The following is a 230,686-nucleotide window of genomic DNA, read 5'->3' as shown; positions in this document are numbered from 1 at the left end:
GGCGCGTACTTCGCGAAGAACGTGCCCGTTGATGCATCCGCGGCGTTGATGTTCAGCGGACCCGCGAGCGCCGTCGCCGAATTGATGACGAGCGAAGATTCGCCCGCCTTTGCGTTGATGCCGAACGGCGGCGCGAGCGCCGTCACGGCCGTGAGTGTCAGAATTGTTCTGATCATGTGCTTTACCCCCGTTCTTCAGTTCAGCGTCATCGGCGGCACATTGACGATGTTCGCGGCGTCGGTGTAATCCGCCGATGCCTTGGTCGTCGTACCATCGTTCGCCAGCAGCGTGAGTTTCTTGAGATCGCGGTTGTCCTCGCGCCCGCCGACGATCCACTGGCTGGAATACCAGATGCGCTCCGGCCACGTGAGGGTGCCGAGCGTGGTGTTGACGGGTTCGTTGACGCTCTCTTCCTCGCTGTCGACGAACGTCGGAACTCCGAGGTTGTCGAACCCGCGCGGCGCGAGCATCACTTCCTGATCGATCGCGATCTCGATGTTGACTTGCGCCATGTTGGTGACGCCGCGCAGAACGATCGAGACGCTCTCGGCCCCGGGCGCGAACGCGGCATTCGGGATGCCGAGCTGATACCACCCCGGCATGGTTTCGGCATCGATCTCGACGAATCCGCTGTCCACCCAGTCGCCGAGGTTCATTTCGACGAACGTGCCTTCGGTGCCGCCCGTGTTGAAGCCGACCGGTTCTTCGAGATCGGAACGCATGTAGTACGCGCGGAGTCCCGACGAATCGAATGTCAGGCCGGTCAGACCTTCGCCGCTGAATGACGCGGCATCGGGGATGAAGACCTGCGCGATGAACGACTCCTTGCCGGAGCGCACCGACAACTTGGTGCTGACGGATCCCGCGCTGCCGCTTGATGCCGAACCGCCGCCGATCTGATCGATCACGGGCGTGATGGCAGCGAGCTGCGTGTCAGAATCGGTCCAGGTCGGGGTTGAGAAACCCGCGGTGTACCGGATGTCGACGCCGCGCGTGAATTCGAGTCTTTGGGCCGAATCGGAGAATTCCAAAACTGGGAGTGTGATCTCGTTGGCTGTTTGCGGCTCGAGAATTGTCCGTACGACATCTCCCGCCTCGAGCACAATCGGCGCAATCGGGATCGTGATCGTACCGGCGCGTTCTTGTTCATCCCCGCTTACACACGATGCACTCGCTTCGGGCAACTCGACGTTTGCCTTCAATTCGCCGTTCACATACACACGCACAGCGAAGTCGGCTTCATCTTCGAACTGGATCGCCAAGGAAACGCCCGACATGCGACAGGCATGCGAGGTCGTCCAAACGTTGCCTCGATAGATTTCAGCGACCGTCGTATTACCCCAATTGACGGAAGAGGAATTGAGAACAGCCGTGCTCCGGTCGAGAAGCCTTCCAGCACCTCGCGCCGCAATCGCGGGCGTACCCGCAGCCGGTACCCAGGCGGCTCCGGCATCACTTGTGCTGACGTAGGGAAAGAGCTGATCCTGTGACGCCTGCTCCCCCAGTCTGATCCGCAAATGATTACCGCTGGTGTACGTCGTCGCACCTTCGCGCACCGTCAGTGCCACCAACTGCATTTCTTCCGTGGTGTTGCGATAGGGATCGAGCAGCGGTGCCCAAACAAACTGGTTGACTATTCCATCGATCGCGACCGATGCCGATTTGGTCTCGGTAGACCCAACACCATCGAAGTAGCCATCGGGTGTTCCTTGATCGGATTCCGAAACTTGTTCGACTCCGACCCTCATCGTGACAGTCGAGCCGTAAGCGCGAGTAATGAAGACACCGATCTCGTCGATTTGCCCGCCTGGTGAAACCAGAGCAAATGCCGCGGCCGCGCTTCCAGCCCCGACAAGATCCGGAATGTTGGCACCGAGCAAATTGATCAACTCCGGACAGATCGCGGTCGGACAGATATTTGAAAGAGCCATGGACAATTCCCCTTTCTAGAAGGAGCGAGGGATGGCGCCAGCCCCATGCTGGCGGCACCAGTACAGAATACGAACAAAAAATCGGCCTGTAAACCCTTTTTGTTCGTATTTTGATAAGTATTTGAAAGGACTCTGCTTGCGCACGCGCCAAATACCGGAATGCCTGATCAATTCGCGGTTTTCTGGCTTCGCCCGTGTTGTTGAATTGTCGCGCCGGTGGCGAAGCGAACCAGCCGAGCCGCGCACCTGGACTCACGCCCGGACTTTGCTCCAGTCCCGCCAGGCGCGGCGGAAATGAGCGTCGAGTCTGCGGGTAAATCCGGCGTGGTCGAGAAGCGGACTATTCCGCACCATGGCGCGCAGCGAGGCTCTTAGTTCTGTGCGCCGAGCCTGGTCGGAAGCGAGCGTCGCACAGATCCCCACATAGTCGGCCGAGTCGCTCGCAATCAGGTCGGGTAATCCGATGTTGCTGAGCACGCTTGTCCCGACTCGAGAGACATGGCTGTTGCCCGCGATTGTGACAACCGGAACTCCCATGTACATTGCCTCGACAGTCGTGGTGGTTCCGTTGTACGGCCAGGTGTCGAGCGCAATGTCGACCTCGCTGTACATGGCAAGATGATCGCTCTTTTCTCTCGTTTCGCCCTTCAGCAAGATGCGGTTGTGCCAGATTCCCAACGACTCGATCAACAATGCGCCCATCTTCTGGTGATAACGGAAGAGTTCGAGCGGGTCGAATCCTTCCACGCGTGCGAGGGGCAGCAGCAAAGCGCCGATGACGGACGGGTCGTCGGGCCAGCGGGCTCCCGCGGCTTTGAGCACGCGGATCAGCTCGTCCAGATTCCCGGTGAACTCGCACATCCCGGAATAGAGCGCGTGGGCCTGGCAATCATCCTGACTTTCGTCGTAGACCTTGCGTGCGCTCGCGATGGCGTCTTCAAACTGTCCGCTTTCGTAGAGCGCGATGCAGCGCGAACGGAGCGGGGCGATTTCCGAAGGATGCGCATCGTGAGCCTGTTCGAAGCATTGAATCGCGGACCAGTAGCGACGCGCCCGCATCTCGAGATCGCCCGCGAGCATTAGCACTCCGAAGTTTCTCGGAGCAATCCTGAAGGCGCGTTCGAGGAGAAATGCCGCCTAGGGCCCTTGATTCAAAGCAACGAGCACATCAACGAGGCTCGTCAGCAACTCGACATTTGCAGTATCTCTGTCGATGGCGCGCCTGAGAATCGCGGAGGCCTGGGGCAAGCGCCCTGATGAAATGTGCTGCGCCGCCTGGGCATGTGCGAGATGCTGCATCTCAGGAAAGCCTAGAAGACCTCGCGTCGCGAACTCGATACGCGAGTGCAACGAGGCCAGACATTCCCAACTGGTGGCGATGGAAGCACACAAAAAAAGCCCCGATCTTTCGATCGAGGCCTTTCGGATTCAATTGGAATCACTCAAACGATCGCGACCGATTCAGGCGCGACGGCGACGAGCGGCGACGAGACCGCCGAGGCCCATCAGCGCGAGCGTGCCCGGGGTCGGGACCTGCTCGACGAGGTAGTCATCGTAACGGATCTGGTTGCCGCCGGCGGTGCCGGTCGTGCGGGTCGAGTAGAAGTCGGCATCGCCGAAGTCGGTCGAGAAGATCGTGCCGACCACGCCGAGGTCAACGCCGTTGAGGAAGTACCTGGCGGTGCTGTTGGCGTAGTTCAGTTCGATCTGCATCTGGTTATAGATCGAGGAGTTCACGAAGCCCGCGCCGCTGGCGAACTGGTTGCCGGCTTCGTCGGTCACGGTCAGGGTGCCGTCGCTGTCGATGTACATCGCCGCCATCACGCCGGTGGCCGCCACGTTGTACATCTGGAGCCCAGCGCGCTTGAGGTTGGTGGTCGTGGTGCCGTTGAAGATCTGCGCCCAGACCGAAGCGCGGATGATCGGGTTCACGGCGAGCGAAGCCGCGGACTGGGCGATCGTGCCCTGCCACTGCCACTGACCGCTCGTGGTCGGGGTGACCGAGACATAACGCGAACCGGTGCGCGCGTTCGCGGCGTTGTTGGTGATCGCGCCGCCGCCCTGGGTGATCCAGCCGTCCACGCCGTTGAGCGTGAGGTTGAACGTCGGGGCTTCGAACGACGTCTGATAGAGGATCGTGGCGGAAGCGCCCGACGCCATGGCCAACACGGCCGCTGCAGAAATCAACTTCAACATGTCTCTCTCCCTCATGCACGAACTAGTCCACCCCGCAGTCTCACATCGAGACCACGCCGGGTTTGAACCCGAGGGAAGAGGAACGGATCGCTCGACGCTTCCTGAGCGGAAGGGGCCTATCGCGGCGGAAAACGCGACAAACCGGAACGATTTCGATCTCTCTCCCACCGAATCCGAAGCAAGAGAATACGCGAAAAGCCTGAATTCACAAAGCCTTCATGGTGCAAATTTGAGACTATTTTGTCAAAAATCTGCAAAATCGTTTGTCGTTTCAGATTTTCGGCCCTTGTTCAGATTTCGACCTTTGTTCAGCAAAAAAATCGCCCCGCCGAAGGGCGGGGCGACTGTTGAAAGTTGAATCAGGATCAGAACTTACGCACGCCGACGGCGGGCGGCAACGAGACCGCCGAGACCGATGAGAGCGAGCGATCCGGGCGCCGGGACCAGGTTTCCTTCGACGTTGGTCAGGAACCGGCTCGGGCTCGAACCCGCGGGGGTGCCGAAGCCGAACAACGCCTGGAACACGCCGCTGCCCGCGTTGTTATAAATGCCGAAGCCGTTGATCGACGCACCCGTGGTCGGAGCGTTCGTGACGCGCCAGCCGTTGTTGGCGTCACCAGCGTTGACGCCGGTGAACTCGACGCCGATCCACCAACCGCCCAAGCCCGGATTGGTCGCCAGTTCAAGATTGATGGCGGGGCTGCTGATCGGGCCGGTGTTGACGAGCTGCGTGATCGTCGCGGCGCCACCGCCGAGTGAAGCCTGCGAATAAATCAGGTGGTTCGCACCGCGGCCCAAAGTCGTGCCATCCCAAGTCATTTGCGCGGCATAAATGTTGATGCCGACATCAACCAATGAGCCGCTGACCGTCAGCCGGCGAATACCGACCACGACGTTCGTCACCACCAACTGGGTCTGCGCGGGAGTCACTGCGGTGAAGCAGTTCATGTAGGTGATCGCGCCGGCGCCCGGGTTGAAGCGGGAAGCCGTTTCGGTGCCGCCACCATACAGCAAGGCTGCAGATGAAATGTTCGCCCCGGCCGCGACAGCCAACGCCATCGCCGTCAGAACAGAAGTCGTGCTACGCATGTCTCTCTCTCCAAACAAGGTCCGATGCTCCACGCCCGTGCCCACAATGAGCCCGAAGACGGCGTCCGACCAGCTTTGGGAGAAACACGCTTGTGTTGGCGCAATGGCGGAAAACACTGCGGCCGCGCGACTTGTCTCTCTCTCCCCAAGCCGACGCCAGAGCCTACCCGAGACGGCATCTTGTGAAAAGAGATTTAGATGAAAATTCACTTTTTTTGAGTCGGGTTCTGGTTTTTGGTGGCCAATAGCTCTTTTCTGCTTCTGTCATGCATTCGGATTGTGTTCGGAATGAGGCGAAGGCGCATCTTACGGACCCCGAAAATCTCGTTTGCCGATCGTCGTTCGTTCGGTAGACTGCCGCGATGCTCGCCCGTGTCCAATCCTCGCTCCTGCAGGGAATCGATGCGCTCCCCTGCGAAATCGAAGTCGATCACACCGAGCCCAAGAACGAGGACGACCACGGCTTCGCGGCGATCGTCGGTCTGCCCGACGCCGCCGTGAAAGAGTCGCTCGAGCGCGTGCGCAGCGCGATGGTGAACAGCGGCTACTTTTTTCCGCAAGGCCGCACGATCATCAACCTCGCGCCGGCGGATGTGCGCAAGGAAGGGCCGGTCTACGACCTGCCCATCGCCATCGGTGCGCTGCTGGTGCAGGGGATCGGCGCGCCTCTCAAGGCCGCCAACTCAGAGAAGAAGACGCCGCGTTCGGGAACGCTCGTCGAAGAAGCCCCGGGAATCGATCATCGCAGGTTTCTTTTTGCCGGCGAGCTGGCACTCGATGGGAGGCTGCGCCCGATCAAGGGCGCGATCGCGCTCGCGGCCCTCGCCAAGGCCAAGGGCTTCGAGGGCGTGATCATCCCCTACGAAAACGCGGCCGAGGCCGCCGTTGTCGAAGGAATCGCCGTGCTCGGCGCGCGCTCGCTCGCCGAAGTCGTCGGGCTCATGACCGGGCATCTCGAGCCCGCGCCGTTTCCATCGCCCGATGTTGCGCAGCTTCTGAAGCAAGCGACCTCGCCGATCGACTTCGGCGAGATCAAAGGGCAGGAGACGGTGAAGCGAGCGATCGTGGTTGCCGCCGCGGGCGGGCACAACCTCGTCATGCTCGGCCCGGCCGGCACGGGCAAGACGATGATGGCCAAAGCGCTGCCGGGCGTGCTGCCTCCGCTCACTCCCGACGAGGCGATCCAGGTCACGCGGATTTATTCGGCCGCGGGCCAGCTTGCGCCGGGTCAGGGGCTGATCGCGACAAGGCCGGTGCGCACGCCCCACCACACGGCGAGCGGCGCCGCGATCGTCGGAGGCGGCATGATCCCGCGCCCGGGCGAGATCAGCCTGGCGCACCACGGCGTGCTATTTCTCGATGAATTGCCGGAGTTCCCGCGCGACGTGCTCGAAACGCTGCGCCAGCCGATGGAAGACCACGTCGTGACGATCGCGCGCTCCCACAGCGCCGTGCGATTTCCGGCGAATTTCATGCTGGTCGCCGCGATGAACCCGACGCCCCGGGGCGATGTGGCGCCGGGCGAAGTCGGGCGCATCGAGATGGAGCGTTATCTCGCCAAGCTCAGCGGGCCGTTGCTCGACAGGATCGATATTCACATCGAAGCGCCGGCCGTGCCGTTCCGCGAACTCTCTCGCCGCAACGAACAGGCGAGCGGCACAACCACGGCGCAGATGCGCGAGCAAGTCGCGCGAGCTCGCGCCCGCCAACACGCACGTCAGGGCGAAACCCCCAACGCGCGGCTCAGCGGCAAGAAACTCGACGAGATGGCGAATCTCGACGAGAACGCACTGACGATGCTCGGACAGGCGATGAACGAGATGGGCCTTTCGGCGCGGGCGTTCGACAAGATCCGGCGCATCGCGCGCACGATCGCGGACCTCGCGGAATCCGATGTCGTGACTTCCGAGCACATCGGTGAAGCGGTGCAGTACCGGTTGCTCGATCGCAAGGTGTGACGTTTGCCGGTGCGAAAAAAATTACGAGAGAACGCGGAGAGGCGGAGTTTGCGGAGGCTCGCGGAGGAGAGTCCGGAAGAGAATTGATTTGTTGAGGAGAAAGGGCCGTGTGATTTCGCAGAGTGAAGCTCGCCATTCGAATTGACCCACTTCCGCTCCGCGCAACTCCGCCTTCTCCGCATCTCCGCGTTCTCTCCGTGTCTTTGCTACCCCGCGATTTGGCGTTTGCGCACGTGACGTGACGAGCCGCCGAGGCTGCCGAGATCAAACAGCGCCGCGATGATCACGAGGATCACGTAGCCGCCCTGCACCCCACCGTGCAGATTGGCAAACGCCACGGCGAGCGTCGTGTAGGGTGCGAAAAAGAACCCGAGCAGGGGCCAAATGAAATGGCCGGCGAACGCCCTCTGCAACCAATCGCCAAAGAGCCAAAGGCAGAACAGCGTCACCCGCGGCAAGAACAACGCGAAGAGGACGAGTATGCATCCCATGCAAACTCCTTGGGTTTTCACCGCAACAGGATTCGCGCGATCAGCTGCACGACCAGCAGAGCCTGCACCCCGGCGACAAGATCATCCACCAGGATCCCGGCTCCTCCCGGAAGCCGCTGAAGCCCCCGCGCGGGCCAGATTTTGAGAATGTCGAAGATTCGAAAGGCGAGGAATGCGCCTGACAACGCGAGCAGCGCGGTGAACGTGCTTTGCTCGATCGCCGCGGGAAGGAAAAGGCAGGCAATCGCCTGCCCCGCCGTTTCATCGGCGACAGCCTGTGATGGGTCTTTCTTTCCGAACTTCGCTTCTGCCGCGACGCCTTGAATAAGACATCCCATAGAAAAGATGATGCACCACGCGATGAGCGCCGCGTTAAAAATGACTGGCGATTGCGCCGGACCGCACCCGAAATAGATCAATCCGCCCGCAAGGACAACCGTCGGCAACGAGCCCCAGGTTCCACTCGCGGGGCGCATGTGACCCAGCCCGAAGGTCGTGATCCAGAGCAACTTGCTTGAAGTGGGCATGTCGGGCTAAAGAGAAGAGGCGCTGGCCTGCGCCGCACGGATCGCGTACGGAACAATCGAGAGTGCGGTCACGATCACCGAAGTCCAAACCATGGCGTCGATGAATTTGCGGGCGGGCATGAGGGGCATGGGACTGGCGAACGCCAGAATAAGAAAAACCGAGATGATGCAGGTGCACTGCACGGCCATCTTTGCCTTGCCGCTGAGCGTGGCGGAAAAATCGATCCCCCGGGCCTCGAGCACGGCGCGGATGGTGGTGACAAGCAATTCTCGAGAGAGAATGACCAAGGCCATCCAGGGCATGACGCCGCTGACCTGCAGCGCTTTGCCGCTGGACAGTTGGACGTCGAACGCCGGCCCGGCCATCATGGCGAACGCCCCCACGACGAGCAGTTTGTCCGCGAACGGGTCCATGATCCGCCCGAATCGGCTGATCACGCCCCACCTCCGGGCCAGAAGCCCATCGAGAAGATCGGTCAGGGCGCCGAGAGAAAAAAGAAGGCAGGCCCAGATCATCGGGCCCGTCGGAGGGGCGAATTGCTCATCCAATTTGGGGTAGCGCCAGAGCGAAAGCAGGGTGATAAGCCCCCCAGCCAGAAGCAACCGGGCGAGGGTCAGGAGATTGGGAACCGCCACCCGCCACCCCACCCTTGGCGCGCTCGCACGCAAAGCGGACGGGGGAGTTGCGATACCTGGCTCGGCGTTCACGCGTGCAAGCGTACCCGTCGGCACATCGCCTATCAGATGAATTCCGTCAAACGTGGAACGCCCGAACAAACGACAAGACGCCTCTTCCGGCGCTCCCTGCAGTTGAAGACCCAGTTGGTTCCCACTATCCTCTGCCCTTCGCCCGGCAGGAGGTGCGGGGCTAGGGGCATCGCTTGTCGGCGGTGTTTGTTCGGCGGCGTGTGTTGCCAAGTCGGGCGAGCGAGGGGCCGTGGCCCCTCGGCTCATACGGGCCTCGCCCGAAGGGGCCATCGTTGGATCAAATCATCAACCCACTTGCTCTCTACGCGGCATGCGGCCTTGGTGCGCTCGGCGTTTGCCTCGCGCTGCCCCGCAGGGAAGGCAAGAACCCGCAGATTCTCGGCGCCCTGCTCGCGTCGATCGCGGGCGCGATTGTCCTGATCGCGATGGGTCTGAAGGCGGGCGGGTTTTTCGGCGCCGGCAATTCCCCGACCGTCTATTTCTATGTGTTCGGGCTGGTGGCGCTCGGTGCTTCGCTCCGCGTCATCACCCACCCGCGCCCGGTCTACGCGGCGCTCTATTTCGTCCTGAGCATTCTCGCAACGGCCGGTCTGTTCCTGATCCTGTCGGCCGAATTCATGGCCTTCGCGCTCGTCATCGTGTACGCCGGGGCGATCCTCATTACCTACCTGTTCGTGATCATGCTGGCGACTCAGTCGCCGACCGAGGGTCTCGAAAACGCTCTTGCCGATTACGACACGCAGGCGCGCGAGCCGGTCGTGGCGACCGCCGCGGGCTTTGTGCTGCTTGCCGTGCTGACGACCCTGCTGTTCCAAGGAATGGACGCTCTTCCATCGCAAAAGAGCCCCGGCGGGCAGTCGCTCTTGGCGGAAATGCCACGGAAGATTGAGTCGTCGCTACGGGAAAGCGGCAAACTGCCCAGCGGAACGATCGTCGCGATCGATGAGCACGGCGAGGCGATCGTGGACTTTGCAGCGAAGACCGTACAGGTCCGAAACTCCGCCGGCGAGGTTCAAACCTTGGCGCTCCCCGCGGATTTGGCCGTGTCGAACGTCGAGATGGTCGGTTTCAATCTGTTGCGCGATCACCCGGGTTCGATCGAGATCGCCGGCGTGATCCTGCTGATGGCGATGCTCGGCGCAGTCGTTCTGAGTCGCAAGCAAGTCCAGCTTGACGAAGATGCCAAGGCGCGCCACGCGCGCAGCCTCGCCGCGGAAGTCGCGCAGGGTGTGGAGACCAATCCATGAACATTGCCGTTCTTGCTCAGGACGGGTTTCCCGCGGCGGTTCAGGGCATCACGCTCGCGCACTACCTGTTCATTTCCGCCGCGATGTTCTCGCTGGGCCTCATCGGCTTCCTGACCCGGCGCAACCTCATCATCATGTTCCTGTGCACCGAACTGATGTTCCAGGCAGCGGGCATCGCGCTCGTCGCGTTCAGCCGCTTTCACATGAACATGACCGGACAGAGCTTTGTGATCTTCATCGTGACGGTGGCAGCGGCAGAAGCGGCGATGGCGCTCGCCCTGGTCGTGCTGCTCTTCCGCAGGCGGGAAAGCCTGGACGCGGAGGAATGGTCGGAGTTGAAGGGCTGAACCGGCGGCAGGGTTTCCTGACGCCGCCCGCGGAGCAATCGTGACGACTCTTTTTTCTACACTTACTCTCGCCAGCACCTCGACCGGATCGGGCGCGGCACCGGCGCTGAGCCCGATCCTATTCGGACCCGCGGAAGCGCTGCTCCTGCTCGCGCTGCCCATGCTGGGTGTGCTGCTCTGCACGATCTGCGCGATCTTGCGCGTCAAGAGCAAGGCTCCGGCTTTCTTGACGGTCGCTTGCCTCGCCGGCGCCTTCATCGTCGCCGTCAGGCTGTTTCTTGCGCGATCCGACGCGCCGCTGATCACGCCCGGCTTCGAGTGGTTCGTTCTCGAATGGGGAGATCAGCCCGGCCAGCGGCTGATCGGCAACTTCTCGCTCTACATCGATTCGCTCACGATCCTGTGGATGCTGTTTGTCACAGGGCTCGGTGCTCTCATCGCGCTGTATGCCAGCGAGTACATGAGCCCGGACCTGGGAACGGGCTATTGCCGCTTCTTCGCGGCGTTCAACCTCTTTGTCTTCAGCATGTCGTGCCTCGTGATGGGCGACAACCTGCTCCTGCTCTTCCTTGGCTGGGAAGGCGTCGGCCTCTGCTCGTATCTGCTCATTGGCTATTACTACAAAAAGCCTTCGGCGGTCGAGGCGGCCAAGAAGGCTTTCATTCTCAACCGCATCGGCGACCTCGGCCTGCTGATGGGAATCGGGCTCACGTTCGTCCACTTCGGCAGCATCGAATACCGCGAGATCTTCCACGCGGCGCAGCCGTACATCGAGGCCGCCAAGGCCGGGCGCTATTCGGAAATTCCGTTCCTGGTGCAGTTGATCCCGATCCTGCTCGCGATCGGCGCATTCGGCAAGTCCGCGCAATTGCCCTTGTACGTCTGGCTTCCCGACGCCATGGAAGGACCGACTCCGGTCTCCGCGCTCATCCACGCCGCGACGATGGTGACGGCGGGCGTGTATCTGGTCGCAAGGATGTACCCGCTCTTCCTGCTCAGCGAGATCGCGCTGCCGCTGGTCGCGTGGGTCGGCGCTCTCACGGCGTTCTTCGCGGCGACGATCGGCATGGCGCAGTTCGACATCAAGCGCATCATGGCGTACTCGACGGTGAGCCAGCTCGGTTACATGTTCGCCGGCCTTGGCGCGCTCACGAGCACCGGTGCCGCGTTCCACGTCGTGACGCACGCGTTCTTCAAGGCGCTCCTGTTCCTTTCCTGCGGCGCCATCATGCACGGCTTCGCCGGACAGCTCGACCTTCGCAAGCTGAGCGGCCTGCGACGGCTCAAGGGCTGGGGGATCGTCTCGTTCGGCATGCTCGTCGGCTGCCTCAATCTTTCGGGCTTCCCATTTTCCTCGGGCTTCTTCAGCAAGGACATGCTCATCGGTTCGGCGTTTCTGACGCCGGGGATGGCGCCGGTCGGCTGGATCCTGCTCATCACGGCGGGCCTCACGGCGTACTACACCTTCCGCGTCTTCTTCCGAGTCATTGTCGGACCGCTCGAGTATCAGCCGGGCGATGAACTGCACTCGGCGCACGATGATCACGCGCACGATGCACACGGCTCGGGACACGACGATCACAATCACATTCAGGACGACCACGCCCACCACGATCACGGGCACGGCGGCCATTTCCATCCGCACGCGCCCGGCTGGGCGATCAACACGGTCCTGCTCACGCTGAGCCTCATGTCGCTCGGCGCTACCGCCCTGAACTTCACCAATCTTCCCGGCTCGCCCCATGTCGAGGGTGGCGTGGTGCCCGAAATGGTCATGCAGTCTTCCGCGGCATATCAGTCGCCCTATTCACATCACGATGCGCACGAAGGAGAGGGCGACGGCGGACACGAAGGGCCGGACGCCCACTCTCCACCGTCGTACGTCCCCACATCGATCGCAATCAACAACCCCGACGCGCACGCGGGAACTTTCCTCGGCTGGAACCCGCACGCGGTTTTGTACTACGTTTCAGGCGCGTTCGGCTTCGGAGGCATCTTCATCGCGTTCTGGCTGCACTACGTCGGGCGCACGACCGCCGCGACTTCGAAGGCCGATGCACTGCTTCCCAAGCTCGGCCCGATCCCGAGCTGGGCGCAGCACAAGTGGTACGTGGACGAGTTCTACAACCTGGCGATCCGTGTGCCGCTGCTGATTCTCGCGCACATCTTCCATCTCTTCGACAAGCTGATCGTGGACGGGATGGTGCGTCTGTTCGGCGCAATACCGCACTGGATCGGCAACACCATCCGGCCGACGCAATCGGGCGAATTGCACGGCTATGCCGCGGGAATGGCCGCGGGCGTTGCGCTGCTGCTCTTCATCGTCTTCATGCTGACCCTTCGCTGATCTGACTTCCGGAGTCTTTGAGTTTCATGCAGAGCCCCGAAACACCAATCTCCGATGCCGCGGCAATCACGGCGACCCCGGGCTTCCTCGACACGTGGATGCTCGGCTTGCTGGTCGTGATTCCGCTGATCTTCGCGCTCGTCGTCGCGTTCTCGCCCGAAAAGCGCGCCCGAGCCACGGCGCTCGTCGGCTCGCTCTTCGCGCTCGCGTTCACAGTGCTCTCGCTCATGCGGTTTGACTGGAACAACGGAGCCGATTTCCAGTTTCCCAATCACATCGAGTGGCTGCCCTCGCTGGGCATTTCGGTTTCGATGGGTGTTGATTCGGTTTCGCTCCTGCTCATCGCGCTCACGGGACTGCTCGGGCCGATCTGCGTGCTCGCATCGTGGACCGCGATCACCAACCGGGTGCGGACGTACTACGCATGGATGCTCGTGCTTCAGGCCGCCATGGTCGGCGTCTTTGTCGCTCGCGACTTGATCCTGTTCTACGTCTGCTTCGAGTTCACGCTGATCCCGATGTACATCCTGATCAGCCTCTACGGATCAACCAACCGCAAACGCGCCGCGACGACGTTCTTCCTGTACACATTCACCGGCTCGATGATCGCGCTCGCCGGGCTTGTCTATGTCGCGTGGGTGAACGCCGGGCTCCCGAGCGATTCGTTCCCCGGCGCGGGCACGTGGACGTTCCACATCGCAACGCTCCAGAACGCCGCGATCAGCCACCTCACGCTCGCGCAGCAGTCGATGGTGCTCCTCGCACTGATGGCGGGCTTTGCTGTCAAGGTGCCGCTCTTCCCGGTGCACACGTGGCTGCCTCTCGCCCACACCGAAGCGCCAACAGCGGGTTCGGTGATCCTGGCGGGCGTGCTGCTCAAACTCGGCACGTACGGAATCTACCGCTTCGCGCTCCCCTTCTGCACCGATGCGTTTATTCACTACGCCCCGTTCATCGCCGTGCTCTGCATCATCGGGATCCTTTACGGCGGGCTGATTTGCTGGGTGCAGACCGATATGAAGAAACTGGTCGCGTACTCGTCGGTCGCGCACCTTGGTTTCTGCATCCTGGGCCTCGCGGCACTCAACACCGCCGGTCTTCAGGGCTCCATCCTCTACATGATCAATCACGGTCTTTCGACCGGCGCGCTCTTCCTGTGCGTCGGCTTTGTCTACGAGCGGTATCACACTCGCTCCATGAAAGACCTCGGCGGGCTCGCGGCAAAGATGCCGATCTGGGCCACGTTCATGGTCTTCTTTGTCATGTCCTCGGTCGGCCTGCCCGGCCTGAACGGATTCGTCAGCGAATTCCTCTGCATCTTCGGAACATTCCAGGCGAGCAGCAATTGGGGAGTTGCCGGTGCAGGCGTCTGGAATAGCAGCGGCAACCCTGTCCCCGGAGCGACCGCCGGCAACCTCGGTCCGTGGTACGCACTCATTGCCGGTTTCGGCGTGATCGTCGCCGCGATGTATTTGCTCATCATGGTCGGCAAGGTCGTGTTCGGTCCGCTCCGCGAGCCCAGCGCGCACGGGCACGATTCACACGACGAACACGGCTCTCTTCCGCCGGATCTCACCGCGCGTGAAATCACGGCGCTCGTGCCGCTCGCGCTCGCCTGCCTGATCTTCGGGCTCTACCCGATGCCGCTCTTTGACGCTCTCAAGGGCCCCGTCAACCAAACCGTCACGGCAGTCGAGTGGGCACGCCAGAATCCCATCGAATCAGACGGCCAAAGACCCACCGCGACCGCTTCCGTGGCGTCTGAACTGCGGGAGGTTTCGCGATGATCGGACGCCTCGCATTCCTCTGGCCCGAGATCGCGCTCTTCGCCACGACGTGCATCGTAATGGTGCTCGGGCTCTCGCGCAGCTTTTCCATCCGCAAGTCTTCGGCCTGGGTCGGCGCAATCGGGCTTCTCGTCGCGGGCTGGCTCTCGGCGTTCACGACGCCGGGCGCATGGGGCGCTCCCGCCGCGACCGCGGCGGCCGGCCAGATGATGCTCCCGACGATGGTTCCGTACGCCAAGACGCTCATTTGTCTCGTCGCGCTCATGCTTCTGCCGCTCCTTGCCGGAACGGTCGATCGGCTCGAAGAGACTCGCATCGCTTCGGGCAAGGGAGGCTTCAACCCGCTTCGCTCCAATCGCGCCGAGTTCTACTCGTTCTTCCTCTTTTCGATCACCGGTCTGCTGCTCGTTGCCGATGCCAACGATCTCATCTGGCTCTTCCTTGCTCTCGAACTGACGAGCCTTCCGACGTACATCATGGTCGCGATCAGCACATCGCGTCACCGCTCGCAGGAAGCCGCGGTGAAATACTTCTTCCTCGGCGCGCTCGGCGCCGCGATCTTCCTCTACGGATTCGCTCTGCTCTACGGCGCGACCGGCACCACCAACCTCAACCGCATCCACGATTCGCTCAGCGCCGGCGGGATCTCGACGCTGGCGCTCGCGGGCATCATGCTCTCCGTGCTCGGGCTCTGCTTCAAGATCGCCGCCGTTCCAATGCACTTCTACACGGCCGACGTCTACCAGGGCGCTTCGTCCGGTGTCTCGGCGATGCTCGCGTTCGTCCCCAAGACCGCGGGCTTCCTGGCGATCCTGCTCATCGTCGGGCTCGTCGGCTGGCACTTTGGGCCGAGCGGCGCCTCGCTCCCCGATTCGCTCCGGCTCCTGCTCTGGGTGATCGCGGCGCTGACCATGACCGTCGGCAACGTGCTCGCCATCCTCCAATCAAGCGCGAAGCGCACGCTCGCATACTCCTCCATCGCTCACTCGGGGTACATGCTTGTCGGCGTCATCGTCGGCCCCGGCGACGGCTCGTTCACCGGCAGCGGGATCGCGGCAGTTCTCTTCTATCTGCTCGGATATGGCGTCTCCAACATGGGCGCGTTCGCGGCGCTCGCTTCGGTCGAGAAACCCTCGCCCGATGGCAGCGAGCCGCGCGAGCTCGACAGCTTCGAAGACCTGCGCGGGCTCTGCCGCACCCATCCCGCGGCGGGGTGGACGATGGTGCTCTGCTCGCTCAGCCTGCTCGGTCTTCCCCCGCTGCTCGGCTTCTTCGGCAAACTTCCCCTCTTCACCAGCGGCATTTCCGCCGGCGAAATCCCTCTCGTCATCGTGCTTGCGATCAACTCGGCGATCGCGGCGTTCTACTACCTACGGCTGATGGCCTACCCGCTGCTCGAAGATCCCGCCGTGCGGGGTGAAGTCGCCGTGGACAATCCCTTTGTTTCGCGTCGCTTCGCCGGTCTGCTTTCGGCTGGCGGCGTCGTCGTCTTGGCGATCTGGGCCAACCCTCTGATGAAGCAATCGACCATCGCGGGCCGCTATCACGGCGATGCCGCTCAGGCGCAGGCAAACCCCGAGTCGAGCGTGTCCGATTTGACCGAGCATTGAACAAGGGCTCGCCCGCGCCGCCCGATTATCGCTTGGAGACCTTGAGCAGCTCCGCGCCGTGGTCCGCCACCGGCGGGACCGTTGCGGGAACTTCCGGCTTCGCCGGGGCTTCTTCGCGGGGCGTCGCCTTGATTCCCGCGGCATTGACCGCGGCGATCATCTGGCGCATGTCGTCCGTCGAGAGCGCGGGCGGCCGAACCATTTCGAGCAACCGCTCTTCGGGGATTCCGGCCTCCAGTGAGGTCAGGCCAAGTCCCTGCAGCTTGTCGATGACGACACCCAGCCGCGCGAGCTCCTCGCGCGTCGCCCGCTCTTCCTCATGGCCGAGCAGGTAGTCGCGATACGCTGCGAGTTCTTCTTCCGGCGAGCCGGCGGTCGCCTGAGCCGTGAAGCGATCCCAGGACTCGGAGAACGCCTGGCGGAGTTCGACATCGCGGAGCTGCGCGACAGAGTTGCCGGCGTCGTCCAGAACCGTGCGCTGCATCTCCGCCTTGAATGATTTGGCAAGTTCGACCACCGCCTTCATCCAGAGCCGGTCGGCCGTGACGACGTAGTCGCCCGCCTCGACGCTGGGACGCGCCTTGTTCGGGATGTTCTGGTAGTAGCTGTATCCGATGAACGCCGCGATGATCTGTTCGGGCGTCGCCGATTCGACCGAAAGACCGAGCTGACGGAGCAGTTCCTGATCGGCCGGATCGACCGCGACCGTCTGCCTCACGCGCTGCACTTCACCCAACCGTGGCGGCTGAACCGCTCGTGTATCCGCCACGTTGGTCGACGTCGGGCCCAGCGAAGCAAAGTCGAGAGAGAGCAGGAAGTTGGGTCCGAGCGGGCTCGCCGGACGCAGATCGGTGAAGTTGTTCAGCGTGATCGCCGAGGGATACTGGCGGAAACTGAACGTCTGGAGAATCGGCGAAGGCCCGGCGATCGCCGAATAGCTGAACGTGCCGGCGCCCGGAAGGAGAACCGGCACAACGCTCATGTTGATCGCGCCGCCCGAAACAAGGTCCGTGCCGATGTCGTTGATCGTGCCGCCCGCGTTGTTGAACACGCTGAACCCGGCGCGGCTCACGATCGAGATCGACGGCGCGATGATGTTCATGCTCCCGAGCGTCGTGATGTCGGCGATCGTCGCGTTGGTCAGCGCGCTCATAGTCAGCGTGCCCAGAACCGTCAGCTTCTGGCCTGCCGCCATCGAGATGTTGTTGGCGGCGATGAAGTACTGATCGCCCGGCGAAACGCCGGCCGCGAGGATGCGACCTTGCGAATCAAAGGTCCGCGCCAGAATCACCGTCGCGGTCATCGGCGTCGCGCCGCCGGTGCCGATGACGAGGTTCCCGAGTCGCTGCGAAGCCGCCGGCGTCGTCGAGGACGCACCGAGATTTCCCCCGATGCGGATGGGCGCCACTTCGATCGTCGGGGCGGCACGCGCGATGAGCGTGACGTTCGCGGCACCCGGCGCGAGCGCGTCCGTGTACAGATCGCGCCCGACAAACAGCTGTCCGGTGTCGATCGTCGTGGTGCCGGTCAGGCTCGAGTTCACGCGCAGTTCCCCGCCAAACCACGCCTGACCCGAGGCGAGCGTGTGGAGGCTGCCCCGCAGGAACGACGAGTTCGCGTTGCTGCGGAAACTCGAGAGCGCAAAGCTTTGGCCGACGCCGCTCTCAAACCGCGCTTCGTTGGTGACGTTGACGAGCAGACTGGCGAACACGCCCGAGGCGGAATCGACAGCGCCGACGAAGCGAGCATTGGTCCCGTTGACGGTGAACCCGTTCCCCAGAGACGTCTTGCCGCCGACAGTGAAATTCGACGCAGCCGCCGTACGCGTGCCGACCGTGTAGAGATTGCCCTGAAACGTCGTCGCGCCGATGGTCTTGGTGTTGGCCCCGATGATGGTGTCGGGTGCGTTGCTCACGAGCGAAGCGAGCGCCGTTCCGCCGCCGATCGTGCCCAGCCCCACAGGTCCGGCAAACGTGACCAATCCCGGTGCGTTCACGTTCATCCCGATTGTGCTGGTCGCCGCGTCGATCGCTGCAAAGGTCGCAACACCGGCGTTGAAATTGCGAACCCCCGGAGCGCCGATCAGGAGCAGCGAGCCCCACTTCTGCAGCCCGGAGGCGGTCACATTCCCGGCGACTCGAGACAGCGTCACGCCTCCCGCATCGAGCGACGCGAGCGCCATCAGCGACCCGACATCCGCATTGAAATTCGCGGCATCGGCGATCAGGAGCAGTGTCGGGTTGATCGCGCCGTTCGCGGCATTCAGCGTCGAGTTGAAATTGAACGTGCCGGCGCGGAAATCCGACGGCCCGGCGATCTCGGCGCTCTGAGTCATCGTCATGACGCCGCCCGGCATGAGGCGGACATTTCCCGTGAACTGCGTCAGCCCGGAGCCGCCGATCGTCAGCGTGCTCAACGCGCCGCCCCCGCCGAGACCCGATCCGAACGACCCGATGCCGTTGTTCGTGATCGTAAGTGAACGCGCGCCCCCCGCGGAATCCACCGAGCCGCCGAACGCGAAGCCCGAGGTGTTCAGGATCGTGTCGCCGAACATCCTCGTCACGCCGGTCACGCTGAATGGCCCGCCGCTGCTCAGCGTGAGCGCTCCGTTGAGATCAAGATTCCCATCGAACGATTGCAGGCCGGTCGTGGTTGTATCGCCATCGAGGATCGTGAGGCCGCCACCGGTGCGATTGATCGTGCCAAGCGCTCCGAGCCCGAGGATTCCCGAGCCGACGGTCGAGTGGAATTCGACAGTCGAAGGCGAAACGACGTTGAGCGCCGCTCCGCTGTCGGCCGCGACCGCGCCGAGGAAGTCGATCGCGCCGCCGGTGCTCGAAACCGTCTTGAGATTGGACCCGAGCAACCGCAGCTCGCTCAACCGGATGGCGCTCGTGCCGAGCAACGCACCGTGCAGCCAGGTATCGCTCGCGAGTGATGTGTCGATCGCATCGAGCCTTGCAAGCGTGCCGACATCGCCAACGAATTCGATCGTGCCCGTACCGAGCGAGCGGAGGTCGAACGGCCCGCCCGCGCCCGAGTTCAGCGTGCCGCCGAACCGGAACGTGCCGCCCTGGAGATCGACATCGGAGCCGAGCAGCGTGTTATTCGCGAAGTCGGTGGCGCCCAGAACGTGAACCAGCGAGTTGATGGTCGTCACGCCGCCGCCGTTCACGGTCAGGCTTTGCAGCGCACCACCCGCGCCGATCGACGAACCGAAAAGAATCGGTCCGGCGCTCGTGACGAGGAGGTTCCTCGCGCCGCCGATCGAATCGACCGCGCCGAGGAACGTCGCGCCGATCGCGGCGACATTGACGTCGCCCCCCAGCATCGACGCCCCGCCGATGAAGAGAGGCCCACCCGCATGAATATCGAGCGCGTTGTTGAACCGAACGTCCTGCGCGAACGACTGCGAGCCGAACGTGAACGTATCTCCATTCAGGATCGTCAACCCGCTTCCGGTCCGATTGATCGAAGCGAGCGGATTGCTGAGCGAGCCGATGGTTCCGCCGAAAGTAGCGATTCCCGGCGTATCCACACCGAGGTTGCGTGCGATCGGTGAGGTGATCACACCGAAGTCGATCGGACCTGCAAAGCTCTTGACGATGCTGTCGCCGTCGAGCTGGGTCGCGCCGAATCGAATGAAGTCCTGCGCCGTAACATTTGCTCCGAGCACGGTTTGCGCCGCGCCAAGGCCGTCGATGCTCTGCAGGCGATTGAGTCCGCCGACTTGCCCCAGGAGCGCCAGCGTCGAGACCGAGAGCGTGTCCAGCGAGAAGGGTCCGCCGACTCCCGAATTCAGCAACTGATGGAACGTGAACTGCCCATTGCGCAGATGCGTGTTCGAACCGAGCAGCGTGTTGTTGCGCAGATCGGCGATCTGCACATCGAGCACATCGTTGATCGTCGTCTCGCCGCCGCCCGAGACATCGAGCGTCACCAGCTGATTGTTCTGGCCGATCGATTTCGCGAAAAGAATCGGGCCCGCGCTCTGCACGAAGAGCTCACCGGTCGGTACGCCCGGCGCCGAATCGACGAAGTCGGAAAACGTGACGCTCGAAGCGTTCACGTTCGCACGCCCGTTGATTGTCGTCGGTCCCGCTACCGAGAAGAACCCGCCCGCGTTGAACGTTGCCGGGCCCGTGATCGCGAGCGCCTTGTCGAACTGCTGCTGGTTGCTGGTGCGAACATCCCCGCGCACATCCGCATCGGTGCGTGAGATCAGGTACTCGAGCGCACCGGTGGAGCCCACCGGACCGAGCAGCGTGAGCAAGCCCGAACCGCCCGCGCCCTTGAACTCTGCGCCGAACGCTCCCGGATTGAGCGAGTCGAGTGTCTGCGCGAACCGGACGCTCCCGCTCTCGAAGATCGTGTCGCCCGTCAGTTGAACCGCGTTGTCGAACCGCGCATCCGCCGCACCCACATACGTTGTCACCCGCGTCAACCCGCCGCCATCAACCAGCAGATTGTTCAACTGGCCAAACTGCCCGACCGTGTTGCCGAAGTTGATCAGGCCCGGGCTCGTGACGTGCAGATTCCTCGGCCCACCGACCGAATCGACGCTCCCGGCGAAATCGACGCTCGAGGCCAGCACCACGAGATCGCCATTAAGCTCCGAATTGCCCCCGACGTGGAAGCTCCCGCCCGCGTTCGCCGTCAGCGGCGTGTCAAACCGCACATCACCGTCAAAGGTCTGCTCGCCGACCGAGTCGGTATTGCCGCGCAAGATCGTCTGCCCGCCGCCCGTGCGCCGGATATCCGCGACCACGCCCGCTCCCGAAACTCCCGAACCAACCGTCGAGTTAAACGTCACCAGCCCGGGCGTGCTGGTGAGGATTCCGATATCCGCTGATGCCGCGGCAACCGCGCCCGCGAAGAAAATGTTCCCGCTTGTCGCGCTGAATGATCGATCGCCCGCACCACCGATGAGCCTCGTCTGCGAAAAACTCTGATTCTGCGTCGTCGCGATATCCCCGCCGACTTCTGTCAGCGCAACGCCCGTGGTATCGATCGATCGCAGCGCACGTCCGACGCCCACGTTTTTCTCGAACGACACGGTTCCAGTCGCCGCGGCGGTCAGCGAGAACGGCCCGCCCGCGCCCGAATCAAGCACGTCCTTGAACGCGAACGTTCCACCCTGCAGGAACAGGTCGCTCAGGAGCTCCGTCTGGTTGAAAAACTGGCCAAGGCCCGACGAATCGATCCGCACCGTGCCACCGATGCGCGTCAGCCCTCCACCGTTCACCGTCAGGTTGTGCAGCGCCGACGCCGCTCCGATGTCGGAAGCAAACGTGATCACCCCGGCGCTCGTCACGACCAAGTTGCTCGTCGAGGGAGAGTTGACCGTACCCGCGAAGTAGACCGTCGGCTGCGGGATCGCGCCGGTCGGACTCATCACGATGCTCGCGTTCGCACCGAGCGTGGTCGCGCCCAGCACACTCCATGCGCTGCTCGCCAAGAAATTTGAAGCGCTCGTGACGTTCAGGTCGCCGCCGTACGTCTGCGAGCCGATCGTGCGCACATTGCCCGAAACGATCGCGTTCGAAACCGTGAGCAGCGACGCGAGCGCGTTCGTCTGGCCGACGCCACCGAGCAAAGAAACCTGCCCGCCGAGGAACGTCGCGCTGTACGGACCACCGATGCCGGAATCAAGCGAACTGTTGAAGACGACCGGCCCGCCGTTGAAAGTCGTGTTGCTCTGGATCGTCGTCTTCGAGTTGAAGACCGCGACGCCGGCGCGCACAAGATTTCGCACCCGGGTTTCCGCCGGGCCGTTCACGGTCAGGCTGTTGAGCGCGAAGCCCGAACCGATCGAATTCGCAAAGTTGACAAGGCCCCCGGGATTCGTGCTCGTCACCGTGAAGTTTGCACCGGCCGCCGCGGCATCGACCAACCCGATGAACGTCGCCGAAGACGCCGCCAGATTGATATTGCCGGGGCCGACCAAGGTCCGGCCGTTGTTGCTGAACGAACCAGTAAGCGTCAGGCTGTCATTGAGCCGGAACACACCCGAACCGAGCAGCACGTTCAGCGATCGGCTCATCGCGGGTACGGCCCCGTCGATCGCAATACTTCCAGTCTGCCCGGTTTTGACGAGCTCGAGCGTGCTGAAGCCGCTGATGTTGTTGAGTTCGGTCGTCGACAAATGCAACGCGCCGACCGGCGCCACCGCGCCGCCCAGAGAAATGTTCTGCGCGCTCGAACCGGTCAGTATCCGAAGCTTGCCCGTCGCGAAACCAACAAGAGTTCCGGCGAGATTCAGGTCGTTGGCGACAAGCGAGAAATCTCCCGCCATCGTCTGGCGGAGCATGCGCCCGGAATCCACTTGGATCGTGCCGGGTCCCGCGCTCATTGTCACGGCACCAATTGTGCTCGCAACGTCCGTCGAGCGCGAGAACAGGATCGAAGAGCCCGGTGAAACGCCGTTGCCCGCGAGCAGGTTGATAGTCGCTCCCTGCAGCACGGTCGTGCCCGCGCCGCCCGCGAACGTGAGATTGCCCGCGCCGTTCTGTCCCGCGCGGATGTCAAGGCCGCCACTCGCAATGACGTTTCGGTTAATCGTCGCGTCGCCGCCGGAAACAAGCGACACGTTCCCGCCCGTTATTGCGACGCCCGATGTCAGCGTTCCGTTCGCGCGCGCCGAAATATCGCCGCTGCCCGCATCGACCGATCCGCCCGCGAAATTGATGTTCCCGCTCGACGCCAGGATGTCGATCTTCCCGCCGCTGGTCTTCAGCGTGCCGTTGCTCGCAAAGCTCGTCCCGCGCACCCACAGCGAAGTCGCGCCCGGCGCCGTCGCCTGCGTCGTCACGTTCGCGAGGGAAACGGCGCCGATGTGATTCAGCCAGACGCCGCCGGGACCCGCTGAAATGATCGCGTTGCTCGTGAAATCCGTTCCGCTGCTCGTGAACGTTCCCGTGTTCAGCAGGATGTCGGCGCCCGAGGCGATCGTCACGCCGCCATTCGCGGAGAGGTTCAGATTCAACCCGCCGCCGGTCGGAGTGTTCAGATCACGGATGCGCGCGTTGATCTCGATTCCACCCGCCGAGAGCACGTTGAGCGTGCGCGTCCCGCCGGTCGCCGGCAAGTCGAGCGCCGCCTGGAAACGGATCAATCCCGTGCCCGCTCCGACCGTGCCGACCGTCTGAATCGTCACGACGCTATTCAGCGAAAGCGCGGAAACCAGGTCGCCGACAAACAATTGCCCGGCGCCGCCCGTCGGCGAGAAAATCGGCGGACCCGTCACGTTGCTCGATGCGCCCGCGACGATATCAAGATTGAGCGGGTCGATGAACCAATGCCCGGCTTTCCCAAGCAGCGCCCGCGCCGAAGTGTCGGGAGACCCCGCGAGCGAGAGCCAACCGCCGGAAGTCTCAATGAAACCGCCGTTTCCCGACTCGGTGCCGCCGCGCGCAAAGAGCTTCGCGCCCGAACGCGTCGAATCGTGCGAATAGAGCACGATCTCGCCGCCATTTCCGGCGCGAATCGCATCCGCTTTGATCGTCGTTGCACTGTCCGCGTACAGCGCCGTCGCGGCATTCTCCAGCCCCTTGCCTTCCCGCCCCCCGCCGATATGCGCCGTGCCGCCGCCGCTGTCGCCCGAAACATCGATCTCCGCGCCCGTCAGCGCAATCTTCTCGCCGGCGATCTCGACAATGCCGCCCTTGCTACCAATGTCCCGATTCGAAGCGTCGATCTGCCCCGCGACTCGAACCTCGCCGCTCTTGCCGCCGTCGATCTTCACGTCCCGCGCAATCACGCGGCCCGTGTTGATCACGGCCATGCCATAAATGTCGCCCGCCGCCATCAGCGTGCGCCCGCGCGCCGCATCGATCACGCCGTCGTTGCGCACACCCTCCGGTCGCGCGATGCCGTCGCCCTCGATGCGCGCAAAGATCCGGCCGCCCGCCTCGCCGAGCATCACGTCCTTGCCCGCGGCCATGATCACCGTGCCCTGCGGCGCGACGATCTTTCCGTAGTTCGCGACGTGCTGGCCGACCAGCGTCACCACGCCGCCCTGCTGCGCCGTGATCTGTCCGTGGTTCACGACCGATCCGGTCAGGTTCGTGAAGTTGTCGCGCTTGGCGAGGAAGTCCTGATCGCTCAGCTGCCCGCCGATCGCCGCGAAACTGCCGCAGTTGATCACCGCGTTCTGCCCGAAGATCACGCCGGCCGGGTTCACGAAGTACACGTGACCGTTCGACATCAGCGTGCCTTCGATCCGCGTCGGCACCGAGCTGTTGATCCGGTTTAGCACGCGGGCGTCGCCGCCCGCCTGAACGAACCGCACCCACTGACCCATCGCGATGTCAAAGCTCGAATACTGGATGATTGCGCGGTTCGAGGTCGTGATGATCCAGTTGTTGCCGACCTTCTGGAAACTCGCGCTTCCATAAGTCACAACCGGATTCACCGGACCCGCCGCCCGCGCTGACGCCAACATCAACAGCGCCGCCAGCGTCGATCCGATCCACGCCGCGCTCTTGCCCGACCGCCGTCCCGCGCGCACCGAAGCCGCGCTCCCGGCATACCCGGTCAGCTCTTTCGCACGCGAGGTTTGCGTCTGTACTCTCATGCCGCGGCGAGCCGTTCGTCCAAGTCCGCCCTTTCCCGGCGGTTCGGTCCGTCGCTTCCCCTTCTCTTTCCCATACGTCCGGCAACGAGCCGGGTTTCTGCCGCTCCGCCCGAGAACTCAGCGAAAACGGCGGTCAGAGACTGAAGATTTGCCGGATTCCGACCGGTCCAATGTACCTGCGCCTTCAGCTCTCCGCTCGCCAACGAGCCGTCGGCAGAAATTACCGATTCCGATTCTGACGATCGCACCGATCAGCCGTCCGCCGTCGCTCCCCAACGTCTCAATAAAGCACCGTCAAAATGAAGTTGACGCGGTTGTATCCGGGTGCCACCGGAGTCGGGCCTTCCAAGTTGTACAGCGCCACGCCCCAATCCACGCGGATGCTCAGATTCTGCTTGAACAGAAACTCCAGCCCAACGCCGGTACCGACGAGCGTCCCGTTGATCTCATACGGCTCCCGCTTGTTGTTCACGGTCCGCCCCACGTCAACAAACGCCCGGAAGATCAGGTCCCAGTCCGCCCTTCCGTACGGCTGCTGCGGCGCCCACCGGAACGGTTGTCCCATGAACGGCGTCGTCGTCGGGTCACGAACCGCCAGCGTCCGGGGGAAGTGAAATCGGTATTCTGCCGTACCCAAAATAACCGTATCGCCGGCCGAAACCGACTCCGGATAGCCCCGCACGCTGTACGCGCCGCCCGCCACCTGCTCGGTATTCGGGATCATGCGCCGGTCGTCCATCGTGAACTGCCCGCGCGTGATCAGCACAATCTCGTGCGCCAAGGTCATGTTCCTGTTCGCGGGTGTATCCGGCGGCGCGATCGCATCCGCGTGCCCGTTGATCAAGGGCTCCAGATAGAACGTGTGCTCCACATCCCACTTGAGCATCGCCCACGCGCTGTCCGGGTTCAAGCGGCCCAGATTCGCGAGCTGATACTGCTGCACGCCCGTCACGAACGGCGCCAGCCCCTCGACTCCGATCATCGCCTTCGTCGTCGTCGCGTCCGACTCGCGCGTCAGCCGAAGCGCCGCATACGGCGAGAAAATATTCGCATACCCCTTCTGATCGACCGCCTGGTTGTTCACCGCGATGTTGTCGAACCTTCCGCCCGCGCTCGCCTCGAGAAACCACTCGCGCCGCTGCGCCAGCAGCACAGAAACCTCGCCTCCAAACGTGAATCCATTGCCCGTGAAGTCTTCGCCCGCAAGGCCGACATCCGACGCCGTGTAGTTATTGATCCCGCTGTACCCGCGCAGCGTGACCCCGCTGTCTCCGAGCGGCCGATCATACCCAAGGTTCAGCGCGTTCACATCCGAAAAAGAACTCGTGATGTAATCCATCCGGAACGTGTCGTCGTGATTCGTCAACTGGCTATGCACAAATCCGACGCGCTCGCGCCACACGTTGGTTTCGGTCGTGCCCGTGTTCGACACCTGTCCATACAGCGTCCACGGCTTCGACTCGCTCACCAGATAATCCAGCACCACTTCGCCGGGCTCGCGCGTCGGCCCGAGCGCCACGTCCACCCGGCGCGCCGGCAACCGGTTCAGCCGCAGCGCGTAATTGTCCAGCTTGTCCTTGCGGATCAGGTCGCCCGCCTTGATCGGGCTGTGTTTGCGGATCCGCGCGTGCATCGGATTGTCGATCCGCTGATCGCTCTCCGTCACGCGATCGCCCGACGCGACCGTGCGCACCTGATTGACGACGCCCGTCCAGATCACCAATCTCAGGTCGTATCTCTCTTCTTCTCCCTCCCCCCGTAGATCGTCCGCCGTCACCTCGTCGATATCGCGCGAATCCGGCACAACAAACAACCCGATCAGCTGCCGGCGCGCAAGCTCCGCAACGATGGCGGCACTCACGGCCTGGATCGCACTATTGAAAAACGTCGCGCCCTTGGTCTGTACGCCCCCGAACGTGTCTCCCACACGGATCACCACCGTGGGCAATCCCTCGCGCGGCGCCATGTAGCCGTCTTTGGTCAGAGCGAGCTCGACGGGAATCAGCTCAAGCTCGCTGATCGGCGGCAGGTTCGGATGCGCCCGCTTGTACGAGAGGTCGAACTTTCTCACCTTGTACGACCGCTCGCCCGGACCCGGCACCGCCGGCGGCAGATTCTCTTCATCGATCGGCTGCGCCAGCGTCCGCGGAATCGGAGTCAGTTTCACAGGAGGCGGCCGATCGTCCACCGGAAGGTGGCTGCTCTTTCCATCGGACGGTTGCGAGGGCAATTCGGCGCGCACACCTCCGGCCATGATCAACGCCACCACCGTCGGCCACACGGCTGCATGCAACCCGAGCGGAGATTTTGGATCTCGCCGCGGCATCAGCCTTTCGCGCCGGTCCTTTCCTGCGCATCCGAACGCCACATCGCGACTCTGGATCGAACGCGATCGGCAAACGCCGCTTCGATGTTGAAAGGCACGTCGGTTGTGAGAGGAACCGCACCCGGCGAAGCGCGCAGACACACGAGTTCGGGCGACGAGACGCGACCGATCAACAGATCCACCCAGGAAGCACCATTTCCGATCGCTTCGATCGCCAATGTTCCGTCCGGCACGCCCGTCGGCACATGCAGCAGATCAAGCGCCGACGCGGTCCACGCCCACGCGCTCCCGCCGATCCCCATTCCCCGCACCGGCGGCAGCCTCATCTGTACGCCCCGGGAAGATTGCGCCGCGCCGCGCTTCAGCGCAGGCTCCGCTTCCCGGTGCAGCGAATACGCGGCACGCACCATCGGGATCGCCTCTCCCGCGCTCAATTCCGCATCCTCGGCCAGCGTTCGGCGGCAAGCGCGGTCGAACCGTTCATTTCCTTCCGTTCCGATCGCCGAAGCCCGCGCCGAAAGCCCCTCACTCTCCCGCAAAAAGACCGATCGCACCGCCTGCGCATCGCGCTCCTGCCTGCATCCCTCCATCGCCCGCGTCACCGACTCCGACGCCAGCGGCGCCATCCGACTCAATTCGTGCCCGCGCGCATGCACGCACGCCACCATCGGATACTTCTTCCGTCCCCGCGCATCGCTGCTCGCCCACAGCCGCCCGAATACAAACTCATCTCCTTTGAATCGCCACACAAACGCGTGATCGAAACCCGGGATCGCCGCCGCGCCCATCTTTTCCCATGCGCCGTTATCGATATTCCCCGCGATCCCTTCCGCATACAGCGTCCGGCGAACCTCCACCAGCCGCTCGGTGTTCAGCCCGAAATCCTGCATGTGATCATCCCAACCGGGATGCTTACCGAACAAGCACAGCTGAGCGCACGGCGCACCGCCTCCTTGCGCTGTCGTCGCCAGCCCACCGAGCCATTGAGAGAACTTCTTCAGCATCCGTGCTGCTCGGGCCTCCGCGCTTTCCCCAACCTCAAAACGCCCCCGGAACTCTCACGCCGCAGACTCTCGTTCATCCGATCACGCGTGCTCACTTGGGCCAACTCGTCGCGCTCGGCCACTCTTCCGGTTTCGGCATCGGCGACGAAAACGTCACGTTCATCCACAGGTGATACGTCTGCTTGGTCTCAAGCTCGACAACCGGCAGCGGCACCACCCACGAGTTTCCTCCGGGCGCCGCCTGCTTTGCGCCCGGCTGGAGCGCGATCACGGCGGCGGTCCACGGTCCGGCGATGCGAGATTCGCCTGCAGGAGCCGAATCTCCCAGATTCCGGAAGAACCGGATCGTCACGCCCGGCCCCGGGCTTGTCATCGACAATTGCTTCACCAGTTCCGCCGCTCGCGCCGCATCGATCCCGCGCAGCGCGATCCGCGGGCCCGGCCCCTCCCCATCCCGCACAATCTCCATCTGCTCGAACCACTCGATCACATCGCCCGCGCTGCTCACGCCCGAACTCGAAAGCGGGGGCAGCGCCTCTACGTCGCGGCGGCTCCACACCGGGACCATCGACACAGTCACCGGCTGCTTCTGTTCCAGCCCGTTCCCAAGCGCCGACGCAACCGCCTGGATCCGATCCACGCGCTGCCTCTGCTGATCCGTCAGCACGCGCCTCCCGCGCAGATCCTGAATCAGATCCTTCAATTCGCCCGAAACATCATTCGGAACAGTGCCCGGCGCCGCGAGCAAGTCCGCCGCGCCAAGCGCCCGCAGCAATCCCGCTTCATCCAGCGGCTTTGCAACATCGCCCGACCGCGACAACGGCCACTTGTCCGACGCCTTGAGCACATCGAGCGCCTCGCGCGCCGCCGGCTCATACTGCGCCCGAAGCGACCGCAGAATCCCGATCGCCACGCTCTCGCCGAAAATATCCCGCGGGCCCGTTCCTGCCAGCTCCGCCAGCGCATCCAGCCGCGCCTGCCCCGAACCCTGCACAAGCAACGCCGACCGCGCTTTCCGCCAATCAAGCGCCCCAAGCGGCACGAGCGCGTTCAGCGCATCTCCTCGTCGGCGCATCTCTCCCTCATCCGACAAGCTCTTCACGGTCTGTTGCAGCCGTTCGATCGCCGCCTTGTTCTCCGGCGCGCTCTTCACGCTCGCCGGCAGCGGCTCCACGGCATCGAGTGCCGCGGTCGCAACCTGTCTCATCGGCGCGGTCGCCGCCGCCGCCTTGTCAAGCCCCGCCGTCATCGCCGGACCGAGCTTGTCCCACGCCTGCAGCGATTCGCTCAGCGACATCTCGCGCACAACCCCGCTCGCCCACACGCCCGCATACGCCCGCGCGTAATCCTCAAGACCGCGCCCTCGCGATTTCACCTCGTTGAGCAACCGGTCGCGGTCGATGACCGCCGCGCCGCCCTGGCCCGCCGATGAAAGCTCCGATTCGGCGCGCGTCAGACCGGCCAGAACGATCCCCGCCGCCGCGGACGAAAACTTCGTCGCGATCTCCCCGCCCTGCAAATCCGTCATCGGAATCGTCGGCTTCGCAAACGGCTTCACGCCCTTCGATTTCGCGATCCCCTCCACCGCATTCGCCACGCCGTCCGAAGTGTCCGGCAGCTTCGCAAGGAACCCGCTCAAGATCTCCGACGCTCCCGCGGCACGCGCCGTCCTCACAAACGTCTTTGCCACGCCCCCGACCATCGTCCGCGCCGATGCATCCGCAAGCCCCCGAACGATCGAGTCAATATCCGCGCTCGCCCGATCCGTCTGCCCATCGAGCTTCTGAAAACGCTCCGAAAGCCCGTACCAGTCCGCGTCGCCCGTCTGCAATTCCCGATCGAACAAGTCCTTCGCGCCACGCTGATACGCATCGAGCCGGACTCGATACGCCAGTTCGCTCTCTCTCCCGCCCGGGCCCGGCGCCGCCAGCGGCATGACCGCAGACAAAGAAGTTCCGACTCTCGCCGCCGCCTGATCGACCGCCTTCTCTGCGCTCTCGCGCCGCGCTCCGATCAACTGCCTGATCTCCGCGATCGCCTGCGGCTCGTTCGTCTCGCCCTCACCCAGCACCGGCAGCTGCGACAGCAACATCGCATACTCGCCGTTGATCTGGTCGATCGCCTCGCGCTTGGTCTGCTCGATGCTCGCGCCGAGTTCCGACGGATTCATCTTCATCCCCGCCAGCAGCGAATCGCACTTGCTCGCCGCCGTCGCCATCGCGTCAAGCCTCGCCCGCGCATCGCCCGTGAACGAATCCAATTCCGCCGTCGTCTGCACGATCGCCGTCGGCTTCCCTTCCGCGTCCGGCATGCCGCGCAGGCTCATCAGTTTCGCTTCTTCCGACCTGAATGTCGCCAGCGACTCCGCAACGAGCGAGAGCCGCCCGAGCGCGAACTCGTCTCCCCGCGCCCGCTGCCCCCACGATCCCGCGAACCGCTCGAGCCCCTCGCGGATTGCTCGCAGCGACGCCACATCACCCGTCTCCAGACTCGCCGGCGGCCACGACAGTTTTCCTTCCGACGCGGCCCCGATCTTGTATGTCGAATCGATCGCGTTCTGCCACGCGCCGAGCTCTTCCGGCGCCGGCTTCCCATCCAGTACATACGCGAACAGCGCCTTGAGATCGATCAGCGCCGCCCGCGGCCCGCCCGCCGGCGCGAGCCCGAGCTTCAGCGACTCCAGCCTCATCAACTCCGCCAGCGCCGCCGTCGCGCGCGAATCCCAGGGTCCATTCTCACTCATCCGCTGCCGCGCACCGTTCACGAGGGGCAGCAACACCGACCGTTCGAGCACCGCCGCGCTCGCCGCGCGCTGCTCCTGGGTGAATCCGCCGCCCGCACCGACCATCACCGCCGCGGGCGAAAACACGATCGGCACCCGCACCGGCTCTTCCGCCCTCTTCGTCGCGATCGCAGGCAACTTCGCCCGCGCCGTCACCTCGTCCGGCAATCCGACGTCCGCGCGATCGCCCAGGTACACCCACTTCGGCGCTTCGTACCCGACCACCGCCGTGTCGCCCTTGGTCAGTGTCGTCCCCGGCTGCGCAGTCGGATCTGTTTCCGCCGGTTTCTCCGCCTGCACGGCTCCGACCGCAACACCCACCGACTTCCAGAATTCGCGCGGCCCCTCGATCGACTTGCCAAGCTGGCTCTGCCCGTAAATCGCAAAGCCCAGAACCGCAACAGCCGCGGCAACCGCCGAACCCATCAAAACCATCCGGCGCCGATTCTGTTCCTGCCCGACGTTGGTCGCCCGCGTCACCAGCCCCTTCTCGCGGAACGCCTTCGACAGGAACACGTCGCGCAGGAAGAACGCGCGATCCTTCTCCCATACTTTTCCGCCCGGCAAGCTGTCGAGCGTCAGGCCCAGCGCCTTCGCCAAATCCTGATCGAGTGCCTCACCCTCACGCATCGAGCTCGTGAAGTAGATCCCTCGCAGGAACAGCGGCTTGGGGCTCCACTCGCCGCCCGCAAAGATCGTTTCCAAATACCGCTTCAGCCGCGGCACAACCTTGTCCAGATTCTCCGGCAGCGCGTACAGCTCATCGACCTCATCCATCCGCTTGCCCGTTCCCTGGGCAAACTTCGTCGTGTCCGCAACGAGCGCGAGCCGGCGCGAAAGCAGGCGCTGCTTCACCTGCTTCATGTGCTCTTCAACCAGCTCGATCCGCAAGGGCGCATCCAGATTGTCCGGGTTGCTCCAACCGAGCAACTGATGCTGCAGGTTCGGATCGTGAATGTTGTCGAAGAACTCGCGGAAGCCGGCGATCAGATCGCACTTCGTGATGATCACAAAAACCGGGAACCGCACGTCGAGCGTTCTCTGAATCGTGTCAAGCTGCTGCGCGATCCTCCCCGCCTTGCTCTCGATCTCCTCCGCCTTGTCGCGAATGAGACTGTCCGCGCCGATCACTAAAAACATCCCGTTCACAGGTTCGTTCGGCCTGCTCCGCTTGAGCAGGCGCAGAAACTCTGCCCACTCGCCCCCGTCTTCACCCTCCGCCCCGCCGCTGCCCGCGCCCCCACCCTCCATGAACATGCGCCCCGCCGTGTCGAGCACGACCGCGTGGTTCGTAAACCACCAGTGCATGTTCAACGTACCGCCGGCACCCTGCAGATAGTCCTGCAGCCCAGGCGGGAATCCGACGTTGCAATGCCGGAGCGCCTCGGTTTTTCCCGAACCCGCCGGACCGACGAGCAGATACCACGGCAGGCTGTACAAGTCCTTCCCCGCCGCGCGAAACTTCTCCACGCCGTCATCGAACTTCCGCCGAAGATCATCCAGCCGCGCCCGCTTCGCCGGATCGGTCATCACCGGCGCGATCCCCGCCGCGTTCTTGATCAAATCCGCGAACGGAACACCCTTCGCCTTGTCGCGCACCTGCACGAACCACTGGAACGCGCCGATCGCGAGCGCCACCACGACCGCACCGATCCCAAGCACCGCGAGAAACGTCCCGTCTTTCGGGATCATCCTCAAAAGAGCCGAGTACTCGCCCGCCGCGAGCCCGCGCACCGCGCCCACCCCGCTCAAGCACACACCGAGCAGGAGTGAACTCACTTCGCACCTCCCGAAGATGCCGAACCGCCGCTCGACTCCTTGATCTGCTGCAGCGTCGAACGCAGATCGCCCGACGCCCGCGCAAACAGCATGAAGTACGCGCACACCACGACCACGATCATCCCGACCGCCGCGATCGCGACGCTCGTCAGGCTCCTCACCGGAGGCAGCGTCAGCTTCCGTGTATCAACATTGCGGTACGCCTCCGGACACACGCGCTCCGTCTGATCGATCTCCGCCACCGCGCTCAGCCGAGGCAAGACCTCCGCCAGTTTCTTCGCGCCCGCCTCGCGGTTTCCCCCATAAATCCCCGGCACGCCCAGCCCCAGTATCTGCGCCAGCACCGCGAGCCGCTCCGTCGAGCCCGCCGAGTTGTCCGCGAGCGCCTTCTCGATCGCCTCTTCGATCACGCGAACGCTCGAATCCACCCCGCGCTCCGGCGCCAGCGGCTTCCACACGCCCGCAAACCCGGCGCGCATCGCCCGCACATTCGAATCAATAAACACCAGCATCGACGGCTCGACCGTCTCGAATCCGCGCATCACTTCCGGGTCCGCCGCGGCACGCGCCCTCGCATCGTTCAGCGCCGACCTCAATTCCGAACGAACAACCGTCAAGTCGATCGCCGCGCCCTTCCGCGCCAGCCGGTTCAGGCGGCACACCTGCTGCAGAATCGGCTCGACCAGTTCCAGAAGCGTCATTGCGATCCTCCGACGTCGCGCTGCGAAGCGGAGAGGCTGTCACGCTCCGCGCTCGCGAACGTGCCCGCGAGATTCTCCGCAAACTCGGCCACCGCACGCAGAATCTCCGCTTCGATGTTCGCCTCCGAAGCCCCCGCTGTCTCGCCCATCAATTCCTTGTATTTTCGCCACGCCGCCGCGTCCGCGCTCCCGATCCGCGCCGCGCCGGTTCGTCCGTTCTCCGCCGTCGCGACCCGCTCGATCGTGTCCACGCCGAACCGCATCACGTGCCTGCTCGCGTAGCGCTCCGCCGCCTGCGCGATCGCCGCGATCAGCGCCGCCGTCATTCTCCTCGTCGATGCCAGCGCACGCTCCGCTTCATCGAGCGCCTTTACACGCCGCTCGTTGTCTCCCTCCGAAAGCACGCGCGCCAGCGCCTGGCCGAACGCGCCCTCGCGCGTCAGCGCCGAATCCGGCGCGATCTTCTTGCTCCACGCGTTCCACACAAGTTGATCAAGCTGCGTAATCGTCTCAGCCATCTCTGCCGCGGCATACAGATCCAGTTTCAACCGCTCGAGCTGTCCCGCCGCCTCATCCAGCGCCGCCAGCCCTTCCGGAGTCGCGCCCTCCCGCGCTCGACGGAGGGCTTCCTCCGCTTGGATCAGCCTCGTGTGCCATGCTGTTGCGCTGCGCTGGGCCAAGAACCTCTTTCCCACAAGTCCGTGAATACCGCTTGCCAACCAAGCCGGATGCTCAAGCGGCGAGCATACCGGTTGCGCCCCTTTCCCCGCCTGACCCCATTGCCCCAACCAACCCAAGCGACTGCCCGAACAGGCCACCAACCCGCCACCGAGGCCTTTCAAGGCCTCCGTCGCGGGATCGCCGGCGTCCGGGCTCTCTATTAGTACGTCGACCGACCGCCGCTGCCACCGTTACAGACGGCACCACCCGCGCGATTCTTGCGCGTTTTCGATCTCCCGCCTCTCCCCCTCATCCCCCGTTTCCGATGGTTGAAGCATCGAGCCCATCGGGGCGCGTGGAAAAGGACTTCGCTCGGTTCATCCGGGCACATAGCCCTCCGAGGGCGGGAGCGGGGAGATGCAGACGGTCTACAGCCGTCGTTTTTCTTTTTTGGGGTCGAACGCTGCTCTCAAGGCAGCCGGGATCCTGGCCTCACTCGCTCTGCTGACTGGTTGCTCCAGCACGCAGACCGCCCAGGCGCCGATCCCCGTCGGCTCGCTCGCCGCGCGAGACGCCACCGCCGACATCGGCCTCAAGCCGGTCAACCCCGGCATCATGTCCATGGCCGCCGGTGATCGCCTCGGCATGGCGGTCTACGCCCGCAACATCGAACTCGCCCGCGCCGACGCCCGTGAACGCAATCGTCTCGCCGAGCGCCAAGCCGCCGCGCGCCCTGTGATCGCCAGCGCCGACGAGTAAGCGTCGCGCCTTCTCAATTCGGACCTTCGGCGCTTACCCACCTATCCACGCGCTCACTTATCTTCGCACCGCGGCCACGTCGCGCGCATAGACAATCCGCCATCCCCTCACTCCCCATCCAGATAAGCTCCCCCCGCAAACGCCTTTGCCAGCAACACCGCCGGCGTCTCGGTCGGCCGGCCCGTGCCGCCCTCCGAAAATGCGAGTCGGAATCCAACATCCGAATACCCCATCCGCGCTTCGCGCAAGCTCTTGTACTCGTACGGCTCGAACGCGTCATAAGGCGTGTTGTCGCGCAGCGTGATGCACGAGAGCGCCGACCCACCGATCACCCGCCACTTGTCCGCGAACTTCTCGACGAGCGGCTTGATCGCCTCGGCGGCAGGTTCAACTCCCGCCATGTCTTCCGGTTCGCCGTCGAGCACGATCTCGCTGACATTCCCCACGAGATTCGACCAGCCTTCGCTGTCGCGTGCCGAGGGCGCGAACCACAAATACCCGTCGTTGATGTCGAGCGCAGAGTCATCGCTCGCGTTGACGTACAGCAATTTCCCGTCGGCTTGAGGCCAGACCGGCGTGAGGTTCTTCGGCCAGAAGATTCCCGCGTGCGGCCACTCCTTCCCGATCACGTCGAGCTTCTCGATGTACCGGAATTGAAGCAGCCACGTCTTGTCGCGCCGGTTCTGCCCCGCCGCGGCAGACTTCTGCCCGCCGGCGCGCTCGACCGCCGCCTTCCACTCGTTCACCGTCGGCAGCCGCGCACCCATCTCGCGAGCCGCCAGCAGCGCCGCATCCGGCGAGACCCAGTCCATCGGGCTGTCGTAATTCGGCGGCGCGATCTCGCCCAGTTCCGGCGCGTAGTACGACTTGCCCTGCATGTTCGGGTGACCACGCAGCCATCCGGTCTGATCTTTCCACGCGACCGACTCCTTCGAACGATCGCTCAGGATCACCTTCGCCCGCCGCAGATCCCAGCTCCACGTTGCGGGTCCCGGTCGCGGATCGTCCTTGTCGAAGTCCCAGTGTCGAAGCGTCGTCTGCAGCTGATCCCAGCTCTGGCGCGCCCGCTGCGCCTCGAACGCGCCGATCAGCGTTCCCACCGACACCTCGTGCGTGCCCACATACGTCGCGATCGGGCCGCCCTCGCCTCGGATCTCGACCGGCATGAAAACCAGCTTTGGGACCGGCTGCCCCGGCGCGAGTCTTCCGGGCGGCAGATCGAGCGTGTACACGATCGTGTTCCCGACTTTTTCACCCTTCCAGAGCGGCTGGCCCGTCGTGCTCCGCAGCGCCGCCGGACCGCTCTTGAGGGGATCAAACGCCGGGCGCGCTTCCCGATCCGCGATCACCGACAGCGCGCCGATCAGCTTCGATGCCGCACCCGTCTCCGCCAGCCCCAATTCCGAAGCGCCCGCGCGGAACTTCGCGAGCAGATCGCGCGCGACCGCTGTCTGCGCCGCGAGCGCTTCGGCCGGCGCCGAAGCACCGACTCCGCGCTCGGTTTGCTCGCGCGAAAAGTTCTCCGCCTCCTGCCCAAGACTCCACAAAAGCGCGTTGTAGCGCGCCGGCTTCGAGAGATCGCTCTCACCCGACGGCGTCACACCAAACAACCCCGCGCTCGTCATCGCCGCGTCGATCCCAGCACGATCCGAAGCCTTCCGCGAATTGAAAAAGCCGAGCCAGATGCCGCGTGCACGCGCCGCCGCTCGTTCGCGAACCGCTTCCCGTGTCGAAGCGTCGATCCCCTTGTCGATCAACCCGGGAATCTTCGACGAAGCAAAGTCCTTTGCGACCGCGAACTCCGCAGCCGACTTCGGCCAGCCCAGTTCCGCCAGCCGCGCCCACGCCGCGAGCGCTTCCGGCGCATCCGCGCTCTCGGCATTTCGGATCGCACCCGCCAGCTTCGCCGAATCCGTCGTTTCCGACAGCGTCCGGATCTCCGCGATCGCGCCGCTGACCGACGGCACGACCGCCGCCAGTTCCGGCGCGCTCGGTATCGCGTTCAATCGCCGCACTTCGTCCGGAAGCGATGCGCCCGCGAACGAACCCGAAAGCTCCTCGCCCCTCTTGAGCGCGCTGTCGATCTTCGCCGCCAGCTCGAAATACTCCCGCGCCTGCGCCAGCCAAGTCTTCCACTGCTTCGAAGCGCCCACGCTATCCGGCGGCTCCGACCGCAGCGCCTCACTCAAATGCGCCTCGCGTGCGGCGGTGTACGCCCGGTGCCACGCCGCGACATTGAACTCGAGCGCCGGCGGGAACGCGACCATCGCCCGCTCGGGGATCGCCCGATCGAGCGCGAGCAACTGATCGCGCCGCTTTCTCACCTTGTTGAACGCGTCGCGCTTGCTCGAGTTTGTTCCCGCGCTGTCGAGCGTGCGGTTCCACTCGGTTCGCAGCGCCCCGCTCGCGAACATGTTCCGATCCTGCGTCGCGAGCGCCTCGGACAACGGCAGCATCCCCGTTGTCAGCGCATCCTTCGTGTCGCGCTCGAGCGCATCGACACTCCGCACCAGCTTTTCCGACAATGTTTCAACGCTCGTGCGATTCCGGTTGCTCCACGCGGTCTCCGCCAGCAGCTTCGCATCCGCCGAAACCGAGGCAAATCGCGCATCAAACTCCTCGGGTAGCAACGTCAGTTCGCGCCCTCCCTTTGCCATGTCCGAAAGCCGCTGGCCATCCGCCTTGAGCTGCTCGCCGGTTTCCTTGAACTTCGCCAGCGCCGGCTCGCGCGGATCGGGCGCATCCACCCTTGCAAACTGCGGATCCCGCGCGAGCGCGAGCCACTGGCTCATCAGCTCCGCGCTCGCCGCACCCGCCGCGATCTGCTTCAGCTTCTCCGATTCCAGGAACCCCCGCCGATCCCACCCATCGACGCTTCCGTTCGTGTACGCGAGCGCGCTCTCCACCGACTTGTTGAGCGCCGACAGACGATCACGGATCGCCCCTATTGCCGGCATGCCCTCGCCGGAAGATTTCAACGCATCTTCCGCTTCGTGCGCCGCCACTTCTTTCAGCCGCGAAAGAACCGGATCTCGCAGCGCATCCTTCTCGCCGGCGCCCGATGCCGCTTCCGAAGCCTTGGTCAGCGCATCCCACGCCGACTCGATCTCTTCCGATGCCGTCAGCGCTTCCTGTGCCGCGAGCACCGCGGGCACGATCGCTCCCGATCGAACCGCCGACGAATCGGGCCCGGCGGCATCGTTTTCCTTGATGATGACCGTTGGAATCGAGGATGAAACACCCTCCGCCGCGCTGCGCAGCGGCCCGGTCGCCGCGCTCCAGCCTCGCTTTTCCCATTGATCCGCAAGATCGCGCAGCCGCGCGAGTTCCGGCCACTCGAGAAGCAGCCTTCGCACCTCTTCGATCTTCTCGAGACTGTTCGCCGCCGCCACGATCTTGTCGCCCTCGATCGAGTCGCCAGGGTGATCGAACAGATCGAGCAGGCTCGCGCTCGCGCCGACGCCCGAGATCACGCGCGGGTCCTTGAGCGCCGGGTCGTCCAGCGCCGCGCCGATCGCGCGGATCGTGCTGCCCGCGGGCTTCGATTCCGCCGCCTTCGAAATCTGTGCGCGCGACGCGTACAGATCACCAAACCACAGCCGCCAGCGCTCGACCAGGCCCTGCCATCGGCTCAGCCGCGCCTTTTCGTCGAGTTGATCGGCAGTCAAAACGATCGGTTCGCGCGCCGGCGTGTGCAGCGCAAAGTACGCTCCGCCCGCGAGCAGCACCAGCGCCGCGATCCCGCCTGCGATGTACAGCTGCCGCTTGTTGACCGGCTTGTGCGCGCGGTGCTCGAGAATGTCCTGACGCACCTGCGCCAGCGTCGGCGGATTTCCGCCCGCTCCGAGCGCCGTCCCCGCCGACATCAGCCGGTTCGCAAGTTCGAACCACCAGCGCCCGTCGCCGACGACTTCCCAGCCCTCGGACCAGGTCGCCGTCCAGCCCGACGCCGCCTTCAGAGGCGGGCGTTTGCTCAGCACCATTTCATAAATCAGCCGACCGAGCGCCCGTAAATCAGCGACCTGCGCATCCGTTCCGAGCCGCTCTCGCGATTCGAGCTCGGTGAGAACGACGCCCGTCCCGTCACCCAGCTTCGAATCCCCCGGCCCGACCGAGAGCATCACCGTCGAACTGTTGAGATTCCCCCACTGCCGCGCCGAGTTGCGCTCGAGTTCGAGCAGCCCATCAACAACTCCGAGAATGATCCCGCGCAGTTCGACCGAAGTGAACACATACTGCGCGAGCACCAGTCGCTCGACCGTCCACGCCATCGACGGCCGAACCACGAACGCGCCGCGCCCGTCGTCCATCAATCCGAAATCAGCAACGATCGACCAGCGCTTCGCGCCCGCGCCCACGAGCTGCGCCTGATCGCGTGCCGCGCCGACCAGCCGGCGCGCTTCCTCATCCAGCCCCGCCCGCGGCAGCCAAGGCACCACGACCGTCGGCCCGACCGCCGTCGCCACAAACCGGTCCCCGAATGGCTTCGCGCCCCCACCCGCTCCCATCCCAGGAACCGACGACTCCGCCGACAATGACGCCTCCCAGCGGGCGCAGAAACCTGCGCCCGCCAGTTCGCGGCGAGCTTCATACGACCCAAACGTCGGCATCTCCCCATTGTCCGCGATCCGGCCTCGGGTTGCAAATCAGGCTTAGTTCGACTCCGGAGGCGGAACGGCCCGTGCTTCCCGGACCCGCAACCCGGCCGGCACGATCTTGATCCCCTCGCGGTCCACTTCGAGAATCACCCCTGCGGTCTTCACCGATGCGCTCTTGATCAGCGCGGCACGCCGATCCTGCTTCACCACGTTGTTCGGCACGGGCGGCAGCGCGACATACGGTGAAATCTCGTTCCCCTTCTCGTCAAAGACGCCGATCCGCTCCACATAGTTTTCCGGCGGCGGCTCCGGCGCGGCCCACGCGAGCGACGCCGCGGCAAACACGTACGGACTCTCGAACATCGGATCGCTCGGCGCGATCTTGAAGATCCGCATCCTCTGGTTGAGCGAAACATCCTGAACCAGCGGACCGTTCGGCTTCTCGGCGCTGTCGATCGCCGCGCCGAAGTCAAACTTCCCGCCCGGCAGAGACGAGGATTGCACGCCCATCAGGCGAACCGTCACCGGCGGAAACTTCGCGTTCGCGGGATCACGCATCGCCTCGGCGTACATCACGGTGAGACCGGGCTCGGGCGGACCCTGCACCAGTTCGAATTTTTCGGGGAGCCGCTCGTAGTCGCACGATCCGAGCAGGAGCGAGAGCGAACCAAGACCGGCTGCAATGAGACATTTCATGGCGTGAGAATACCCAATCTGCTTCCGTCGTTTCGCGTCGCACCATTCATCCGAGCAGGTTGCCGAGACCCGGCAGATCGGGGATGCCCAGTTCCTGCGTGCGCTTCTGCACCGCCGCGTGCAGCTTTTCCTGCGCCTGCGTCATTGCGTCGTTGACCGCGTCGGCGATCAACTTCGATGCGGCCTCGCGCGTCTTGGGTTCCGCGGCCATGCCGTTCACGAGCGGCGCGCTGATCTCAACCGAGATCACTTTCAGTTGCCCGCTCACTTTCGCCACCACCGCGCCGTTCGACGACTTGCCGATCACCTCGGTCTTGCCCATTTCCTCCTTCACCTGTTGAATGGAGGCCTGGAGTTTCTCGCGGTTCTTCAGGAGACTCGCGACCGCCCCCATCGCTTTCAACTGATCCAACATCTGCATCTCCTTGTTCGCGGCGCCCGCATCCGGGGCCGATCATTTCTGCCTTGGATACACACCGACTACTTTCGCACCAAACAGCTCAATGGCCTTGGCAATCAGCGGATTCTCCGTCGCATTCGCGACGGTCAATGAAGGAACCTGCGCGCTCGCGCCTTGGTCGGTAGGCAGCACCCCGTTCCGCGCGCTCTCGCTGCTCGGCGCGACCGAGCCGGGCGCCGCGTGCTGCGCGAATTCCAATCGGACCGCGCGCCCCCACGCGCGCGCGATCAACTGGCGGATGTCTTCCTGCACGCCAGATGCCGCGGTCATCAGATCCGGCGCGACCTTCAGATTCACGCACCCGTCTTTGAACTCGACAAGCGACGCTTCCTCGATCACCATCTTCACCTGGCGCCGCGATTCCGCCGCCGCGGCCTGCACGCTCGCCCAATCGCACGCGTTGCTCGGCGAGTGGCGAGGCGGCATGCTCTCCGGCTTCTCGACCACGCGCATCGATTCCTCTCGCGCAAACGGAACGGACGCGCGCGGAACAGGTTCATCGGGAACGGTTCTTCGCGCCGGTGGATCGGGCCTGTCGGCCTCCACCGGCGTCAGCGTTTTTTTGCGGGGGTGCTCACGGTTGCCGCGCCGCGCGGCTCGGATTTCATTTCGCGCAGGACGCTCGTCGCATCCGCGAGCCGATCGGTGAGCGCAAGGCGCACGAGGCACGCGTCGAAGAGTGCGCGCGGGCAGGCGCTGTTCTTGGCGCTGCGTTGCAGGTTCTCGACCATCGCGATCATGTGTACAAGCGCCGCGGGATCGTACTTTGCGCTTCGCGCTGTCTCGCTCTTGCGTGCATCGTCGGAGAGTTCGACAAGCTCGGTCGAACCGCCGCAGGTGGCGAGCACGAGCAGATCGCGGAATCGCTCGAGCAGACTCTCGAAAACCTGGTCGATCGCGATGCCGCGCTTGAGGAGCGCGTCACCCGCTTCGAGCGCCGCGCCGGGTGTGCCGGAAACGAACGCATCGAGCAGCGCGCCGACGAGTTCGCGCGCGGGCAAGCCCAGCAGTTCTTCGAGCGTCTTGACGGTGAGCTTCTTCTCGCCGCTGGCGATCAGGCGATCGAGCAGGCTGAGCGCATCGCGCATCGAGCCGTTGCCGAGGCGCGCGATCTGGAACACAAGCTCGGGCTCGGCCGAGACACCCTCCTGCTTCAGCACCGCCGCGAGATGCCCGGAGATGTCCGTCGCCGGGATGTTTCGGAAGTCGAAGCGCTGGCACCGGCTCTGGATTGTTGCGGGAACCTTCTGCGGATCGGTCGTCGCGAGAATGAACATCACGTGCTCGGGCGGCTCTTCCATCGTCTTGAGCAGCGCGTTGAACGCGGCGGTCGAGAGCATGTGCACTTCGTCGATGATGTAGATCTTCTTCTTGCCGCGGAGCGGCCGGTACGCGGCGTTCGCGATGAGCTCGCGCGCGTTGTCCACGCTGTTGTTGCTGGCGGCGTCGATCTCGATGACGTCGGTGTCCTTGCCCGACATGATCGCGGCATCGATCTCCTCCTTGCCGCCGTTGAGCGCCTTGGCGAAGATGCGCGCCATGCTGGTCTTGCCGACGCCGCGCGTGCCGCAGAAGAGATACGCGTGCGCGACGCGATTGAGCTTGATCGCGTTCTGAAGAGTTTTGGCGATCGCTTCCTGGCCGACTACTTCATCGAAGTCGGCGGAGCGGTAGCGGCGGGCGAGAACGGTGTAGGCCATAGGGGGTCATTCTACGGGGAAGGAGGGCGATGATGGACGCCGAAATCTTGGCGGTTTCGCTATCATTCCGGCATGAAGTTCGATCGCATCACGGTCAATCCCGCGATTCAAAATGGACAACCCTGCATCCGCGGGCAGCGTCTGACGGTGCGGCGCGTGGTGGAGGCGGTGGCGTTGTACCCCGATCGCGCCGAGCTTCATCGCGAATTCCCCGAACTCGAAGAGGAAGACATCCGACAGGCGCTTGCATACGCGGCGGCGAATCTAGCCGACCGCACGCTCCCGCTGGCGGAGTCTGCATGAAGCTCCTTCTGGATCAAGGGCTCGGGCACGGCGCCGCCTCCGTCCTTGCAGAGCGCGGTCACGATGCGGTGCATGTGCTTCAGATCGGATTGTCTGAGGCGACCGACGCCCAGATCATCGTTGCAGCGCGCTCGCAGAGCAGAGTTGTGGTCACACTCGACGGAGATTTCCACGCAATCATGGCGACGAGCGGAGAAACAGCGCCGTCGGTCATACGGATTCGAATTGAAGGATTGCGATCTCAAGCGATCGCCCTCCTGATCCACGATATCGCAACTCGATTCGAGAAGGAACTTCTGTCGGGGGCGCTGGTGACCGCGGATTTGCGCACAATCCGAGCCCGCTCACTCCCTATCTGAATCCTGAGGCTGTCGCTCCCCCTGATCGACGGCCAGGACACCGGCGGCACCGGACGACGGCCGCTTATGGCTGCTGCGGTCAAGCCCTGACCAGGTTCACGGGCCATCCGTGCACCGGGCCCGGCCGTCGATCGGAGGGAGCGGCCCGATTCTAGCGCGTTCCGGGTGCTTTCCCGCTCACGTTTCACTCGCCGAACGCCGACGAACCGCAAGTGCGCGGCATCACAAAGCCCGGCTTGTCCGTAGAATCCTGAGTCTCCATGACTGAGCCCCGAGAGAATCCGTCCGGAGTGCCGTCCGCCGCCGAGCAGACCGAGTCGTACCGCGCATCGCTGATCCGGATGACGCGGCTCTCTTTCTTCGCGCTGTTCGTGGTGGTGACGACGCTGTCGGTGCTGTATTTCCGGCCGGACCAGGCGGTGCCGAAGGAATGGCCGCGGGTCGCGATCGTGATTCTGGTCATCGCGTTCCTGATCGCGGCGATCGTCGGCAGCGTGGACCTGATCACCCGCAAAAAGAAGATCGGCGCGGTGATGGCGGTGTTCTTCGGGCTTGCCGCGGCGATGCTCGCGACCGCGGCGCTCGGCTCGGTCGTCGATCTGCTCGCGACACTCTACGAGATCGACGGGCGCATCACGAGCGCCGCGAAGGTGCTGCTCGGGATCGGCCTTGCCTATCTCGCGGTAACGACGATCCTGCAGACGCAGGACGATTTCCGGCTCGTGATTCCGTACGTCGAATTCGCGAAGCAGATCCGCGGCGCCAAACCGCTGATCCTCGATTCGTCTGCGCTGATCGACGCGCGATTTGTGGACATGGCGGCGACCGGGCTCGTCCAGTCTCCTGTCGTGATTCCGCGGTTCGTCGTTCTCGAACTTCAGAAGCTGGCGGATTCGAGCGACCGCCTCACCCGGACAAAGGGCCGGCGCGGTCTTGATATGGTGACCAGGCTGCAGCGACTCGGAAAGATTCTCGTGAGCATCGACGAATTGCCCGTACCGGGCAAAGCGGTCGATCAGATGCTGATCGAGTTCGCGCGGCTGTCGCCGGGCATCATTGTCACCACCGACCTGGGCCTGGCGCGCGTCGCCGAGATCCAGCACATCGACGTGATCAACATCCACGAACTTGCCAATGCGCTCAAGCCCGCGCTCGTGCCCGGCGAGCCGCTCTCGGTCATGCTGGTCCGGCAGGGCGAGCAGCCGGGTCAGGGCGTCGGCTATCTCGACGACGGAACAATGGTTGTGGCCGACGGAACGTCGCATCTGATCGGCGAGCGTGTCGATCTTCAGGTCACCAGCAACCTGCAGACCGCCGCGGGTCGGCTGATCTTTGCGAAGTTGGTGAGAGGGCCGGGAGAACACGGCGAAAAGACTCCGATGCCTTCCGCGGAACGTGAGCCGAGCGCGACCGAAGGCGAGGCCGCGCCGGAAACCGAATCGCGCGAAGCTCCCGAACCGGAAGAGCCCGCCGCGCACGAGACAGAACGCGAAGTGAATGTCGAACCGGCGAAGCCGCGCTCTCCGCATCCGCCGATTCCGCCGCGCTCGGTCCGGGTCGGGACGCCACGCAATCCGCGTCGCTGAATCAACGCGCGCGACCTATTCGCCCGGATCATCGGGCGCTCGTTGGATTGGGCGGTCGCGCAGACCCTGTGCGAGCGAGGTGAACGCGGCGAAGCCGAAGGGCGCGCCCGATTCTGCTTGTTCGGCTTTCTCCGCGACGCTCTGGAGTTGCTGCATGATCGACTCGGAGAGCGCGTGCAGGCCGCGGATCTCGTGGATCGGCAGCGTGAAGACGTCGCCGTCCGGCGTGATGATCTGGAAGACAGTTCCCTGCAGCATCATCGAGAGCTGCTTTTCTTCGCGCGTCCGACCGACTCCGAAGTTGATGAGCGGCCGGACGGCGCCGATGGGAATGCGCTCGCCCCGGAACGTGATGAGCGTGAGCCGGCCGTCGAGGAGCTTTGGTTTTTCGGAAGCATCGGCGTGCCCGGTTTCGAGACAGAGCGCGCTCAACATTTCGCGCACGAGGTTGTGCCAGAGCATCTCGCGGAGCAATTTGGTCTCGCGCGGATCCATCATGAGCGGGACGCCCATCGACGCGCTCGGCGGCGCGAGTTGCTTTTCAGAGGCCGCCGACTTTTGTTTTCCGCTCGCCGGATGGCGGCGGGTGTGAACGGGCTTTGGCTTTCGGCCTCTTCGATTCGGGCGCACGGAGCACCTTCACCTTTCGGAAACGTCGATCGGTTCTACGCGGCCGCGAGCTTTTCGGCCTTGGCGCGGAGCTTTTCCAATCGATCCTTTGCCTGCTGAATCTTTGATCGCCAGCGAGCCTGAAACTGACTGACTCTTTGACCTGTGTTTGATTGGCCGGGGCCTGGCATGCGGAGAACTTCGGGATTGATACGGACGATTTCCTCGGCGTCGCGGACCGCGGCGTCGGCGGCATCGAGCGCGGGCTTTGCGAGAGAAGCGGCCTCGTGCTTCTGATTCGGCGCGATCTGTTGGCTGTCGTGCTTCACCTTGAGAAAGGGTTCGGCGCGGTCCATCTCGCGCTCGGCGCGATCGAGTGACGCATCGGCGAGATCGCGGAGCGAGGCGAGCGAAGGCCCGACGGCGCGGCGTTCACGCATCTCGGGCTTGGCACCGCCGGTCTTCTGGAGCGCGACTTCGATCGCGTCGCGCGAATCGGTCGCCTCGGCGCTGCAAAGACCGAGCGCGATCGCATTCTGTGCCGAAAGATTCAGGGCTTTTGCGCCGGGCTCGCTGAGCACGACCGCGTTCTCTTCGTCGCCCGGGCTCGCGCCGGCGCGCATTTCGAATTTGCCGCCTTCGCCAAGCGCCGGAATCATTCTGCAGCCGATCGAGGGATCGAGCATCGCGGCGCGGAGCACTTCGTAAGGGACGAACGCGGAGCTGCCTCCGAGCTTTTTCCACTGCGATTCGGCGGCCTTGATCGCCTTCGCATCGGCGAGCTCGCGGGCGTTGCCGGACTCTTCGGAGAAGAAAAGCGTCCCGGTCTGCACGAAGCAGCCCGCGGGAGCGCGGCAGCCGGCAACCAGAAACGCGAGCGGCGCCCGACCGGATTCGGCTTTCACGAAGGCGATCGCGGGCGGCTCGCTCGTAGCAAGCACATCGCCGATCTGCTGCGCGACGTCGAGTCGCCAGGAGTTGCCCGCGAATTCGACGCAAACGATTCTGGCTCCGCCCGCGCGTGCCGCGGCGAGTTGAGATTTGAGTTCGCTCGCCTGTTGCTCGTGGTCAAAGCCGTCGTGCATCTCGAGAACCCAGGCGATGGCGCGGGGCGCGGGCGGCGCTGCGCGAGCGAAGTTCGATGCAAACAAGAGGAGGGCAAAGCGTGCGACGCGGATGCATGATTGGAAGGTCGGATGCATGAACAGAAATCCCCTCCCTTCCCCGTCCCTTGTTTCCAGGGAACAAGGCTTCAGAGCATGAGCTTCGCGCCGAACTCGCCGGGTTCAAAGTAGTGAACGAGGTCCATCGCGACGTGGAGCGTGACTTCCTGGCCGGCGGGGACAGCGTTGCCGCGGGCGGGCAGGCGGGCGACGAGGTGCGGGCTTCTTTGGGTTGCGACGGAGAGATCGACGGTATCGCCGAGCGGTTCGACGACGTTGACTCTCACACGGAGCGACGCGTCGCCCGGACCATCGAGCGAGAACATCTGGGGCCTGATGCCGAGGACGATGGGCTTGCCGATGTGCTGCGCGAGAGCTCCGGAACGCGCGGGGTGTGAAGGGAGTTGAGCGGATTGGCCCGCGCCGCCCGGGCCGCCTTCGATGAAGACGACGGCGTCGCCTCTTTTCTCGAGCGTGCCCTCGAGAAAGTTCATGGGCGGCGTGCCGACAAACGCGGCGACGAAGCGATTCTTTGGATTGCGGTAGACATCGAGAGGAGGACCGGCTTGCTGGATCAGGCCGTTGCTCATGACGACGATGCGGTCGCCGAGCGTCATCGCTTCTTCCTGATCGTGCGTCACATAAATGGTTGTCGTCTTGAGGCGCTGATGCAGCGCTTTGAGTTCGGCGCGTGTCGTGACGCGCAGTTTCGCGTCGAGATTGGAGAGCGGTTCGTCGAAGAGAAAGGCCTTGGGCTCGCGGACGATGGCGCGGCCGAGCGCGACGCGCTGGCGCTGGCCGCCGGAGAGTTGGCGCGGCTTACGATCGAGCATGTCGGTGAGACCGAGAGTCTTGGCAACACCTTGCACGCGCCGGTCGATCTCGGCCTTCGGGACTTTCCGAAGCTTGAGCGCGAAGGCCATGTTCTTGTAGACGCTCATGTGCGGGTAGAGCGCGTACGACTGAAAGACCATCGCGATGTCGCGGTCCTTCGGATGAACGTCGTTGACGACGCGATCGCCGATGGAGATCGTGCCGGAAGTGACATCCTCAAGACCCGCGACCATGCGCAGCGTGGTCGACTTGCCGCAGCCCGACGGGCCGACAAACACGACGAACTCGCCGTCTTTGATCTCGAGGTTGAAGTCCTTCACGGCGTTGAAGCCGTTGGGATAGGTCTTGTGAACGGAAGCCAGCGCGACGAGGGCCATGGGGGAGAAGATTAGCGGATGCGGGAGAGGAAGTACGCCCGGGTCAGGGGCGCGGAATGAAAACAAACATTTCGACGTTGTCGACGCAGATGAGCGTGCGCCCGCTTTGGGAGTACCTGGGCAGGGGGAAGCGGTCGCGCGTTACAAGCAAATAGGACTGTTCCATTTCGCGGAGCCAAGCGGCTTGGGCCTCGACGTCCTCCGGCATTCCGCCCGGGCGATAGACGACGCAGCGAAGCGGGCACGCGGACGACACACGGCTCCAATCCGGGGGAAGCCCGTCGCGGAGGCGGGGCGAATAGATGAGGGCGTTGCAGTAGAAACTTGCCGACCAGTTGAGTCGCTCGCGCAGGCCGATCGTGAAGTCCTTGTGCAGGTCGGTGTGCGCACAGACGACGACGCTGTCAATGGGGAGGTCGTTCCAGAGCCAGCGGGCGAAATCACGGGCGCGGAGATCGCTTGTGGTTTTTGCGGGGCGAACGAAATCGCGCACGAGGCTGCCGACTCCTATGAGCGCAATTGCGACGAGGCAGGCCCAGAGCGCAATGGGACGGCGGGCGCGGCGCTCGTTCCATTGCCAGACGTATGCGACCGCGGCGCCCATGAGAATCACCCCGAGCGGGGCCCAGTACATGCTGAACTTGACGTGGCCACCGAACGGGAACTTGTGCAGCGCGGAGGCTGCGAGGTGAAGTGCGAGCGGCACGAGCGCAAGGAGCAGCCACGCGATGCGGCGCTGCGCGATCCAGAGCGCGATGCCGCCGGCGATGAGGAGAAAACTGAGCGTGCTGGCGCCTCGGCCGCCGCCGATGGGAAAGGCGAGCAGGTCGCTGGTCAGAGTCTTGATGAGCCAGAGGGGGAGGCCCAGGGGCTCGCGGAGCGGGGGGAAATTGGGACCCCAAAATTCCTGCATGAGCGCGTCGTTGGCGGGGCCGACCGCGCGGAGCGCAAACCAGAAATGCACGGCGAAAGAGGCAACGAGCGCGGCATTGAAGAGGAGCCACGCCGGGATGTTTCGGACAGAGCCTTGACGCAAAAGCCAGACCCACGCGAGGCTGACGCCGCCCCCGATGAAGACGATCGGGTGCGAGACAAAGGGACCGAGCGCGGCGATGAAAATGAGGCCGATCGACCAGCGCACCCGCTCCGGGCGGCGCTGCATCTCAAGGAACAGCCAGACGAGGGTGAGTCCAAGGAAGAGATCGAGGCCGTACTGCTTGGCCTCGGCCGAGTATCGGATCATCGGGTAGGAGACGGCGAAGATCGCGATGGCGAAGAGCTGAGCGAGCGGTGGCAGCGTGAGCGCCGCAACGCGCTTCATCAGGAACAAGCTGGCGAGTCCGGCGAGCAGGGCGGTGGCGCGGAGCGAGAACTCGGAAAAGCCCAGAAGATCGATGACCGCGCGCTGGAGCCAGAGGTAGCCGATCGGGGCGACCTGGATGTAGTCGAGGGGCTGAAGGAGCTGGGCGAAACTGCGGCGCGACAGGTTGTACGCAAGAAAGGCTTCGTCCTCCCATAGTGGAAAACGCAGTCCGAAGCGAGCGAGGCGAACGATCACGCCGAGGGTGATGAACGCCCAGATCAGATGCTCGATGCGCTGCACAGACAGGAAGACCGTTTCCGCACGCGGAGAAGGTTGGTCATTCGTCGAGATGCGCGACGGGTCGGCGACCAACTGAAGAGTCCTTTGCCGGTGTGATGTAGGAAAAAAGCCGGCGATGTGGAAAAGAAAGAGCGGGTGAGATCAAACACGGAGAACCACGAGAAGCACGGAGAAAAACGGGGAAGCCGCGCTGGACCCAACGCGAATGAAGAACAATCAAATCGAAAGACGGACGATCGGCGAGCGAATTCACTCGGGGTTACTTCACCAGTTCGATTTCGCTTGGGCGCCACGACTTGTCGAAAAACGGTTCGAGCGGGCTGTAGAGGCGGAGGATGACGAACCACCCCTTGGCGGGATCGGTCTGGATCCAGTTGCCGCGCTTGACGCCTTCGGGCTGCGACGGCGAGAAGTAGACGGTGGTCGAGCCATCGGCGGCGGGTTCTGCCGCGGGACTCGGATAATTCTGGCTTCCGGCGCGCGGGTATTTCTGCGGCGTCTGAAGCATCGAACGCGACATGTTGTCGTAGAGCGTGAACGACCAGAAGTTTGCCTCGGGGATCCCCTTGGGCAATGTCACTTTGTACGTCTTGCTGCCGTCGAAAAACTGTTTGTTCGCGTCCTTGGTCGCGAGCAGGTACTGCGAACCGATGCCCGTCAGCGTCATCGCCATCGCGGGCGTGATGCCGGTGACGCCGTAGAAGAAATTGGTGCGGGCGTTGAGCGTGCGGTAACCCGTCGGGGGCGTGATCTTGATGCCTTCGCGGGTGATGCGCGGGATGGGCGTCTCGAACTGGTAGCCGGTCTCGAAGAGGTAATTGAACCAGGAAGAATTCGGGTAGTAGAACCAGGTCGGATCGCGCGGGTCCATGAAAAGAGTGCGCGACATGGCGTTGGCCTGCGCGGCGGCCTCGTTCAGGATTTTCTTCATGCGCGCGTCGGGCGCGAAGGGCTTGCCTTTCACGATGCCGACTGCCGCGAGAGGCCCCATGAGCTCGGCGTCGAGCGATGTCGCGGGTTCTTCCTGGACCACCTCATTCAGAACCTCGAAGAAGGTGTAGTCGGTCGGCGGCACCGTGTTCATGGTCTTGCCGCTGCCTTCGTGGAAGACGGTCTCGGGCGGCTGGTCGGGTCGCGAAAGGGGCGCTTTGCCGGCGAGGAACTGGGCGATGGGTGTACCGACGCCGCCGGCCCGATAGGGATAGACCTTTGTGAATTTGCGGATCGTGTCGGCGGGAGCTTTCGGATCGGACTTGTTCTCGAGGAATGAGCGGCCGAACCAGAGAACTTTGTTGGTCTTCGCGTGGGCGACGAAGAAGCCGCCGTCGGGCAGATCGTCCTCGTACCCCGGCGGCACGATGACGTACTTGCCGCCTTCACCCCGGTCGCCGCCCGGTAAGCCGATGTCGGTCACCCAGCGGAACCAGTGATCGTCGATCGTTCCGAGAAAACGCGGCGGAACTTCCAGCACCATCGGACCCTTGGAGAGGTCGAGCACCCCCATTGCGTACACGGTGTCGGCGTTGGCGGTCAAAAAGAGCGAGTGCGAATCCATCAGGTCGGAGAAGATCATCACTTCGTTGTCTTTGACCCCTGCGTCTCTCAATCCCTTGGCGGCCGCCTGGATGCTGACACCGCACATGGTGTCGAGGAAGGCACGCACTGCGTGGGAGCGATCGAGCGCGTCGTACGCGGAGTCGGCGGACGACTTGCTCGGAATGCCGTCCTTGAACTCGAAGGTGCCGATGCTTGTCTCGACCTTGTCGGGGGTCACGAGACTCTGCGGGATCGGCGCGAACTGGGCGGATGCCGCGGCACCGACGATTGAAATCAGAAGTGCCGATGCGTGCTTGGTGTACATTTTTCGCTCTCCTTGAGGAATGTGACCGTGGTGACGCTGAGGCCGCGCAGGGCGGATAGTACAGGCGAAGTCCGATGCGTGTGTGAAGAAAGGTTCGCACGGGAGCGCGTCGCGCGTTTCTTCACAAAGCACGGGCGCGACGATCCCGGCGCTCAATCGGTTTCACTTTGGAGCGCCGGGCTTCTCGAACTGGAAGATCTGCTTCCAGTCATCTTTCATGCTGACGACGATCCAGCCGCGGGTGGGTGCTTCGTCGAGCGCTTTGTCGAGTCTGCCCACCGATGAATCGCGGTCGTAGGCGTACTCGCGCACGGCGTCGGTGTGGTGAACGATGAGGCCGAAGCGGGGTCCGCCGTTCATGGTGGTCCATTCGAGCATCTCGCGATCGCCGTCGGAATTGCCGAAGGCCATGAGCGGTCGCCGGCCGATGCGCGAGTTGATACCGGCGGGCTTTCCGGGCCCGTCGTCGATGAAATCGATCTCGGGAAGACGTTCGAGCACGGGCTTGCCATCTTTCATTTCGTACTTGGTCTTGATGCTGCTGCCGACGACTTTCTGAGGCGGAATCCCGTATGTCTGCTCGGTCCAGGGACGCATGAATTCGACGCCGCCGCCGGAGACGATGTAGGCCTGGAAGCCGTTGTCGCGCAAGTAGTGCATCAGCTCCAGCATGGGCTGATAGATGCACTTGGTGTAGGGCTGCTTGAAACGCGGATGCTCGGACTTGGCGATCCAGTCTTTCACAATCTGCTCGAACTCGGCGGTTGTGGTGCCGGCGTGTGTCGCCATGACCAGTTCGACCAGGGCTTTTTCACCGCCCGCGAGCGCCGCCTTGAGGTTGTTCGAGAGAATCGACTTGAAGGGCTCCTTTTCGTTCCACTCGGGATGCTGTGGGGCGAGTTCTTTGACACGGTCGAGCGCGAAGACTGCCTGCACATAGTTGGGCTTTTCGCACCAGAGCGTGCCGTCGTTATCGAAGGTGGCGATGCGTTCTTCGGGCTTGATGAATTGGGGCGAGCCCTCCTTGGTGACTTTCTCGACGAAGGCGATGATCGCTTTTTTCGGCTCGGTGTCGTTCCACGATGGAAGCGGATCGGCAGCGCGACTAAGCGGGGCGAGGAGGAGCAACGCGGACAGCAGAATGGTTCGAAGCATGTGTGCCTCCGTTGGTCGATCGAGTCTACCCGCGTTAGGAAGTGTCGCCCGAGCGGTTCGCAGGCCGCGGACGATGGGTGAACAGGGGCAGATTCGGGGCGTGCATGAGAGCGTGTTTCGATGGGGAGCTTGCGCGACCCTGGAACGGCGCGATCAGATTGCGCTCGCGATAGAGGTTGTGCGGCGGGAGCGATCGATCGCACCGTTGCAGTGATCGGGACTTGCGATTTGGATTCCGACTCGGGAACGGAATCCGATTGCGGGGCGACGTGTTGATCGGGACTGGAACGAGCGGCCTGCGGCTGTGGTGAGGGCGGTCTCGGTGTGGGCGTCGCTTGCTTGGGCTCCTCGCGGTCGCGATCCGAGCGCGGCACTTGGGAAGCCTTTCCGCTTGACTTGGTGTTTCGAAGGATCGCGTCGGCGGCGCGGCGGCGTGATTCGCAGGTGCGGACCGAGTTGTCGGGTCGGGAGATGAGGCAGTCGAGTGCGTTGAGCGCGCGGCGGCGGCTGATGAGCGAATCCATCTCGTAGCGGAGGCGCTCGACACGGATGGCTGCGTGCATGGCCTCGAGGCCGGCCTCGCAGCTGAGGATGTCGGTGACTTCGCGGAAAGAGAGTTCGTGGATTGCGGCGATCCGGTCGATGTGGGTGCCGCGGACGAAAAACTCGTCAAAGACCTGCGCGAACATGGGATGGATGGGGTGCATGGGTGGACTCCGACATTCGCGGTTTGTGCGAGGCATCTCTAATGAGGGGCGAGGGAGCGCGTTTGGCCTGCAAATCCTGTCGGTGAGGGGGCACCAACTCGGCGGTAAGTGCTTTGGGGAGCGGCGAAAAGAAAAAAGTCGCGGAGTAGCGAGATCGAGACTTGGGACGGACTGCTTTGGCTCTCCAAACCGGCAACTGCGCGATCGGTCCGAGCGGAAACTGGGCGCGGCATGGACCAACTGGCGCATGGAAAGTTGTCGGGTATTCAGACCAGAATCGGGTGAGATCGCCGTCGTGGAGGCTGCGACGGCACCGGAGTTGCAAAGGCGGATGAGCGTGAAGACGATCGGAGCAGCACCACTGCCGGCATCTGTTTCATGCCCGGAGCTGACGAGACAGGCGCGCGGCGAGCGCATAGAGAATTGGCGGTGCGATTTCGGATTGCTCTCGCATTGACAGCGCAGGCACGCTATCTTTTTGTAGCGGCGCGAGTTGGATGCCGCGGCGGAGACGCCGGAAGCGCACGGATGTGCTTCCCAAAGAGTGTGTTTGACTCGGTTGTGTGGAGCAAGCCGGTGCGCGGAGCGCATCGGGGATGGAGAGTTCCATCGGTACGGAGACGGACGCGTCGGGATTTCATTTCGCACAGGTTCGACGGATCCGCGGCAAGCGGGACGAATCGAACACGGGGAGCCGCGGAAGCGCGGCAGAGAAGCAGATGGCAACGGTGACGACGGCGAGCGGCGCGAATCTCACTTCGGTGAAGGTCGGAGTGCCGGGGATGGAGACGGAACAGCAGGCCGCGAAGCGTCCGTGGACGATCGAGGACGCGGAAAAGATCTACGGGATCCGCAACTGGGGCGACGGCTACTTCGGGGTCAACGCCGAGGGGCATCTGTTCGTGATGCCGGAGCGCGACCCCAAGCGGCAGATCGATCTGCACGAGGTGATCGAGGGGCTGCGCGAGCGCGAAATCGGGACGCCGGTGATCATCCGGATGCGCGACCTGCTCAAGCACCGGCTGCAGGAGATCCGCGGGGCGTTCGACAACGCGATCAAGGAGCATCAGTACACGGGCGTGTACAGCTGCATCTTTCCGATCAAGGTGAATCAGCAGCGCCAGCTTTGTGAGGAAGTGCGCGATCTTGGCGCACAGCTCGGGTTCGGTCTTGAGGCCGGAAGCAAACCGGAATTGCTGGCGGTGCTCGGGCTGACCGAGAACCTGCCTCAGATGCCGATCGTGTGCAACGGGTTCAAGGACAGCGAGTTCATCGAAACAGTGATCCTGGCCACCAAGCTCGGGCGCCACATCATCCCCGTCGTCGAGCGCATAACCGATCTCGAGCTCATCGTGAAGCACGCGAAGCGGTACGGCGTGCGCCCGAAGATCGGCGTGCGCGCCAAGCCGAGCGCGCAGGGGAGCGGGCGCTGGGAGTCTTCCGGCGGCATGCGCTCGAAGTTCGGCCTGACCGTGTCGGAGCTGCTGCACTCGCTCGAGTTCCTGAAGAAGCACGACATGGCGGATTGCCTGAACATGATCCACTTCCACATCGGGAGTCAGGTCGGCGATATCCGCAACATCAAGGCGGCGGTGAACGAGCTTGCGCACATCTATGTGGAGCTCAAGAAACTCGGCGCGGGGCTGGACACGATCGACGTGGGCGGGGGGATGGGGATTGATTACGACGGGAGCCAGTCGGACAGCCTTTCGAGCGTGAACTACAGCGTGGCGGAATATGCCGCGGACATCGTGTATCGAATCAAGAGCGTGTGCGACGCGGCGGAACTGCCCCACCCGCGGATTCTGTCGGAATCGGGTCGCGCGATGGTCGCTCATTCATCGCTGCTGATCGTGGACGTTCTGGGCAAGACCAATTTCCCGAGCGATCCGGACATGCCGGCGCTCAAGAAGCTGATGCGCGAGGAAAAGCAGAAGCCGCAGCCGGTGATCGAACTGGTGGATGCGTTTGAGTCGCTGGCGCAGCCGAAGGTGAACCTGGTCGAGGCGTATCACGACGCGGTGCAGGCGCGTGACGAAGCGATGAGTCTGTTCAACCTGGGGTACATGTCGCTGAAGATGCGGGCGAGCGCGGAGCGCATGTTCTGGGCGATCGGAAGGAAGATTCTGGCGCTGGCGACGGCGAAGGGAGAGTTGCCGGACGATCTCATTGATCTGCCGCAGGTGTTGAGTGACATCTATTACGTGAACTTCAGCGTGTTCCAGAGCCTGCCGGATCACTGGGCGATCGACCAGTTGTTCCCGATCTGTCCGATCCACCGGCTGAACGAGGAGCCGCTGCGCCGGGCGATCATCGCGGACATCACCTGCGATTCGGACGGGCAGGTGGACAAGTTCTGCGACAAGAGAACGCTGAGCAAGCCGGTGCTGGAGTTGCACGATCTCAACTACAACAACGGCGATCACAAGCCGCAGCCGTATTACCTTGGCATGTTCCTGCTCGGCGCGTATCAGGAGGTGCTGGGAGATCTGCACAACCTGTACGGCGACACGCACGTGGTGCACGTGAGCTTCGACGATTCGCCGGGCGTGGGCGACTGGGACCTTGATGAGGTGGTCGAGGGCGACACGGTGAAAGAAGTGCTCGCGTATGTGCAGTACGACCATGAGGATCTGATCAAGGCGATGAGGCGGGACGTGGAGCGCGCTGTGAAAGCGGGGACGCTGGCGGTGTCGGAAGGGCAGAGCCTGCTCAAGTTTTATGATCAGGGGATGGAGGGGTATACGTACCTGGAGTGAGTGGAGCGGCGCTCGGAGCACATGACGCACGGATGTTCAAGCGGCGCGACTTCTCGTCGCTATCCAGCTTTTCTTTCGGAATCGCCGAGCGCCGAGACCTGATCGATTTCGAACTTTCTGCCGCCGGAAAACGTGGCTGTCAGGTGCAACTCGCCGCCGAGTGCTTCGATGTATTTGCGAAGCGTGGTGAGGTACATGTCGGCGGAATTCTCCAGCTTGGAGACATTGCCCTGGCCGTTGTCCAGTTTTTCCGCCAGCTCGGCTTGGGTCATTCCGATGGCTTTTCGGATTTCGGCAAGGGGCATGCTTTCGAGCGATTGCTTCACGCGCGCATCGACGCGCTCGCGGGTCGCGCGGCTCATTTTCGCCTTGAGATCTTTCCACTTGCGCGCCATTACAACAGCCCTTCCCTCTTCAACTGCTCAAGATGTTCTCCGTACAGCCGGTCGGCCTCCGGAATGAATTGCTCATAGAAACGGTCTTCTCCCTGCTTGCAGCCCCCGATCAGCAGGATCGCGCAGCGGCGCGGATCGAACGCGAACAAAGTTCTGTACGGACGGCCGGCGTGCTGCGTGCGAAGTTCCTTCATGTTGCTGAACCTCGAACCCTTGACGGTGTCGGCCTTGGGGCGTCCGAGCCCCGGACCGAGCTGCTCGAGAAGTTCGATGTCGTGGGCAAGCGACTCCTGTTCTTCTTCGGACAGTGACGCCCACCACTCGCCGAATTCGTCGGTGTATTCGACCTCCCATATGCAATTATACCTTTTCCGAGATATATGTCAAGATGTATTTTCTCGCTGGGTTATCGGGAACCGGAATCTGCAATTCTCGAGAAGCGGCGAACTCGGTCGCCCCACCACTCCTTTGCTTTCGCGACCTTGGCCGCGGTGCCGAGCTTCTCGTGCTGCAGGCCCATCTGACACTTGACAGTGCCGTCTTTGGATTTCTTTTCGGTGAGCCAGACACTGATCGACTTGGTTCCCGGTTCCTGGATCTTCGCGTCGCCGTTCCAGGTGGCGCGGATGCTCTTTGGGGGCGAGACCTTGTGGACGACGATGTCGTCACCGAGCCACTTCTTTTTGAGCGAGGGCTTCGACCACGCGTTGATGATGTCGGCGGCGGAGCATTCGAACGTGCGGGAGATGCTCGCGGAGAAGCCGTCGGCCTTTTGATTTACTTTGCGAAGACCCCGGGCGCGTTCATATTCGACGACGACCATTTGGCACCACCAGCCAGGAATCTTGTGATTGTCGTAGAGGTGTTCTGCCGCGGCCTTGTGGCCTTTTTTCTTGACATCGAACTTGTCGAGCACTTTGAACCAGTGCTTGGAATCGTGACCGGTGGCCTTGGCGATCGCGGCGTCGGAGATGGCGCGGCGGGCTGATTTCCGCGATGTATTCGGCATCGCGGCATGATACCGAAGGCGGTGATGCGTGCACTCGTAAGAGTGGCGCTAGCATTTTGCGGCGTCAGCAAAGGGGGGTTGCATGCTTTGCAGCGGCAATCTGTGCTCCGGCGAGGGCGGGCGTGTGCCGTTTGGCATTTCACTCTTCATCGCGCTGACTATCACTCTCATTTCGGTCGGCGTGCTGGTGATCGCCGGCGCGACGAAATTCGGCTTCGGGATCTTTCTGCCGCTGTTCGCCGGACCGCTCGCGTTTGGTGTGCTCAGAATCCCCGCGGCGGCGCGGGTTCACCCGGCGTGGCCGCTGATCGGATTCCCGATCATGATCGGGTTGACAATCTTCTGCACGGTCTTCCTTGGAGCGACACGCGGTCCGTCTTCGGGGGGCGGGTGCGGCACGATGTTCTGGCTGCTGCCGGTGCTGTACGCCTCCACGCTCAACGGCAAATCGAAGTGCGAGAGCAGCCGTGTCATGTTGCGGCTCGCGACACTGGCCGTTGGCATCGGGGTGCTCGCGTTCTTCGGCATTGCGATGTGGCGAGTTTGGGAGGCGTGGCAAAGCGGAGCGGGTCCGGCGTACGCGGCGATCGGTGATCGTGTGAATATCGCGGCGATCTGGATGGGCGTCATGATTCTGGTGGGCGCTGCTTCGGTGCTCACAAGGCCGCTGCGGATCGAGGATGACCAAGATCGATCTCAGACGCCGATGGAATATTGAGAGAAGACGTGAGCCCCGGTTCGGAGGCAGTATCGCGTCCGGGGTTGCCGACTTGAAGACACACCGCCCGGAAGGGCGGTGCCACTTAGCGTCGGCCCTTGCGCATCTCTTCGATCGCGCGCTGGGCTTTCTTTTTGAGATGCGGCTCGGTCTGCTGCGCGGCGACGGACTCGATCATGCTGTTTGCCGAAGCGAAATCGAAGACCTGCGCCCAGGCGCGGCCCAGTTCGATGAGATCGTCGTCGAGCTGCTCGGGGCGGAGATTCTGGCGGAGCAGGTCGAGCGTGCCGGCTTCTGGCGGGCTGATCCGTGAGCGCAGCGAGATCGAGCATGCTTCCCAGAGATAGTCGCGGAGCATCTGGGCGTCGGTGGACTTGTCGTCGGGTTTTAGGTTGAACGCCTTGAAGAAACCGACGGCGTCGGCCGTGCGTCCGGCGCGAACGAGCGGAGGAACGGCGGCTTTGGCGACGGCGAGATTGATCGCGGCGGGGCGATCACGCAGGAGCGCGGAGGCGAACTTGATCGCCATTTCTTCATCGCCCGCGAGGACGAAGGCGCGGATCGCGCCGGCAAAGTCTCCTTTGCGGACGAGATCGGCGGCATCGGCTTTCGGGTTCTTTGCGCCTTCCAGCGCGAGCGGCGTCGTTGATCTCGGGCCGATCGCGCCGGGCGTGACGGTCGCGAGCGGATCGCCGACGACGGTGAGCTTCCACGCGGGGCCCATGTCGCGGCGCGCGGCGCCGGAGAAGACGGCGTTTTTCGCGAGCAACTCGGCGACCTGCGGACAGGGAGTGAACGCGGCGAGCGTGGGCTCGTTGACCGAGCCGTAGTAGAGATAAACGCCTCGCTCGAGCCAGCGCCCGCCGATGGTGGCGCGCGAGCCGGGAGATTGCAAAGACCATGAGTGGATGAGGTGGAGCGCGGCGGGGCGGAGCAGATAGGGCACGTCGCCGCAGTAGCCGTAGCCGCTTTCGAGTTCGAAGAAATCGGCGTTGCCCTTGGAATTGACGAAGATCAGGCCGGCGTTGAGCGGGTGTTGGGTCTTTTCGCGCCAGTTGGAGATTCCGGCGCCGGGAGATTCGGTGAGGTCGGACTTGAATGCCGCGGAGAGCGCGGATTTTGACTGTGCGAGGCTGTAGTCGCTCCACGGCGGGCTCTTGTGGTAGGTATCGAAGAGCCACACTTCGTCGTTTGAAAGAAAGAGCGGACACATCGCGCGGTAGGCGGCTTCGGACGGGTTGCCGAAGATCTGGCCGCACCACGCCCAGCGCTGCGGACCGTCGATGCGGTGGCGACCGATGCGATCGGTGAGCGCGCGCACGTCGCGCGGCGAGACCTGGATGATGTTGGGGAATGAGCCGCAGAGCGTGACGGCGTCGAGCGTGTCGCCGAGATCGCTCCAGGCAAGGCCGGACTTGGCGCAGGTGTCTTCGAGGAATTTGTCGAGCGCGCCCGCTTCCTCGGCCCCCCACCACATGTGAAGATTTCGCGGGGCTTGGGTGTCGTCGATCCAGATGATGGGCTGGCCGCGGGCGGCGGCGAGCGCGATGGCGGCGGGCCACGCGGCGTCTTTTTCGTTGGCGACGACGATGCCGGGCGGCTCGTGATCTTTTGCGGCCCAGGCTTTCTTGAGGTTTTCGATTTCAGCGGACTCGGCGTTCCAGACTTTGGCGAGCGTGCGCTCAACGGCGGCTGCGCCCGGTTCCCAGCCGCCCGGCGACTTTGGGACTTGATAGCGCACGACTTCGGTTGGCTGGAAGGCTCGGATGAAGCGCGCGATGTTGTCGGAGGCGAGGATGCTGCCGTCATCGATCAAAACGGGGAAGCGCGCTTCAGGAGTCCAGCGGCTGATCGCATCGAGGAACGATGGTCCGTCGGAGACGATGACGAGAGTCGGGATGACTTGTGCTTTTTTCTGATCGGCGCGGACGCGCTCGCCGAGCGCGATGGCGGCGCGCTGAGCGTTGGGCGTCGCGGTTGCGATCGGGAGGTCGGTGGGATTGGGGATGCGGACCGTGGCGGGATGAGGCTGCGCGGACTTGGGCTGAGCGCTCTGGGCCAGGGCGGAGGACGGGGCGAGTGCCGCGGCGAGCGCGATCAGAAACTGGATTGGCTTTGTGATCATTTTCAACAGTCTATGTTCCGCGTACGATCGCCCCTCATGGCAGGGCAGAGCTTGATTTCGGGCCTGAACCTCACGCGCGACGAGTTCGCGGCATTTGCTACTTCGCGGCGGCGGGCGGGCCTTTCGATCGCGGTGCCGCTGCAGGTCCGTCTGCTCGCCGATCAATTGACTCCTGTGCTTGCGTACCGGCGGCTGGTCGCGCCGGATGAGCGCACGGCGCCGTCATTTCTGCTCGAGTCGGTCGAGGGGGGCGATCGGCAAGGGAGGTACTCGATCCTCTCCAGCCGGCCGGTGCACCAGATCACCGGCAAGGGAAACTACGCCTCGGATGATCCGCTGGATCGGGTGCGGAAGCAAAGCGCGGCGATCCGGCTTGAGATTCCGGAGCCGAAGTCGCGGCGCGACACGCTGCCCAAAGCGTTTCTCGGGGGATGGGTGGGTTATGCGGCTTACGACGCGGTGCGGTATGCCGAGCCGGAGAAGCTGGCGACGCCGCCGATGGATGACCGGAATCTTCCGGATGTGGCGTTTTCGTTTTATGACGGCGTGGTGATCTTTGATCACGTGGACAAACTCGTGCACGTGATCCAATTGGCGATCGTTTCTCCGGATGAAGAAGCGGCGATCGCGTTCGATCGCGCGACGGCGGCGCTCGAGCGACGCGTCGAAGAGATTCAGAAACATTCGAAGCCTTTGCCCGCGGGCGTTGTCGGTGCGGACGCGCCTGCGCCCGCGCTCAAGAGCAACATGACGCGCGAGCAGCACGCGCAGATGCTCGATCGCGCGCTCGAATACATCCGCGCCGGCGATATTTTCCAGGTCGTGCTCGGGCAGCGGTTCGAGAAGCGGACGAAGGCTGATCCGTTTGATGTGTACCGGGCGCTGCGCGCGGTGAACCCGAGCCCGTACATGGTGTACATGCAGACTGGGCCGTGCATTCTGGTGGCGAGCAGCCCGGAGATTCTGTGCCGCGTGAGAAGAGAAGAGACGGAGAGAGGAAGAGACGAAGAGAAGAAGGACGCGCGATCAGGTTTTGTCGTGACGAATCGGCCGCTGGCGGGAACACGGAAGCGGGGGCAGACGCCGGAAGAGGATGCGGCGCTCGAGGCTGACTTGCTGTCTGATCAGAAGGAGCGCGCCGAGCACATCATGCTGGTGGACTTGGGCCGGAATGATGTGGGGCGAGTGGCTGAGCCGGGCACGATCGAGTTGCCCGCCGTGATGGACGTCGAGCGCTACAGCCACGTGATGCACATCAGCAGCACGGTGACGGGAAGAGTGCGCGAGGGGCTTGATTGCTGGGACGCGCTGCGCGCGGCACTGCCGGTGGGCACGATCTCGGGCGCGCCGAAGGTGCGGGCGATGCAGATCATCGATGAACTCGAGCCGATCCGGCGCGGGCCGTACGGGGGCGGGATCGGATACGTCGGGCTCGACGGCCAGATGGATATCGCGCTCGCGCTGCGCACCATGGTGATTCCGTGCGATGCGAGGAACGAGGAGGGCTGGCTGTATCACCTGCAGGCGGCGGGCGGAATCGTGGCGGATTCGAAGGCGGAGCCGGAATACCAGGAAACCGTGAACAAGGCGGCAGCGCTGGGTCGGGCGATTGCGCTGGCGGAGCAGGCGTTTGCGAGTTCACGCGATATCATTCAATAATGTCATTCTCCTCGAACATTCCCATCGAGCGGATTGCGGATGTTTGCCGCCGTCACGGAGTGTCTCGGCTTTCGCTGTTTGGCTCCGTGCTTCGCGGCGACGAGCAACCAGACAGCGACATCGATGTACTCGTGGAATTTGGACCCGATCAACGGCCGAGCTTGCTGGATCTGGGCGGGCTGCAGATGGAGTTGCAGCACGTTCTTGGCCGGACTGTTGATCTGAAGACCCCGGGATTCTTGTCGCCGCTGTTTCGCGACGAAGTGATGCGGGAGGCTCGCACGCTTTATGCCGCGTAAGACCGACCCGCTGCGCGACGACCGGATTCGATTTGAGCACATGCTTCTCGCGGCACGCGAGGCTCTGGAGTTCTCCGATGGCAAGGAGGAAGCAGACATCTTTGCCGATCGTTTGCTCGCTCGCGGATTGAAGGATTGTCTGCAGGAAATCGGCGAGGCGGCGGCAAGAGTCAGCGAACTTGGAAGAGCACGCGCGCCCGGTATCCCATGGGAGAAGATCGTGGGGATGCGTCACATTCTCGTGCACGTGTAGTACTCGCTCGATCTGCCAACGATCTGGCGAGTTATCCGCGCGGAATTACCGAGGCTTGTCGTCGAGGTCGAGAAGGCGCTCGAAGAGTGGCCACCGGCTGCAAACTAGCGGCGACGCAACGGGCTTTTTTAGAGCCTCACTCTTCGTCGAAGCCGCTCTCGACAAGTTTCTTCAGTTTCGCGATCGCGGCGTCGGCGTCGTCGCCGGTTGCGACGACATGCAGAACCGAACCCTGTGCCGCGGCGAGCATCATCATCTGCATGATCGACTTGCCGTCGACTTCGGTATCGTCCTTGCGCACGGTGATGTCGCTCGCGAAGGTCGAAGCAAGATCAACAAACGTCATCGCCGGGCGGGCGTGCAGCCCGAGGCGGTTGACGATCGCGACTTGGATTTCGACCTTTGGCATCGCGTGAGCGCCGGAAGCGGCTCGAAGAAAACCCGTGTCCGTCAGGCCGGAAGCTGCTGGTTGTCGGCATCGGTCAGAAGCTGGCGAACGTCTTCGACGCTGCCCGATTGCCGGAGCATGCGCCGGAAGGTTTCCTTCGAGAGATTCTTGAAGATGACTTCCATCGCCTGGAGATGTTCCTCGGGTTTGTCCTCGGGACTGACGAGCAAGACGACCGAGTGCACGGGCTGCTTGTCGAGGGCGTTGAAGTCGATGCCGCGCTGGGAAAGTCCGATGGCAGCGGTCATTTTGGTGATGTTCTTGTGTTTGACGTGCGGGACCGCGACGCCGCGACCGAAACCGGTCGAGCCCTTGCGCTCGCGTTCGAGCACCTTGAGCATGAGCTCGTCGCGGATCTTGGGCGAGATGGCACCCGAAGCGACGATTGCATCAATCAGTTCGGCGATTGTCTCGTCGCGCTGCGTCGAGCGCAGTTGCGGGACAATCGCGCCCGGGGCGATAAGTTGTGCGAACTTGAGCACGCGCGACACTCCTGATTCCTCGGGCCGGTCCGGTTGGACGCGTCTGGAGGGGTGGGCGGCCGCGCACGCAGGCCGACCGCGCCCGGATCGGACCGGGCCTCAACGCTTTTCGGTCTTGAGCCTTTCCTTGAACTCCGCGAGCTGGCGCGATCCCTTGTGCACGACCTCGTCGATGGCGCCATACACATCTTCCGACTTGCAATGGCTCACGAAGTCTTCGTGCTTCTCGACGTCGACCACGAGTTCGACATCGAACGATCCCTTGTGATGATGATCGATCTTGGCGATTGTGAACCTCACCGACTGAACACCGTCGTAGAACTTCGGCAGCTTCGCGGCCTTCGACTCCGCATGATCCTTGATCGCCTGTGTGATTTCCAGATTGCGTCCGATGACGTCGATCCGCATGTTGCACTCCCTCGGCCTCCGGGAAGAACACCCGGCGGCGTCGCCAATCAATCTTTGCTCCGGCTCCTCCACCGGCTTTGGAACCGGTCCCAACGACCGCTCACAAACAAATCAGGGGCGTCCTTGCGGGCCGCCCCTTTCGTCCGGAAAATCCGACGCCCAAGCGGACGTCCAACCTTCAATGGGACTGAGTGGACTCGAACCACCGACCTCACCCTTATCAGGGGTGCGCTCTAGCCAGCTGAGCTACAATCCCGAACTTTTCCCTTCCGACTCCGAAGGCGAGCCGGACCACCGGGCGATCCCGGGCCGCGAGTATACCTGCCCAAAGTCGCCGGGTCACTCCGCCGCCAAACCTGCTGTATCGGGGACCCCCACGGCGTCTTGGGCGTGCATGACCGCTTCGCCCTGATCGAGCAATCGCCGCGGAATCAGCAAAATGATGAGGCCGGAGACGACGAGCATGACCGCAAAGACGACACCCACAGTCACAAGGCTTCCATCGGTTCCGGCGTAGATCCACTGAGCGACCGGCGGACCGACGAAGGCGAGCGACCACGCGCCGCCCATCATGAGTCCCGACGCGAGGGTTGTCCGGTGGGGCAGAAGTCTTTGTGCCGCGGCAATCGAGAGCGGCATCGTCCCCGCGTATCCGCCCCCCACCAGAACGCTCAGGAGAAAGGCAGACCACATCATGTTCATGTGGGGCAGCGCGACAACGGCCAGCGCCCCGACGCACGGCGTCAGGATCATCGCAAGGCGCGCGCGGTTGTGCGGGACGAGCCAGCCGACGAGCAGCCCAAAGACTCCCATCCCGAGTCCCATCGCGGCCTGGAGCGGACCGTTGACGCCGCTGGACGCGAGCCGCAACTCGGGTGTGAGCAGCGCGGCCTTCATTTCGGGGGTGATGTGTCCTTCGATGCCGTGGCGCGCGAGCGTGTAGAGCTCGCTCCATCGGACGAGCAGCTGCACCATCGCCATGTTGACGGTGAAGCGCATCGCGTTCACCGCGTAGAGCACCCAGACGGCGCTCCATCGTGCGGCGCGCTCCTTTTTCGGGAGTGCGCGGTGCGTGGTGTGCGCGTGGGCGTGGCGGTGTGCCGAACCGTGCGTGGCCCATGCAAGGATGAGCGCGACAAGCGCGGCCGGAATAAGGCTCCAGATAAATGTCTTGATGCCGAGCGTCATCGCCCAGCGCGGCGCGGTGATCGAACCGATCGAACCGCCGAGGATCCCGGCGGCGAAGAAAATAGAAACGGCAACCGCGCGTTTCTTTCCTGCGAGGTGCCCCATCACCGCCGCGGCGGGTGGGTGGAACGCGCCGATCCCGGCCGAACCGATGATCTGGAGCAGCGCGAGCTTCCAGAAACTGTCGGCGTAACCGATCAGCCCGATCGCGAGCGCCGCGACGAGAAGCCCGATGGTTCCGAGCACGCGTGTATCGCGTTTGTCGCCGACGATCGCGACGACCGGCTGGATGACGCCGCTGGACAGCGACCCGACGGCGACGAGCATGGCTCCTTCGCCGGGCGACATGTGCGCCCGGCCTTCGAGCACGCTCAGGAGGGGGATGACGAGCGCGGAAAAGAAGTCCACCACGGCGTGCGAGAGCACGATCGCGGCGAGCTTGCCCTTGGGACTTTCTGATTTCTTCGAGATGGCTGCGGCTCTTTCCTGCTGGCTTGCCTGCTTCGACGCCGCCCGGAAGGCTCGGTTTCGCTCGCCGCAAGCAATGGACAATAGTTTTCGCAGCCCCGGCGCGATACGCTAGCCGGCGATGGCAAAGAAGGCGACAACTGCGGCGGCCCGCCGGCCGCTGGACACCGACTGCCGCGTCGTGCTGCTGATCGGGGCCGATGCGTTCATCGCGGGCGAGCACACGCAGGCGCTCAAGGAGAAACTGATCACCGAACACGGAGAGGTGGACATTCTCTCGTTCGACGGGCAGAACGCGAATCTGGCGGATGTGCTGGACGAATGCCGCAGCTTCGGGCTGATGCAGCAGCACAAGATGGTGGTTGTCGATAACGCCGACCAGTTTGTGAAGGAAGAGAAAAGGTCGCTGGTCGAGCGCTACACGCAGGAGCCGAGCGAGGGCGCGACGCTCGTGCTGCGGGCGACAAAGTGGCACAAGGGCAAGCTGGATGAGATGATCGCGGCGGTCGGCACGATCGTGCAGTGCGACGAAGTGGAAGAAGCGACGGCGGTGAACTGGGCGATCAAGCGCGCTGAGAAGCGGCACGCGGCGAAGCTCGACCTCAAAGCCGCGCAGGCGCTGGTCGAGCGCGTCGGATGCGAACTCGGAAGGATCGACTGCGAACTCGGGAAACTCGCGGTTGCCGGGAGCAAGCCCGGCGTGATTTCGGTGGAGCTGGTTTCACAGTTTGTGGGCAAGTCGCGCGAAGAAGAGGTCTGGGGAATTCAGTCCACGCTGGTTTCGGGCGACTCCCAGCAAGCGGTGGCGCACGTGCGCGATCTCATCCAGGTTTCGCGCCAACCGACGATCATGATCTTCTGGGCGATGACCGACCTTGCCCGCAAGTTGCACGGCGCGGCCCGCGGCATCCGCGCGGGCGTCAATCCTTTTGCGCTGGCGGGAGCGCTGAAACTCTGGGGGCCGAGCAAGGAGATCATCCTGCACGCGGCGGGGAAGGTTGATCCGAATTCGGCGGCGGACCTGCTCGATGCGTGCGTGAAGGCGGATGTGCGCCAGAAAACGGGACTCGGCGAGCCGGAGCGCTCGGCGGAAATCCTCGCGCTCAAGTTTGCGGAAGTGTGCGGGAGTTGAGGAAGAATCCTGTGTGCTTGGTCCTGAGTCCTGAGTCGATAGAGAGTATCTGACGCAGGATGCGCGGACACACGACCTCTTCAGGTCATGCCGCCCCAGTCGGCGAGCGCGACGGCTTTCCATCGATCTCGGATCGCCTTGAGTTGATCGGGCGAGAGCGGGCCGGGCTGCGTGAGTGCCGCGTTCTGCGACCAGCGCTCGGGCTTGCTGGTTCCGACGATCGCGACGTGCACACCCGGCTGCTGCAAGGTAAACCGCAGCGCGACGCCGACCGGGCCATCAGGCCCTTGCTTGCTGCGTGCGTCGCCGGTCGCGAACGGGTATTGCAGTTTCTGGAGGCGCTGCCAATAGACCGAGCCGTAGTCGTGCGGATCCTGGTCGTGTCGCCACGCGGCATTGGCGATCGGGCGCTTGGCGATCACGCCCATGTTGCGTTCTTTCGCTTGCGGCAAAAAGAGTTCGATGCATTCCTGATCGGCGATGTTCACCGATGTCTGCAGCGTGTCGAAGCGCCCGCATTCAACGGCGTAGAGCGCATCCTGGCGATCGCCGGAATAGCCGATGAATCGCGTCTTCCCGGCTTTCTTCGCTGCCTCGAGTCCTTCGATGCAGTTGCTCTTCTGCAGCACTTCCTTCGGACACGAGTGGAGCTGAACGAGTTCGACGTAGTCGGTTTTCAGGCGGCGAAGGCTTCGCTCGATGGAAGCGAGCACGCCATCCTTGGTCCAGCCCCACTCTTTGTCTCTTCCGTCTTCGACCCAGTGCCCGCACTTGGTGAAGAGGTAGAAGTCCTTGCGCCGGTGGCCGATCGCCCGCGCGATCTGCTCTTCCGAGTTGATGTAGCACTCGGCGGTGTCCACGACGTTGAGGCCCGCGTCGAGCGCCGCGTTGAGCAATCGTGTGACGACGGCCTCGTCGGTGCGCTCGTAGCCGATCTCGCTGCCGCCGAATCCGAGCACGGCAACGTTCAACCCCGTGTTGCCGAACGCGCGGTGCTCGATTTTGACTGGCTTCATTTCGGAACTCTCCTCTTTCGGCGCTTGAGGCTCGCCCCTCGCGGCCCAACCGCGGCTTTGGACAAGCCCTGCCGCCAAACCACCGGCGGCGGCCAACAGAGTACGGCGTGAGAGTTCGCGCATAGATCCTCCGCAGCTTTCCATTGAGCCTACCGGCAAGGGCAAGAGCCGATGCAGCGGGAGATCGAGCGGGAAGTTTGAAGAAAACTTTCGTATGCTCGCTCCTTGTGACCGCGCTCTCGTTCATCCTGCTCCTGCTTTGCTCGTCGCTGGGCGCCGGCTTTCTCGGCGCGCTCACGGGCCTGGGCGGGGGCGTGGTGATCGTGCCGATCCTGGTGCTGCTGTTCGGGGTTGATCTGCGTTTCGCGGTCGGTGCGTCGCTGGTGGCGGTGATCGCGACGAGCTCTGGCGCTGCCGCGGCGTACGTTCGCGAGGGATACACGAATATCCGCGTGGGGATTCTGCTGGAGGTCGCGACGGTGACGGGCGCGATTGTCGGGGCGATCATCGCGCAGGTCGTCAGCAAGAACACGATCGCGAGCGTCTTTGTGGTGGCGCTGTTCTGGAGCGCGTATTCGACCCTGCGTCCGCCGAAGCCTTTGCCTCCGGATGCCGAACCCGACGCGATCTCGCGGAAGTTCCGTTTGGATTCGACGTACCCGACGAAGGAGGGCATGGTCGCGTACCGGGTGCATCACGTGCCGGCGGGGGGCGTGATCATGTTTTTCGCGGGGCTGCTGAGCGCGCTCGTCGGGATCGGCAGCGGCATCGTCAAGGTCTTCGCGATGGATCGGCTGATGCGCCTTCCGTTCAAGGTGAGCACGACGACGAGCAATTTCATGATCGGCGTGACGGCCGCGGCAAGCGCGGGGATCTATCTGCAGCGCGGGCAGATTCAACCGGCGATCGCGGCGCCGGTGGCACTCGGCGCGTTGATCGGCTCGCTCGCGGGCGCGCGCGTGCTGCCCCATATTCAAACGAAGGCGCTGCGGTATGTCTTTGCGGGCGTGGTCGTGTTCGCGGGGATCGAGTTGTTGCGGCGGGTGTTGAGCAATTCTCTGTAGTGAAACGATGACGGATGCGACGAACAACGCTGCAGGATCGGCCGCGCAGAAACCGGCGAGCGGCGGCGCACCGCTGCACAAGCACGATCTCGAGGCCTCGCTCGCGACGCTGCTCACAGCCGGAACTGCGCTCGCGGCGGTCGTGCTCTGCATCGGCGGGGCGGTCTATCTGAGCGCGGACTACGGGAAGAAACTGGACTTCCGCACGTTCGAGCCGTCGGCGCACGGCAGCGTTTTCTCGGTGTTCCAAAGCGCTTTCCGGCTTGACGGCGCGGCACTCATGCAGCTCGGCGTCGTGCTGCTGATTCTGACTCCGGTGGCGCGGGTGTTCTTCACGCTGGTGGCGTTTTTATTTCGGCGCGATTGGATGTACGTCGTGGTGACGGTCATCGTGCTGAGCGTGCTGATCTACGGCCTGCTCGGAAGTGCACAATTGCACTAGGGTCTGTGCGAAGTAATCGCGCATTGCAGTTGGGAGGGCGTTTTTGTAGAATGGCCTGCCGCACCGATTCAGAGTGCGCGGGCTGGGAGGACTAGTTGATCAATCGTGCGGGCTTTGCCATCCGGGATGTGCTTGTCGGTGTCGCGGTCGTCGGGACTCTGTGCGTGCTCGCGGTGCCGACGCTCTCGCAGGTGCGGATGGATTCGGCGCGCCAGGCGTGCATCGGGAATTACCGGTTCATCGCTGAAGCTTCGTCCAGCTATGAGAACGATCATGCCGGAAACATGTGGGCGCTGAGTTGGAAGGCGGGGATGCAGAATCCGTTGATGCCAACAAACTACTTTGCTTCGGATACCGAAGCACAAAACTACGAAGCCGTGATTGTGCTTCGTCGTTTGGCGAAGTTGAGCGCTCAAGAATCTCCTGTTCCGTCGGGGTGGGTGGCCTCCCTCCTGTTTTCGCATGTCGCGCTTCTCGACTACGTCAATCTTGGATTGCCAGCGGGTTTCTATGTTTGTCCCGAAGATGGTCCTCGCCAACGCATCCTCGACGGGGATTACACCAAACTTCAGGCCGCATCGCTAAGTTGGCGATCACTCTTCACGACTTCGTATGTGCAGAGCACGTATCACTGGGGACCCAGCCGACAGACAACGGCGACAAACCCGCTCGGACAATCAGTGAAGACGCCCATGTGGTATCCGAACGCTGCTGACATCTCTACATGGATGGTCAACGGAGATTCGACCGTCAGAAATGTGAACGGACCGAAACAGACGAGCGAGGTTCGTTTTCCCGCGAGCAAGGTATTCATGTCTGACGATTACGCGCGCCACAACGGTAAGCCCCGCTACTACGCGTATCAGACTGCAGGGCAAGATTTGCTTTTCTACGACAGTTCCGTTCGGTACTTTCGAACTGACAGCACCAATCCGGGATGGGATCCGTCGTCCGCAAGTCGCCGCGGCAGCATGACATCTCGTTTTTTTCACAGCAAAAAAGCCGACTTCTGGGGCGGACTGGACAACGGAGCTTCGCAAGCTCAGTTCCAGGCCGGCTGGTACCGCTGGACGCGGGGCGGGCTCTACGGCTGGGATGTGCCGCGGCTTTCGAGCACGGTCGGCAAGTTGCCGAGCGCGAGCGTCGTTGAGAACGAGGTGGACACGAGCGCCGCGACGGGTGCCTGGTGACTCGTCCGGGAGTCAGGAAGAATTGATTGCAAATTCTCCGGATTGCTCCAAGGTCTGAGCCGGGTTATGACGCATTGGGCTTTTGAGGGCTGCCACGACGCGATCGCCGCGGCTTCGGCTCGACGAAGCTTGTCGCGCGTGCGCGTGCGAAGAACGCGCCAAGTATTCGCGATAATTTTGTGCGTGCGAAGAGAGTTCGAGGAACCATTTCCGCTCGTCGGCTCGAACGGGATTGCGGCGGGTCGAGATTCGAATTCGTGGGCCATGGGGTATCGTGTATGAAGAAGTGCAACGGCTTTGCTCTGCGTGATGTTGTCTTTGCGACCGCGGCGGTGGCGCTGCTGGGCGCGATCGCGGTCCCCGCGCTTTCTCAGGTGCGGATGGACTCCGGGCGCCAAGTCTGCATCGGGAACTACCGGTACATCTCGGCGGTGAGCGGAAGCTACATCAACGATCATGCGGGACGGATGTGGGCACTCGAATGGAAGGGGGGATACCCAATCCAGAGCAGCCCGGCTCGTATTTGAAGACCGACTCTGACGCTCAGTCGTACCAAGCTGTCCTCATCTACCGGCGACTGGCCAACCTGACGCCCGTAGAGGCTCCCATTCCGCAAAACTGGATACCGCAGATTCTGAACGCGCACGCCGCGTTGCTCGACTACCTCAATGTTCCGCTCAAGAGCGGCACCGTGTGAGTTCCTGCGAGTTTTCTTGTTTGCCCGGAAGATTGGACACGCCAGCAATATCTCAACGGCATTTACAGTCCGCTTCCAGCCAACGGCGGCGACGGTTCCCCCACATTCTGGCGATGGATTTTTTCTAGTTCGTATCGCTGGGATGTGTATCAATGGAGTCCCAGCCGAACGTACAGAGCAATGAATCTCAACGGGCAGATGCAATGGGCGCCTGTTCCCTCGCAGACACCCGACAACGCCGATCTCTGGAGCGTTGATGGTGACTTGACCATCCGCGACTCGTTTGGCCCGAAGCTCGCAACGGACGTGAAGTTTCCTGCGAACAAGGTCTTCCTGTCCGATGACTACGCGAGACACAACGGGCAGACCCGCTACTACGCCGATCCGACCGCAGGTCAGGATCTGCTTTTTCACGACGGCTCGGTGCGTTACTACCGAACCGATTCGACCAATCCCGGCTGGTTCGCCAAGTCGCGGACGACGCGGAACGGCATGACGACGCGGTTTGCACACACCAAGCAGGCGGATGTGTTCGGCGCGCTCGGCAACGGCGCCAAGAGCGCGACGTACGCCGCGGGCTGGTACCGCTGGACGCGGGGCGGGCTCTTCGGATGGGACGTGCCACGTCGGGCGGACATGGTGGGCAAGCTGCCGAGCCTGGCAGTTGTTGAAAACGAGGTGAATACGAGCCCGGCGACGGGAACGTGGTAGGCGCTACTGGCGTGAGTCCAGTTCCTGCCAGCGTTCGAAAAGCGTCGTCACCTTCGCTTGCGCCGCCGCGAACGCGCGCGAGACATCTTCGAATTTCTTGTAGTCGGCGATGACGGCCGGGTCGTTCATCTGCTTTTCGAGGTCGGCCGCGAGTTGTTCGGTGCGCTGGATTTCGGGTTCGATCTCCGCAAGCTCGCGCTGTTCTTTGTAGCTGAGTTTTTTCTTTGAGGGCACGGCCGGAGCGGAAGTTGCGGCTGCTTCAACAGTGGCGTTCTGAGTCGCCGCGGCCCGTGCTTCGGCTTTGATTGCCGTTCTTTCCGCGGCGTGCGCCCGCTCCCACTGCGAATACTCGGTGAAGTGGCGGGCGTTGCCCTTCCCGTCGAGCGCGACGATGTGCGTCGAGAGGCGCGCGAGCATGGCGCGATCGTGCGTCACGAGCACGACTGCGCCCGGGAAATCTTCGAGGCTTTCTTCGAGCACTTCCAGGGAAGGAATATCGAGGTCGTTGGTCGGTTCGTCGAGCACGAGCACGTCGGCCGGTTCGAGCATCAGGCGCGCGATGTGGATGCGTGCCTGTTCTCCGCCCGAAAGTGCACGAACGGGCTGTTTGAGTTGCTGCGTCGTGAAGAGGAACTTGCGCGCCCAGGTGTTGATGTGGAGCGAGGCGCCGCGATAGATCACCGCGTCGGCGTGCGGGCTGAGCGCCTCGGCGAGCGTGATGCCGAGGTCGATCTCGGTTCGATGCTGCGAAAAGATGACCGTCCGCAACTTGTCGGCGCGCTTGATCGTCCCGGGCGCGGGGAGGCCGGGAGGCAGATTTACGGCATCCGCGTCGGCCCTGATCGCTTCGGGCGTCGGCGGATCGGGCTCGAGTTCGCCCGTGAGAACTCTGATGAGCGTGGATTTCCCCGAGCCGTTGGGGCCGAGCAGGCCGAGCACGTTCTCTGGCGACAGAATCAGATCGAGATCGGTGAAGAGGCGCTTGCCCCCCAGCGATTTCGTGATCGCGCGGGCGACGACCAGTTTCTGCGTCATCCGCCCGGTCGATTCCCAGTCGATCGCGGTTGCGCGCGGGGCGGCGTTGCGGGCGCGCAGATCGGCGAGTTCATCCATCCGCTGGTACGACGCGTCGATGCGGCTTTTGGACTTGGTTCTTCGGGCCTGCGCGCCGCGCCCAAGCCAGCGCAGGTCTTCACGCACCTGATTCGCGAGCGCCTGTTCCTGTCTCGCCTGTCCGTCGAGAAACTCCTGCTTGCGCCGGAGAAACTCGCTGTAGTTCCCATTGATCGTGAAGAGGCCTTGCGGATATTGACGCGACAATTCGGCGATCCGCGTCGCGATGGTTTCGAGAAACTCGCGGTCGTGCGTGACGACGATACTGGCGAACGACCCGCTTCGCAAGACGCCCTCGAGCCACTCGATCCCCTCGACATCGAGGTGGTTGGTCGGTTCATCGAGGAGGAGAATATCGGGCTCTTTCGCGATCTCGCGCGAGATCGCGAGGCGCTTGCGCTGCCCGCCGGAGAGCGAAGAGACTGGCTGCGAGAGATCGATGAAACCGGCGCGATCGAGAACGAGGTCTGCCGCGAGATCGGCTTCGTGGTCATCGTGCAGGTGCGCGAGTGTTCCGGCGGCCATGTCCGCCTTGAGCGCATCGGCGACGGCGGAGTGGACCGTCGCGCCTTCGCTGAAATTATCCCGCTGCGGCACATACGCGGCACGCACTCCCTTGCGGACCGTGACCGCGCCTTCATCCGCGATGTTGTCGCCCGCGAGAATCCGCAGCAGCGTGGACTTACCGGAACCGTTGGGCCCGATCAGGGCGAGCCGCTCGCGCTCGTGCACCGAAAGGCCGATGCCCTCGAAGAGCGTCTTGGCTCCGAAGGTCTTGGCGAGATTCTGTGCGGTGAGAAGAACGGCCATGACGATCAGTCGCGGAACTTCCGCACCGCCACCGTGTCGTTCTGCCCGCCGAAGCCGAACGAATTGCTCAGGCACAGATCGACGCCGCCCTGATCGTTCAGGTCGCGTGCCGCGTTGGGCACGTAATCGAGATCGCACGCGGGATCGGGCGTTTTGAGATTCATCGTCGGGGGCACAATCCCGGTTTCGATCGCCTTGATGCAGGTGATGAGTTCGACCGCGCCCGCGGCCTGGATGAGATGCCCCAGCATGCTCTTGACGCTGCTGAACGGGATCTTCGGCGCGAGCGGGCCGAAGAGGGTTTTCACCGCCGCGGTCTCGATCTTGTCGTTTTCTTTCGTGCCGGTGCCGTGCGCCGAGATGTAGTGCACCGGTGGCCGGCCGTCGGCGCCGGTTTCGCGGGGCGAAACGCCCGCCTGCTTGAGCGCCTGCGCCATCGCGCCCGTCGCGCCGCGTCCGTCGGGCTGGATATCGGTGATCCGAAAAGCGTCCGCCGTGCTGCCGTAACCGGCGAGTTCGGCGATGATCTTCGCGCCGCGCTTCCTGGCGTGTTCAAGCGATTCGAGGATGATCATCCCCGCGCCCTCGCCCATCACGAAACCGTCGCGCGTCTGATCGAACGGGCGAGCGGCGCTCTGGGGGTTGTCGCGGCGCTGGCTCATCGCAGTGAGGCGGATGAAGCCCGTCATCCCGAGCAGGTGGATCATTGAGTGGCTGCCGCCCGCGAACATCACGTCGGCGTCGCCGTGCCGGATGATCTCGAACGCTTCGCCGATCGCCTGCGTGCTCGCGGCACACGCGGTCATGCAGTTGAACGCCGGGCCCCGGCAGCCGAATTCTGCCGCGACGTGGCTCATCGCCAGGTTCGGCTCCTGCTCCGTCTCGCGCACGGCCGTCATCGACGAGAGAGCGCGCTTGGCCCAATCGCCGCCGTCGACCGTTCGCGCATCGACCCTCCACCCCGCGAGATTGGACGCAAGAAAATTGTCGTAGTCGAGCTGGCCCTCACCCGAACCGAGATAGATGCCGAAGCGCCGGCGGTTGACGCCCGCGCCCGCAAGGCCCGATTGCTTCCACGCCTGCGACGCGGCGCCGAGCGCGTAGTGCGTGCCGATGCTCGCCATCTCGTGCGGCGCAACGTCTTCGACGAACCGCGCGAGCTCGAAGTCCTTCACTTCCGAAGCGAAGTTGGTCGCGCAGGTGCTCGCATCAAAGTGCGAAACGCGGCCGATGCCGCTGTCGCCTTTGAGCAGGCGCGACCAGACCGAATCCACATCGCTTCCCAGCGGCGTGACCCAACCCATCCCGGTGATGACAACACGCTTGCTCATAACGGAAGGCACTTGGCATTGGGCACTCGGCACTAGGAAAGCCAAAGCACCGAACTTTCTCGCGAAACCTCTGATCCACTAGTGCCTAGTCCCTAGTGCCCAGTGCCTTCTAAGCCTTTTCATCGAAGTCGTACATCTGCGAATCATCGCCGTGACCGCCTTCGCCGCCCTCGTACGTGCCCGGCGCGATCCCCTTCGCGGCGTTGATCTTGTCCACATTGAGCACGCGCACGAGCCCGTCTTTCAGCAACCGGCCCGCGAAGTTGATGATCAGCCCGAGTTCGAGATCCGCCGCCTTGAGTTGCGCTCGGAGCACCGACCGCTCGGCGCCCGACACTTCGCCGTAGCGCGCCATCACATCGACGATGAATCGATCTTCGATGAACAGATCGCAGATCGAGTGGCCGACCACCTGGTCCTTGTACTTCACAGCGATCGAGTGATTGTGTTTGAAGTTCACGCCCTGCGCCCGCATCTCCTGCTGCAGCGCGGTCATGTACGTCGATTCGTCGTAGCCGCCGCCGAGCGCGATGTGCACGTCGCGGGCGCAGCCGATCACCTTGTGGCTGATCGAAGTCAGGGTCGGATCGAGTTCCGAGAGCGGGATGCCGCGGCGTTGCCCGCCGTCGCGCCCGCCACCATGTCCGGAATGTCCTCCGCCATGTCCGCTTCGGCCGCGACCGCCGTAGCCGCGCGATTCACCCCGTCCGTCGTTTCTGTAGTCGCTCATGGTTGCGCTCCGTAGTCCCGGCGATCGCCGCACACACAGTGTAGGAACCGGCGTTCCCGTCGAAAGTTAAGACTGTCGCAGCACCGCCGCGGCATTCTGGCCGCCCAGCGCAGTGGTCACCACAAGCACGTTGCGCAAACCCGCGCTGCGCTCGCCGGTCGCGCCCGCTTGCAGGCCGCGCGCGGGCGAGCCGGAGTTGATGCGGGCCGGGAGTTTCTGATGCTTGAGGGCGAGCGCGCCTGCGGCGAGCTGGATGCCGCCGTGCCCGGCAACGGTCTGGCCGACGGAAGGCGTGACGGTGATCAACGGAATCTCGTCGAGGCGATCGCCGAAGACCGCGCGAAGCCCGATCGCTTCTTCTTCATCCTGCTCGCGTACTCCGGATGCGGTCGGAACGATCGCGTCGATCTCGCCGGCGCCCAATCTCGCATCGGAGAGCGCCGCTTCGATCGCGAACTTCACTCCGTCGCCGGGTCGATCTTCGGCGCTTGCGCGCTGCTTCGACTGGATCGCCTCGTACGCGGGCGGCGGCGAGTGTGCAGCGCCGAAGCCCGCGACCTCGGCGTAGATGTTCGCGCCGCGCGCGAGCGCCTTCTCTCGCTCTTCGAGAACAAGGAGTCCGCCTCCCTCGCCCAGAATTGTGCCGCTCGCCTTTGGATCGAACGGACGCACCAGAGTTTCGGGCGCATCCGAATCCGCGCACGGCGCGAGCCGGTTGAGCAGGCTCCAGCGCAGCGTGCCCATCAGATTCACCTTGCTCTCGCATCCGCCCGCGAAGCAGACATCCGCGGCGTCGCGCTGGATCACGCGCACACCCTCACCGACGCAGAGCAAAGCGCTCGCCTCGGCACAGGTGATCGTGTTGCTCGGACCTTCGCAGCCATGGATGATCGTGACGTGGCACGCGAGCATGTTGGGGAGGTACTTGAGCATCCAGAGCGGCTGGAGGTTGTTCATCCCGCCGCCGCCCCCGTCTGCCGCGCCCCACTTGCGATAGTCGAATTCGCCCTTTTCGTCCGTCGACGTCGCGAGCGCGGAGGTCAGTTCATCGGTCTCGGCGTTGATGAGACCGGCGCCGATCTGACAACCCATCCGCTCACTCGGGTAAGTGGATGAGCCGGGAGCCCCGTCGAGCGAGCCGCGGGTGGTCAATCCGGCGTCTTCGACGGCAAGCTTTGCCGCGGCAACCGCGATCTCGCTGTCGCGGGCCATCACCTTGACGGCCTTGCGGTAGCTCTTTGGAACAAAGTCTTTCGCCGAAAACTCGGCGGGCAGTTGCCCGGCCAATTTGGTCTGAAACCCGGACGGGTCGAAGAGGGTCGGCTTGGCGATTCCCGTGCGGCCGGAACAGAGCCCCTTCCAAAGGGCGTCTTGCCCGACCCCCAGAGGACTCACGACACCGATTCCAGTGATGACAACCCGGCGCGACATGAACGGTCAGATGGTAGAAGCCGCCGGAGGGATACCGCGTCCAACCGGACAATCGCCGGACGGATATCCGAAACCGGGAATCCCTTCGGGCATTCGATGGAATGGGCGGTCCGACGCCGCCGGAGACAAACGAGCTGGTTATTTTCGCCCAATGCCCGCGCTATCCGATACCGTTCGGGTGATTATGGCGGCAGAAGCCCCAATTCAGTCCGAGCCTTCCAGGGCTCCGGCGCTGCTTGACCCCGGCTGGCTCTTTGTCATTGCCGGGCTCACGCTGCTGCTCGCCAGCGCGCTCATTCCGGCGGCGGAGCAGGTTCGCGAGGCCCGCTGGCAGCGCGACCGGGCGCTCCTCGTGGAAAAACACCGCCAGGAACGGATGCAGCGCTATCAGGAATTCGCTTCGGCGCTTGAAAACGGTGAGAAGCCGCTGGTGCTTGCGCTCGCCGCGAGCCAGCTCAACCAGATTCCGCTCGACCGCGTGCCGATCGGCGTCGGTTCGACGAGCGGGGGCTACACCGATATCAAGGCGGGGAGCGCCAGTGTCTTCCCGAATCTCGAGCCCGACCCCATCGAACTGCCCGAGTTTCAGAAGTTTGACACCACCCTCAGCCGGATGGTGACCGACGAAAAAGCCCGCCCGTGGGTGCTTCTCGTTGGCGCCGTGCTCATCCTGGTCGGGCTTTTGCCTGCCAGTCGCCGGCGCACATAAGCCTTTCGCCACTAAAATCCCGCATGGCAGCCGGCGCGGCGAAACTTCTCTTTCGGCCCAAGCACCGGCTGACGCATCGCCGCCAGTTCGAGGCCGTGCACGCCGCTCGGATGAAGACTCCGAGCGGACCGCTTGTCGTGCATTCGCGACGGAATGGCTTGCCCCACCCGCGCTTGGGCATGTCGATCGGACGGGCCTTTGGGGGCGCCGTGGAGCGCAATCGACTGAAGCGCTGCCTGCGCGAGGCGTTTCGCCTCATGCAGCATGACGTGCCAAGTTCTGAAGAATTCGGGAGTTACGATCTGCTCGTGACGGCCCGGCGCCACGAAGACTCAGGGCTCGCGAAGTATTCCACTTGGCTTTCTGATGCGATCTCACGCCTCGATCGCGAGTGGCGCAAACGAGAGGCACGATCGGGATGAACCCGCCGGCAAGCGACATTCCGCTGGTTTCGAGGCTCGCGGCGGTTCCGTTGCTGGTGCTCATTCGTCTGTACCAATGGACTCTTTCTCCGTTTCTTGGCGGGCAGTGCCGCTATTGGCCGACCTGCTCGCACTATGGCGTCGAAGCTCTCAAGACGCACGGGGGATTCAAAGGTGGTTGGCTCACGTTGAAACGGCTGCTGCGCTGCCACCCGTTTGCGAAGGGGGGATACGACCCGGTGCCGCCACCCGAGAATTCCCTTCCGTTGTGATCCCTTACTAACCTATTGATTGCCGCTGGCCGATAAGCGGCAATCGCGAGGCGGGGCACCACCCGCCCGATCACCCCGTCGCGGAGCAGCAGGAGGGACGTCTGCGAGCATGAGCCGGTTGCCTGCCCAACAGCGTCGGTCGCAACTTCTGGATCACGCCGCGGTTCTGTTTGCGAAGGTCGGATATGCGCGAACAACGACGGCCGAACTCGCCAAGGCGGCCGGCGTCACCGAGCCGATCATCTACCGCCACTTCGATTCCAAGCGCGATCTCTTCATCGCGCTGATCGATCGTTCGAGTGAACGGACCATCGCGACGTGGGAAAAACACCTCGCGGGCGCGAAGGACCCGGCGGAGCGCCTGCTCCGATTGCTCGGCGACAACCCGATGGTGAGCCGGAGCGGGCGCGACGACTATCGTGTGCTTCTCCAGGCGATCACCGAAGTGGATGACGAGGGGATCGAGGCGGCGATCAAGCGCCACATGGACAACCTGCACGAGTTCATCGCGAAGGAAATCAAGCGGGCGCAGGACGAGCACAAAGTCACCGGCCGATTCAGCGCCGAGGTCATCGCGTGGCTGCTCATCCACATCGGGATGGGCTATGGCGTCGTTGCCGCGATGGGCTATGGCGATCACGGCGCCGATTCGCACGGCGTGCACCCGCAGGATGTCGTCGCGAGGATTCTGGTGGGCAGGGCGGCCGAAAAAGGGTGAGATTGCGAACAATTCGGGTCGGGCGGCGAACCGGGCGAGCGGCCGCGGCGCTGCACTCTGGTTCCCGTTTTGGCTCTTTCTATTCTCTTTGTCTCTCATCTCTTCTTGCCTCTTCTTGCCTCTTCTTTCGTGATTTACCTCGACAACAACGCCACCACCCGTCCGTGCGAGGCCGCGATTCAGGCCGCGGACTTCGCCATGCGCGAGGCATGGCAGAATCCGTCGAGCGTGCACCGAGCCGGGCAGAACGCGCGGGCCCGCATCGAAATGGCGCGCAAGTCGATTGCCGATCTCGTTGGTTGCAAGCCGCGCGAGCTGACGTTTGTCTCGAGCGGAACCGAATCGATCCAACTGGCGATCCGGGGCGTGGTGCAGGCGCAGCCGAGGCACGACGATCCGCCGCTGGTGGTTTCGACACGGGTGGAGCACTCTGCGGTTCGCGAACTGCTGACCGAGATGGAGGCGCGGGGAGAGGCGCGGGTGCGCTGGCTCGAAGTGGATGAGAACGGTGTTGTGAAACTGGATTCGGTGGCGGAATCGCTCGCATCGCGCCCCGCGCTCGTGAGCGTGCAGTGGGTGAACAACGAGACTGGCGTCATCCAGCCGGTCGCGCAGACCGCGGCGCTGTGCAACAGCGCGAACGTGCTCTTTCACTGCGACGGCGTGCAGTGGGTCGGAAAAGAGACCACTCGCATCGGCGCCGGCGGGCTCAACTGCGCCCTGCTCAGTCTTTCGGCGCACAAGTTTCACGGATTGAAGGGTGTTGGATGTCTCTACGTGCGGCCGGGCGTGCGCCTGCGCCCGCAGAATCCCGGTAGCCAGGAATTGGGCAGGCGCGGGGGCACCGAGAACGTCCCGGGGATTCTCGCCGCCGGCGCTGCGGCGGAGGAGGCGCGAACGTGGCTTGCCGAAGACTCATCGCGCGCTGCGCTCGATGAACTCCGGAATGAATTTGAAGAACGTGTGCTCGCCGGCTGCCCGGGCGCCCGGGTGAACGGTGCGGGCGCGGCCCGCATCTGGAATACGACCAGCATCGGGTTTCCCAAGCTCGAGGCCGAAGCGGTGCTGCTCGCGCTCTCGGAGAGCGGCGTCTGCGCGAGCGCGGGCGCCGCGTGCGCCTCGGGTTCGCTCGATCCTTCACCGGTGCTCCTTGCGATGGGAGTACCGGCGCCGATCGCGCATGGAACCGTGCGCTTCAGCCTGTCTCGCGAGTCGAAGCCCGACGAAATCACGCGTGCCGCGGAGATCGTCGTGCGCTGCGTCGGTTCGCTGCGCGCCTCGACCGGGACGGCGGTGTGAAAGACGGGCGGCTGGGTCTTGAATCATGGGCCATGTGTCCAAAGTCGTGCGGGCCTTGACCCGGGACACAAGACCAGAGGACACCGGACCACAAGCCATACTGTTCCTGCATGACGAGTTTCAACGCGCCCGTCGAGCGGGATATCAACTGGGGACCGGAGCGCACGAGCATTCTCGCGATTATCGCGCTCGTCTTTGCGCTGCCCTGCTTCATTCCTCTTTTCGGCATCATCGCCTCGCTGCTGGCGGTGTTCGCCCTGGTGGGGATCGCCAGCAGCAAAGGCCGGGTCGGCGGGACCGGGCTCGCGATCGCCGCGCTTGTGCTGGGTCTTTTCAGCACCGCCCTCTGGACCGCGCTCGGATACGGAGCGTGGCAGGCCGTCAACTTTTTCGACAAGCAGATCGTCGGCTCAACGGCGGTCCTGATGAACGAGATCAAGGACGGCGAATGGGACAAGGCCAAGGGCCGCTTCGTGCCCGTCGCAGCCCAAAAACTGACGCCGGAAATGTTCGAGCAGTTCCGGACCGATTACCGCGAAAAACTCGGCGAGTTTCAGGGCGGACCCAAGGGATTGGGTGAAATGTGGGACCTCTATAAGCGAATCGGCCCGCTCATGAAGAGCCTCAAGAATCCGCCCAACAACATCATCCCGCTGCCTCTGTACTTTGCCAAAGGACCGGCGCTGCTGATGATGGAAATCGATCCCTCGAACAAATCGAAGCCGACCAAGGGCGGCAACGGGAAAGACGTGCTCAGCGTCTTGCCGGTCCGAAACCTGAGCATCCTCGGCGAAAACGACGTCGTGATCACATTGATCGATCCTGAGATTCTCCCGAGCAATACCGTCATCGAGCTCAAGGGAGACAACATCCGCATCAAGACCTCGACCGATTCCCAGAGTGAAACTCCCGAACCGGCGATCCCACCCGGCGCGGAAGCCGCACCCCCCGCGCCCAAGAAGCCGTCGTAACCTGTATCCTCTCGTGCCGTGGCGGAAAGTCCTTCCAGCAAACCTCCGTTGATCTCCTGTCAGCAGGTCGCCAAGATCTTCGACGGACGCGCCGTCCTCGAATCGATCGATCTCGACGTCTACCCCGGCGAGACGATGATCATCATGGGCGGCTCGGGATCGGGAAAATCCACGCTCCTCCGCGTGATCATCGGGAGCTTCCCGGCCGATCGCGGCCGGGTCGTGCTCTTCGGGCAGGACATGGGCCCACTGGTCGGCACGGATGAGGGCGGCGGCGACGAGGACAAACTGGCCGATGTGCGCAAGCGCTTCGGCATCCTGTTCCAATCCGGCGCGCTCTTCAACTCGATGACGATCGCCGAGAACGTGGCTCTCCCGATGAAAGAGCACACGGATATCTCGCAGGAAATCATCGACATCCAGGTCAAGATCAAGCTTGAGCTCGTCGGCCTGCGTGAGCACGCGAACAAGTATCCCTCGCAGATTTCGGGCGGCATGAAGAAGCGCGCCGGCCTGGCGCGGGCGCTCGCGCTCGACCCCGAGATTCTGTTCTACGACGAACCTTCCGCCGGGCTCGACCCCGTCACCAGCGCGCAGATCGACCGGCTGATCATGGATCTCTCCAAGCAACTTGGAGTCACCAGCGTGGTGGTCACGCACGAGATGGACTCTGCCTTCACGATCGCCGATCGGATGGCGATGCTCGACCGCGGACGGATGCTCAAGGTCGAAACGCGGGAGTGGTACGACAACCTGCGAAAACTGCCGGAGTCCGAAGCGAAGGCTCTTCCCCAGACCGAGCGGCTGATCCGGCAATTCCTGCGGGGCGACGCCGAGGGACCGATCACAGAGCGGAGGTCGGAAGCGGCGTTCGAGGCCGATCTGCTCGGCGTTTCCATCGACCAGATCCTGCCTACGCCGAGCGTCGAGCCGACGCGATCGGGCGGATCGGGTTCCGGCACATCCATGTTCCGACGCTCGAAGGGTTGATCTCAACCCTGAATCGTCGTTCCATTTCGGCTACTCTCAGGAAGCATGTCTTTGCGGAGCCCCTCGAAATACTCGATCCTCGCCGGCTTGTTCCTCGTCGGGAGCGTGGCGCTTGCCATCGCCGTTGCCTTCTCGCTGACGAATATCCTCGATCGCTTTATCCCGAGCAAGAAGTTCACGGTCCGGTTCAAGATGAGCGAGGGCGCGCCGGGTCTCAAGCCCGACAGCCAGGTCACGCTGGGCGGGCAGAAGATCGGAACAGTCACAAGCGTCGGATTCGATGATGACGCGACGCATGTTCTGGTCGGGATCCGCGTTGCCGCGGCACACCCGATCCACCCCAACGCGATCATCGGCCTTGAGCGCCCGCTTCTGGGCAGCCAGAGCTGGATCAACATCTCGTCGGTCGGTACGGGCGAGAAGATGCTGGAATCGGGCGCGATCATCGACGGCCGTCCGGCCGGCGGGTTCCTCGCGCAATTCGGCCTGACGCAGGACGACGTGCGCAAGATCTTTGATTCCGCCCAGGACACCATCACATCGGTCAACGAGCTTGTGAAGGCCAACCGTCCGAAGATCGACGGGATCGTCGATGACGTCAGCGTCATTACCAAGTCGACGCGCGAGCGCTGGCCGAAGTGGACAGAGGACTTTGATGTCACCATCACCAACGTGACCGACTTCAGCAAGCATCTCAGTCCGATGGCGGACAACTTCAACGCCAAGGTGGAGTCGTTCGGCAAGCTGCTCGGCAACGTCAACGACGTCATCGACGAGAACCGCCCCAACATCAAGCAGATCACAACCGATGCGAGCGCGATCGCCTCGTCTTTGCGGAACGACACCATTCCGTCGGTCGACAACATCGCCAAGAGCGTCGAGAACTGGTGCGTGACGGAGCTGCCGGAGCTCCGCCGCTCGGTCGCGAATCTGCGACTCATGACCGAACAGGCGAAACGCGCCGTCGTCGAGATCCGCGCGCAGCCGTGGCGGCTCTTCTTCCAGCCCAGCAAGAAAGAACTCGAGACCGACGTGCTCTTCTGGGCCGCAAACGCCTACGCCGACGCCGTCAGCGATCTGCGCGCCGCCTCGGAAGGAATGCAGCAGACGCTGGCGCTCGCGAAGACCGCGCCGGTCGGCACGGGCCCGTCTGCCGCGCTGCTCGAAGCGCAGTACAAGCTGCTTCAGGATTCGATGCAGGTCTACAAAAAGGCGGAGCAGGATCTTCTCGACGTTCTGATTCTTCGGGCCGGGAACAAGCCGAGCGGCCCCTCGCAATCGGCGACGCCTCCGGGCAGTTCGAAGACCGCGAAGTAGGAAACGATCGCGCCGCGGCGATGGCGCGGGGAGCGGAATCGGGTTGACTCAGCGCCGGCACCATTACGAGGTCGCGTTCGAGGACTACCTCCGGAGTCACCGCATCCCGTACGTCGCGGTCGATGAGGCGAAGAAAGCGCTCTTGCCGGGCGGCGCGCGGCTCGCGCTCGCCGCGGCGGAATCGGGCGCTGCTCCGGCCGTGAAGTCATTCGACTTTGTGCTTTACGGTGAGTCGACCAATCTGCTGGTCGAAATCAAAGGAAGGCGGATCCCAATTCGAGCGGCTTCGGCGCCGAGGAGCCGGCGCGTCTCCGAAGGACTCCGTCTTCACCGCCCGCCTAGTCGCTCGTCGCTGCAGAATTGGGTCACGCGCGACGACGTGAACAGTCTGCTGACCTGGGAGCGTCTCTTCGGCTCGGGGTTTGAAGCGGTCTTCGTCTTTGTCTACTGGTGCGACGATCAGCCGCCGGATGCGCTCTTTCAAGAGGTATTTGAGAACCGGGGCAAGTGGTACGCCCTTCGGACCGTCGTCGTCGGCGAGTACGCGCGGGCCATGCGCACGCGAAGCGAAAAATGGCGGACGGTGCATGTGCCGTCCGGAACCTTCGAGCAAATCAGCCGCCCCTTCGCGGCACCCGGACACGGCGCGAGCGGTCAACCGGATGGACACACCGACGCCCCGCCTTACCGAGGCCCGGTCTTCGACGTCCCCGACGACGCGGTCCTTATCCCGCATCGGGCGGGCACCTTGCTTTGAACACCGAAGCGGTTCGGCCGGGCAGAACCGGAGCCGCGCCGGGGCGGTACAGTACGGGTATGAACCGCCCTCTCTCGGCTCTGAATCGTGCCTCAAGCTTCGCCGGCGGATTCGCGCTGGCCTTGGCTTCGAGCGCTGTCGCGCAGGTCTCGACCGCGGATCTATCCGAGCGGCCCCGCCCTCCGATCCCCAAGGCGGCGGAGCAATTGATGACCGGGCACGGTGTGCTGATGATCTTGATCGGGGTCATCCTGATCGGGCTCGTCGTCGGCACCTGCCTGATCCCTGCCAAGCGGGGACACCTCGACTGACGCGCAGATGTTTCTGAATGGGCCGCTGAAACGTTCGAAAGGCGTCATTCCATGGTTCGAATCCGACTGAAACAACTCATCGGGCTCAATCTGGTGCTCGCCGGGGCGCTCGCCTCGTTCTGGCTGCTTTCGCCCGCCGGGGCTCAGCCAACCAACCCCGCCATCGGGCGCGGCAGAGGCGAATACCTGATGATCGCCAGCGGGATTCCCGGCTCGAACGCCAACAACGTGCAGGTGCTCGATGTGTCGAATCAAGAATTGGTGACGTTCCGGTTTGATCAGGGCCGGCGCGCGTACATCGTCGCCGGGTACCGAAGCCTCGGCGCCGACCGCAACATGCAGGGAGGCCGGTGATGAGTGTCTCTCGTCAACGAACCGGACACCTGTTGCGCGCGGGGCTTTGCATCTCCGCCGGGTTTATGGCGTTCCTGATTATCACAAGGCTCGCCTCGGTTCTGGGCGGTTCTTCCGGCATGCGGGCTTTGCCGTTCGAATCGGTCGCGCAGGCGCAGCTCGCCGCGAGCCAGATGGTGGCGAGCGGCAACGGATACAGCATCCTCTCGACCGTGACCGGTGGCGAGGCGTATGTACTCGTCCATGACGCCCGCAACGAAGAGGTCGTGGTTTATCGGTCGGACTCGCAGGGTGCGTTGCAACTGTCGCAGCGGATCCACCTGCAGAACGCCTTTGTCGAGGGTCGGGCCCGATTCGGCCCGAATCCCTGAACCCGCGGCGGGTTCTGCCCGTCTTTCTGTGAGACTTCATGCCGATCGTTCCGCTCCCACAGTTCGAGGCAGACGCCCATCTCAAGGAGCAGTCCGATCGTGAGGCGTACGGCGCGCTCGCGCCGCCGAAGACCATCGTCGTGCGCTTCGGTGCGATGAAACTCGTCGGCGAATACCCGTACGACGGCTCGGCCAAGCCGGGCTGCGGCAGCAAGCTCGTCGTGCGTACCCACCGCGGCACGGAACTCGGCGAGATGCTCACGAGCACCTGCCCGAATTCGGGCTGCTCCAAGAGCGTGAGCCGCAAGGAGATGCTCGAGTACATCGACAACTCGGGCGGACGCGACTACCCGTTCTTCACCGACGGGCGTGTGCTCCGCGTCGCGACCGTCGATGACCTGAATCGCCAATCGCAGATCGAACAGAGCAAGCACGAGCTCAAGCTCCGCGCGCGTTCGAGCGCCGAGCGCGCCGGCTTTGGTCACATCAAAATCGTCGATGTCGAGCCGCTGCTCGGGGGCGAACGCGTGATCGTTCACTTCCTCAGCGAAGAACGCGTCGAGTTCCGCGATCTCGGCCCGACGCTCGCGCGCGAGTTCCGCGGGCGCGTCGATTTTCACCCCGTCGGCGCGCGCGACGAGGCCCGACTCACAGCCGACTACGAGAAATGCGGCCAGTACTGCTGCTGCAAGAACTTCCTCAAGGTGCTCAAGCCCGTGAGCATGAAAAGCGCCAAGGTGCAGAAGGCGACGCTCGACCCGCTGAAAATTTCGGGCCGATGCGGGCGACTGATGTGCTGCCTGCGCTACGAAGATCAGACCTACGAAGATCTCCGCAAGCGCCTGCCGCACAAGCGCACGCGCGTCGGCACGCCAGAGGGCGACGGTATCGTGATCGATGGGCAAATCCTTACGCAGCTCGTGCTGATCGAGCTCGATGCGCTCGATGAACTCGGAAGGCCGAAGCAGGTCGCGATCCCGGTTGAGAATCTCGCGCCGCCCAAGAGCGCTTCAGCGCCGCCGCGGCCGCCGCCGGGAGAGGTTCAGGCCCGAGGCGCCGGACCTCGTCGCCCCGATGCGCGTCAAGGTCCGGCGCGGGAAGGAACTCCCCACGCGGGCAAACCAGCGCGCCCGCCGACCGAAGGCCAACAAGCTCCGGGCACCAAACCTTCAGGACCAAGACCCTCAGCACCAAGACCCGCAGGACCAAGACCGCAGGGTGGCGGCCCGCCGCAGCGCGCACCTCAGCAGCCTCCCCGCCCCGCTTCTGACCAGCCACTGGACCTTGACGACATTCCGACCGACGACGGCACGATGGACGATGCCCCTCGTGAAGAGCGCCAGGAAGGCGGACCTCGCCGCGGCAGACGCCGGCGCAGACGGCGGGGTGGCGGATCGAGTGGACAGCAGGGTGGGCAGGCCGGCCCGGGTGGACAATCGGGGGGCCGCGGGCCTCAGGGTCCGAGCGCTCCGCGAAACGGGGGCGGAGGTCCTTCGGGCGCGTAATGAACGAATTGAGTTCGATGGTCCCGGCGAGGAAGCAGCGCCGGTGAACCGATAGCAAAGGTGATCATGACAGAAGCCAATGTTGCAAAGCCGGGCCAGCAACCGACCTCGGTGAAAGAAACAGTCATCTCGCTTCTGATCGCGTTCACGATCGCGCTCATCTTCCGCGGCATCGTGCTCGAGCCGTTCCAGATTCCCACCGGATCGATGGCCCCCACCCTGCTCGGCGCGCACGTGCGCATCCGCGACAAAGACAACGGCTACCAGTGGCCGATCAGCCCGTCCGACTTTGTGGACGGAAACATGGAGAACGCGCAGCCCCGTCAGCAGATCACGACGGCGCACGAGCCCAACACCGACCGGCTGCTCCCCCCGTTCACCAAAGACTCGAGCAGCGGCGACCGCATCTTCGTCATGAAGTACGACTACCCCTACGGCGATCCGGCCCGCTGGGATGTTGTCGTCTTCCGCAACCCGACCAACCCGCAGGTCTACTACATCAAGCGTCTCGTCGGTCTTGAAAACGAGGAGCTTTCGATTGTCGACGGCGATGTGTTCGTCCGCCCGTTCAGGCCGGACCGGAAGGAAACCCCGGCCGAGTGCTGGGAGAACTCCGAGTGGAAGATCGCGCGCAAGCCGCTCCGCGCCCAGAACGCGACCTGGCAGCTGATTTTCGACAGTACCTACGAGCCGCTGAATCCCGTGCGCGACGGCAAGCGCTGGTTTACTTCGCCGTGGGTGCCGGGCGGCGACAAGTGGACGGTCAACGACACGACCGTGTACAGGTACGACGGCGCCGGCCCCGGCAGCCTGACATGGGATACCAAGTTTCGCCCGATCACGGATCTCAATCACTACAACGACACGCCCCAGCTCAACGCTCGAAAGAACATGCCCGTGCAGCGCTACCCGGTTCCGGACCTGCGCGTGAGCTACGGCATCAAGCCCGCGAGCGCCAGCGCGAGCGCCGGCGCGACGATCAAAGTCAACTCACACGAATTCCGCGGGCGCGTTGAAGGAACAAAGGCGCTGGTCGAAATGCGCCCGATCGGTGATGCGAATGCGCCGTGGAAAGTGCTCGCAAGCAAAGAAGGCATCCGGCCACTCGGCCCGGATCGCGTGACCAACCTCGATTTCCGCCATGTCGATCAGGCGCTCCAGCTCTTCATCGATGGCGAACTCGTGTGCGAGGGTTTCTACGACTGGACACCTGCGCAGCGCGTCGAGTATTCCACCGGCAAACCGCTTGAGGCGATGCTCTCGCTCGCGGTGCGCCCCGTCCCGCTTTCGGAACCGTTTAACTACACGAAGCCGGAAGTCAAGATCGACGTCTCGGGTCCGGCGGAACTGCACCGCGTGCGGCTGGACCGCGATCTCTTTTACCAGCCGGCGCAGCACGTGATGCCCCAGTGGCGCGATACGCCCTGCCGCGGCAGCCACCCGACGACGCTCGCGATCCAACACGCCAACGAGTTTTTCATGATGGGCGACAACAGCCCGGCGAGCCTTGATGCGCGGCTCTGGGGCGAGCCCGATCCGTGGGTGGCGGAACTGATCGATGATCGCCCGGGCGTCGTGCCGCGGGATCTGATCGTGGGCAAAGCGTTCTGCGTCTTCTTCCCGGCACTTTCGCGCAAGTGGGGCTTGATCCCGATTCCGGACTTTGGAAATGTGCGCTGGATCTGGTGATGAGAGTTCACGGCAGAGACACAGAGCGCACGCTCCAGCTTAGTCTGCCCGACCATGCTATGGGAGAATATCGCCGAGATGTTCAGAAATGCAAGGATGACCACCACATACCGCAATAACCCCTACCGGTGGCCGCAGTATACCATCCCGGCGTTCCTTCATCGCATCGAAAGACGGGTTATTGCCATCTATGCGCTCGCATTGCTTTTAGTTCTTACTGGCGTCCTGGTGCTTTATGTCGGCAATATTAATTCGAATTGGAAATGGGCGTTTCCTGTTATACCAATTGCGTCGCTTGCACTGGTACACTATCTAAATAAGAAGAATTCAGTACAACTGAATTTGGTCCGTGCCCACAATGGCGTCGCTTGTACAAATTGTGCATATCCGTACTCTCTTGAACTAGCAACTAAGAGGTGTCCGGAATGTGGCGCATTCGAAGACCCCGAAATGGCACAGTTCCTTTGGTCGCAGTCGCTTAACTTGTATGACGATGTGTCGGCGATCAACACGCCACGACCTCCGATCGATCCGTGAAAACCTGCACGGTCGGGAACCGCGGCACGTCCGAGGCGGCCGAATGGAGGTCCGCAACGCGCTCTACATGGCACCTCTCACCGCGGCCCGCTGCAACCCGGTCATCCCTGAAGACTTCGAACGGATGATCGCCAACAACAAACCGCACAAGGTGGCGATGACCGCCGGCATGCCGCAAGCTCCCGACCATCGCCGACGCGCTCATACGGGATGTTCTGTGGGGTCAAAAATCCGCTCAAAATCTCACCCTCAATCTTGAAATCAAACACAGTCGCTGTGTGGTGAATGCCTTTCATAGCACTATGCCGAGCCGCGCGAACGCCTCGGCGACCAGCATCGGCTGTGACTGCTCGCCGGTGGTGAGGTCCTTGAGCGCGACGGTCTCTTTGGTTTCGATGATCATGGCGATCCGCGCGCCCTGGTCGTTCGCATCCTTTAGCAGCTTGCCGACGTTCCGCGTGGACTTCGATGACGCCCGCGCGTGGCGTCCCGCGGCACGCAGGCGCGCGAGCAGCGGCTTGACAAGAAGCTCCGCCTCCGGCGCCGGCCCGGGAATCACGAACACTTCCGGCGTCGCGCCGATTCGCCGGAGCAGGTCGACGTCTTTGGGCATGAGGCCCCGGTCCTCGAGCACGAGCCCGAGGACGACGTCGCCCATGCCGAAACCCACCGCCGGGGTCGGCGGACCATCAAAGAGTTCCACAAGATTGTCGTAGCGCCCGCCCCCCGCGATCGCTCGCTCGGCGCCCGTTGCCTCGTGCACTTCGAAGACCATGCCTGTGTAGTAGGCGAGTCCGCGTACGACGCTCAGGTCGAAGTCGATCCAATCGATGATCCCCGCCGCGACGAGTTCCTTCGCGAGCGGCATGACCGCATCGGAAAAATAAGTCAGGTCGAGCACATCGCGGACCGCGGGGTCGAGCGCCGGAGGCTGGAACGGATCGACGGCTTCCTTGCTCGGGTCGACCGCCGCCGGGACCGTGATGCGCACGAGCCCCTTCTGGAAGACTTCAGCCTGCTGCGGACTGAAACCGAAGTCTCCGATCTTCTGCGCGAATTCAGGCGCCGGCATTTTGCCCTTGGCATCGAGCAACTTGAAGAGTTCGGCCTGCGCCTCGGGCTGAACGCCCCGGCTGAGCAGCCACGCGCCGAGTGCCGCGCGGTGATTCACCTTGACGCGGACGTCTTTGCTCGTCAGCCCGAGCGAAGAGAGAAGCGAAACACAGGTCGCGATGATCTCGGCGTCCGCGGCAGGCGACGCATCGCCCAGGATGTCGGCGTTCCACTGGAGAAACTCGCGGAGCCTGCCGCGCTGCGGCTTCTCGGCACGAAAAAACGGCCCGGCGGTGAACCATCTTGTCGGCTTGGGAAGGCTGCCCGCGCGTGCCGCGTACAAGCGCGCCAAAGTCGGCGTGAACTCCGGACGCAGCGCGTAGTCCTTTTCGCCGCCCGCGCGCTGGAACGAGAACAGCTCGCTGACGATTCCCTCGCCGCTCTTCACGGTGTAGAGATCGAGATGCTCGAAGATCGGGCCATCGATCTCCTCGAAGCCGTGCCGAATCGACGCAAACCGCCAGGCTTCGGTGATGAAGCGACGGCGCGCCGCGTCGGCCGGGTAGAAATCGCGCGTTCCTTTGGGGGCCTGAAAGTCGGACATGGCGACAAGGGTAGAGAGGCGGGCGGCGCGTGCAAAAAGAAAAGCAGCCCCGCTCGGGGCTGCTCAAAGTGAACTCACGATCGCGCCGAAACCTTATTTGTCGGCTGGCTTGGTGTCGCCGGTCTGCGGCAACTCGTGCTTGGGCATATCGGCCGGGTGTTCCGCGGCATCTTTCTTCTCTGCCGCGTCCTTCAGCGCCGTCTCGATGCCGTCCGCGATTTCCTTCATCGTCGTCTCTTTCAGGTAGTTGGAGACGACACGCACGTTCGCGCCGTCGGCGCCGATGACCACCGCCGTCGGCACGCTCTGCACATCGAGCCGCTCGGCGAGCGAATCGCCCTCGAGCAGCACCGGAATGCCGATGTTCGACTCCTTCACGTAGCCGATGACTCCCTCGGCGTCCTTCTCACGCACCGATGCGATGAAGAACTTGACTCCCTTTTCCTTGTAGCTGTCGGCGAGCTGCTGGAGTTCCTCGTGGCTGCGCTTGGACGGGTTCGACCACGTTCCCCAGAACTGGATCACGGCGACGTTCCCCGCGAGCGAGGCCTTGCTCACCTTGGTGCCTTCGGGCGTCGAGAGTTCGAAGTCCGGCACGGCCAGCTTGTCGAGCTTGATCGGCTTGTTCACGACCGGCTCGCTCTTGTCAACCGCGTATCCCTCCGGCGGCACAATCCCGGCGCGATCCGGCGGGATGGTTTCGTTCACGCGGACGTTCGAAAGCTCCACCGATGTGCTCGCGTTGATCAGTTTGCTGTCGATGATGTTCTCGAGCTTGCGCGGGATCAGATCGCTCTTGGCGACCCAGACCTTCTTGCGGTTGCCGTTGCCCTCGAGCGAAGTTCCCGTCAGCACGACATCGCACGGAACCCCTGCGATTTCTTCAACTCCCTGGAGCTGCATCACCGGCTGCGCCAATTCCTCGCCCAGCGGACGATCGCCGGAAATCGCCGGAATGCGCAGGCCGTTGATCATCTGAAGGCCTTTGAATCCGCGCGCCTGCCCGAACGGGCGTGTGTACACGGTCTTTGCCTGGTTATCCACCCACGTGATCGACTGGCGATCCCACACGACATCGAACTCGCTCGGAGTTGAATCGCGAGCGACGGTGCCGCTGCCCGTCATGTGCATGATCCAGCCGCCGGTGTCCGACCGGGTCAGCGCCATGTGCGCCTTCACGTTCTTGGGGCTGCGCTCTCCACCCATCAGACCGATCTGCGGTGCGAACAGGTCGAATTCGAGCGTCTTCGCGGCGGCGATGGCATCTCGCGATTTTTCGAGCAGCTCTTTGGCTTCGGGCTGCTGAACATTGTTCTGGGCGACCTCCGACTGCTGCTGGTGCTGGGCCTGAGCACGCTGCGGATTCCGGGCTTGAACCGTCGACTCCTGCGCGGGCTGGTGTTCCTGGGCGAAGGCGGCGCCGGCAAGGGCAACGACGCACGCGGCACTGAGTCGGGTCAGGAAGAGATGCCTGCTGTTCATTTCTGAAAGTCTCCATGCCGCACGAAAACGCGGCGGCGGGTTGAATCGGGAATCGCCCCGAAGGGTAGTCAAATCAGAAGTTCGGGCCGGATTCGGGGTTGAGCATGTTCGAAAGGGCCTCTCCGGGGTCTGGCTGGCGCATGAGATGCTCCCCGACCAGAACGATCCGGATTCCCTGACTCCTGAAGCGCGCCAGGTCGGCCGAGGTTCGGATTCCCGACTCGCTGACCAGAATGCTCCGGTCCTCCACCAGATCGGCCAAACGGAGGGTGTGGTTCAGGTCCACCTCCATCGTGGCCAGATTGCGGTTATTGATTCCCAAAAGCCCATACCCCCGGTGCGGAAACCCCACATGTGGGCGTACCCGGAGCAGGTTTTCCATATCGTGCACCTCGAGAAGTACCGTCAATTGGAGCTGCTGAGCCAGAATCATCAGGTCCAGCATCTCGCCCTCGGCGAGGCACTCGGCGATGAGCAGAACCGCGTCCGCCCCGAAGGCCCGGGCCTCCCACAACTGATACGGATCGATGATGAAATCCTTCCGCAGGACCGGCAACGGAACCGCCGCCTTGATCCGCTGGATAAATGAAAGATCGCCCCCAAAGTACTCCCGATCGGTCAGGCACGAAATCGCGGCCGCCCCGGCGGCGTGATACTTTCTGGCGATGTCTTCCGGGCGAAAGGAATCGCCTTCAAACTCCCGCCGGATCAGCCCCGCGCTCGGGCTGCGCCTCTTCACTTCCGCGATGATCGCGGTATCGAACGGGTTGTTCTGCCGGTGCGTCACGGCGGCAAAGAAGTTGCGCGGACTTTCTTCCTGCGCGACCATCGCCTCCAACTCGGACAACGGCAGCGCTTCTTTGGCTTTCACGAGTTCGGCGCGCTTGTGCTCGACGATTTCGGTTAACACGCTGGGCAAGCAGAACTCCCGGTGGCCGGTCCTCATTCTCTTCTTCGGCCTGATTCTTGCAGGGCTTGGGGCAGGTGCGGCAGATGCTGAACCATTTGGTACCGCTGGTTTCCTAACCGGTGATGGAAGCGCCACCGCTCTAGCGAGCGGTTCCACCAAAGCCGATGAAACCACGCTCGGGGCGCAGCAGGTCCCGACGCCGAAGCCCCGCGCGCCCGAAGTCGGGAAGCCGAGCACCGATCCGCCCCGCGTGAGTTCGAAGCAGTGGGTCTGGTTGCAGATCGCGCTCGGCGCGGCCGTTGTCGGCTGTCTCTGGTTCGGAAATGTCATCAAGCCTTCATCGCTCGGTCAATCCGGAGGCAAGGGTGGCGGCAAGGGCGGAGATGGAGCAGGCGGTTCGGACCGGCCGTGGTGGGCTTTCCTCTTTGCCGCGGTCGTCATTTATCTTGCGATGGGGGTCGGCGCCGAAGCGATCAATTCACAGATCCGCCTCAACGCGAGTTGGCTCGGCGGAGTGACAGCGGGCAGCACCAAGGGCAACTCCATCGCGATGCTCGGCCAGGGATTCGCCGGCCTTATCGCCGGCTTCGCGATGCTCGCGCTCGCCAGCGGCGGGCTCAAGCGCCCGACCTGGAAAGACCTCGGCATCGGCTTGCTTGCCATCGTCGTGGCGCTCCCCGTCGTCAACGCAACCGGCCTCGTCGCGCTCGAGATCTATCGCGCGTTCAAAGAATCCAGCCCCCCCACGATCGGGCACAACACACTTCAGACGATTTCCGACAGCCGGAGCGATCCGTGGGCGTGGACACAGGCGGCCGCGGCAATTCTCATCACGCCGATCGTCGAGGAACTCATCTACCGCTATTTCCTGCAGTCCGCGCTGGTCCGTGCGTTCAAACGCGCCTGGCTCGGCGTGCTCGTGACTGCCGCGCTCTTTGCCGCGGCACACATCGGGGCTGTTCCATCCGAAACACTCTCGACCGTGCTCCCGGTGCTGTTCGTGCTCGGCCTTGCCCTCGGCATCGCGATGCAGCGCACCGGCAAGCTCTCGGTCCCGATCGTCATGCACGCGATGTTCAATGCGGTCAATGTCGCGATGACGATCTGGCTGAACAAGTGAGAACGCGCCGGAACGTTTGCATTCGATCTGCGCGATTCCTCTTGTGCGTGAAAACCAACTTGCCCGCAATCCGACTTGCCGATTCCTACGCTTGGGCCCATGACCTCAAGCCCGAGCAGCAATTCTTCCAAACCCCGCATCCTCACCGGCGATACCCCCACCGGCCGTCTGCACCTTGGCCACTGGGTCGGCAGCGTTGAACGCCGCGTCGCGCTCCAGGACAAGTACGACTGTTACTTCCTGCTCGCCAACATGCACGCGTTCACCACGCGTTTCGACAAGCCCGCCGACATCCGCCAGGACACCATCGAGATCGTCAAGGACTGGCTCGCGGCGGGCATCGACCCGAAGAAATCCACAATCGTTCTCCAGACCGAGATCCCCGCGATCGCGGAACTCACGTGGTTCTTCGCGATGCTGCTCAGCTTCAACGACGTGATGGGCAATCCGACGCTCATCCACGAACTCGAAACCAAGGGCCTGGGCGATTCGCACAGTTTCGGTTTCCCGATGTACACCGTCGGCCAGTGCGCGGACATTCTGGCGTTCCGCCCGGTGTACGTGCCTGTGGGCGAAGATCAGGCCCCGCACATCGAGATGTGCCGCAAGGCGGCACGCAAATTCGATCAGCTCTACTGCAACGTGCCCAACCGCACGGAAGACAAGGACTACGTGCAGGCCGGGGGCGTCTTCCCGATTCCCGAGGCGCTGATCGGGCGCGTGGGGCGGCTGCCGGGGGTTGGCGACGGCAAGCAGAAGATGAGCAAGAGCCTCGGCAACGCGATCTTCCTCTCCGATAACGAGAAGGAAGTTCAAAAGAAGATCAACAAGATCACGACCGGTCGCCAGAGCCCGACCGAGCCCGGCGATCCGGACAACATCCTCTTCAAATTCGTCGAAGCGTTCATCACAGACGAAGCCCGCGTCGCGGAACTCAAAGATCGCTACAAGCGGGGCGACAACATCGGCGATGGACACATCAAGCAAGAGCTTGCCGCGGCAATCAACACGCTCCTGACGCCGATGCGTGCACGCCGCGCGGAGTACGAAAAGCCCGGCGGCGATGATGTCGTCATCGACATCATCAAGGACGGCGTGAAACGCGCGAATGCCGTCGCGGAAGAGACGTTGTATCTGGCGAAGAAGGCGATGAAGCTGGATTTTGGCAAGCGCGTGCTGAGCTAGTCCTCCGGGAAAATAAAACTACGCTGCCCTTTCTCGTCGATTCCCGAGACTTTGTTCCAAATGGTGATCCCAATCTTGTGTTTTGTGGCGTACACGAGCGTGTAGATGTCGCGATCGTGGCTATTTCGAACCCTTTGGTAGGCGAAGTGCTTGTATCCGCATCGAGCGCGAAGTTGTTGCTCATACCGCTTCTTTAGCTTGTCCGCTGCTTGATCGGAGGGAGACTTCTCAAGCAAGTCTCGCCAGCCGCCTTCGCCCATGAACCTGTCCAAATTTGACTGGGGATTTGATTTGTAGTACGCCGCCCAATTCCTGAGTGCATCCATGTTGTCCGCGAATAGCAAAACTAGATCGCCGTTGAGATTGGCAATCACTTCAACGGTCGCGAAATCGAGATGAAGACCGAAAGGATCGGCGAATGTCAAACAAAGGGCGCCTTGTTGTGGCACCTGTGCCACCAAATCGTGGATGACGGCGTTCGCGTCTCCTGGAACTATCCGAGCAGGATTCGTCAACTGCGCTCGCCCCAGTCTTGTCTTCAGCGCCTTTAGGTTCGCGGCGTCGCGTTCGCAAACATGAATCCGAGTGAACGGTGTCAAAGTCGCTGCAGCCAACATTGGGCTTCCCAGAACAATTTCCGAAGTGTCGCGAATACGAGCGAATCCCGCGCCGGCAAACAAATCGATGTAGTGAAGCTCGGGCCATTTATTGCGCATCGCAACTGTAAAGGCGGAAATGTACCGGCTCAAGAAATGATACTTTCGCTTTGACCACGGCCCAACCTCTGGAAGGGCTAGGCCGTCATCAGCTGCGACGATGGGCATTCCTTTGATTCCTCGGGCATTTCATTCCAGAAACGACCGTCAAGCTCTCGCCCGGTCTCGTGCTTCCGTACGCCGCCCCATTGCTTAAAGAAAAACGCAACCTCGCTTGCGAGGCATCGATCGCGAATCTGCTCCACCCACCGCGGCTCCATCGACCTTGATCCTGGCCCGCTCTCTCCACCGACGATCACCCAGTGAATCCCCTTGAGTGGCAATTTCGGCATCGGCCCGATCAGTGGCTCGCACGACAGGAACCGAATCTGTGCTGGCACTAGCCGCAGTGTCTCGATGCGATGGGTGTACATCGCATTCTCGACGGACGTACCGAGCCAAATGTTCCTTGTCCATTGCACGCGTGGTGACAGCTTAAGAGCGCGCTCCGGCCGCTTCGTCAGCACCTGAAACTGATGTTGCGGGCATTCGTTCATCACCGCAAAGACATCCTCGATAAATGACTCAGGCACGTTTTCATGAAAGAGGTCGCTCATCGAATTCACAAAGATGCGTCGGCCCTTGCGCCACCTTCGCGGCAGATCGAGCGCGTCATAGTCGAGATTGATGCGGCCCGTGAATACCGGACGGCCGTTCTTTGCGCGCTTTGCAGTGCCCTTATATTTCGCGCAGCCACCCTCGCTGATTCGTTCAAGCCGCAGCGCCATCCGCGCGGCATAACAGTTCAAACAGCCCGGTGAAATTGGAGTGCAACCAGCAACCGGATTCCAGGTCGCTTCCGTCCACTCAATGCCGCTTCCTTGCGCCATGTGAACAGCCTAGTGAACAAAATACGAACTGTCAAGACCGCATATTTTGCAGGCTATTCTGCACGCCTCAATGGACATCCCCTCCATCGCCCGCCTCGAAGAATCCCGCCTCGCGGTCGGCTGCGCGGAGATTTCCGATGCCGTGCTGGAGATCAAGTCCGGAGGCGTTGCCTGCCGCGGCACACCGGGCGCGTGGAACAACCTCGCCGTCGGCCTGGGCATGAACGGCCCGGTCGCGCGTGAAGAGATTGAATCGATCATCGCGTTCTACGAAGAGGCCGGCATCGAGCCGCGCATCGAGGTCTGCCCGCTGGCGGATGTGTCGGTGATCCGCTGCTGCGAAGCGCTCAACTTCCGTGTGCGCGATTTCGACAATGTGCTCTACCGTGAAATCTCAAAGGAAGAACGCGTCGCGCCCGCGCAGCCGGCCGACCCGACGATCGCGATCCGGATCGTGGACAAGAACGACGAATCCGAAATCCGCACGTTCTCGCGCATCGCGATGACCGGCTCGAAAGAGCCCGATCGCGAGATGCCCGAGTCCGATTTCGCGCTCTGGTCGCGCATCGTCAAGCACCCGCGCACCGAATCGTTCATCGCGAGCATCCGCGACGCGAACCAAACCCGCGACGCCGGAGCGGGCTCGCTCGAACTCCACAGCGAACTCGGTTGCCTCTTCGGGCTTTCGACTCTGCCCGCGTTCCGGCGCCGGGGCGTGCAGCAATCGCTCATCGCCGCACGCCTGAACCATGCCGCGGACCGCGGCGTGCTCGTCGCCACCATCGGCTCGCGCCCGGGCGCCGGAACCGAACGCAACGTCCGGCGCATGGGTTTCCAAACCGCGTACACCAAAGTGATCCTCGCGCGCGCCGGTCCAGGTCTCACACCCAATCGCGGATGAGAAAAGATTCTCGCCGCACAGTTGTACAGAGAGCACGAAACAATTCAAAGAGTTTGTGAGAAGCAGTGGAGAATCAGCATCGAACGTGCCGCTCGTGTGAGAGATCGCCAATTCAATTTCTTGCATCTCTCTCCGTGATCTCCGTGTTCTCCGTGGTGAATCTGCTTCAGAGCGGATTCGGCCCGAGGATCATGAGTCCGAACTCCGATGCATGCTTCATCGTGCGCTCGATCAGCACCTGCGCCGACGGCGCGTCGCCTCCGGCATCCGGCGCCCCGATCTTCGCGAAGAACGCCTCGAAGTTGGCGCCGGGGTTCACCATCACGAGCATCCGCGCCGGAGCCTGAGAGCAATTCTTGAACGTGTGCGCTGTGCCCCGCGGCCCAAAGACGACCGAGCCCTCGCGCGCGACGACCCGCTTGCCGCTCTTGCCTGTTCTGTCTCCCGACTCCCCGATGCAGAAGGTAACCTCGCCTTCGAGCACATAAAATGCCTCGTCCTCGCGCTCGTGCATATGGAGGGGCGGCCCGCCGCGGGATACACCTCCGTCTCGATCCACTGAAAACCGCCTGTCTGTGTGCTGAGCAATTTCGTGACGATCAGGTCGCCGCCCGGCGCATACTGCTTCGGTCCCGCTTCCGGCGCCAGGAACAACGGTTTCAGTCCTGTGTTCGTCATCGGTGGCTCCCCATTCGAATCATCGCCCCGAGCAAATCATTCGCCCGCTTCGAAGCAAAGTCCCCGGCCTCCGCGTTGCCGGCGGCTCCTTCTTGCGCATAGCGGCAGACGATGGACAAGGGATCGCGCCACGAAGCGAGCAGCACCCACTGCGAATTTGGCGTTCCGCCCGCGATCGCGCGGAGTTCGAAGAGTTGATCCGCGTTCGCCCCGTCGCGCCCCGCGGACGCGAGTTCGTGCGAAATCTTTGCCGCGAGCATGACGACGCCGTGTCCGCGAACGCCGCGCTCCGCGGCACCGAGCGCCGCCGCCGGATCAGCCGCCTCGATCTCATCCAGGACTTTCAGCACATCCCCCGCCGCGTCGGATGCCTGGCGCCGCAGCGCTCCACGCTCCAGCCACCAGCCGCCCCAGCGAAAGAGCGAACTGTTGGAATCCGACGCGATCGCTCCGCATTCGATCGCATCCACCGCGAGGCCGAGCACGATCGCGATGGCTCGGAGCTTCTGCGCGTGCCCCTCTCCCCCCGGCGCCGCACCCGCCTTGGCCCCCACTTCTCGGCGCCATGCCGCACGCTCACGCTCGATCAGCTCTAGGAGCGCGGCACACCTGTCGCCGAGCAGGGTCTCCATCGATGGATCCTTGGAAGCGAGACTTTGCTCGCCCGGCAGCTCCTGCAGGTCCGCGACGTCCGCCGCGAGTCTGCGCAGGCCGGCGATCGCGCGATCGCGCTTGCGCACATCGGCCACATCCTTTGAGATCTTCAGCAGCGCATCGGTGAACGGCTTGGCGTTCTCTCTCGCGACGGCGTCGCCGCTGCCCGGTTCCTCGATCGCGTCGCTGGCGCGCTGCAGAAGCCGGAGCAACTCAATGTTCTCCGAAAACAGATTCACCGAGGCCATCACGCCCGGGTCTCCCGCATCTTGCGGGTCGCTCGCGACGCGCGCCAGCGAGTCGAACAACTCCGACTGCGTCCGCTTCGCAAGATCGGCGAGCGAGCGCACCGCCGGGCGCAGTTGCCGGACCACCTTTTTCTCGTCGATCAGCGCGCCCCGAGCGGAAGCTTGGTCCAGCCACTGTTCGAGCCGGCGCAGCCCGGCGATATTGCCCGCCTCGGGTTCATCGGGCATGAATTCGACGCGCGCCGCGAGCGCCCTTTCGAGCTGCTTCGCGCCCGGATCGGGCGCAAACGCATCGAGCATCGAGAAGATTCGACCGAGAATCGCCAGACGATTCAGCCGCGCGAGCCCGGTCTCTCCCGTTTCGGCCTGAACGACTTCGAGCGCGCCCCGGACCAGTTCCGCCTTCCAGCGCTTGTACACCCCCGAAGAGATCTGCGCCTCGCGACCGAGCAGCCACGATGCATCGGTCACGAGCCTCATCATCGCCCTTGCCCCGGACCGGAACGCAAGCCAGTTCTCGCCGAGCGCGCACCGATCGCGCAGCACCTCCAGCGCGCCCGCGTCGTCCCCGAAGCGAGTGAAATCGGTCCAGGAGGGTGCGGGCTCACCCGGCATTTCCGGCCACGGCCAAAGGCTCTTGCCCGCATTCAGCTCGCCCGCCTGCAGCACATTGGCAAACACATCGCGGAGCAGGCGATCCAGCGACGCCGCATTCTGCGGCGGCGATTGCAAGATCTTCGACAGGTCCGAAGCGAGCAGCCGCGCCGCGTTGTCGTCGAGCTTGCCCGCATCGAGCAGGGCGAACACGCCGCTCGAGCTCCGCATCATCGCGGTTCCCGAAGCGACGAGAAATGTTCCGCTCACGCCCCTGGCTTCGCCAGCCTCGAGCAACACCCCCGCCGCGGCAAGGAACGCCTGCTTCGCCTGAGCCGCCGGTGTCGCGGCGCCCCGCTCGCGCATTGCATCGAATTTCTCGCGTGCTTCCGCGGCGAGCTCGATCGCAACCTTGCCGGTCCCCGGCTTGGGCTCGTCGGTTGTGAAGTGCAGCCGCTGAGCGAATGCTCCGTGTGTGCACAGCAAGATCAGCGAAAGCACCGCCGCGCTACGCCAGCGCCCGGGCGTACATCTTCTCCAATTCATCCACCATCGTCTCGGCGCTGAACCGCACGCGGCAGAGTTCCCGTCCGGTGTTCGCCATCCGCGCTCGCTCATCCGGTGCATCGTACAACCGTTTGACCGCTTTCCGAAGTCCTTCCAGGTCGCGGGGCTGAATCAAGTATCCCGTCTTCCCGTCCAGACAGATTTCTTTCGTTCCGTCCACGTCGTACGCGATCACCGGAATACCGCAGAGCAGCGCCTGCGGCACCGTTCGCGGCAATCCCTCGCGATAACTCGGATGCACCAGCACGTCCATCGCCCGCATCATCTCCGGCACGCGCTCGCTCGGGACCAGACCCGTCGTCACGATCTGACCCGAAAGCCCCATCTCCGCAACGCGCTTCAGGAGCCGATCGCGCCACCAGCCGTCCCCCACCCACAAGAGTTTCCAGTTCGGATTGGCCTTGAGCTCGCTCCCGAGCGCGTCGAGCAAATCGTCGTGGCCCTTAAGTTCCGCGAGACGCGCGACCGTGCCGATGACAAAGTCCATCGGCGAAAGCCCGAGCGATTCGCGCACGCGATCGGATGTGAAGGACTCTCCGTCGGCGTCGCGTGCGTCGAGATAGCGCTCGGCCTCCATGCCGCTGTAGACAGTGCTGTACTGATCCGGCGTGCCGATCTTCTCGGCGAGAAACTGCTCGGTCATCGCGTCGGCGACCGAGACGATGCGGTGGCAGCGCCGTGCCGCGAACTTCTCGCTGGCGATGTAGATCGCATTGGTGCGCTTGGGCAGGAACTTGTGAAAGGGCGGTCCGTGGATCGTGTGAACGACGCCGAGCCGGTGCCCCGATTTGGCGAATCGCTTCATCTCCGTCCATGCCGCGGCACGCCCGAGCACGCCCGCCTTGCTGCTGTGCGTGTGCACGATGTCGGGTTTCAGATCACGGATGAGCGAACGCAGCGCGAAATAGCAGCGCAGGTCCTTGATCGGATTGATCTCGCGCACCATGCTCTTCACTTCGTGCATGCCGATGCGCAGTTCTTCGTTGCTCTTGGGGTCGCGGCAGCGGAAGTTGCTCGCCCGCTCGAACAGCGACCCCTCGGGCCCGAAGATCGGGCCGAACGCCAGATGCACGTCGTGGCCAAGGCGTGACTGCCCCTCGCACGAGAGAACCGTGTTCTCCTGCGATCCTCCGAGAATCAAACGTGTGGAGATGTGGAGGATGCGCATGCGGGCGGATTGTTGATGGGTGAACCGCACTCGGGACAGATTGACGACGTCAGATTTGAGATGTTGTATCCGCAGGCGGCGCACTTCTGAGGATTTGGCCTGCCGCGCATCGCACCCCAAGACGCGACCCCCGCGCAAACCATGACAAGCCACCACAGCGGAAACGCAACTTCAAAATACGCACGCTCGAATTGAATTGTCGGAACCCACAAAAACTGCTTGAACGACGGGTTCATCAGCGAAGGATTCCAACGGCTTATCAGAAGCTCTGATGGTTTCGGGGTTAATCGAAATGCCGGATTGTCATGACGCGACCAGCGAAAAGCGCCTTGCCAGAGTTCAACTTTCAACTCGGTGGCTGTCGTACGCGTGTACGAAACCGACCACCATCTGTTTGCGATGATGACGCCAAAGACGACGATGCCGCAGCCCAGGCCAACTCGTGTCCAAGCACTTCGCCAATTCAGCCGTTTCACGCCCGCTCCCCGTACCGCACCCACTCCAAGCACAACCCCGTCGGCGGCAGTGTTGGCCCCGCCTTCGATCGATCCTTCGATTCCAGAATTGCCGGCATGCCCTCGGCTTTCTTCATCCCCCGCCCCACCTCGATCAGCGTCCCCGCGATGATCCGCACCATGTTCCACAAAAACCCGTTCCCCTCGATCTCGATCCGCACACGATCCTCACGCACTTTCAGAACTTCGAGCCGATGAATGGCGCGCACGGTCGTTTGCCTCCCGTGCCCCGCCGCGGCAAAGCCGGCGAAATCGTGCTCCCCCACCAGCACCGTCGCCGCGCGCTGCATCGCCTCCACATCGAGCGCGTCCCACACGTGATGCACGAATCGGCGATCGAACAGCTCGCGCGTGCGCGCGTTGTGGATCGAGTACGAATAGCCCTTGCTCGTGCAATCGCCGATCGGATCGAACTCGTTGTCCACGAGCTCCGCGCTCCTCACCACAACATCCTCCGGAAGCTTCCCGTTGAGCGCGCGCATCAGCGCTTCGGCGCCGCGCGACTCCGGCCATCCGGTCGGACCGTCCTCTTCGCCGCCGCACGTGAACGCGGCGACCTGCCCGCGCGCGTGCACGCCGCTGTCGGTGCGGCTCGCGCCCCTGACTTCCACCATCTCCCGGACGATCTCGCGCACCGTGCGCTCCACGATGCCCTGCACCGTGCGCAGTGCGACGCGTCCCACTTCGCCCGGCACGAGCGCCGGATCGATGTACTTCTGCGAGCCGGTTTTTTCTGAATGCTCGAGCGTCGGTTCCTGTTTCTGCCAGCCGCAGAAATCGGTCCCGTCATAGGCGATGGTGAGCTTATAGCGCGGCACTCTCCAAGACTATCGCGCCGCACGGCGGTGAGCGCGAGATTCATTCGCGCCCAAGCATGACAGATTCTCAACGATGCGTGCACCGAAACAGCGACCGCTTGTGGTTGGCTGGTGCTCACAAATCAATCTTTCTTGCGTACCACGACGCGCTCGGTCGGTCCGTTCGTCTTGCCTTTGAAGCGCTTGTGCTCGGCATCGGCCCAGTTGTCGGCGAACTTCCACCACCACAGCACAAAGAGCGGTCCGAGGATCGCCGTTCCGATCATGATGACCCACATCGCGGACATCGGGGACTCACAGCTCGACCATCTGCATGTCGGAACGGACCGGAGCAGCGGCGACGGGAGCACGAACGTCGTTGAACACCGAGAGCGCCGGATAGTTGCGCGCCATCTCGGTGCGGGTGTCCGCCGCGTTAAACGCTCGTGCACGGGGCGGGGCAATCGTCACGCCGGCGGCGACCTGGCCGGGCGTGGTGTTCACGATCACCGTCTCGAGATCGCGCACCTCAAGCGGCACGCGGTTGAACTCCGCTTCGAGATCGAGGGCGATCTGCGCTTCGGTCTTGGCGAGTTCAATCACCGGAATCGCCTGCTCGAAGGCCTGAAGAACATTCTGCCAGTTCTCGAATGTCCCCGATTTTTCCGCCCATGTCGCGCCGGGAATCAGCACGTCGCACGATTCGACGAGCGAGGTGTGCAGCGTGTCGATCAAGACGGTGTACTTGCCCGCCAGCGATGACTCGAGATCCGGCGTGATCCAGTCGCTCGGGTAGTTGCCCGTCACGATGACGGCACCGACGTCGCTCGTGCCGCTTCCGTGACCGAGCGCGCGGAGAAAATCGGCAAATTCGAGAATTTCCGAGCCGAATGCGCCGAGCACGCGGCGAACGCCCCGCGCGTTGGGAGCCTTTTCCGCGGAGATCACGAACGCGTTCTTGTCGCCCGCTTTCGCGCCGATCGGGTAAACCTTGTCTTCGCCCTTGCGCGGCACGGGCCCGACGCCGAGCAGCGCCCTGGGATCGATCAGGCGAGCGAGACGCGCGAGCAGATACGCATCTTCGCACGAAAGCATCGGGCTCGCCAGGAGCGCGAGACGCTTGCCGCCTTCGATTGCCCTCTTCATCCCGTCCACCGCCACTTCGTAGGCCCGGGTGTAGTCGCTCTCGACCAGCGTGCCGAACTGACGCCGCAGAGGCGATCGCAGGCGTTTCTCGCTGTGCACGAACTTCCAGCCATAGCGCACCTCGTCGGTGATCCACCACTTATTGATGGACATGTTCTCGCGGGGCTTGATGCGGTAGATCTTGCCCTCGTTGTGCTCGATGTTGATGTTGTCGCCGCTGGCCGTGATGCCGTCGATGCTGGGCGTGTTCTTGAGGAACCAGACACGCTGGGCGAACAGAAAATCCTTGTCGAGCAGCGCACCGACGGGGCAAAGGTCGATGACGTTGCTCGCCAGTTCGTTCTCGAGGGCGACGCCGGGGAAGAGGTCGATCTCTTCCTTGTTGCCGCGGCCCTGGACGCTGAGCTCGGCGGTTCCCGTCACCTCGCGTGTAAAGCGCACGCAGCGCGTGCACATGATGCACCGGTCGCTGTAGAGATAGACGTGCGGACCAAGATCTTTCTTGGGCTGCTTGACCTTCTGTTCTTCAAAGCGCGAGACACCCCTCCCGTATTCGTACGAGTAGTCCTGAAGAAAACACTCGCCCGCCTGATCGCACACCGGGCAATCGAGCGGGTGATTGATGAGCAGGTACTCCATCACCGCTTTTTGATTCGCGACGCTCTTGGGGCTGTCGGTGTAGACGACCGCACCGTCCGACGCCGGCGTCTGGCAAGTCGGCTGCAACTTGCCGCCCATCTGCGCCGTCAGTTGCCCTGTCTTGGCGTCGGGCGACCAAATCTCGCCGAGGCAGATACGGCAGCTCGCCACGATGGAAAGCCCGTCGTGGTAGCAGTACTGCGGAATATTGACGCCGTGGGCATTGGCGACTTGCAGGATGGTCTGTCCGGGCGTGAAGTCGCACTTCTTCCCGTTGATAGTGATGGTCGGCATGGCTCGTCCGCATGGTAGCGACCGACGCCGGCTCCGCAGAGAGGCGGTTCGGCGCGCGATCCGTTCATCGAACGCTCGTTGCGATGCCCCGGTGCACGATATCTTGCCGCGGCGGCATTGAGCGAGCAGCAGGAATCTGAAAGCATGTTTTACCTGAGGTGCGCGGCGGAAAGGCACGCTGCGGACTCCGGCCTTAACCAAGGGAAGTGGCAGAGCCACTGCGGGAGTGAATATTTTTGCCGATCCTTTGGATTGAAATGAGCCCGGGCTGCATGGTTCATAAACCCATTTTTTGAAGAATTTTACGACATGTTTGGATTATATTTGCGCTTACTTTCGGACGAAGGTTTTTGGAAATGCCAACAAAAGTTGGGGTCGGAACACGAAATTCTTCTTGGCGCGACATCTGAGTCCGCTTAGTATGCGATGGTTGGGAGAGTCGAGAGAGACCGCTGCAAACCGGGGCAGCAAAAGAGATCGCAGGTGTTTCTCTCTCGACGAGATTGGAGCGGTTTTGCTCCTATCCGCCGTTTCCGTGCGTTTCCGCACGATCGGTGGTGCGTCCGGGAGGGAAGAGGTCACGCACTGTGCGTGAGCGACCGGTGTGATGAGAGAGAGAACCCGAATTGGGACCGCAGGAGGGGATATGAAGATTTCGACGATCGCAGCAGTTGCAGGACTTGCCGGCGTGTGTTCGCTGGCTTTCGCCGCCTTCACTGTTGAAGCCACGTACATTGATACGAACCCCGGCGTTTGGGGCATGGTTTCGGTGAACAGTGGCGGCTCGTTCGCTGGTCCTGTGAAGGCTGGCCAGTTCAATTGGCAGCGCACGGGCGGATCGTACACCGGCCTGACCGGGACGTTCGCCACGTTCTGCCTTGAAGTGCACCAGGACATTTTTCCGGGCAACAACTACACGTACGAAGTGAACACGGTTGCGAATGCTCCGCTTCCGATCAACGTGCTTTTCGGCACCCCGATGGGCGCCGTGAAGGCCGACAAGATCGCCGAGCTGTACGGCCGGTTCTTCGGCGGGCTCGTGTCGAATGACGACTACGCCGCGTTCCAGCTCTCGGTCTGGGACTTTGTTTATGACGGAGGCGATGGCGTGAGCAACGGCGTATTCCAGGCTCAAGGCTTCGGCGCCGCGATGGCCCAAGCCAATGCTTGGATTGCCGCTGTCGACGGCACCGGCCCCCGCATGTCCGGCCTGCTCGCCCTTTCGAGCGATGACTGGCAGGATCAGATCTTCACCCCGGCTCCGGGCAGCCTCGCGCTTCTCGGTCTCGGCGGGTTGGTCGCTTCGCGTCGCCGTCGCTGAAACTGAAAACCAAGTCGGGTCGCGATGGCCGATCGGCCAGATCATCCGTAAGCATCGCGATCCGCACACGAATATGAGAAGGGCCCGGCGAAAGTCGGGCTCTTTTTTTGGGAAAGCCGCCGGATTTCCGCGGGCGCCTTCATTGACCGGCAGTCCGCGGGACGGCGAGCGGCTCGTACGGGTACCGACCGTCGGCACGCTCTTACTTGCCCATTGCTTCACAACGCCCTGCGGCTTCGGCGGCTTTCGCGGCCCGCGAATCGGCCGGAAATCTCGATGCAAATTCCCTGTACTGAGCGGCGGCTTCGGCAAATCGCCTCTTCTTTTCGAGCAACTGCGCGATCGCGTAGCGACTGTTCGCCGCAGAAGGCGCAATCTCGACCGCTTTGAGATACGCGGCGATGGCGCCTTCATCGTCGCCGAGAGCCTTTTTGGCTTCGCCGGTCAGGTACCACGGTCCGGCATCATCGGCCGAAGCGACGGCACGATATCGCTCGAGAACAACAAGCGCCGCCGCAGGGTCCTTTTTCTTCGTGAGGAGAGCTTGTGCGTAACCGCGCATCGCGATCGACGGACTCGCATTTGGGCCTTTGGCGCTTTCGGCGAGGTTGTACTGCTCCTCCATTTTCGCCCAGTCGCCCTTGTCGGCGTAGATATCCCCGAGCAACGACCTTCCGAACACTTCGCCCTTGCCGTCGGGAAGGGCGATCAATGCGTTGGCCTGCTCCTCGGCCTTTCGGTAGCTGCCCCCGGCGTAGCCCGGCGCCATCAGAAAGAAACGACCGAGCCCGACCCGCGGCTCGATCAGCGACGAATCCAGCTGGATTGCCTTTTCGTATTCGGCGCGACCGGTCGATGCCAGGGACATTTGTTCAAACGTGCCGGCGGTGTTGATCACCTCGAAGCAAAGCGTGCCGTACGTCGCGTGGTATTCGGCGACGGCCGGCGACGACTTTACAAGTCCTTCCATGACGGCCTTGGCCTGCCTGCGATCCCCCTTTGCGCGATCCAGCAGCGCCTTGGCGTACAAGGCCCGCTCGTTGCCCGGGCTCGAAGCCAGGGCCTCGTCAACGCCGGCCTGAAGCACCGAAAGGTCTGCGGGCGCGAGAGGCTTGCCGGCTCGGATCTGGGAAATCGCGCTTTCGACCGCGGCGCCCTGATCCGTCACGGCAAAGCTCGAACCCGCAATCAGCGTCACAAGCAACAGAGCAACGGTTGGGCGCACAGGGATTCCTCCACTTGAGAATAGCGGACGGGGTGTTTCTAGGACTTTCAAGTCGGTTCTTGCACGCCCGATTGACCGGCATGCTCGAATCCGGGCACCTTCACAGAACCCGACCCGATTCTCCGCCGATGGCCCGATGTGCCATTGGGCTTCCCCAATTCGATGCTCAACACCGCGGTCAACGCGTGGCAATCGCACACGCGCCACGTGGAGCGCTCGATGGAGCGCATCGCAACCGGGAAGCGGATCAATCGCGCCAGCGATGACCCGGCCGGCAGCATGGCGGTCGATCAATTCAACGCGGACCTCGCGAGCCTGAACAAGAAGCTCGAAGCCAATCGATTTGATCAGAAGTATGGCGCGGCACGCGACGGAGGGAACGCCGCGATTGGCGATCTCTTGCTTGAACTGCGCGGCCACATCGTGACCGCGGCGAACCAGGGCGCTCTGGGCGATACCGAGAAACGGGCGATCCAGGATCGGGTGAACAGCATCGTCGATGCGATCGACTTTGTGTCGAACACCTACACCTTCAACGGGCAGCGCGTCTTCGCGAACGCGCTCGCGTCGTCGCTCGGAGCGACCCTTCAAGCCGAATACCAGAAAGACCAGAGCGACCCGACGAAGACGAAACTCGTCGAGAAAACTCTGAATCTGGTGAGCCTCAAGAGCGGCGGCGCACTCAACCTGGTCGATGGCGATCTCGAAAAAGCCCAGCAGGTGATCGACGGCGCGATCGGCCAGAACAGCGCCGACCGCGCGGCCATCGGCGCAAAGACCAAGGAACTCGAGAGCCAGGAACGCCTGCTTCAGCAGCAGATTGAGGGCGTGAGCGGAGCAAAGAGCCAGATCGAGGACACCGACTACGCAAGCGAGGTTTCGAATCTCGTGAAGAATCAGGTACTACAGCAGGCCGCGGCATTCGTGATGCAGACGGCGATGCAGCAGATGAAGCAGCTGACGACGCTTATCGGCGGTCATCCGAACATCCGGTAAACTGGTTGGCGGGAGGTGCCCGCCATGCTGAACCGACGCGGGTTTTTGGGAGCAATCGCATTACCAAGTGCCGCGGCACTGACTTCACTTGCACGCGGGGCGCAGCGCGTGGAGGCGTTCGATCTCGATGCCTGGCGGGATGCGATGAGCGACCTCGCGGATTCTTCCGTTGAGCCGGCTGCCGCGGCATCGGACGAGTCATTCTGGGCGGCCTCGCAGCAGGCTTTCGCGCTCGATCGCAGCGTCATCAACCTGAACAACGGGGGTGTGAGCCCATCGCCGCGGGTGGTGCTGGACGCCCAGCGTCGCTACACGGAGCACGCCAACACCGCTCCAGCGCACGTGTTGTGGAGCTTGCAGGAACCGCAGCGTGAGAGTGTGCGTGAGGCGGTCGCGCGGCAATGGGGGGTCGATGCGAGAGAAATCGCGTTCACGCGGAATGCATCGGAGAGTCTGCAGATCTGCCAGACCGGCTTCGACCTCCAGCCCGGTGACGAAGTGGTGGCATCGACGCAGGATTATCCGCGCATGCTCGCGACTTTTCGACAACTCGAGCGGCGCAAGGGAATCCGGCTCGTGTTCGTAAAGCTGCCGATTCCGTGCGAGGATGAAGATGCCGCGGTCACCCGGTATTCAGAGGCCATCACGCCCCGGACCAAGCTGATCCTGGTCAGCCACATGATCAACATCACGGGTCAGATCATGCCCGTCAAGCGAATCGTCGAGATGGCACGGAGCAGAAACGGCGGCATCCCTGTCGTCGTGGACGGCGCGCACGCGTTCGCCCATGTCGACTTCAAGTTGTCCGATCTTGGCTGCGATTACTACGGCGTCAGCCTGCACAAGTGGCTGTTCGCGCCGCACGGAACCGGGCTGCTCTACGTTCGGCGCGACAAGATCAAGAACCTCTGGCCGATGATGGCAGCCAAGCCAGAGCAAGACGAGGACATCCGCAAATTCGAGGAAATCGGGACGCACCCGGCGGCGCCGGTGCTCGCCGTTGCCGAAGCGCTCGCGTTTCATCAGGCCATCGGAGGCGCACGAAAGGAAGCGCGGATGCGATACCTGCGGAACTACTGGGTTGAACGCCTTCGCAGCAGTTCCGGAGACGTCGCCCACCCGTTGATCCTGCACACCAGTCTCGACCCGCGATTCTCCTGCGGCATCGCCACGTTTCAACTCCGCGGCATCGAAAGTCTGAAGATCGCCTCCGAACTTTGGGATCGACACAAAATCCTCGTGACGGCGATCAAGCATGACGAGTTCGAGGGCGTCCGCGTTTCGCCGAGCGTCTATACGTTGCCGCAGGAACTCGAACGCTTTCTCAGCGCTGTTCAACACATCATGAAGGAGGGCCTCGCGGCCTGAGAAACGGCTTTCTGCGACGCGCGTATCCCCCACGCTCGGGGGGCATCGGATCGGATGAAGCGCGATCGTGCAAGGGGCACAAAGCGCGCCCTCAATCTTCCGCCCGCTTGGAGCACTCATGGAATTCCGTCAACTCGGTGGCTCGGGTCTCAAGGTTCCGGTCTTCAGTCTCGGCACCGCCACCTTTGGCGGCACAACAGATCTGTTTAAGGGCTTTGGTTCGAGCGACGTGGCGGAGGCGACCCGCATCGTCGATATTTGCCTCGATGCCGGGCTCAACATGTTCGACACGGCGGATGTGTATTCGAAAGGAGCATCCGAAGAAATCTTGGGCGCCGCGATCAAGGGAAAGCGCGATCGTGTGCTGATCTCGACGAAAGCAACTTTCAGGATGGGTGACGGCTCGAACGACGTCGGCTCATCGCGATTCCATCTGCTGAGCGCGGTTGACGCCAGTCTGAAACGCCTGGGCGTCGATCACATCGACATCTACCACATGCACGGATTTGATGCCATCGCGCCGGTGGAGGAGACGCTCTCGACGCTCAACGACCTTGTTCGCACGGGGAAGATCCGCTACATCGCCTGTTCGAATTTCTCGGGCTGGCATCTCATGAAATCGCTGGCGACCTCCGATCGCTACGGCTGGCCGCGGTACGTCGCGCAGCAGTCGTATTACTCGCTGGTGGGTCGCGACTTCGAATGGGAATTGATGCCGCTGGGTCTTGATCAGCGAGTTGGCTGCATCGTGTGGAGCCCGCTCGGATGGGGGCGATTGACGGGCAAGATCCGGCGCGGGCATCCGCTGCCGCCGAACACGCGATTGACTTCGAAGGCCGCGGCAGAAGCCGGCCCGCAGGTCGCCGACGACTATCTGCACAAGGTCGTCGACGCGATCGACGAAGTCGCAAAGGAAACCGGAAAGACCGTGCCGCAGATCGCGCTGAATTGGCTCATGCAGCGCCCGACTGTGAGCAACATCGTGATCGGCGCGCGCAACGAGGGGCAGCTCAAACAGAATCTCGGCGCGATCGGTTGGAACCTGTCGGCCGAGCAAGTGGCGAAGCTGGACGCGGCGAGCGCCCTACCCAAGGCGTACCCGTACTGGCATCAGACGTTCTTCAAAGATCGCAACCCGTGGCCGGTGCCGAACTGGTAAGCAGCGACCCGCCTCAGCGCTTTCTCCGCCGCAGGGCGACCACCCCGAGTGTCATCGGCACCAATGCCGCGGGCGAAGGAATGAGCAAGATGTTGTCCACTGTGGCCTGGCCGCCCAGAGTGGCGTTGGTGCCGTACTCGCCATCGAGAGCGGCTCCGACGTTGTACTGCGCCGAGGCGGAATCCCAATTCGGAATGAAGAACGATGTGTTGACGATAAATCCCGCACTCGAAGAGAGCCGAACTCTCGCGGAAACCAGTCCGGTCTCGGTGTCGACGTCGAGCGCGAGGTTGTACCACGTGTTGAGCCCCGGCGCGACAACGGAGAGCGGGATGAACTGCGCCGTCGAAAACGCAGGCCCGGTCTGGGTATAGATCGTCCAGGTTTTGTTGGTGCTGTCGGCGACGATCATCACTTGCGGAGCGAAGTTCGGGTCGTTGCCGGGTGTCGCGTTGAAGAATCCGAGCGCCAATGGCCACCCGCCCCCGTTTCCGTTGGTGGAGTTGTCCCAGAAATCGAATCGCACATCGGCGCTGATCGAAAGATGGCGAGTGGGCGCAAATCGGGCGTAAATCCCCTGGCTTGTGCCGACGGAACGCTGTGTCCGAAAGGCTTTGGTCAACGTGCCGCCGGGCCCGAGCGTGTTGATGATTCTGCCGCTGGGATTGGGCGTGTTCGGGGACGGAATCAGCGTTCGCGCATCGAGCCATTTGGGGCTTGGGAACGCCGAAACAACGTAGCTCTCAAAGTCGTCGACGAACGCTGCGTGGGACACCGTCGGTGCCGCCACAATCGCAAGGCCCATCAGCACGTTTCTTCCGATCAAGGAACACCTCCTCGCGGATGCATTTTCGTGCCTGTTAGCGTAATGCATGACGCAATCGGATGCAAGCCCCTTTTCGCCCGATAACACGGGATTTTCCGAGCGGAGAGAAAAATGGATCGCGCTCCGAATCCGCGTCGGAGCGCGATCCTGGAAGAAAGAAAACGCTGCGGACCGTCAAACGGCGCAGCATGTGGAGCGGCGCCGCCGCCCTATCAGCCCGATCAGCGGCACGATCGACCACGGTGTCGGGACGTACTGAATGTTGTCAACAGAGAACTGCCCCGCGGTCGCGGACTGCGGCGCGTACTCGCCGTCGAACACCGCGACGCGGTTGTACCGGCCGAGCGAAGGCGAATAGCCGGAAAGCGTGACTTGCCGATCGATCAGAAGCTGATCGGCTTCGCCGAAGACCTTGATATCGAACGCGCCGGTTCGCGTGTCCACACCCAGCGCGACGTGATACCACGTGCCCGCGACGACGTCGGCCGTGCCCAGCGAGAGATTCACGGGATTCCCTACTCCCGTGTAGCCGTAGAAATACCAGCGCTGCTGGTAGACGTACACCACCCCCTGAGGCTCGTTGTTGATGTCCGTGGCCGGGCCGGACTCATCGAAGAACCCCATCGCAGCGGTCCAGTTGCCGAACCGAACCGGCGTCGGATGAATATCGACGCGCAGGTCGGCCTCGACCTTGTGCGTATCGGCGAGCGCGATCTCGGTGATCAGGCCCTGGCTGGTGGTGCGTGTCTGAAATACCTGGAACGCGCGCGTCTCCTGGCCGCTCCGACCGATGGTGTCGATCACCTGCCCCGTGGGCATCGCCGGATGAGGCAGCGCCGACGTGCCGATATCGCGCCAGCGGCCGCCCGGGAATGAGCCAACCGGAAAACTCTCGAAGTTCTCCGACCAGCCGGCGGTCGCCTGCCCCACCATCGAGAACGACACGATGAACACGGATGCCCAAATCGTTTTCACAAAGCCCTCTCTTTCTCCTGAGACACACACGATTCCCCGCGTCGGCGCCTGCACACAAGCAATCCGCCGAGCGCGAACGACAATCCGGTGCCGGGAGCCGGCACGCGGCTGATTTCGAGATACTCACCGGTTTGAACCTGCGAACCGAACGGGTCGCGCGACTGATAGAAAAGAGCCAGCGTCAGCGAATCTTTCCCAGTGACCCGTAATTCACCGACACAATCGAGCTTCTCACTGACTTCGCATCCATCGAACGTGCGGTAGCGCGAGTTTGTCGGAGTCGGCACGATGACCCGGAACGCCGCCTGATCTTCCGCAACCCAGACCCCTTGTGCATACCAGCCCGAGGCTGAACTGAGACGGATCGTCTTTCCGACGATCGCGACGTCGATGTGACGACTCGGATCGACGATCTTTGATTCGCCGGTCTTCGGATCGATCGAACGGACGACCGCCTTCCACTCGCCCTGAAACGATGAGTCGCCGTTGCGCGTCGAGGTCACGAAGATCGGGAAACGCGAATCGGTAAAGGGCGCGCGCTTCAGCTTTGAATGAAAGTTCACGCTCCCCCCGAGTGTGAACTCGATCGAGCCGGTTCCGTCGCTCCCGAAACTGCCCGTTCCCTGGTGGCGGTCGAGCGTGAACTTGCCATCGTCATCAAGCGCCCCGGGATAGGCCCCCGCGGCGGGGAGGTCGGCGAATTCAAACCGGCCCGGTGTGCCGAGCGATGCCATCGTCGACCATTCCGAACCGCTGGCGGCGCCCGTGAACGTGTGGAAATAAAGCCCGGCGGGGTCCACCGCCGCCGTCGCGGCGGGAGCGAGCGCACCGACTAGTGCCGAGATTGCAATCGAGCGGCATGTTCCCACGGCGAACCTCCGGGCAAAGTGCGAGCGCACTGCAAGCGCGGGCGACGGGCCGTCGCGCAACGCTGGCGATCGCGAATAGCATGGACACACCGGGTGTGCCCGAACAATCCGGTAGTGTTTACGGATTGCCTTTTCTGCGGATGCACAAAAATGCAAAAAAGAATTTCCCCTGGGCGGCCCCGCCAGTACGCCGATGTTCGAACGGCGGCCCAATTCGATGCCCTGGCGTCCCCGGTGCGTGATCAGATCGTGCAGGTCATCGTGAACCAGGCGCCTTGGCGGCCTGGTTCTGAAGAATCAGCAGGCGTTTCGATCCGCGAGGTCGCGGAACAACTAGGTCGCAAGCCGGGTTCGCTGTATCGGCACTTCGAGGCGCTCGTGAAAGCGGGGCTGATCCGCGAGACCGGCGCGCAGACCTCCGGCGGACGCGACGCGATGACCTACTCCGCACGCGGCGAGGCGCTGCGGCTGATCACGCCCGCACGCTCGGGACCCGCGCTCACGGCGCTGTGCCGATACCTCAAGCGGATGGGCACCTTCGCCGGACGGGAGAGCGCCGGAGTTGTCCGCGATCGTGCCCGGCGCAACGAACCAGAAAACGTGGACGGCACGCGCAGCGACCAGGCATCGGTCTCGATGTTCGGCTGGTTGGATGAATCGCAGCAGCAACGGCTGCACCGGCTGCTGCACGAGGTCGCCGACGTCTTCGCGAATGCGCGCCGACGCCCCGGCACCAAGCTCATCGCGGCGAGCATGCTCGTCCGTCCGGTCCGGCTGCCGGGAGGAAGAACGGGAGAAGAGCCCGATGTCGCGGACTCGGGAAGCGGAGATGCCACAGTTCGGGGGTAGTTGCCGTGCCGAGCGCTCTGCGCTGACGGAATCGGGTGCGTTTCGGGGTTGGGAATCCGTCTCCCACACTGAATTGCTAGATCGATCCGGGGGCGGACTCGCCGGAAGCCTGCGGGTTCGCTGCAAGAATAGGGAACTTCCACGGCGCGCGATTCGTTGTAGTTCCGAGCCTCACCAAGGACGAAGCATGCGCTGGTTTGCGCTGATATTGCTTGTGCTCGCAATTTGCCTCGATGTGATCACATCGCATTGGTTGAGATTGGCCTTCTATCGAGGGGGGTCAAATCTGGTCGTTGCCGAGGGGCAAGTCGAGTGCTGGCGGACACCCGACGGAAAGACCCTCCTGCAAGTAAAGGTTCTGACTCTGTACTCGCCTGCAAGCTATCGCTGGGGCTGGAACAGCACATGTCTCGGAGGCGGATACGAATCCGTCACGTTGCCTTTGTGGCCAAGTTGGGCGTCCCTCGGTGTTGCATCGTTGCTGCTCTGGATGCCGGCGCTTCGATTTCGTGCTTCCGGTACATGCACGAGCTGCGGCTACAGCCTGAATGGTCTCTTGCGGGGCGCTCAGTGTCCGGAGTGCGGACGTATTTCCGAGTGGGAGCGCGTTCGAGAGGTGTCGAAGGATGCGCCGAAATGAAAAACCCCGAGGCTCGGAGCCCCGGGGTTTTGTTGTTCAAAACAGAATACGGAGATCAGTTCTTCCCGTGCATGATCGCGGCCTGTGCCGCAGCCAAGCGGGCGATCGGCACGCGGAACGGAGAGCACGAGACGTAATCCATCCCGACCTTGTGGCAGAAGTGGACACTCTTGGGGTCGCCGCCGTGTTCGCCGCAGATGCCGACCTTGAGGTCGCCCTTGGTCGAGCGGCCCTTGCTGATGCCCATGTCGACGAGCTGGCCGACGCCGCTCTGATCGAGCGAAACGAACGGATCGCCCGGCAGGATTTCACGCGCGAGGTAGTCGGGCAGGAAGGTGCCGATATCGTCGCGCGAGAAGCCGAAGGTCATCTGCGTCAGGTCGTTTGTTCCGAAGGAGAAGAAGTCGGCCGCCTCCGCGATCTCGTTGGCGGTGAGTGCCGCACGGGGGATTTCGATCATGGTGCCGATCTTGATGTCGAGCCGGGGCTTGTAGTCCTGCTCTTCCTTGACCTTCGCGATCGTCGCTTCGACTTCGGCGCGAAGAACGGCGAGTTCCTTCTTGGTGCCGACGAGCGGGATCATGATCTCGGGCAGCGCCTTGATGTTGCTGCGGATGCAGTCGATGGTCGCCTCGACGATCGCCGTGACCTGCATATCGAGGATTTCCGGGTAGGTCACGCAGAGGCGACAGCCGCGGTGGCCGAGCATCGGGTTGGCCTCGTGCAGCGCACTGACGCGAGTCTTCACGCGATCGGCCGACACGCCGAGCATCTTTGCCATTTCGGCCTGGCTCTTGTCGTCGTGCGGCAGGAACTCGTGCAAGGGCGGATCGATCAGGCGGATCGTGACCGGCAGGCCCTTCATCGCCTTGAAGATGCCCATGAAGTCGTCGCGCTGATAGGGCAGCAACTTGGCGAGTGCCTTGACGCGGTCGTCCTTGTTGGTCGCGAGGATCATCTCGCGCATCGCCTTGATGCGATCGCCCTCGAAGAACATGTGCTCGGTGCGGCAGAGGCCGATGCCCTCGGCGCCGAAGTCACGGGCGCGCTGCGCATCTTCCGGCGTGTCGGCGTTGGTGCGCACCCCGATGGTGCGGTACTTGTCGGCCCAGCGCATCACGGTCGCGAAATCGCCGCTCATCTTGGGTTCGACCGAGGGGACCGAGCCGGAGAGAACTTCGCCGCTGCTGCCGTCGATCGAGAAGACGCTGTCGCGGGTGTAGACCTTGCCGCCGACTTTGACGACGCCCTGGGCAGCATCGATCTGCAGTTCGCCCGCGCCGACCACGCAGCACTTGCCCCAGCCGCAGGCGACGACCGCCGCGTGGCTCGTGCGTCCGCCGGTGCTTGTCAGAATTCCCGCGGCACTGTGCATGCCTTCCACGTCTTCGGGGCTCGTTTCCTTACGAACGAGGATGACCTTTTCGCCTTTGTGCGCTCTCTCAACTGCTTCCTGCGCCGTGAACGCGAGCTTGCCGACCGCGGCACCCGGAGACGCCGGGATGCCCTTGGTGAGCACTTCGGCCACCTTCTTCTTCACCGGGTCAAAGCTCGGGAGCAGAAGCTGCGTCAGATCGCCCGCCGGAATGCGGAGGACCGCGGTTTTCTCGTCGATGAGCCGCTCTTTCACCATGTCGCACGCGACCTTGACGGCGGCGGTGCCGTTGCGCTTGCCGGTGCGGGTCTGGAGCATGAAGAGTTCGCCGCGTTCGATTGTGAACTCGATGTCCTGCATGTCCTTGTAGTGCTTCTCGAGCTTCTGCTTGATCTTGAGAAGCTGCTGGTAGACGGCCTTGTTCCACTTCGGCATTTCATCGACGGGCAGAGGCGTGCGGATGCCCGCGACGACGTCTTCGCCCTGCGCATTGATGAGGTATTCGCCGTAGAAATGATTCTCGCCGGTCGCGGGGTTGCGCGTGAACGCGACGCCTGTGCCCGAATCATCGCCCATATTGCCGTAGACCATCGACTGGATGTTGACAGCGGTACCGTTCAAACCCTGGATGCCCGCGATGCGCCGGTACGAAACCGCGCGCTCGCCGTTCCAGCTCTTGAAGACCGCTTCGATTGCGAGCTCCAGCTGCTTGAACGGATTCTGCGGGAATTCCTCGCCGACGTGGCGCTTGTAGACGTTCTTGTATTCGTTGCAAAGCTCGACGATGCCGGCTTCGGGGACTTCGGTGTCTTCCTTCGACTTGTACTTCGTCTTGATCGTCTTGAAAGCCTCTTCGAAGTGGTGGTGATCAACGCCCATCACCACGTCGCCGAACATGTTGATCAGGCGCCGGTACGCGTCGTACGCGAAGCGCCGGTTCTTGGTCGAAACGCTCAGCCCCTCGACCGCGGCATCGGTCAGGCCGAGATTCAGAATCGTGTCCATCATGCCCGGCATGCTGACCGCGGCGCCCGAGCGAACGGACACAAGCAGCGGGTTCGAGTTGTCGCCGAACTTCTTGCTGAGCTCTTTTTCGAGCATGGCGATGTTCTTATGCACTTCGTTCATCAGGCCGTGGGGCAGACGCTGCCCGGCCTTGTAGTACGCGGCACAGGTATCGGTCGTGATCGTGAAGCCGGGGGGAACGGGGAGGCCGATGCTCGTCATGTCGGCGAGGTTCGCGCCCTTGCCCCCGAGCAGCATTTTCATATTGGCTTCGCCTTCGGTCTTGCTCTTGCCGAAGTAGTACACCATCTTGCCCGGCTTGCTGCGGAGCGTCGGGGTCGGGCCGACACCCATTCCCGCGATGCGCGCGACTTTCTTGACGGCCTTCTTCGAATTGCTCGAAGCGGCGTGCTTAACCGAAACCGGCTTGGGCATGGTGCTCATTCCTTCGCTCTCGCTTTATTGCTTGGCAGTTCGGGCAAGGGCCCGACGGCGTGCGTGTGGGGACGTGCGCTCCAACATGTGCAAGGCATAAGACACCACCGAACAAAGAACGACTCGGGGTTCTCTGCCGCGCACCCGCCGGACGCGCAGGGACAAAGATTCTAGGTCGCAAATGACTCCCGGACGACTCCGGCCGCCGTCATAAATGCCCTGTTTTTCGCGTGCGGCGATGCGATTGACCCCGAACACTCTCTGCCGTGTTTCCGACGACTCCAAATGAGACACCGGGTTGTGCGGAGGTCCTCCGCCGGTGGCCGGCGGGCCGCCCCGTCGCTATCCGCTGGAATGCCCAGCCAGATTCGGGTGGCAGCGTGGTCTTCGGCGAGCCCATCACGACTCGAACCGCGCGAACCGCGCCGGAACTCGAGGCTCTGCTCGCCGAAGTGGGCACCGCAGGGTTCAATGAACCAAGCGCGGGTGCGGGCTGGTTCGGATGGATCAGCTACGACGCGGGGCAATTGCTCGAACCGGCGGCGCGTGCCGCGCATCTCGGCGCGATTGCAGATCGGCTCTGGCCACTCGCGGCATTTCAGCGGATCGAGAATTCTTTCGAATTGAAGACAGGGCACGGTATCAATCAATGCCTCGATGCCGAACTCGTTGATGCGCTCGCCGGCTCGGCGCCGAACGAGGAACCGCGATATCACATCGAGCCGCTCGATGCCGCGGCGAACCGAAAAGACTACATCGCCGGCGTCGAGCGCATCATCGAATACATCCGCGCCGGCGATGCGTATCAGGTGAACCTCGCGCACCGATTGAGCTCCCGATTCAACGGTTCATCGCGCTGCATTTTCGCCGACCTTGCCGAACGCGCGAGCCCCTGGCACGGCGGATACTTCGAGGCCGATGGCTACGCGCTCGCGAGTCTGAGCCCGGAACTCTTTCTCGAGGCGGATTTTCGCAGCGGCGCGGTCCGTACGAGACCGATGAAAGGAACGCGTGCATTCGTGCCCGGAACGGATGCCGCGGCATGCGCGGAACTTGATGCGAGCGCGAAGGACCGTGCCGAACTGGCGATGATTGTGGACCTGATGCGGAACGATCTCGGGAGAGTGTGCGAACTCGGGAGCGTGCGCGTGGAACAGGAGCGCCGCATCGAGAAGCACGCCTCCGGGGTCATGCAGTCAACCGCGACGGTGGCAGGGACGATGCGGCGCGGGACAACGCTGAACGAACTGCTGCGTGCCACTTTTCCTCCGGGTAGCGTCACCGGCGCGCCCAAGATCCGCGCGATGCAGATCATCGATGAGTTGGAACCAGTAAAACGTGGACCATACTGCGGCACGATGCTTTGGCTTGGTGACGATGGGAAGTTGGAAGCGAATGTGATGATCCGGACGGCGTGCCTCTCACATGCCGCAGCCGGCAGCACGTTGGACTACAGCACGGGAGCGGGAATTGTTTCCGACAGCAACGCAGACGGGGAATGGGCGGAAACGTTGATGAAGGCCCAAGTATTGCGGCAAGTAATCCCTCGCGCAGCTTTCCGTGCAGGAGATGGCGCAGCCGGGGAATTGGAACCGTTTACGAATGTTTCCGTATAGCCAGCACGTCGCGCGTGCGGCTGCGGGCAGGCACATGAAGTTTTGTATTGGTGTGGAGAAAACGCAATGAACTTGGGAGTGGCCGCTGCTATCTTGACGTTTCCGGTTGGCTTTGTCGCCTTTGCTCAGACGCCACGACATTTGGACCTGCTGGTCGGCCTGACAACCGGAACGAACTCAGCGATTTACGTCGTCGATTCCTCCACCGGCCAGGTTCGGGGACTGCTGTCCGGGACTCCGGGCTGGCCCGTGCTCCCGCGAGGCAGCGGCGCTCCGCTGAGTCAGTCTTGGTGCTCCGTGGCGGTCACACGCGACGGCAGAATCTTTGCAGGAGGTGCGAACAACTCACAGCCGGCGTTGATTCGGGTCGATCCGGGCACCGGCAATCGGGCCGCACTCTCCGGTACATGGCAATCTCCTTACAAGGAGGCATCCACGGTCGTTCTAAGGGACCAGACCATCGCGATCGTCTCGGGTCAGTTCACAACGTCTAATCGAATCGGTACTTTCCATTCCATCTCGCTCGCTTCCGGAGGTGTTTCTCCTCTGGCGGGCGGCTTGCTCTCTGACGGCCCTGCAATGTCCACTCCAGTGAGCTTTGCCCTTTGCTCTCGTGACAAACTTGTTGTCGCCGATTTCGTGACGTCTCCGCTTAGCGGCCTTGCAACATTTGAAGTCGACCTTCAAGCGTCGTCGCAGCGACTACTGACGACGCCCGGCAACAATTCGCTCACTCGTTATGTGGTCAGTTCGGGCGCGATATCCAGCGATCCGATAGCCCTCGCTCAGTTTGGCAGCGGAGAATCCTGCAATCAAACCTCGCATCCGATCGGCGTCGCCGCCGGGAGAATCTATTTCAGTGCGATTTCGCTTGTGAGCGGGAGCTACATCGGCGGTATTGTCGAAATCGACTCGCAAAGCGGGAACCGCCACCTTGTTCTTGGGGACGCACTCGACGCGAATGGCGCGGTCGTCAGCGCTCAACCCACATCCGGACTCTCAAATTATCACGCACTGCCCTGCGCGTTTCAGGAGTCTCCGGCAGGCGAGCTCCTGATCGGCGAATGGGATCCCACTTCGCGCGTCGTCGCCTTCGATCCGGTTTCGCGCGCCGCGCGCGTCGTCGCGGACTTTGGCGCGTACTTTGCGCCGGCCAACGCACCCAGAATACGCGGACTTGCGATCTACACCAACTGCCCCGCCGACATCAACCTCGACGGCGTCGCCGATGACGCGGATTTCACTCGCTTCGCATCTGCGTACGACATCCTTGATTGCGCCGATGCTGCGATGCCGCTACCTTGCCCCAGCGACCTCAACGCGGACGGAGTCGTTGATGATCTTGATTTCCAAGTGTTTGTTCTTGGGTACGACGCGATGCTGTGCGAATAGCAATCAAGCCGCGTTTGAAAAAACTCCCGCCGCGCTACCGCATATCCACGGCATCACCACCCGCGGGTCGTGAGCGTGCTTTGCTGCGGCATCCAGCATCGGCCCCGGTGAGAGCGTGCCGATCACCAGCGCCTCCGCCCGGGCGTCCTGCACTTCCGCGATCCCCAATTCGCGAAGCGCCGTGCGAATCTCGTTCGCGTTCTTTCCCTCTTCAACGAGCGCCGCGGTGCGCACGCCGCGGAGCGAGAGATTCCAGGCGAGCCCGTCGCGCGCCGCGGCACGACCCGTAAAGCGCCGCCAGAGTTCGTTGTTCATCGCGCGGCGCGGCTGGTTGCGAATCGTTGCACGCAGTTCGTGCAAACCGGCCCGAAAACCGCGACGGGCGTTTTCGTTTTCAGCAATCGCACGATATCTGCGGCAGGTCGCCCGCAATTGCCCGCCCCGGATTTCCTCGGGCGCATACCGCTGCATCACCCATCCGTTGTTGCGGACCAGTCGCGCGAGGATCGTGTTCATTTCGCGCCCCGCCGTCACTTTCCGGTGCAGCACGCGGAACGCGGAATCGAAAACGACGCGATAGCCCGCCAGAAGCATGCGCGCCGCAAGGTCGTACTCCTCCGCGTAGTAGTTGAATGTGTGGTCGTAGCCGCCGAGCGATGAGAAAAGCGAGCGGCGCAACGCGACGCCGCAGCCGATGAAGACTTCGGGTAAGCCGCCCTGCTCACGCCCGGCGATGGCAGTCGCGCTCGAGCCCAGGAAAATATCCGCGCTGATCGCGCCCACATCGCGAGGCTGATGGGCCAGACGCTCGACGAACCGAAGGTCGAGCGGGTGCGAGTCATCGTCGAGCATGACGATCCAGTCGCTCGCGGGGTCGGCGTGCAGCGCCGCGAAATTCCGTGCCGCGGCGCCTTCATTGTGAGGCCGGCGCACCACGTCGATCAAAATGCCATTCGCGAGCGTTCGCGGCAATCGCACCGGCGATGCCGATGCGTTGTCGGCCACGATGATCTCCGCTCCGCCCGGATGAGCCCCGAGCGCTTCGATTGCATGAAGTGTTTCGCGCAGGATCTCGGGGCGATCGCGGGTTGGCAGAACGTACGTGATCATCTCGCCTCACCCCACCGCTCTGCGCGAGCCGAGCCCGCGCGCTTCGAGCGCTTCGGGCGTTGCAAACGTCAGGTGCGCGCCGTGCACACGCGTCGCCACTTTGCGGATCTCGCTCGTCGAGACCGGGAGGTTTCCGAGCCGCTGCACCTGCACGCTCGCGGCACACGCGCCGAGGAACGCCGCAGGAAGCAGCCCGCAGCCCGTAGTGAGCGCAAGCGAAGCGGTCGTGAGGAGGGCGTCACCACAACCGAGCGCATCGAGCGCCACCGGCGCAAGCGCGGGCACGTGCTCGCTGCGCAACCGCCGCGAAAACGAACCGTCTTCCGTTTTCGCGTCGTTCGTCCCGGTGAGATGATCGAACGCGATGAGCCCATCGCCCCCCAGCGTCACGATCGCGTTCCTCGAGCGTGTCGCCTCCAGCAAAGTCCATGTCGCGGCAGGAAGCCCTTCGCTCAATTGTCTCGTCGCGTCGCGCAGCTCGTTCTCGCTCGGACAGAGAAGGTCCATCCCGCGCATCGCCAGCAGGTTCGATCGCCGGCCGCTCACGTCGCCGCTCATTACGCGTGCGAGCGGGCGGAGCAACTCGCACAACTCGGTCGTCAGCGTCGGCGTGAACAGCCCGAGCCCGAAATCGGCGATGATCGCAACGTCGCACGCGGGCCGCGCCGCGTCCGCGGCAATCGCCGCGAGCGCGCGCTGCTGCGCCGCGTCGAGGACATACGGCTCGACCTGATCGATCTTCACCACTTTCTGCGTGCCGACGAGGAATCGCTGTTTTTCCGGCAATCGCCCGCCGAGGGGGAGTGAGCGCACCTCGATTCCCTCCGCGCTCAGCCGCGCCGCCAGGGAGCGCCCCTCTGCGCTCTCGGGGATCGCCGTAACCAGAACGGGATGCGCGCCGAGTGCCGCGGCGTGTCTCGCGATGATCGCGGCGCCACCGTCGTACCGGCGCTGTTCGAGCGGGCGAAGAGTCATAACCGGGCTTTCGCCGGCCACATCCGGCCGATCGCACATTGTGTAGGTATCAACGATCGACTCGCCCACAACGAGGAGTCGCTTGCCGCGGATCTGGCCGAGCGCTTCACCGAGCGCTCCAAGCTCCAGTTCGGGCGTCTGCGTGAGTTGCGCGAGACGCGCGTGGAACGGATCGACCGACTGCTCCATCGCGGCGATCAGCGCACTCGACGAGAACACGACGTCGCCGGAACTGAACACAACGCGTCCGCCGTGGCGCTCAACGGTCGAGCGCTCAATCTGAAATCGCGGATCGTTGTTGAACTCGTATTCCTTGCCCTTGACGTACACGTCCGGCTGTACCCAGTCGAGCAGGTCCGTCGCCGTTGGACCGGGTTCGATGAACACAAAGTCGACAAAGTCGAGTGCCGCGAGGTTGTCGGCGCGGAGTTCCTGCGGGATGAGCGGACGCCCGGTTCCCTTCTTCATCGTGTCGTCGCCGGTGATGCTCACCAGCAGCACATCGCCGAGGCTCTTGGCCTGACGAAGGTGGCGAATATGGCCTGGATGCACGATGTCGAAGCAGCCGTGGCATTGGACCAGCCGCAGGCCCGCCTCGCGCAGCATCGCGCGCAGAGTCGTCAATTGCTCGCGCGACACGATTCCTCGCACGAACGACGGCCAGACTCTCTTTTCTTCATGCGAGAAAGCGGTGTCGGCGGGGGGTGTTGCGAAGTGGCCGAAACGGCTGGGGTCGGTTACGCTCACGTCTGGTTATCGGCACTTTCGACGCCCCACCTGAGGAACTTTCCACTCTGGTGAAAGCGCCGGGAAGCACCGAACCCGGCTTGCCACCCCCCACCCCAACTTCCGATATTCCAAGAGATTGCGATTCGTCCGACATGAATCACGCGCCTTCCAACCTCGAAACCCAATTGATTGCCGACGCCCTTGTCGTTGTGATGGGCCGGACTCACTCCCTCCGCTACTGGGCCCAGACAGGAACGCTCGATCGCGAACTCGCGCTCTACTGGGCGCTCGCTTCCGGTTACCGCAAGCTTTTTCTCGTGACCGCGACCGGCGACGAAGATCAGAAACTCGCAGATCGCGCCGGGTTCAACGCCGAGATTGTCGCGGTTGACGCCGCGGACAGTGCGAGCCTGACTCGGGCCATCGATCGCATCTCGAACGGAATCAACTCCGCGACGGTTGTGACCGACGACCTCTTGGCCGGCCAGGCTCCGATCTCGATCGCGGCGCGGCTTCGGCTTGCCGGCGTGCAGACCGCGCTGGTCGCACGCGGCGCGTCGATTCCTTCGCGCTTTCTCGCACACGATCCGGGTGGCGATTCCAGAGAAGCTTCCGATGCCGCGGCATTGGAATCGCGTCTCCTCCGCTGCTGCGACCTTGTTATCGGCACGACCGAATCCATGGTCGACGACCTGTGCTGGCGCAATTCGCTCAACGCGATGCGCAGCGCCGTGGTGCCGGGCCATGTGCTCACCCCCCGCGAACTCACCGAGGTAACGCGCGCAAAGAACCACATTCTCTATTGCGGCCCGCTGATCTCCCGCAAGCGCGTGGACATTCTGCTTCGCGCGGTGTCGATGCTCCCCGATCCGTTGTGCCGCGAGGTAACGATCGAAATCGTCGGCGAGGGCGATCAGGGGCAGGCCCTGCGTGGGCTCGCGAGCGAATTGGGCGTGAACGCGATTTTTCAAGGTTGGATCAGCCACGCGCGCGTGCTGGAATCGATGTCGAAGTGCACGCTCTATGTCGATGCTTCCGCGCTCGAGAATCAGCCGCGTGCGCTGCTCGATGCCATGAGCACCGGCGCGCCGATTGTCGTCGCCGATATCCGGGGCTTGCGCGATCTTGTGCAGACCGGCGTGACCGGAATCCGCGTGCAGCCCGAGCCCGAAGCCTTCGCGCAGACGATCGAGGGCCTGCTTCAGGACGAAGACTGGAGACAGACGCTCGGCGCCGGCGCGGCCCGGTTTATTCACTCCCAGCTCACGATCGAACACGTCGCGCCGCGCCATCTCGTGGCACACTCTCTCGCGCACGCCAGCGCCCGCGCCCGTCCCAATCCGGTCTCCCGCCTCTCCGAAATCCGCCTTCTCGTCTGCGATTTTGACGGCGTTTTCACCGACAACCGCGTCCTCACGAATCAAGACGGATCCGAAGCGGTCTTCTGCTCGCGGGGAGACGGCATGGGGCTTGATATGCTCCGCAAATCCGGCATGCCGATCTTCGTGCTGAGCAAAGAAATCAACCCGGTTGTCGGCGCGCGCTGCCGCAAACTCAAGCTCGACTTCCTCCAGGGGATCGAGGACAAACTCCCGGCGCTCCAAAAACTCGCGGGCGATCGCGGCCTCTCTGCCCGCCAGATCGCGTACATCGGAAACGACACCAACGACCTCGGCCCGCTTTCGTGGGTCGGCCTTCCCGTTCTCGTGGCCGATGTCCACGCGGACGTCCTGCCGCGCCTCAATCGTTCGGACGCGCTCGTTCTCTCTCACGATGGCGGCAAAGGCGCGCTCCGGGAATTCTGCGATCTGCTCGTCGCACACCGGTCGCAATAACAGCAAAAACGCCCGGCGGGTCGAGAGAACCGCCGGGCGTGTCAGAAACTCGCGCGAACATACGCACGAAGAAAACTTGTGTTCGTCACGTCGCGCTTCGGGCTTTCATCTCATTCCTTGGATTTAGCTTTCCTCACGAGAACGTGACGAACAGAATTACCACTTCAACCAGCCGTCATCGATCACCAGCAGCCCGCCCGGATACGCCGGATCGTCCACACTGATCGCCGAAAGCCGGCCTGTCACATAGCCCCGGCTCTGCCGCGGCGGAGTGTTCGAATCGCCCGCGCCGCGCACGATAATCGTCGGCTTGTATCCGCTGCTCAACGAGTCAATCGGGCGGCAACGAATTTCCTTGGCGCCGCCGACTTCCTGCACACCTTCAAAAACGACTGCCCACGCTTGCGCGGGGGTCTTGCCCAAGAACGACTCCGCGGCATTCGCGCGCGCGTCGCCTTGCTCGGCTTTCACGATGCTGACGATGGAAGTCGCGGTTTGGCCGCGGTCCATGGCGCCCGATGCGCCGGCGGATTGGAAAATCGTCGGCGCCTGCTGAGACTGCTGCATCACGGGCGCGGGCTGAGGAGCTTGCTGCGGCGCGGTCTGAATCACCGTCGTCGGATTCGGGTTCACAAAAGTCACCACCTGCGACGGGGATGAATACACGACCGGCTGCACAACCGGGGCCGCGTAAACCTGTTCGGTCACTGCCGTCGTCACGACCGGCGCGGACGCATAAGAGAAGTAGCCCGCGCCGCTGCTTCCGGCAACGCCGACACCCACACTCACAGCCGGGCGATCCACAAGATACGTGTTCGGCGCGACGACGACCGGGGGTAGATACGCGGGCACGCAAGGCGCGACCACCGGCGGGCAATACGGGCGGTAGCCCGAGTAGTAGTAAGGGCGCGAGTAGTAACTCGGGCCGCAGTACGGCCGGACGACCGGCGCGCAATACGGGCGGGCAATCGGTGCGCAGTAAGGCCGCGCGACTGGCGCGCAGTAACCTGGTCCGCCCCATCCGCGTCCCGCCCAGCCGGAACCACCATAACCGCGACCACCGTAGAAGCCGCTGCTGTAGCTGCCACCGACAAACGTGCCGCCGCTGGCGACCCCGACGGAAACGCCCCAGCTCGATCTGCCACCCGCGAGCGCGAGCGGAGCCAGCAAAGCCATACCAGCGCAGGCAAGAAGCACGCGACCTGTGGAAGGTCCGCTCGGCTTGCGCGTGCTTTCGCCGGAACGGGACAACTCGACTTGACTGTTCATGGCTGCTCTCACAACCCCGTTGGCCGCGAGTTTCCCTCCAGGGAGCGCGGCTCGGTCGTGCGTCACCAAGAGATACTACGGAGCGGATCGCTCTTTGTTTCACGTGATTTTAGATTTGTTTGCGTGTGCTAACAATTCCGGAAGTCTGCTGATCAAGCGGAAACCTACCCAAGGTCAATCTGTGGTTATAGGACTTTTTCGGCTGCCCAAGCCGCATCGATAACGCCCGCAATTCATCCAAGTTCCTCAGGAGCCGGCCAACCGGATTCGCCGGAAGGAACAAGCTCCAGACAGGACGATTCATGATCAGGATTCGAGAAGCAAACACACGCGGCCACACGAAGTGGGGCTGGCTGGACTCATGGCACTCTTTCAGCTTTGGCCGCTACATCGACCGGGCGAATACCAATTTCCGCACGCTTCGCGTGATCAACGACGACTTCGTCGCCGGCGGCGGCGGATTCGAACCCCACCCGCACGAGGACATGGAGATCATCTCCTACATCGTGGACGGGCGGCTCGCCCACAAAGATTGGATGGGTGACGACGGGACACACGCCCACGAGAGCGGCGCTGGCAGCGTGCAGGTCATGTCCGCTGGAACCGGCGTGACTCACAGCGAGTTCAATCCGTCGAAGACCGAGGCGATGCGCCTTCTGCAGATCTGGATTTTCCCCGACAAGGAAGGTCACAAACCCTCGTACGCACAGCGCGACGTTCCCGACTCAGAAAAACGCGACAAGCTCGCGCTCCTGGTTTCGGGGCGGTCGGGGAGCGCGCCGCTCAAAATTCATCAGGATGCGAACCTGTACGCGACTCTTCTTTCACCGGGGAAGAGCGTTTCGCACCGACTTGCTTCCGGACGCGGCGCGTATGTGCAGGTCGTCAACGGCTCGGTCGATCTGAACGGGCACGAATTGAAAACGGGCGACGGCGCATCCATCGAGAACGAAGGCGAGATCAACCTGACCGGCAAGACACCTTCCGAAGTTCTGCTCTTTGATCTGGCCTGAGCAAGTTCGCAAAGACCCCGTGGCATCCCACGGGGTTTTTTGTGCGCCTTGTCACTTCTTTTTCTTCTTGCGATCTTCCACCTTCTTGACGAGGTCCTGGGGCTCGGGCACATGCAGCCGATCCAGGATGAAGGCCTGCACGAATGCTTCCTGGTGGAGCGCGGCATACCGATCCGCCATGTGGCCGTGCCCGGCGTCGAGTTCGACCTTGAAGAGAATTTCGTTCGAACCGGAGTTGTTCTCCCGGAGTCTTTGTGCCCATTTCGCCGGCTCCCAATAACTGACGCGCGGGTCATTGAGCCCGCCGGTGAGCAGCATGTTCGGATACTTGGCCGGGCGCGTGTTGTCGTAAGGCGAGTAACTGCGAATGTAGTCGAACGCCGCCTTGTCCGTTTCCGGATTCCCCCACTCGTCGTATTCGGTCACGGTCAGCGGCAGCGTCCGATCGAGCATCGTGTTTATCACATCCACAAACGGGACTTCCGCGATGACGACTTCAAAGAGATCGGGGCGCATGGTCGCGACGGCGCCCATGAGCAGACCACCCGCAGATCCGCCGCGGATCGCGAGATGCTCGGGCGAGGTGTACTGATTTGCGATGAGATACTCGGCACATGAGATGAAATCGCTGAAGGTGTTCTTCTTGTGCATGAGCTTGCCGTCTTCGTACCACGAGCGGCCCTTGTCGCTGCCGCCGCGTGAATGCGCCTCGGCCAGGACAAAGCCGCGATCCAGCAACGAGACTTCCGCGTTCGAGAACGACGGCCAGGCGGAGAACCCGTACGCGGAATAACCCGAAAGAAGCGCGGGGCTGTTTCCGGTGCGCACGAGCCCTTTTTTGTACGCGATCGTCAGCGGCACGAGTTGCCCGTCAGCGGCCTTTACTTGCTGCAGCTCGACCTCGTAGAGCGAGGGATCGTACCCGATGACGGGCTGCTGCTTGAGCAACTTGGTATCGCCTGAATCCATATCGATCGTGTAGATCGAGGACGGCGTGATCGGCGAGGTGTACGTGTAACGGAAGTGCTTGACGTCGTATTCCGGGTTGTGTTCCGGGGCGATGACGTATGAGGGTTCGGTTGTCGGGATGTCCTTGCTCAATCCGGTGTAGCTCCGGATTCCGATGTGGGGCAAGCCGCCCTGACGGTAGACGACGACAAGGTAGTACTTGAACGCCTCGATGCTTTCGAGCAGGACATCGCTCTTGCCCGGGAGGAGCTCGCGCCACGATTCCATTCCCGGCGAAGAAATCGGCGCCTCGACAAGACGGAAATTCGGCGCGCCGTCGTTGGTCAGGATCAAGAACCGATTCTCGTGATGATCGACCGAGTATTCGTGCCCCTTCTCGCGCGGCTGGATGATCGTCGGCTTGTTCTGCGCAAGACGGGCGTTCAAGAACCGCCACTCGCTCGTGTCTTTGCTCGATGAATTGATCAGGATGAACTTCTGGCTGCGCGAGAGTTCGACGCTGAGAAAAAACGCGTCGTCCTTCTCGTGATAGATCAGCGCATCCCCCGCGGGGTCCGTCGCGACAAGATGCCGAAAGAGCTTGTACGGCCTGTGCGCTTCGTCGAGCGTCGTATAGAAGATCGTCCGTCCGTCCGCGGCCCACGCGACATCGCCCGAGACATCGACCAGCTTCTCGGGCAAATCGGTATCGCCCCGCAGATCGCGGATCGTGATCGTGTACTTCTCTTCGCCGTTGAGGTCTGTCGCGATCGCGGCCATCCGGCCGTCCGGCGAGATGTCAATGACGCCCACGCGGAAGTTGCGGTGCCCCTCCGCGGCCTTGTTCGCGTCGAAGATGATCTGCTCTTCGCCCGATCCTTCCGGATAAGGCTTTCTGCAATAGATCTTGTACGGCTTGCCTTCTTCGGTGCGGTCGTAGTAAAGAAAATCGCCTTCGCGATACGGGACCGACATGTCCGTCTGCTCGATCCGCTCGAGCATTTCGTCGTAGAGCACCTGCTGGCGCTCGGTCGTGTGCGCCATGACCTGGTCGCAGTACGCCCGCTCGGACTTCAGCAGATCCATCACCTTTGGGTTTTCGCGCTGGCGCAGCCAGAAATAGTCGTCGTGAAGCACCACGCCATGGATCGGTGTCTCGTGCGGAATCTTCTCTGCCTTCGGCGGAGCGAACTGGCCGAGCGACACTGTTACCCACAGACACGAAAGCAGAAATGAGAGTCGGATCATCACCGAAAGGTTATCAAGCCTGACGCTCCGGCTCTGAGTTGGGCGAGGGGCCGGATGGATCTCTCCGATCCGCCTTGTTGTGCTCGAACGAGCAGACGGTGATCCAGGTCACGATCGAGAGGATTGCGGCGAGAACCATCACACCCTCGACGTCCGATCCATTCCGCACAAGCGGTGCCGCGCTTTCACAAAGGAAGAAGTACGCTGACGACAGGAGCAGCACGACCAGCCCAAGGGAAAGGTGACGCCACGCGGGTTTCGCGAATCGCAGAAGGCGCGCCGCCGCGGCACACGCGAAGAAAATGGCGAGCCAGGACGCGATCGGAACCCATCCCTCGGTCGCCGCAATCGCGCGGCAGGCGCTCTCCGAGAACCCGTGCCAACGAAGGCCGAAATAGGTCGCCTGACTTGGCATCGGCAAAACGACGACTGGCGCCGCCACGGCAATGAATACATCAAGTAGCCCCCCTTGAACCGCGACGCGCTCGGTTTCCGCGGGTCGCGCTCGTTCAAACGAGTCCGCCCCACACTCCGGGCACCTGGCTTCCTGATCGAGACCCGAGAGGTCGTACCGGCAACGTCCGCAGACAAGAGAGTGTCCACCACCCCGGATCGAACGAGTGAAGGCGACCATGCTGCGCACAGCCAGGCACGACAGCAAAAACGGCACCGCGCCGAAGCAAAGCGCTTCCGGCCACATTGAGGGAGGCCGGCATCCCAAAACCTGCAACGAGAATTGACAAAGTACCCCAAACACCCGCGGTCGATTCGCAGAGAGTGCGACACACGTTGCATCAATCCCCTAATCGTCCCGAGCGGAGAGCCGGAAACCGCGGCGTGTTATTTCGCAGGCACCCGTTTCGCCGTGAACACGCCGTTGGGCTGAACGAACTTGGCCGCGTCGAAGCCGCCGTTTTCTCCCGCAAGAAATTGAATCGAGAAACCGGGAAGCTCCTTGATGCGGAACGTGTTGTGACGCGCGGGTTCCAGTTCATACACCGGCTGCCCGGGGAGCGTGGCTGTCAGCACGTTTCCGGCGATCGAAAACTTGACGGGCTGCGTCTCGATCGAGAAATCGCCCGTGAGCTTTTCGAGGAACTTGATGTCGCGGAGATTCGCATCGCCGAGCCGCTTGAACTCGAACGGTTCTTCGGCCGATTCCATCTGAGCGCGAAGCGAATCGATCTCTCCGTCGAGGCCGCTCTCGAACTGAATCTTGAAGCCCTCGAACGTGCGGTCTTCTTCGTTGCGCTTGCCGCTGAAAACGTCGTAGTGCCAATGCTCGAGGGGAGTCGCGATTCCGTTGAATGTGAAATTCAGCGAAGCATCGCCCGATGACTCCTCGACCGCCACTTCGATGATGCCGTAGCCCGCGTGCTCGTATTGACCCGCGTATTCGGTGATCGGATGCGAAGGGTGCGTTCCCGGCTTGCGCGTATCGGTCAGCTTCGACTTCGCTTCCTTCGCCTGCTTCAGCGCAACACTCCGCCGTGCGAGCGCGAGCGCATTCCAGTCCGTCGGCTTCGCGCCCGTCATCCGATCGAACACATGGCGCGCCACCGTTTCAGGAAGACCCGTCCCGTTCATATTGGTGAGAACGACGACACCGACATCTTCGCGAGGCAGGAACGCGACCATCGCGGAAAACCCGTCGATATTCCCGCCGTGATGCAGCCGCCGATTGCCTCCGAAAACATCGACGAACCAGCCCATCGCATACCCGACCGGAATGATCTGCGGATTTTCCGGCGAGCCTTCGCCCATCGACATCTGCGGCGCGTGCAGATCCTTCAGCGTCGATTCCTTGATGAGGCGCTTGCCGCCGACGGCCCCGTCGGAAAGATTCAACTTCACCCACTCCGACATTTCCGTGACCGACGAGCAGATCGAACCCGCCGGCCCCATCGTGGTGATATCACGGAAGTCCATCCGCTCCACCTTGTCGGTTTCGTCGTTCAACCGATAGCCGAGCGCATAGTCCGAGTCCTTCTCCGAATCGGTATTCCTCAGTGTCGTCCGCTTCATCCCGAGCGGCGCGAGGATGCGCGCGCGGATGTTCTCTTCCCAGCTCTCTCCGGTGAGCCGCTCTTCCAGCACACCGGCGGTGAGGAACATCAGGTTGTTGTACTGCCACGCGCCGCGCAAGTCCTTGTTGTTCGGCAAATATGCCAGCCGGCGCACCATGTCCTCGCGCGAGCGCGGCGTGTTGCCGTACCAGAGCAGATCATGCCGGGGCAATCCCGAACGATGCGTGACCAGATCGCGCGGCGTGATCCGCTCCGTCAAGACCGTGTCGTAGAGCCGAAACTCCGGCAGGTAATTGATCACCGGCTTGTCGAAATCGAGCTTCCCGTCATCAACGAGTTGCCCCATCACAAAGGTCGTGAAGGCTTTCGTCGCCGAACCGATCGGAAACAGCGTGTTTTCCGTCACCGGCAACTTCGCGTCAACATCGCGAAAACCGAAGCCCTTCGCGTAGACGATTTCTTCGCCTTTGATGATCGCGACCGCAAGCCCCGGAACCTGCCAGTCCTGGCGCGCCTTGTCGAGAAACTGATCGAGTCCATCGAGAGAATCCGCGCTCGCGGCCTTTGCATCCGGCGACCGTTTGAGCTCGAACGGAATCGTGCCGCCGCCTTGTGTGAAATCGCCGGCGATCGATTCGCCGTTGTCGCTGAATGTTCCCGAAAAAACGGGATTGCCCGGCACGCCCCGGATCGCAAAGGTGGCTTTCTTTCCGTCGACGAGCACTTTCTCAAGCGGCAGGTCCTTTGCGCCCTGCGCTGGAATGCTGATCGTTCCGGCTTCGTTGCTGGTGAATGAGAGCTTCACCTCGAGTGCGCTGCCGGGGATGTTGATGCTGCCTTGCCACCGGCCGCTGAGATCCGTCGGAGCAATCAATGCTGTGCGGGACCATACGGGACAGATCGGCGCGATCGATACGATCAGCAACCAAACAATTATCATCCACTTTGCCATGGCGATCCCCTCGGTGGTTCCGGCAGATTTCTTGCCGTTCTATTGGAAAGTACGCCCGCACGTTGCGGCGAATCGGCATCCAAAAACGCGTGCTCGAGGCGCGGCGAGCAACTCCATCAGAACCCGTAGAATAGTTTGTTCCATTGGACCAGTTGATCCATTCTCTGTTACAAAGGGAGCTACCCGTGAGAATCGCCCCGATCGTGCTCGTTACCGCCCTCGGTTTGGCCGCGCCGGCGCTCTTCGCGGAGGAACCCGCTCTCGCGAAGCCCGCCAGTGCCACATCGGAAATCCAGGTCGGCTCGCTGACCGTGGGGGACAAGGCTCCGGCCCTCGTCATCGATAAGTGGGTGAAAGGCGCACCTGTGTCTTCGTTCGAGCAGGGCAAGGTCACGGTCGTCGAATTCTGGGCGACGTGGTGCGGCCCGTGCAAAGCGAGCATGCCCCATCTGTCCTCGCTGCAAAGAGAATACAAGGACAAGGGTGTGACGATCATCGGCGTCACCAGCATCGATCCGCGCAACTCGCTCGCTGGCGTCGAGAAAATGACGACGGAGAAAGGCGACACGATGGGCTACACCGTCGCCTGGGATCAGGATCGCAAGACGAGCAACGCCTACATGATCGCGGCGGCGCAGCCGGGCATCCCCACAGCCTTTATCGTCGATCAAACCGGAACGATCGCCTGGATCGGCAGCCCGTTCAAGATGGACAAGCCGCTGGCGGAGATCGTCGCGGGGAATTGGGATGTTGCGGCAGAGCGGAGCAGGTTCGAACCCGAGCAGCAGAAGAACCTTGACTGGATGCGGTTCTCCATGGCGGGCAAGAAAAAAGACACTGCCGGCATGCTCGAGAGCGGACGCAAACTCATCGAGACGCGGGGGAATGATTCCGACGCGATGAACTTTGTGGCGTGGTCGATCGTCGACCCGGCTCGCGGCCTCGACTTCACCACCAACAAGAAGCTGGCCGAACTCGCGCTCGACGCCGCGAAACGTGCCAACGACGCGACCAACAATTCCGAGGCAGGCTTGCTCGACACGCTCGCGTGGGCCTATTTTGCGAACGGCGACAAGACGAATGCCGTCGCCACCGAGAAGAAGGCGATCGGTTTCGCCAAGAGCGATGAGCTGCGGAAGGACCTCGAAGAATCGCTCGCCAGAATGCAATAAGGACCACAAAGCTCAACGTGCCAAGGCCCCGGCAGTTCGGCCGGGGCTTTTCTTTTTCCCCGCGCCAAATCATGCAACCGGCACGATGAACCGAGGCAATGCCCTGACGATGGAAGCCATTCTCCTGGCGATCGCACTCGGCTTTGGTGCAGCGCCCGAGGCTCCCGTATGCGGACCAGACCTGAGTCGCGCGGGCGTCTTCGCCTCGGATGACCCCGAATACGCCGAACGGCCCCGGCTCTTCGTACGGGAAAAACAGCCAGAACGAACGTTGCGGATCGGTGACCCGGCGCCGACACTGGAAGTTGAGGAATGGAGCGCGGGGGATCCGGTTGACGCTTTCAGAACAGGCGCTGCCTATGTCGTGGTGTTCGTGCGATCTTCCTACAGCGGTGTCGGCCCGGTTCTGGAATCGATCTCGATGCTCTCTGATCGTTTCGCGGATCGGCCGGTGCGGGTGCTCGGCGTCGCGGGCGAGGAGGAGCGGATGTCGCTTGAGACGTGGCGCGCGAAAGTCGAAGCGATGACCGGCAAGATTCGTTTTCCGCTCGCCTGGGACAAGGGTGTCCGAACTCGCACGGCGTATCTCACGGCGACGGGCGAGCAGCAGCCCACGATGGTGTATGTGATCGATCCCAAGGGGCGGCTGGCGTGGTACGGGCCGCCGGGATTCACCTCGCAGATCCTCGATCCGGTACTTGCCGGAACCTGGGATCTCGGCCGCGCGCGGAACGAGATCGAGTCGGTCGAAGACCTCGGATGGATACGCATCGACATCATCCGCGCGCAGCGGGCAAAGGACATCGAACGGCTGCTCAAGTCGGGCGAGCGGTTGACGACCGAATTCGCGGATCCGCCTTCACCGGAGTTCGTGGAACGCTTGCGAGACGATCTCCTGCAATTCGCGCGCGACCTTCTCGCGAGCGATTCCCCGTTCGATCCGCGAAAAGAAGAGCGTCTGCGCGCTCTCGTGCTCCGTGCCGCGGAGCGAGCCGCGAAGATTGATCACAACGAGAACCCACGTTCGCTCGCCGTACTCGCGCGCGTGCAGTTCATAAACGGCGACAGGGCGAGCGCGCTCAAGTCGGCTCGCAGAGCGCTCGAGCTGGCGGGGCCGATGCAGCCGCCGGATAGAGATCTGATCGAGCAACTCGCTCACGACGTCGCCGAATACGGAACCCCATAGCGCCGACGAGACCAGATTGCCTTCGGGTGTAGCGAGGGCAAAATTCAGTGCGCCTGGCGGTGTCGTGCACAATGGCCCGTCGCTGCGCACGGGCTCGTACGGCAAGGTTTCGGTCCTTGGTCAACGCTCATTGAAATTACTACACGTGAAGCGCTTTCGCTCTAGAACGGTTTCTTTGTGGGATTGACGACAAGATTGTCGCGACCGAGCACGAACATATCGGCAACTTCGATCGCCTCAGCAAAGCTCTCGCGCGCTTTCGCGCCGTCGACGGCGCCGGCGAGAACCTGGCCTTTTTCCAAGTGTTCAACCGTGGGTATCGCGTCCCCCGTAACCAACACGGTAAATCGCGCGTCCTCGAACAGAACGCCGCACAGGCCCGGCGTTACGCCCGCGAGCGGAAAGATCGAGACTCGCTCGGCAAGCCGATCCGGCGCCGGGCGGCACCGCTGCAGCACGGCAACGTCCCGCGACAGCACCTCTTTCAGCACCTGATCTTCTTCGTCGTCTGGGTTCAGCTGTTTGAGTCGCTCGGCGAGCGGGACACCGACACCTTCACGTTCCGCCTCCGAGATCCACCATTCGGCGTTGGCGAACGCCCCGATGCCGCGCCGGCAGTCGCTCCGGAAGCTGGTCAGAAAGACGTGCGTGATTTGCGAGGGGGCGATGTTTGCCCGCTCGGCGAGCCGCGCCGCCAGAATCTGATCCGGCAGACCGGGATCGATCAGAATCCGCTTCGCGCCGGAAACGACAAGCGTCGTTGTCGCGTGCCCGGTGCGGACCTGACCCTTTTCGCCCCAGAGCGGATTGGCGGGCAGTGTTCCGATGCTGATGACGCGCCATTCCATGTGCTTAGTGTTCCCGCGCGTGGCCGCTGGTCCGGAGTTCTTCAAGAGCCGGGTGGCGCTGAGCTTTTTTCTCGCGCAGCATGTCGATGACGAGCGCCGGCACCATCGGGGTGAGCCCGGTGAGATCCTCGCCCATCGCGGCGATCTGCTTGATGAGCGAACTGCTCGTATAGGCGAATGTCTGTCCCGCCACCACAAAGGCCGTCTCAAGACCGGCCACCTCACGGTTCGTCACCGCCTGCTGCACCTCGTACTGCAGATCCGAAAGGTTCCGAACGCCGCGCAGCAGCACGGTCGCGCCCGCGTGCCGGGCGAAATCGACGGTCAACCCGTCATACCCCTGCACGCGAACGGGCGAGCCATCGGGTTCCTTTTGAATCAGCTCGTCCACTAGTTTCCGGGTCATTTCCAGCCGCTCAGGGGCCGAAAAGAGTTGGTCTTTGGAAGGATTGCGTCCTACCGCGACGATCAACTCATCAAACAAACGGCGCCCGCGCCTGATCACGTCGAGATGCCCGAAGGTGATCGGATCGAAACTACCCGGATAGATCGCGAGATGCTTTCGCGGCGCCATAACACAAGAGTAGGAACCGGCGCGATATCTTGAAGCATGATTCCGAGCCATGGCGCCGGGAATACTCGCTTGGGCCCAACAGGTTCGCTGCGGATCGCGCTCTTCACCGACACCCTCGGAGACGTCAACGGTGTCTCCCGTTTCCTGAACGACATCGCCGATCAGGCGCTCGAGCTCGGGCGACCGCTGAAGATCTTGACGAGCACGCGGTTTCCTGTTCGTGAACTGCCGAACATCGTGAACATCCCGCCGCGGCTCGCGGCTCAACTCCCCGGATACTCCAACCTCGAGTGTGCGCTCCCGCCGCTGCGTCGCCTCTTCGCCGCGGCGCGCGCTTTCCGGCCGGATGTAGTTCACATCAGCACGCCCGGGCCGATCGGCTTCGCCGGCCGACTGTTTGCGCGCCGTACGCGCCTTCCCGTTGCGGGCGTGTATCACACCGACTTCCCGGCCTACGTCGAACACATTTTCGAGGATGCGGGGCTCACCGCGCTCACGACATTCTCCATGCGCTGGTTCTATGCGCCCTTCCACACAGTGTTTTCGCGTAGTGTCGAGTATCAGGCTGCGCTCGAGCGTCTCGGAATCGAGCCCTCGCGCTGCGTGCGCCTAAAGCCAGGATTCAACACCGCGCGTTTCCACCCGCGATTCCGCGACGCCGGATTCTGGAAATCGTGCAGAATTCCGGAAACCGGAGCAAAGGTGCTCTATGTGGGGCGCGTCAGCGTGGAGAAGAACTTGCCGCGGCTCACCGAAATCTGGAATCGGGTTCGCGCGCGAAGCCCTCGACCCGATGCGCACCTGGTGATTGTGGGCGACGGCCCGTACCGCGCCGAGATGCAAGACAAACTCTCCGGTCAGAACGCGCACTTTCTTGGCTTTCGACACGGCGAGGAACTCGCACGGATTTACGCTTCCAGCGATCTGTTTGTCTTTCCATCAACCACCGACACTTTGGGGCAGGTCGCGTTCGAGGCTCAGGCGAGCGGTCTTCCCACGCTTGTGACCGATGCCGGGGGACCGAAGGAAATTGTGCGGCACGGCCAAACCGGGTTCGTTCTCGCACCCGGCGACACCCAGGCCTGGGCGGATCGAATCGTCACGATTCTGTGTGATCCGGTGCTGCGAGCCGGAATGGGGAGCTCCGCGCACGATCACGTCCAGCAGTACTCGATTCTCGGCTCCTTCGAGCATTTCTGGTCGATTCACGAGAAGATCGTGGGGATTCCACGAACCAGCGAAGCCGCGGCGGAGGTGACGCCCATCGCCGACATCTCCTCATTTCCGTCTTCCATTTCGATCGGATAATCTTCGTCTGTGAATTCCTTATGGTTTATCCTCATCGTCGCGGGTTTCTCATTTCTGCAGTGGCTGTTCAAGGTGCTTGCGGCACAAGCGGAGAAGCGTCGCTTTCAACACGCACAACAGCGCGCGGAGCTCGAAATGCTCCGCACCGGAAAGAGTGTGGAGTCTTCCGACGAGCCTGAAGCACGCCCGAGTCCGGCGCGCGACAACGAGGACCGGCGAAGGCAGGAATTGGCCGAACTCCGTCGCCGTGCCGCGGCCCGCCGAACGCCTCAGCCTCAATCGCAAACTCAGGCCCAAACGCAGACCCCCAAGTCAACGCGACCGCCCGCGCCAAACCCGCTCGAGATTCTGCTCGGGCTGCCGCCGGGAACGACTACTGGTGGCACGATCTCGCCGTCTCCTGCACGTACGCTGCCCCCATCCCAGCCGCGTCCGGTTTCATCCCGCACAGACTCGGAAGCCAAGAAGCGAAGGCTGGCGCAGCAAAGAATCCGCGCGCAACAGCTCGCGGCCGAGGCGAAGCGCAACCAGGAACGGCTGGAGCAGCAGGCGCGTGCCGCGAGGGCCGCGGCGAGCGCCGCCACTGTCGAGCAGCGCCTCCTGCGCGCCGCTCAGCCGGTTCCGGCATCGCCGGCGATCAGCCATTCATTCGGGATGGTTCCTCGCTCGGCCAGGGACTGGCGCCGAGCGATAGTAATGAACGAGATTCTTTCGAAGCCGGTCTCGATCCGGTGAAGTCGAACAATTGGAATTCACGAATTGACAGGGGCTTGCGATAGCTTTGCTTAAGGGCAAAGCGTTGCCGACTTGACACCCGCGCAGTTCTCGATACGCTGCATCTGTCTTCGGTGCCCCGCTTTGGCGGGGCAAAGAGGGAAGTGTGGTGAAGCCTGATTTCAGTCCTGATTTCAAGGCCAATTCCACCGCGGACGCGCCGCCGTAACGGGACACGCCGCGACCCAGGGCACTTGTTTCCTTGACGGGATCAAGTGCCGGCCACTGCGATCGTCGGGCCAACTCCGGCCCTTTGAATCGCGGGAAGGCGGGTTGCGGATCACCCGAAGCCGGAAGACCTGCCGAAGACGCCGCGCGGGATGTTCCCGCTCGGCTGACTGGCGGCCCTCGCGACTTTCGGGGCGGCTGGTGCGAGCGCTCCGCCGCGTGTCCCTGCCGCGCCGCTCCACCTGCTTCAACGCTCCGGAAAGGGTTCGTGCCGCGCGATCTTCTCGCGCTTTGGCACTGACTGTTCGTGAATTGCCGCTGCTTTCCGGCACAGGGGCCTTCCCGCGCGAATCGGGATGAAATGTCGCGGCGTGCTTCGTTCGCACCGCGGCGAGGAGATGGAAATGTCTCGAGTTTTTGTCATGCGTGCGGCAGGTGCCGCGGGTGTTGCTTTCGCGTTTTCGGGCGCGGTTGCCAGCCCGTACGCCTCGAGTTGGACCAGTTACTCGGCAGGATCCGGCGCAAGCGCGAGCTATCTCGATCCGAGTGCCGCGGTCGGCTCGCCGACGCGATTTACCGGAGTTCAGTTTGGTTTCCCGAGCGTGGTCAGCCCGTTCAGCCCGCCGTTTGATCCGGGCGACATCGTGAGCATCGGGCGCGGGGGACACCTGACGCTGACCTTCGACCACGACGTTTATAACCGCACGACCAACGCTTTCGGCATCGATTTCATCATCTTCGGCAACTGGTTCTACACCGACAATGGCAATGGAGTCGCGACGGGCAAATTCGGGAACACCGGCGGCATCGTCGAAGTCTCCAAGGACGGCAGCGACTGGCGCACGGTGAATGTGCTCGCGACCAGCGGCTACGCCACGCTCGGATACTCAGATCTCGTTTCGCCGTACGACACGTCGCCCGGAAGCGTCCCGACTGACTTCACCAAACCCGTCGATCCGACGTTCAACGCGATCGGAAAATCATTTGCCGAGATCGTTGCAGGCTACAACGGAAGCGGCGGCGGCACCGGTGTGGACTTCGCATCGACCGGCCTTGATTTCATCCGCTTCGTCCGGATCAGCAACCCGGAAGGGAACGGCGGGAACATCAACATCGACGGTATCGCGGAAGTGCCCGAGCCCGCGGCGCTTCCGCTGCTTGCGTATGCCTGTCTCATCGCGCCCCGCCGGAGGAGAAAGTGATCGGCGGCGAATCAATTCTGACCACCGCTCGCGCGAAAGCGCGGGTTGTGGCTTTTGAGAGCAGCAGAATTGCAGATCTGCGGGAGAGCAGAAAAAAGGTCCGATTTGTTCCGGCCAACCTCCAGTATCCGACATCCACAATCGTTGTTTCCGCTGCTCTGCTGCTCTGCTGTTCCACCACGCTCGCCCAAGGGACCTGGAACACCCTTGCCGCGGACGCGGCCCGATCTGCGGCTACTTCACAGCCGTTTCCTTCCCTCGCTTCTCCGGCGTGGACCTGCGCAAAAGACGAGAACAATCGCGCGATTGCATTTGTTGCGCGCGCTGGCGTCGCGGTCGGGCTTCACTTTGTGTACGCCACGGGTTCGGTGAACGAGCCCAGCGGCACGACATGGAAGCTCTTCGCGATCGCGAGACGAACCGGCGCTGTTGCGTGGTCGCTCCAAATCGACTCGCCCCAACTCGAGAGCACTGCGTCGCCTGCAATCGATCATCGCACGGCAACCGTCATCGCATCCGGCGGCAGCACGCTATACGGCGTCGCGCTCTACCAGCCGACCCTTCGTTGGTCTACGACGCTGGACAACCCGATCGTCAACGCATCGCCGGTGGTCGCGCGCACATGGCGCGGCACAGGCCGGCTCTTCATCACCGACTACGACGGTTTCGGCGACAGTGCTTCGCTCTACTCGATCAGCATCGATCCGCTTTCCGTCGCAAATCCGCATCAGCCCGGCGAGATTCTCTGGGCGGCACCGATCGGGGCTTCTTCGGGCAACTCCCCCACCTACGACGCGGCGAACGATCGGGTGTTTGTGTCTGCCGTCGGGCTTTATGCAGCGAACCCTGGGCAGATTCTCGCGTTTCCCGCGCACGCACCCGGCGACACTTCGCACGTTGCGCCGTCTCCGCTCTGGACTTTCAACAACACGAGCTCCGTCGGCTTTTTCGGCGGCATCGCGCTCGACGCTTCAGGCGATGCGCTTTATGCGGCGACATACGGCTTTTATGGAGGAACCACTTCGGGCAACATCGTGAGAATTCGTGCGAGCACCGGAGCACTGCAGTGGACGGTCGGGTGCAATCGCAGTGCATCGATACCGATCAGACTTCCGAGCAATCGCCTCGCGCTCTCGACCGGTATTCAGGGCTTCGGTTCGCTCCCCTCGCTTCAGGTTTTTTCGAGCGATTCATCGTCTGCCGCGCTCGCCTGGTCGAGCCACACTCGCACATGGAGCGACGCAAACCACAACGGCGTCATCGACTCTGGCGAATTCGTCCCCTGCGGCGGCTGGAACACGCAACCGGTCTACTCGTCCGCTTCGGATCAACTCGCCGTCTGCGGCAACGACAACGTGCTGCGCATTCTCGATGCCTCGATTACGAGCGCCTCTTCGCCGTTCACGGTGATTCAATCAGCATCCAGTATCTCGGGTTCGCCCGCGGTCGCGGGAAGCAACCTCTATGCGATCGGCACGGGCGGGCTCGTCGCGTTCGGGCCGGCGCCGGCGCTTGTCGATGTGAATGCCGACGGAGTCTTCGACATCGAAGATCTTTACGCGTGGGAGCAATCCCGCGGCAGTCGCGACGTCAACGGTGACGGCCAAATCACGCTCGCCGACCGCGATCTTCTTTCCATCCTCCTCCGTGCGAACGAAACGCAGGAGCAAACGGAGGGGAGGAGATGAACGGCATTCGCTACAACAAAGGTGCAGAGTCGCGGAGGGGAGCGGAGTTGGAATTAGCCATTCCAAACCGCTCGTGTGTTTTTCCGTGGCTCCCAGCCTCTGTGGTGAGAGTTCTTCCCGCTTTCACGCTCATCGAACTTCTCATCACGGTCGCCATCATCGCGCTGCTTCTGTCGATCCTCGCCCCCGCCTTGCGCGGCACGATCGCGGCCTCGCGCACGGCCAAGTGCCTCGCGAATCAGCGCCAACTCGCGCTCGCGTGGTCGCTCTACGCGAACGACTATCACGACCGGGCGGTTCCCGCGGCATATTGGCAGGCCGAATACATCGGCTCCGGTCCGGTCGTCTACTGGTTCGGCGCGGATTCGCCGGATGCGGCGCCGTCGAGCGGCACGCTGATGCCCTATATCGCGACCGCTCGCGCCGAGCGCTCCGCGCTTGAATGCCCGGAGCAGGCGGCCGGAACATACACCCCTCAGACGCAGAACCTGAAAGTGTCGACGACATATGGCTACAACGGCTATTACCTTTCGCCCGCGATGACGCCGGGTTGGGCCGGAGACATTTCTTTTCGCCCGTGGCGCCGGACGGCCGACATCACGATGCCGTCGGAGCTCCTGGTGTTCGCCGATACGTTGCTTGCGGGTGTAAACGCGACTGCGCTGCCGCGGAGCACCGCGCTGCTCGATCCTCCGATGCTCTATTCGCAGAACGCGGGCTGGCAGAACAATTCATCGCCCACGACGGCATTCCGGCACGGGGTGAAGTTCAAGGCGAATGTTGCCGCGCGGGCGGACGGGAGTGCCGCAGCGGCAACTGCCTCGCAAGACCTGCTCCAGCGCGACTCGAAAGGACGCGCCCTCGGCACGGGGAATCTCTCCAAGTCGCCCGACCCCGGATATGTGCCGGACTGGAATGAATGGAAGAACTGAGCGCCCGTGCTCTTCATCTCTGCCCCTTTGCCACTCCGAAACTTTTTTCATGGCCGTTGACCGCTGCATCTGCCACGACGTGACCTTCGCCGAGCTGAAGAGGCTCGCGGAGAACGGTGTGCGCGATCTCGACGAATTATCCAAACGCACAGGCTGCGGCACGGGCTGCGGCATGTGCATTCCGTACATCCGCGTGATGCTGGCGACGGGGATCACCGATTTGCCTGTTCTGACCAGTCAACAAGCGGATTCGATCATCGCATCCAACAGCGAGCAGCAGCCATGAATGAGAAACGGCCCGAGCAATCGCCCGGGCCGTGATCGATTCAACCACTCAAATCAAGCGAAACTCAGATCTCCGCGGGAGTGCCCGTGCCCGGGATCGTCACTTCAGGAGCACCGAGCGACTCGCTCGGTGACGCGCCGAGCGCTGCCGCTGCGGCTGACGCCTCGGCGAGCATCTCCTCGTCGTCTTCCTCTTCGGGCGGGAGTTCGACGAGCGGGCGGACCTTGATCTCCTGATAGGGACGGAATCCCGTGCCGGCGGGGATCAGGTGACCAAGCAGCACGTTCTCCTTGAGGCCGACGAGCGTGTCGGTCGCGCCGCGGAGCGAAGCTTCGGTGAGCACCTTGGTGCTCTCTTGGAAGGATGCGCCCGAGAGGAACGAATCGCTCGAGAGCGCGGCCTTGGTGATGCCGAGCAGGAGCGTGCGGCCGGTCGCCGGACGTGCACGCTTGGCCTTTGCGCCGTCCTTGCCGGCGGCCTCGGCTTGAGCGTTGGCTTCCTTGATTTCGTCCTTGCTCACGAGAGCGTTGAGCGGCAGATCCGTGCCGCCGGGGTCGCTCACGCGGTACATCTGGCCGATCTCCGTGTTCTTCAACTTGAAGTTGAACTTGTCAATGACTTCCTGCGGCAAGAGATCGGTGTCGCCGGGGCTCTCGACCTTCACCTTGCGGAGCATGGACGACAGGATCAGCTCGATGTGCTTGTCGTTGATCACCACACCCTGAGCGCGGTAGACGTTCTGCACTTCGTCGAGCATGTAGGCCCAGAGCGCTTCTTCGCCCTTAATGCGAAGAATGTCGTGCGGCACAAGCGGACCGTCGGTAATCGGGTCGCCCGCGGCGACAAAGTCGCCGGTGTGCACGAGCAACTGTTTGTCGCTGGGCACATGGTGATCCTTTTCGAGGCCCGAGTCCGAGACGACGCGGATCGTCATCTTGCCCTTGCGCTTGTCGGAGAAAATCTCGACCTTGCCAGAGATCTCGGCCATGAACGCCGGGTCCTTGGGCTTACGGGCTTCGAAGATCTCGGTCACGCGGGGCAGACCGCCGACGATGTCCTGGCTTGCCGCAGCCATTTTGGGCTGACGCGCGAGCATCTGACCCGCCTTGATCTCCTGACCGTCCTTCACTTCGAGGCGCGCCTTGGCGGGGAGGAAGTGGAAGTCGAGGATGGTTCCGGCCGCGTCGAGAATGTTGATCGCGGGGTGGAGGTCGCCCTTGTGCTCGATGACGATGAGCGCCTTGGTACCGCCGCCGGTTTCTTCCTCGCGAACGGTCTCGCCGAGTTCGATATCGACGAACTTCACGAATCCTTCCTTTTCGGCGAGGATGGGCGTGCGGTGCGGGTCCCACTTCACGAGGATCTGACCCTTCTTCACTTCTTCGCCCTGCTTGGCGTAGAGGAACGCGCCATAGGGAACCTTGTACTTTTCAAGCTCGCGACCGGCGGAATCGAGCACAGCGAGTTCCGCGTTTCGCTTGAGCACGACGTGGCAGTCGTGACCGTCGTCGTCCTTCACCGGGACTTCGTTGCAATCGCGCAGCTCCAGCTTGCCTGCGTTGACGGCGGGATACTGGGTTTCCTGCGCGGTGCGCTGACCGATGCCGCCCGTGTGGAACGTACGCATGGTGAGCTGCGTACCGGGTTCACCGATCGACTGCGCCGCAATGATGCCGACCGCCATGCCCGGCTCGACGAAGCGGCCGGTCGAAAGGTCCATGCCGTAGTCGAGCACCGAGCAACCGAAGCGGCTTTCGCTGGTGAGCGGCGAACGGACCATCACTTCCGTGATGCCCGCATTTTCGAGGCGCACCGCGATCTCGGGCGTGATGAGCTCGTTCTCGTGCACGAGCGCCTCTTCGGTCTTCGGATTGGTGATTGTGTTCACCGAAACGCGCCCGACGATGATGTCGCGGAGCGGCACGTCGACCTGCTCGCCCTTGTAGATGGCGCGCTTGACGATGCCGCGGCGGCTGCCGCAGTCGAACTCGCCGACGATGACCGACTGCGCCACGTCGCACAACTTGCGTGTGAGATAGCCCGAGTCGGCGGTCTTGAGCGCCGTATCGGCCAGACCCTTACGCGCGCCGTGCGTCGAGGAGAAGTACTCGAGGATCGAGAGACCCTCGCGGAAGTTGGAACGGATGGGCGTCTCGATGATCTCGCCCGACGGCTTGGCCATGAGGCCTCGCATACCGGCGAGCTGCTGCATCTGGCTGATGTTGCCGCGGGCTCCCGAGTCTGACATCAGATACACGGGGTTCAGGTAGAACTTGCCCTGCTTGGTATCGATCGGCATCTCGTTGCCCAATTCGTCGCGCCGGTCGTTCTTGAGCGTTTCGAGCAGCTTCTTCTGCACGTTTTCGCGGCAGTGCGACCAGATGTCGAGGAGCTGGTTGTAGCGCTCGCGGGCGGTGATGATGCCGCGGTCGTAGTTTTTCTCGACTCGGTCCACCTTCTTCTGTGCCTCGGCGAGCAGGTCGGCCTTCTCCTTGGGGATACGCAGATCGGTGATGCCGAGCGAAAGGCCGGCAAGCGTCGACTGCTTGAAGCCGGCTTCCTTCATCTTGTCGAGGAGGTCAATGGTGCTCGGACGATCGGCGAAGAGATACGCATCGTCGATGACGCGTGCGCAGCCCTTCTTGCCGAGCACGCAGTTGTAGAACGGCATGCCCTTGGCGAGGATGTCGGCGAAGAGGATGCGGCCGGCCGTGGTGATGAGCCGCTTGTTGGGGGGCATGTCCTTCACGCCACCGCCCTGGTTCTCAACAACCTTGGTGAATCCATCGACGCGGACGATGATGCGCTCGTGGATTCCGATCTTGCCCTGGTCGTACGCGAGCATGACTTCGCGCCGATCCTTGAAGAGCTTAAGGTCCTTCTCGGCCAGTTCATCGGGGGCCTGATAGGTCAGGAAGTAAACGCCCATGACAATGTCCTGCGAGGGCGAGATGATCGGCTTGCCGTTCGCGGGCGAGAAGATGTTGTGCGTGCTGAGCATGAGCACGTGCGCCTCGGCCTGTGCTTCGACCGAGAGCGGAAGGTGCACGGCCATCTGGTCGCCGTCGAAGTCGGCGTTGAATCCGCCGCAGACGAGCGGATGGATGCGGATCGCGTTACCTTCGACGAGCACAGGCTCGAACGCCTGGATGCCCATTCGGTGCAGCGTCGGGGCGCGGTTGAGCAGCACCGGGTGCTGATAGATGACTTCTTCGAGAATGTCCCACACCGCGGCATCACGGCGCTCCAGCATGCGCTTGGCGCTCTTGATCGTGTCCGCGAGACCGTGCTCCTTGAGCTTGCGGATGATGAAGGGCTGGAAGAGTTCGAGCGCGATCTTCTTGGGAAGGCCGCACTGGTGAAGCTTGAGTTCGGGGCCGACAACGATGACCGAGCGCGCGGAGTAATCGACGCGCTTGCCGAGCAGGTTTTCGCGGAAGCGACCCTGCTTGCCCTTGATCATGTCGGTCAGCGACTTGAGCGGACGGTTGGACGAACCGAGCACCGGACGGCGGCAGCGGTTGTTGTCGAAGAGCGCATCCACGGCCTGCTGGAGCATGCGCTTCTCGTTGCGGATGATGACCTCGGGGGCGTTGAGATCCATCAGCTTCTTGAGGCGGTTGTTGCGGTTGATGATGCGCCGGTAGAGATCGTTCAGATCGCTCGTCGCGAAGTTGCCGGACTCGAGCAGCACGAGCGGACGCAGGTCGGGCGGAATCACGGGGATCACGTCCATGACGAGCCACGCGGGATCGTTCTGGCTGCCGCGGATCTGCTCGATGAGCTTGAGGCGCTTGGCGAAGTCCTTGATCTTCTGCTTGCTCTTGGTCTCGTTGAGATTCTGGCGGAGCTGCGCGGCCTCGGCGTCGAGGTCGGTGCGCTCGATGAGATCGCGGATGGCGTCGGCGCCCATCGAAGCCTTGAACGCGTTGCCGAACTTGTCCTGCGCGGCGCGGAATTCGTCTTCGGTCAGAATCTGCTTGAAAGTCAGCTCGGTGTCGCCCGCGTCGATGACGACGTAATCCTGGTAGTAAATCACGCGCTCGAGGTCGCTGGTCTTCATGCCGAGCAGGGTGCCGAGGCGGCTGGGCATGCTCTTGAAGAACCAGATGTGGACCGACGGGCACGCGAGGTTGATGTGGCCCATGCGCTTGCGCCGGACACGCGAGTGGGTCACCTTGACGCCGCAGCGGTCGCAGATGATGCCTTTGTACTTGGTGCCGCGGTACTTGCCGCAGGCGCACTCGTAATCGCGCTCGGGCCCGAAGATGCGCTCGCAGAAGAGACCGTCCTTCTCAGGGCGGTAGGTGCGGTAGTTGATGGTCTCGGGCTTCTTCACCTCGCCGTAGGACCAGGCGCGGATGTCGTTGGGCGACGCCAGCGTGACCTTCACCGCCGAGTAGTCATTCACACGATCGTAAACAGTGTCTGCCATTGCAGTAGTCCTTCTCAGTACCAGCTTCGGACGACCGAAACTAAATTGATCTACGGATTCACGGTGCCGGAGGCTGGAAGCAAAATGACCTTCGTTTCCTGAACAGACTTCCGAACCTCGGCCTCCACGCGACCGAGAATGGAAGCAAATTCGTACGCGCGGAGTCCGTTCCGCTTAGTCGGATCGATCACCAGATACGTCCAATCTCCTTCGGTGCGCGAACTCTCAGCCAGCACTTGAAAACCGTACCGCGATGCATCGCCGTCATGCTGGATCGCGATATTAACCTTCTCAATCACGCCGGAAGGCGGAGGCGAAGCGGGAATCGTCATTCTTCCTCCTTCAGAATTTCAAAGGCCTTCATCATGTCTCCGAGTGCCAATCGAATATCCGAATCATCCAGCAACATGGACGGTCGGTAGTCCGCAATCGTGCGCAATCGGTAAAGATTCGGCATAATGGAGAACAATCGGCCCTGATCTTCCGGTTTCACTTTATGGAGCGATGCGACGATCGTTCCGTCGATGGCTTTGGCATGGGAGGGTCCTTCTTGGTCCAAGGGCATCGTAACGCCGGAGCGAATCGCCGTGGCAGTCAATGCCGAGAATGCGGCGTAGTAGGCCCGGTTTGCCGCGGCGCGCAACCTATTACCTTCCTTCAATGCGAAGGAAGCGTCACGTGCCTCGACCGCTAGATCTGCCCAGCTCGCCACGACACAGCCTCCTTACAGCAGACTCCCACCCTCCAACTTCTTCTTCTCAAGCGTCACGTTCAGACCCAGACCCTTGAGTTCGTTGCAGAGCACGTCGAACGCGACGGGCATGCCCGCCTCGAGCTTGTTCGTGCCCTTCACCATGCTCTCGTAAATCTTGGTGCGGCCTTCAACATCGTCCGACTTGACCGTGAGCAGCTCCTGCAGCACGTACGCCGAGCCGTACGCCTCGAGCGCCCACACTTCCATTTCGCCGAAGCGCTGGCCGCCGGTGCGGGCCTTGCCGCCGAGCGGTTGCTGCGTGATGAGCGAGTACGGGCCCGTCGCACGCGCGTGGATCTTGTCGTCCACGAGGTGGTGCAGTTTGAGCATGTACATGTAGCCCACGGTGGTTCGCTGATTGAACGGCTCGCCGGTGCGGCCATCGAACAACTGAACTTTCCCGCCGCGCGGCATCTTGGCCAGAAGCTCGCGGGGCTGCGGCCACGTCGCGGTCGACTCATAGTTCGCGAGACGCGTCTCGACGCTCTTGTTCGCTTCGTCGATCGCCTCGTGCACCTGCTGCTCGACCGCGCCGTCGAAGACCGGCGTGATCGCCTGGAACCCGAGCACGCGCGCCGCCCAGCCGACGTGCGTCTCGAGAATCTGACCGACGTTCATGCGGCTCGGCACGCCCAGCGGATTGAGAAGCACTTCGACCGACGTTCCGTCCTCGAGGAACGGCATGTCTTCTTCCGGCACGATGCGGGCGATGACGCCCTTGTTGCCGTGGCGACCAGCCATCTTGTCGCCGACAGAGAGCGTGCGCTTGGTGGCGATGTAGACCTTCACCATTTCGAGCACGCCGGTAGGCAGCTCGTCGCCTCGCTTCATGTGCGCGACCTTGCGGCCCTTTTCGGCTTCGAGCCCCTTGATGCGGGGCCAGAACTGGCGGTGCACAACTTCCGCCTGCTCGCGTGCTTCCTTGCTGCCCTTGGCCCACTTAATGTCGAAGGTCTTGACCTGTTCCAGGATGACCTCGGGGATATCGCTCGCACCGACTTTCTGACGCGTGTTCGGATCGACCATGGGCGTGCCCATGAGGTCATTGATCTTCTGCGTCATCTCCTTGAAGAGAAGGATGGCTTTATCGTCCATCAGCTTTTCGTAGTCGGCGATGTCCTTTTTCAGCTGCTTCTTCTGCTCCTCGTTCATGTGGAGGCGGCGACTGAACTTGTTGGCGCCGATCACGATGCCCTCGACGCCCGCGGGCACTTCGAGCGAATCGTTCTTCACATCTTCGCCGGCGCGACCGAAGATCGCGTGCAGCAGTTTCTCTTCCGGGGTCAGTTCGGTCTTGCTCTTGGGGCTGACTTTGCCGACGAGGATGTCGCCTGGGCCGACACGAGCGCCCAGCCGGATGATCCCCTGCTCGTCGAGGTTGCGGAGCATCTTCTCACTGACATTGGGAATGTCGCGGGTGAACTCTTCGCGACCGAGCTTGGTCTCGCGAATCTCAACGTCGAACGCATCGATGTGGATGCTGGTGAAGGTGTCGTCCTTGACGAGCTTCTCGTTGATGACGATCGCGTCTTCGAAGTTGTAGCCGTCGAAAGTGTTGAACGCGACGAGGATGCTCTTGCCGAGCGCAAGTTCGCCCTGACGTGTGCTCGCGCCGTCGGCGATGACCTGGCCCTTGGTCACTTTCTGACCGGGCTTGACGATCGGCTTCTGGTTCTGGCACGTGCGCTCGTTGAGACCGACGAACTTGCGGAGCACGTATTCATCGGAGTTGTCGATGATGATGCGCTCGGCATCGACGTAAGTCACCGTGCCGGCGTTCTTGGCTTTGACGACCATGCCCGTGTTGTGGCCGACCGCCTTTTCGACGCCGGTGCCCACGCACGGAGGATCGACCTTCACCAGCGGCACCGCCTGGCGCTGCATGTTCGAACCCATCAGCGCGCGGTTGGCGTCGTCGTGCTCGAGGAAGGGGATGAGTGCCGCGGAAATACCGACGACCTGCTTGGGCGAGATGTCGACGTAATCGACCTTCGCGCTGTCGGTCTCGGCGAGTTCGCCGGCAACGCGGGCGAGAATCGCGCCTTTCTTGAGGCGGCCCTTCTCGTCGAGCGCGTCGGTCGGGGCGAGCACCTTCTGCATCTCTTCGTCGGCGCGGAGGTGAACGGTCTTGCCCGAAAGCTCGCCGTTCTTCACTTCGCGGTACGCGGTGCGGAGGAAGCCGTAGTCGTCGATGCTGCTGTAGATGCCAAGCGACGCGATAAGACCGATGTTGGTGCCTTCGGGCGTTTCGATCGGGCAGATGCGGCCGTAGTGCGAGATGTGTACGTCGCGCACCTCGAAGCCGGCGCGCTTGCGGTTGAGACCACCCGGTCCAAGCGCCGAGAGACGACGCTCGTGCACGAGACTCGAGAGCGGGTTGGTCTGGTCGACGACCTGCGACAGTTCGGAGCGACCAAAGAAGAAGTCGATCGCGCTCGAGATGCTCTTGCTGTTCACAAGGTCGGCGATCTTGGCAAGTTCGTTCGGATCCTTGACGCTCATGCGCTCCTGCACGGTGCGCTTGAGCTTGAGGAAACCCTTGCGGAGCTCTTCGACCGCGAGTTCATCGAGCGTGCGGAGACGCCGGTTGCCGAGGTGATCGATGTCGTCCACCTGCGCGACCGGGCGGCCGGTCTTGGGGTCGGGCCGGTTGGAGCGCAGATCGAGCACGTACTGGATGACGCGGAGGAAGTCCTCGCTGCGAAGGAACATCATGTCTTCCGGCACGTTCAGGTCGAACTTGCGGTTGATGCGGAAGCGCCCGACGCGACCGAGGCGGTAGCGATTGTCGTCAAAGAACTTCTCGGCGAAGAGCGCTTTGGCTTTCTCGACCTGCGGCGGGTTGCCCGGGCGGAGCTTGGTGTACAGCTTGACGAGCGCTCGCTCGTAATCGGTCTCGGCGAACTCGGCGAATTGCTCGAGCTTTTCTTCCGCGATCGTGTTCAGGATGAGCACGTCGCTGGGGTTCTGGATCACCTTCACGTTCTTGAGGTTGCTGTTGTTGATCGCCTCGGCCTGTTCGCCGATCTGGCGCCCGACGTGCACGAGTTCTTCGCCGGTTTCCTTGTCGATCACGGTCTCCGCGGCCCAGTGCTCGGCGCGGATCTTGTCGGCCGGAATCGCGGTGACCTCGTAGAAGAGCGAGAGCAGGCGGTCGGTCGGCGCGACCGATTCATCGAGGCAGCGAAGGAATGTGGTCGCGGCAAGCTTGGTGCTCTGGTCGATGCGCATCGCCAGAACGTCTTTCTTGGTGACCTCGAGTTCGATCCACGAGCCGCGCTCGGGGATGATGCGCGTCGAGTGGAGCGGGCGGTCGCCTTCGCTGGAAACGATCGAAAAATCGACACCGGGCGAGCGATGCAACTGGCTGACGATGACGCGCTCGGCCCCGTTCACGATGAACTCGCCGCCGCCCATCATGATCGGGAATTCGCCCAGATAGATGTCCTCTTCCGGCATGTCCGGCTTGCCCTCGCGCTTGAGGCGCACGGCGATTCGGAACGGGCGGCCGTAGGTGAGGCGGAGTTCGCGGCACTCGTCGGGCGTGTAGCGCGGCTCTTCGAGCACGTACGTCAGGTACTCGAGGCTCATCGTCTCGTCGTACGATTTGATCGGGAAGATCTCTTTCAAAAGCGACTCGAGGCCGATGAGCGCGTCGCGCTCTTCGGGTCCCTTGTCCAATTGAAGGAATCGCTTGTAGCCGTCCGATTGCAGTTTGGTGAGGTCGGGAATTTCCATCCCGTCGCCGCGCTTGGCGAAGTTGCGCACGTTCGCGACAGGAGTCGTCGCGAGCATGGGAGTCTGGAAAACGCGATAGCCGCCTGTAGAAGAAGGATTTGCAGGCATCGAAGTCCTTTCGTCCGATGGATAACACGCCGCGCCGACGAAGTCGTCGCAGGGAGTCATACCCCGACCTGGTTCACAAGCCTTTTGTGCTCACGCCGAGAGTTTCAGTTCAATCGCCCAAGTGCCAAAACGAGTGCCGCCGCCGTGTTCGCTCTTTCGGAGCCGAACCGATCAGTATACGCACCCCTAGATCAACCCCGCACGACCCCCGCAAGGGCTTCTTGAGTTTTTTCTCAAAACTTTCGCCGAATTGGCAGAAGTTTTGTTCGCAATAAGTTCGGGCGACCAAAAAGGCAGAAGGCCCGGTTGCCCGGGCCTTCCGTGAATACGCACTGTTCCAACCGGACGTTCGTGCGACGATGGATTAGGCGAGCTCGACCGTGCCGCCCGCGTCGGTGATGGTCTTCTTGAGCTTCTCCGCCTCGTCCTTCGAGAGGCCGGTCTTGATCGGCTTGCCCGGGGCATCGACGAACGCCTTCGCCTCGGCAAGACCGAGGCCCGTCGCCTCGCGGACGACCTTGATGACCTGGATCTTCTTGGCGGCATCGACGGCCTTGAGGATCACGTCGAAGCTGTCCTTCTCTTCGGCCTTGGCCGCGCCGCCGCCGGCTGCGCCACCCGCCATCACCACCGCGCCACCTGCAGCGGCTTCGATGCCGTAGGCATCCTTCAGGTACTTGCCGAGGTCAACGGCTTCCTTGAGGCTGAGGCCAGCCAGTTTGTCGCCGATTTCTTTCACTTTCGCGTCAACAGCAGTGTCGGACATGATTCAAACCCTTCCAAAACAGGGAGTTGCGGCAATGCCGTGCATCCCAACGCCGTCCAAGAGGTCACGGGGCAATCCCGTTCTTTAACCCCGGCTTTCGCCGTGCGGGCCAGTCAGACGTGGAGAGGATTATTGACGAGACAAAGGACTGGGACAAGTCGCCCGTGATTGTGGGGCGCGACACCCTCGGAAGGCAAAAACAGCCTCTCGCGCGGGACAATCCGATCAGCCCATGTCGGCCCGGACTTGGCGTATGTATTGATCGAATTCCTCCAGGGTGATAAAGCCCAGCCTGGGGAATTCGAGGTCGAGAATCACGAGAACGACCAGTGACATGACCAGCGCAAAGCCGACGTAGTGCAGGAGGCTCGGCCCTTTGTCGGTTGCCATCCCGAAGCCCGCCAGGAGCGCGCTTGCCCCGGCCATCCCGAGCAAGACGATGAACACGATCGACGGAACATGCATGAAGCCGGCGGCGGTGCGGGAATTGGCGAGATCGAACATGTCGTTCATGGCCGGAATGACGAGCGAAGTCACCGCGGGAGAAGACGCTGACCGGGCAGCGGAAACACCCAACTGCCACAACTGCGATTGGGTCTTTTGCGAATCCGCGAGTGTTTGACGGACGCGTTGCAAATCGGGAATCGCCTGGTACACGGCGATGCGCTGATCGGTGTACTGGCGGAAAAGCTCTCGGATCGGCGGCTGAGATTCGGGCGGGAGCAGATCGACGCGCAGGTACGCGGTTCCGATAGCGTTGGCCTCGTCCACGATCTGGATGCGCCGGGCATCAAAGCGGCTCGCGGCACCGGAAAACGTGAACGCAATAAGCAGGCCGAGCAGACCAAAAACCGCGGCATCAACAGGGCCAGTTCCGGACTTGCCGGGATCCATTCCCTCTCGCTTTCGGCGCTTCCCGATTCGGCGCCCAAGCTCGAGCATCAGCAAGACTGCGAAGAACAGAAATAGTGCGATGATCCACGAGTAGGTGTACATGTTCATTTTCCAGTCTCCCGGAAGACGTGCGGCTTGTTTACTTTATCGGGTTTTGAGTACTTGCCCACGTGGGCGCTTGATCCATCCTGAAGTCGCCGACTGCCGGCGCCCGAATCCACCTAGCGTCTTGCATGCGATTCGCATGCGTTCTTCTCGCGTTGCTGCTGGTGCTTACCGAGTTCGCGGCGTGCGATCGCAAGACGCCTGCCGCAAGTACGTCGGTGACGCCGACGGCCGGGGGCACCTCTGCTCAATCGACCGAACTGCGGATTGTGGCGCTGAGCCCGGCGCTCGCGATCATCCTGAAAGACCTCGGGTACGAAGGACAGATCGTCGGGCGGCACGCGTACGACGTCGCACTCGACCCGGCAATTCCCGCTTGCGGCGAGCTCGGCACGATCGACTATGAATCGCTCGTAAAGGCGCGGCCGACGCACATCTTTATTCAGTGGGGCGCCCAGGAATTGCCCGCGCGGCTCACCGAACTCGCGAGCGCCAACAACTGGGTGATCAAAGACCTGAACCCGCTCACACTCGACGAGATCGAGCTTGCGGCACGGGAAATGGATCAAACCATCTTTGACTTTGCGACGCGCGGCCTCAAGGGCAAAGTGCCCGATGCGCCTGCGGGTCAGCCCGAGCACATCAAACCCGCGATGCCGTTTGAAGATTCGATGCACATGGCGTGGAGCGATCGCGGGCCGCTCATGAAAGCGGCGGGCCGAATTCTTCTCGTATCGGGCACGAAACCGATCGGCGCGCTGGGGCCGGGTAGCTTTCACTTTCAATTACTGCAGCGGCTGGGCGCGACGCCTGTTCCGAGCAGCGGCGGCCCGTGGATCACGCTCGATATGGAAGACCTCCACAAGTTGGCGCCGGACGGGATTATCCTGTTCTCGCCCCGCCCGCCGCGGTCGGAACCCACCGCGGCACCGAAACCCGAGGAGCTGATCGCGCTGTTTGGGCGCGGGGGCGAACTGCCGATTCCCGCGTTCAAGAACAAACGCGTCGCTCTCATCGATGACCCGTACTGCCTGACGCCGAGCACAGCGATGATTAAGGTTGCGGACGAAGTCGCGGAGATCGTTTCGGGGTGGGGCGAGGCAGCGACGGAAACCGGACAATCAAGCGGAAACTGATTCCGGTGGGGCGCCGAGAATCTTCGGACCGATACGTCGGGTGCACTCCAGGAATCTTCGCCGAGGCAAAGATTGCCATCATGGAAAAGCGAGCACCGACCGGTTCGCTTCTCGATCGACGCCCGATTGCGGCGCGTGATGTACCATTTTTTCGGCGGGCGGCTGCGTCGTTGGCCGCCACGGGTGTCACGCCCAACTCGATCTCGATCACGGGGATGTTCGTCGCGTGCGGCGCGGGCGTTTGCCTTGCCTTGACCGGGAGAGAGAATGCATCGGAGCGTGCCTTGTTCCTGCTCGCAGCGCTCGGGATCCAGGTGCGCCTCCTCGCGAACATGCTCGACGGAATGGTCGCGATCGAGGGAAATCGAAAGTCGCCGACCGGCGACCTGTATAACGAGGTGCCCGATCGGATCTCTGATAGCGTCGTGCTGATCGGCGCCGGATACGCGCTGACATCAAGCCCGACTCTCGGCTACCTTGCGGCGGCGGGCGCGCTCTTCGTGACGTATGTGCGGGCGCTCGGTCGTTCGCTCGGTCTGCCGAGCGACTTTCGTGGCCCGATGGCGAAGCAGCAACGGATGTTCCTGGCGACGGTTGGCTCCGTGTATCTTGGATTCGCGCCGGAGGCCTGGCGCTTTGTAACTCCGGCGCGCGGGCCCGTTCCCGAATTGGGAGTGCTCGCGCTCGTGCTCGTTCTCATTTGCGTCGGCGAAGTCGCCACCGCGTGGAGACGCATCGCTTCGATCGCTTCGCAACTACGGAGCCGCGCCGAGTGAACGAAGGCCTGCGTTACCTCTTTTCCCGCGCCGGCGCGTTTGAACAGCCGGCAACTCGATTTATCGTCGGGCTGATCATCGTCGCGTTTGTCGCGGCTCCGGTCGCGACGGTTGTTCTTTCGCGATTCAAGGTCCTCGGTGAGAACACGCGCCGCGACGTGTGGATTCGCTACAGAACATGGCTGTTCATCACGCCCGCGGTCGTCGTCCCGATTCTCTGGTGCCCTGCCGCTGCCATGGTTATGGTGACCGCCGCATCAATTCTCTGCTACCGCGAGTACGCCCGCGCGACGGGCCTGTTTCGGCATCACTCGCTCAGCGCGATAGTTGTCCTCGGAATCGTCGGAGTCGGACTGACCTGCCTCGACAACTGGTACGGCATGTTCGCAGCGATGACCCCGCTCACCATCGTCTCGCTCGCCGCCGGCGCGGTCTTGGTTGATTCGCCGAAGGGCTACGTGCAGCGTGTGGCTCTTGCATGCGTCGCCTTTCTTCTTTTCGGTATGGGACTCGGGCATCTCGGATACATGGCGAACGAACCGGACTATCGACCGATCATGCTGCTGATACTCGTCGCGGTGCAACTCAACGACATCTTTGCATACATCTGCGGTAAATCGTTCGGGCGGCGAAAGGTGTTTCCGAATACCAGCCCCAACAAGACGCTCGGCGGGCATCTCGGCGCGATCATTTTGACAACGACGTTCACCGCGGTCGTCGGTCACTTCGTGTTCGTCGGCAAGCGCCTCGACACGCCGCTTCTGCTCCTTGCGCTCGGATTGATCATTTCCATCGGCGGGCAGATGGGGGACCTGGTGCTGAGTTCGATCAAACGCGACCTCGGCATCAAGGACATGGCGACGACGCTGCCAGGCCACGGCGGGTTTCTGGATCGGTTCAATTCCGTATTGCTGGTTGCGCCCGCCACCTTCCACTTCATCGGATACTTTCTTGGCTTCGGGCTCAGCCGGCCGGCGCGTGTGATTACCGCTTCACTCTTTCAATGAACGATTGGACCTACGACAAAGCCGCCGATCTCGGGCTCGCGCCGGGCGCTCGGATGCGGAGCGTGAAGCGCGAACCCGGGCTCGTCTCGCTCGCGGGTCACTACGCGACGACGGCGCTGCTGAGGCTCTACTTTTTCGCGTATCACAGGCTTGAGGTGCGCGGCAGGCAATTCCTGCCGCGGCGCGTGCCATTTGTTCTGATTTCGAACCATTCCAGCCACCTCGACGCGCTCGCGCTGAGCGTATCGCTCCCCATTCGCGCGCGTTTCGATACCTTTCCGGTCGCCGCGGGAGACGTTTTCTTTCGAAACAGCGCCTCATCGTTGTTTGCCTCGCTCTTTCTCAACGCGTTGCCGCTCTATCGCAAAGGAGTGACCTCGCACGCACTCGAAGATCTTCGGGCGAGACTTTCGGAGGGACACTGCGGGCTGATTCTGTTCCCCGAGGGAACGCGCAGCCGTACCGGAGAAATGACCGGATTCAAGGCGGGCCTCGGGATGATGATCGCGGGATCAAACATTCCGGTCGTTCCGTGTCACTTTTACGGTGCGGTCGACGCGCTTCCACCCGGAAAGTGGCTTCCTCGGCCGCGAAGGCTCGTGCTTTTGATCGGGCCGGCGCTCACGTTCCAGGATGCGAGCAACGACCGCAGCGGGTGGACCTCCGTCGCGGCACGATGCGAAGAAGCTGTGCGCGCGCTGAAGCTTGAGTGATCGACGCGGTCGCTCTTTGACAAGCACGCGCAATTGCAGGAGAATGCGGCGCTTCTCGGGCAATTCCGGAATCTCGTGCGAGTTCAACATGACATACGCGGAGCTGGTCCAAGTCTACTTTGAACGATCGAACGCGCTGCAGTGGTATTGGACGCTGTATGTCATCGTGATCGGCGGCCTGCTCGCGTTCGCTTCGGTCCGAAAAACTCCGGATCGACTCACAACCCTCCTGGTCACCATTCTCTATTGCTTCTTCGCGTACAAAAACCTAGGCGCCATTCAGGATGTGACGGTTCAGCGATTCGCCGTTCTTGATGCGCTCAAGCAATCATCGGCTGCTTCGGCGGAAGCCTCGGTCGGCGCGGTTTCGAAACTCATCGAGCCCACACTTGTGCCTCCGGCGTTCGACGGCGTGCGCACGTTCCATATCGCAAGCGATGTTCTCACGGTTGCGGCATTGTGGGCAATGGAACTACGACGTCGACGCGTCGCGGCTCAGTCTGCCGCGCACGAAGAGATCGGTTTGCGTACCCCTTGATTGCGTCCGCCGCTTCGGGCCGGATCACGATCGAGGGGCGCTTCTCACGCAAGATGCTCATCGCCGCTTGGGCGCTCCCGGCGATCCCGACATAAATCAGGTAAGCACCGACCGCCGCGGCGCTTCGGGAAAAGCCGATTTTGCAGTGAACGTAGACAACGCCGAACGTCGAGCATCGTTCGATGAACGCAACAACCCGGTCAAGCACTTCCGGCGTTGGAGCGGTCAGATCGAGAACAGGTTCCTGCCGGTACTTTGCGCAAAGGAACGACTCCCGCTCGGAGAATTCACCGGTCAAGTCGAGCACGGCACACACGCCGGAATCGATCGCGTGCCGAGCTTGGCGCTCGGTGAGCACTCCGCCGATCCAAACGCGATCCGTAATTCTGTCCCACGGGTTGCATCGACGGACGTAGTGCTTCCACGAAAGCCATTGCCCTGCAAGGACGGGCCACAGCACAAGCCGCGTTGTCAAGGGCAATCGACCTCTTCGTTTTCGGTAGACCCCGGGCCCGACTCCGAAGTACGCAGCCCCCATCGCTCCGAGCGCGACGGCCGGCCAAAGCATGATCCAGCTCCACGGCCTGAAAACAAGGCACGCCGCGGCACAAAGCAGCGCACCCGTGATGTAGTACGACCCGACGCGGCGGTTGGGCAGAACCAGCAACTTCGGTGCCCGCTCAGGGAACAGAAAAACGCACAAAACCGAAAGCGCAAGCCCGCCTGCGACGTCGACCACGTGGTGCTGATAGGTCAGAACCGGTGAGAGCAGAATCAAACCAAACCACACGGCGACCACGAAACGCACGATTCCATTGGTCCGACGAAGATAGACCGCGCCGAGCAGGACGCTCAGCGAGACGTGCAACGAAGGGCACTGATTGAATGGCTGATCGAGAGCACGAAATCCATCAAACACAACGCCGAGCAAGCCGGCGACGGGAGGACGTTCGAAAGCGAAACGCAGCGGGAGAAACAGAAAGAACAACCCGGAAACCACGATCGCGAACGCGATCCGTTTCGTGAAGGCTCGAAGCTCCCGTTCGGTGCGGCAAACAAACGGCGCCCCGACGAAGAACAAGTCGATCGACATGTACGGAATCACAAACCACGGTACGAACGGGATGTGCTTCTCCCAGCCGCAAACACAGCTGCCGACGTTCTCTCTCGCCGCGGCGAGGTAATTGGTTGCGCCATAGACAAGCAAAAAGAGCGCCGAGAGCAACACGGACGCCCGCAGCGCCTTCCACTTCATTTCGTCACCCGGCGTGCAGCGGAAACCGTGAAGATCCCCCACGGATCGATTTCCTGTGCAATTTTTTCAAAGCCCGCGGCGCGAACCAGTTCGTCCATTTCCGCTTGCGTGCGGCGACGCATCACCCAGGGTTGACCCTCTCGGTTGGTGAGCGCTCGCGCGATGAATTCGACCTGCGGATGCCACGGCTGGCATGTGTACACGAGAAAGCCGCCCTCTTCGACCGCTTCGGCCAATCCCTCGAGCGAACGGCGGAGTGGCGCGTTTTCCGGGAACAATTCGTACAGCCCCGACACAATGGCGATCGTCGGCCTGGGTCGGATGGCCGCGATCGACGCGCGATCGAATGCATCGGCCTGTTCAAAGACCACCGAATTGAGACCCAGACGCGCTGCATGTTTGCGTGCCGCGTCGAGGTTCTCGGGTTTGTAGTCGCGGAGAACCGCGCTCGAATCAGTCGCGCCATTTGCCGCCATCGTTTCGAGCACATAACGGCCGGCACCGCACGCGATATCGAGGAATCCGATCGGTTTATCTTCGCGTTTCAAATCATCGATGCACTGCTGGAGGACTCGCTGCAGATTCTCTCGCCGCAGACGGATTCCGCGCCACCCGATGCTGTTCAAATAGAAATAGTCAACGGCCTTTCCGAGCGGCGAGAATCCCTTGGGCTTGTTCTCATAGACGTAATCCAGCGTCACGCCTGAATCGAATCCGGTTCGCCAGCCCAGCCCGATTCCCTCGCTAAATCGTCCTCCCAGTTTCAAAGAAGACCGCACGAGAGACCAGTACGCGGGCCCGGGCGCGCGGAGAACATCAAATTCGGTCCGGGTGTAACCGCCCTTGTCGGCATCGAGATTTCCGACTGAGTTCGCGGCAGTAGAGAATCTCTCATCCAGAAAAGATCGGATGCGTTTGATGACTTTTTCGCGCCCCTTCTCGTGGAACATCGCGTGGAACATTCCCGGGAAAATGTCAAACTGTTTGATCGGTGAGCCGAGCTTGCGGAAGAACTCGCGCTGTGCCTTCACCGTGACGACCCAATCGTTCCCCGCCCCCACGATCAGTGTCGGAACCGTGATGGCGCCGGCGTCTTCGATCAATCGCGTTGAGGTGTCTTTCAAATCCAAAAGGATGTTGACCGCGATTTCGCGGAAGATCATGGGATCCTTGCGATAGCTCTCCGCCTGTTCGGCGTCGTGCGTGAGCATCTTCGCCTTGACGTAGCTCTTCACGATGCCCGGCCCCAAGACCCTCTGCTTCAGCCGCAGCATCGGCACCGCGAGCGGCACGTAGAGCTTTACGCGGAACGCTGGAGCGCCGAGGACGAGAGCGCGGATCGGCGGCGCGTAGTCGTGCACCCACGCCGTCGCGACGACGGCGCCGACGCTGTGCGCGATCACCGCTGTGTCCGCGAGTCTCACACCGTGCGCTTCACAAAGATGGCGAGAGAATTCATCGGCGTCCTTCACAACCGCCGCGAGATTCGGAGCATGACCGCGCTTGCCCGATGACCTTCCGTGGCCGCGCTGATCCCACGCGAAAACAGCGCAGTCATCGATCGCGAGCTTTTCCACGGTCTCCTGCCAACGGGCCGAGTGCTCGTGCCCACGATGGAACAAGAGCACGAACTTCTTCGGCGGACTCTCCGGGGACCACGCACGGTAAAAAATCTCCGCGCCGTCTCTCGCCGCCATCGTGTGTTCTGTCATCCGCATGGTGTTTCTCCCCAGACGCTCGCCCGATCCTGCTGCGCATGCCGATCTGCGTCCCGCGGCACCGCTCCATCCCCCAGCGAAACAGACACACGATACCGGATTTGAAGTCGGACCATCCCAGGTACATCTTGGGATATCCAGCCGTTCAGTTGCCTGCAAAGGCTTCCGGCGCAGAAGTCCGGAGCTTTCCCCACTCCCTGGCCCAATACACTTGCCCCCAATGTCCGAATTCTCCGATCCAATTATGCTCCTCGATTCCGCCTTTCGGGGCGCGACCGCCTCGGCATTTCCTGAAGCGGGCGAAGTCGATCCGCTCATCACCGCGAGCAAGCAGGCGGCCCTCGGCGATTTTCAATCCAACGTGGCCATGAGCCTGGCGAAACGGGTCGGCAAGCCTCCTCGCGAAGTGGCGACGGCGATCGTCGCCAAAGCCGGAGCGAACACCGACCTCGCCAAAATCGCCGAGCCGATCACGGACAAGTCGATCGCGGGGCCCGGCTTCATCAATATCCGCCTCAAAGGTGATGCGCTCGCGGCACTCCTCGCATCGATGGACACGCCGGCGCTCGGCGTGCCCAAACCCGAGACACAGGAAACGATCGCGGTCGATCTTTGCGGCGTCAATCTCGCGAAGCAGATGCACGTCGGCCACCTGCGCGCGACGATCATCGGCGATGCGCTGGCACGCGTCTTCGAGCGGCTTGGGCACAAGGTCGTGCGGCAGAATCATCTCGGGGACTGGGGCCTCCCCATCGCGATGGTGACGGCGAAGGTCGCGGCGGATGCGAAGTCGGGAAAAATCAGCCTCGACAAGCTCACGCTCGATGATCTTGATCTCGCGTACAAGCAGGCGCAGCGCGAGTGCACCGCCGACGAGGCCGGACTCGCGGCCGTCGAGCGATTCAAGCTCGGCCCCAAAGCACGGGCGGAATTGGAAGAGCAGGTTTTCGGCGCGCGAGAAAAGCTTGCCGCGGCGAAACAGACCCTTGTGAAGTTGCAGGCGCACGACCCCGAGATCTATTCGGTCTGGCAGCGCATCGCCAAGATCACGGTCGACGAGTGCGTGGCTGTGTGCGCGCGGCTGCACGCGACCGTGCGCGCCGAAGACACGGCCGGCGAATCGAGTTATTCGAACGAACTTGGCGAGATCGTCGATGATCTTGTCAAGCGCGGAATCGCGGAAGAATCCGACGGCGCCCTCGTTGTCCGGCTCGACGGCCCGGACGATCTCGACGATCGCGGCCAGAAGATTTCGGAGCCTTGCATCATCCGGAAATCGGACGGAGGATTTCTTTACGCCACAACCGATCTTGCCGGGATACGCAGGCGAGTTCGGAAATTCGGGGCTTCAAGGCTCGTCTACGCGGTCGATGCACGCCAGAGCCTGCACTTTCAGCAGGTGTTCGCCGCGGCACGGAAGGCGGGGTATGCAAAGTTGGCAGACGCATCGCGTGGCGGCAAGAATGCAACGCTGCGCCACGCCGGATTCGGCATGGTGCTCGGCGACGACGGCCGGCCGTTCAAGACACGCAGCGGCGACAACGTCAAGCTGACCGACCTCATCGACGAAGCGCACCAACGCGCGAGTGTTGAAGTGAATCGCCGGTCCGCGGCACTGCCGGAAGCGGAACGCGATCGCATCGCGGAAGTCGTCGGTGTCGCGGCGATCAAGTACGCCGATCTTTGCAACGACCGGATGAAGGACTACGTCTTCAGCTTCGACCGCATGGTGGCGTTCGAAGGAAACACCGGGCCATACCTTCTTTACGCTTTCGCCCGCATCAAGAGCATTCTGCGCAAGGCGAGCACCGAAAAGCAAATCGATACCGGCCCGAGCGCGCCGTTCCGCAAGGCTCCGCTCGCGATCGTTCAGCCGCAGGAAAAGACGCTCGCCCTGGCGATCCTTCGATACCCAGGCGTGCTGCGCGCGATGGCAGATTCGTGCGAACCGCACCGATTGGGCGGGTTTCTGTACGACCTCGCCGGCGCTTTCAGCAGCTTTTACGATGCATGTCCGGTGCTCAACGCCGACAACGAGGCGACGGTGCTGTCGCGTCTGCGCCTCTGCGATCTGACCGGGCGTGTGCTCGAAGATGGATTGACAACACTCGGGCTACCGATCGTCGGGCGAATGTGAGCGCTTTGCCGTTTGCACCGAAACGGGCTTTGCTCGCGCACATCAAATAGATATGCCGCCCTTTCGGCTCCTCGAAACCGCGATCCATGTTGCCGACGTTGCCGCGTCGCGAGAGTGGTACGGCCGCGTGTTCGGCCTGAGGCCGCTCAATCCCGACAACAAAGACGAACGATTGTCGGCGCTCGGGCTACCCGGCGCGCAGGTGCTGCTGATCTTCAAGAAAGGCGGGTCGACGAGCACGCTGACATTTGCGGGCGGATCAATCCCACCGCACGATGCGCAAGGCACGACACACTTTGCCTTTGCCATTCCCGAAGCTGATCTTACCGCATGGCGCACGCACCTGGCATCGCTGAGAATCTCGATCGAGAGCGAGATGAATTGGGAACGTGGCGGCACCAGTCTCTACTTCCGCGATCTCGACGGGCACTTGCTCGAATTGGCGACGCCGGGTGTCTGGCCGACGTACTGATCGCGATAGCCCTGCACCTCACTCTCCAGGCCTCACATCTTTTCATCGCTTGCTCCGCGCGGTACGCTCCGCCGCATGCTCCATTTGCTTCTGACGACGCTCATTCTGATTCAACCGGGTAATCCCGCACCGACTCCCGGGTCGGACGACCCGGTCGTACAGGTGAACTTTGCGGCAGTCCCCGCGGCCCGCAAGGACCAATGGTGGGTCGATCGAAACAACTCGTTCAACGCGCGTGCGAAGCAGGGAGCAGAGAAGGGCGACATCGACATCATCTTCATGGGCGATTCGATCACGCAGGGCTGGGAAGGGCCGGGCAAGGAAGTCTGGCGGAAGCACTATGGCGAGCGGCACGCCGTGAATTTCGGGATCAGCGGCGACCGCACCCAGCACGTGCTTTATCGCGCCAGCACGGGAAACCTGAATGGGCTCGATACGCCCGCCAGCGGGAATTCGCCGCGGCTGGTCATTCTGATGATCGGCACGAACAACACGGGCCAAGGGAGCGACGCGAGCGCGAACACGGCGCCGCAAATCAACGAGGGCGTGCGCGCCTGCGTCGGTGCGATCCACGACAAACTGCCCGGTGCGCACATACTGGTGCTCGGCATTTTCCCGCGCTCGGAAAAGCCGGATGAACGCCGCAGGCTTGTCGCCGAGACAAACGATTTGCTCAAAGACATCGGCGAGGGTGGAGACGGCGAACGCGCGATGTCGCGCGTTCACTTCGTTGACATTTCCGATCGCTTCCTCGAAAAGGACGGCACGATTTCGAAAGAGATCATGCCCGATTTTCTGCATCTTTCCGAGAAAGGATACGAGATCTGGGCGGAGGCGATTCAGTCGCACGTGGATCGCTGGGCGCCGGCGCGTTGATGCGCGGAGCGATCGTTACGGACAGACCAACTCGTTGTATCCCACCACGAAGATCAGGAAATCCGAGTCGTCGACAAAGCCGTCGTGATTGAAATCGGCCGGACAACCCGGCGGCATCGACAGATCGGCACAATCAAGAATATTGTAAGCTTGAACAAAGAATATGAAATCGGTGTCGTCGACAAATCCGTCGTTATTGATGTCGCCGGGGCACGACGCGGTCGATGCTGTTACCGGAAACATCTCCGCGTTTTCACCCGAGCCTCCGCCCGAAGAAATCAATGGCTGATTGCTGGCCAGACCTTCGCCTGAAGAACCGAGCGTGAAGATGCGAAGCTTGTCGCTCAGGCTGTCCACCACGAGCGCGGCATTCAGAACGGAGCTGTAGCAGCCCGCGATCTCGCCCCCTACACCGAAGTAGCCGCTGTTTGCAAAGACCGAGATATCGATTGTCGCCGGGTTCATCAGCAGCATGCGCGGAGCGGTGTTATTGGAGTTGTCATCCAGCTTGATGAAGACCGTGCCGCTCGGCCCGGGAGAAAAGCCGACGACAACAGGGCTTACGAGCGGAGCGGTCACGAAGATCGTGTCGATCGGCGACGCGGCGATTCGGGTTCCGTCCAGCGTCAGGGGGATCTTGGTGATCAGCGCGTTGATGCCGCTATTGGTACCCATGAAGAGACTGTGTGTCGTGGGATCGAAATACATCCGCGCCCACTGGCGCGGCAGCACAAACACACCCGACCCGATTGTGTTCAGCAAATCGTGGACCGTGCCGCCCGCATCGAAGTACGAAATCTTTCCGAAGCGCTGGAAATAAATCCGGCCGTCGCCCGTCGGCGCGACGAGCTGCGCATCCTGGTTTCCGGGATAGGGCATGTCGGTGAATGAACCGTTCGAATCGAGGAGCGACATCACGCCGCCGAACTGACCCGAGCGCACGATCACGGCCCGATTCCGAAAGGAATCGAAAGCGCCGTTTCCCTGGATACCGCTGTCGGCGAGCACCGTGAAGACCGCGAGCGGCGAAGGTTGGATGCGCAGCACCGCGGGCCGGATGCTCGGCCCGATACCCGACGCCGAAGTGACGTAGACGATGTCGCCCGTATTCCAACCGGCAACAGCCGAAACCGCCGCGATCGCCGAGACAAAGCCGCCCCAGATTCTTGTCGTTCGCAACATGGCCTGTTCCATCCGATCGCACGATTCCGACAACACATTGGCATATTCAGCAGGATGAGAGCCGGAACGAGGTCCGAACGGGAGTTGTGGCCGCATCCGCTGGCCCACTGAACGCCACTCATGCTAATCGAACGGAACATCCTGGTTCAAGATGATTTGAGCGAATCGGATTGAGCAAACAGCTCGGTTCAGGGTGATTCCCGCCGGATCCAAACCGCCGTTGATCGCGGCAACGTGTATCCTGATAACCCTTTCGGAAGCGGACTCGCGAGGGGGTGAAGGGCACGCCGGAGATCTTCATGCCGCAGATCACGCTCAAGCGCGCCGGGTTTCGGATCACGATCACGCCGGAACTCGGCGCGGGAATCGCCGATTTTTCCGTGCTCGGTCCGAGCGGATTCTTCTATCCCGTTCTCAGGCGGGCCGCGCCGGATGAGACAAACGCCTCTCTGCTTGGCTGCTTCATCATGGCGCCGTGGGCGAATCGGATCGCGAACGCGAAGTTTGTGTTTGAGGGAAAGGAGATCGCGCTCAAACCAACGTCGGCGGACGGGATGGCGCAGCACGGCGACGTACGCAAGCGAGCTTGGAGCGTCACCGCTCAGGATGCCGGCTCTGCAACTTTGGAATACGACAGCGCGGCACACGCCGACTCGAACTGGCCGTGGGCCTATCGCTGCCGCGTCGAGTACAACCTGGAAGAAGCGGCGCTCATCGTGCGGCTGCGCGTTCTCAATAGCGATAGCCGCGCGTTCCCGGCGGGGTCCGGGCTGCACCCATATTTCTCGCGCCGATTGTGGAACGACAGCGACATTGTCGAGGTGCACGCGCCGGTGAGCGGACGCTATCCGGTCATCGCCGGGTGCGCCACGGGAGCGCCGTCCCCTGATGAACTCTCACGGCGACTCGCCACACTCGCGCCGCTTCCCGATGAGCACATCGACGCGGTCTTCGCCGGCTTCGAGGGAAGCGCCGAAATCCGCTGGCCCGGGAGCGGCGTCACCTTGCGCCTCGTCGCCTCGAGCAGGATGCGCCATCTCGTTGTCTTCGCACCGCACGCGAACGGAACTTCGGGCACTCCCCTGCCCTTCATCGCGGTCGAACCGCAAACGCAGGTCAACGACGGCTTCAACCTCGAAGCGCGCGGCGTGCGCGGCACCGGAACCGTGATCCTCAAGCCCGGCGAAGCGCTCGAGACCGAATGCCGCTTCGAGATCGAGCGACGAAACGGCTAACTTCGCAAGCTCCCAAACCGAGAAACGTTCCAGCGTTCCGATGTTTCAGGTGCAGACCAGGTTGTTGTACGCCGCGACGAACAGAACGAAGTCGGCATCATCGACAAAGCCGTCGCCGTTCATATCCGCAGGACACAGCACGGGCATCGACGGATCGGCGCAGTCGAGAATGTTGTACGCGTTGACGAAAATGACAAAGTCCGCATCATCAACAAAGCCGTCGTTGTTGAGATCGCCCGGGCACGGGTCCGGCGGTTGCGTGCCCGGACCCCAGTCCTTGCCCGTCGCGCTTACGACCGCGCTGCCCGCGATGACAGGCGTGGAGCCGGCGAGTATGTTGAGGATGCCTCCCCAGCGGACTTTGGTTCCTTCCACCAGACCGGTCGAGATGCCGGGGAACCCGCTTGACGAGCCCATGCCGGACAAGGCTCGCGCGTACACCCCTAGCGTGAAAGGAGTGCCGAATGTGATCGGCACTGCCATGGTGACCGAATCGTTGAAAGCCTTGCTGTAAATGTCCGGAATTCCTTGCGTTGGAACAGACCAGTGGCCGTACTGGCGATCGGTGCTCAGCAGATCGGAATCACCGGGATTGAAATGCTGGTTCATCGCCAACTGAAAGTCGTCTTTGTACGCCGTGACCATCACGCTCGCGTTTCCCGTGAACCCGGTCGCTTCGAGAAAGCCCGACGCGGCGACCCCGAAGATGAAGAACCCCGGCTGGCCTGTATGAGCCGGGTGATTCACGGTGAATGTTTCCTTCCAGCCTCCGTTGACGGCGCCGATCGGAAACTGGTTGAAATTCGGTGCGCTGTTGAAAGCATCAAGGAGCACGTAACCCATGCCGGCGGTGCCGGAAGAACTGTTGTGCAGATCGGGGGCCGAAGAATTCGCCCAGCGCGCGACGACCCCGAGGCCGCTGAACAAACCTTCGTTGAGCATCGCTCCTGCGCCGCCGACAGAACCTGCCAAATCGGTCCCCGGCCAGGAAAACCCGGCGCCGATCGGGCCGGGATCGCAGCCGGCCTGAAGGAAGCCGCCGGGCGAAACGATTACATTCTGCGATAGTCCGGCAAGCGCGACGGTCGGCGTGGCCATCCAGACGAAACACAACCGTGACGGCATTGCTCTCTCCTTCCTCGGCGATGGGCATGGCGCCGTCGAGAGAAACCGAGCATACCGGACGCGATCAAAGCTCGACAAGCGAGATTTGGGCGGTTTGCGACATGTTTTTTACCATGGGAATTGCACGGCGCCTGCGGCCAGATCGCAAATCGGTGGGTGTGAACAGCCTCGGTCCGGTCGATGCCCCAGGGGACGGATTCCCCTTGAGGTACATTTCGCCGCACAGAACCTAGCAGGCTGTTGAAAAACTCCAACCAGTCGCAATTTCGAACCGCCATCTACCCTCGCGACCCGGGTCTGAGGGCCAGAAAGTTGTCTGCAATGCGTCGGCGCAGTAGGCACAATCAGAATTTCAACAGCCTGCTAGGCCAGATCAGACGCACACCAAATCGTTGTATGCGGCGACGAAGAGGACAAAGTCCGCGTCGTCCACAAACCCGTCGCCGTTCATATCCGCAGGACACAGAACGGGCATCGACGGATCGGCGCAGTCGAGAATGTTGTACGCGTTGACGAAGACCACGAAGTCCGCGTCGTCGACAAAGCCGTCGTTGTTGAGATCGCCCGGGCAGGGGTCGGGCGGCTGCGTGCCGGGCCCCCAGTCTTTACCCGAAGCACCGCTCACGGTGCTGGTCGCGATGACCGAATTGCCGCCCGCGAGAACATTGAGAATGCCGCCCCAGCGAACCTTGCCGTCCTGAATAAAGGCGGTGGAATTACCCGCCACGCCGCTCGAAGAGCGCATGCCCGCTTTGCCCCACGCGTACACACCGAGCGTGAATGGCGTTCCGAAAGTGATGGGCACAGCCATCGTGACCGAATCATTGAACGACTTGCTATCGACGCTCGGGTTGCCGTAGGTGGCGATCGCCCAGTTGCCGTACTGACGATCGGTGCTGAGAAGATCGGAATCGCCCGGGTTGAAGTACTGGTTCGCCATCAGCTGGTTGTTGTCTTTGTACGCGGTCACCAGCACCGAGGCCGCACCCGCGAAACCGGTCGCCTTCAGGAATCCCGAGGCCGCAACTTCGAACACCAGATATCCCGCTTGTCCGGTGTAGTTCGGATTCGTGACTGTAAAGGTTTCTTTCCATCCGCCGTTGACTGCGCCGAGTGGAAACTGGTTGTTGTTGGGCGCGTTGTTGAACGCGTTGATGAGCACGTAGCCCATGCCCGCGATACCCGAGGAGTTGTTGTTGAGATTCGTCGCCGACGAGCTGGCCGAATTCGCGGCAACGCTCAGGCCGACGAACGAACTCTCGTTCAGCATCGACCCGGCGCCGCTGATGGCGCCGGCCAGGTCGTAGCCGGGCCAGAAAAACCCGCCGCCCGTCGGGCCCGGATCGCAGCCAGCCTGCAAAAAGCCGCCGGGCGAGGCGATCACGTTCTGGGAAAGGCCTGCGAACGAAGTGCCGCTGAGCGCGACGAGCGGGACGAAAGCGAACAAAATGGGAACCTGAACGCCCATACTGATCTCCTTCTCGCGGGAATTCTGAACGACGGCCAGCCAGAACGTCAGGGTAGCTGTCGCGTCAAGAACCCGGATTGGTCAGTGCGACAAGCCGAGCCAGGCAAGTTAGAGAGCACACAAAAACCGGAAATCTCCCTACAACGTGTTGACGCGCACGGCTGCTTCGCGCGGCGAGAACTCACGGGCACAGCAGCGCGTCGTAGGCGGCGAACAGAACAAAGTCGGCGTCGTCCACGAAGCCGTCCTGATTGAAGTCGGCGCTGCACGAATCGGGCATCAGCGGATCGGCGCAGAGCATGAGGTCGTACTGCGCGGAGAAGAGAATGAAATCGGCGTCGTCCACCCGGCCGTCGGCGGGATGGGGGTGGGGGTGGGGTTGCTGCTGGCGATGTGGGCTTTGATTCCGCGCGACCCGAACCGGGGTCGCGCTCTGACTTCGCGGTGTTGCTTCCGCTTCTTTCGAATGATCCTCCGGCCAAATTGGACACTTCTCCGGCTCATCCGGACGCCTCTCCGGCACAGCCGTCGCTCGCTCCGCGCGATCCGTTCGCGCGTCTAGCCGAGAAGTACACGAATCCGCTCAAGTCGGACGCTTCTCCGCTCGATCCGGAAAGGAGCAAGCCGGTACCCCGCCGCGGCTTGGTCGCACGCCGGAACGAAACAAAGGCAGTTCACCACAGAGAACACAGAGAACACAGAGAGAGACAGCGAAGAAGGAGAAGGCGCCAAGCACTTCACCACAAAGAGCACAAAGGACACAAAGAACGCGGAGGAAGACAGAAGAGAGTGTCAGGAATCATCAAGAGCGGAAAGGGTTTTCCTTTTTTGTTTCTCGCTCCGCTTCGCACCGCTTTGTGCTCTCTGTGTCCTCTGTGGTGAAGCCCCACCCGCCCACGCACCCGCAGGAGTCCTCATCATGGCCGCATCACGCCCCAACTACATCCCCCGCGCCGACGCCGAGTTCGACACATGGCAGAACGGCTTTGCGTCTCCCGCCGCCGACTTTCTGATCAACAACCTGATCTCGGAAGACCTCGCGCTCCGCCTGCTCAACGCGCAGATTCTCTGGCAGGCGACCTACGCGCAGCACGTGCAGAAGCAGGCCGCGGCCGAGGCGGCGACGCAGCAGAAGGACGAGGCCCGCGCCGCGTACGAATCGCTCGCGCGTGAAGCGGCCCGCGCGATCCAGGGTTTTCCCACGGTCACCGACGCCGACCGCGCTTCGATGGGTTTGACTGTTCGGGCTTCGGGCCGCACCCCCACCCCCACGCCGACCAGCGCGCCGATCGCGCGGGTGGATACCGCCCTGCGTCTGCGTCACACGATCCGCTTTACCGACGCGGCGACGCCCACCCGCCGCGCCAAGCCCAAGGGCACGCTGGGCGCGGAACTGCGCCTCAAACTTGTGGATGCGGGCACCCCCACGCCCACGGACCCGAGCGCGCTGCAGTTCCTTTCTCTTTCCACCGACGGTACGGCCACGGCCGAATTCGAAGTCAAAGACGGGGGCAAGACAGCCGTCTACATGCTGAGATGGATTTCCGCAGGCGGGGTTGCGGGCCCGTGGTCGGAGCCGGTGAGTGCGACGGTGGCGGCGTAGACCCACTGACACACACGAAACGATCAATTTCCGAGCCATATTCGCGAGGACTCTGTAAGTACCACAGCAATTCCACAAGTTTGTGGAATTGCTGTTCAATGTAAAGACTATGAGTTCGACTTGACTCCGACGTTGGTTTTGATAAGTTCTGCCCGTTCCGGCGTGTTTGTGCAAGTCGGGAATGCAGGGTGGGGCGCGATCCTGCCGCCTATTTGCAATGTGGACAAAACCAAGGGTCGCGGAAGTAAGTGAGGTCGAGCAGTGGCACTTCGATTGGCGCCGGCAGTTCGGATGGGTGCGGCGATCGCCGTGGTCTCTGCGGTTGTGGCTTCATGCGCCTACAAGCCGGGAGTTACAATCCACTATGTGGATCCGGACGGAAGAACACTGAAGGTTTGGACCGGATGGCCAGAAGCCCTGCCGCCCGGCAGCGTTCAGGTGGGCACTTCTCCTGACGGGTTGCCCGTTTACAAAGCGCCCAATGGGAAGAAGTACGTGTGTATCCCGACCTATTTCGGCATGAGGTGTGCGGAGTTTGAAATTACCGGCGAAGTTCCGGGCGGTGGCGGCTTTCCACAGGTCGTCATCGAGCCCGCCCGCCCGGACGATGAAGGCGGCAGCACGGGCGTTCCCCCCATTGACGAGAACGGCGAAGAGCCGCCATCGGGCAACACGGTCGGCGGCGGACTGCTCGACGAAGAGAACGACATGGCGACTTTCACACTTCCCACCGCGTCGCTCTTTCACTGGCCCGATACGTCACCGTTCGACGTAACGGTTTCGCAGTCGGGAAGCGACACGACTGTCAGCGGTTCCACAAGTCAGGTTGCTTCGTATCTGGCTGAAGCAGGCGTCCGCCGAATGGTCGTCCCTTCCGACGGCGTGGTTCCGGAACTGTTCCTGGAGTTCCGTGTCGGTACGCTGACGCCAATCATTGCCGCGAACAACTCGGTTGTCGGCTTCATTGACTTTGACGTGCTCTACACTCGATACTCTTCGAACATGGCGCTCGTTCCGGAGCAATATCATCCGATCCGACCCCTCGGGAGGGTGCGGTGAATCGCATTTGCTGAGAAATGAGTCGGTCCGCACTCTTTCGCACTGCCGGGGCGCTCGCCGTGATGCTCGCGGGTAGCTGTGAGCACCAACGCCACTTGCCGGAAGCCAATCCGGCCGAGCCGGCGGCGGCGGGCGATCTGCCGGTGCGAGTTCTTTGCTGGGAAGGCGCCGCGCCGGGTCTCCGGCGCGGCGCCATTGGCGTCATGTTGGAGAACGGTGAGTTTCGAACGGCCAAGCACGTACTGGAGATTCACCCCGGCTCGGGTTTTTTTTTGAAGAGCTATAAGAGCGGCTTTCTGGACGGCACCCCCGTCGAATGGGATACCGTCCACGGCGGAGACTACTCAAAGTTTCGCGCTGGTTCACAAGGGGATGACTGGGCGCAGCTGCGGCTTGCTCCTCATCCTGCAATTCGCGGTTTGCCATTTGACGGTTTGGGCGATCTTCCTCCGGGCACGCGCGTCGCAGTAGTCGGCTTTGATCGTGTCGTCTCGGCGATCACGCCGCAAATGACCTTTGACGTTCCGCAGATGGTTGTGCCCGCCACTGTCGTAGCGACCCCCTCTCGCCGTTTCCGTGACTCGGATGACACAACCGGCTTGGCATACCTGCGGCCCGACGCGAAGGGAATCAGGCCCGGCTGGTCGGGCGCGCCGGTGATTGCTTTTGATCTAGACGGCAACCCACGAGTCGTCGGGACGTTGATATCGGTTTATAGCGAGCAGGGGACGGCGGCCGATCCTGAAGCGCCGAATTTGGATGCCATCCAATATGCAACGTTCGTGAGGAGCGGCCCACCCGCCACCAAGCCCGTTGAATAATCAAGCTTGCTCGACCCTGAGGGCGCAATGCGGGATAACGGGTCCTCTGAAGTTTGTTCGACTGCAAGGTACTACCAAGGGTGGCCGTTCAAGGACCGCCCACACCCCGCCCGGCGGCGGATTGTACAGGGATCGCCGCATCCGAAGCGCTTGGACGGCGTGCGCGTTCTGCGGTGATGGATGCCGACGCGATGCTCCGCCGAGCGGGGTATGGGCTTGCTCTGCGGCGTGTCGGTCAACCGCTGCGAACTTCGGCGCGGTGCGCATCCGAGCCAACCAACTTTTCAGCCTGTCCGCCGCGCGGCACGCGCCCGCACAACTGCACACCGAGCCCGTTCCCCTGTCGGCGGAGCGCCACGGAGATTCCCGCCGCGCGCCCCAAGCCCCCGAACTCCGATCGCGTGGTCCGTCACTCCAAATGTACAATCCGCCGCCGGCAGGGGAAGGGGCCTACACAGCAATCAATCGCATGCCGTGGTCGCTGGAAGTGGGCAAGACTTGAGCGACAGGGATTGATCCGCCGCGGTATCCGCGATGCAGCTTTGCGGCAGGCGATCCGACCTCGTTGCCCCATTGCAACCACCCCGGCCGAGTGTGGCGAGCAAACAGTTCCATATACGGCCCCGGGCTGCACGACTCGACGATGTTGTAGATCTCGTCCGGTTTTCGCGAGTGTTCGCGTTTGCGGGACACGATCACGTTCGGCTGCCGGCGTCCGGCAGGTCCCGTCCGGTTGTTCCGGCCCCGAATGCCGAACAAGCAGACCTCGGTGACGTTGCGGAAGTAGAAGCCGACACCGCGCCGGTCGGGGCCGCCATCCTTGCGCACCTTGTACCACACGATGTTGCTCTTGTACTTGAAGCCCCAACGCTTCAGAACCTCGAGCCCTTCCGCGATGAGCGCATTTGGAACCCACAGGTAGAGGTGGGCCTTGGGTGCGGCGACTTGCGCAATCGGCAGCTCCATGATCTGCGCTAGATTCATAGTGGGGTACCGAAGCAACCTGCGGTGTTCCGGTGCCACCTTGCCCGTGCTGTTCGAGAACTGCCACGGGGGATCGGCGAGAATAGTGGCGACGGAACCAGAACCAAATTCCATTAGGTCGGCTGCGGCCAATCTCGCTTCTTCTCTGGCTTTAGATTTATCGTTCATCGGCTAATCCTCAACGAAGATCTTTCTTGTTAGGCCGAACACCAGAAGCGGACAACCGCCCCCGCCCCCACCTTCAATGCGCGGAATCAGCTTGTGCATCCACGTTGTCGTAGTGCCGTATTTGGACCAGATACCCAGGTCATCGAAGACCGCTGCCAAGTTGTCCGACTTCGTAATAATGACTCCGACGCTGATAACTCGCAAGTCGAAGAGGAGCCGGAAGTTGTTGAGATCTCGATCAAAGAACGGGTCCTTGTTGCTCCACTCGACCTCGACCGCCACCCGATTCTTGAAGTTGTCAACCTCGTGCGTTGGCGACTTCGATTCTTCAACGTCAACCACGATCTTGGTATCCCAGCGCTTCTTCGACCACCCGCGCTTGTACAGTCCCGCATCGAGGCTTGCGGCGATGTCTGTTTTGCCGCCTCCTCCGACCATGACTTGGCGCTTGTGAATCCTGAAATCACGCAGCACTGACATGAGATCCGAAAACTCGGTCGGAAAATCCGTCTTGAGTATGGCCGCCGCGTGCTTCCATTGATGAACCTCGTAAAGATCGAGGACGTCGTCTGGGATCTTTCCCTTTAGACTCGCATCAGACGATGCGAGTGTGGCAGCGCTTCGCTGGGCGAAGGACTGTCGTTTGGCTGGTTTTTCTCTTGGTGGCTGTTCGGGCACAACGGGTCTCTCCGGTCGCCACGAGAATACACCGTTCGCAGGGCGTTGGGGAGCGATCGCAGCCGACAGTAAACGACAAGCCAGATATAAGGCATTTCCATTCGCCGGAGGGGTGCCGGGGAGGGCGGCCAGCTCTCCCGGCGCCAGCGGGCATATGTTCGGCGCGAGCGCGAAAAGTCGCGGCGGAAGCGGTCACACAGTGGCAGGGGGCAGAGTCAACCGGGCCGTCGCGCCGGAATGGATATCTCCGCGTCCTCGCTTGCGCTTCGGGCTCGTAGAGGCCGCCTCTTCGCCCCGCTATCTCTTTGAGCCCTTCGAGCCCTTTGAGTTGAACTCTCCCGTCTTCTCCGCGTTCTCTGCGCTCTCCGTGGCGAACCGCCTTTCCTTTCTTGCCTCTTCTTTGTGCCCCTTTGTGCTCTTCGTGTTCTTTGTGGTGAAAAAAAGAGATTCCCTTCAGCGACGCACGCGCCCGGACGATCTGCAACTCCGATTTCCCCGCGTGCCGATTGATGGCCCGGGCAGCGGAGTCTTTTGCATCTGCAAGCCGCAGAGCGAATGTTGGGCGAATCAGCAGCCTAACTGTTGCATTCAGTCCAATGAAAAAGGGAGACGCGTGATGCGTCTCCCTTTGTTGTTTGTGTGACGGAGAATCTCCTGTCCCCAACCCCTTCCCTCGGGGAAGGGTCTTCGGAGATGACACCGCCCGGAAGGGCGGTGCCACGATCAAGCCTATTTCGCCTTGAACGTGCTCTTGTACGCCTTGATCGCGTCTTCAAGTTTCTTCTCAAGGCCGGCGTCGAGCGCTTTCTTCTGATCGAGCTCATCGCGCGTTGCTTTGCCGAGCGTGCTCATGTATTCGAGCAGGCCGGTTTCGAACTGGCGAACCGCCGGGACCGGCACGTCGTCGAGGTAGCCCTTGGTTCCCGCGAAGATCGAGATGATCTGATCGGTCACGTGGAACGGCGTGTACTGACCCTGCTTGAGCAGTTCGACCATGCGGCGGCCTCGGTCGAGCTGGCGCTGCGTGGCCTTGTCGAGTTCGGTGCCGAGCTGGGCGAACGCTTCGAGCTCGCGTGCCGCGGCAAGGTCGAGTCGCAACGAACCGGAGATCTTCTTCATGCCCTTCACCTGGGCGTTGCCGCCCACGCGGCTGACCGAGATACCCACGTTGATGGCGGGGCGCACGCCGGAGAAGAAGAGTTCGGGCTCGAGGTAGATCTGACCGTCGGTGATCGAGATGACGTTGGTCGGGATGTACGCCGAGACGTCGCCTTCCTGCGTCTCGATGACGGGGAGCGCGGTCAGCGAGCCTGCGCCGTTCTCATCCGAGAGCTTGGTCGCGCGCTCGAGCAGACGGGAGTGCAAATAGAACACGTCGCCCGGAAACGCTTCGCGGCCCGGCGGACGGCGGAGCAGGAGCGAAAGCTGGCGATAGGCGACGGCCTGCTTCGACAAGTCGTCGTAGATGCAGAGCGCGTGCTTGGGCTGCTTGCTGCCCGCGTCTTTGCCCTGCCACATGAAGTACTCGCCCATGGCGCAGCCGGAGTAGGGCGCGATGTACTGCATCGGGGCCGGGTCGGATGCGCCGGCGGTGACGACGATGGTGTAGTCCATCGCGCCGTGCTTGCGGAGCGTCTCAACGACGGCGGCAACGGTCGATTCCTTCTGGCCGACGGCGACGTAGATGCAGACCACCGCGTCTTTCGTGCCCCAATACTGCTTCTGGTTGATGATCGTGTCGAGCGCGACGGCGGTCTTGCCGGTCTTACGGTCGCCGATGATCAGTTCGCGCTGGCCCTTGCCGATCGGGATCATCGAGTCGATCGCCTTGATGCCGGTCTGCACCGGCTCGGTCACGGGCTGACGCTCGGCGATGCCCGGGGCGATGATGTCGACCTTGCGGAACTCGGTGGTGTTGATGGGGCCCATGCCGTCGATCGGGCGGCCGAGCGGATCGACCACGCGGCCGAGCAGCGCCTCGCCGACCGGCACTTCGAGCAGGCGGCCCGTAGCCTTGACCACGTCGCCTTCCTTCACCGACTTGTAGTCGCCGTAAATGACCGCGCCGACGGTGTCTTCTTCGAGGTTGAAGACCTGACCCATGACCGCGCCTTCGCTGGTCTGGAACTCGAGGAGTTCGCCGGCCATCGCGTTCGACAGGCCGTAGATGCGGGCGATGCCGTCGCCGATCTCGATCACGCGCCCGACTTCGGACACTTCGAGCTGCGTGGCGAACTGCTGGATTTCCTGACGAATAACGCTGGCGATCTCGTCGGTCTTGATCTTCACGGCGGGGTCCTTTTCAGCCCGCACCCGCGTCGAGCCCCGACACTGAGTCTGAGGCTCCCGGATGGGCTGCAACCATAGGTCTATCCCCGCAAAAGGTCATCCCTTTTGCGAGCCGTGGGCGTCGGCCGACACCCTGCCAAATGCCGGATTGCTGAGCCGAACCGGGGGTTTGGGACGTCCGAAGAAGCAAGCCGGCGCGCCCAAAAACAAAGCCCCGGACCGATTGGGTCCGGGGTTCGGAGGCTGATGCGAACCAGATGCACGGTCAAGGACAAACCAGCGCGTCGTATGCCGCGGCGAAGATCACAAAGTCGGCATCGTCCACGACGCCGTCGAAGTTGAAATCGCCCGAGCAGCCCCCGGTCATCGCGGGCGTGCCGCACTCGAGGGCGGCGTATTGCGAAACGAAGACGACAAAGTCGCCGTCTTCCACGAGTTCGTCGTGGGTGAGATCAGCGGGGCAGTGGATCTGCTGGGGCTCGACTGCGGCGTCGGTGTAGAGCGCGTTGCTGCCGCCCGGAAGATCGCCGATGAACGTGTCGACGCCAGTCGTCGGGTTGACCGTTCGCAAAGAAGGCTGGCCGGTGCCTTGCAGCGCGTTGATGAGCTTGAATGACGCGTACCAGATCCTGCCGGTCTGAAAGTCGGTTCCGATTCCCTGATTGAAGACCGGCTTGAAACTGAGAACGTTGCCGAGCCAGATCGCCTCGTCACCCACAACGTGCGCGATCCAGCTGTTGAACACTTCCATGAGCAGATACTCGCCACTCGGGCGGCAGGTCACACCGACATGGAGCACGTTGACATCGGAGTGCAGCGTCGCCGAGGAGATGATCGCGCCGGTGTTGATATCAAAGGTGACGAGGCGGGAGGTGAGCCCGCCGCTGGTTGGAGTCGCGACGCCGACAAAGCGGTGCGTCACCGGATTCCACGCGAGATCGGTGATGACTTCATTCGATGCAAGCCCGATCGGAGGGCCGACCTGGGTCGTCGCGCCGGTCGCGAGGTTGACGCTGTAGAGCCCCTGAACCATCGAACCTTCAGGCCCCTGCACGGTCGCGAAGAGTCGGTGGTCGGGCGTGAATTCCAAGCCCGACACAAAGTGATTCGCGGGAACCGGCATGGGTGCGTACGTCGTGAACACCGCCGGGGTCGGACCCCAGAAGTAGACCAAAGTCGCGGCGCCGGTTGTTCGATCAATTTTCGGAGACCAGATGTTCTGCGCGTGAGCGCACAAGCACATTCCCGCAACGCCGAGCGCGTATGCAGCAAACTTCACGAGACACCTCCAAAGTGCGAAACGGGCCTTCAGAACCCGCACTATCAGTCTAACCCCGGGTCGATTCGATGCAAGCAAGAAACCGGCTGCTCTCGTCGGCCGAATCCGGCCCCAATAACGGGAAACGGACGCTAGCGCTTCTTGATGCTCACGCGCACGAGGCGGGTTTCGGTATCGAATTTCAGGAGCGAGGGGACATCGGAAAACACGATGTCTTTCTGCGTGATGCCCTTCTCAAGATCCTCAAACGAGAGATTGACCGAAGCCACGATCTTGATCTCTCCCCGCTTGACGCGGTCGATCAGCTCTGCCGGGCCGCTGACGGTGACCTTGGGAATAAAGCGATCCTGCTCGGGAATGGAGACGTCCCAGAGGGAAAGTTCTCCGGGCGCCATGCGCACCTGGACGGGAACGCCCGTGAGTTCGGTTGTTGCTTGCCGATTGCGAATGGCGAGCGTGACCGACGCGGTGGGCGGCTCGATCCGAACCGATCGTTTGTTCTTGAGCGCGATGGGGAGCTCGAGACGAACACCCGACACCTTTTCGCGCCGACCGGCGAGAAGACGCGAAAGGTCGTCGGGCCTCAGCGTCGCGAATACTTCGGGCGTCGATCCGACGGCGCCGGCGATATCCGTGGGAAGGTAGACCTTCACGGTCGCCGGGCTGACTTCGGGTACACCATCAAGATCGGAATCGCCGACATCCACGACCACGCGTGCGGTTCGAACCTCCATCGACTCGACGCGAATAGTGACCGTCGGCGGCTCCACCCGGTCGATCGTCAGGCCGAGTTTTCGAAGAGTCTGATCCGATCGGAGCGCGTCTCGAAGCGGGATGACATGCTCACCGGGAGATGCGGGCACTCCGGGCGAACCGATGGTGAGCGAGAGCGGGCCGGCACGAGAAAACTCTTCAACCGGGGCAAAGGCGCTCGCGCTTCCGGAGAAACTGATCGTGATCGTGCCGCGGAAGGATTCCTCGGGTTGAACGGCACGCTCGTTCGGCGCATCGGACACAAATTGCAGCGAGAACCGAAGGTCGCGGCGCTGCAGACTCTCCGCCTCCGCAAAAACCCATACCAGGACGGTGATGACCGAGACGAGGAGGATGGTCTTGATGCGTTCGACCATGTTCAGGCGGCCCCCTTGCCGAACTCCTCGTCGCCCTGCTGTTCTTGACCGATCGCCTCGAACGAGTTGGTCGCCTCGTTGGACGGATTGGCGGCAGACGCGTCTTCCGCGGCGGCTTCTGCTTGGGCCGCGGCAACCGCTTCGTCGATGGCCTGTTTGATCGCCTGTGGGTTGAGCCGCTTCTTAAGTTCGATCTCGAGTTCTTCGGAATTCGACATGACCGAGAGCCGGCCGCGTTCGGCGATTCGGATCTGCCCGGACTCCTCGCTCACCACGACGACGAGCGCGTCGCATTCCTTACTCACACCGACCGCGGCACGATGGCGTGAGCCCAGCCGTTTGTCGGGCATCTCGTCGGGCTCGGCGAGCGGCAGCTGCACGCCCGCGGCAGCGATCTTCTTGCCTTTCACCACCACCGCGAGATCGTGCAGAGCCGAACCGGGGAAGAAAATAGTCTGGAGCAGCCGCGCGCTCAGTTCGGCGTTCATCGGCGTGCCGCCCTCGACCGCGCCGGCGACCGCAATGGAGCGCTCGATGACGATGATCGCGCCGAAGCGGGCGCGACTCAGGTTCTTGCACGCCTCGCAGATCTCGTCAATGACGAGGGCGATTTCCTTGGGCGATGATTTGAAAAACGGGGTCTCGCCGAGGCGAACGAGCGCGCGGCGCAATTCGGGCTGAAAGATGACGACCAGTCCGATCGCCAGGAACGCGAGGAGCCGGTCATAGAGCAAGCCGATGCGCTGAAAAACTTCGGCGCCGCCGAGCACGCGGGCCGCGATGCCCGCGACGATCCCGATGAGCAGCAGACCCTTGAGCGCCCCCGCGGCGCGCGTTCCCTGCACGAAGCGCACGATCGCGTACACGCAGACCCAGATGATCGCGAGTTCGAAGGCGACCACCAGGGCCGAGTAGGCCGAGAGGCGCGTGAACAGGTCATTGAGGCGAGTGGGAAACACGGTGAATCAACAGTCCCTGAAGCCTGCGGGGAAGCGGCCCCGCAAGCCCATGAGTCTACTCTTCGGCTTGTATGGGTTATAGAGTGCGAGAGTTCCAGGAAACGCCCAACCCCAGCGCGGTGAAGATCGTCGTCGACGCCCCGATTTCGCCACTGGAAGGTCGCAGCGAGACTCCACGGTCGTATCGGTCTGCGGAATCGGCCGCGCAAGATCCTCTGGCGGCGCGCCTGTTCCGGGTTTCGGGAGTCGAAAACGTGCTCATCGCGACGGACTGGCTGACGGTGGGCAAGCGGGCCGATGCGACGTGGAAATCGGTGAAGGGCGCCGTCGAAAAGGCGCTCGCCGAGGCGGAGTGAGAACGGTGCCGCGAGCAGCAATCGCACCGAAACCGAAGCAAAGGATGAGCACCCGTCCGAGTCGGCTACGGGAAACCGCCCGGGACCGACGAATCGTGCGGGATCTGGCCGCGTGGTTCTCGAAGAACGCGAGAGCGCTTCCCTGGCGGACGAACCCACGGCTTGCGTATCCATCGCTGGTCAGCGAACTCATGCTGCAGCAAACGCAGGTTTCGCGCGTGCTCGAGAAATTTGAGGCGTTCCTCGAGAAGTTTCCGACCGTTGAGGTGCTTGCCGCGGCAGACGAGGCCGAAGTGCTCGCGGCGTGGTCCGGGCTGGGCTACTACCGGCGCGCGCGGCTCCTGCACGCGTGCGCGAAAATCATCGTGCGCGATCACGCCGGAACAGTCCCGGATTCCATCGAGAAACTGGTGCAGCTCCCGGGAATCGGAAAGTACACAGCGGGAGCGATCGTGTCGATCGTGTTCGGCGAGCTGGCTCCGATCGTGGACGGCAATGTGTGCCGCGTGCTGCAAAGACTGGATGCGAAGCGGGGGCACGCCAGCGAACGGGCGGTTATCGACTGGGCCTGGTCGCGCGCGGGCGCGCTCGTCGCGTTGTCCGTCCGCGGCGAGCAGGTTGCCCAGTTCAACGAAGGCTTGATGGAACTGGGTGCGACAATCTGCACACCGGACCGCCCGCGGTGCGGCCAATGCCCGCTGCGCTCGATTTGCGTCGCGAGCAATGAGCAATTGTCTGGGGCTATTCCAGTTCCGAAGCCGCGGGCGCGGATTCGGCGAGTCTTTCACGACGTCATCGTTGTGTGGCGGCGCGACGCATCTGGGAAGGCCTCGTATCTGCTCGAGCAGCGTCCGGCAAATGGCCTGTGGGCGGGGCTCTGGCAGCCACCGGCACGGGAAGGGGACAAAAAAATGCCGGACGGGCCCGCGCTCGCCGCGCAGCTCGGGCTCCATGATCTGGAACTGGAGAGCAGCGCTCCAACTTGCAGCGTGTTCTGCACCACGCACCGGGAAGTTCATTTTCGAACGTGGTACGCCACGCAGCCGACGAAGAAGCCGGGTCTTCGACGGTGGATACGACATGATGAACTCCACACGGTGGCAATCAGCAACGCGCATCGCGGGTTAATCGCTCGGTGTCTTCATCGGTGAAGTCGCACGGGGCTTCGAAAACGGGCGCTCGCTACACTCGTGGCCCATGAAGATGGCGATCGTGATGCCCGTTTACAACGAATCGGCGCTCCTTGAGCGCTCGGTCGATCGCCTGCTGGCGTGCCCGCTCTGCCGCGATGCGTCGGGCCGGGAGATTGAGCGGCTGCTGGTCATGATCGACGACGGCTCGACCGACGGGACGACCGAGGTCTGCCGCCGGATTGGCGAGCGACCGGGCGTCAAGTTCGAAGCGCAATCTCCCAACGCGGGCAAGGGCGCGGCGGTGCGGCGCGGCATCGCCCGCGCGCTCGACGCCGGGGCCGACTTGATCGTCATCCACGATGCGGACCTTGAGTACGACCCTGCGGACCACGCGGCGCTGGTCGCCCCGCTGCTCGACGGCCGTGCGGACGCGGTGATCGGATCGCGGTTCCTGGGACACACCCACCGAGTCCTGTACTACTGGCACTCGCTCGCCAACCGGTTCATCACCACCTTCAGCAACATCCTGACCAATCTCAATCTCAGCGACATCGAGTGCTGCCTCAAGGCGTTCACTTCCGATGTTGCAAAGAACATGGTGCTCAAGGAAGACCGCTTCGGCATCGAGCCCGAGATCATCGCCCGGCTGGCCCGCATGCGCGTCGGAACCGAGAACCGGGGCGTCCGTGTCTATGAAGTCGCCGTGAGTTATGCCGGGCGCACCTACGCCGAAGGGAAGAAAATCGGCTGGAGGGACGGTGTTGCGGCGCTTGCAACGATCATCCGCAGGAACTTGTGGGACTAAGTGTGGCAGCTCCGGCACGCGTCAAACCGCCCGATTCGAGCGCGCGAATCGAACCATTCAGATTCCGCGCTTGGAGTCTTTTTCTTGCGATCACGGGTTGCGTGGTCGTTGCGGCGGCTCTCTTCGCCGTTCTCAATGCGCGCCGCGTTGTGGAAGCTCGCATGCTGTGCCGGTTACGCGACACGATCGGATCTGTGCCCCTCGTCGAGTGGAGCGAAGAATCCAACATTCCTCTCCCGACCGATCAGTTGCTCGACATCGGCCTGGTCCGGATTCCCGTTGAAGAGGGGCAGTCGATCACGCGAAAGTGGGAAGCTGTGGTTGTGAAATCTCCCCGTATGACGGTCATACGGGTGAATCCGTGCTGGACAGAAATGCCGGAGTTCTTGACGCTCGCCTCACGCGCAAGACTCAACGAAGACTTGGCGCACTCTTTCTTTGACTTTGCCCGGATGAGCAATGGGGAACGCGCACGTGCCGCGATGCGCCTGACCGACGCTGTGATGCGAGGACATTTGGACAAGGTGATAGAGGTCGGCGAAACAACGATCGGGATCACCCGGGACGCCAAAGAACCATGGAAGTGCACCGTGACCCTCGAAGTCGGCGATCCGGTCCGGCATGTCGGTCTGTTCGTGGCGTTTCAAAACAAGAGCGCGAGCGACGAAGAACTTCTTCGCTGGGTGACTCAACTCAAACCAGTCGACACCGAGGACGTTGAGAAATTCCCGGTCTCGCTCCAACTGATTGACAAATAGCAGGCTGCGATTCGTTTTACCTACCCTGCACCGTGTTCCGCATCGCCTTGCGAATGCTCTTTGGTGATCGCACGAAGTACCTGACTCTGGTGCTCTCGCTCGCGTTCGCCACCATGCTCATGAATCAGCAGGGAGCGATCTTCCTCGGGCTCCTCACGCAGGCGACCGGGCCCTTGCAGAACGTCGGCCAGGCCGATCTCTGGGTCGTCGATCCCGGCACCGACTGGGTCGCGGAATACCGGCCCTTGAGCGACCAGAAGCTCGGGCGCGTCCGCAGCATCGCGGGTGTCGCGTGGGCCGAACCCTTCTTCAGCAACTATGCGATCACCGAACTCCGCAACGGTCAATTCAAACGCGTGCAGATCATCGGCCTTTCGCGCACCACGCTCGCGGGGCGCCCGCCCGAGATGGTCGAGGGACGCCTCGAAGACCTCTGGACGCCCGACGCGATCATCGTCGAGATCAAGAGCAAGGACAAGCTCGGCGGCATCAAGATCGGCGACACGATGAAGATCAACGACAAGCGCGCCGTTGTCGTCGGCTTCTGCAAGGCGAGACAAGGATTCGAGAGCAACGCGATCATTTACACCACGTTCGACAACGCGACGCGGTTCACGCCGGTCGGACGCAAGGCGATCTCGTACATCCTCGTCAAAGTCAAAGACCCGGCGGAACTCGCCGAAGTCCAGAAGCGCATCAACGCGCTCGGCGACGTCACCGCGCTCACGACCGAAGAGTTCCGCCAGCGCACGATGAGCTACATCACCGTCGCGACCGGCATCGGTTTCAACTTCGGGATCACCATCGCACTCGGCTTTGTCGTCGGGCTTCTGCTCTCCGCGAGCGTTTTCTATCAGTTCACTCTCGAGAATCTGCGCCAGTTCGCAACGCTCAAGGCGCTCGGCGCTTCGGGCTGGACGCTCTCGGGCATGGTCCTTGCTCAGGCGTTCGTCGTCGGCATCATCGGTTACGGAATCGGCGTCGGTCTGGCCGGCGCCTTTACCATTTTCACGGTCCGGAGTGAGAGCGAGCTCTCCGCCAAGTTACCGTGGGAGCTGCTCCTGATTTCACTCTTTGCGATGGTGCTCACGGTCATGCTCGGCAGCGTCCTCAGCCTGCGAAGAGTCATCGGCGTCAGCCCCGGCAGCGTGTTCAGTGCGGTCTTGTAGATTTCAGGCGATTCGAGGAGATCCGCGATGGTGCGTCTCGCCACAATCATTCTTTCGATCATCGGGGTTGCGATCGCGATTCTCGCCGTCACGACAGGGAAGCGCACGATCCCCGACACGCCTCTCGCGCGGCCGGCCAGCGTCAATCCATTCGGGCGTGGCGTCGCGGCGCTCGGCATCGTCGAGCCCGCCGGACGCATCATCGAAATCGCGGCGCCGGAACCCGGCCTGGTGACTTCGGTTTTCGTCGGCGTGGGCGATGTGGTCAGCAAGGATCAGCCGCTGATGCAGCTCGACACCCGCGCAATCGATTCTCAGATCGTCCGCGCCGAGGGCGAACTCAAGGCGCGGCAGGCCGAGATCGATCGCTGGCGCGCGATCCCCCGCGCCGAAGATATCCCGCCGCTCGAGGCCGAAGTGCAGCGCGCTCAGGCCCACCTCGTTGATGCGCAGGACAAACTCCAGCGCGCCAGTGATGCGGTCAAGAGCGGCGCGATGTCCGCGCGGGATGTGGCCTCCGCGCAGGCCTCGGTCGATGTCGCCAAAGCCGAAGTCGCTTCCGCAAACGCGGCACTCGCGAAGCTGAAAGCGGGCGGCTGGAAAGCCGACCTCCAGGTTGCCGAGGCCAACCTCGAATCCACCAAGGCGCAGATCGCGGCACTCCAGGTTCTGAAAGAACGAATGACCGTGCGGGCGCCGCGCGAAGGAACCGTTCTCCGGCGCGACGTCGAGCCCGGCGAGTATGTCCAGGGCCCCAACATGGCACGCCCGCCTCTGGTTCTCGGCGATCTCTCGCGGCTCGATGTTCGCGCGCAGGTCGATGAAGAAGATTTCGCGCTCATCGGCTCGGATTCCAAGGCGGTCGGGCGCACGCGCGGTGCATCGCCCCAGGAACTGGAACTGACAATCATCCGGATCGAGCCTTTCGCGCGCCCCAAGCTCAACCTTTCCGGCGCGAACTCCGAACGCACCGACACGCGAATCATCGACGTCGTGATGTCGATCGTCGGAAACGACGGCACCGGCGGTTCATTCGGCATTGTGCCGGGCCAAGCGGTGGACGTTTTCTTCGATGCGACCGCGAAGAAGCAGTCAGCCCCCGGGCCGGAAAAGCGCTGACATTGCGATCGCGCCCGCAACCATGACGTTGAGCGAATCGACTCCGGGGCGTTGCACGATGCGCACGCGCCGATCGGCCGAGGCCAGAAAGTGCTTCGAGAGTCCGGGGCCCTCAGCCCCGAGCGCGAGAGCGAGTTTGCGGCTCGATGCCGATTGCCCCCGCACCACGCCTTGCATCGCTTCCGCGTCCGGGTCGGGAGTGAGGGCGATGAGTTCGAACCCGGCGCTGCAGATCTGCTCCGGCGCTTGCGCCCAGTCTTGCAGAGTGATAAACGGGATCCGAAGCGAATGCCCCATCGAAACGCGGATCGCCTTGCGATAGAGCGGATCGACCGATTGAGGAGAAAGCACGACAACAGTGCCTTCGGGCGCGAGCGCGGAGACGCAGCGGAAAAGCCCGCCCATGTTGTCGAGATTCGTCAGGTCTTCGAGCGCAATGAGCGCCGGCGCTGCCTTCATCACGCGAAGCGATTCCACCTCGGAGAGCGGCGCTTTGCGCGCGCCCGAGGCGAGCAGGCCCCTGTGAAACTTGAACCCCACCACTTCGTGCAGCACCGGATCATCGGCGACGTAGACCGGCGCGGCCGCGGGCGCCCTCTCCAGCAGATCGCGGTGAGCATCGAGCTTGGAACGCGCGATCAGAAATGACCGACACGGATAGGTGGAAGCGAGAAGGTGTTCCGCGACGAGCGCTCCCTCACAAATGAATGAACCGTGCGGGCAGGAGACGTCGATGCCGCGGGCGAGGTCCCCTTCTTTGAGTGACTGGTACTCGCGAACGCGCGGGTCGGAGGAATGCGAGACTTCAATCAACGGGTGCATGTGGAAGAGACATCGAGGCGGTGCGACAGTGCAAGGCGGACCGGAAAGTCGCAAGGGCAGTGCCGTTGCTGCCATGCGTCAATTACACTAGCGACGTGAGATTTCGACGGCCCACGTTTTTGCGCCCTCCGATGATCGGCCTCCTGCTGACTCTGGCCGTTCTCCTGCTTTGGGCAGCCTCCGCGTTTTTCAACCTGACCTATTTTCTGGGGCGCAGCGGCTTCATCTCTCTTGGACTTGGAAGGCTCGCTGTCAATTTGCCCCGCCCGAAAACAGACTCTCCAATTCAAGGTCCTAGGTGGGTGGCCAGCGACGCTCGATTCTGGGAAATTGAACTCATTCTTCCATTTCGCAAGCCGATCTGGCACGGCCCAGATCAATCCAAAGGCGGCATTCCGGGATGGAAAGACGGATGGATTTACCCGCCCTCTCCGCATTTGGTGGTGCTGCCCAGTACTTGGCCACCAAGCTTCATCTGTATTCCAATCTGGATGTTCGCCTTGATTCCCGCGGCCATTTCATTGTTGTTGCACTGGCGAGCGCGGCATCGCCGATACGCTGGCCAGTGCCTGCAATGCGGGTACGATCGCCGCGGCGCGCCGGACGATTCTCCTTGCCCCGAATGTGGTGGGCGTTCGCGAGCCGGCCTACCTCCTGGATAAAAGATGGAAACCTGGCAGGCGATCGTCCTCGGTCTTGTTGAAGGAATCACCGAGTATCTCCCCATCAGTTCGACGGGTCACCTGATCATCGCGGGCGACCTGATGAAGCTCGATCGGCCCGAGACCAAGGCCGCGTTCGATGCGTTCAGCGTCATCGTCCAAGGGGGCGCGATCCTCGCGGTGCTGCTTCTCTATCTGCCGCGGTTCGTGCAGATGCTCATGGGACTTCTGGGGCGAGACCGCGCCGGGCTCCGCATCTTTGTCAACATCGTCGTCGCGTTCATTCCCGCGGCAGTCGTCGGCGTGATTCTCAAAAAGACCATCGAAGCCTGGCTCTTTCATCTCTGGCCCGTCGTCTTCGCGCTCGTGTTCGGCGGCATCTACATGATCGGCGTCGAACTCTGGCGCCGCTCGCGCAAGCCCATGCAGGGGGGCGTCGAGGGCAAAGCCATCGAGAACATGAAGACCGGCGATGCTTTGTTCGTCGGTTTGCTCCAAATCTTTTCGATGTGGCCGGGAACCAGCCGCTCGATGATGACGATCACCGCGGGGTATTTCCGGGGTCTCAAGCCCGGTGCCGCGGCAGAGTTCAGCTTTCTCCTCGGCATGCCCACGCTGCTCGCCGCCACGCTCTACACGCTGTACAAAGATCACGCCGAGCACAAGGCTGCGGGCACGAAGAACATGTTCGAAGTGCTTGGAGCGAAGCCGATTCTGATCGGGATCGCGGTCGCCGCGATCAGCGCGTTCATCGCGGTTCGCTGGCTCGTCGGGTTCCTGAACAAGCACGGCCTCGTGGCGTTCGGCATCTACCGAATCATTGTCGGCGTGCTTCTCCTTGCTCTTGCTCTGGCGGGCATCGTGACCGTGGCAAAGTAGTGCCGCCTGTCGATCCGCGGTTGGGCCGAAGCGGGCAAGCTGCATGAATCAGGAGTGTCGGCCCAAGCTGCACCGCCTTCGGTCCGATTATGGACTTGTCGCCTCCCAACAATCCGCCCGCCATGACCTCCAAGACCTCGTTCCCCAAAGCCAAGATCAACGTCGTTCTGGTGGAATCGATTCACCCGCGCGCGGTCGACCTTTTCAGGTCCGAGGGATTCCAGGTGCAGAGCATGGCAGGCGCGCCCGACGCCAAGAAACTCGCCACAATGGTCGCCGATGCGCACGTCCTCGGCATCCGCTCCAAAAGCGACGTCACTTCGGCGATACTCGCCGCGGCTCCCAAGCTTCTCACCATCGGCGCGTTCTGCATCGGGACAAACCAGATCGCTGTTGACGACGCCTGCAAGCGAGGCGTGCCCGTCTTCAACTCTCCGTTCAGCAACACTCGCAGCGTGGCCGAACTCACGATCGCCGAAGCCATCGGCCTGCACCGTGGCCTCGGCGACAAAACAATGCAGATGCATCGCGGCGACTGGGATAAGTCTGCCGCGGGCTCGCACGAGGTACGCGGGCGCACGCTCGGCATCGTCGGCTACGGGCACATCGGTTCGCAGGTCTCGGTGCTCGCGGAAGCGATGGGGATGCGCGTGGTGTTTTTTGACATCATCCCGAAGATGGCGCTCGGAAATGCCCGCGCTGTGCGCAGCCTCAGAGAACTTCTGGAAGCCAGCGATGTCGTCACGTTGCACGTGCCCGCGACCAAGCAAACCGAGAAAATGATCGGCAAGGCCGAGATCGCGCGGATGAAGAAGGGCAGCTATCTCATCAACAACGCGCGGGGCAGCGTGGTGGATGTTGTCGCGCTCGCCGCGGCACTCAAGAGCGGGCACATCGCCGGCGCCGCGCTCGACGTTTTTCCCGATGAACCCGCCGCGAAAGGCGACAGATTCGAGAGCCCGCTCCAGGGCGTCGCAAACGTTCTTCTGACGCCTCACGTCGGTGGCAGCACCGAGGAAGCGCAGGAAGCCATCGCCGAAGACGTCTGCGACAAGCTGATCAAGTTCGTCAACATCGGCTCGACCACCGGCGCGGTCAACGTGCCCGAGGTCGAACTGCCCGAGCAACTGATCCGCGACGGCACAAAGAGCGTGCGACCCCACCGCATCCTTCACTTCCACAAGAACGTGCCGGGCGTCTTGAGCAAGATGCACACGCTCATCGCGGACATGAACGCCAACATCAGCGCCGAGTATCTGCGTACCAACGAAGACGTCGGCTACGTCGTGCTCGATGTCGATCCGAGCGACGGCGAAGCGATCCGCAAGAAGCTCGCAGAAATCCCCGAGACGATCCGCGTGCGGGTCTTGTGGTAACAAATCCGCGTCGACACTTGCTACGGATTCACCACCGACGGTACAAATGCCGCGGCAATCCCCCGCGCATCGCGCAGCTGCTCAAATCCGATTTCAAAGATTTCTTCGAGCGCGCCTGGGGTCATCACGCTCGCCGTGCCGCCGCGCGAGTGAATCCGGCCTCTCTCGCCGAGCAGCACGACCTCATCGGCAAACCGCAGCACCAGCGACAAATCGTGCAGCACGACGACGACGCCGACGCCCGACGAAGCGATTTCCTTCAGCAGCCGCATCGCAAGCTGCGCGTGATGCGGATCCATCGCGCTCACCGGCTCGTCGGCGAGCAGGTATTGTTCATCGCGGCTCGACCCGATCTGTGCGATCGCGCGGGCCAGATTCACCCGCTGCTGCTGACCGGCGCTGAGCGTCAGAAACAGATCACTCGCGCGATCGACGAGGCCCACGCGTGCGAGCGCTTCGTCCGCAGCGCCCTCCGCAGATGAGAGCGCAAATCCCCCCATGGCCACAACTTCTCGCACCGAGTAATCAAACGCGACCGACGATTGCTGCGGAAGATAGATCACGCGCCGCGCTCTCTCGGAAGCGGAGAGTTCCGCGACCTCGTCCGCTCCGACCGTCGCGCTCCCGCTCGTCGGGCGGCGGAGCCCCGCCAGCAGCCGGAGCATCGTCGATTTCCCCGCCCCGTTGCAGCCGATGATCGCGGTCACGGCGCCCGGCGCAAACTCCACGCTTACACCGCGCAGCACCGGCCGCACCGCTTCGTATCCAAACGAGACATTCCGGAGCACGAGACTCACGGCAAAGAGTACCGCGCCAGCTAGACGAACATCCTCAGCATCGTGTTCCACTCGCCGTAGCGGTATTCGATGTTCTCTTCTTTGTGAATTCGCTTGATCTGCTCGATCGCGCGTTCGGTCAATTCATTCTGCCACGCCTGCGCGGAACGATCGCAAAAATACACGCGGCAGCCGCTCGGCTTGATCGCATGGACGCCGCAAACGTTTGCGAGTTGAAAAGCGCAGCCGCCATTCGCCGAGGCTTCTTCGATCGCCCGCGATGTGAGCGGGCTTTCGAGCCTCGACATGCAATACGCCACCTCGATGCCGGTCGTGTAGAGCAGATGTCCCGCCTCGCGGAAGTTGCAGCACCTGCCGCTCGCCCAGCACGCAGGTCCGCGGGCCTCGATCTGATCGGAAATGAAAACATACACCGCCTCGAGCGCCGCGATCAGCGACGGGCGCTGAATCGCTTCGAACCATGCTCTCGCTTCCGTTGTCGGCATGCCGCGGGCCTGTCTCATCGCTTGCCGCAAATGATCTCGGAATAAACACTTTGCGCCAAAGAACAATCATGGTAGAAACAGATTTCCGGACATCGCGGATCGGAAGAAGCTGGAGACACCACTCATGCAGACTCAAAGCCGCACAACCCACACCCTGGCCGTTGTCCTGAGCCTTTCCTCCTCAGCCGTCTGCCTTGCTCTCCCCAATCCTCCCGAGGCGACGAATGCCGGGCCCATGCGATTCGCCCCGATCAACGAAGGCCTGTGGGAAGGAAACGGCTGCGTCGTCAAAGCCGACGTGCCCTACTTGCCGCGGAACGAACAGGGCGCGATCGAGCGAATCCCCGCGAGCGTCACGATGCTCGACACGCAGGGTCGAGAACTTCCGTTCGCCGATCGCGGCGCCGCCAACAACAGGCTCAATCTGGTCGTCGTCGGCGACGGATATCTCTCGACCCAGCAGGCGACGTTCAATACGCACACGACCAACACGCTCAATACTTTCTTCGCCTACGAGCCTTACAAGTCGTACCAAAACTACTTTCAGACGTTCCGCGTGAACGTGATCAGCAACGTTTCGGGAGTTTCGGGCGACCCGACCAGCAACATCTCAAAGAGCACGCCGCTCCAGATGAACTTCTGGTGCGCCGGGATCGAGCGTTTGCTTTGCGTCAATATCTCGCGCGCCTATCAGTATGCCGCGAACGCGCCGCAGCCGTTTGACCAGATCCTCGCGGTCGCCAATTCCACGAAGTACGGCGGGGCGGGTTATCCCAGCAACGAAGTTGGAACCGTCTCCGGCGGAAACGGTTCCGCGGCACTCATCGCCATTCACGAGATGGGACACTCGCTCGGTGATCTGGAAGATGAATACGACTACGCGGACGGAACCGTCTACAGCGGAGGCGAGCCAACCGGAGCCAACGCGTCCATTCGAACCGCGCCGCAGATGCAGGCGCAGCAGACCAAGTGGTGGCGCTGGCTCGGCGACGCCACACAGGGATTCGCGGGGCCGATCTCGACCTACGAGGGTGCCGTCTACGCCGTGTTTGGAGTCTATCGCCCGAGCCCCGATTCGATGATGCGCACGCTCGGCCCCCAGTTCAATCTTCCTTCTTGCGAGGCGCTCATCGCGCATATCTACGCGATCGTGAAGCCGATCGATGGCCCCCCCACGCCCGCGACCTCGATGGTGCTCAGCCCCGCATCGCAGGCGAACATCAACATCATGCAGAAGGTCGGCGCACCGCTCACTGTTCAATGGCTGCTCGACGGACAGCCGGTCCCCGGCGCGACGGGTACTTCGTTCAACGTCGCGTCCGTCAATCTCCGCAAGGGCTCTTCCACCCTCGCCGTTCGGGTAGCCGACGACACGATCATGGTGCGCGATCCGGTGATCCGAAGTTCGCTGCTCACGCAGCAACTCACGTGGTCGCTCCCGGTGGCGCCCTGCCTCGCCGATTTCACGGGAGATCGCTACGTGGATGATGCGGATTTTCCCACGTTCGCGGATCAGTACAACCTCCTCGACTGCGCCGATCCAGGGATGCCGAGCGGATGTCCGGCCGATCTCAATTCGGACGGCTTTGTCGATGATTCTGATTTCGTGTTGTTCGTCGGAATGTACGAAGCGTTTGCCTGTCCCTGAGGGCAGCGCGAGAACGGCAGTTGCCGCCGCGGCTAAATGTCCACGACATCGCGACGCTGCGCGATCACTTCGGGCGTAAACAGGGGACCCTTGTTGATCCCCGGGCAGAGACGCGACGCCAGTTCCCAGCGCTTGCGGCTCACAAGCAGACTCTTCCAGAACGGCCAGGTGCGGCACTGCTTGGGGCGCAGGTCGTACACGCCGCACACCGCTTTCCCCGGAATCTTCTCGCGATCGAGAAAAATACAGTCGTTTCCATGCGCAGTTGTTTTTTCAATGAGCGATCTTCCGGCGCTTGTTGAGCGCGTGTAGCGCTCGAGAAACTCCGCCGTGCTCAGTCCCAAACGAGCGGCGAGCGCCGCGGCCTCCTCGTCATCAATCAGCACATACCCCTCCGGGCCCGAGCAGCAGTTGCCGCACATCGTGCATTCGAATCGCAGACCGACTTCTCCCGAAACCGGATCGGGCTTGGAAAACCAATCGAGCTGCGGCAGGGAGTATGCCACGAACAAGCGTACGGCGCGACCGGTTTTCTGCACTATCCGGCTTTTCTAAACCTCGCGCCGCAAAGGTGGGTACAGGCACCGATCCGGCCCCACGTATTGGAGTGCAACAAGCGTCTGATCATCCGCTCGGGTTCGGGCTCGCGTGTGTTCGAAGAGCGCCTTGTGGATGTTCTCGATCATCGTGTCCGGCCTGCCGTCACTCGCAAGAATTGCGGCGTCGAGTCTCTCAATGCCAAACATATCTGCCTTCGCATCAGTCCCTTGAGCGCCGAAAGCTTCGGTGATACCGTCGGTATAGAGCAGGATCGAATCGCCCGGCGAGAGCTGCAAGTCTTCGCTCCAGATACCCAGGTCTTCCGTAATTCCCAATGGCAAACCCGCGCCGTCCTCGATACCGCGGATGCTCCGATTCTGCGAATCGAGAAACCGGGGAGGATTGTGCCCGGCGGAGGCGTAGTTGAGTCGCGCCGTTTCCGGATCGAACACCCCGAAGAAGGCCGTGACGAAGTTTCCTTCGAGGCGCGACGCTACAAGCCGGTGATTCGCGAACCGAAGCACGCCCGCGGCACTCCCGTCCCCGCCCGAATAGCAGTGCAGGATCGCACGCAGCATCGCCATGATCGTCGCGGCGCCGGCGCCGTGTCCCGATACATCCGCGACAAGAATGCCGAGCTTGTTCCCCGGCATGGGCAGGAAGTCGTAGTAGTCGCCGCCCGCCTGATCGCTGGTGAGATAGCTCGTTGCGACGGCGAGCCCGGGAATTTCGGGCGTTTTTTCGGGCAGCAGCGATTGCTGCACGCGCGCCACCTCTTCAAACTGCGCGTTGAGCATCTTGTTCAGCCGCTCGACCTCTTTCAGGGCGACAAGGTTGCGCGTGATCGACCCGATCAGGTTGCCGAGCATGAAAGCGTCTTCAAATCTGGCCTCGTCAAAGGCGTCCGGCGCGCGGCGCAGCTGGATCGACCAGTTCTTCACTTCGCCCGAATCAAACAGAGGTGATGCGATCGCGCTCCGGTACGGCTTGAGCAGATCTCCGAACACCGGATCGTCGTCGATGTGCAGATCGGTCAGGATTTTGGGTGTCCCGTCACGAATGCAGTCCGCCACAAAGCCGGTCGTGTATGTCGGCAACTGGTGAAAGGTGGCCCACGGGTTCGGGTTGACCGTCTCCGGCATTCCGGTGTCGCCGATCGCGGCGCGGCGCTGGAACTCCGCGACGTCGTAGTAGCGCGTGACCTTGTAGCTCCCCTTCGCCAGCCCGCGCGTGGACGCGGAGATGAAGAATTCGATCGGCCGGATCTGCCACATCCGAGGCCCGAACACGCGGAATACGTCCGCAGGCTCGCGCGCAAGACTCGCGTCCTTCAGAATCTGAACGACGGTCTTCAGTCGCGGATTGTCGGAGAGATCGCGGATGTGCACGGGCCGAGTCTACCTCCTGGCTTGCCGCGCACTTGGATGCACGAACAGGTCCGGCGGTACAAATTCAACGCCCGCGATCGCGCCGCCAATTGGGCTTGCCCTTATCGCGCGACTTGCTTTTCTGACTGCGGCGCTGCGAGCCCGTTCTGCCCGGACCCGAACTTCCCAGGTCGCCAAAGCCGGCGCCCTGCCCCTTCGCAAACCCGCCGCCCAGTGTGAGCTTGGGCTGCTTGGCCTTTCCCGCGGCACGTGATTCTCCGGCGTCGACGACCAGGTCCATGCGCCGCGTCGGCAGATCGACGGCCACCACCTTGACACTGACCGTGTCGCCCATGTTGTACGAACGGCCCGAGCGCTGATCGACGAGCGCTCCGGTGCGCGGATCGACCTTCCAGAACGGAGTCAGGTTCTCGCGCGTGACGTCCCCGGGCAGGTCTTCTTTCTTGACAAACCCTTCCGCGAGATACTTGTCGATCTGCACAAAGACGCCTTTGGGGCTGATTCCCGTGATGACTCCCCGGAAGCTCTCGCCGACGTGCTTTTCGAGCAGTTGCAGCACGAGGAATTGGCGCAGCGAGCGTTCGGCAGACTCCGCGTTTTCCTCTCGGATCGTCGCGTGGCGCCCGATCTGCAGGAGCGTTTCCTCATCCGGGCACATCTCCGAATCGCGGAGCACGCGCCCGAGCGCCTTGCGATCCGAATCGCTCTTGGGTCGATTGGTCGCGTTGTCGGTCTGACGGAGATACTCCGCAAGAGCGCGGTGGACAGTGAGGTCGGCGTAGCGCCGAATCGGGCTCGTGAAGTGCGCGTACGCCTCGCTCGCCAGCGCAAAGTGACCGATCATCGCGGGCGAATACTCGGCCTTGCTCATCGTGCGCAAGACCGCCATATGCACGGCTCTGCTCGCGGGTGTGCCGCGCGTCGCGTTGAGAAGACTCTGCAGCTCCTCGCGCGTCGGGTTCTTGGGGATCTTGAATCCCGCGACCATCGCGGCCTTGCGCAGATTGTCCACATCTCCCGGAGTCGGGTCCGGGTGCGTACGCCGGAGCAGCGGCACGTTCATGCGCTCGAAAAGCCGCGCCAGCACCTCGTTCGCCTCGACCATGAACATTTCGATCAGTTTGTGCGTGTAGGCGGAATCTTCTCGTTCCGCGTCGATCACGTGTCCATTGTCGTCGTAGATCAGCACGACTTCCGGCAACTCCAGGCTGATCATGCCCTGCCGATTGCGGCGCTCTTCGATCGCCTTCGCGCACGCGTTCATTTCCTGGAGTGTTTCGAGCAACTGATCGGTGTACTTCGGGAGGGTTTTGGCGTGGCGCCTCGCCTCGTTGAAGTCGCCGTCGATCAGCGCCTGCGCTTCCAGATACGTCAGACGCTTGGCGCTTTTGATCAGCGTGTTCTGCACGCCTTCGGCGCGGCAAACCCCGTTCTTGTCGTACGTCATGAACGCCGACTTGCAAAACCGGTGCACGCCCTCTTGAAGCGAGCAAATCCCGTTGCTCAAGAGTTCCGGGATCATCGGGATCACCCGGCGCGGCAGATACACGCTGTTGCAGCGGTCTTTCGCTTCTTCATCGATCGCCGACCCCGGCGGAATGAAGTAAGCAACGTCCGCGATGTGCACGCCGAGTTCCCAGCCGCCGTCCGGAAGTTTCTTGATCGAGATCGCGTCGTCGTAGTCCTTCGCGTCCGGCGGATCGATCGTGATGATGAATTCCTGCGTCAGGTCCGCGCGCCCACCCCATCCTTCCTTGTCGAAACTCGCCGCACCGCTCTTGTGGTACTCGGCCATCCGCCGGTCGTATTCGACGGTCACGTCGCGCGCCTGGTCGTTGCACTCTTCCGGGAACTCCCCGGGCAGGTCGTACGCCGCGATGACGGCTTCGGTCTCGACGTCAGGCCGCCCCGCATCTCCCAAGACTTTCGTGATAACACCTTCGCCGAGCACGTTGCCCTGCGGATACACGACAATCTCGATGACGACTTTCGTGCCTTCGGGCGCGTTCTTTGCCGCGGCATCGCGGACGACGATCGGCTCGGTCACTTCTCGCCCATCGGGAAACACGAGCCACTGCCCGCCACGCTTCACAAGTTCCCCGGTGAAGCGGCTGCGCTTGCGCTCCACGATCTCGATGATCTCTCCGATGAATTGCGGACCGTCACCAAACCCGGAGCGCTCTCGCCCCTTGTCGCGCGAGACCGCAACGCGCACCGTATCGCCCGAGAGCGCATCGCTCGTCGCTTCGGGTGGAATGAAAATCGAGCCCTCGCGCACGGCCTCGAGCGGCTCGACAAATCCAAAGCCTTTCATCGCCTTGCGAAACTTGCCGACAATCACGCCGCCCTTGCTGCCGAGTGAAGGCAACCCGATCGCTCCGTTCGGGGCGATTTCGATGAGTTTCTCCGCCTTGAGTTCTTCGATCGCCTCGTCAAACTCCGCGCGGTCGGCCTCCTCCACGCCTAGATCGTCTCGAAGCTGGCCCGCGCTGCGTGCCGTGTAGTCGTCGTGCTTGAGATGTTCGAGAAGTCGCTTGCGAAAACGCAGACTCATAGGCCTGACAATAGCGAGTCTGCGCGCGACTCCTCGCGAAGCACCGAGAAAAACCGGCCCGCAGACGGCAGCGACGGACTCACAACGAACCGGCATACTTCCGGAAGCTCGCCCGGAATGGTCGCGCGTTCAACCCCAACTGCGCTTTGACCTTCTCGGTCTCCGCCACGCTGTCCTGACCGCCCATGAGCGCCATGCCGCGATCGAACGGAAGCAGCGCGCCGAGGCCGACGTGCTGGGCCGCGGTCGCTTTCATCGCCGCCAGTTCCGCCGGCACACCCCACGCGCTGAGATTGTCGTTCGCGCCGTGCACCTGATCCCGGATTTCGTGGAGCATCTCCGGCCAGCTGATCTTCTCCGAGCCGACGAGGTTGTACGTTTCGCCGATCGCTTCAGACTTTTCGACCGCCGAGGCGAACGCGATTGCGACATCCTCCACCGCGACCGGCTGCACGACGGGAATCACCCGCGACACACCGCCGAGAGGCACATTGCGCTCTTCAACCCCGCGCGTGAAATACGGCAGAAAGAACCAGGGCGCGATCTCGCCCTTCACCCACTGCGTCGCGGTCTGCATCAGCTCGCTGTTCTCCCCGTGAATAAGCCCCGGACGGAAGATCGTCCAGTCGAGCCCGGACCGGCGCACGATTTGTTCCGCCTCCCACTTGGTTGTCTGGTATTCGCAGATGCCCCGCTCGCACACGCCGAGCGCCGACATGTGCAGGTAGCGCTGCACGCCCGCATCGCGGCATGCCTCGACGATCACACGCGTCGCCGCGACGTGCATCCGATGAAAAGTCACGCCGCCCCGCTCTTCGCGGATGATCCCGATGAGGTGAATGCAGGCCTGCGCCCCCTCCACGGTCTCCTTGGCTGAAACCCCGTCATGGATATCGCCCTCGATCAGACTGATGGCGGCTCCGCCCGAAGCTCGGGGCAGAACCCGCGACGCCTTCTTCCGGTCACGCACGAGTGCCCGAACCGCCAAGCCGCGCCGGACCAGCTCGGCGACGACTTCTCGACCGACAAATCCCGTCGCGCCCGTTACCGCCACCGTTTTGATCGATCTGTTGCTCATGGACTTCCTCATCGCCGCCATTGATTCCGAGCCGGCGATCAAGAGTAGATCCCGCCTGGTCGCTCCGGCACAAGGTGCTTGGCCGCGACTCCTGCCGCGGCGCGTCGCTACCCTTGGCCCGACAGCACAATGCGCAACTTCCTGACCTTTTCTTTGCGGATGTTTCGGTATCCCGGTACGCTCATCGGGGCGCTGGTTCTGGCATTCTTTTCCGCACTCGGCCTCGGCACGGCGATCCTCGCGATCCAGCCGGTTCTCGACAACGTCTTTAACTCGCGACCCGGCGCCCCAGACCAGACCATCCGCGATTTGCCGGTCCTCGCGACGGAACTGAACGACCGGATCGACAAGTCCCGTCTGCCCCACTGGCTCTCGGAGCACCTGACGATCCCGCAGGGCGTCATCGATTCGCTGCCGCGCGGTGCTTACGACGCGGCACTTTGGATCTTCATCGGGCTCGGCGTGCTCACCGTGCTGGGCGCGACCTCGAGTTTCTTCCATGCTTATCTGACGCAAACGCTCGTGAACCGCGTTCTCACCAATGTCCGGCGAGAAGCTTTTCGGCGAGTACTGAAAAGGCCCCTCCGCGACGTTATCACATCGGGCCCTTCCGACATGATCAGCCGCGTCGTCAACGACACCGGCATGATGTCCGGCGCCATGCTCAGCGTCATCGGAAAAGGCTTTGCCGAGGCCACCAAGGCGCTCGCTGCGGTCATCGTCGCGCTCATCGTCGATTGGCGGCTTTCGGTCATCGCGGTCGTCGCCGGAGGCGTGATCGGCGTCATCATCCGCCAGCTCTCGCGGCGCATCAAGAAGGGCTCGCGCGGCGCGCTCGAGCGCCAGAGCGACCTGTACCGCGTCGCGAGCGAATCGCTCCAGGGTCTGCGAGTTGTGAAAGTCCACACCGCGGAGCGCGCGGAAGTCGGACGCTTTCACAAAGCCAACAAGAAAATGCTCCGCGAGCTCAACCGCGTGCGCACGGCGCGCGCACTGGCAAGCCCGCTCGTCGAGGCCGTCGCCGTCATCGCGCTCGGCACGCTCGCGCTCATCGCGATCAAGGCGATGATCGACAAGGCGCTCGACCCCAGTTCCTTCATCGTCTCGCTCGGCGCCCTGGGTGTCGCGGGAGGCGCCCTCAAACCGCTGACTGGCGTGATCACCGATATCCAGATCGGAACCGCTGCCGCGGATCGCCTCGCCGAACTCCTCAACTCTGTCCCCGAGCCCGGACACGGTTTCCGGCTCGCCAAACTCTCCCGCCACAAGCGATCGCTCGAATTCAAGGATGTCTCCTTTTCCTATCCGAATCAGCCGCGCCCCGCGGTCGACGGAGTGACACTGAACATCGCCCACGGCGAGACCGTCGCGTTCGTCGGGCCCAACGGCTGCGGCAAAACCAGCTTGCTCTCGCTCGTGCCGCGCCTCTTTGATCCGCAATCCGGCGACATTCTCATCGACGGTCTCAACATCCGCGATTTCTCGGTGCGGTCGGTGCGCCACCAGATCGGCGTCGTCACGCAGGAGACGGTGCTCTTCAGCGGCACCATCCGCCAGAACATCGCCTACGGCTCGACCGATGCGAACGAAGAAGAGATTGTCGAGGCCGCGCGAAAGGCCCGCGCGCTCGAATTCATCCGGCGCTTGCCTCAGGGTCTCGATACCCCCGTCGCGGAACAGGGACTCAGTCTTTCGGGCGGGCAGCGCCAGCGACTCGCCATCGCCCGCGCGATCCTGCGCGATCCCGCGATTCTCATTCTCGACGAAGCAACCAGCATGATCGACGCCGAGAGCGAGAGCAAAATCGGCGAGGCGATCACCGATTTTTCCCGCGGCAGGACGTGTCTCATCGTCGCGCACCGTCTCAGCACCGTCGTCCAGGCCGACCGAATCGTGGTGATGGACTATGGAAAGATCGCGGACATCGGCCGCCACCACGAACTCCTCGCGCGTTGCGAGATTTATCAACGGCTCGTGCGGACGCAGCTCGTCGGCTCGGAACTCTCAATGCCGTGAGCCGTCCCAAGCGCTGGCGATCGAGCCAAGACCAGAAGTTTCGAGGGTTTATCGGATGCGCCGACCCGGCACTGATGAAAACAACGTTCAGATGTCCGACGTTCTCTGCGACTTTTGCCGCAGCGAGTGGACCGACGCGCGGCACATGGTCGAAGGACACCAAGGTTCGTGCATCTGTTCCGATTGTCTCACTGCCGCCTATCGCGCCCTGGCCGTCGAAAGGCGCCCGACCGCGCCTTCCGGCTCGCGCTGCACGCTCTGTCTCGAAACCCGCGCCGACCCGGCGTGGCAAAGTCCGCAATTCCCGGGCGCCGTGGCCTGCCTGCGCTGCGTAAAGCAGTCTGCCGCAGTCCTGCAAAAAGACCCTGACTTTGGCTGGCGTAAGCCCGATCGCTAGCCATTTCGCCGCCAGGTGTCGCACGATGGACCGGTCGCCGGTATTCGGAGGGAACGGCCGGCGAAGGTGCCCCAACGGGTGCAAAAAGAACGACGGAATCGAATCTTTCGACTCGATCCCGCCGGTGGTGTAGAACAGGCAGTTTTGCGGCCGAGAAACTGGGCACGGAAAGCCCAGAACCATTCTGCGGCAGGACCAGCGCGGATCACTGGCCACCCAAACCATGCCACCAAAGCCCGATTTTGCCACTCAATTTTCCCGGACGGCTTCTAGATTGGGCTTGACAGCAGGGGACTTATTCGCTAACCGGCAGTTCGCGGTTCAAGCGAGGGTATTCGGACCTTGAATTCCGCGGGATTATCAGCGTTTGTGCGTACGCCGCCGATGCTCGCCCATGATCGCAACCGTCCACTTTCTCGGTCCTTTGACCGGAATCGGCAAGCTAGAATCGGCGCGTCGCAACAGGCATCCGCAGGCTGCCGCCCTTTTTGTTTGGATTATATTCGGAGTGGACCCATGATTTCTGCCGCAACGCCGTCGATCAATGTCCGCGAGGTCCTCGGCAACGAGGCCGCCAGTCTGCTCTCCTACGAGTCCAAAACCGTTTCCAAGAATCAGATTCACCTTCCCGGTCCCGATTTCGTCGATCGCGTTTTCAGCCAGACCGATCGCAACGTCACGACGCTCCGCAACTTCCAGACGATCCTCAATACCGGCCGCCTCGCGGGCACCGGCTTCGTGAGCATCCTGCCGGTCGATCAGGGCGTTGAGCATTCCGCGGGCGCATCGTTCGCCCCCAATCCGCAGTTCTTCGACCCCGAGAACATCGTGAAGCTGGCGATCGAAGGCGGCTGCAACGCCGTTGCTTCGACCATCGGCGTGCTCGGCGCGGTCGCCCGCAAGTACGCACACAAGATCCCATTCCTCGTCAAGTTCAATCACAACGAGATGTTGACCTACCCCAACATCTACAAAGAGTCGTACTTCGGGAGCGTCCGCCAGTGCTACGAAATGGGCGCGGTCGCGGTCGGCGCAACGATCTACTTCGGCAACGACTCAAGCCGCGAAGAGATCGCGTACGTCTCCGACATGTTCGAAGAAGCGCACAGCTACGGCCTCGTCACCGTTCTCTGGTGCTACACCCGCAACTCGCATTTCAAGGTCACGGGTGCAGACGGCAAGAGCGTCGACTATCACGCCAGCGCCGATCTCACCGGCCAGGCCAATCACCTCGGCGCGACGATCAAGGCCGACATCATCAAGCAGAAGCTCCCGACCAATAACGGCGGATATGCCGCGCTCAACACCGGCGGTTCGTCTTACGGCAAGTGGGACAAGCGCGTCTACACGCAGCTCTGCGGCAGCGACGAGACCGGCAAGGGCGGCAACCCGATCGACCTCTGCCGCTACCAGATCCTCAACAACTACATGGGCCGCATCCCGCTCATCAACTCCGGCGGCGAGTCAAAGGGCGCGGGCGACCTTCAGGAAGCCGTGCACACAGCCGTCGTCAACAAGCGCGCCGGCGGCATGGGACTGATCTCTGGCCGAAAAGCTTTCCAGAAGAGCATGGCCGACGGCGTGAAACTCCTGAACGCGGTGCAGGATGTGTATCTGGACAAAACCATTACGGTGGCGTGAAAAACAACGACGCCAGTCGCGATGGAGCTTCTACCAATTTGACCCGTGAAAGCCGATTCCTTCTTGGCTTGTGGCGCATTGGATTCCCACCAAGCCGGCGGCGCGGCGTCCGCTACACCCCATTACTCTCATTGCCCGATCCGCCCGACACGCCTATTATCCACTTCGCATGCAGATCCTTGCGTCCAAAAAAGGCAAATCGAAACGGCTCAAACGGCCGGCGATCGCCTTTCGCGCGTAGTTGATCTCACCTGAATCAACACTCTCGCGGGCTCGCCGGTTTCGGCGGGCCCGTTGTGCTTTTGGCACAACCAAGGGCCGCGTCAGTCGCAGCCCCCCACCCAAACAAGACAGGACTTACGACCCAGGACTCAGGACTCTTTTTCCATGCCTCTCACCCTCATCGAACACATCGCCTCGTCTCACGCCGTCGGCACACAGACGGCGCGCAGCGGCGACTACATCCAGATCCGGCCGCGTCACGTCATGACGCACGACAACACCGCTTCGGTCCTGAGCAAGTTCCGCTCGCTCGGCATCGGCCAAATCCACGACCGCGCCCAGCCCGTCATCGCGCTCGACCACGACATTCAGAACACAACGCCGGAGAATCTCGGTTCCTACGCCAGGATTGAGGCTTTCGCTCGCGAGCACAATCTCGCGTTCTACCCGGCCGGAACAGGCATCGGCCATCAGATCATGATCGAGCGGGGCTACGCGATCCCCGGCTCGCTCGTCGTCGCGAGTGATTCGCACGCCAACATGTACGGCGCGGTCGGCTGTCTCGGCACGCCCATCGTGAGAACCGATGCCGCCGCGATCTGGGCGACCGGGTCCACCTGGTGGCGCGTGCCGCCGGTCGCGCGCGTCACGCTCTGCAATCGTCTCGCACCCGGGGTCACCGGAAAGGATGTCATTCTCGCGCTCTGCGGCATCATCAACCGCGACCAGGTTCTCAACCACGCCGTTGAATTCGCGGGTGAAGGGATCGCGGCACTCTCGATGCCCGATCGAATGGCCATCGCCAACATGACGACCGAATGGGGTGCGCTCGCGGGTGTCTTCCCCGTCGACGCGACGACGATTGCCTACCTGCAGGCACGCGGCCAAGCCATGAGCCTTGCCGACTGCCCGCAAGCCGAGCCCGGTGCTTTCTACGCCGTCGAGATCGATCTCGATCTCGCGCAAATCCCCTCGCTCATCACCGGACCCAACGACGTCAAGGTTGTCTCTTCCGCGCGAGCGCTGCAGGACCGACGTATCCGCATCAACAAGGCCTACATCCTGAGCTGCGTCAACGCGCGATACGAAGACCTCGCGCAGGCCGCGGCAGAACTTCGAGGCAACCGCGTCGCGCCGCACGTCGAGCTCTATGTCGCCGCGGCATCCGCCAGCGAGCAACGCCGCGCCGAAGCGGATGGCACTTGGCAGACACTGCTCGATGCCGGCGCGATCGCGCTCCCCAGCGGCTGCGGACCCTGCATCGGACTCGGACAAGGCATCGCACAAGCAGGCGATGTCGCGATCAGCGCCACCAACCGGAATTACCGGGGCCGCATGGGCCATCGCGACGCTCAGGTGTATCTCGCCTCGCCCGGAGCGGTGGCAGCCTCCGCGCGCGAGGGCTTTATTACCGCTCCCACCGGGTCGCCCGCCGCGATTGTTCCAAGCACGCAAGTTCGAATACTCAGCCGCAGTTCCGCCCAGCGCGAGACCGATCTCATCGACGCCTTCGAGCCCCGTATCGCCGGACGCGCGGTCGTGCTTGCTGCGAGCGACATCAGCACCGACGCGATCTACGCCGGGAGGTGGACGTATCGCAACGACCTCTCTCGCCAGCAGATGGCGGCGGTCGCCTTCGAGAACTTCGATCACCGCTTCCAGATGATCGCCCGCCCCGGCGACATTCTCGTCGCCGATCACAATTTCGGCACCGGCTCCTCGCGCGAGCAGGCCGCGACGGCGCTGCAGATGTTCGGAATCCGCGCTGTCATCGCCGCAAGCATCTCCGCGACGTACGAGCGCAACGCGCTCAACAACGGCCTGCTCATCCTCGAATCGCCCGCGCTCGCGGAATTCCTGATTCGTCCCGGCGCCGCGCCGGTCTCACCCGGTCCGCAACTCAATATCGATTTTGCACGAAGCACGATCGAAGTCGGCGGTCGCACGTTCGCCTTCGCGCCGCTCGGGCCGGTTGCTCAGCGGCTCATCGTCTCCGGCGGCATCGAGCCGCAGCTCCGCGAGACACGCGCGCAATCGGTTACCCACGTGGAGGTTGCACTGTGACGACGTATCAGATCGCATGGCTCGGCGGAGACGGCATCGGCCCCGAAGTGCTCGATGCGACGCGCACCGTTCTCGATTCGATCGGTTTCCGTGCTGATTACATCCCCGCCGACATCGGCTGGAAATTCTGGTGTGAAGAGGGCAACCCGCTCCCCGAGCGCACACTCGATGTGCTCCGCTCGACCAACTGCGCGATATTCGGCGCGATCACTTCCAAGCCCGCGTCCGACGCCGCGCTCGAACTCGCCCCACGGCTGCGCTCGCAGAATCTCAAGTACGCCTCGCCGATCGTTCAATTGCGCCGGCAATTCAACCTCTTCGCCAACATCCGGCCCGCACGCACGTTCGCACCGACCGAACGACCGCTCGATGTGATCGTCGTGCGCGAAAACACCGAAGGGCTGTACGCCGGCCTCGAAATCCATCCGACGCCGCAGTCGCTCGTGGGCGCGCTCGATGGCGCCCGCAAGCTCCCGCATCTGCGCGAGACAAGCCCCGCCGATCTCGCCCTCTCGGTCCGCGTCACCACCCGAGCCGGATGCGAACGCATCGTCTCTCGAGCATTTGAACTCGCGCGTTCGCTCGGACGCAAGCGCGTCACGCTCGTCGAAAAGGCCAATGTCCTGCGCGCCACCGGCGGTCTGATGGTCGAAGTCGCCCGCTCGATCGCGGCCCGCTTCCCCGAGATCGAGTTCCGTGAAGCCCACATCGACACCGCGTGCATGGATCTCGTCCGCCGGCCCGCCGAATTCGATGTCATCGTTGCCGAGAATCTCTTCGGCGACATTCTCTCCGACCTTACCGCAGGGCTCAGCGGCGGCCCCGGCCTCGCGCCCAGCGCCAACATCGGTGAAACCTACGCCGTTTTCGAACCGGTCCACGGCTCGGCCCCTGACATTGCGGGTAAGGGCGTGGCGAACCCGTGCGCTGCTGTGCTCTCCGCATGCATGATGCTCGAATGGCTCGGCGAGCACGCGCTCGCCCAGCGACTGCAGTCGGCGGTTCGCCGCGTGCTCGCGGACGCCCAAGTCAAAACCCCCGACCTTGGTGGCACAGCCACGACAAAACAAATGGCGTCGGCGATCGTCGCCGCCGCTCGCTAACCACGCATTCATCCTTCCCCACTTCACCATTTCCCCTTTGCTCCTTTGCCCCTTTGCCCCTTTGCTCCTTTGCCCCTTTGCCCCTTTGCTCCTTTGCCCCTTTGCCCCTTTGCCCCTTTGCCCCTTTGCCCCTTTGCCCCTTTGCCCCTTTGCCCCTTTCGAGACTCTCCCATGCCCACCAACGTTCAAACTCAGATCAAGCCGTTCTCCATCATCGATTCAACTCTCCGCGAGGGCGAGCAGTTCGTCAACGCATTCTTTACCACCGAGCAGAAAGTCCAACTCGCGACGCTGCTCGATGAATTCGGTGCCGAGTATCTCGAACTCACCAATCCGATGGCCTCGCCGCAGAGCCGCGACGACTGCGCGACCATCGCTGGGCTCGACCTTCACGCCAAGATCCTGACCCACACGCGCTGCCACCTCGATGATGCCCGCGTCGCCGTCGAGACCGGCGTCGACGGTGTCGATGTCGTCATCGGAACCTCGTCGCAGCTCCGCAAGTTCAGCCACGGCCGCTCGATCGATGAGATCATCGGCATCGCGAGCGAGGTGATCCCGTTCCTGCGCGAGTCGGGCGTGGAAGTCCGCTTCAGTACCGAAGACAGCCTGCGCTCCAGCCCCGAAGACCTCTTCCGAGTCTACGAAGCGGTCGATGCGCTCGGAGTCGATCGCGTCGGCGTCGCCGATACCGTCGGCGTGGGCTCCCCCCGCCAGATTTACGAGTTGGTCGCCGAACTCCGCAAGCGCGTCCGGGCCGACATCGAGTTTCATGGGCACAACGATTCGGGCTGCGCCATCGCCAACGCGTTCTGCGCGCTCGAAGCCGGCGCCACCCACATCGACACCACCGTCCTGGGGATCGGCGAGCGCAACGGCATCACCTCGCTCGGCGGCCTGATCGCCCGCCTCGCCGTCGTCGATCCGCAATCCGTCCGCAAGTACAACCTGCCGCTCCTCCGCGAGATCGATCAGACCGTCGCCTCGATGGTGGACATCGAGGTCCCTTTCAACAACTACATCACCGGCTTCTGCGCGTTCACGCACAAGGCTGGCATCCACGCCAAGGCGGTGCTGAACGACCCCTCCACCTACGAGGCGCTCCGCCCCGAAGACTTCGGGCTCACGCGCTACGTGCACATCGCGCACCGGCTCACCGGCTGGAACGCGGTCCGCAGCCGCGCCGATCAGCTCGGCCTTGCGCTCACCGATGCTCAGTGCAAGGAACTCACCAATCGGATCAAGACCCTGGCCGATGCGCACGCCCTCACGCTCGAACAAGTCGATTTGCTTTTGAGATCGGAGCACGAAAAGGCCGCAGGCACCGTTGCGCAAACGGGCGCTCTGGCATAGGTCCTATGGGTCCCATAGGGCCTATTGGACCTATCCAATCGCGGCCGGCGCCCCAACCGGGCCCGCGGTCTCCGCGCGCCGCCTGTTCAGCGCCCTTCGCCCCGCCCCCACAAACAACCCGCACTCGCAGAGCGTCCACACACCGACCAGCGGCAGCAGCCACCATCCATACGGGTCCATCGCCCGTGCCGCCTGCGCGATCGCGTTCGGCACGTTCCCTTTCCACACGCCCTTCCCAAATCCCAGGATCCAATGCGGCCGCGTCAGCACCCGCGCCGCCGGGCTCGCGAGGAACTTCGCGCCCGCCGGTCCCTTCCTTGCCGCGGCAAGCACCACATCATCCGTCACGCGCACCGCGCTCGCCACAGCGGATTCGGCCCGCACCATCGCGGCGCCCTCTTTTCCCGTGATCAACAGCGCCGCGCCGCCCTTCGCCCCGTTGCGCTCCGCGAACGCCGCGAGCTTCGCGAGGTCTTTCTCGTTGTCCGCAAACTTGAGAATCCGGATCGCACCGGCGGGTGAGGCTCTTGTGGCGAGCTTTGTCACATCGCCGAACGCGCCCGCCAGCGCCTCGGTCCGCCGCATCTTCACGCCGCGCACGATGAAGTCTTTCAACCCCTCCGTCACCGCGCCCGCCTTGCGCGCCACCTTCAACAGCGCCGGCGCCCAGTCGATTTCCGGCGCGACGGTGAGCACGATCCCAACTCCGGAGAGCGCCACGATCAATTTGTCCGGCTCACCACCGCTTGCCCACGTTCCGCCCTGGATCACAAGATCACGGATATCACCCACAACAAACATGTCCGCCGCGATCGCGCCGATGAGTTGTTCCAGACTCTCGCCACGTCCACTCAGCGCGCCCCAACCAACGTCTTTCGCACGCCGCAGCCAGCTCGCCTGCTCATCCACCGTCATCTGGCGCTGCCGCTCGATTTCCTGGCGCTTCGGTCCGTTCCCCGGCCCGTCGGTCCACGCGAGCCCCGCATCTGCAATGACAATCGCTTCGGCGAACCGGCCCTGCTCGCGCAGCGTCGCGATCTCCGACGCATAGTCCATGTCCGGAAGCGCCGCAAGTGTGAGACGCGCCAGCCGCGCCGGCGTATCCGCCGCGAGAATCACCAGAAGCGTGAGCGCGATCACAAGCCGCGTGATATTCCACCGGCGTGACCAAAGAAATGGAATTGCCCGAACAAACCGCATGGCGAATTCTGCTGCTCTGCTGCTCTTTCCCCCGTCTCTTCGTCTCTTCTTCCCTCCCCTACTTCCCCACCGCCATCGAAGTTCTCCACTCGTTCTCATCTTCAAACGAGACCCGAACCGATGCGCTCTCCCCGACGATCTTCTTCACCAGGTCCTCAACTTCCGCTCGCGCGTTCTCGCGCACGCGCTCCAGTTCCGCGCCCGTCACGCGCATCCTGAGCGCCGATTCATGCAGCCTCGTCCGCGCGATCCCGAGTTGTTCTTCTCCCGCGAGCGCGCGAAACCGCAGCCCGATCAGATCAACACTCGTCTTTTCCTGCCCGGTGAACACTTCCGTGGCAATCCGCTTGGGCACCGGCACCCGCACCGAGTACACACTGCAGATCGGGCTGAACACGACGCGCGACGATTCCAGTTTCGAAAGATCGACTCCGTAACTCAGCCGCGCGGGCGCCTCGACCGTCGCGACCACACTCCCGAACCAGTTGTCATCCGTGTTCTGCGCGCGCACAGTCGTCTCGATCCTGCTCGTCACCAGTTCGCTCGCGCGCAAGTGCCGCGCAACCCGCACCTCAACCGCTCGCTCCTCCCCCTCGCTCACCCGCGCCGCCGAAGCGATCACGTTCTCCTGCTGCGCCCGCAGCAAAAGCGCCGCCGCAATCCCCACGCCCAGAAACAGCGCAGCCCACCACACCCGCCCGCGGGCGCGCGGAATCTCCGTGGTTGTCTTGCCGGGTGCCATGACTCTTTCTTTGGAATCGACCATTCCGCCGTTCACCCGCGAATCGGGGTGTACCTTTCTGACATGCCCGCGACCGTCCGATTGAGCGCCCTCCACGGCACCCCCCTCGACGACCACACCACCCGCCGCACCGTCGAATCGACCGCCCGCGCCATCGCCGAGCGCGAAGGGGTCGAGCTCCTCGCGCTCGAACTCTCCCCCGCTTCCATTACGATCACGCTCGAGGCCGAACGCATCGTGGGGGTCGGGTTCGTCGCCGAACTCAGGCGCATCACCAACAAGTGGTACGAAGACAAGTACCGCGATGGTCCACTCTGGGGCACCCCCGCGCCCGGAACCGAATTCCAATTCGACTAGGGGCCCCACTCCCTTCGCTACAGTCCCGCAATGCCGGGCTCCGAGCAGCCAAAGCCCCACCGCCTCCTCGTCGTTTGCCCCTCATGGCTGGGTGACTGCGTCATGGCGACGCCCGCGCTCCGTCGCCTCCGAAGCAACCTTCCCGGCTGCTTCATCGGCGGCCTTCTCCGCCCCGGCATGGATGAGGTACTGGCCGGGCTTCCTTGCTTTGACGAGGTTCACGTGGCCCGTTCTTCCGGCGTCATGGGCCCCAAATTCGTCGCGGCAAAGATCCGCCCCCGCCGCTACGACGCCGCGGTACTGCTTACCAACTCCTTCTCGACCGCACTCATCGTTCGAATCGCCGGCATCCCCCGCCGCATCGGCTACGACCGCGACGCTCGCGGCCTCCTGCTCACCGATCGGCTCACGCCACCAACCCGCTCTGATGGACGCCGAAGTCCTGTTTCTGCAGTCACTTACTACCAGTCTCTTGCCGCTCGCACGCTCGGAGTTCCCGATGCTGCACTTTCGCAATCTGAAAACAAACTTTCACTTTGCGTAACCGCGGCCGACGCCGCGAGAGCCCGTGAAATCTTCGATCGCGCCGACATATCTCCCGATACCCCGCGCGTCATCCTGAACCCCGGTGGCAACAACGCCGCCAAACGCTGGCCCATCGATCGGTTTGCCGCCCTCGCCAAGCACCTGCACGAGAGCCGAGGGCTGGCGATCTTCCTCAACGGCTCGCCCGGCGAAGCAGACCTCGTGGACGAAATCGCCGGCAGGTCCGGCGTCCCCTGTGTCTGTCTGCCCCACCTCGGGATCATAATCGGTTCGCTCAAGGCGCTCATTCAAGGCTCGGCCCTGATGGTCACGAACGACACCGGCCCCCGCCACATCGCGGCAGCGTTTAGTGTCCCGCTTGTTTCGCTCTTCGGCCCCACCGACCCACGCTGGACCACCATCGTCGCCCCCGCCGGTGAAACCATTCTGACTGCTGACCCGTCGCTCCCCGAGTCCGAAGTCGCCGACGACCACCCGGATCGCTGCTCCATCGACCGCATCAGCCTCGAAAGCGTCCTGGCAGCCGCCGATCAGGCTCTTTCCTCAAAAACCGCCTCATTCCGGCCCGAATCACTCCCTTCTTGATTCGCCAAGGGCTCGAACTACCATCTTGGCCCCGCCGGAATCGCCTATCGAGCCGGTTCCCGCGGGCACAACCGAAGAAACCCGGCCCCGCGGCCGAAAAACGACTAGGAACCCCTCAACCCGAGGTGTTCCCCATCAAGGGGGCGTAGCTCAGTTTTGGTAGAGCGCTTCCATGGCATGGAAGAGGTCACGAGTTCGAGTCTCGTCGCCTCCACTTGAATGAAGAGCCCCGCCCGCAACGGCGGGGTTTTTCGTTTTTGGCGCGCACGCACCCGAAGCCCCGACCTTGCAGCCCTTCCCGAACACCGGCCGATATGAAAGCTCGGTCCGCGTCGATCATGGCATCACCGATCGGTCCAACCCCGACCGCAAACTCAGCGGCACTCCTGTCGCTCGGACGCGGCACGGACAGTTGGAAGTTTCTTTCGCTCGCGCTGCCCGCACTCAGCGAGCAACCCGAGCAGCCCGGCCTTTCTCTCCTCGCTGCGAGCCATCTCGCCAAACTCGGCCTACGCACCTGCGCGCTCGAACAGCTGAACGGCCTCTCGGAGGAAATTCGACGCACACCGCAGGTGCTCGCGCTCAGCGCCGCCGTCGGTTCACTCCAAAACGATGAACTGACGCAATCCTCTCGCTGGCTCGAGTCCAATTTGCGAGCACTCGGTGATCGACTGATCGGTTTCGGTGTTTCCGCGCCGCGCCGGCCTCTCCGCGCATTCGGTGCGTCCGACGGCAATGTCATCACCTTTGATGGCGAGCACTGGGCCAATTTCGCTGATTCGAAATCGCTCGCTGCTCGCTCGCTCACGGAGCACCGGGCATCCTGGCGCGAACAGCCTCAGGCAGCGCTCTTTGTCGCGGGCTGCCGCACACCCTGGCTCTTCAAGTCCGCGAGTGGAGCCCGCCCGCGCGAAAGGCTTGGCTACCGAGCGCCGATCTGTATCGTCGAGCCCGATACGCACGCGTTTCTCGCCGCGCTCTCCATGTCCGATTGCTCCGATCAATTGCAGGACGACCACGTGCGCGCGTTCGTCGGCCCCAGCGCTGTGGATTTGTTCGCCGCGTACCAGCGCACGCGCATCGATCTCCGCATCAGCGGCACAGTCGCGCACGATGCCGCAACCCCCGCCGCCATCTTCCATCGCGTCGCCGCAAGCGTTTCCGATGTTCTCACCGAGCAGCAGGCGGAAGTGCCGCGGCTGGAGCAATCTGTACGCGCCCTCTACGCGGAACGCGATCTTCGCTGGTGGAATGCACGCCTCCGAGAGCGCCCGCTGCGCATCCTCATCCCCACGACCAGATACTCCACTTTTATTCAACATTCCAGCCGCGATATTGCGGGCGCGTTCGAGGCGCACGGGCATGAAGCACGCGTACTCATCGAGCCCGACGGCTCATCGTGTTTCTCCGCGGGCGCGTACCTCCGCGCCGTACGTGATTTCGAGCCCGACCTCATTCTCTGCATCAACTTCCCGCGCGCAGCGCTCGGCGATTTCCTGCCGCGCAATCTGCCTTGGGTCTGCTGGATCCAGGACCAGATGCCCCACCTCTTCGATGCGAGGCTGGGCCGCTCGCTCGGCGCGTTCGATTTCACTGTCGGCCACATCGTCGATGAGCTGCACGACTGCTACGGCTATCCGCGCGCGTCCAGCATGCTCTTGCCTGTTCCAGCGAGCGAGCGGAAGTTCCACGCGGCGCCGGCGACGAGCGAAGAACGCGCCCGCTTCGAATGCGAAATCGCCTACGTCAGCCACCAGAGTGAGACGCCCGAAGCCCAGCACACGCGCATCGTTTCGGAGTTGCGCGCAAACCCGAGCGTGGACAACAAGCTCCTCGCCGCGATGGAGCCGCTCCGCGAGGCTGTGTACCGACACGTCCAACTGCCGCTTTCCACGCTGCCTTTCCCCGATCTGCGTTCTACCGTGCAGGATTCACTGCGCCAAAGCCTTCGCGGCGAGCCCGACGACCGCACAGTCGACCTGCTCGCGGCAACGTACGCCAATCCTCTCGCCGACCGAATCATGCGCCATGAAACGCTGATGTGGGCGAGCCAGGTCGCGCAAAAGAACGGATGGCGATTTCACATATACGGAAACGGGTGGAGCGAGCATCCGGCTTTCGGCGAGTTTGCGAAGGGCCCGCTCGCGCACGAAGGCGAACTGCGCCTCAGCTACCAATGTTCGGCGTGTCATCTGCAGGCGACCTATCACATGCTCGGCCACCAGCGCTTGTCCGAATGCGTGCTCTCCGGCGGCATTCCTCTGTGCCGCTTGCACTGGGGCGAGCTTGCCATGATCGTCCGCCGCGCTTACCGCAGGGCGTGCGGCGATGGAGCCTCCTTCCCTTTCAATGAGAGCACCTTACCGGTGACCTGCCTGCCTTGGACCGACGCGCCCGCGCTCATGGATCTCGCGAGCGTATTGCAGCAACTCGGCTGTATAGAACACGCTTCGCCGCTCGCATCGGACGGCGCGCGAAAGGGCGCGCTGGTCGAGCCTTGGGCGGTCTTCGGGCCGGATACTCAGCATTCGTCGGCCTTCGATATGACGGGCCGTCAAGCCGCGCTTTTCTTTCACGATCAAGCCTCGCTCGAAAGCAGATTGAGCGATCTCGTATCGCACCGATCGACGCGCGAGCGACAGATCGCGATCGCCCGCAGGCGGATCGAAGCCAACCACACCTATCTGAACGCCGCGGCGAAAATCCTCTCGCTCATCACTCGTTCGCTTCAGAAAGATCCGGATAGAGCAGCCGCATGACCACGCCATTGTCCATCGTCATCCCGGCGTACAACGCCGAACGAACGATCGAGCAAGCCGTCGCGAGCGTCCTCGCTCAATCGCACGAGGGGCTCGAGCTCGTCGTGGTTGACGACGGCAGCACCGACGGCACGTTCGAGCGCGTCGCCCGCGTGCGCGATCCCCGCATGCGCGTGATCCGCACGCAGAACCGGGGCGTCGCCGCCGCCCGCAACCGTGGCCTCTCCATGGTTGAGGGCGACTTCGTCGGTTTTCTCGATGCGGACGACGCCTTCGAACCCGATTTCGCCCGCTCCGTGCTCGACTCGATCGGTAATTGCGACGCGATCGCGACTGCTTACCGCGATGCCGACCACCTTCTGAGGCCGTCGTCGCTCGCGTGGTATCCCGCCGCCGAAGAACTCACGATCGCTCGCCTTAGAGAGACCAACCCGCTCGCTCCCGGCGCCACGGTCTTCCGCACCGACGCGTTGCATCACTTAGTCCGGACGTACGGCGAGGCATTCCCCGCCGACAACCACATCGAAGATTGGGAGATGCTTCTGCGCTTCACCGCGCTCGGAGCCAAGTGGGCGCGGCCGATCGAGCGCCCGCTCCTGCTCTATCGCCTCACGCAGGATTCTCGCTCTTCGAAAGTCATCGAGATCTGGAAAGACGGCTGCGATCAGATCGGCAGATGGGTTCCGCGTCCGGAACAAGATGCGGCACGCCGGCGCTGGACCCTGCGCCAACTGATGCGCGCGCTCTTCGCCGGGCAGGCCGAGAACACCCGCACCATGCTGTCTTGGCTCGGCGAACTCCGCGATTCGGACAGATCGGTGCTCGAGGGAGCCGCCCGATCGCTCGCTCGGCGCGAAGCCGCGGCCACCGGCTCGGCACCCTCCGGCCCGTCGCTGGGTGATCGGCTTTCTCCTCTTGGACAGAGCATCGCGACGAATCTGACCGCGCACGCCCTTGCGCCGTCCTGGGACACCCTGGCAGTTCGCGCATCACAGATCCATCCGGATCGCGCCCGACTGGTCATTTACGGCTTCGGGCGCAACGGAAGGGAAGCGGCCCGGGCTCTCGAACTCGCGGGCATCGCGTTCCATGTTTGCGACGACAACCCCGCCTTCCGGCACGAGCGTGCGATCGCGCCGATCAATCTGACTCCCCTGGATCTTGTGCTTGTGACTCCCGATGATCGTGGCGCCATCCTCGCCCGCTTGAGATCGTTCGGACATGTCCGGCTCTTCACGGTCGACCATCTCAGGGATCAGCTCCCCGCGGCGGCCTGACTGTTCATTCAGTTCACCTCAAAGCGCCGGAACGCCGATACTCGGCCAGCCGGCTTCACACGTTCACTCCCGGCACACGCGGCAACCCTGTGGCGAGAGAGTCTGCCCATGAAAATTGCGTTCGTCGGCATGAGCAGCACGTCCTTCCCCTGTGCCGTCGCCCTCGCCATGAAGGGCCACGAGGTCTTCTGCTACGACACCAACCGCGAACTGATGGAAAGCTACAAGCGGGGCGAGGTCACGCCCTTCGAGCCCGGGCTCGACGAGCAGTACGCCTCGTGCAAGCACCTGATGCACTACTGCGCGACCGTCAACGACGCCGTCCGCGCTGCCGACGCGATCTACGTCGCGGTGCCAACCCCGCACGCCCCGAGCCACGACGGGTCGCTCCCGTACGACGGCGTGCCGCGGGACTTTGACAACTCGATCATCGAATCCTCGCTCGAAGAGGTCGGTCGCGCCATCAAGGCGAACAAGGCCGACGGACGTTACCGCACGATCCTCGTCATCTCGACCGTCACACCCGGCACGATGAACAACATCCTCGGGCCCGCCACAGAGCGCGGCGCGGGGTCGAAGATCGGCGACGGCTGGACGATGGTCTACAACCCGTTCTTCATCGGGCAATCGACCGTCGTGCGAGATTTCCTCAATCCGGAGTTCGTGCTGCTCGGCTGCCCGCCCCCCCGCAAGGACATGGCCATCAACGCGACCACGCCGGCAGACGGGGGCAAGGGCGAACAGGTCGCGCGCGAGCTCTACGGCACGCTCCACAACTCCCCCATCCGCCCCATGACCTGGACCGAGGCCGAGTGCGTCAAGCTTTGTTACAACACCTACCTCGGACTGAAGGTCCTCTTCGCCAACACGGTGATGGAAGTCTGCCACCGCCTCCCCGACGCCGACTGCGACGTCGTCAACGCCACGCTCAAGCTCGCGACCGATCGCCTCGTCAGCCCCAAGTACATGGACGGCGGCATGGCCGACGGAGGCCCCTGCCACGGGCGCGACCAGATGGCGATGTCTTTCACGGCCCGTGAGGTCGAGGTCAAGTTCAACATCTTCGACGTCATCAATCACGGACGCGATCAGCAGACCGCGTGGCTCGCCGATCAGGTGATGGAACACCGCGCAGGCCGCCCGGTCGTCCTCCTCGGCATGGCTTTCAAGCCCAACACGAATCAGACGCAGGGTTCACCCGCGATCCTGCTCGCCAACATTCTCCGCCAGCGCGGCATCTTCCCGATCCTGCACGACCCGGCCATCCGCCCCGACGCCGAACTCCCCGCCGGCCCCGCGCTCTACTTCATCTCCACCAACTGGAAAGAGTACAAGAACTTCAAGTTCCAGCCCGGCGACACCATCATCGACCCCTGGCGCATGATCGATCCGCGCTCGGTCGCCGAGGGCGTGCACCTGATCTCTCTCGGCGTCGGCAAGCGACACGCCAAGAAGGCCGCCGCGGCAGCCGATCCGCAGCGCATGGCGGGCTGAAGAACGCCGTCAAACGAAACTCGCCCTACCTGCACAAAGAACCTCCCGCGCAAGCGGGAGGCCAAGGGTGCGTTCATCGCGCAGGATGCCACCGGTGATTGGGCCCTGCTCCGCCCCACCAACTCTTTTTCTGCCTCACTCTGTGAATTCTTCGCGCCCTACGAATTGACTGCCTTCACTCCGCTTTTCGTCTCTTCTTGTTTCAATCTCTCGATCTCTTTATCTCTTTGTCTCTCCGCTTCTTTCTTCCCCCCTGCGCAACTCCGCCCGCTCCGCACCTCCGCGTTCTCTCCAAGACACAAGTCGAATCGCTCGCTCTTCTTTGTCCTCCCCCTTTCCGAAAGGGGGAGGTGGCATCGCGCAGCGATGCCGGAGGGGGTTTGAAATCAACCGCGTGCGCTTCGCATTCAACGACTTCCGTCTTCTCACGACCCGCTCGGCATAACCGGCTGCACAGGCTCATTCTGAGGCTGCAGCGGCTGGATCGACGGCGTCACGCTCGCCGGGTCGCGCGGACGCTGCTGCCCGGCGGATGGAAACGCGGTTCCCTTGTTCCGATCCTTGAGCGCATTCTCGAGCCGAATCCGCCGATACCCGAGTTCCAGTTTCCATTTCGGGTCGGTCTCGATCAATTGCAGGCGCTTGATGTAGTCGAGCGTGCGTTCATCGTCGCGCCCGCAGCGCTGCGCCGCCATGATCGCGCCGCGCAGCGCATCGATGTTGTTCGGGTCGCGATCGAGCGCCTGGCTGAAATACGTGTACGCCTGATCCGCCCAGCCCCGCTCCAGATACGCCACGCCCAGATTCACAAGCGGACGCGAATCCGTCGGTGAAAGGTCGAGCGCGTGCTTGAACGCCTCCGCCGCGGCAGGGAAATTCTGCTTCGCCATCATCGCAACGCCGAAATTCGTCCACACGCCCGAAAGCTCCGGGTTCGCCTGGATCGACTGTTTGTACAGCGCGATCGCCTTTTCGAGATCGCCGTCCCGCTGCGCCTTGAGCGCCTGCTCGGCGAGCTGCACCGCCTTGGCCGTGTCGAACGAGGGAGGCGCGGGCACCGTGACAACTTCCTTCTGCTGAGTCTGGCAACCGGCTGCGCCGAGAAGGAGCGAGACACCGAGCGCGAGCCCCGCGAAAGAGTGAATGAGCTGGTTCTGCGTCAACTGCTTCTCCGGTGCACCGATTGTTGGTTGGTAGAGCGCGCCGCTCACGACCCGGTTCGCTCCCAGCGGCCAAAAACAACATCCACGCGCCACGTCGTGGTTTCCGGCCTGATATTCAGCCCCGTCAGCTCCAGTCCCGGAATGTCCCGCAAAGTCCGCGAAATCCAATCGAAAACTCTTTCGAGCGATTCCTCGTGCAGGTCGTTGTACCGCCAGGTCCGGCGGGTCAGATCGCCGGGGCCTTTGACCTGCCTTGCCTGCGCCGGCGCGAGCTTGGTGGTCAGCTGCGCCGCCGTTGCCGCGTCCGCGATCTGCGTCTGCATCGTCGGCAGCGGCCGCAGATCCTCTCGCCGCTCTTCGTTCACCCGATCGAATTCCTTGAGCCGCGCCACGAGCTTCTCGATCCGGTTCGCCCGCTGCGCCGAGGTTTGCAGAGCACTCGCCGCGGCCATGCGCGCGTACGCAAAGTACGCGAGCACACACAACGCGATCGCCAGAATCGTGCCCGCGAGATACACGAGCGACGTCGGACGGTTCGCACGCTCCGCACGCCCGGCGAGGTCCCCCGCTTGTGCGAGCAAATCAGAAACAGCGACCGACGTGCGCGGCGCGGGCTGCTCCGGAGTTCCCGGCAGAGTCAGTCCGGTGTCGGCGGGCGTCATCGTCCACCCCCCGGAGGAGTTGCCGGCGGCACGCGCGGACGCGCAACGCTTGTCTCAGATTGCCCTGGAGTATCCGCAGGCTGATCCGGTGATGGCGCGCCCTGCGTGAGACCCTGACCCGGATTCGTGAGAGGCGGAATTGGAGACGATGTCTCCACCCCCGCCGGGCCCGGAGGCTGCGTCGGAGTTTGCCGCGGCCTGGCCGTTCCAGAATCTGTCACGGGCGCGGGATTCGAGACCGTTGGCGAAGCGGCTCGCGCTGGGGTTGAGGTCGGGTTGGAGGGGGGCGCCGGCCTCGGAGCCTGCACGCTCGGCGCCGGCGCGCCGGCTTTCGGGTTGCGCCACTTCCCGGTAAACACGCCCTTGATCTTCGTGCCCGCGTTTGAGAAACTCGGCTGCTGCCACGACTCGATGTTGCTGCCGCTGATCGCGGTGATCGCCTTGTACACGTTCTCGGCCTGCTTGATGTCCGGCGTCAGAACGTTGATGATCACCGAGGCATTGGCGCCCGCCGAGATGTCGATGCTCTCGAGATCGACTTCCGGGTCGGCGAGCGCCAGCGAGAGCGTCTCGAGTTCCTGGATGATCGGCCGCATCGGCTCGATCTTGTTCCGCTCGCGCTCCTGCTCTTCACGCCGCAGGATCTTGTTCAATTCGTCTTCCGGTTCGACGTTCGGAAGTTTCATGATGTTGGGGTAGCTCGTCTGAATGAGCTCGCGCCAGCGCGAGTCTTCGCTCTGCGCAGCCTCGGTGAGCAGGCCCACGCTCGCACGGAGCTTCCAAGCGGCCCCGGCGCTCAGCAGCGCGCCGCCGAGAATCCCCAGCGCAACCCAGACGTGCATCCGCTTGTGCAACTTGCCGGGGCGATGAGAGAGACCGTCGAGCCCGGCGATCGCCGCCTCGTCCGGGCGCGCATCCGCCGTCGCCGAAGCGAGTCGCGCGAGTGTCGCGCCGATCGGGTCCTGGTCGAGAACCAGATCCACCCCCGCGCCGCCCCAGGTTCCCGCGAGTTTCGCCCCGAATTGTCCCGCGCGAAACGACGCCGAGTCTTCACCCACGCCGACCGGGTCGTCCGCCGCGATGCACGCCACCCGCCGCGGCACGACCCCGAGCTGCGAACCCCACGCGATCCAGTCGTTCGTCAATCGCGCCGCGTCCGCGGCGGTCGGCGACGGCGCCCTCCCGACGGCATCCGGCGTGGCCAAACGCATCGAGCCGCCCGCGAGCAACTCGCCTTTGGCCGTCCAGCACCAGAGCAACCGGCCGCGCTGATCGATCAGAATGATCGCGGCAACGCCGGAATCTTCCGTAACAACATTCGCGCGATCGCTCGGCGCCTCTCCCCACACCCGCGCCATCGCGTGCCAGATCGTCGTGACCGACTCGACCAGAATGCTGCGCTGATCGAGCAGGTCGAGAAGCAACCGGACCGGCGCATCGGCGCCGACCAGCACCGGCACGCGGAGCGCGGCGGTCGGCGCCACAGCATCCGCGTCGACCTTCACGCCCGCGACTTTGGTTTCCGGCTCCGTCGCGACCGCGAGCGGCTGAACACCCGATTCGGTATCCGACGGAAAGTAAAAGCCCAAGCCGGGTCCGACCGCCGAACCCGCTTCTTCGCTCGCGATTCCCGCCGACGCAACCGACGCTACCACTCTCCGCTCGGTGCTCGGGCTCGTGATCCAACCGGCGGAAAACCCCTCGGCATCGAGACAAAGAAGCGAGAGCGATCCGCTCCGCGCTTTGCCGCCCAGAGTTCTTGACTTCACCCAGTCCGCCGCAGCGACGATTCCCCGCTCGTCGAACAATTCTCCGTCGCCGGCGTCGGAGTTCTGCGCCGGCGCGAGCGGCACGGCCCATGCTTCGTCGGTGCGTGCGCCGACAAGGCGGAGCGATTCGATGCGGCTGCCGCGATCGGCGCGGGCGACATAGCAGACCCTGCCGCTCATTCGCGCACACCGCCGGCTTCGTCGAATCGCTGATTCCCGCGGCGCGCGCCGGGCGCTCGCATCTCAAAGTCGCGGCGCGGACGCCCCTGGTTCATGAGCGGCTGGGGCGGCTGAACACCCGGAACGATCCCGGGCGTGGCGCCCGACGCTGGCGACGCACCCTGCAGCGTTGTATACGCGGAGCCGGTGCGCGGCGCGATCTCGATTTTCTTCTTCGCGCCCTTCGTCTCGATCTCGATGCCGTCTTTGTTCACGCCCACCAGCTTGATCGTCTCGCCGGAAGACTTGTGAACCACATCTCCCACGGCGAGCACCTGCTGGTGAGAATCAATCGAGACAAGGGCCATCGGCCGCGCGGAAGAACCGAGCAATCCGAGGAAGGTGATCGATGTTTCCGCCGCGGGCGCCGTCGGCGGAGTCTGCGTGTCGTGGGTATCTGTTATATCGCCGGACGTGTCCGATGGTGGAGGCGGAGGCTTGGGAGCGTTTCCGAGCTGCGCCAGATTGGCCGCGATCACGGAAGCTCGCTTCTGCACGATCAACGGCGGTTCGGCCGTAGGAAGCGCGTCAATCGCGCGCGAGGGTTCGATCGGTTCGGGGCGCTCGAATTTCGGGATTCCGGTTCCCGGCAGACCCACCGCCAGCACGACCCCGGCGAGCGACGCGAGCGCCACCGCGCCCAATTGTCCTGCGCGCGTCACGCTCTTTGCCCGCTCTCGAGTCACGTCCTTGAACAACCGAGCCCCTTTCCGAATCAGCTCCGCCGATCGGCAGCGACCACATTCTACGAATATCCCCGGCCAAGTTCCGGGTGCCTAACGCACATCTTCCCGGATCCATTGCCGGATGACGCTTCGGGTCGACGTCGCGGTGCCGTTGCTCGACCCGACCAACGCGGTTCCCCTGTAGCGCATCAAAAGCCCCCCGCCGATCAGCCGATCGGACAGCACTTCCGCCGTGATCTCCCACATGGAGGGTTCGACGGTGATGACTTTCAGCAGATTGGCCCGTGCATCGCCGCTCAGGCCGGCCTTGTTGGCGATTTCCGAGACCGCCGTGCCGGCGACATTGAGGTCCTCGCGCGCCTTCACGAGTTCCGCAACGATCTCGTCCACCTTTTCGCCCCCCGTCGCGCCGGAAACCGCCGCACGCAGGGTCCGGACGGAGGCGGACCTCAGACTTACAGCCAAGGGACCCAGGCCGCGCCGGGCGATCGTCCCTTCGCTCGCGTCCCCCCCGCCCGCACCGGCATCGATCTGCCGAGCGGCATTGATGATCGCCTGCGCCAGCGCAATATCCTCAACCGGAAGCCCGCTCGGTTCGGAGAGAATCGAGCCCTGCCCATCCGCCAGATACAGCTTCACGGTTTCGGCGCTGTTGGCATAGGGCGTCAGCCCCTCCGAGAGATGAGCGGTCAGGGCTAACCCGCCAACACCCAATCTTCCATTCAGGCGCGACGACGTCGAATTGCGAAGCCAGGCCTCGAAGAGCTGGTGGATCCCGCGGCCCGCGTGGTAACTCTCATACGAACGGACGATGCCCGCCACTGACCGCGACTGCGCGCCGAACCGATCGAGCAAAACGGTGATCAGGGTTGCGAGCGCCAGGCTCACCATGAGCACCACCGGCAGCGCGAAGGCCTTGGAAACCGCGGTTTTCTTGCGGCGGCGATTCATTTCGGGTTTCCGTTCTGAATCGTGTCGTACCTCGGGCCGCTACCGGGCGGATTCGGAGGCTGCTGCGCATTGTGCGGACCGCGCGGTCCGCCCCGCCGGGGCGGACCGGTTCCGGGTCCGTTGGGACCGGCACCCTGATTGACTCCATCGGCACCTTGCGGCCCGGGACCGCCGGCGCCCCCGGCAGCGCTGCCGCCCGCGATGTCTTCCATCGCCGCGAGTTCCGGTCCCTTGGTCCAGCCGACTTCGAACATCCAGTTCTCGTAGAGCCCGGTCCTGGTTTGAATCTCGAATTCGACGTACGCGGGAAGCTCACGATCCCAAACCGCATTGTGCTCGCTGCGCTTCTCGCCGGTGGAGAAGAACTGCCAGTGACACTTCACGAGGTTGTCGGCGAGCAGCACCGGTTCGCCCCAGGCTTGAACGGTTCGCGGGTCGTCGGCGGGCTGTGTTGCCGCTTCGCTCGAGGTGCTGCTCAGGACACTGGATTTGCTGGTGTCCTTGGCGGCAGGGAGCGGATTCCACCAGAGTTCGTAGAGGATCGGCTTGCCTTCTTTGCGCGCTTCGAGGTTCGCGTCGGTCAGCATCGGCCGGATCTCGAACGCGCCGCGCAGCGAACTCGACTTTGCAGCACTGCTCGAAGATGAACCGTTGAGCGAGAGCGTGCGGCGGGTGCCGCTCGCGGCCGCGCTCTGCGCCGCGTTGCTCAACGTGTTGCGCAGCGCGGTGTTCGATGTGGCGCCGAGCGAGGTGGGCGAAGCGCTGCTGACGGTGCTGCTTCGCGCGTTCGACAGCGCGGCGCTGTTCGAAAGCCCGGTCTGCGTCGATGACGTTCCGTTCGTGGACCCCGCATTTCCGGTCCCGGCTTTGTTCTGCGCGTAGGCCGCGGCGATCACATCGCCCAATTCGGCGCGGAAGGTCGGAGCGATCGGCGGCGTGTCGACCACGACCTCCATCCGCTGGATCGACGAAGCGGCATCGACGGGCACGCCGACCTGCCTGAGCATCGTCTTCAGTTCTTCGCTTTCGTCCGGCTCGAGGAGCAGCCGCGCGGGCGGTCGCGACTGCTGCTGCTGCTTGGTCGCGGTCGCTTCGGCGGTCGCATCGAACGCCGACTTGTTCCCGCTGTCATCGGTCGGAGTCGCGATCGAGCGGCGCGCGTTGACATTGACGGGCGGCGACGTATCGGACATCACGAGGCTCGACATCGCGCGCTGGATGACGGTGCGTGCGCGGTGGAGATCGGCGAGTTCCTGCTGGCGGATCGCGAGCGGGCGCTCGAGCCGTTCCATCGAACGGAGCAGCGCGAGACAGACCACGATCACCATCGCGCCCATCGCGGTGGCGAGAGTCACCTCGAGCAGTGTGAACGCTGATCGCATTTTTTGCGCGCGATGATTCATTTGTTGTTCGTGCTCTTTCCTGAAGAGGATTCGAGGCGCCTTGACGAATCCTGCTGACTGATCGAAGGTCGCAGGCCCGCGTTGCGGGCGCCGGTCATCTGATCGAGCACGCCCTTGAGGCCTCCCCCGCTATCGATCTGGCGGCGGAGCTTGTCCGGATTCCAATTCGGGATGTCCGCCGGGTCGTACAAACGCGCGAGCGTGATCTGTGGCACGCCCGGGTCGGGATAGAAGCTGCCCCCGGTTTCTTCGCCGAGCCACACACGCACGCGCACAACGCGGAAGCGATTGAAGCGATCGGTGGTCGAGCGTCCGAGCGATGCGAGCTGCTGCTCGCGCCGATCGTCCTCGGCGCTCGGGGTCACGGGTGTCGGAAGTTCGACCGTCACCGGCTCTTCGCCGAGCGTCCAGCGGTATCGGAATTCCCCTTCTTTTCCGTACTGGATCGGCTGCGTGTCGCTCGGCAAGGACGCCGGGTCATCGAAATACTGGAGCAGGAGGCGGTTGGCGATCTCGGCTTCGTTCATGCGGTGCGCGTTGCGCATCGACGCGGCGCCGATGTAGTTGACCGCGAGCACGACGCTCATGGTCGTCAGACCCAGAAGGGCCACGGCCAACACGACTTCGAGAAATGTGATGCCGCGGGCGGACTTCACGAGTACTTCTTTCCACTCGCGCAACCCCCCACTCCCCGGCGGAGCGCGATCAGGGGTTTGCGTTCGGAGTCAGGTTTTCCCAGGCGCTGATGTCATCTTGCGAGGGCGCGAGACCATCGGATCCCTTGCTGTAAAGAATGAACGGCTGATCGGGGCTTTGCGGGGTGGGGTCGTAGTAGAAAGGACGCTGCCACCCGTCCGCGAGTTTTCCGGCGTCGAGAATCTTGACGGTGACGAGCGTCTGAAGATCGAGCGGATAAGCGCTGTAGGTCAGGTGATATTCCGAGAGCCCGTTCTTGATCACGGAGAGAGACGCTCGCGTAGCGGTTCTCTTTGCGGATTCACCCTTTGCCAAGACATTGACCGCCGCGACAGCCATGAGCACGCCGAGGATGACGAGCACGAGCGTGAGCTCGAGGAGCGAAAAGCCCCGTGCTGCGGCGGTGAGAAGGGCTTTTTTCTTGGTTGCTTTAAGGTGTGCCATGGATGAATTCTTTAGCGCGCCGAAGAGTGCCTGAGTTCGCGCCGGTTGTTGCAATCCGGCCTCGATCTGCGGCGAACCCGCAGATATGAGGGTTCCAACCGGTATCTTATCGGCCAAATCGGAGGCTCACCCGCCCAGACTGAGGCCGCTGCTGAGATTCAGCAGGGGCAGCATGACGCCCAGGATGACCGAGCCGACCACGAGGAAGAGGAAGACGATGACCGCGGGCTCCATCATCGCGATCAGCCGCGCCGAGCGGGTTTCGACTTCTTCGGTCATGTCGGTCGCGAGGGTATCGAAGGCGCTCTGAAGATCACCCGCGCGCTCGGCGGCGATCATGAGCCGGCGCGTGGTGATGGGCAGACTCGTCACTTCGTCGATGAGGTTGCGGAGCACGCCGCCCTCGATGAGACGGGCGCGGAGTTTTTCGAGCTGCTCGCGCATCTGGGGGTGCGTGATCGCGCCGCTGGCGATGCCGAGCGCATCCGCCAGCGGAACGCCGCAGCGGGTGAGCGCGGCCATCACGCTGAAGAAGCGTGCGGATTCCTGGGCCAGAACGACCTGCCGGATGGCTGGCGCTTGGCGCATGACGCCCATCACGACCACCCCGACGATTTTTCGGAACACCACGGTCCCGCCAATGGCGAGTGCGCCGACGATCAGGATGATGAAGAGATTGTCCTTGAGGAAATTTCCGATCGCGAGCAGCACGCGCGTGAACCAGGGAAGTGACGCGCCGGCGGAGGCCATCGCCTCGCCAATCTTGGGCAGGATGCTCGTCAGCAAGAAGGTGGCGACGAGGAAAGTGATGGTCAGCAGGATCGCCGGATAGATCATCAGCGTCGCGGCCTTGCCCTGCACCTGCAGTTGGCGCCGCGCGGCGATGGCGAGCTGCTTGGCGGCGCCGGCGAGATCGCCGGTGCGCTCCGCGGCACGGTAAAGGGCCACCGTCACGCGATCGAAGCCGCCGACTTGTTCGCACGCATCGGCGAAACTGGCACCGCCCGCGACCAAGTCGCGCATGCGAAGCGCACGGGGTTTCATCGTTCTGGAAACGGAGGCGCCGGTGACTTCGAGCGCCTCGACCAAAGGCGAACCGCGGGAGAGCAACTGGGCGAGCTGCGTGTTGAGTTCGGCCTGGTCTTTCAATTTGACGTCGCTCGTGCTCTCCCGGACCGAGACGGGGAGTTTGACGGAGCGCAGCAGCGCCATTTTTTCTTTGCGGAGTTCACCGGCGAGGTGTCGTTCATCGCGGGCCTGACGGACACCGATCGCGCGCCCGCCCCCGGGCTTGGCGGCCATGTAGAGGAATGATCGCGCGGCGGGCCTGCGGGCCCCACCGTGCGCGGAACGTCCGGAAGTTGTGATGATCGCTCGGGACAACGGGAGACTCTAGATCGGCTTGAGCGCCTTGCGAAGGCGAACGGTTCACATGCCGCGGCAGAGGGTGATTGCGGCTATTTTTTCGGCCTCTACACTTGTTCAACGCCGGTTCGAGAAACGTTTCAGGAGTCCGTTGATGGCCACCGCCACGCTCACGCCCCCCAATAGTCGCACTTTTGATCCTTCCAAGAAAACCATGCGGGCGCTCTACAAGCACCACGCAGGAGAGGGGCTCAAATTTGATCCTGCGCGCGAGAAGCCGGTGCCCGGGCCGCGGGACGTCTTGATCCGGGTTTCGAAGGTGGGCATCTGCGGCACGGACCGCCACATCTGGGAGTGGGACGACTGGGCGGCGGGGCGCATCCCGGTCGGGATCGTCACGGGACACGAATTCGTCGGAGTCATCGAATCGGTCGGTTCGGCGGTAACGCGCTACAAGCCGGGCCTGCGCGTGAGCGCTGAGGGGCACATCACGGCGGGCGTCGACTACAACAGCCGCACGGGCAGCGCGCACATCGCCAGCGACACGCGCATCCTGGGAATCGATCGCGACGGCGTGTTTGCGGATTACGTGATCGTGCCGGAAGAGAACGTGTGGCCCGTGCACCCGAAAATCCCGGACAAGGTTGCGGCGGTCTTGGATCCGCTGGGCAACGCGGTACACACGGTGATGGCGGCGGGCGTGAGCGCGAAGAGCGTTTTGATCACCGGCACGGGAATCATCGGCTTGATGGCCGTCACCGTGGCGCGGGCGGCGGGCGCGGGGCGCATCTTCGCGACCGATATCAACCCGCAGCGGCGGGAACTGGCGAAGAAGCTCGGCGCGCTTGAGGTGTACGACCCGCGGAACAGTTCGTGGATCAGCGACGTCAAGAAGGCGTGCCGCAATGAGGGCGTGGATGTGCTGCTCGAGATGTCGGGTTCGCCCGCGGCATACGACCAGGGGTTCAGCGCGCTGCGGAACGGCGGAACGGCGGCGCTGCTCGGCATTCCGGCGAAGCCCCCCACGTTCAACATCACGCAGCACGTGGTGTTCAAAGGCGCGACGGTTCTCGGAATCAACGGGCGCCGGATGTTCGAGACGTGGTATCAGATGGAAGAGCTGCTGTTGAGCGGCAAGCTGGAACTCGATGACATCATCACGCACGAATTCCCGCTCGAAGAGTTCGAGAAGGCGTTCAAGACCATGATCTCCGGGGAGGGGATCAAGGTTGTGATGAGTGTGAACGGGTAAAACGCGAGCCGGGTTGCGATTCATCCATGAAGTGGCTTGTCCGGGGCATACTTGTCGCTTTGTTCGTTGCGTCCATGCTGTTTCTGCTGCGCATGAACTTGCCGAAAGGACAGACGAAGCTCTATTCCGTAGTGCCTGTGCTTGCCATGGCGTTTGCCTGGATGTGGGCGGAGTCCATTCTCAATCGCCGCCGACTCAACGATGTCAAGGCCCGCTTGAACCACCTCGGGTTCTCGGATTCACGAGATGGCAGGCTGCACTATTCTCCCGAACCGAATCATCATTTTTTTCACGTTGCGTTCGAACTGCAAGCCGATTGGCGCGGAGTTCCGCTCAGAGTGGCCGAATTCGAGTACGACATAGGTCGTGGTCGAAATGCAAAGACCTGCCGGTTTTTCCAGGTGGAAGCGCCGTTCGCTCGAGACTGGCCCGATTTCCGTCTCGAACCCGCAAAGGGCTTTATGCATCGTCCGATTTCCCAGCTGTTCTCGCAGCGACTCGCTGCGTCGGATGTGGACGGTTTCGCGAAGAATGCAAGTCTCGCTTCAGATTCGCCGTTGGTGGTGAGCCGCTTGTTGGGAGATTCCCTACGAGAATGGCTGGTGAGGCGGCCCAGCTACGAGGGCTGGTCCCTTCAGGACGGCAGCCTGGCTTGTTTTTGGAGACGATCGTGCGATGCGCGAGCGGCGGAGCAGGCGCTTGGGCGACTCGCAGTGTTTCTGTCCAAGTTGACGGCGAACTGACACCGTTCGGAGCGGGCTTTCGCATCACAATGGTCAATACCGACCGTGGAATCCTGGCATCCGACGCTCGGCATTGGCCGGATCAATAATCCTGCCGTCGCCGGTGCACTCGGGCCCGTGCGGCGAACGGAATCCAGAGAAGAGGGGGAACCACATGAAGATTCGCACGCTTTGGGCGTCTGCCGGAATATCCGCGCTCGGCTTTCTTGCCCACGCTTCGCCCGTGACCGCGTCGTTTACCTCCGGCTCGGTGACGGGCGCGGGATTTCCCGAGCCGCTGGCGCAGCAGAGCCCGGTCTCTACGACAACCAAAAGATCAGGCGGCGGATCGACCGGCGGGGGCTTCGGCGGCACCGCATCGGCCAGTCTCGACATGACCAACACCGACACCGAGACTGTCATTGCTCTCAGCGGCACGGCGACCCACATCTCGGAGTTCGGGTACACGGCGGCGTACACGCAATCCGAGGTCGTGCTGTCGCTGACACAAGCGGCGAAATACTCGATCGTGAACCAGAGCCGGACATTGGTCAACGGGACGACCACCCCGTTTACGCCGGTGACATTCCAGGCGATCACGGGTTCGATCACCCCGACCGGGGCGAACGCGGGAAAACTCACGCCGGGGACGTATCGCGTGCGCTTCGGCGTTGCGTCCGGCCGCGCGGATGTGTTCAGTTTCAGCGTGGTCTCGGAGTGGTACAACCAGTTCACGGCGACAGGATGCGCCGGCACGGTCGCCGATTGGAAATTGAAGCTCACCACGCCGTGCACCGGTGATCTCAACGGCGACGGGTTCGTGGATGATGCGGACTTCTCGCTCTTTGCCGCGGCGTACAACATTCTGGGGTGCAATCTGCCCGGGATGCCGGCGGGATGCCCAGCGGATTTCAACGGTGACGGCGTGGTGGATGATGCGGACTTTGTGCTCTTTGTGCCGGCGTACAACGCGCTGGTGTGCCCGTGAACGAAGAGAACGCGGAGGCGCGGAGTTGGCGGAGTTTCGCGGAGGGGGAAGAAGAGAACGAGAAGAGACGGAGTGACTGGGAGAGCAGAGCGAAAGGCATCGCGCGGTGCGCTCTTGAGCCACGCCGCGGCGAAGTCTCGCCCCACTCCACGTTAGTTCGTGCCGGCGTCCGCGATTTTCTTCCACCGCTGCGCCCTTTCCACGTCTTTGCGCCGTTCGAAGAACGACGCGAGCTTGGTGGCACGCTCCGAAGCGACGTCTGCGTCTTCGGCGCTCTTGGCATCCTCGTACGCGCGGAGGAGCAGCGCTTCGGATTTGTCGAAACGCTGCGATTCTTCGAGACATGAAACGACGAAATCGGTGATCGCGAAGGTGTCGCCGAAGAGCGGGCCGCGGACCGAGCGCGTGCCCTCGAGACCGAGATTGAGTTCGTCGATCGCGTCGGGGAGATTTCCCGCGCGCTTGAGCGCGGCGCCGTAACGGGCGGTTGTCTCGATCGTGCGCCAGTGGGAGAAACCGAGTACGTTGCGCTCGCGCTCGATGATCGCGGGGTATCGCGCGATCGCTTCGTCCGGATTGCCGCTCTCGGCGAGAAGGCCGCATTCTTCCGCCAGGGTCGCGAGCGTTTGCGGGTGAACCGAACCGAGCGCGGCCTCGGTGGCACGCGAGACTTCGCGCCGATCTGCGAGTGCCGCGTCGAACAACTTTTTCGCGGCTTCTTTGTCTTCGCTCCGTTTGGCGCGGGCCTCCTGGAGCAGGATGAGATTCAGGTTGTGGCGGGTGATGAGCACATCGACATCCTTGTCACCGAAGGCTTTTCGCCGGCGCGCGAGCACGTCCTGATAGACCCTGCGCGCTTCCGCGTAGTCGCGGGCCGCTTTGAGCGCTCCGCCGAGCTGGTTTTCAGCGTCCATCGTTTTTTTGTCATCGGGGCCGAACGACTTCAGCGCGGCATCGAAGCGTTCGCGCGCGAGCTTGACCGCGGTTTCCGCGGATTCGTCTGATTTCAACCGGTACGTCGCCTCGGTCAGTTTCGCGCCGACTTCGGATCGGAATGCGTCGTCGAGCCCGTCGGCGTTGGTCTTTGAGGCGAGTTCGAGCAGGGGCGCTGCTTCTTCCGGTGCGCCGAGCGCAAGATACGCGGCGCCGAGGCTGTAGGCCAGACGCGCGAGAACGGCGGGGCGATTGGCGAAGCGCCTGGTGAGGGAGTCTGCCGCGGGATTGATGAGTTCGATGACCTTGGTATCGATTCCTCCGACTTCGGGGTCGACGGAGAGCAAGAGATCCTCGTTCAGAAAGCGGTTGACTTCCTCGGCGATCTCGCGCTGGGTCTGCGCTTCTTCGCGGGCGCGTTTTTCGGAAAGGCCGAACCGCACGCTCACATAGGTGGCGCCGACGAGCACCACGGCGATCAGCGCGGCCACTCCGACGCCTGCGCGGTGCTTGCTCACGAACTTGCGGGCGCGGTAGCGGCGCGACTCCGGCCCGGCCATCAGCGGACGGTCGCTCAGGTAGTTGCGGATGTCCTGTGCCATTTCGGAGGGAGTCGAATAGCGGCGTTCGCGCTCCTTGCGCATGGCCTTGAGCGGGATCCATTCGAGTTCGGAGCGGAGGGCGCGTTCGAGTTCGGAGGTGCGGATGCCGCGTTTCTCGGCGAGTGTTTGTGCCGCGGCGACCTGGCCGGAGGCAATCATGGTTCCGAGACGCGTGCTCGGGTTCGGCGGATCGACCTCGCGGATGATGCGCCGGATTTCTTCGTAGCCCTTGCTGCGGAGATCGCGCGGATCGAAGGGCAGAACGCCGGTGAGCAACTCGTAGAGCACGACGCCGAGCGAGTAGACGTCGGTGCGCGTGTCGATGTCGATGCCGGTAAGATTGGCCTGTTCGGGCGACATGTACTCGGGGGTGCCGACGATCTGGCCCAGTTGCGTGAAGAGCGTTTTGTCGGTGAGCACGTGGCTCACGGCCTTGGCGATCCCGAAGTCGATGACTTTGGGCAGGCCGGGGTGCTCGGAGCCTTCCGAGCTCGCGACGAGCACGTTGCTGGGCTTGAGATCGCGGTGGATAATTCCCTTGCTGTGGGCATGCTGGACCGCATCGAGCACAGGAAGGAAGAGCTCGAGACGCTGGCGGAGCGAGAGGCGGTTCTTGTCACAGAATGTTGTGATCGGATCACCCTTCACGAACTCCATCACGAAGTACGGACGACCTGAAGGAGTTGCGCCGGCGTCGAGCACCTTGGCGATGCTCGGATGATCCATGA

Annotated in this window: 192 protein-coding genes, 2 tRNA genes, 1 other RNA gene and 1 riboswitch (2 of these 196 running past the window's edge); of the genes, 94 read left to right on the top strand and 101 right to left on the bottom strand. The window is 62.9% G+C overall.

The annotated features are described in order from the left end of the window. From KF691_03105 to KF691_03085, 5 genes are all read right to left on the bottom strand, one after another. Window positions 1–176: the 5' end (the start) of a hypothetical protein gene (locus tag KF691_03105; GenBank protein MBX3388426.1), read on the bottom strand. It extends 1,723 nt beyond the left edge of the window; 176 of the gene's 1,899 nt are visible here — the first part of the coding sequence; the start codon lies at window positions 174–176; the stop codon falls past the left edge of the window. 18 nt (window positions 177–194) lie between these two features. After that, window positions 195–1,931: a hypothetical protein gene (locus KF691_03100; protein MBX3388425.1), complete on the bottom strand. Its 1,737-nt coding sequence runs from the start codon at window positions 1,929–1,931 to the stop codon at window positions 195–197. 252 nt (window positions 1,932–2,183) lie between these two features. Beyond that, window positions 2,184–3,011 carry a hypothetical protein gene (locus KF691_03095; GenBank protein ID MBX3388424.1) on the bottom strand — a complete coding sequence of 276 codons (828 nt, stop codon included), beginning with the start codon at window positions 3,009–3,011 and terminating at the stop codon, window positions 2,184–2,186. A gap of 381 nt (window positions 3,012–3,392) precedes the next feature. Continuing rightward, window positions 3,393–4,127: a PEP-CTERM sorting domain-containing protein gene (locus KF691_03090; protein ID MBX3388423.1), complete on the bottom strand. Its 735-nt coding sequence runs from the start codon at window positions 4,125–4,127 to the stop codon at window positions 3,393–3,395. 372 nt (window positions 4,128–4,499) lie between these two features. Further along, window positions 4,500–5,216, bottom strand: a complete 717-nt coding sequence (locus KF691_03085) for a PEP-CTERM sorting domain-containing protein (GenBank protein MBX3388422.1) — start codon at window positions 5,214–5,216, stop codon at window positions 4,500–4,502. A gap of 362 nt (window positions 5,217–5,578) precedes the next feature. Here KF691_03085 and KF691_03080 point away from each other — a divergent pair, with 362 nt between their 5' ends. Then, window positions 5,579–7,174 (top strand): YifB family Mg chelatase-like AAA ATPase, encoded by a 1,596-nt coding sequence (locus KF691_03080; protein MBX3388421.1) that lies wholly within the window; start codon window positions 5,579–5,581, stop codon window positions 7,172–7,174. Between the two features lie 206 nt (window positions 7,175–7,380). Here the strand turns inward: KF691_03080 and KF691_03075 are convergent, their stop codons facing one another. From KF691_03075 to KF691_03065, 3 genes are read right to left on the bottom strand one after another with little or no spacing between them, the layout of a single operon-like run. Next, window positions 7,381–7,665: a hypothetical protein gene (locus KF691_03075; GenBank protein MBX3388420.1), complete on the bottom strand. Its 285-nt coding sequence runs from the start codon at window positions 7,663–7,665 to the stop codon at window positions 7,381–7,383. Window positions 7,666–7,682: 17 nt separating this feature from the next. Next, complete coding sequence (locus KF691_03070) at window positions 7,683–8,192, bottom strand: phosphatidylglycerophosphatase A (GenBank protein ID MBX3388419.1); 510 nt, start codon at window positions 8,190–8,192, stop codon at window positions 7,683–7,685. A 6-nt stretch (window positions 8,193–8,198) separates the two neighbouring features. Then, window positions 8,199–8,900 carry a CDP-alcohol phosphatidyltransferase family protein gene (locus KF691_03065; protein MBX3388418.1) on the bottom strand — a complete coding sequence of 234 codons (702 nt, stop codon included), beginning with the start codon at window positions 8,898–8,900 and terminating at the stop codon, window positions 8,199–8,201. Window positions 8,901–9,172: 272 nt separating this feature from the next. Between KF691_03065 and KF691_03060 the strand changes: the two genes are divergently transcribed. From KF691_03060 to KF691_03040, 5 genes are read left to right on the top strand one after another with little or no spacing between them, the layout of a single operon-like run. After that, window positions 9,173–10,147, top strand: a complete 975-nt coding sequence (locus tag KF691_03060) for an NADH-quinone oxidoreductase subunit J (GenBank protein ID MBX3388417.1) — start codon at window positions 9,173–9,175, stop codon at window positions 10,145–10,147. Further along, window positions 10,144–10,494 carry an NADH-quinone oxidoreductase subunit NuoK gene (gene nuoK / locus KF691_03055; protein MBX3388416.1) on the top strand — a complete coding sequence of 117 codons (351 nt, stop codon included), beginning with the start codon at window positions 10,144–10,146 and terminating at the stop codon, window positions 10,492–10,494. Before KF691_03060 ends, nuoK begins: the two co-directional genes overlap by 4 nt. 40 nt (window positions 10,495–10,534) lie before the next feature. Beyond that, window positions 10,535–12,841 (top strand): NADH-quinone oxidoreductase subunit L, encoded by a 2,307-nt coding sequence (gene nuoL / locus KF691_03050; protein MBX3388415.1) that lies wholly within the window; start codon window positions 10,535–10,537, stop codon window positions 12,839–12,841. A 26-nt stretch (window positions 12,842–12,867) separates the two neighbouring features. After that, complete coding sequence (locus tag KF691_03045; protein ID MBX3388414.1) at window positions 12,868–14,628, top strand: NADH-quinone oxidoreductase subunit M; 1,761 nt, start codon at window positions 12,868–12,870, stop codon at window positions 14,626–14,628. After that, window positions 14,625–16,238 carry an NADH-quinone oxidoreductase subunit N gene (locus KF691_03040; protein ID MBX3388413.1) on the top strand — a complete coding sequence of 538 codons (1,614 nt, stop codon included), beginning with the start codon at window positions 14,625–14,627 and terminating at the stop codon, window positions 16,236–16,238. Before KF691_03045 ends, KF691_03040 begins: the two co-directional genes overlap by 4 nt. A 25-nt stretch (window positions 16,239–16,263) precedes the next feature. Here KF691_03040 and KF691_03035 read toward each other — a convergent pair whose 3' ends face one another. From KF691_03035 to KF691_03010, 6 genes are all read right to left on the bottom strand, one after another. Then, a complete protein-coding gene (locus tag KF691_03035; GenBank protein MBX3388412.1) occupies window positions 16,264–24,813 on the bottom strand; it encodes a filamentous hemagglutinin N-terminal domain-containing protein in 8,550 nt (2,849 codons plus the stop codon). 280 nt (window positions 24,814–25,093) lie between these two features. Next, window positions 25,094–27,094, bottom strand: coding sequence for a ShlB/FhaC/HecB family hemolysin secretion/activation protein (locus KF691_03030; protein MBX3388411.1), 2,001 nt, complete (start codon window positions 27,092–27,094; stop codon window positions 25,094–25,096). A gap of 44 nt (window positions 27,095–27,138) precedes the next feature. Continuing rightward, window positions 27,139–28,143, bottom strand: coding sequence for a hypothetical protein (locus KF691_03025; protein MBX3388410.1), 1,005 nt, complete (start codon window positions 28,141–28,143; stop codon window positions 27,139–27,141). A gap of 91 nt (window positions 28,144–28,234) precedes the next feature. After that, window positions 28,235–32,704, bottom strand: a complete 4,470-nt coding sequence (locus KF691_03020) for a hypothetical protein (protein MBX3388409.1) — start codon at window positions 32,702–32,704, stop codon at window positions 28,235–28,237. Then, on the bottom strand, window positions 32,701–33,405 hold the full coding sequence (locus KF691_03015) for a DotU family type IV/VI secretion system protein (protein MBX3388408.1): 705 nt from the start codon (window positions 33,403–33,405) through the stop codon (window positions 32,701–32,703). Before KF691_03015 ends, KF691_03020 begins: the two co-directional genes overlap by 4 nt. Next, a complete protein-coding gene (locus KF691_03010; protein MBX3388407.1) occupies window positions 33,402–34,085 on the bottom strand; it encodes a hypothetical protein in 684 nt (227 codons plus the stop codon). The genes KF691_03015 and KF691_03010 overlap by 4 nt, the downstream gene beginning before the upstream one ends. Before the next feature lie 397 nt (window positions 34,086–34,482). On the opposite strand from KF691_03010, the gene KF691_03005 reads away from it, so the two are divergent. Next, window positions 34,483–34,824 carry a hypothetical protein gene (locus KF691_03005; protein ID MBX3388406.1) on the top strand — a complete coding sequence of 114 codons (342 nt, stop codon included), beginning with the start codon at window positions 34,483–34,485 and terminating at the stop codon, window positions 34,822–34,824. A 107-nt stretch (window positions 34,825–34,931) separates the two neighbouring features. Here KF691_03005 and KF691_03000 read toward each other — a convergent pair whose 3' ends face one another. From KF691_03000 to dnaX, 5 genes are all read right to left on the bottom strand, one after another. Further along, on the bottom strand, window positions 34,932–39,434 hold the full coding sequence (locus tag KF691_03000) for a hypothetical protein (GenBank protein MBX3388405.1): 4,503 nt from the start codon (window positions 39,432–39,434) through the stop codon (window positions 34,932–34,934). Window positions 39,435–39,476: 42 nt separating this feature from the next. Further along, window positions 39,477–40,118, bottom strand: coding sequence for a hypothetical protein (locus KF691_02995; protein ID MBX3388404.1), 642 nt, complete (start codon window positions 40,116–40,118; stop codon window positions 39,477–39,479). Window positions 40,119–40,164: 46 nt separating this feature from the next. After that, entirely contained in the window at window positions 40,165–40,533 is a 369-nt protein-coding gene (locus tag KF691_02990) for a YbaB/EbfC family nucleoid-associated protein (GenBank protein ID MBX3388403.1), read from the bottom strand. A 39-nt stretch (window positions 40,534–40,572) separates the two neighbouring features. Further along, window positions 40,573–41,031 carry a hypothetical protein gene (locus KF691_02985; GenBank protein MBX3388402.1) on the bottom strand — a complete coding sequence of 153 codons (459 nt, stop codon included), beginning with the start codon at window positions 41,029–41,031 and terminating at the stop codon, window positions 40,573–40,575. A gap of 98 nt (window positions 41,032–41,129) precedes the next feature. Next, window positions 41,130–42,278, bottom strand: a complete 1,149-nt coding sequence (gene dnaX, locus KF691_02980; GenBank protein ID MBX3388401.1) for a DNA polymerase III subunit gamma/tau — start codon at window positions 42,276–42,278, stop codon at window positions 41,130–41,132. A 72-nt stretch (window positions 42,279–42,350) separates the two neighbouring features. Here dnaX and KF691_02975 point away from each other — a divergent pair, with 72 nt between their 5' ends. Continuing rightward, on the top strand, window positions 42,351–42,581 hold the full coding sequence (locus KF691_02975; GenBank protein MBX3388400.1) for a DUF433 domain-containing protein: 231 nt from the start codon (window positions 42,351–42,353) through the stop codon (window positions 42,579–42,581). Further along, window positions 42,578–42,940, top strand: coding sequence for a DUF5615 family PIN-like protein (locus KF691_02970; GenBank protein ID MBX3388399.1), 363 nt, complete (start codon window positions 42,578–42,580; stop codon window positions 42,938–42,940). Before KF691_02975 ends, KF691_02970 begins: the two co-directional genes overlap by 4 nt. Before the next feature lie 27 nt (window positions 42,941–42,967). Here KF691_02970 and ffs read toward each other — a convergent pair. Next, window positions 42,968–43,066: signal recognition particle sRNA small type (ffs, locus tag KF691_02965), an RNA gene on the bottom strand. Window positions 43,067–43,200: 134 nt separating this feature from the next. Here ffs and KF691_02960 point away from each other — a divergent pair. After that, window positions 43,201–44,526, top strand: coding sequence for a hypothetical protein (locus KF691_02960; protein ID MBX3388398.1), 1,326 nt, complete (start codon window positions 43,201–43,203; stop codon window positions 44,524–44,526). 15 nt (window positions 44,527–44,541) lie between these two features. Here KF691_02960 and KF691_02955 read toward each other — a convergent pair whose 3' ends face one another. The 6 genes from KF691_02955 to KF691_02930 form a co-directional block, all read right to left on the bottom strand. Beyond that, window positions 44,542–45,039, bottom strand: coding sequence for a hypothetical protein (locus tag KF691_02955; protein ID MBX3388397.1), 498 nt, complete (start codon window positions 45,037–45,039; stop codon window positions 44,542–44,544). Window positions 45,040–45,191: 152 nt separating this feature from the next. Further along, window positions 45,192–46,337, bottom strand: coding sequence for a hypothetical protein (locus KF691_02950; protein ID MBX3388396.1), 1,146 nt, complete (start codon window positions 46,335–46,337; stop codon window positions 45,192–45,194). Window positions 46,338–46,387: 50 nt separating this feature from the next. Then, complete coding sequence (ugpC, locus tag KF691_02945) at window positions 46,388–47,509, bottom strand: sn-glycerol-3-phosphate ABC transporter ATP-binding protein UgpC (GenBank protein MBX3388395.1); 1,122 nt, start codon at window positions 47,507–47,509, stop codon at window positions 46,388–46,390. 43 nt (window positions 47,510–47,552) lie between these two features. Beyond that, window positions 47,553–49,184, bottom strand: coding sequence for a glycosyltransferase family 39 protein (locus KF691_02940; protein MBX3388394.1), 1,632 nt, complete (start codon window positions 49,182–49,184; stop codon window positions 47,553–47,555). Between the two features lie 187 nt (window positions 49,185–49,371). After that, window positions 49,372–50,973: a DUF1254 domain-containing protein gene (locus KF691_02935; protein ID MBX3388393.1), complete on the bottom strand. Its 1,602-nt coding sequence runs from the start codon at window positions 50,971–50,973 to the stop codon at window positions 49,372–49,374. A 162-nt stretch (window positions 50,974–51,135) separates the two neighbouring features. Continuing rightward, window positions 51,136–52,128 carry a haloacid dehalogenase-like hydrolase gene (locus KF691_02930; GenBank protein ID MBX3388392.1) on the bottom strand — a complete coding sequence of 331 codons (993 nt, stop codon included), beginning with the start codon at window positions 52,126–52,128 and terminating at the stop codon, window positions 51,136–51,138. A 557-nt stretch (window positions 52,129–52,685) separates the two neighbouring features. Here KF691_02930 and KF691_02925 point away from each other — a divergent pair. Both KF691_02925 and speA read left to right on the top strand, forming a co-directional pair. Then, complete coding sequence (locus KF691_02925; GenBank protein MBX3388391.1) at window positions 52,686–52,877, top strand: hypothetical protein; 192 nt, start codon at window positions 52,686–52,688, stop codon at window positions 52,875–52,877. Window positions 52,878–53,431: 554 nt separating this feature from the next. Then, window positions 53,432–55,594: a biosynthetic arginine decarboxylase gene (gene speA / locus KF691_02920; GenBank protein MBX3388390.1), complete on the top strand. Its 2,163-nt coding sequence runs from the start codon at window positions 53,432–53,434 to the stop codon at window positions 55,592–55,594. A gap of 59 nt (window positions 55,595–55,653) precedes the next feature. On the opposite strand, the gene KF691_02915 is transcribed toward speA, so the two are convergent. Genes KF691_02915 through KF691_02905 form a run of 3 tightly spaced genes read right to left on the bottom strand, consistent with a single transcriptional unit; the run spans window position 55,654 to window position 56,998 of the window. Next, window positions 55,654–55,989 (bottom strand): helix-turn-helix transcriptional regulator, encoded by a 336-nt coding sequence (locus tag KF691_02915; GenBank protein MBX3388389.1) that lies wholly within the window; start codon window positions 55,987–55,989, stop codon window positions 55,654–55,656. Continuing rightward, complete coding sequence (locus KF691_02910; protein MBX3388388.1) at window positions 55,989–56,345, bottom strand: type II toxin-antitoxin system RelE/ParE family toxin; 357 nt, start codon at window positions 56,343–56,345, stop codon at window positions 55,989–55,991. Before KF691_02910 ends, KF691_02915 begins: the two co-directional genes overlap by 1 nt. A 50-nt stretch (window positions 56,346–56,395) precedes the next feature. Then, window positions 56,396–56,998, bottom strand: coding sequence for a hypothetical protein (locus KF691_02905; protein ID MBX3388387.1), 603 nt, complete (start codon window positions 56,996–56,998; stop codon window positions 56,396–56,398). Between the two features lie 82 nt (window positions 56,999–57,080). Between KF691_02905 and KF691_02900 the strand changes: the two genes are divergently transcribed. Beyond that, window positions 57,081–57,716: a hypothetical protein gene (locus tag KF691_02900; protein MBX3388386.1), complete on the top strand. Its 636-nt coding sequence runs from the start codon at window positions 57,081–57,083 to the stop codon at window positions 57,714–57,716. 85 nt (window positions 57,717–57,801) lie between these two features. Here the strand turns inward: KF691_02900 and KF691_02895 are convergent, their stop codons facing one another. Beyond that, window positions 57,802–59,841, bottom strand: coding sequence for a hypothetical protein (locus KF691_02895; protein ID MBX3388385.1), 2,040 nt, complete (start codon window positions 59,839–59,841; stop codon window positions 57,802–57,804). Between the two features lie 36 nt (window positions 59,842–59,877). On the opposite strand from KF691_02895, the gene trpE reads away from it, so the two are divergent. From trpE to KF691_02880, 3 genes are read left to right on the top strand one after another with little or no spacing between them, the layout of a single operon-like run. Continuing rightward, window positions 59,878–61,500 carry an anthranilate synthase component I gene (trpE, locus tag KF691_02890; GenBank protein MBX3388384.1) on the top strand — a complete coding sequence of 541 codons (1,623 nt, stop codon included), beginning with the start codon at window positions 59,878–59,880 and terminating at the stop codon, window positions 61,498–61,500. Next, entirely contained in the window at window positions 61,500–61,799 is a 300-nt protein-coding gene (locus tag KF691_02885; GenBank protein ID MBX3388383.1) for a nucleotidyltransferase family protein, read from the top strand. The genes trpE and KF691_02885 overlap by 1 nt, the downstream gene beginning before the upstream one ends. Beyond that, window positions 61,789–62,052 carry a DUF86 domain-containing protein gene (locus KF691_02880; protein MBX3388382.1) on the top strand — a complete coding sequence of 88 codons (264 nt, stop codon included), beginning with the start codon at window positions 61,789–61,791 and terminating at the stop codon, window positions 62,050–62,052. The genes KF691_02885 and KF691_02880 overlap by 11 nt, the downstream gene beginning before the upstream one ends. A 136-nt stretch (window positions 62,053–62,188) precedes the next feature. On the opposite strand, the gene KF691_02875 is transcribed toward KF691_02880, so the two are convergent. The 5 genes from KF691_02875 to KF691_02855 form a co-directional block, all read right to left on the bottom strand. After that, on the bottom strand, window positions 62,189–62,461 hold the full coding sequence (locus tag KF691_02875) for an HPr family phosphocarrier protein (protein ID MBX3388381.1): 273 nt from the start codon (window positions 62,459–62,461) through the stop codon (window positions 62,189–62,191). A gap of 41 nt (window positions 62,462–62,502) precedes the next feature. Then, window positions 62,503–62,982 carry a PTS sugar transporter subunit IIA gene (locus tag KF691_02870; protein ID MBX3388380.1) on the bottom strand — a complete coding sequence of 160 codons (480 nt, stop codon included), beginning with the start codon at window positions 62,980–62,982 and terminating at the stop codon, window positions 62,503–62,505. 99 nt (window positions 62,983–63,081) lie between these two features. Further along, window positions 63,082–63,390, bottom strand: coding sequence for a ribosome-associated translation inhibitor RaiA (gene raiA, locus KF691_02865; protein MBX3388379.1), 309 nt, complete (start codon window positions 63,388–63,390; stop codon window positions 63,082–63,084). Window positions 63,391–63,572: 182 nt separating this feature from the next. Then, a tRNA-Ile gene (locus KF691_02860) sits at window positions 63,573–63,646 on the bottom strand. Window positions 63,647–63,729: 83 nt separating this feature from the next. Beyond that, window positions 63,730–65,130 (bottom strand): MFS transporter, encoded by a 1,401-nt coding sequence (locus KF691_02855; GenBank protein ID MBX3388378.1) that lies wholly within the window; start codon window positions 65,128–65,130, stop codon window positions 63,730–63,732. A 37-nt stretch (window positions 65,131–65,167) separates the two neighbouring features. Between KF691_02855 and holA the strand changes: the two genes are divergently transcribed. Then, window positions 65,168–66,178: a DNA polymerase III subunit delta gene (gene holA, locus KF691_02850; GenBank protein MBX3388377.1), complete on the top strand. Its 1,011-nt coding sequence runs from the start codon at window positions 65,168–65,170 to the stop codon at window positions 66,176–66,178. Window positions 66,179–66,258: 80 nt separating this feature from the next. Here the strand turns inward: holA and KF691_02845 are convergent, their stop codons facing one another. Next, window positions 66,259–67,194: an aldo/keto reductase gene (locus KF691_02845; protein ID MBX3388376.1), complete on the bottom strand. Its 936-nt coding sequence runs from the start codon at window positions 67,192–67,194 to the stop codon at window positions 66,259–66,261. A gap of 227 nt (window positions 67,195–67,421) precedes the next feature. Here KF691_02845 and KF691_02840 point away from each other — a divergent pair, with 227 nt between their 5' ends. The 6 genes from KF691_02840 to KF691_02815 all read left to right on the top strand — a co-directional run bounded on the left by KF691_02840 (window position 67,422) and on the right by KF691_02815 (window position 71,298). Beyond that, window positions 67,422–68,258, top strand: coding sequence for a sulfite exporter TauE/SafE family protein (locus KF691_02840; protein MBX3388375.1), 837 nt, complete (start codon window positions 67,422–67,424; stop codon window positions 68,256–68,258). Between the two features lie 7 nt (window positions 68,259–68,265). Next, a complete protein-coding gene (locus KF691_02835; protein ID MBX3388374.1) occupies window positions 68,266–68,700 on the top strand; it encodes a DUF1634 domain-containing protein in 435 nt (144 codons plus the stop codon). A gap of 95 nt (window positions 68,701–68,795) precedes the next feature. Continuing rightward, window positions 68,796–69,890 carry a hypothetical protein gene (locus KF691_02830; protein ID MBX3388373.1) on the top strand — a complete coding sequence of 365 codons (1,095 nt, stop codon included), beginning with the start codon at window positions 68,796–68,798 and terminating at the stop codon, window positions 69,888–69,890. A gap of 278 nt (window positions 69,891–70,168) precedes the next feature. Further along, window positions 70,169–70,417: a hypothetical protein gene (locus tag KF691_02825; GenBank protein ID MBX3388372.1), complete on the top strand. Its 249-nt coding sequence runs from the start codon at window positions 70,169–70,171 to the stop codon at window positions 70,415–70,417. Beyond that, window positions 70,414–70,587 carry a hypothetical protein gene (locus KF691_02820; GenBank protein MBX3388371.1) on the top strand — a complete coding sequence of 58 codons (174 nt, stop codon included), beginning with the start codon at window positions 70,414–70,416 and terminating at the stop codon, window positions 70,585–70,587. The genes KF691_02825 and KF691_02820 overlap by 4 nt, the downstream gene beginning before the upstream one ends. Window positions 70,588–70,767: 180 nt before the next feature. Then, the gene (locus tag KF691_02815; protein ID MBX3388370.1) at window positions 70,768–71,298 is read left to right on the top strand and encodes a hypothetical protein; all 531 of its coding nucleotides are present in this window, start codon (window positions 70,768–70,770) and stop codon (window positions 71,296–71,298) included. A 3-nt stretch (window positions 71,299–71,301) separates the two neighbouring features. Here the strand turns inward: KF691_02815 and KF691_02810 are convergent, their stop codons facing one another. The 4 genes from KF691_02810 to KF691_02795 all read right to left on the bottom strand — a co-directional run bounded on the left by KF691_02810 (window position 71,302) and on the right by KF691_02795 (window position 76,713). Then, window positions 71,302–73,221 carry an ABC-F family ATP-binding cassette domain-containing protein gene (locus KF691_02810; protein MBX3388369.1) on the bottom strand — a complete coding sequence of 640 codons (1,920 nt, stop codon included), beginning with the start codon at window positions 73,219–73,221 and terminating at the stop codon, window positions 71,302–71,304. Between the two features lie 5 nt (window positions 73,222–73,226). After that, window positions 73,227–74,552: a beta-ketoacyl-[acyl-carrier-protein] synthase family protein gene (locus KF691_02805; GenBank protein ID MBX3388368.1), complete on the bottom strand. Its 1,326-nt coding sequence runs from the start codon at window positions 74,550–74,552 to the stop codon at window positions 73,227–73,229. A 109-nt stretch (window positions 74,553–74,661) separates the two neighbouring features. Next, window positions 74,662–75,282, bottom strand: a complete 621-nt coding sequence (locus KF691_02800) for a GxxExxY protein (GenBank protein MBX3388367.1) — start codon at window positions 75,280–75,282, stop codon at window positions 74,662–74,664. Between the two features lie 66 nt (window positions 75,283–75,348). Beyond that, the gene (locus tag KF691_02795) at window positions 75,349–76,713 is read right to left on the bottom strand and encodes a hypothetical protein (GenBank protein MBX3388366.1); all 1,365 of its coding nucleotides are present in this window, start codon (window positions 76,711–76,713) and stop codon (window positions 75,349–75,351) included. Between the two features lie 151 nt (window positions 76,714–76,864). Between KF691_02795 and KF691_02790 the strand changes: the two genes are divergently transcribed. The 15 genes from KF691_02790 (at window position 76,865) to KF691_02720 (ending at window position 88,935) form a co-directional block, all read left to right on the top strand. After that, window positions 76,865–77,422, top strand: coding sequence for a hypothetical protein (locus tag KF691_02790; protein ID MBX3388365.1), 558 nt, complete (start codon window positions 76,865–76,867; stop codon window positions 77,420–77,422). 23 nt (window positions 77,423–77,445) lie between these two features. Further along, window positions 77,446–77,844, top strand: coding sequence for a ribonuclease P protein component (gene rnpA / locus KF691_02785; protein MBX3388364.1), 399 nt, complete (start codon window positions 77,446–77,448; stop codon window positions 77,842–77,844). Then, on the top strand, window positions 77,841–78,116 hold the full coding sequence (yidD, locus tag KF691_02780) for a membrane protein insertion efficiency factor YidD (GenBank protein ID MBX3388363.1): 276 nt from the start codon (window positions 77,841–77,843) through the stop codon (window positions 78,114–78,116). The genes rnpA and yidD overlap by 4 nt, the downstream gene beginning before the upstream one ends. A gap of 109 nt (window positions 78,117–78,225) precedes the next feature. Continuing rightward, window positions 78,226–78,834, top strand: a complete 609-nt coding sequence (locus KF691_02775; GenBank protein MBX3388362.1) for a TetR/AcrR family transcriptional regulator — start codon at window positions 78,226–78,228, stop codon at window positions 78,832–78,834. Window positions 78,835–78,963: 129 nt separating this feature from the next. Continuing rightward, complete coding sequence (locus KF691_02770; protein MBX3388361.1) at window positions 78,964–80,133, top strand: cysteine desulfurase; 1,170 nt, start codon at window positions 78,964–78,966, stop codon at window positions 80,131–80,133. 110 nt (window positions 80,134–80,243) lie between these two features. Further along, on the top strand, window positions 80,244–81,104 hold the full coding sequence (locus KF691_02765) for a hypothetical protein (GenBank protein MBX3388360.1): 861 nt from the start codon (window positions 80,244–80,246) through the stop codon (window positions 81,102–81,104). 18 nt (window positions 81,105–81,122) lie between these two features. After that, complete coding sequence (locus tag KF691_02760; protein ID MBX3388359.1) at window positions 81,123–82,094, top strand: ATP-binding cassette domain-containing protein; 972 nt, start codon at window positions 81,123–81,125, stop codon at window positions 82,092–82,094. A gap of 45 nt (window positions 82,095–82,139) precedes the next feature. Next, complete coding sequence (locus KF691_02755) at window positions 82,140–83,411, top strand: MCE family protein (GenBank protein MBX3388358.1); 1,272 nt, start codon at window positions 82,140–82,142, stop codon at window positions 83,409–83,411. Window positions 83,412–83,454: 43 nt separating this feature from the next. Beyond that, window positions 83,455–84,168 carry an HYExAFE family protein gene (locus KF691_02750; GenBank protein MBX3388357.1) on the top strand — a complete coding sequence of 238 codons (714 nt, stop codon included), beginning with the start codon at window positions 83,455–83,457 and terminating at the stop codon, window positions 84,166–84,168. A 59-nt stretch (window positions 84,169–84,227) separates the two neighbouring features. Beyond that, window positions 84,228–84,479 carry a hypothetical protein gene (locus KF691_02745; protein MBX3388356.1) on the top strand — a complete coding sequence of 84 codons (252 nt, stop codon included), beginning with the start codon at window positions 84,228–84,230 and terminating at the stop codon, window positions 84,477–84,479. Window positions 84,480–84,530: 51 nt separating this feature from the next. Continuing rightward, complete coding sequence (locus tag KF691_02740; GenBank protein ID MBX3388355.1) at window positions 84,531–84,833, top strand: hypothetical protein; 303 nt, start codon at window positions 84,531–84,533, stop codon at window positions 84,831–84,833. Continuing rightward, window positions 84,833–85,204 carry a hypothetical protein gene (locus tag KF691_02735; GenBank protein ID MBX3388354.1) on the top strand — a complete coding sequence of 124 codons (372 nt, stop codon included), beginning with the start codon at window positions 84,833–84,835 and terminating at the stop codon, window positions 85,202–85,204. Before KF691_02740 ends, KF691_02735 begins: the two co-directional genes overlap by 1 nt. 38 nt (window positions 85,205–85,242) lie before the next feature. Next, window positions 85,243–86,709 carry a hypothetical protein gene (locus KF691_02730; GenBank protein ID MBX3388353.1) on the top strand — a complete coding sequence of 489 codons (1,467 nt, stop codon included), beginning with the start codon at window positions 85,243–85,245 and terminating at the stop codon, window positions 86,707–86,709. Between the two features lie 66 nt (window positions 86,710–86,775). Beyond that, window positions 86,776–88,398, top strand: a complete 1,623-nt coding sequence (locus tag KF691_02725; protein ID MBX3388352.1) for a hypothetical protein — start codon at window positions 86,776–86,778, stop codon at window positions 88,396–88,398. Window positions 88,399–88,494: 96 nt separating this feature from the next. Then, window positions 88,495–88,935: a hypothetical protein gene (locus tag KF691_02720; GenBank protein ID MBX3388351.1), complete on the top strand. Its 441-nt coding sequence runs from the start codon at window positions 88,495–88,497 to the stop codon at window positions 88,933–88,935. A 292-nt stretch (window positions 88,936–89,227) separates the two neighbouring features. Here KF691_02720 and hisS read toward each other — a convergent pair whose 3' ends face one another. From hisS to trpC, 3 genes are all read right to left on the bottom strand, one after another. Next, window positions 89,228–90,592: a histidine--tRNA ligase gene (gene hisS, locus KF691_02715; GenBank protein ID MBX3388350.1), complete on the bottom strand. Its 1,365-nt coding sequence runs from the start codon at window positions 90,590–90,592 to the stop codon at window positions 89,228–89,230. 93 nt (window positions 90,593–90,685) lie between these two features. Next, window positions 90,686–92,074, bottom strand: a complete 1,389-nt coding sequence (locus KF691_02710; GenBank protein MBX3388349.1) for a redoxin family protein — start codon at window positions 92,072–92,074, stop codon at window positions 90,686–90,688. Between the two features lie 73 nt (window positions 92,075–92,147). Beyond that, the gene (gene trpC / locus KF691_02705) at window positions 92,148–92,993 is read right to left on the bottom strand and encodes an indole-3-glycerol phosphate synthase TrpC (GenBank protein ID MBX3388348.1); all 846 of its coding nucleotides are present in this window, start codon (window positions 92,991–92,993) and stop codon (window positions 92,148–92,150) included. On the opposite strand from trpC, the gene KF691_02700 reads away from it, so the two are divergent. Further along, window positions 92,959–94,104 (top strand): CPBP family intramembrane metalloprotease, encoded by a 1,146-nt coding sequence (locus tag KF691_02700; protein MBX3388347.1) that lies wholly within the window; start codon window positions 92,959–92,961, stop codon window positions 94,102–94,104. The two genes, trpC and KF691_02700, sit on opposite strands and share 35 nt — an antisense overlap. A 99-nt stretch (window positions 94,105–94,203) precedes the next feature. Beyond that, on the top strand, window positions 94,204–95,289 hold the full coding sequence (gene trpS / locus KF691_02695; GenBank protein ID MBX3388346.1) for a tryptophan--tRNA ligase: 1,086 nt from the start codon (window positions 94,204–94,206) through the stop codon (window positions 95,287–95,289). Here the strand turns inward: trpS and tcmP are convergent. Both tcmP and KF691_02685 read right to left on the bottom strand, forming a co-directional pair. Then, window positions 95,286–96,113, bottom strand: coding sequence for a three-Cys-motif partner protein TcmP (gene tcmP / locus KF691_02690; GenBank protein MBX3388345.1), 828 nt, complete (start codon window positions 96,111–96,113; stop codon window positions 95,286–95,288). The genes trpS and tcmP overlap by 4 nt on opposite strands. Further along, a complete protein-coding gene (locus tag KF691_02685; protein ID MBX3388344.1) occupies window positions 96,083–96,874 on the bottom strand; it encodes a phage Gp37/Gp68 family protein in 792 nt (263 codons plus the stop codon). The genes tcmP and KF691_02685 overlap by 31 nt, the downstream gene beginning before the upstream one ends. A gap of 70 nt (window positions 96,875–96,944) precedes the next feature. Between KF691_02685 and KF691_02680 the strand changes: the two genes are divergently transcribed. Beyond that, window positions 96,945–97,775 carry a hypothetical protein gene (locus KF691_02680; protein MBX3388343.1) on the top strand — a complete coding sequence of 277 codons (831 nt, stop codon included), beginning with the start codon at window positions 96,945–96,947 and terminating at the stop codon, window positions 97,773–97,775. A gap of 166 nt (window positions 97,776–97,941) precedes the next feature. Here KF691_02680 and KF691_02675 read toward each other — a convergent pair whose 3' ends face one another. The 6 genes from KF691_02675 to KF691_02650 form a co-directional block, all read right to left on the bottom strand. After that, window positions 97,942–98,334: a cupin domain-containing protein gene (locus KF691_02675; GenBank protein MBX3388342.1), complete on the bottom strand. Its 393-nt coding sequence runs from the start codon at window positions 98,332–98,334 to the stop codon at window positions 97,942–97,944. Between the two features lie 115 nt (window positions 98,335–98,449). After that, entirely contained in the window at window positions 98,450–100,495 is a 2,046-nt protein-coding gene (locus KF691_02670) for a hypothetical protein (protein MBX3388341.1), read from the bottom strand. After that, entirely contained in the window at window positions 100,458–101,684 is a 1,227-nt protein-coding gene (locus tag KF691_02665; protein MBX3388340.1) for a glycosyltransferase family 4 protein, read from the bottom strand. The genes KF691_02670 and KF691_02665 overlap by 38 nt, the downstream gene beginning before the upstream one ends. 472 nt (window positions 101,685–102,156) lie before the next feature. Next, the gene (gene truA / locus KF691_02660) at window positions 102,157–103,017 is read right to left on the bottom strand and encodes a tRNA pseudouridine(38-40) synthase TruA (GenBank protein ID MBX3388339.1); all 861 of its coding nucleotides are present in this window, start codon (window positions 103,015–103,017) and stop codon (window positions 102,157–102,159) included. A 122-nt stretch (window positions 103,018–103,139) separates the two neighbouring features. Continuing rightward, window positions 103,140–103,304 (bottom strand): hypothetical protein, encoded by a 165-nt coding sequence (locus KF691_02655; GenBank protein ID MBX3388338.1) that lies wholly within the window; start codon window positions 103,302–103,304, stop codon window positions 103,140–103,142. A gap of 7 nt (window positions 103,305–103,311) precedes the next feature. Next, entirely contained in the window at window positions 103,312–105,075 is a 1,764-nt protein-coding gene (locus tag KF691_02650; GenBank protein ID MBX3388337.1) for a (2Fe-2S)-binding protein, read from the bottom strand. A 646-nt stretch (window positions 105,076–105,721) separates the two neighbouring features. Here KF691_02650 and KF691_02645 point away from each other — a divergent pair. Continuing rightward, on the top strand, window positions 105,722–106,396 hold the full coding sequence (locus tag KF691_02645; protein ID MBX3388336.1) for a PEP-CTERM sorting domain-containing protein: 675 nt from the start codon (window positions 105,722–105,724) through the stop codon (window positions 106,394–106,396). 202 nt (window positions 106,397–106,598) lie between these two features. Here KF691_02645 and KF691_02640 read toward each other — a convergent pair whose 3' ends face one another. Continuing rightward, window positions 106,599–107,621: a tetratricopeptide repeat protein gene (locus tag KF691_02640; protein MBX3388335.1), complete on the bottom strand. Its 1,023-nt coding sequence runs from the start codon at window positions 107,619–107,621 to the stop codon at window positions 106,599–106,601. A 162-nt stretch (window positions 107,622–107,783) separates the two neighbouring features. Here KF691_02640 and KF691_02635 point away from each other — a divergent pair, with 162 nt between their 5' ends. The 3 genes from KF691_02635 to KF691_02625 all read left to right on the top strand — a co-directional run bounded on the left by KF691_02635 (window position 107,784) and on the right by KF691_02625 (window position 111,144). Beyond that, the gene (locus KF691_02635; GenBank protein ID MBX3388334.1) at window positions 107,784–108,617 is read left to right on the top strand and encodes a flagellin; all 834 of its coding nucleotides are present in this window, start codon (window positions 107,784–107,786) and stop codon (window positions 108,615–108,617) included. A 24-nt stretch (window positions 108,618–108,641) separates the two neighbouring features. Next, on the top strand, window positions 108,642–109,985 hold the full coding sequence (locus tag KF691_02630; protein MBX3388333.1) for an aminotransferase class V-fold PLP-dependent enzyme: 1,344 nt from the start codon (window positions 108,642–108,644) through the stop codon (window positions 109,983–109,985). A 118-nt stretch (window positions 109,986–110,103) separates the two neighbouring features. Beyond that, on the top strand, window positions 110,104–111,144 hold the full coding sequence (locus tag KF691_02625; protein ID MBX3388332.1) for an aldo/keto reductase: 1,041 nt from the start codon (window positions 110,104–110,106) through the stop codon (window positions 111,142–111,144). Between the two features lie 13 nt (window positions 111,145–111,157). Here KF691_02625 and KF691_02620 read toward each other — a convergent pair whose 3' ends face one another. From KF691_02620 to KF691_02610, 3 genes are all read right to left on the bottom strand, one after another. Beyond that, window positions 111,158–111,970, bottom strand: coding sequence for a hypothetical protein (locus KF691_02620; protein ID MBX3388331.1), 813 nt, complete (start codon window positions 111,968–111,970; stop codon window positions 111,158–111,160). A 174-nt stretch (window positions 111,971–112,144) separates the two neighbouring features. After that, window positions 112,145–112,945, bottom strand: coding sequence for a hypothetical protein (locus KF691_02615; GenBank protein ID MBX3388330.1), 801 nt, complete (start codon window positions 112,943–112,945; stop codon window positions 112,145–112,147). After that, entirely contained in the window at window positions 112,942–113,814 is an 873-nt protein-coding gene (locus KF691_02610) for a hypothetical protein (GenBank protein ID MBX3388329.1), read from the bottom strand. The genes KF691_02615 and KF691_02610 overlap by 4 nt, the downstream gene beginning before the upstream one ends. 150 nt (window positions 113,815–113,964) lie before the next feature. On the opposite strand from KF691_02610, the gene KF691_02605 reads away from it, so the two are divergent. Continuing rightward, window positions 113,965–114,663 (top strand): helix-turn-helix transcriptional regulator, encoded by a 699-nt coding sequence (locus KF691_02605; protein MBX3388328.1) that lies wholly within the window; start codon window positions 113,965–113,967, stop codon window positions 114,661–114,663. A gap of 695 nt (window positions 114,664–115,358) precedes the next feature. Here the strand turns inward: KF691_02605 and ppdK are convergent. After that, the gene (ppdK, locus tag KF691_02600) at window positions 115,359–118,037 is read right to left on the bottom strand and encodes a pyruvate, phosphate dikinase (GenBank protein ID MBX3388327.1); all 2,679 of its coding nucleotides are present in this window, start codon (window positions 118,035–118,037) and stop codon (window positions 115,359–115,361) included. Window positions 118,038–118,384: 347 nt separating this feature from the next. Here ppdK and KF691_02595 point away from each other — a divergent pair, with 347 nt between their 5' ends. Together KF691_02595 and KF691_02590 are read left to right on the top strand one after the other, a co-directional pair. Further along, window positions 118,385–119,734, top strand: coding sequence for an anthranilate synthase component I family protein (locus tag KF691_02595; protein ID MBX3388326.1), 1,350 nt, complete (start codon window positions 118,385–118,387; stop codon window positions 119,732–119,734). Window positions 119,735–119,812: 78 nt separating this feature from the next. After that, complete coding sequence (locus tag KF691_02590; GenBank protein MBX3388325.1) at window positions 119,813–121,126, top strand: hypothetical protein; 1,314 nt, start codon at window positions 119,813–119,815, stop codon at window positions 121,124–121,126. 3 nt (window positions 121,127–121,129) lie between these two features. On the opposite strand, the gene KF691_02585 is transcribed toward KF691_02590, so the two are convergent. Together KF691_02585 and KF691_02580 are read right to left on the bottom strand one after the other, a co-directional pair. Further along, entirely contained in the window at window positions 121,130–122,236 is a 1,107-nt protein-coding gene (locus tag KF691_02585) for a glycosyltransferase (GenBank protein MBX3388324.1), read from the bottom strand. A 6-nt stretch (window positions 122,237–122,242) separates the two neighbouring features. Then, window positions 122,243–123,958 (bottom strand): adenylyltransferase/cytidyltransferase family protein, encoded by a 1,716-nt coding sequence (locus KF691_02580; protein ID MBX3388323.1) that lies wholly within the window; start codon window positions 123,956–123,958, stop codon window positions 122,243–122,245. 134 nt (window positions 123,959–124,092) lie between these two features. Between KF691_02580 and KF691_02575 the strand changes: the two genes are divergently transcribed. Then, window positions 124,093–125,775: a glycosyltransferase gene (locus KF691_02575; GenBank protein MBX3388322.1), complete on the top strand. Its 1,683-nt coding sequence runs from the start codon at window positions 124,093–124,095 to the stop codon at window positions 125,773–125,775. A 156-nt stretch (window positions 125,776–125,931) separates the two neighbouring features. On the opposite strand, the gene KF691_02570 is transcribed toward KF691_02575, so the two are convergent. Beyond that, window positions 125,932–127,044, bottom strand: coding sequence for a hypothetical protein (locus KF691_02570; GenBank protein MBX3388321.1), 1,113 nt, complete (start codon window positions 127,042–127,044; stop codon window positions 125,932–125,934). 302 nt (window positions 127,045–127,346) lie between these two features. Here KF691_02570 and KF691_02565 point away from each other — a divergent pair, with 302 nt between their 5' ends. After that, a complete protein-coding gene (locus KF691_02565) occupies window positions 127,347–128,057 on the top strand; it encodes a pirin family protein (GenBank protein MBX3388320.1) in 711 nt (236 codons plus the stop codon). Window positions 128,058–128,108: 51 nt separating this feature from the next. Here KF691_02565 and KF691_02560 read toward each other — a convergent pair whose 3' ends face one another. The 3 genes from KF691_02560 to KF691_02550 form a co-directional block, all read right to left on the bottom strand. After that, a complete protein-coding gene (locus KF691_02560) occupies window positions 128,109–130,253 on the bottom strand; it encodes a S9 family peptidase (GenBank protein MBX3388319.1) in 2,145 nt (714 codons plus the stop codon). Window positions 130,254–130,266: 13 nt separating this feature from the next. Beyond that, window positions 130,267–130,695, bottom strand: coding sequence for a hypothetical protein (locus KF691_02555; GenBank protein MBX3388318.1), 429 nt, complete (start codon window positions 130,693–130,695; stop codon window positions 130,267–130,269). A gap of 398 nt (window positions 130,696–131,093) precedes the next feature. Next, window positions 131,094–133,232: a serine hydrolase gene (locus KF691_02550; GenBank protein MBX3388317.1), complete on the bottom strand. Its 2,139-nt coding sequence runs from the start codon at window positions 133,230–133,232 to the stop codon at window positions 131,094–131,096. 185 nt (window positions 133,233–133,417) lie between these two features. Between KF691_02550 and KF691_02545 the strand changes: the two genes are divergently transcribed. Both KF691_02545 and KF691_02540 read left to right on the top strand, forming a co-directional pair. Continuing rightward, a complete protein-coding gene (locus tag KF691_02545) occupies window positions 133,418–134,404 on the top strand; it encodes a TlpA family protein disulfide reductase (GenBank protein ID MBX3388316.1) in 987 nt (328 codons plus the stop codon). Between the two features lie 85 nt (window positions 134,405–134,489). Next, window positions 134,490–135,590 (top strand): hypothetical protein, encoded by a 1,101-nt coding sequence (locus tag KF691_02540; protein ID MBX3388315.1) that lies wholly within the window; start codon window positions 134,490–134,492, stop codon window positions 135,588–135,590. A 161-nt stretch (window positions 135,591–135,751) separates the two neighbouring features. Here the strand turns inward: KF691_02540 and KF691_02535 are convergent, their stop codons facing one another. Then, window positions 135,752–136,438: an MBL fold metallo-hydrolase gene (locus KF691_02535; GenBank protein ID MBX3388314.1), complete on the bottom strand. Its 687-nt coding sequence runs from the start codon at window positions 136,436–136,438 to the stop codon at window positions 135,752–135,754. A 4-nt stretch (window positions 136,439–136,442) separates the two neighbouring features. Beyond that, entirely contained in the window at window positions 136,443–137,012 is a 570-nt protein-coding gene (coaD, locus tag KF691_02530) for a pantetheine-phosphate adenylyltransferase (protein ID MBX3388313.1), read from the bottom strand. A 36-nt stretch (window positions 137,013–137,048) separates the two neighbouring features. Between coaD and KF691_02525 the strand changes: the two genes are divergently transcribed. The 6 genes from KF691_02525 (at window position 137,049) to KF691_02500 (ending at window position 143,370) form a co-directional block, all read left to right on the top strand. Further along, window positions 137,049–138,320, top strand: coding sequence for a glycosyltransferase family 1 protein (locus KF691_02525; GenBank protein MBX3388312.1), 1,272 nt, complete (start codon window positions 137,049–137,051; stop codon window positions 138,318–138,320). 9 nt (window positions 138,321–138,329) lie between these two features. Further along, on the top strand, window positions 138,330–139,055 hold the full coding sequence (locus tag KF691_02520) for a hypothetical protein (protein MBX3388311.1): 726 nt from the start codon (window positions 138,330–138,332) through the stop codon (window positions 139,053–139,055). A gap of 94 nt (window positions 139,056–139,149) precedes the next feature. Next, window positions 139,150–139,416: riboswitch (cobalamin riboswitch) on the top strand. A gap of 250 nt (window positions 139,417–139,666) precedes the next feature. Then, window positions 139,667–140,464: a hypothetical protein gene (locus KF691_02515; GenBank protein MBX3388310.1), complete on the top strand. Its 798-nt coding sequence runs from the start codon at window positions 139,667–139,669 to the stop codon at window positions 140,462–140,464. Next, the gene (locus KF691_02510) at window positions 140,461–142,152 is read left to right on the top strand and encodes a hypothetical protein (protein ID MBX3388309.1); all 1,692 of its coding nucleotides are present in this window, start codon (window positions 140,461–140,463) and stop codon (window positions 142,150–142,152) included. The genes KF691_02515 and KF691_02510 overlap by 4 nt, the downstream gene beginning before the upstream one ends. Then, complete coding sequence (locus tag KF691_02505; GenBank protein ID MBX3388308.1) at window positions 142,149–143,084, top strand: prepilin-type N-terminal cleavage/methylation domain-containing protein; 936 nt, start codon at window positions 142,149–142,151, stop codon at window positions 143,082–143,084. Before KF691_02510 ends, KF691_02505 begins: the two co-directional genes overlap by 4 nt. A gap of 49 nt (window positions 143,085–143,133) precedes the next feature. Further along, window positions 143,134–143,370 (top strand): (2Fe-2S)-binding protein, encoded by a 237-nt coding sequence (locus KF691_02500; GenBank protein ID MBX3388307.1) that lies wholly within the window; start codon window positions 143,134–143,136, stop codon window positions 143,368–143,370. Between the two features lie 64 nt (window positions 143,371–143,434). Here KF691_02500 and rpoC read toward each other — a convergent pair whose 3' ends face one another. From rpoC to KF691_02470, 6 genes are all read right to left on the bottom strand, one after another. After that, window positions 143,435–147,805, bottom strand: coding sequence for a DNA-directed RNA polymerase subunit beta' (gene rpoC, locus KF691_02495; GenBank protein MBX3388306.1), 4,371 nt, complete (start codon window positions 147,803–147,805; stop codon window positions 143,435–143,437). Window positions 147,806–147,855: 50 nt separating this feature from the next. Next, entirely contained in the window at window positions 147,856–148,137 is a 282-nt protein-coding gene (locus KF691_02490) for a hypothetical protein (GenBank protein ID MBX3388305.1), read from the bottom strand. After that, on the bottom strand, window positions 148,134–148,517 hold the full coding sequence (locus KF691_02485; protein ID MBX3388304.1) for a hypothetical protein: 384 nt from the start codon (window positions 148,515–148,517) through the stop codon (window positions 148,134–148,136). Before KF691_02485 ends, KF691_02490 begins: the two co-directional genes overlap by 4 nt. A gap of 12 nt (window positions 148,518–148,529) precedes the next feature. Further along, window positions 148,530–152,354 (bottom strand): DNA-directed RNA polymerase subunit beta, encoded by a 3,825-nt coding sequence (gene rpoB, locus KF691_02480; protein MBX3388303.1) that lies wholly within the window; start codon window positions 152,352–152,354, stop codon window positions 148,530–148,532. Window positions 152,355–152,769: 415 nt separating this feature from the next. Further along, window positions 152,770–153,171, bottom strand: a complete 402-nt coding sequence (gene rplL / locus KF691_02475) for a 50S ribosomal protein L7/L12 (GenBank protein MBX3388302.1) — start codon at window positions 153,169–153,171, stop codon at window positions 152,770–152,772. Between the two features lie 225 nt (window positions 153,172–153,396). Continuing rightward, window positions 153,397–154,173 (bottom strand): hypothetical protein, encoded by a 777-nt coding sequence (locus KF691_02470; protein MBX3388301.1) that lies wholly within the window; start codon window positions 154,171–154,173, stop codon window positions 153,397–153,399. A gap of 125 nt (window positions 154,174–154,298) precedes the next feature. Between KF691_02470 and KF691_02465 the strand changes: the two genes are divergently transcribed. The 5 genes from KF691_02465 to KF691_02445 all read left to right on the top strand — a co-directional run bounded on the left by KF691_02465 (window position 154,299) and on the right by KF691_02445 (window position 158,340). Then, window positions 154,299–155,306, top strand: coding sequence for an ABC transporter substrate-binding protein (locus tag KF691_02465; GenBank protein MBX3388300.1), 1,008 nt, complete (start codon window positions 154,299–154,301; stop codon window positions 155,304–155,306). A 170-nt stretch (window positions 155,307–155,476) separates the two neighbouring features. Continuing rightward, the gene (locus KF691_02460) at window positions 155,477–156,082 is read left to right on the top strand and encodes a CDP-alcohol phosphatidyltransferase family protein (protein MBX3388299.1); all 606 of its coding nucleotides are present in this window, start codon (window positions 155,477–155,479) and stop codon (window positions 156,080–156,082) included. Then, window positions 156,079–157,089, top strand: a complete 1,011-nt coding sequence (locus KF691_02455) for a phosphatidate cytidylyltransferase (protein ID MBX3388298.1) — start codon at window positions 156,079–156,081, stop codon at window positions 157,087–157,089. The genes KF691_02460 and KF691_02455 overlap by 4 nt, the downstream gene beginning before the upstream one ends. Beyond that, window positions 157,086–157,802, top strand: coding sequence for a 1-acyl-sn-glycerol-3-phosphate acyltransferase (locus tag KF691_02450; GenBank protein ID MBX3388297.1), 717 nt, complete (start codon window positions 157,086–157,088; stop codon window positions 157,800–157,802). The genes KF691_02455 and KF691_02450 overlap by 4 nt, the downstream gene beginning before the upstream one ends. A 43-nt stretch (window positions 157,803–157,845) precedes the next feature. Then, the gene (locus tag KF691_02445) at window positions 157,846–158,340 is read left to right on the top strand and encodes a hypothetical protein (GenBank protein MBX3388296.1); all 495 of its coding nucleotides are present in this window, start codon (window positions 157,846–157,848) and stop codon (window positions 158,338–158,340) included. Here the strand turns inward: KF691_02445 and KF691_02440 are convergent. Further along, window positions 158,246–159,637 (bottom strand): phosphatase PAP2/dual specificity phosphatase family protein, encoded by a 1,392-nt coding sequence (locus KF691_02440; protein ID MBX3388295.1) that lies wholly within the window; start codon window positions 159,635–159,637, stop codon window positions 158,246–158,248. The genes KF691_02445 and KF691_02440 overlap by 95 nt on opposite strands. After that, window positions 159,592–161,313 carry a bifunctional alpha/beta hydrolase/class I SAM-dependent methyltransferase gene (locus KF691_02435; GenBank protein ID MBX3388294.1) on the bottom strand — a complete coding sequence of 574 codons (1,722 nt, stop codon included), beginning with the start codon at window positions 161,311–161,313 and terminating at the stop codon, window positions 159,592–159,594. Before KF691_02435 ends, KF691_02440 begins: the two co-directional genes overlap by 46 nt. 220 nt (window positions 161,314–161,533) lie before the next feature. Between KF691_02435 and argS the strand changes: the two genes are divergently transcribed. From argS to KF691_02420, 3 genes are all read left to right on the top strand, one after another. Then, window positions 161,534–163,450: an arginine--tRNA ligase gene (gene argS, locus KF691_02430; GenBank protein ID MBX3388293.1), complete on the top strand. Its 1,917-nt coding sequence runs from the start codon at window positions 161,534–161,536 to the stop codon at window positions 163,448–163,450. 52 nt (window positions 163,451–163,502) lie between these two features. Next, window positions 163,503–163,922 carry a VOC family protein gene (locus KF691_02425; GenBank protein MBX3388292.1) on the top strand — a complete coding sequence of 140 codons (420 nt, stop codon included), beginning with the start codon at window positions 163,503–163,505 and terminating at the stop codon, window positions 163,920–163,922. Window positions 163,923–163,997: 75 nt separating this feature from the next. After that, window positions 163,998–164,798 carry a hypothetical protein gene (locus KF691_02420; protein MBX3388291.1) on the top strand — a complete coding sequence of 267 codons (801 nt, stop codon included), beginning with the start codon at window positions 163,998–164,000 and terminating at the stop codon, window positions 164,796–164,798. A gap of 15 nt (window positions 164,799–164,813) precedes the next feature. Here the strand turns inward: KF691_02420 and KF691_02415 are convergent, their stop codons facing one another. Next, on the bottom strand, window positions 164,814–165,980 hold the full coding sequence (locus KF691_02415; GenBank protein ID MBX3388290.1) for a hypothetical protein: 1,167 nt from the start codon (window positions 165,978–165,980) through the stop codon (window positions 164,814–164,816). A 299-nt stretch (window positions 165,981–166,279) separates the two neighbouring features. Here KF691_02415 and KF691_02410 point away from each other — a divergent pair, with 299 nt between their 5' ends. Next, window positions 166,280–167,215 (top strand): hypothetical protein, encoded by a 936-nt coding sequence (locus KF691_02410; protein ID MBX3388289.1) that lies wholly within the window; start codon window positions 166,280–166,282, stop codon window positions 167,213–167,215. A 45-nt stretch (window positions 167,216–167,260) separates the two neighbouring features. Here KF691_02410 and KF691_02405 read toward each other — a convergent pair whose 3' ends face one another. The 3 genes from KF691_02405 to KF691_02395 all read right to left on the bottom strand — a co-directional run bounded on the left by KF691_02405 (window position 167,261) and on the right by KF691_02395 (window position 170,154). Beyond that, window positions 167,261–168,340, bottom strand: a complete 1,080-nt coding sequence (locus tag KF691_02405; GenBank protein MBX3388288.1) for a hypothetical protein — start codon at window positions 168,338–168,340, stop codon at window positions 167,261–167,263. Window positions 168,341–168,713: 373 nt separating this feature from the next. After that, complete coding sequence (locus KF691_02400) at window positions 168,714–169,808, bottom strand: hypothetical protein (protein ID MBX3388287.1); 1,095 nt, start codon at window positions 169,806–169,808, stop codon at window positions 168,714–168,716. 181 nt (window positions 169,809–169,989) lie between these two features. Further along, window positions 169,990–170,154 carry a hypothetical protein gene (locus KF691_02395; protein ID MBX3388286.1) on the bottom strand — a complete coding sequence of 55 codons (165 nt, stop codon included), beginning with the start codon at window positions 170,152–170,154 and terminating at the stop codon, window positions 169,990–169,992. Between the two features lie 573 nt (window positions 170,155–170,727). Here KF691_02395 and KF691_02390 point away from each other — a divergent pair. From KF691_02390 to KF691_02380, 3 genes are all read left to right on the top strand, one after another. After that, on the top strand, window positions 170,728–171,411 hold the full coding sequence (locus KF691_02390; protein ID MBX3388285.1) for a hypothetical protein: 684 nt from the start codon (window positions 170,728–170,730) through the stop codon (window positions 171,409–171,411). Window positions 171,412–171,672: 261 nt separating this feature from the next. Beyond that, entirely contained in the window at window positions 171,673–172,470 is a 798-nt protein-coding gene (locus KF691_02385) for a hypothetical protein (GenBank protein ID MBX3388284.1), read from the top strand. A gap of 95 nt (window positions 172,471–172,565) precedes the next feature. Next, entirely contained in the window at window positions 172,566–173,291 is a 726-nt protein-coding gene (locus KF691_02380; protein MBX3388283.1) for a hypothetical protein, read from the top strand. 450 nt (window positions 173,292–173,741) lie between these two features. Here KF691_02380 and KF691_02375 read toward each other — a convergent pair whose 3' ends face one another. The 6 genes from KF691_02375 to cdaA all read right to left on the bottom strand — a co-directional run bounded on the left by KF691_02375 (window position 173,742) and on the right by cdaA (window position 180,778). Next, entirely contained in the window at window positions 173,742–174,443 is a 702-nt protein-coding gene (locus tag KF691_02375; GenBank protein MBX3388282.1) for a hypothetical protein, read from the bottom strand. A gap of 3 nt (window positions 174,444–174,446) precedes the next feature. Continuing rightward, window positions 174,447–175,121, bottom strand: a complete 675-nt coding sequence (locus KF691_02370) for a hypothetical protein (GenBank protein ID MBX3388281.1) — start codon at window positions 175,119–175,121, stop codon at window positions 174,447–174,449. 729 nt (window positions 175,122–175,850) lie between these two features. Beyond that, window positions 175,851–177,410 carry a F0F1 ATP synthase subunit alpha gene (gene atpA / locus KF691_02365; GenBank protein MBX3388280.1) on the bottom strand — a complete coding sequence of 520 codons (1,560 nt, stop codon included), beginning with the start codon at window positions 177,408–177,410 and terminating at the stop codon, window positions 175,851–175,853. A gap of 265 nt (window positions 177,411–177,675) precedes the next feature. After that, window positions 177,676–178,689 (bottom strand): hypothetical protein, encoded by a 1,014-nt coding sequence (locus KF691_02360; GenBank protein ID MBX3388279.1) that lies wholly within the window; start codon window positions 178,687–178,689, stop codon window positions 177,676–177,678. A gap of 131 nt (window positions 178,690–178,820) precedes the next feature. Continuing rightward, complete coding sequence (locus KF691_02355; protein MBX3388278.1) at window positions 178,821–179,819, bottom strand: hypothetical protein; 999 nt, start codon at window positions 179,817–179,819, stop codon at window positions 178,821–178,823. 2 nt (window positions 179,820–179,821) lie between these two features. After that, window positions 179,822–180,778: a diadenylate cyclase CdaA gene (gene cdaA / locus KF691_02350; protein ID MBX3388277.1), complete on the bottom strand. Its 957-nt coding sequence runs from the start codon at window positions 180,776–180,778 to the stop codon at window positions 179,822–179,824. Between the two features lie 71 nt (window positions 180,779–180,849). Between cdaA and KF691_02345 the strand changes: the two genes are divergently transcribed. From KF691_02345 to KF691_02320, 6 genes are all read left to right on the top strand, one after another. Beyond that, on the top strand, window positions 180,850–181,134 hold the full coding sequence (locus KF691_02345; GenBank protein ID MBX3388276.1) for a NifU N-terminal domain-containing protein: 285 nt from the start codon (window positions 180,850–180,852) through the stop codon (window positions 181,132–181,134). 44 nt (window positions 181,135–181,178) lie between these two features. Then, on the top strand, window positions 181,179–182,285 hold the full coding sequence (locus KF691_02340; GenBank protein MBX3388275.1) for an A/G-specific adenine glycosylase: 1,107 nt from the start codon (window positions 181,179–181,181) through the stop codon (window positions 182,283–182,285). A gap of 46 nt (window positions 182,286–182,331) precedes the next feature. Continuing rightward, window positions 182,332–183,072, top strand: a complete 741-nt coding sequence (locus KF691_02335; protein MBX3388274.1) for a glycosyltransferase family 2 protein — start codon at window positions 182,332–182,334, stop codon at window positions 183,070–183,072. Between the two features lie 161 nt (window positions 183,073–183,233). Beyond that, complete coding sequence (locus KF691_02330) at window positions 183,234–183,830, top strand: hypothetical protein (GenBank protein MBX3388273.1); 597 nt, start codon at window positions 183,234–183,236, stop codon at window positions 183,828–183,830. A gap of 32 nt (window positions 183,831–183,862) precedes the next feature. Continuing rightward, window positions 183,863–184,999 (top strand): ABC transporter permease, encoded by a 1,137-nt coding sequence (locus KF691_02325; protein MBX3388272.1) that lies wholly within the window; start codon window positions 183,863–183,865, stop codon window positions 184,997–184,999. A 27-nt stretch (window positions 185,000–185,026) separates the two neighbouring features. Beyond that, on the top strand, window positions 185,027–186,118 hold the full coding sequence (locus tag KF691_02320; protein MBX3388271.1) for an efflux RND transporter periplasmic adaptor subunit: 1,092 nt from the start codon (window positions 185,027–185,029) through the stop codon (window positions 186,116–186,118). Here the strand turns inward: KF691_02320 and KF691_02315 are convergent. Further along, window positions 186,092–186,940, bottom strand: coding sequence for an RNA methyltransferase (locus KF691_02315; protein MBX3388270.1), 849 nt, complete (start codon window positions 186,938–186,940; stop codon window positions 186,092–186,094). The two genes, KF691_02320 and KF691_02315, sit on opposite strands and share 27 nt — an antisense overlap. A 665-nt stretch (window positions 186,941–187,605) precedes the next feature. Here KF691_02315 and KF691_02310 point away from each other — a divergent pair. Further along, window positions 187,606–188,481 carry an undecaprenyl-diphosphate phosphatase gene (locus KF691_02310; protein MBX3388269.1) on the top strand — a complete coding sequence of 292 codons (876 nt, stop codon included), beginning with the start codon at window positions 187,606–187,608 and terminating at the stop codon, window positions 188,479–188,481. Window positions 188,482–188,603: 122 nt separating this feature from the next. Then, entirely contained in the window at window positions 188,604–189,857 is a 1,254-nt protein-coding gene (gene serA, locus KF691_02305) for a phosphoglycerate dehydrogenase (protein MBX3388268.1), read from the top strand. Between the two features lie 20 nt (window positions 189,858–189,877). On the opposite strand, the gene KF691_02300 is transcribed toward serA, so the two are convergent. Both KF691_02300 and KF691_02295 read right to left on the bottom strand, forming a co-directional pair. After that, a complete protein-coding gene (locus KF691_02300) occupies window positions 189,878–190,654 on the bottom strand; it encodes an ABC transporter ATP-binding protein (protein MBX3388267.1) in 777 nt (258 codons plus the stop codon). Between the two features lie 20 nt (window positions 190,655–190,674). Next, window positions 190,675–191,139, bottom strand: a complete 465-nt coding sequence (locus KF691_02295; GenBank protein MBX3388266.1) for a hypothetical protein — start codon at window positions 191,137–191,139, stop codon at window positions 190,675–190,677. Between the two features lie 124 nt (window positions 191,140–191,263). On the opposite strand from KF691_02295, the gene KF691_02290 reads away from it, so the two are divergent. Then, window positions 191,264–192,787, top strand: a complete 1,524-nt coding sequence (locus KF691_02290) for a hypothetical protein (protein ID MBX3388265.1) — start codon at window positions 191,264–191,266, stop codon at window positions 192,785–192,787. 32 nt (window positions 192,788–192,819) lie between these two features. Here the strand turns inward: KF691_02290 and KF691_02285 are convergent, their stop codons facing one another. The 4 genes from KF691_02285 to KF691_02270 form a co-directional block, all read right to left on the bottom strand. Continuing rightward, window positions 192,820–193,293, bottom strand: a complete 474-nt coding sequence (locus KF691_02285; protein ID MBX3388264.1) for a YkgJ family cysteine cluster protein — start codon at window positions 193,291–193,293, stop codon at window positions 192,820–192,822. 45 nt (window positions 193,294–193,338) lie between these two features. Further along, window positions 193,339–194,715: a PP2C family protein-serine/threonine phosphatase gene (locus tag KF691_02280; GenBank protein ID MBX3388263.1), complete on the bottom strand. Its 1,377-nt coding sequence runs from the start codon at window positions 194,713–194,715 to the stop codon at window positions 193,339–193,341. A 64-nt stretch (window positions 194,716–194,779) separates the two neighbouring features. Further along, the gene (locus KF691_02275) at window positions 194,780–197,269 is read right to left on the bottom strand and encodes a VacB/RNase II family 3'-5' exoribonuclease (GenBank protein ID MBX3388262.1); all 2,490 of its coding nucleotides are present in this window, start codon (window positions 197,267–197,269) and stop codon (window positions 194,780–194,782) included. A 79-nt stretch (window positions 197,270–197,348) separates the two neighbouring features. After that, entirely contained in the window at window positions 197,349–198,347 is a 999-nt protein-coding gene (locus KF691_02270) for an NAD(P)H-binding protein (protein MBX3388261.1), read from the bottom strand. A 159-nt stretch (window positions 198,348–198,506) separates the two neighbouring features. On the opposite strand from KF691_02270, the gene KF691_02265 reads away from it, so the two are divergent. From KF691_02265 to lysS, 6 genes are all read left to right on the top strand, one after another. Then, window positions 198,507–200,363 carry an ABC transporter ATP-binding protein gene (locus KF691_02265; GenBank protein MBX3388260.1) on the top strand — a complete coding sequence of 619 codons (1,857 nt, stop codon included), beginning with the start codon at window positions 198,507–198,509 and terminating at the stop codon, window positions 200,361–200,363. Window positions 200,364–200,454: 91 nt separating this feature from the next. Next, complete coding sequence (locus KF691_02260; protein MBX3388259.1) at window positions 200,455–200,760, top strand: hypothetical protein; 306 nt, start codon at window positions 200,455–200,457, stop codon at window positions 200,758–200,760. Window positions 200,761–201,276: 516 nt separating this feature from the next. Further along, a complete protein-coding gene (locus tag KF691_02255) occupies window positions 201,277–202,401 on the top strand; it encodes a class I fructose-bisphosphate aldolase (GenBank protein MBX3388258.1) in 1,125 nt (374 codons plus the stop codon). 387 nt (window positions 202,402–202,788) lie between these two features. Further along, on the top strand, window positions 202,789–204,687 hold the full coding sequence (locus tag KF691_02250) for a hypothetical protein (GenBank protein ID MBX3388257.1): 1,899 nt from the start codon (window positions 202,789–202,791) through the stop codon (window positions 204,685–204,687). After that, complete coding sequence (locus KF691_02245) at window positions 204,684–205,790, top strand: isocitrate/isopropylmalate dehydrogenase family protein (GenBank protein MBX3388256.1); 1,107 nt, start codon at window positions 204,684–204,686, stop codon at window positions 205,788–205,790. The genes KF691_02250 and KF691_02245 overlap by 4 nt, the downstream gene beginning before the upstream one ends. Before the next feature lie 171 nt (window positions 205,791–205,961). Next, entirely contained in the window at window positions 205,962–207,143 is a 1,182-nt protein-coding gene (lysS, locus tag KF691_02240) for a homocitrate synthase (GenBank protein MBX3388255.1), read from the top strand. Window positions 207,144–207,173: 30 nt separating this feature from the next. Here the strand turns inward: lysS and KF691_02235 are convergent, their stop codons facing one another. Next, window positions 207,174–208,343: a hypothetical protein gene (locus KF691_02235; protein MBX3388254.1), complete on the bottom strand. Its 1,170-nt coding sequence runs from the start codon at window positions 208,341–208,343 to the stop codon at window positions 207,174–207,176. Window positions 208,344–208,401: 58 nt separating this feature from the next. Further along, window positions 208,402–209,085: a DUF4230 domain-containing protein gene (locus tag KF691_02230; protein MBX3388253.1), complete on the bottom strand. Its 684-nt coding sequence runs from the start codon at window positions 209,083–209,085 to the stop codon at window positions 208,402–208,404. A 63-nt stretch (window positions 209,086–209,148) separates the two neighbouring features. Here KF691_02230 and KF691_02225 point away from each other — a divergent pair, with 63 nt between their 5' ends. The 6 genes from KF691_02225 (at window position 209,149) to KF691_02200 (ending at window position 216,103) form a co-directional block, all read left to right on the top strand. Continuing rightward, window positions 209,149–209,442 carry a hypothetical protein gene (locus KF691_02225; GenBank protein MBX3388252.1) on the top strand — a complete coding sequence of 98 codons (294 nt, stop codon included), beginning with the start codon at window positions 209,149–209,151 and terminating at the stop codon, window positions 209,440–209,442. 30 nt (window positions 209,443–209,472) lie between these two features. Then, entirely contained in the window at window positions 209,473–210,573 is a 1,101-nt protein-coding gene (gene waaF / locus KF691_02220; protein ID MBX3388251.1) for a lipopolysaccharide heptosyltransferase II, read from the top strand. Between the two features lie 139 nt (window positions 210,574–210,712). Further along, a tRNA-Ala gene (locus KF691_02215) sits at window positions 210,713–210,787 on the top strand. 124 nt (window positions 210,788–210,911) lie between these two features. Then, entirely contained in the window at window positions 210,912–213,332 is a 2,421-nt protein-coding gene (locus KF691_02210) for a glycosyltransferase family 1 protein (GenBank protein MBX3388250.1), read from the top strand. Next, a complete protein-coding gene (locus tag KF691_02205) occupies window positions 213,329–214,609 on the top strand; it encodes a glycosyltransferase (GenBank protein ID MBX3388249.1) in 1,281 nt (426 codons plus the stop codon). Before KF691_02210 ends, KF691_02205 begins: the two co-directional genes overlap by 4 nt. A 108-nt stretch (window positions 214,610–214,717) precedes the next feature. After that, complete coding sequence (locus KF691_02200) at window positions 214,718–216,103, top strand: hypothetical protein (protein MBX3388248.1); 1,386 nt, start codon at window positions 214,718–214,720, stop codon at window positions 216,101–216,103. Between the two features lie 425 nt (window positions 216,104–216,528). Here the strand turns inward: KF691_02200 and KF691_02195 are convergent, their stop codons facing one another. From KF691_02195 to KF691_02155, 9 genes are all read right to left on the bottom strand, one after another. Next, entirely contained in the window at window positions 216,529–217,314 is a 786-nt protein-coding gene (locus KF691_02195; GenBank protein ID MBX3388247.1) for a tetratricopeptide repeat protein, read from the bottom strand. After that, on the bottom strand, window positions 217,311–217,928 hold the full coding sequence (locus KF691_02190) for a hypothetical protein (protein ID MBX3388246.1): 618 nt from the start codon (window positions 217,926–217,928) through the stop codon (window positions 217,311–217,313). The genes KF691_02195 and KF691_02190 overlap by 4 nt, the downstream gene beginning before the upstream one ends. Next, window positions 217,925–219,877, bottom strand: a complete 1,953-nt coding sequence (locus tag KF691_02185; GenBank protein ID MBX3388245.1) for a hypothetical protein — start codon at window positions 219,875–219,877, stop codon at window positions 217,925–217,927. The genes KF691_02190 and KF691_02185 overlap by 4 nt, the downstream gene beginning before the upstream one ends. Further along, window positions 219,874–220,614, bottom strand: a complete 741-nt coding sequence (locus KF691_02180) for a hypothetical protein (GenBank protein ID MBX3388244.1) — start codon at window positions 220,612–220,614, stop codon at window positions 219,874–219,876. The genes KF691_02185 and KF691_02180 overlap by 4 nt, the downstream gene beginning before the upstream one ends. 78 nt (window positions 220,615–220,692) lie before the next feature. Beyond that, window positions 220,693–221,553 carry a hypothetical protein gene (locus tag KF691_02175; GenBank protein MBX3388243.1) on the bottom strand — a complete coding sequence of 287 codons (861 nt, stop codon included), beginning with the start codon at window positions 221,551–221,553 and terminating at the stop codon, window positions 220,693–220,695. Then, a complete protein-coding gene (locus KF691_02170) occupies window positions 221,550–222,956 on the bottom strand; it encodes a hypothetical protein (protein MBX3388242.1) in 1,407 nt (468 codons plus the stop codon). Before KF691_02170 ends, KF691_02175 begins: the two co-directional genes overlap by 4 nt. Continuing rightward, on the bottom strand, window positions 222,953–223,612 hold the full coding sequence (locus KF691_02165) for a hypothetical protein (protein MBX3388241.1): 660 nt from the start codon (window positions 223,610–223,612) through the stop codon (window positions 222,953–222,955). Before KF691_02165 ends, KF691_02170 begins: the two co-directional genes overlap by 4 nt. Before the next feature lie 49 nt (window positions 223,613–223,661). Continuing rightward, the gene (locus tag KF691_02160; protein MBX3388240.1) at window positions 223,662–224,096 is read right to left on the bottom strand and encodes a type II secretion system protein GspG; all 435 of its coding nucleotides are present in this window, start codon (window positions 224,094–224,096) and stop codon (window positions 223,662–223,664) included. 126 nt (window positions 224,097–224,222) lie between these two features. Further along, the gene (locus KF691_02155; GenBank protein MBX3388239.1) at window positions 224,223–225,398 is read right to left on the bottom strand and encodes a type II secretion system F family protein; all 1,176 of its coding nucleotides are present in this window, start codon (window positions 225,396–225,398) and stop codon (window positions 224,223–224,225) included. A gap of 217 nt (window positions 225,399–225,615) precedes the next feature. Between KF691_02155 and tdh the strand changes: the two genes are divergently transcribed. From tdh to KF691_02140, 3 genes are all read left to right on the top strand, one after another. Further along, window positions 225,616–226,713 (top strand): L-threonine 3-dehydrogenase, encoded by a 1,098-nt coding sequence (gene tdh, locus KF691_02150; protein ID MBX3388238.1) that lies wholly within the window; start codon window positions 225,616–225,618, stop codon window positions 226,711–226,713. A 26-nt stretch (window positions 226,714–226,739) separates the two neighbouring features. Further along, complete coding sequence (locus KF691_02145; protein MBX3388237.1) at window positions 226,740–227,456, top strand: hypothetical protein; 717 nt, start codon at window positions 226,740–226,742, stop codon at window positions 227,454–227,456. A gap of 154 nt (window positions 227,457–227,610) precedes the next feature. Continuing rightward, on the top strand, window positions 227,611–228,423 hold the full coding sequence (locus KF691_02140) for a hypothetical protein (protein MBX3388236.1): 813 nt from the start codon (window positions 227,611–227,613) through the stop codon (window positions 228,421–228,423). 152 nt (window positions 228,424–228,575) lie between these two features. Here the strand turns inward: KF691_02140 and KF691_02135 are convergent, their stop codons facing one another. Beyond that, a protein-coding gene (locus KF691_02135; protein ID MBX3388235.1) for a serine/threonine protein kinase crosses the window boundary here: on the bottom strand, window positions 228,576–230,686 show its 3' portion. It continues 286 nt past the right edge of the window; 2,111 of the gene's 2,397 nt are visible here — the last part of the coding sequence; the start codon falls outside the window, past its right edge; its stop codon occupies window positions 228,576–228,578.

The organism is Phycisphaeraceae bacterium (genome assembly GCA_019636555.1).
Taxonomy (GTDB): Bacteria; Planctomycetota; Phycisphaerae; order Phycisphaerales; family UBA1924; genus JAFEBO01.
This window is presented reverse-complemented; position numbering and strand designations above follow the sequence as displayed.

Bases quoted from the DNA above. Each gene is read 5' to 3' on its own strand.
- KF691_02250 (MBX3388257.1), top strand. From the start codon at position 202,789: ATGCCTCTCACCCTCATCGAACACATCGCCTCGTCTCACGCCGTCGGC.
- KF691_02290 (MBX3388265.1), top strand. From the start codon at position 191,264: ATGCAGACTCAAAGCCGCACAACCCACACCCTGGCCGTTGTCCTGAGC.
- KF691_02665 (MBX3388340.1), bottom strand. From the start codon at position 101,684: ATGCGCATCCTCCACATCTCCACACGTTTGATTCTCGGAGGATCGCAG.
- KF691_02505 (MBX3388308.1), top strand. From the start codon at position 142,149: ATGAACGGCATTCGCTACAACAAAGGTGCAGAGTCGCGGAGGGGAGCG.
- KF691_02935 (MBX3388393.1), bottom strand. From the start codon at position 50,973: ATGTACACCAAGCACGCATCGGCACTTCTGATTTCAATCGTCGGTGCC.
- KF691_02575 (MBX3388322.1), top strand. From the start codon at position 124,093: ATGAATCACGCGCCTTCCAACCTCGAAACCCAATTGATTGCCGACGCC.
- KF691_02320 (MBX3388271.1), top strand. From the start codon at position 185,027: ATGGTGCGTCTCGCCACAATCATTCTTTCGATCATCGGGGTTGCGATC.
- KF691_02745 (MBX3388356.1), top strand. From the start codon at position 84,228: ATGAACCGCCCTCTCTCGGCTCTGAATCGTGCCTCAAGCTTCGCCGGC.
- KF691_02340 (MBX3388275.1), top strand. From the start codon at position 181,179: ATGAGCACCCGTCCGAGTCGGCTACGGGAAACCGCCCGGGACCGACGA.
- KF691_02930 (MBX3388392.1), bottom strand. From the start codon at position 52,128: ATGCTTCGAACCATTCTGCTGTCCGCGTTGCTCCTCCTCGCCCCGCTT.
- KF691_03040 (MBX3388413.1), top strand. From the start codon at position 14,625: ATGATCGGACGCCTCGCATTCCTCTGGCCCGAGATCGCGCTCTTCGCC.
- KF691_02845 (MBX3388376.1), bottom strand. From the start codon at position 67,194: ATGAAGCCAGTCAAAATCGAGCACCGCGCGTTCGGCAACACGGGGTTG.
- KF691_02390 (MBX3388285.1), top strand. From the start codon at position 170,728: ATGGCCGCATCACGCCCCAACTACATCCCCCGCGCCGACGCCGAGTTC.
- KF691_02765 (MBX3388360.1), top strand. From the start codon at position 80,244: ATGACGAGTTTCAACGCGCCCGTCGAGCGGGATATCAACTGGGGACCG.
- KF691_02410 (MBX3388289.1), top strand. From the start codon at position 166,280: ATGCCGCAGATCACGCTCAAGCGCGCCGGGTTTCGGATCACGATCACG.
- KF691_02225 (MBX3388252.1), top strand. From the start codon at position 209,149: ATGCCCGCGACCGTCCGATTGAGCGCCCTCCACGGCACCCCCCTCGAC.
- KF691_02895 (MBX3388385.1), bottom strand. From the start codon at position 59,841: ATGATCACAAAGCCAATCCAGTTTCTGATCGCGCTCGCCGCGGCACTC.
- KF691_02210 (MBX3388250.1), top strand. From the start codon at position 210,912: ATGGCATCACCGATCGGTCCAACCCCGACCGCAAACTCAGCGGCACTC.
- KF691_02815 (MBX3388370.1), top strand. From the start codon at position 70,768: ATGAATCTCAACGGGCAGATGCAATGGGCGCCTGTTCCCTCGCAGACA.
- KF691_02190 (MBX3388246.1), bottom strand. From the start codon at position 217,928: ATGACGCCCGCCGACACCGGACTGACTCTGCCGGGAACTCCGGAGCAG.
- KF691_03100 (MBX3388425.1), bottom strand. From the start codon at position 1,931: ATGGCTCTTTCAAATATCTGTCCGACCGCGATCTGTCCGGAGTTGATC.
- KF691_03025 (MBX3388410.1), bottom strand. From the start codon at position 28,143: ATGCTGAAGAAGTTCTCTCAATGGCTCGGTGGGCTGGCGACGACAGCG.
- KF691_02375 (MBX3388282.1), bottom strand. From the start codon at position 174,443: ATGAACGATAAATCTAAAGCCAGAGAAGAAGCGAGATTGGCCGCAGCC.
- KF691_02645 (MBX3388336.1), top strand. From the start codon at position 105,722: ATGAAGATTTCGACGATCGCAGCAGTTGCAGGACTTGCCGGCGTGTGT.
- KF691_02330 (MBX3388273.1), top strand. From the start codon at position 183,234: ATGCTGTGCCGGTTACGCGACACGATCGGATCTGTGCCCCTCGTCGAG.
- KF691_02970 (MBX3388399.1), top strand. From the start codon at position 42,578: ATGAAGCTCCTTCTGGATCAAGGGCTCGGGCACGGCGCCGCCTCCGTC.
- KF691_02315 (MBX3388270.1), bottom strand. From the start codon at position 186,940: ATGCACCCGTTGATTGAAGTCTCGCATTCCTCCGACCCGCGCGTTCGC.
- KF691_02915 (MBX3388389.1), bottom strand. From the start codon at position 55,989: ATGGCGCGCAAGTGGAAAGATCTCAAGGCGAAAATGAGCCGCGCGACC.
- KF691_02550 (MBX3388317.1), bottom strand. From the start codon at position 133,232: ATGGCAAAGTGGATGATAATTGTTTGGTTGCTGATCGTATCGATCGCG.
- KF691_03075 (MBX3388420.1), bottom strand. From the start codon at position 7,665: ATGGGATGCATACTCGTCCTCTTCGCGTTGTTCTTGCCGCGGGTGACG.
- KF691_02900 (MBX3388386.1), top strand. From the start codon at position 57,081: ATGCTTTGCAGCGGCAATCTGTGCTCCGGCGAGGGCGGGCGTGTGCCG.
- KF691_02995 (MBX3388404.1), bottom strand. From the start codon at position 40,118: ATGAAATGTCTCATTGCAGCCGGTCTTGGTTCGCTCTCGCTCCTGCTC.
- KF691_02355 (MBX3388278.1), bottom strand. From the start codon at position 179,819: ATGGTCGAACGCATCAAGACCATCCTCCTCGTCTCGGTCATCACCGTC.
- KF691_02605 (MBX3388328.1), top strand. From the start codon at position 113,965: ATGCAAAAAAGAATTTCCCCTGGGCGGCCCCGCCAGTACGCCGATGTT.
- KF691_03080 (MBX3388421.1), top strand. From the start codon at position 5,579: ATGCTCGCCCGTGTCCAATCCTCGCTCCTGCAGGGAATCGATGCGCTC.
- KF691_02800 (MBX3388367.1), bottom strand. From the start codon at position 75,282: ATGAGCGACTACAGAAACGACGGACGGGGTGAATCGCGCGGCTACGGC.
- KF691_02975 (MBX3388400.1), top strand. From the start codon at position 42,351: ATGAAGTTCGATCGCATCACGGTCAATCCCGCGATTCAAAATGGACAA.
- ugpC (MBX3388395.1), bottom strand. From the start codon at position 47,509: ATGGCCCTCGTCGCGCTGGCTTCCGTTCACAAGACCTATCCCAACGGC.
- KF691_02725 (MBX3388352.1), top strand. From the start codon at position 86,776: ATGACAGAAGCCAATGTTGCAAAGCCGGGCCAGCAACCGACCTCGGTG.
- KF691_02540 (MBX3388315.1), top strand. From the start codon at position 134,490: ATGAACCGAGGCAATGCCCTGACGATGGAAGCCATTCTCCTGGCGATC.
- KF691_03090 (MBX3388423.1), bottom strand. From the start codon at position 4,127: ATGTTGAAGTTGATTTCTGCAGCGGCCGTGTTGGCCATGGCGTCGGGC.
- KF691_02655 (MBX3388338.1), bottom strand. From the start codon at position 103,304: ATGTCCGCGATGTGGGTCATCATGATCGGAACGGCGATCCTCGGACCG.
- rpoC (MBX3388306.1), bottom strand. From the start codon at position 147,805: ATGGCAGACACTGTTTACGATCGTGTGAATGACTACTCGGCGGTGAAG.
- rpoB (MBX3388303.1), bottom strand. From the start codon at position 152,354: ATGCTCGCGACGACTCCTGTCGCGAACGTGCGCAACTTCGCCAAGCGC.
- nuoK (MBX3388416.1), top strand. From the start codon at position 10,144: ATGAACATTGCCGTTCTTGCTCAGGACGGGTTTCCCGCGGCGGTTCAG.
- KF691_02140 (MBX3388236.1), top strand. From the start codon at position 227,611: ATGAAGATTCGCACGCTTTGGGCGTCTGCCGGAATATCCGCGCTCGGC.
- KF691_02720 (MBX3388351.1), top strand. From the start codon at position 88,495: ATGACCACCACATACCGCAATAACCCCTACCGGTGGCCGCAGTATACC.
- KF691_02955 (MBX3388397.1), bottom strand. From the start codon at position 45,039: ATGGGCGTCCCGCTCATGATGGATCCGCGCGAGACCAAATTGCTCCGC.
- serA (MBX3388268.1), top strand. From the start codon at position 188,604: ATGACCTCCAAGACCTCGTTCCCCAAAGCCAAGATCAACGTCGTTCTG.
- KF691_02490 (MBX3388305.1), bottom strand. From the start codon at position 148,137: ATGACGATTCCCGCTTCGCCTCCGCCTTCCGGCGTGATTGAGAAGGTT.
- KF691_03085 (MBX3388422.1), bottom strand. From the start codon at position 5,216: ATGCGTAGCACGACTTCTGTTCTGACGGCGATGGCGTTGGCTGTCGCG.
- KF691_02570 (MBX3388321.1), bottom strand. From the start codon at position 127,044: ATGAACAGTCAAGTCGAGTTGTCCCGTTCCGGCGAAAGCACGCGCAAG.
- KF691_02500 (MBX3388307.1), top strand. From the start codon at position 143,134: ATGGCCGTTGACCGCTGCATCTGCCACGACGTGACCTTCGCCGAGCTG.
- KF691_02535 (MBX3388314.1), bottom strand. From the start codon at position 136,438: ATGGAATGGCGCGTCATCAGCATCGGAACACTGCCCGCCAATCCGCTC.
- KF691_02295 (MBX3388266.1), bottom strand. From the start codon at position 191,139: ATGCCGACAACGGAAGCGAGAGCATGGTTCGAAGCGATTCAGCGCCCG.
- KF691_02235 (MBX3388254.1), bottom strand. From the start codon at position 208,343: ATGCGGTTTGTTCGGGCAATTCCATTTCTTTGGTCACGCCGGTGGAAT.
- KF691_02805 (MBX3388368.1), bottom strand. From the start codon at position 74,552: ATGAGCAAGCGTGTTGTCATCACCGGGATGGGTTGGGTCACGCCGCTG.
- trpE (MBX3388384.1), top strand. From the start codon at position 59,878: ATGGCAGGGCAGAGCTTGATTTCGGGCCTGAACCTCACGCGCGACGAG.
- KF691_02525 (MBX3388312.1), top strand. From the start codon at position 137,049: ATGATTCCGAGCCATGGCGCCGGGAATACTCGCTTGGGCCCAACAGGT.
- trpS (MBX3388346.1), top strand. From the start codon at position 94,204: ATGACCTCAAGCCCGAGCAGCAATTCTTCCAAACCCCGCATCCTCACC.
- KF691_03035 (MBX3388412.1), bottom strand. From the start codon at position 24,813: ATGAGAGTACAGACGCAAACCTCGCGTGCGAAAGAGCTGACCGGGTAT.
- tdh (MBX3388238.1), top strand. From the start codon at position 225,616: ATGGCCACCGCCACGCTCACGCCCCCCAATAGTCGCACTTTTGATCCT.
- KF691_02445 (MBX3388296.1), top strand. From the start codon at position 157,846: ATGCGGCGCTTCTCGGGCAATTCCGGAATCTCGTGCGAGTTCAACATG.
- KF691_02990 (MBX3388403.1), bottom strand. From the start codon at position 40,533: ATGTTGGATCAGTTGAAAGCGATGGGGGCGGTCGCGAGTCTCCTGAAG.
- KF691_02450 (MBX3388297.1), top strand. From the start codon at position 157,086: ATGAACGATTGGACCTACGACAAAGCCGCCGATCTCGGGCTCGCGCCG.
- argS (MBX3388293.1), top strand. From the start codon at position 161,534: ATGTCCGAATTCTCCGATCCAATTATGCTCCTCGATTCCGCCTTTCGG.
- KF691_03095 (MBX3388424.1), bottom strand. From the start codon at position 3,011: ATGCTCGCGGGCGATCTCGAGATGCGGGCGCGTCGCTACTGGTCCGCG.
- KF691_02420 (MBX3388291.1), top strand. From the start codon at position 163,998: ATGCTCCATTTGCTTCTGACGACGCTCATTCTGATTCAACCGGGTAAT.
- KF691_02160 (MBX3388240.1), bottom strand. From the start codon at position 224,096: ATGGCACACCTTAAAGCAACCAAGAAAAAAGCCCTTCTCACCGCCGCA.
- KF691_02960 (MBX3388398.1), top strand. From the start codon at position 43,201: ATGACTGAGCCCCGAGAGAATCCGTCCGGAGTGCCGTCCGCCGCCGAG.
- KF691_02835 (MBX3388374.1), top strand. From the start codon at position 68,266: ATGACGGATGCGACGAACAACGCTGCAGGATCGGCCGCGCAGAAACCG.
- KF691_02685 (MBX3388344.1), bottom strand. From the start codon at position 96,874: ATGGCGCAAGGAAGCGGCATTGAGTGGACGGAAGCGACCTGGAATCCG.
- coaD (MBX3388313.1), bottom strand. From the start codon at position 137,012: ATGGCGCCGCGAAAGCATCTCGCGATCTATCCGGGTAGTTTCGATCCG.
- KF691_02825 (MBX3388372.1), top strand. From the start codon at position 70,169: ATGAAGAAGTGCAACGGCTTTGCTCTGCGTGATGTTGTCTTTGCGACC.
- KF691_02650 (MBX3388337.1), bottom strand. From the start codon at position 105,075: ATGCCGACCATCACTATCAACGGGAAGAAGTGCGACTTCACGCCCGGA.
- KF691_02265 (MBX3388260.1), top strand. From the start codon at position 198,507: ATGTTTCGGTATCCCGGTACGCTCATCGGGGCGCTGGTTCTGGCATTC.
- KF691_02230 (MBX3388253.1), bottom strand. From the start codon at position 209,085: ATGGCACCCGGCAAGACAACCACGGAGATTCCGCGCGCCCGCGGGCGG.
- KF691_02680 (MBX3388343.1), top strand. From the start codon at position 96,945: ATGGACATCCCCTCCATCGCCCGCCTCGAAGAATCCCGCCTCGCGGTC.
- KF691_02260 (MBX3388259.1), top strand. From the start codon at position 200,455: ATGTCCGACGTTCTCTGCGACTTTTGCCGCAGCGAGTGGACCGACGCG.
- KF691_02790 (MBX3388365.1), top strand. From the start codon at position 76,865: ATGCCCGCGCTATCCGATACCGTTCGGGTGATTATGGCGGCAGAAGCC.
- rnpA (MBX3388364.1), top strand. From the start codon at position 77,446: ATGGCAGCCGGCGCGGCGAAACTTCTCTTTCGGCCCAAGCACCGGCTG.
- KF691_02435 (MBX3388294.1), bottom strand. From the start codon at position 161,313: ATGCGGATGACAGAACACACGATGGCGGCGAGAGACGGCGCGGAGATT.
- KF691_02200 (MBX3388248.1), top strand. From the start codon at position 214,718: ATGAAAATTGCGTTCGTCGGCATGAGCAGCACGTCCTTCCCCTGTGCC.
- KF691_02730 (MBX3388353.1), top strand. From the start codon at position 85,243: ATGCCGATCGTTCCGCTCCCACAGTTCGAGGCAGACGCCCATCTCAAG.
- KF691_02710 (MBX3388349.1), bottom strand. From the start codon at position 92,074: ATGAACAGCAGGCATCTCTTCCTGACCCGACTCAGTGCCGCGTGCGTC.
- KF691_02560 (MBX3388319.1), bottom strand. From the start codon at position 130,253: ATGATCCGACTCTCATTTCTGCTTTCGTGTCTGTGGGTAACAGTGTCG.
- KF691_03000 (MBX3388405.1), bottom strand. From the start codon at position 39,434: ATGCCGACGTTTGGGTCGTATGAAGCTCGCCGCGAACTGGCGGGCGCA.
- KF691_02670 (MBX3388341.1), bottom strand. From the start codon at position 100,495: ATGAATTGGAGAAGATGTACGCCCGGGCGCTGGCGTAGCGCGGCGGTG.
- raiA (MBX3388379.1), bottom strand. From the start codon at position 63,390: ATGCGGATCGACGTCATCGGACGCAATCTGGAAATCACACAGGCGATC.
- KF691_02585 (MBX3388324.1), bottom strand. From the start codon at position 122,236: ATGATCACGTACGTTCTGCCAACCCGCGATCGCCCCGAGATCCTGCGC.
- KF691_02275 (MBX3388262.1), bottom strand. From the start codon at position 197,269: ATGAGTCTGCGTTTTCGCAAGCGACTTCTCGAACATCTCAAGCACGAC.
- KF691_02335 (MBX3388274.1), top strand. From the start codon at position 182,332: ATGAAGATGGCGATCGTGATGCCCGTTTACAACGAATCGGCGCTCCTT.
- KF691_02270 (MBX3388261.1), bottom strand. From the start codon at position 198,347: ATGAGCAACAGATCGATCAAAACGGTGGCGGTAACGGGCGCGACGGGA.
- KF691_02155 (MBX3388239.1), bottom strand. From the start codon at position 225,398: ATGGCCGCCAAGCCCGGGGGCGGGCGCGCGATCGGTGTCCGTCAGGCC.
- KF691_03005 (MBX3388406.1), top strand. From the start codon at position 34,483: ATGCAGACGGTCTACAGCCGTCGTTTTTCTTTTTTGGGGTCGAACGCT.
- ppdK (MBX3388327.1), bottom strand. From the start codon at position 118,037: ATGGGTGTCGGCCCGACCCCGACGCTCCGCAGCAAGCCGGGCAAGATG.
- KF691_02625 (MBX3388332.1), top strand. From the start codon at position 110,104: ATGGAATTCCGTCAACTCGGTGGCTCGGGTCTCAAGGTTCCGGTCTTC.
- KF691_02880 (MBX3388382.1), top strand. From the start codon at position 61,789: ATGCCGCGTAAGACCGACCCGCTGCGCGACGACCGGATTCGATTTGAG.
- KF691_02145 (MBX3388237.1), top strand. From the start codon at position 226,740: ATGAAGTGGCTTGTCCGGGGCATACTTGTCGCTTTGTTCGTTGCGTCC.
- dnaX (MBX3388401.1), bottom strand. From the start codon at position 42,278: ATGGCCTACACCGTTCTCGCCCGCCGCTACCGCTCCGCCGACTTCGAT.
- waaF (MBX3388251.1), top strand. From the start codon at position 209,473: ATGCCGGGCTCCGAGCAGCCAAAGCCCCACCGCCTCCTCGTCGTTTGC.
- KF691_03045 (MBX3388414.1), top strand. From the start codon at position 12,868: ATGCAGAGCCCCGAAACACCAATCTCCGATGCCGCGGCAATCACGGCG.
- tcmP (MBX3388345.1), bottom strand. From the start codon at position 96,113: ATGCCCATCGTCGCAGCTGATGACGGCCTAGCCCTTCCAGAGGTTGGG.
- KF691_02170 (MBX3388242.1), bottom strand. From the start codon at position 222,956: ATGAATCATCGCGCGCAAAAAATGCGATCAGCGTTCACACTGCTCGAG.
- hisS (MBX3388350.1), bottom strand. From the start codon at position 90,592: ATGTCCGACTTTCAGGCCCCCAAAGGAACGCGCGATTTCTACCCGGCC.
- KF691_02755 (MBX3388358.1), top strand. From the start codon at position 82,140: ATGTCTTTGCGGAGCCCCTCGAAATACTCGATCCTCGCCGGCTTGTTC.
- KF691_02255 (MBX3388258.1), top strand. From the start codon at position 201,277: ATGATTTCTGCCGCAACGCCGTCGATCAATGTCCGCGAGGTCCTCGGC.
- KF691_02985 (MBX3388402.1), bottom strand. From the start codon at position 41,031: ATGCGCGTGGTCGAGAAGCCGGAGAGCATGCCGCCTCGCCACTCGCCG.
- KF691_02905 (MBX3388387.1), bottom strand. From the start codon at position 56,998: ATGCCGAATACATCGCGGAAATCAGCCCGCCGCGCCATCTCCGACGCC.
- KF691_02400 (MBX3388287.1), bottom strand. From the start codon at position 169,808: ATGGGCGTTCAGGTTCCCATTTTGTTCGCTTTCGTCCCGCTCGTCGCG.
- KF691_02740 (MBX3388355.1), top strand. From the start codon at position 84,531: ATGGTTCGAATCCGACTGAAACAACTCATCGGGCTCAATCTGGTGCTC.
- KF691_02775 (MBX3388362.1), top strand. From the start codon at position 78,226: ATGAGCCGGTTGCCTGCCCAACAGCGTCGGTCGCAACTTCTGGATCAC.
- KF691_02425 (MBX3388292.1), top strand. From the start codon at position 163,503: ATGCCGCCCTTTCGGCTCCTCGAAACCGCGATCCATGTTGCCGACGTT.
- KF691_02875 (MBX3388381.1), bottom strand. From the start codon at position 62,461: ATGCCAAAGGTCGAAATCCAAGTCGCGATCGTCAACCGCCTCGGGCTG.
- KF691_02810 (MBX3388369.1), bottom strand. From the start codon at position 73,221: ATGGCCGTTCTTCTCACCGCACAGAATCTCGCCAAGACCTTCGGAGCC.
- lysS (MBX3388255.1), top strand. From the start codon at position 205,962: ATGCCCACCAACGTTCAAACTCAGATCAAGCCGTTCTCCATCATCGAT.
- KF691_02470 (MBX3388301.1), bottom strand. From the start codon at position 154,173: ATGAACATGTACACCTACTCGTGGATCATCGCACTATTTCTGTTCTTC.
- KF691_02630 (MBX3388333.1), top strand. From the start codon at position 108,642: ATGCTGAACCGACGCGGGTTTTTGGGAGCAATCGCATTACCAAGTGCC.
- KF691_02205 (MBX3388249.1), top strand. From the start codon at position 213,329: ATGACCACGCCATTGTCCATCGTCATCCCGGCGTACAACGCCGAACGA.
- KF691_02345 (MBX3388276.1), top strand. From the start codon at position 180,850: ATGGGTTATAGAGTGCGAGAGTTCCAGGAAACGCCCAACCCCAGCGCG.
- KF691_03070 (MBX3388419.1), bottom strand. From the start codon at position 8,192: ATGCCCACTTCAAGCAAGTTGCTCTGGATCACGACCTTCGGGCTGGGT.
- KF691_02185 (MBX3388245.1), bottom strand. From the start codon at position 219,877: ATGAGCGGCAGGGTCTGCTATGTCGCCCGCGCCGATCGCGGCAGCCGC.
- KF691_02515 (MBX3388310.1), top strand. From the start codon at position 139,667: ATGTCTCGAGTTTTTGTCATGCGTGCGGCAGGTGCCGCGGGTGTTGCT.
- KF691_02565 (MBX3388320.1), top strand. From the start codon at position 127,347: ATGATCAGGATTCGAGAAGCAAACACACGCGGCCACACGAAGTGGGGC.
- KF691_02175 (MBX3388243.1), bottom strand. From the start codon at position 221,553: ATGAATCGCCGCCGCAAGAAAACCGCGGTTTCCAAGGCCTTCGCGCTG.
- yidD (MBX3388363.1), top strand. From the start codon at position 77,841: ATGAACCCGCCGGCAAGCGACATTCCGCTGGTTTCGAGGCTCGCGGCG.
- KF691_02415 (MBX3388290.1), bottom strand. From the start codon at position 165,980: ATGTTGCGAACGACAAGAATCTGGGGCGGCTTTGTCTCGGCGATCGCG.
- KF691_03015 (MBX3388408.1), bottom strand. From the start codon at position 33,405: ATGACGCTTCTGGAACTGGTCGAGCCGATTCTGCAGCAGGTGTGCCGC.
- rplL (MBX3388302.1), bottom strand. From the start codon at position 153,171: ATGTCCGACACTGCTGTTGACGCGAAAGTGAAAGAAATCGGCGACAAA.
- KF691_02795 (MBX3388366.1), bottom strand. From the start codon at position 76,713: ATGTCGCGCCGGGTTGTCATCACTGGAATCGGTGTCGTGAGTCCTCTG.
- KF691_02465 (MBX3388300.1), top strand. From the start codon at position 154,299: ATGCGATTCGCATGCGTTCTTCTCGCGTTGCTGCTGGTGCTTACCGAG.
- KF691_02310 (MBX3388269.1), top strand. From the start codon at position 187,606: ATGGAAACCTGGCAGGCGATCGTCCTCGGTCTTGTTGAAGGAATCACC.
- speA (MBX3388390.1), top strand. From the start codon at position 53,432: ATGGAGAGTTCCATCGGTACGGAGACGGACGCGTCGGGATTTCATTTC.
- KF691_02885 (MBX3388383.1), top strand. From the start codon at position 61,500: ATGTCATTCTCCTCGAACATTCCCATCGAGCGGATTGCGGATGTTTGC.
- KF691_02735 (MBX3388354.1), top strand. From the start codon at position 84,833: ATGAGTGTCTCTCGTCAACGAACCGGACACCTGTTGCGCGCGGGGCTT.
- holA (MBX3388377.1), top strand. From the start codon at position 65,168: ATGGCAAAGAAGGCGACAACTGCGGCGGCCCGCCGGCCGCTGGACACC.
- KF691_02950 (MBX3388396.1), bottom strand. From the start codon at position 46,337: ATGCATCCGACCTTCCAATCATGCATCCGCGTCGCACGCTTTGCCCTC.
- KF691_02635 (MBX3388334.1), top strand. From the start codon at position 107,784: ATGCTCAACACCGCGGTCAACGCGTGGCAATCGCACACGCGCCACGTG.
- KF691_02405 (MBX3388288.1), bottom strand. From the start codon at position 168,340: ATGCCGTCACGGTTGTGTTTCGTCTGGATGGCCACGCCGACCGTCGCG.